This window comes from Cyclobacterium sp. 10D3-21 (assembly GCF_055809755.1).
In genome coordinates this window covers 5,709,472-5,910,000 of record NZ_CM147924.1, presented here as the reverse complement: position 1 = coordinate 5,910,000, position 200,529 = coordinate 5,709,472, and the positions used below count along the sequence as shown (strand labels likewise).

Below are 200,529 nucleotides of genomic sequence, written 5' to 3'. Positions count from 1 at the left end.
CCATGGCCAGGTTGAAGCTCTGGTAAAACAGAGTGGAGGACCGAACCGATAAGCGTTGAAAAGCTTCCGGATGAGCTGTGGGTAGGGGTGAAAGGCCAATCAAACTGAGAAATAGCTCGTACTCCCCGAAATGTTTTTAGGAACAGCGTCGGGAATTGTATGATGGAGGTAGAGCTACCGATAGGACTAGGGGGAGTCAAATCCTACCAAATCCTGACGAACTCCGAATGCCATTATACAGAACCGGCAGTGAGGGCTTGGGTGCTAAGGTCCAAGTCCGAGAGGGAAAGAACCCAGACCTACCGCTAAGGTCCCAAAATCCGCGCTAAGTTGAACAAAGGCGGTCCAGCTGCAGTGACAGCCAGGAGGTTAGCTTGGAAGCAGCTATTCCTTTAAAGAGTGCGTAACAGCTCACTGGTCGAGCGGCAGGGCGTCGATAATAATCGGGCATCAAGTGCGGTACCGAAGCGAAGGAAAGTATTTATATTTTGGTAGGGGAGCATTCCAGCGACAGTGAATCCGGATGGTAATGTCCGGTGGAGTTTCTGGAAAAGCAAATGTAGGCATAAGTAACGATAATGGATGGGAACAACATCCACACCGAAAGACCAAGGATTCCTGATCAACGCTAATCGGATCAGGGTCAGTCGGGACCTAAGGATAACCCGAAGGGGGATTCCGATGGAAAATGGGTTAATATTCCCATACCGAACATACAGGTAATGGGGCGACGGAGTGTTGAAAGATCCGCCCGGTGACGGAATACCGGGTTAAAGGGTGTAGGTATTTGGACTGTAGTAAAATGCGCAGTCTTAGCCGAACCTGATAGTACCAAGCGTCTTCGGACAATTGGATAGTGGTCCTAAAAGCTTCCAAGAAAAACCTCTAGCGTTAAGCGTATGTTCGCCCGTACCGCAAACCGACACAGGTGGTTGGGGAGAGTATCCCAAGGTGCTCGAGTGAATCATGGCTAAGGAACTCGGCAAAATGGCCCTGTAACTTCGGGAGAAGGGGCGCCTCCTCTTGCTTCGGTGAGAGAGGCCGCAGTGAAAAGGCCCAGGCGACTGTTTATCAAAAACACATGGCTTTGCGAAATCGAGAGATGAAGTATAAGGCCTGACACCTGCCCGGTGCTGGAAGGTTAAGGGGGGACGTTATCGTAAGAGAAGCGTTGAACCGAAGCCCCAGTAAACGGCGGCCGTAACTATAACGGTCCTAAGGTAGCGAAATTCCTTGTCGGGTAAGTTCCGACCTGCACGAATGGTGTAACGATCTGGGCACTGTCTCAGCCATGAGCTCGGTGAAATTGTAGTCGCGGTGAAGATGCCGCGTACCCGCAACGGGACGGAAAGACCCCATGCACCTTTACTGCAACTTAACATTGGTATCGGGTACACGGTGTGTAGGATAGGCCGGAGGCTGTGAATCGGCGTCGCTAGGCGTTGAGGAGCCACCGTTGAAATACGGCCCTCTGTGTGCCTGGTATCTAATCCCTGAAACAGGGAGACATTGTTTGGTGGGTAGTTTGACTGGGGTGGTCGCCTCCAAAAGAGTAACGGAGGCTTCCAAAGGTTCCCTCAGCACGCTTGGTAACCGTGCGTGGAGTGCAATAGCATAAGGGAGCTTGACTGTAAGGCGTACATGCCGAGCAGGGTGGAAACACGGGTATAGTGATCCGGCGGTACCGTATGGAAGGGCCGTCGCTCAAAGGATAAAAGGTACGCTGGGGATAACAGGCTGATCTCCCCCAAGAGCTCATATCGACGGGGAGGTTTGGCACCTCGATGTCGGCTCGTCACATCCTGGGGCTGGAGAAGGTCCCAAGGGTTGGGCTGTTCGCCCATTAAAGTGGCACGCGAGCTGGGTTCAGAACGTCGTGAGACAGTTCGGTCCCTATCTGTTGCGGGCGTGAGAAGTCTGCGGGGGGCTGTCCTTAGTACGAGAGGACCGGGATGGACCGACCGCTGGTGTACCGGTTGTAGTGCCAACTGCACCGCCGGGTAGCTAAGTCGGGAAGAGATAAGCGCTGAAAGCATCTAAGTGCGAAACTCGCCCCAAGATGAGACTTCTAAACAGGGCCGTCAGAGACGATGACGTTGATAGGCTGTAGGTGTAAAGTCAGAAATGACATAGCCGAGCAGTACTAATAGCCCGAAAACTTGAACACCTTTGCTACGTTGCATTTTCCACAAGACAAGTCAATTTACTTTAAGACATATCGTAATAATTAACGAAATTAAGTGAGCGCTAGCGATAGCAACCACGAAGATTTAGGCGGCCCGGCGCAGGGGACCCACCTCTTCCCATCCCGAACAGAGAAGTTAAGCCCTGCCGCGCCGATGGTACTGGGGTTACACCTGGGAGAGTAGGTCGCCGCCTTCATTATTACAGACCCGTAGTTAACACTACGGGTCTTTTTTTTTGCCCTTTTCGCTGAATTAACCTACTAAAGCCCTAACTTTTTTAAGAACCCTGTTCTCGCATAGGGTTATAAGGTCTTAGTACTTAATGTACAAGGTGGTTTCCCTGCCAGCAACACTATTATTAAGGCCAAGCTATGAATCTATATTTGGTGCTATTAAACAGGCCAAATCCAGACTTATCCGAATCAAAGATTATAATTAAAGCGTATTTAACAGAAAAACACATTAGTAAAATAGAAAGGTGTAGATGCAATCTACACCTAGCGCATATCCTTGCTAAGTACAAGGTGGGTGATTATGCAATGGTATTCGTATTAGCCTGTCTTGTCTTTCCTCAGGAAGGATTGGGTATCCATAATTTAGTTTATTCTCCCGGATGACCTTCACTTAGTCCCCCCCCTCTAAGCCATCAATTTTACCTAAAAAAAACAGCTTACTTTTATTAAGTAGATTTAACCAAGATATTTTTAATAGGGAAAGTACGTCCCTAGAATAGAAAGGTGTAGCTGCAACCTACACCTGGTTTTTACCAAGGATTGGAGCAGAGGTAAAGGGGAAAACAGTTATTTTGAATTTATTATCTGCTGTAGCCGAAAAAGTTATTGTTCCGTTAAATTTTTCACTCAACCAAATGCAAATCAATTTATTGTTTCCATTGCTAGGACCAGGTTTTTATTGTCTGGACTTAAGGCTATTCTGCTAATGTTTCTGTACCCGGGAATATTTAAAGTAGCTATTTCTTCCCAATCTGTACCTTTGTTAATGTTTTTAAGAAAAATAGAATTTTCTCTAGTCATTAATATATTGTTTTTGTCTAACCAAAAGAAATCTTCCGCATTGCCTAGAGCTGTACCAATAGTTTCTAATTGTCTGTTGATTATATTGAAAGCTTTTAATTCATAAATGTCTTTGCCGTCTGAAACTATATTTGAACTTTTATCCAAGTAAACGATTTCGTCTGTTCCTGGGCGTGACTTGATACATCTTCCTGGATTTTGAGCCACTTCAAATATATCTTCTCTGCTATAGGGATAGACCAATCGATTTGGTGTTCCCGATAGAAATAAAGATGCTGTTTCCCCATGCCAGCCGTAGTAACCGACTGGTTGAATATCATCATAAAGCAATTCAGGCTCTCCGAAGTTTATAGGGTACAACCATAAGCGTTGGCTACTGTCTTTCTCCACGGTTACTGCAGATATGTACTGTCCACAACTCGTAATGTCCGGAGAGAATTCACTTGTATCCGAAGTTCTGGTCATGTTAGTGAATTTTTCACTGTTCAGGTTGTACATTATTATGTCAAAATTTCCCGATTCATCTTGAGAGGCGAATACCAATTGACTCTTGTTTATAAAAGTAGGCTGGTTGTCATAATACTTTCCTGAAGTAATTTTCTTAGCTGTTTCTGGAAAAATAGTAAATCCAAATAGGCCTTTTTTTGCTTGGATTAAAAACAAATCTGTTGATTCCTGGGCAAAACCAAAGGTTAGGCTTAGAAATAATAGCGTCGTTAAGAATATACTCATGGATTTGTTTTTACCGCCGAACATTTTCATTTTAAGCATGTTTTTGATAGGTCAATTAATTTTCTAATGTACAAAAATGCTACTTGGATTCATTACCAAATTTGACACAATTCCTCAGTCTCTTTACCGGATTGGTATGGGGTTAATAATTTATCGGTTTCTCATTATTTAATAATGTACGATAATGGACATTATTTGTATCTTAATCGAACACTTCTTTTCCTTTAATTGGCCTATACTGCCTCCAATAAGCTATTTAATAACTGGCATTCTATTCGTATATTGATTGGTATGAAAGTTAACCTATCAGGAACTTTGGAATTGATTGTATGGCTGCTTGCACTAATAGGCTTGTATGCTTTTGGAGGAGAATCAGCACATACTTTTAGTTTATGCCCATTGGATAATTTGGGATTTACCTGGTGTCCGGGCTGTGGAATAGGTCGTTCCATGCATTATTTTATGCATGGGGATTTCAGAAGTTCTTGGAACTACCATCCATTGGGATGGTTTGGAGTTGGCATTATTTTATTTAGAATTATTGAATTAATTAAACTGAAAATAAAAACGAAATTATGGCAAATGTATTGAGACACCTACCGGAATTGGAAGGTATGGAATTAGGTTATGTTCAGGGATTATTGAAGGACATGAATGAAGAGCAAGCAAGTTTGTTTGCTCAGGTTTACCGAGCCAGAAGAAAGGATAGTCAAATGATTTTAATATTGACGCTTCTTGGTTTTTTTGGTTTCGCGGGTATTCATAGGTTTATTTTGGGTCAGGTTGGACTTGGAATCCTATATTTACTTACTGTAGGTTTATGTTTTATTGGTACCATAGTGGATTTGATCAATTATAAAAGCTTAACCTATGAATACAATATTAAAATGGCGCATGAAACGCTCTCCTTGTTGGCAATAAATGATGACTATAAAACGAATAAAGATGAGTAGGTATCCTGTATTGTTTTTGTTTGTATTGGTCGGGTTTTCGGGATTACAATTTAGCTGTAACCCATTACCATTGGAAATCATCACGGATATGGAGAATTCCTATGAAGGAATTACTAAGGTCAATGTGAATGGTGGTGCTCTTGAAATTAGTTATACTGGAGGAGAAGGAACGGAGAGTGTAAATATTGATGCTTTCGTAGAAGCCAGTGATTCTGAAATGGAAGGGGTAATTGTTAGGAGAGTTGGGGATGAATTGAATGTTAATTTTGATTCCGGTAGGAATGGCTCTTTTTTTTCTGCTATAAATGTGAAAGGGTATATAAGTCTCACCGGGCCAGTTGACATGGCGGTAAATATCAACAATTCATCAGGCACCATGGAGGTCGTAAATGTCAGTAATGATGATATTGTATTGAAAGGAAGTTCAGGCAAGATTGAGGGCAGGAATCTGAAATCCCCAGATTTAAGAGTGAAGATTTCCTCGGGTAAACTGGAATTAGAAAATATTGAAGGAAAATTAAATATGGAGGTATCATCAGGTATGGGGAACCTTGATGGTATGAAGGGGGATGTTCAATTTAGAGGGTCTAGTGGAATGGTTGTTTTATCAAATATTGAGGGCCTTCTTTCAGGTAGTATGAGTTCTGGTAAAGCAGATCTTAATAGGGTAAGTCAATTAGGGGCGATCAGTCTGTCTTCAGGAATGCTGGAAGCGAATCAATGTGGCATTGGCCCGGAAACCAATCTATCTGCATCTTCAGGTTACATGAAGGTAAACACTACCTCTTCCTTGAAGGATTTTAACTTTGACTTCAATGTTGGTAGTGGTAGGCTCAGTATTGGAGACCAATCTAGCAGTGATGACCTGTATGTAAACAATGATTCGGAAGTGACAATCAAAGGCCGAATACAATCAGGTAAGATGGTAATCAGTGATTAAAGAGAAGGTGTGGTTTGGTATGTTTTGTTCTGTGTAGAAGGAACTTAACCCAACTTGGCTATTGAGTAAATTAACATTTTGATTATTAGTGTTTTACAAAATCAGTGGTACACTACATATTTTTTCACTGCCTTTTGTGTATCCGTACAGCCAGTGGCCTTGTAGATCTGTTGGACTTCCCTGATTGGCTTTGAGGGTTTTCTTATGTGGATATCCTTTTTATCGGTTGGCAGTTCTATGGTCTGGATGGTCTGTGTGGCCATGATGCGCAGGATATTCTTCCAGTCATGACGGATGCCTTTTTTCCGGAGCATGTACCGGATGGTATTTACCAGTTGATAGGCCAATATGGTCAGGTAGATGTGTGCTTCGATCCTTTCGTCATTTTGATGGAAAACTGGTCTGATGCTCAGGTCAGACTTCAGGCATCTGAAGGTAGATTCCACCTCTCTTATGGTGTTGTAAATATCCCAAAGCTCTTTTTCCCCAGGATCCTTATAACTGGTACGGATAAAATATACCCCCTTTTCCTTCTCATCTCGTACCGAGTCGGCCCTGCGTTCCCATTTTATGTCGGTGGCTGTCCCTTTGGACTGCTCTACGTTGACCTGATATCTGCCGGATGCCCGATTGTGTTTTTGCTTTGCCCTGCCGATCCGCTCCCATACTTTTTCAACCTTTTTGGTGCCTCCCTTTTTGTTGAGGGCCGCTCTGATGCCTTGCAGCTCTTCTTCAAAACGCCCTGCCAGTTTTCCGGCCATTGATTCTTCCTTCTTCCTTTTGGCAGCACTCTGCACGTACATCCAGGTGTCTGAATAGCCTTTAGGGTGGAAAATGGCCAGCTTCACTTTGTTCTTGTCCCTGTCGGTAAACTGGCTGACGGTTGTTGCCGCCGAATAATTCCGAAGCCTTTTGCGTGATACGCAGACATAGTCATAGCCCTTTTCCCTAATCAGGGCCAAGTTGTCCTCCGTGGCAATCCCGGCATCCATCACGATGGTCTTTTTATGGGCCTTGCCACTGTGTCTTTCCAGGTCTTCCACCATATCGGAGAGTGTGTTGGTATCAGGCTTGTTGCCTTCGTAGATACGGGAGTGCCGGATAAATCCCTGGGCATTGATAACCCCGGTAAAGACCACCAACGGACAGTCGCTCCTCTTTTCCTTGCTTCTTCCATGGAAGGCTAACTTACTGCCCTTTTTGCCTGTCTCAAAATAAGTATTGCTGATATCGAAGATGACCAGCTTGTCCTCAATGTCAAACATATCGGTGATATGGTCATATAAGAAACTGTCAATCTTCTCTTTGTGGGCGTAAAGTTGATCGGAAACTGCATAAAGCTGTTTATGGGTGATCGAAGAGCGGTATCCGAAACATCCTGCCAGTTCGCTGTTCATCTCCAGCAGCTGTGCGGTTTTGTACTCGGAACTGGAAAAAACAGCCCGTGAGGCGATGGCTATCAGTGCCTTATCAGCCTGCTTACCCTCAAAACCCAGGTTGAGCAGGCATTCCCTTAGCTTAAGCTTGTCCAATACCTGCCTGCACAAATGTTCGCCGCCAAAGCTCTTCACATCGGCCACTTGAAGTCCTTTGATATCGACATGGTGCATCTCGGCCCTCTCGGGTGCCGGGGGGATGGAGACCTGGTCCGGTTCTGGCTCGCCGTATTTGATAAGGTACTTTTCGTAAAGAGACAAAGCCAGTGTGTGCAAATATTCGGGGGCATCATGGGGAAAGATGTCGGGTTGCATGAAAATCTTCGATTTAAGCATGCTCAGGACAATTTTCCGGTTATCCTTGTCTGCCAGAAGGGGGTCTGAGCCCAGGTACAGTATGACGTTCTGTTTGACTTTTCCTTCAATCCTGGAGGTTTGAACCAGATTGTACTGGAAAAAAGTTTTGCTGTCTTTGCTTCGCTGTTTTTTGACTTCCCTGATGAACATGACACAAATATAGGAAATGTAAAATAAACAAACAACAACCGTACATCACTACAAATGAAAAAAGCCAAAATAATCGGCCTTTAAACGCAATAAAGGCACTTACACCTCTGAAAATTCATGAAAATATGATGCGTAGAGCCAAGTTGGGTTAAGGCTATTCGAAACTGTGGATATAATGAAAAAAAATATATCAAACCACTTATATAAAAAAGTATTGGTAAACAAAAAAAGCAACCTTTAAGGTTGCTTTTCAATACTGATGTCAATGTTATGTTATGCGTTAACTACCTTCACATTCACTGCATTCAGACCTTTTCTTCCTTCTTTAAGGTCGAAGGATACGTCATCGTCTTCTCTGATTTCGTCAATAAGTCCTGAGACATGCACAAAATACTCTTTTGATGATTCATCATCGATAATAAAACCGAATCCTTTGGATTCATTAAAAAATTTTACTTTTCCTGTGTTCATAATAATATTAATTGATTGTATTTACTGGGGTAAAGATAAGAATTCTTTTTGCAAAAAAAACTCTTGAATAAATTTATTTTCAGGAATTAAAAGATTACATAAAATGTTGTGGCCATACATTTGACATAAACAGTAAGATTCAACCCTTTTATAGGATTATTATTTCATCAATTCTATACCTTCTTTAAGGCACTTTTGAACTTCATTCTCTGGCCATATTCCTGATTGTACTTCACCAATATGTTTTTTTCTTAACAAAAACATACATGTTCTTGACTGGCCAATGCCACCACCAATACTTTGTGGCAATTCTCCATTCAATAACTTTTCGTGGAAGAATAATACACTTCTTTGCTCTTCACCAGAAACTTTCAATTGGTGCGCTAAAGTTTCCGCATTTACTCTTATTCCCATAGAGGAAAGCTCGAATGAGTTTTCAAGAAGCGGATTCCAAACTAAAATATCTCCATTTAGCCCTTTATATCCTTCTGAATTGAAACTACTCCAGTCATCATAATCTGGTGCTCGACCATCATGTTTTTCACCATTACTTAATTCATCGCCAATACCAATGAGGAAAACAGCTCCATGTGCTTTGCATGCCTGGTATTCTCTTTCTTTGGGAGTTAAATCCGGGTATTCCTGTAGTAGATCTTCTGCTTGTATAAACTTAATTTTCTCAGGTAATATAGGAGTTATCTCTGGGAAAAGTGAGGAAATATTTTTTTCCAATTCCTGAAAGATGCCATAAATACTTTCTACAACTTCTTTTAAGTATTCTAAACTTCTATCAGAATCGCTTATTTTTTGCTCCCAATCCCATTGGTCGACATATAAGGAGTGCTGGGGTGAGTAATCTTCATCAGGCCTTAAGGCTCTCATGTCTGTTATAATCCCCTCTCCATTTTCAGTTTCAAGTTCAGCTAATTGCCACCTTTTCCACTTCGCTAGTGATTGTACTACTACTGCAGGAGCATCCGCTTGGTTTTTAATTGGAAATCTTACAGGGCGTTCAGTTCCACTTAAGTCGTCGTTAATACCTGTTCCATCCATTATCACCAGTGGACAAGACACCTTGAAAAGGTTCAGTTTTTCAGACATCAAAGCAGGGAATTTTGTTTTGATAAGGTCTATGGCCTTCTCTGTCTCTCTCCTGTTTAATAAGCAATTGTATTTCAGCTCACTAGTTGCCGGCATGTTTTTATATTTACTATGTTCACTATTTGTCATTCTTCTCAAAATCGCCCCAATATTAAGGAAAAGAATTGATTCAAGAAAATATCCTGGTCCTTACCCATAATTAAGGTAAGAAATTGATATAAACGGGTTTGTATATATCTATCTGTATATCAGTTGATTCTAATTTCCCGGTTTCTATGTCTCTTTTGAAAGCCAAGATTGTATTTGAGTCTTGATTGGCAGCCAATAGGTATTTTCCGTCAAGCGTAATATTGAAGTTTCGCGGAGCTTTTCCTCCGGAAGAAATGGTCTGAACATGAACCAAATCACCTTTATCTATGACTTTAAAGCAAATTAACTCATTTGCTTCTCCACGATTAGAGGCATACAAGAATTTTCCATCAGGGCTTAACCGTACTTCAGCAGCACCTACTTTTCCTTCAAAAGTCTCTTCTGTCAATTTATGTGTTGATAAATGCCTAAGTTCTCCATCATTGTACGCATAAACGCCAACTTCCGCAGAAATCTCATGTATCAAATAAAGTTTATCTCCTTCTTCATTGAATACCATATGCCTCGGTCCGGCACCGGGAGCAACATGTAACCTGAAAATTGGTTCTGGATTCAAAGGTTTTTCCTTATTGCTATTGAAATCGTATACATCAACTTCATCCGTTCCGAGATCAGCTATAAATAGGTTGCCGTCTTTGGGATGAAATATTGCTGAATGCACATGTGGTTGTTTTTGCCTATTGGGAAGGAGGCCACTTCCTTTATGCTTGATCACTTGAGCAGCAGCTTTGAGTTGCCCATCTTCATTGACAGGAATTACCGTAAAATCACCTGATGAATAGTTCGCTGCAATTACAAATCCTTCACTTGGATCCATGGTGATGTAGCAAGGTGATTCGCCCTCCGCAGATACCGTATTTAATTTCTTTAGCTTTCCATCGTTAAAACTGAAAGCACTTACTTTCCCTCCTTCTTCACCACCGGTTTCTTGCACTGTATAAACACGGTTCTGTGCTTTATTGGCTATGACAAATGATGGGTTTTCCGGATCTGAAGCAGAGGATAGAATTTTTATTTCCCCAGCTTCCGGGTCAAACTCCATAAGGTGTATCCCTTGTTCCGGAGAATTGGTATAGGTTCCTAATAAAAACTTATGCGTAATAGGCATCTCTTTGACCTTTGTTTCTGCTTTTTCATTGTTGCTTGTTCCGCAAGCAATGCATAGCATAATTATACTGCTATTAAATAGATTTTTTATTTTCATTTTTTTCTTCGATTTCTTCCATACCACTGGCCAATCCATGGGTTTTGGGATGGTATTTACCTTTGAGATCATCCTCTTTTGATTTTGACCATAATTTCACACCCGAGAAATAGGATGCCCTACCGATCATATGGGCACCTACTGGGGCGGTTAATAAAATAAAAGTAATGATTGCCAACACTCTGGAGGTAATCCCTATTTCATTGAAATAAATAGCGGCAGAAATTAATAGCAAGCCAATACCTAAAGTAGCGGCTTTAGTGGTTACTGAAATTCGCAAATAAAGATCAGGCATACGAATAACGCCAATTGCCGCCAGTAATATAAATATTGCTCCTAGAGCACTTAATATTATGATCAGGTAATCATTCATTTTTTTCTCTTTTATCTAAATAATAAGAAAATGCAACAGTGCCTAAAAAGGCAATTAAGGCCATGATCATGGCGATATCTAGAAACGCCGGCTGATCTGTATAAATACTATAAATAGTAATGATACCAATACCTGTGGTAAGCAATAGGTCAAGAGCTACCACCCTATCTGAAAGGGTAGGACCAATTAGAAACCTAATAAATATTAGCAAGGTTGAAATGGCCAAAAGAGGAAGTATTATATAGTATAGGAAGTCGTATACACTCATCTCAATATCTCCAAAAGTTTACGTTCAAATCCATTTTTTATATCGGCAATAAAAGCTTCTTTATTTTTCACATACATGGCATGTACATAAAGTACTTTTCGGTCATCAGAAACATCCAGACTCAGTGTTCCTGGGGTCAATGTAATGAGGTTGGCAAGTAAGGTGATTTCCACATCAGTCTTGGCATCTAACGGGATTTTGATGATTCCAGGCTTCATAAAATAGCTGGGGGTACTCACATCGTAGGCAACCTGTAAGTTGGCTTTGATCAATTCAAACAAGAAGAAAAAGATGAAAGAAATAACCTTTGGTCCACGAGAAAGGTAACGGTTATTTTGCTCGTCCCTGGAAATAAGCCACAGCAGAAAAAAGCTCAGTATAAAACCAAATACGAAATTAACAAAAGAGAAAGTACCTGTTACTGCCAGCCAGATAAAGGAAAGCAATAGGTTACTAAGAAACCTGGTTTTTATCATTTTCTATTTAATTAATTGCCTAAAACTGCTTGAATATAAAGCGTAGGGTCCATTAGATTTTCAGCAATTTTGATTGATAATCGCATGACCCATTCTGCTCCAAAGCCTATTCCCAAAGAAATTACAGAAAGAAAAGCGATAGAACCCACCATTGCTTTTCTCTTCAGAGGTTTCAAGGCATCGTAATACTTGATGTGTTTTTTCACAGGTAACTCAGGACCATCCTTCCAGAAAACCTCTGACCACATGCGGGCTATTATGAATAAGGTAAGGAAACTTCCCAATATTATGAAAACCACCACCAAAATATTTGATTGATCCATGGCACCTTGAATCATTAAGAGCTTGCCCCAAAAACCTGACAAAGGAGGAATACCTACCAATGAAAAGAGAGGAACGGCCATTAAAAGGCTCATCTTTGGATGTTCTTTATAAAAGCCTCCAAGTAAACGCATGGAATAGGTACCCTTAAATTTGAAAATCAAGCCACTTACCATAAAGAGGTTTGTTTTAACGATGATGTCATGAACCAGATAAAAAATGGCACCTGCGATGGCTAAAGTACTGTATACACCCAGGCCTGCTAGCATAAATCCAATGTGACAAATGATCAGGTAACTAAAGACTTTTCTAATGTTGTTTTGAATCAATGCGCCAATACCTCCTGATAGGATGGTGAAAATCGCAATGGCCATGATCACCGTTGAAAGAAAGGTGTCAGGGATGAAAATCAAAGTAAACACCCTAAGCATGGCATAAACACCTACTTTGGTAAGTAAACCTCCAAAAATAGCTGAAATGGCTGGTGGCGGAGTATGATAAGAAGCAGGTAACCAAAAATAGAGCGGGAACACTGCGGATTTAATTCCGAACCCAACAAGGAACAGAATGGCTGTGACATTGACCAAACCTCTGTTTTCTATTTCTGCTACCCGAAGAGAAAGATCGGCCATGTTCAAACTCCCTGTCAAGCCATACAATATAGCGATGGCTGTAAGGAATATGACCGAGGCCAATAGATTCATGGTGACATATTTAATGGCACCTTCAATTTGGGCCTTCTCCCCGCCGATCGTTAGCAACACAAAAGAGGAGATAATGATGATTTCAAACCAAACATAAAGATTAAAGATATCCCCAGTAAGAAATGCGCCACTCAAGCCCATGATTAAAAGGTGAAAAATAGGGAAATACCCGAATTTGATGCGGGCGTTTCTTACACTACCTACAGAATACACAGAGACGGCAAGACCTGCAATAGCTGTAAGCAATACCAGAAGGGCACTGAATGTATCTGCAACAAAAGTAATACCAAATGGAGCTTTCCATCCACCTGCTTGCATGATTTGAATGCCTTCACTGTCCACTTTAATCAAAAGTAGCAAGCTTATTACAAGCGCTACCAGGGAGCCAGTTACAGAAATTAGCTTTTGAATATTCTTACTGCTCCAAGAGAACATCAGCAATATTGCGATAAAGAGCTGTAAAATTACCGGTAAAACAATATAAGGGTTGTTCATAAGTCTTCGTCGGTTGCGTTCATTTCGTCCAGGTCATCTGTTTTAACCACTTTATAGGCACGCTTGATTAAAATAATGGCAAAGGCCTGTAATCCAAAACTAATAACTATGGCGGTAAGGATTAGTGCCTGAGGTACTGGGTCTGCATAAATTTCTCCCAACATCTTTTCTGAGGATGCGATAATAGGGGGTTTCCCTTTAACTATTTTTCCTAATAAAAATATCAATAAATTGGCTCCATTTCCAAGCAGGATCAAGCCGATAATTAGCTTAACCAAACTTCTTCTCAGCATCATGTAGATGCCGGCGGCATATAAGAGTCCTATAATTATTACCAATAAAATTTCCATATTATAAACCTTCTGATATGGTGAAAATAATGGTGAGGGTGACACCAATAACTACCAGGTAAACGCCTGCATCAAAGAACAAGGCAGTACCAACTGATCCGATCACTGGGACAGCATTCTCCAACCATAGACCAGTCATAAATGGCTCCCCAAAAAACAGGGGCAGGGCACCAGAGGCCAGGGCCAGGAGTAACCCTACTGGCATTAAGAAACCAGGGTGAATGGACATGATGTTTTTAGTTTTTTCTATTCCATTGGCAAATGAATGGATCACGAAAGCAATAGATGCCATCAACCCACCGACAAAGCCACCGCCTGGTAAATAATGTCCACGCAATAATATAAAGATGGAAAAGAGCAATAATAAAGGAAGCAAGTATACCGAGGCAGTCTTGAATATGATGGTTTTCATAATTATTCTTTTTCAGTACTTTTAAGATGGAGTTTTAAAAGGCCAAATACGCCAATGGCTGCAATGGCCAAAACGGTGATTTCTACCATGGTATCAAAGCCTCTAAAATCAACAAGGATTACATTGACCACATTTTTACCTTTTCCAAGAATATAGGCGTTCTTCGCATAGTATTCACTGATCTCCTTGGTTACGGATTCGTTCATCACTTCTAGCGTCAATACACTGATAAGTGCACCAAATACAAGCGCCAACAATCCATCCCTGATTTTATCATTGTTGTCAGGAAGAACAAGGTACCTGGGAAGGTTATACAAAACCAAAACAAATAAAATTACTGTCAAGGTATCTATCGAAAACTGAGTCATGGCCAGATCCGGCGCAGAATAGAATAAAAATATCATGCAAAAGGAATAGCCAACGACACCTAAAGAAGCCACCGCAGTAAGCCTGGATTTAGAGAAGACGGTAAAGAAAATTGCTGAGGCCATTATAAGGATTACAATTGCCTCATAAAAGGATACCTCTGTGAGTTTAGCGGTGTCGACATACAACTCTACCCCAGTGAAGAAGCGATAGCCCAGTAAAATGCATAAAAAAGAAAGGATGGTGATCAAGTAGTACCTTAAGTAGCCGTTTTGAAAAAACCTGGTCCAATGTCTGCTTAACGAAGCAAAGCCATTTGAAATAGCAAAAATAATTGATTGAGGGGAGACTTTTTCAAACCTTTCTACCTTAGAAAGCAACCCTGCTGAAGGCTTTAAAAGGAAATATAAAACGGTGCCCGAACCAATAGTGATAGCACTCAATAATATGATCAGGTTAAAGCCATGCCAAAGTTTCAGGTGAAAATCCGGTGCTATTCCGGTGACTGCCTGAACTGCAGGTTTTATGATACTTCCTTCAATTAATCCAGGTGCTAGGCCAAAGACTATCCCCAATACACCAAGTAACAAAGGAGGGACGTACATGGCAGGACTTGGAAGGTGAATTTTCTCGAATTTTTCCGGCAACTTGCCAACAAATGGTTTTATACCGGCCAAAAAACCTGCAAATAATAAGGCAGCATTGGTAAAGATGGCCAATCCGGTGAGCAGCCATGCAATGTCCCCCATTCCAAGAGTAGCCTCATAAATCAAATCTTTTCCAAGAAAACCGAAAGAGGGAGGAATTCCTGCATTTGATACGGCTGCAAGCATGGCAGCAATCCCCACAGGAAGCATGACTTTGTTTAAACCTCCAAGTTGTCGAATATCTCTGGTACCTGTTTCATGGTCAATAATGCCAGTTACGAGAAAAAGCGTCGCCTTATATAAGGCGTGAACTAAAATGAAGACGGAAGCAGCGAGTAAAGCCTCTTTCGTGCCAAGACCAATTAAAAATACCAATATGCCAAGGGCTGAAATGGTAGAATAGGCCAGGATTCCCTTGAGGTCTAGCCTAAATAAGGAGTGAATCGCTGCATAAGTCATGGTTATGGCACCGACAATGATGAGGGTGCTGTTCCACCATTCATGATTTCCCAATATTGGCGTAAACCTGGCGAGTAAATAGATCCCTGCTTTTACCATTGTTGCTGAATGGAGGTAAGTGGATACAGGGGTTGGGGCTTTCATAGCACCGGGCAACCAGAAATGAAATGGGAATTGGGCGGATTTTGTAAATGCTGCAATAAATAAAAAGAACAATACCAATCCATAAAGGCTGTTTGATTGAATGGATTCAGCCAGAGGGGCAAGGGCAGATATTTGATATACGCCCGTTATTTGACCCAAGCCGACCATTGCCGCCATCAAAAATAGCCCTCCAAATCCAGTCACGGCCAAAGCAGTAATGGCTGATTTTCTTGAAGCAGGATTGTCATTATTGAAACCGATCAAAAAGAAGGAACTGATACTGGTAAGTTCCCAGAATATAAAGAGGGTATATATATTGTCAGACAATACCAATCCAAGCATGGAGGCCATAAACATGGAAAGATAGCCATAGAACCTATCAAGGTAATGGTGTCCTTTGAGATAGGCTGAGGTATAAATAAAAACAAGGGTACCTATTCCACTGATCAGTAAAACAAAGAGGTAAGATAAACCATCGAGGTTTAAATCCAGGTTTACACCTATGGACGGAACCCATTGATAACTAATCTTTAAAGTTTCTCCTGCTAAAATTAAGGGCAGTTTTGAAAGGAAAAACCCAAAAATTGAAAGTGGCAGGATAGCAACCCAAATGGTAGATTTAGGCTTCAACCAACCCATGATCAGTGGGATTACTAAAGCAAAAATAAATCCCGAAATTATGGCAATCAACATCAGCGATTATTTAACGAGTTTGTTTAACGAAAGCCCAAAATACGAAAAATAATGTGATTTGAAGGGTCTTATATTATCGTTTCCATCAATGGTTAGTTGTAAACCTTAATAAGGTACTGATTGTAAGCAAAATATATTAAATGAGACAATTAGTAGAGAAATTATACCAGCGTTTTGATGTATAAAAGCAAAAAAATGTGCATTTTTGAGATATTGCAAAGAATAAATTTAACATTTTCAACCATGGCAAACATCTACGAGACTGAAGTCGCAAAGCGTTTCACGATTTATAACAGTCTGTTTTTAGACCTGCCCTTTGACCAAATATACAGAACAGGCACACTTTTGCCGATCTTATCTGAGGCATGCCAAAGTGGGTTTCAAAAAAATAAAACGCCTAAGGAAATTATCCGTCAATTCTTTGAGGAACTTATGACGGATAAATCTGAAGAAGAAAGGCATGACCTGCTTTTTAAAATGGTCCAATATATAGAACGCCAGGTGGTTTTGTTTGATTCGATAGAAGATGCTTCTTTCGAAAAATTCAATGACATCAAAGGTAAAGGTACCATGACGGCATTGATTGCCAGAGCAGAAAACGATCATAAAAAAGAAGAGCTTATAGAAAAGCTAAAAACCTTTTCTGTCCGCTTGACTTTAACGGCACACCCTACACAATTTTATCCGGGCAATGTACTGGCCATTATTACGGACCTTGAACAAGCCATAAGGAAAAATGACTTGGGTGATGTTGATCTTTTACTTCGCCAACTTGGTAAAACAGCTTTTATAAATAAAGAGAAACCTTCTCCTTATGAAGAGGCTGTAAGCTTAACCTGGTTTTTGGAATATGTGTTCTATCCGAGTATATCGGATATCATGATCCGTATCCTTAACCAGTTGAATTTACCGCTTCATGATTGGGAAAACCCCAACTTGCTGAAAGTAGGATTTTGGCCAGGTGGCGACAGGGATGGAAATCCTTTTGTTACCCATGAAATAACCAAAAAGGTAGCAGACAAGCTTCAAAACAGTATCCTGAAATGTTACTACAGAGATATCCGAAAAGTTAGACGTAGATTAACTTTCCATAATGTGGAAAGTTATCTGATCAAAGCTGAGAAGGGGATTTACAACACCTTGTTTAGAGGTGAAGAAAGTGGTGAAGTCTTTAAATCTAAAGATGAATTACTTGAAGTTTTGTATGCCGCAAGAAAAGGCATAATAGAAGAACATGGTGGCTTGTCCCTGGAGTTGTTGGATGAGTTCATACTAAAAGTGAGGGTTTTTGGCTTTCATTTTGCCAGTATGGATGTAAGGCAGGACAGCAGGAAACACGATGATCTTTGGGATGCACTTATCACTAAAAATGATGGTGAAGCTGCATTAGAGGCTTACCATAAAGGGGATGAGAATGCAAAAATCCAAAAAATCCTTTCTGTAGAGCAATTGCCAGAAACCAGTTCTATGGAAGATCCTTTCCATAGAGAAATGCTTGAGAGCATCTCATCGATAGCTTATATTCAGAAAAACAATGGACCGATGGGTTGCCACAGGTACATTATTTCCAATAACCAGTCTTTACTGCATGTTTTGGAGGTTTTTCAGTTAAATAAATTATTGCTATCAAATGGTGGTGATCTTTTACTGGATATTGTACCATTGTTTGAGACCATTGATGACTTGGCAGCTGCCCATGGCGTCATGGAGGCGCTTTATAACAATAAAATTTACAGAGAACACCTGCGCAAGCGAGGCGACAAGCAATCCATTATGCTAGGCTTTTCTGACGGAACCAAAGATGGAGGTTATATCAGAGCCAACTGGTCTATTCTTAGAGCCAAAGAGGAACTGACGAAAGTAGCCAGACAGGATGGAATAGATGTTGTCTTCTTTGACGGCAGAGGTGGACCTCCTGCCAGAGGTGGTGGGAATACCCATAATTTTTATGCTTCACTCGGTCCAAATGTGGAAAACCGTGAGATTCAAATCACCATTCAGGGACAGACCATTAGTGCCAATTATGGCAAGCCGGTAAGTTGCTCCTACAATTTGGAACAATTGCTAAGTGCTGGAATGGAAAGTCATTTGTATCCCTCAAGTGAAAACAGTCTGACTGAGAAACAAAAGTCACTCATTGATGAGATGGCAGATATAAGTTATAAGGCTTACAAGGAACTCAAAAATCATCCACAGTTTGTTCCCTACCTGGAAAAAGTTACGCCATTGAAATTCTTTGGAATGACCAATATTGGTTCCAGACCAGTGAAAAGAAGTAAAGGGGGTAGCATGAAATTTGAAGACTTGAGAGCCATACCTTTTGTAGGTGCTTGGGCTCAAATGAAGCAAAACATCCCTGGTTTCTTTGGGGTAGGCAAAGCCATCGAAGAGTTGGAAAAGCAAGGCAGACTAGGAGAAGTGCAGCAGTTATACAAAGATTCTTTGTTTTTCCGCTCACTTTTGGGTAATTCTATGCAATCTCTTGCCAAGGCCTTTTACCCTGCAACAGCCTATCTTAAAGAGGATCCTGTATATGGAGGTTTTTGGGAGCTGATGTATGGTGAATACCAAAGGTCATATGATAAAATTCTTACCGTAGCAGGTATGGGCACTTTACTAGAGGACAGTCCAGTAAGTAAAGAATCCATTGCCATAAGGGAGAGAATTGTTTTACCTTTGATCACCATCCAGCAATATGCCATTCAGACCATGTTAGAAACTGGAAAAGAAGACAGGGCTTTACAAAATCTGATTTTAAGAACCATGTTTGGAATCATTAATGCTGCAAGAAATGCCGCATAACAAATAGTAAAAATCATTTTATACTATATATAAAAGGCCACTGTTACAGTGGCCTTTTTTTGTGAAAAAATCCCATGTTCTAAAAATGCTTTGTCCCTTTAGCATGCAATTCCATAAAATATAAATATAATTCTCTGTTCACACAAAGAGTGCTTTTAAAGTAATGAAAACTTAGTTAGATTGGCCTACAGTTGTATAGTGAATAAAGTGCACTATGCACTTTATTCGTACGTTGTAGCTCATTAAAATGAAAACTGACCAAGACATATTAAATGAAAAACTATTGGGAGAATTTATATCGCGATTCAGTGTCGGAGATACGTGGGATATGTACATTGGCGATTTCTATCTGATTGCACATACAATTGAATTTGAAGAAGAGAACTTAATTACCTTATTTCTGAAAGAGAAATATAGAGAATTCAAATTCAGTGTGGATAAAGAAGATATCTCAAAATCGACCATTATGGCTGCCAATCTGAGGAAACCAATAATCAAGATTAGTTTGGATGAATTAAAAAATCTTCAAATCGACTTTGAAAATGGATCAACAATGAAGATTCTGACAAGTACTGATATTGTAGATTGGCAATGGTGTGTCAATAGATCGGGGAAAGACCCTTACAACGACTATGACATTGCTTGCTTTTGGGCAGGAGAAACTAAAATAAAAGAATGAAAACGAGCTACAACAATTAAGCTACAATGATGCGAAGTAAGGCTTCGGTTCATTGTAGTCCCGATCGTCCGGGATTGGACTCAAGCTCCGGTAGCATTATTCTATGGGGATTGGATTGGTGTTGGTGGGTAATTCAGGGAATTACGTGGCAGTAAAATTGTTAAAAAGTATACGAATTGATTGTTTAGTAGTATTTTTAAGTCCTCGCTTCATTGATTTTTGAGGTCTTAAAAAACCTAAGATATAGGTTTTCCAGGGCTTCCAGTGAAGCCTTTTTGATAGAGTGTGATTATTGGCGAGGTTTTTCATTTAGGAGTTGTGGTAAGGGTGGTCCTCGCTCTGGGGCGATTAGCTTGGTTGTAATAAGCGTTTCATTTCCACAGCAGTGGCATCTTTCAGGATTGTAATTGAGCTTTTCCTTCGCAATCTGTACCCAAGAGTATTTAACTTTTTGCCATTTGGGTTGGTGGAGGTCTTTTTTTGCCAGATTTAGCTCTTTGTTCTTGTTTCTGGATGCCAAGAAAACATAATGGCGTATTCTAAAAAAGCCAGCAGGAAGAATCCCGAATCTCGGGACAAGTTATGCGATGAAAACTTTCTCAGGAATGTGCTTTCCCCTAATTTACTGCTATGGTTTAAAGAAGGCTATCGGTAAGCCGTATGAGGGAAAACTTCACTGCCTGCCCCGTATTTTCGGGGTACGGTTTGATGAAGGGTTGCTGATTCTTTATTGCTTATTCTTATCTTTATAGGTAATTAAATAGGGTAGGCTATCAGGCTCTACTCTACTAGCCAATTTGAGAAATGACAATCCGAGAGATATTAAATACGACCGAACACAGACCTTGGAAAATTCCATCTGAAAATTGGAAATTTTATCAAGAGTGGAATAATGCAATATTTCTTCATTATCAAGTTGACTTGTCTGAATTGAAAAAATTCGTTCCTAAAGAATTGGAAATTGACCTTTTTGACGGAAAATCCTGGATTTCGGTTGTTGCTTTTACTATGGAAAAGATAAGACCGAAAAACTTACCTGCTTTTCCACCGGTTTCGGATTTTGATGAAATTAATATTCGGACATACGTTAAGTCAAATAACAAAACTGGAGTTTACTTTTTGAGCATTGAAGGTGGAAAAAGTTTATCGTGTAAAGTTGCAAGAGGAATTTCAGAACTTCCATATAGGTTTTCAAAAATTAAAAGGACTGACCAAAATTATCAATCCCAAAATTCTGAATTTAATGACAAACTCAACCTTGAATTTACTGTTGGAAAGGAACTGACCGAAAAAACGGAATTGGACAAATGGTTAACGGAAAGATATGCACTTTTCCAAGAGACGGACGAATCGATAAATGAATTTGAAATCCATCATTTGGAATGGCCAATTAATGAAATGAACTTGCATCAATTGGAATTGAACTATCCGAGATTTGAAAAATTAATAAACAAAAATCCAAATAGAATTCATTATTCAAAGGGAGTTAAAGTATTGGCTTGGAAAAAAATAAAAAATAAGAAAACTACCTCCAACAACTAAGCCTTCTGACGGCTGGAATAGCCTAGTCTGAATGCTGTGTGTGCTATACATGGGCATCTGGTATCGAAGATACAAAATTATTCCAGCGGGTAAAAACCTGTGCCGAAGCATATTGGTAACCTGTGCCGAGTTTTACCGGTATCCCTTATGTGCGGGAATTAATGGCCTGAAACATTAGCAATTCTCAATGCCTGTCCCGCTCTTCGGAAGTTGTTTGCTGTAAAGCATGGAGTAAAGGCCTGAAGCCTCAGGTTATGTTAAAAGCGTGACTGTAAACCCTGGTTCCAACGAACAGCTCTTGTCCCGATTTTCGGGGAACTGGTTATGGAGGCCGGTAAGGTCGGATGGATATTCCGGAGCATGTTGCCCCTTAAGCTAATTGAAGCTTTTTAATTTGCTTCTTGATTTGGTGAAACTAGTTGGCTGGTGGCCCCCGCTGGTCGAATAGACCACTGTATGCAGTTTCCCGGTTTTGCAAGAAGGGCAACTCTGAGTGGAAAGCAGGTTTTTCCCCTACTTCTATTACGACCTGACCGATCTGCCTGTTGATATTGACTTTATGTGTGGCCTTAAAAGCACTGGCGAGTATGCCTGATACGGATTGATGAAATGGGCTGGTAGTTTGCTTCTTCTTATTATCTTTATAAGTATTTATAAAGTAGGCTATCAGGCGCTACTCTACTGCCCAATAGAAGATTATGAAAGGAAAATGGATTGGAAAATATTGGTTCTCAGGAAATGTACCAGATTCCTTGAAAGACAGAAAAACTGAATTCGAAATAATCATTGAAAGTTTCGTTAATTCTAAAATATCAGGAAAGGTTTCTGACAATATAGAGACGGGAGGAACTTCAGGCATAGGAATTATCTCGGGAAAAATTAAAGATAATAAGGTTAAATTCGTCAAAAAAATGCCAGTTAAAACGTCTGTTTTTAGAGATGGAACTAGAGTTGAGGAAAAGAAGCCACATAGACCGATTTACTATTCTGGAATAATGGATTCAGAATCGAATTTAATTAAAGGAACCTGGAAATTCAAAAGAGGTATTGGCTTTGTAAATGGGTGACTAGTAATTTATCCTAGAACAAGAGGTGAATGGGAAATGAAAAGAGCATAACACTGTATATAGTAAATAGGGTGTTAGAACACGTTCAGAACCTGATGAGATTATTGAGGCCTTGAAAAATCTATCTTAAGAAAAATTACTGACTGAAGTTCCTGAACTCCATAAAGAGCAAGAATTGCTTATAATTTAAAACCTTTATGATGGTACTCCTGCTACTGCAGTAAACTGATGGTCCTATAAAACCCAACGTCGTATAAGTGAAATCATAGTTAAGTGTTGCGTATAACGTATGATATTTTTAAATTTGCACGTACAATTTAGAGCTATGGATTCAAAACTGACCTTAAAACTTGATAATGGTGTGATTGAGCGTGCGAAGATGTACGCCAAAGAACAGAACATTAGCTTGTCCAAATTAATTGAAAATTATTTGGATGCACTTACAAAGGGAAATGCTGGAAAGGCAGAAGTAAGCCCGTTGGTCGAGAGTTTAACAGGTGTGGTTAAATTGAAAGAAGGTGCAGAGAAAAGAAAATACATTGATTATTTATCCAATAAGTATAATTAATGGATAGAATACTTGTAGATACCAATGTGGTTTTGGATTTATTAGGGAAACGGGAAAGTTTTTTAAAAGAGGCTCAGGAGCTATTTACCCTGGGTGATAAAGGAAAGGTGAAATTATTTGTGTCAGCACTTACTTTTGCCAATACCTATTATATCCTTTCTCAGCAATTGAAGGTTTCAAGTGCGAGAAAGGTACTGAGGCAGTTCAAGGTATTGGTTGAAGTTGTTCCCATAGATGATAAGGTGATTGAATTGGCGCTTGATTCGGAATTTAAAGATTTTGAAGATGCAATACAGTATTATTCTGCTATTGAAAATGGAGTTAGAATAATCATTACGAGAAACCAAAAAGATTTTAAGCATTCGAAGATTCCAGTATTGTCTGCCAAGGAATACCTCGGAATGAAAGGTTGACAAAGCTTACGGGGAAAATATCCATATTCTTGTATCCATCCGAAAATAAGCTCTTTTGTAAATGCTAGTCTGTTATAAACTGGTGACATTAAAACAAGTAGGAGGTAGATCCGATATTTTGCACATTTACTAAAGCGTATTAAATGAGGGGTTTTACAATCCTATTTTTTTCTAACCATGATCATTTATACCTCCCATGGTCAAACTGGAGATCCTTATTATCTAGGTCTCAATAATTATCCTCGATTAAAATTACCTCCTACTCTTCGTGTTGAAGGAATTAACGGTAAAATTATTACTCATTTAAAAATGGATACCCATGCTAATATTGTAAATATTGAATGGGTAGTGTTATTATTAAAAGACGGTGGAGGAAATTGGTTTATTCAGTATAGAGATGCTATAAATAAAGGCTATAAATGGAAGGATTATCCTCTCCCGATAAGACCATATGTTGATCTAATAGATGGAAAAATAAAAGAACTTGAGTTTAAAAGAGATGAACGAATACCAATACCTGCTGGCGATTGGTACTTTACCATTCCATATCAGGTTTTCTGAAAACTTGTATCATCCGTCCTGGCAATAATCGCAAATGATTATTTTAAAACCTAAATAGGTTACAAACATTCCTCTTCTACTCACTTTTTCCTCCAAAATCCACTCCCATATTATAAAGGGTGAAGGCGAAAATATCAGCCTGTTCCTCAATCACCTTCGAAGTAGGCTTGCCTGCACCATGTCCTGCATTGGTTTCGATTCGGATCAAAACGGGCAATTCTCCTTTATGGGCTTCCTGAAGTGCTGCAGCAAATTTAAAGGAATGAGCAGGAACCACACGGTCATCATGGTCGGCCGTAGTGATCAAAGTTGCCGGATAGGATGTTCCTTGCTTCAAGGCATGAACAGGTGAATAATTTTTAAGGTATCGGTACATCTCTTCACTCTCCTCTGCAGTTCCGTAATCATAGGCCCATCCTGCCCCTGCAGTAAACTGATGGTACCTTAGCATGTCCATAACTCCCACAGCAGGCAAAGCCACTCTAGCAAGATCAGGTCTTTGGATCATCGTAGCGCCCACGAGTAGCCCACCATTGCTGCCGCCTTTGATGGCCAAGTAGTTACTTGAAGTGTATCCTTCATGAATTAAATACTCTCCCGCAGCTATGAAATCATCAAATACATTTTGCTTTTGAAGCTTAGTGCCAGCCTTGTGCCAGTTTTCGCCATATTCTCCACCTCCCCTGATATTAGGTACTGCATAAATACCACCATTTTCTAACCATACGGTATTCGCTATGCTGAAAGCAGGTGTGAGGCTAATGTTAAAACCGCCATATCCGTACAATATTGTCGGGTTCTTGCCATTCAAGGCCAAGCCTTTTTTATGGGTGATGAGCATAGGTACCTTCGTGCCATCCTTGGAAGTGTAAAAAACCTGATGGCTTTCATAGGCTTCCGGATCAAAATCCAGTTGGGGTTGTCGGTAAAGTTTACTCTTCCTTTCTCTTATTGAATAACGATAAATGCTTCCCGGTTGCACATAGGAAGTGAAGGAATAATAAATGCTGTCTTGCGTTTTTTTGGAGGAGAAACCACTAACAGTGCCTGCTCCGGGAAGTTCGATTCTGCTTTCTTCCTTGCCTTCATAGTCATATTGGCGAATTTCGCTGATGGCGTCTTTTAAGTAAGTAGCAAATAGCTTCCCACCACCTTTGGATACTTGCATGACTTGTTCTTTTTCAGGAACAAGCACCTGCCATTTTTCCGGTTCGGGATTGTTCAGGTCAATTTTTACCAGTTGGTTGTTTGGTGCATCCTTGTTGGTTTGGACCAACAGCCATCCTTCCCGATGATCCAAAACGCCATGGTTGTTGTCCATGTTTGCTACGATGGGCTTGATGGTCCTACCTGCTTTGCTTAAATCTTTGATGTACAATTCGTTTCCAGTGGTGCTGTTAGCAGCACTAATAACAAGGACTTGACCATCCTCTGTAACAGTCCCTGAAACATACCTTTTAGGTGTTTCATCATTTCCAAACACCAATACATCTTCAGCTTGTGTGGTACCCAATTCGTGGAAATAAAGCCTGTGATCATTGGTCAATGCAGAAAGCTTGGATCCGTCAGGTTGGGCATAGGTACTGTAGTAAAAGCCTTTTTTTCCTTCCCATGAAATGCCAGTGAATTTGGCATCCTTGATTTGATCTTTTAATAAGGTCTTGCTATCGGTGTCCATGACATAAATATCTCTCCAATCCGATCCTGCGACAGAAACAGCATAAGCAAATAAACTTCCATCTTTGGTGAAGGCAATACTGGACAAGGAAGTGCTGCCATCTTCAGACAACTTATTAGGATCCAAAAAGACTTCTTCATTTCCTTCATCCCGGGACCTGTACAGCACAGACTGATTTTGCAGTCCGTCATTCTTAAAGTAATAAGCCCAGTCACCGTAGAAAAAAGGAGCCCCTACTTTCTCGTAATTCCATACTTTTTCAAGCCTTTCTCTTATGGCCTCTCTAAAAGGGATTTTATCCAGGTAATCAAAAGTGACTTTATTTTGGGCGATCACCCATTCTTTGGTGTTTTCAGCATAATCATCCTCTAGCCATCGATAAGGGTCTGCTACTTCTTCACCCCAATACAAGTCAACGTGATCAGATTTTTTGGTAATTGGGTATTCCACAGGTATAGGTTTGAAATGGTTTTCATTGGTACAGGCCAAGGTCAGAATTGTCAGACACAATAGACTGTTGTTTTTCAATTTTGGTAATAATATAAAGCCGTTTTGCATCATTTTCCTTTTTATGGCATTGATATAAACAATGGCGATTTTAAATACATCATTCTTTAAATTTAGGCATTTATTTTTTTGTGTTCAGGTAATTTTAGAAAAAGGAAGAACCGTAAATGTTAATATTTAGACAGATATTAGGAGCGTCGCTACTTGGCTGGTTGAAAAATTAGGCAAACCTTTGTGAAGGAAACCAATTATCACCACAATAAATACTGTCCTTTAAAAGTGAATAAAGTTGGCAGTAAACTTTTTGTCTTTGCTGATTTTGAAAATAAAAGGCAAGCTGTTTTACCTACTTATCTACCTGAAAAAAACCATGAGAAATAAAAAGTATATTTTAATTGTTGGAATGCTACTCCTCCTCTTTGGTGGATATTTTATTGCTGACAAGTTGCTTTTCAGTGGGGTTAAATCCAGGGCTGTAGACGGGAATGGTTTTCAAGCAAACTACTTTGCCAAGGAAAGCATTAAGAATAGCCCCACAGTAATCTTGGTAGGTGGAGGCCAATGGGGAGATTATTGGGGCCAACAATTTGCTCAAAAAGGCTTGGTTGGATTGTCGCTACCTTATATAGGAAAGGAAGGATTGCCAGAATTGCCGGAAGAAATTGAGTTGACCTATTTTGAAAATGTCCTCACTTGGCTTAAAGCACAAACAGAGGTTAATCCAAACAAAATAGTGGTGATGGGTGCTTCAAGAAATGCTGAATTAGCGCTGGTGCTTGCCTCAGTATTCCCAGAACACATTAGTGGCGTGGTGGCTTATGCCCCAAGTGCTGTGTCTTGGTCAAATACTGTTTTGCCCTACAACTCCAATGAAATAAAAGCCAGTTGGAAATACAAAGGAATTGATATTCCTTATCTGCCTATGGATAAAATCAAGGGAAATAAGACCAGTAAAATTGTGATGGAAGGCTATTGGTTGGATGGATTGGCGAAAAAAGAGTTACTTCAAAAGGCCATGATCAGGGTGGAAAAAATTAACGGGCCTATCCTGCTTTTTTCTGGAACGGATGACAAGGTCTGGCCATCCTCAGTCATGGCAGACTTGATAGAAAAAAGATTGGCGGAACATGCCTTTGAGCATGCCTTTCTGAATATTAAATATGACAATGCGGGACATTTAATTTCCAACAATCCTGAGCATAAGGAGAGACTTAGAACCGGAAGGATCACCATTGATGGAAAAGAGTATGCTTATGAATTTGGCGGGACTGAGGAGGGTGATTTCAAAGCAAAACAAGAAGCCAAAATAAAGTTGATGGAATTCATTGATAAGGTATAAATTAGAAGAATTGACCTGTACAATGGGGGGCTCGTGACAAGGACGGAACCATTTCCGTATAAAAACCTTCAAATCTAATTTTTTGAGATAAAAGAGAAATGTTTGGAGACTGGGAGATAAAATTCAAATCTTTTCACCAAACATTGCCTGAAAAGTATCTTTTCAATTCCAAAACAACCTAAGCACGAATCAGTTATATCCTAAGAAATGACAGAAACTGATACAGATAGAATTATCGAGATGGCATGGGAAGATAAAACGCCATTTGAAGCCATACGAGCTCAATTTGGACTTTCGGAAGCCGAAGTGATTGTTTGCATGCGCAGGGAATTAAAACCCAGTTCATTCAGGAACTGGAGAAAGCGGGTGAACAGTGGTACAAGCCGAAAGCATCTTCTCAAGAGAAATGGGGCTATAAACCGTTTTAAATCTTCCAGGCAAAGAGTGATTTCCAACAATAAAATTTCAAAAAGATAGCCTTTCCAACCGACATAGAAGCCATAAGAAAGCGGATTACAGCAATAGACCCTGTACGCTATGCCCAATCCCGGAATTATGGAGATGGAGCGGTTACCCGCCTGAGTCCTTATATTTCCAGGGGTGTAATCAGTACCAGACAGGTTTATGAACATATTCAGAGCCTTGCATTGGCAGTGGAAGATGCTGAGAAACTAATTCAGGAACTTGCCTGGAGAGATTATTGGCAGCAGGTATGGTTGGCTAAAGGCGATGCGATACATACAGACCTTAAGCAGGCACAAAAGCCAGTTTCAAATTATCAGGTGCCAAAGGCTATTGTTGAGGCGTCCACCGGTATCGAGGTGGTAGATGAGGCCATCAGAGAATTGTATGAAACCGGCTATATGCACAATCACATGCGCATGTATGTGGCAGCCATTTGTTGCAATATGGGACATTCCCATTGGTTGATCCCTGCAAGATGGATGTATTCACATCTTTTGGATGGAGATATTGCGAGCAATCAGCTCAGCTGGCAATGGGTGGCAGGTGCCTTTTCCAATAAGAAGTATTATGCCAACCAGGAAAACATCAATAGATTCTTCCACAGTGCGCAGCAGCATACTTTTCTGGATGTTCCCTACGAGCATTTCGAGAGCATGGAAATCCCCAATGTATTGAAGGACAATATTGCTTTAAAAGTGGGCCTTCATTTGCCAAAAATGGAAAATCCTCCTGTGTTGGTGGACCAAAACACCCTTATTTACAACTACTATAATCTAGATCCTGATTGGCATAAGGAGGAAAGTTTTCAACGGGTGCTCCTTCTGGAACCCTCTCAATTTGAAAAACACCCTGTCCATCAAAAATGCATCGATTTTGTGATTGGTTTGTCTGAAAATATTTCGGGTATCAAATTATTTGTGGGGGAATTTGAAGCGCTTCTGGCCCAAATAAGCCCTGAGAAAATCACTTATAAAGAACATCCGCTCAATAGACATTATCAAGGTATTCAGGAGCCCAGAGATTGGCTCATCAACGTGACAGGGTATTATCCTTCCTTTTTTTCTTTTTGGAAAAAGTGTAAGGAAGAACTCATGAAATGAAGAAAAATGACCTTCCCAGCAAAATTTGTCTTACTTGTAAACGCCCGTTTAGCTGGAGCAGGAAATGGATAAGGGATTGGGAGCATGTGAAATACTGCAGTGAAAAATGCAAACGAAATAAAAGCAATGAAAATCATTAATATTGTTTTCCCACATCAGCTTTTTGAAAATAGCGAACTTATAAAAAGCGGACATGAGACTTACCTGATAGAAGAGCACCTTTTCTTCCGGCAGTATAAATTTCACAAGCAGAAAATAACTTTTCATCGGGCCTCCATGAAGGCTTATGAAAAATACCTTCAAGACCTTAAAATTAAGGTCCAATATATCTCTTCCGACGATGCCTTGTCCGATATTAGAAAGTTTCACCAGGAAATTGAAGATAAAGGGATTGAGACAATCCGCCTTATAGATCCTGTTGATGATTGGTTGATGCAACGAATCCAATCTCTTTCAGCGGTCTGTGAAGTCAAAGTTTTTCCTAGTCCACAATTCTTGAACAATGAGGAAGAGCTGGACGATTTCTTTAGAAAGGAGAAAAAATCATTTTTGCAGGCCACCTTTTACAAGCAGCAACGCAAAAGACTTGGGATACTGATCGATGAAGAGCAAAACCCCATGGGAGGGCAATGGTCTTATGATGCGGAAAACAGGAAGAAATTCCCCAAAGGTAAAATGCCACCTGCCATTAATTTCCCTGAAAAATCAAAGATATGGGAAGATGCCTGTGCCTATACAAAAAAATGGTTCGGCGATAATCCAGGTGATGTTTCAAAAGACAGGTTATACCCAATTAATCACCAGGAAGCCAAGGACTGGTTTGATCAGTTTTTGACTTATCGCTTTCATGATTTCGGGAAATACGAAGATGCCATATTAAAAGAGCCGTCCTTTATCAACCATAGTTTGCTTTCACCCTTGATGAACAGCGGCTTGATTTTGTCTGCTGAAGTTGTAAAGCATGCGCTTTTATTTTCGCAAGAAGAGGATATTCCGATCAACTCTACAGAGGGATTTATACGCCAAATTATTGGTTGGCGTGAATTTATTCGAGGGATGTATCTCTGCAAGGGTAGGTATTCCCGCACCCGCAACTTCTGGCAGTTCAATAGAAAAATACCCCAATCTTTTTATGAGGGGACCACTGGAATAGTGCCTGTAGACCAAACCATTAAAAAGGTGCTTCAGACCGGTTACTGCCACCATATTGAAAGGCTTATGATTCTTGGGAACTTTATGCTCCTTTGTGAGTTTGATCCCGACGCCGTTTACCGTTGGTTTATGGAACTGTTTATTGATGCTTATGACTGGGTGATGGTGCCCAACGTGTATGGCATGTGCCTTTTTGCTGATGGAGGCACCTTTGCAACCAAACCTTATATAGGAGGGTCAAACTACCTAAGAAAGATGAGCAATTATCCCGGTGGAGAATGGGAAGAAATATGGGACGGTATGTTTTGGCGGTTCGTTATGAAACACGAGAATTTTTTTCGAAAGAATCATCGTACGAATATGCTGGTTTATTCCCTTGATAAAATGGATAAAGACAAACAACAGACACACCTTGAAAATGCCGAATCTTTTATCAAGAACAAGTTGGGAGGAGATGCTGAGTGATTATTTCTGATTGAAGGGCAATAAAGCACTTTTGGGCGACACGAACCCGGTTTTGCACCGGGATTTATCAATGATTTTACTCTGATTCAAAGTTAAAAAGATCATATTATTGTTTAGAATACCTACGTTGGCTTAGTTACTTTATTACACCTTCACAATACGCTCCTTTTTTTGACATTCGTCAAGTTAAAGTATGCCTATTATAAACAGGAGTTAGTGAGTCTCATAGATACTAAACCATAATTTGATAATATTACGTATATTTAAATATGGAATGGAGAACGTATATTTCAGCGGATCAGAATGTGCTTCTTGGAAAGCCAACAGTTAAAGGAACAAGAATTTCTGTAGAGCACATTATTGGCTTATTAGCCCAGGGATGGACTGAGAAACAAATCCTCGAAAATCACCCACGATTAACAAAAGTGTCTTTGCAGGCAGTATTCTCCTATATTCAAGAATGCCTGAAAGACGGTCTTCTTTATTCGAACGCGTAATTTGCTAAGGTTTGAAATTTCTAGCAAATGAAAATATTCCTATTTCAAGTGTAATTTATCTCAAATCTCAGGGTTTTGACATAACGGCAATTGGTCTCAACAATCCTAGCATTTCTGATGACCAAGTTATGAATATTGCTATTGCCGAAGAGCGTACTATTATTACATACGATAGTGATTATGGGGAACTCATTTTTAAGTATGGCTATAAACCAAAAGCTGGAGTAATTTTCATTCGATATCAACCCTCTGAACCTTTGGAACCAAGTAAGATACTTGAACATCTTACATCTATACCCGGATTGTCCTTTGACCGGACTCTAACAGTAGTAGACACTAATTCAATAAGACAAAAAAAATATTAATGCCCTCTGAATATTTAGTTTAAAGTTGAGGATGATAGACTTGAAGTAAAATTATTCTTATCTACTCAACTAATGTTAGAAAATAAGCATAAAAATATTCTTATAATTTTGGCTAAGGCCAAGGTTTTCTCCTATTGTCTTAGGAATGGTCTTTAACCCATTCCTATTGAAATGATTTTAGACCAATCATTTTTGGTTAAAATTTTGGAAAAAGGAATTATATCCGGCTATTCAATAGCCTCCTGCTTTAGCTGGAGGTATTTAGGGCTATATCCAGAGTACTGGCTTTAGCCAAATATTAGTTTTACAGCATGTCCGATTGACAAAAGGAGCTAAACAAGCTAGGTGATCCCTAGCCATTGCAATTTGTTAAATTCAATTTGACTCATGGAATTAATAAGCCAATTTATGAATACTAATTTCTGGACGGGAATTGATTTTAGGAAAAGATTGCGGTTTCCTGGTGTGATTAACACTTTTAAAATCATAAAAACTTAGTTATTTTGAGGGGATATATGACTAGAAACATTTTAGCTTTCATCTTTATTTTTATATCTGGTTTAACCTATGGGCAGAGTAACCTGGCTATTAAGAAAGAAATCCCAACTGTCAATTTTGAACTACCTAAGGAGATTGAGTGGGATTTAGTCATGGATGTTCCGCCTGAACCTGGCAACAAAGGGGTCTTGATGTTTAAACATAAACCGATAGAGTTAAGTTGCGCTGATTGCAAGGTTGAACCGATAATTGCGGTGCTTTATGAATCAATTTCTGACAGCATTGATGCAGTTGAATACAGTGTCAATTATATTGGAACTAAGCCATATCAACTGGTCCATAAACTAATAGGGGGATTTCCAGATTATTCAGGTGATCAACACTCGGTGGTTTTTGATGCGACATATGTAAGAGAAGAGGTTGAACACTCTGTTTTACTTGCTTACATAGTTTGTAACGATATTGGAATTGAGATAATCTGCGACAGTATAACTGAAGCCTTCCCAAAAGTTGAACAACAGATGAGAGACTTTATTAGAAACTTTAGCGCTGACGAATACTAAGGCTAACAAGTGCTCAAAGTCCTGGTGTCAGAGTGAATATAGCATTCAGCTATGCGTGCAAACTGCAAAGTTATTGCTTCTGAAAGTCCAGCTTTTTTAGCGACTTTTGTGCTTTTTGATTTTCACTTCTTTCCACAGGGAAGCAATATACCAACGAATTTCGAAAGACCCTTCAAAAATCAATTAGAGTAAATGGCAGTTCAAAGCTTTATGACAAATGTTATTAATGATGGCGATTTATCGGTCAGGATAGTTTAGTAAGGAATGAAAAGTCCACCACAATTGTTACGTTTTAAACAAGGAGCGGATAGTTTTATGAGGAAGAGGGAGTGCTTTCTAATCTCCACATGTCTTAACTGTTTGTAGGGGAGCACACATAAAAAATTAGAGGAAAAAAAATCTTTGCTTTATAAAAAATCAGACATGGAAACGATCCGAATCGATATATTGAATCCGAAAGCTGAAAATTTACTGAAGGATTTAGCGGACTTATATTTGATCAAAATCAAGGAAGATAAGAAATCCGATTTTTCCGATCTTCTAAAAATATTAAGATCTAATTCGAATGAGGAATTAAGTCTTGATGAAATAAGCAAAGAGATGGAAAACGTGAGAAAATCACGATATGAAAAGTAAAAGAGTAATCCTAGACACCAATTTGTGGATTAGCTTTTTAATTTCTCTAAACTTCACTGAAATTGATTAATTACTTGAAGATAAAAGAATTATATTAATATTTTCTAACTAGTCATTGGAAGAATTTATAGAGGTAGTTAGAAGGCCAAAATTCAAAAAATTCTTCTCTACAAATGATATTGAAAAGTTGTTAGATTTATTTGATCAATAGGCAGCCCTTGTGAAAGTAGAATCCAAGATTGATATTTGTCGTGATCCAAAAGATAATTTTCTGCTAAACTTGGCGCTTGATGGGAAAGCTGATTATTTGGTTACTGATGACAAAGATTTACTCATTCTTGAAATAAAAAATACTCACCTTCAGTATTCTACTAGAGAAAACAAATCCTAAATAGTACGCAGGCCAATATCGATTAAAGAAATAACGTTTTTTGTTAGAAATGAAATTAATCTAGAAAATCAAGAGGCAAAAAAGCCAACTCATTAATAACGGGGTGGCGCCTCCTTCGTTGGCTTACCCGGGGCTACAAAGATTGCACTCCCCTGGAGTGCTGCATTAAATACTACCTGCTTGTTTGCTGCGTTTTTAAAATGTTATTTCTCGGAATGACGGGGTATTTATTTAACCACATTGAGTTCAGGTCTTATAGAAAATTAATTCTGCCTTGTAGATTTTCGACGTTAAGAAATTTAAGAAGCGATGGCAAGGACACAGGCATGGTTAGCCTATTAATTATGGGATTGAATACCCGGAAATCAATGGTAATAAATAAACCATAAATACCGTAGTTTGCCTGTGTGAGGTAGGCCTTAAATTTTAGCCGAAAAGATACACAGCGGCGGGCTTTTCCCTGAAGTCTCAGGACAGGTTGGTTACTTTTTGGGCCTGTAGCAAAAAAGTAACAATCGTCTTATTAATTGAATATTTCGTAACTTTAATATATGGAGACGCAACTTTTAGACAGGATTACGGTTAACCCTGAAATTTGCCATGTTATAGACTGTTTATGAATTCTCACTTCTTGACTGAATTCAAGCAAAAAAATAACATATGATTTAGTCTACACTTTTAAATTTATAAAAACATGGTTAGTTTAGAGGCAAGAATTAGATAACTAATATATGGGACTCACTTCTGTCCAATTTTGTAGTAGATAAAAATTAAAACTCGGATTTTTCCAATGGGATCAAAGGGATCGGGCCATTTTTTTGGAAGGTGATATTACTTTATAGAAGAAGATTTATAGTCTTTTCGGGTTAAGCCTGTTGGAATAAATCTATTAGGTTAAATTTTTAGAATCAAATATGACCATTACCATTTTCACCTATAATCAAAAATAAAAGTGGAGTCATTAAAAATCAACTTTACTGGCAAATAATTCATGAGATTTTTAAGATAGTCAATAGAGTACAGCGTTTAGGAGTAAAATGACCCGATAATTTTGAAATAACTGCCTCGATTCTTCTGGCAGGTTTGTGCAAATTAAGACAAGGAACAATGCAAACTAAAACAACAGCAATCAAAGTATCTCAGGAGTATAAAACTCAAACAGCTAAGGCAATTGCCTCAATAGTCCTATTTTTACTAACCTATATTCTGATGTTGGCTTTAGCTATAATTTTGACTAATCTCTGTGTATATGGAGGAATATTATTAATAGCTTTTCGGCCCATGTTTGTTACAATAGTGCTTGGTATAGGCTTGGCCAGTTTAGGTATTCTAGTATTATTTTTCCTTGTGAAATTCGTTTTTCAGACCCATAAAGCTGACAGATCAAACTTAACTGAAATTACCAAGCGTGAGGAACCTGAGCTTTTTGTTCTTATAGAGGAAATTGTTCAAAAAATAGGCACTAGCTTTCCAAAGAAAGTTTATTTATCGGTAGATGTAAATGCAGCGGTATTTTACGACTCAAGTTTTTGGAGCATGTTTTTACCAATAAAAAAGAACCTTCAAATTGGGTTGGGGTTGGTTAATACAGTTTCTAAATCAGAGTTGAAGGCTATTTTAAGTCACGAATTTGGTCATTTTTCTCAAAAATCGATGAAGGTTGGGAGCTACGTTTACAATGTCAATCAAATTATATTTAACCTGGTTAATGATAACGAAAAGTATGATAGAATTATTCAAAAATGGGCAGATGTCAGTGGTTATTTTTGGATTTTTGTATTTATTTCTGTTAAAATTATTGAAGGTATCAAGTGGGTGTTGAGACAGATGTATGGGGTAGTAAATAAGAGCTATTTATGCTTGTCACGAGAAATGGAGTTCCATGCAGATGAAGTAGCGGCGACGGTAACTGGTTATGAACCATTGAAAAATTCTTTGCTTAGAATGTCATTGGCAGATCACTCTTACAATAGTATACTGTCATTTTATGACAATAAAATAAATGAAAACATAAAGTCTGAAAACATTTTTAAGGATCAAACTTTTGCAATGCATTTTCTAGCAAAAGAGAATGACATTAAAATCCAAAGTAATTTACCCCAAGTATCTGAACACGAATTAAGCAAATTTAATAAGTCAAAGTTGGTAATTAAAGACCAGTGGGCTTCACACCCTAGTGTTGAAGACCGTATTGATATGATGGAAAAAACAGGACTGTTGGCTAAAAATATGGATAATGAATTAGCCAATTCATTGTTTTGTGACATTGAAGGAATACAAAGAGAACTTACCGATAAGTTATTTCAAGGGGTTGATTACCAAGGGGCTGTTATAAAAATGCCTTTTGAGTCATTCAAGGCGGAATTTGAAAATGAGTTTTTGAAAAACACTTTTCCTAAAGTGTACAATGGTTACTATGACAATAAGAACCCACTCATTTTTGATCCTCAAGAAGTTGAGGAGGAGGTAGAAACAATCAAATTAGTTGATCTTTTTTCTAAAGAGAATGTAGACTTGGTTTATTCTGCTATTTCACTACAAAATGATATAGAAACGATAAGTCAAATTTTAGATAAAACTTTTAAGCTCAAATCATTTGATTATGATGGCGTAAAATATAACCAAAAGGATAGTAAACCCCTCCTTAAACAACTTGAAATAGAATTAGGTATATTGCACGAGGAAATAAAATTTAATGATTTAAGAATTTTTCAGTTTTTCAACAGTTATGAAATTGAAAGAATACCTAGCACTACCTTGCAGAGTTTATACAAGCAATTTTTTGATTATGATAAAGAATTTGATTCCAAATATCAATTATATATCAAACTATCAAATGATTTAGATTTCATAAACTTTACAACTCCCATTGATCAAATTAGGTGGAATTTTAATGATATTGAAGACACTGAAAAAAAATTAAAAAATGAAATACGGGAATTATTAGAAGATAGTAAATTTCAACCGGAAATAAACATGGCAATAAAAAATAATTTTGAGTTGTATCTCTCAAAAGATTGGAAATATTTCAGTGGGGATACCTATAAAGAAAATAACTTAGAAATTTTATATACAGCGATGAATGATTACGCATATCTATTGAATCGTGGCTATTTCCTTATAAAAAAGAAACTATTGAACTACCAAATAGCTTTAATCAATCCACAAATTCACTCAGAAATGATTTAAAGAAATGACCGCTAATGTACCATTATAAGGTTTAGGTATACCTAATATTTCTAATGTTTTCTCTCTTCTGATGCGATATTGGATAGTAAATTACCAGGCAGGTATTATTGGCAGAAGTAGTTCTGAAGCCAACTTGTAATTGCAATCCTCAGATGCAAAAAGAAATGGATATAAGGTAATATAGTTTCTGAATTTAATGAAAGTTCACCGGTTGATAAAATTTACCATCAGAAATAAAGGATAATTCAGTAACTTGTAATTACCTGAAAATTCTAATTCCTCCACTTATGAAATACAAGCAATCGCAGTTTGGATGGGTTGTAATTATATTGTTTGCACTTTTGGTAGCTTTTCTCTGCCTGGCCTATGCCCTGCAGTGGGGAGACAATCCACTCACTTTTACTCCTTTTCTGATACTAAGTTCATTTCTTGTTGTTTTGGGATTTATGCTTCACAAACTTACGGTTGAAGTTAATGGAGCCACGCTCAGACTGTCCTATGGCATAGGGCTGATAAACCTTAAATTTGAAATCGATGAACTGGAGGAAACCGAGATTATCAGGATACCATGGTACTATGGTATTGGAATCAGGATCACCCCAAAGGGTATGCTTTACAGCATCCATGGATGGAAAGCATTGCGGATAAAGTACAAAAGCAAAGGAAAAAGTAAAAGGGTGATGGTGGGAACTGCTGAGCCGGAACTTCTAAAAAAAGTGCTGGAACACAATTGCAAAAAGTAATTCCAAACTTAGATAAAACATATACAATCAGAAAAATATGGCAGGAGAAAAGCAGGATTCAGTTTGGCCACAACCTAAGTTTTACTTTAGGGTAAAGTTTGAAACATTGGGGGAGACAGTATCTTTTCAGGAGGTATCAGGTTTGGATCCCGAAGCAGCGTCTTTGGAATACAGAAAAGGCGAAAGCAAGTCTTTTTCTACCATAAAAATGCCCGGAATTTCAAAAAGTGGTAATGTAGCCCTAAAAAAAGGCTTTTTTCCAGATGAGGGTAAATTCAACAATTGGATCAATTCAATAAAAATGAATGTGGTAAGACGGGAGAATGTTATTATAGAATTGTTAGATGAATCAGGAAATCCTGCAATGACCTGGATCTTGTCCAATGCCTGGCCAACCAAAATCACCGGATTAGATTTAAATTCAAATAATGGGGAAGTAGCTATTGAAACAATAGAACTGGGCTACGAAGGTTTAACCCAGAAATAGGCAATAGATCGCCTATCGAATGGCTAAATAAAAAAACGAAAACCCAAGATTCTTAATCGGAGCACACAATCTTAAGCATAATCCCTATAGAATTGTCTCTGAATTAATCAGTAATTCAATAAGTTATGTGGTTTTTGGCTAAGTGAATTCTCAGATTTTTTGTTAACTTAACAGGGATTAAGACTTTTCATTTTAGTACCAAACCCTTTAACCACTACATAATATGGATCCCTATATCAACAACCAGGCAGCTTCGGGAAACAAACCTAAGTTTACCGGCAAGAAATTGGTATTGCTTCACCCTGAGGCCAGTTTTAAAAATATCAATGAGGAAGCCAATGGGGCTTCCCTTAGATTGGCGCCTTCTGGGGCTTACAAAAGCAAAGAAGAAGACTATGAAAAAGCTTTTTCAGAAGGGGATGGGATTGTCTTTGAAAAATTCAATGTAGCCGTAATCAATGCGGACCATGATGAGCAGGTGAACAGCCTGATGGCTGCAAAGCAATCTTTTCAATACATGGAACCAGAGCGCTTTGTTTATGCATTGGATACCCCTCCCCAAACAAATATAGGGATGCTACTATGGAATTTTATTTGCCAGATTTTTGGCATAAAAAAACCAGGGCCTGTTCCCAAAGATCCCCCAGTGGTTGTGCCTCCTGTTTTTGAGAGTGACGCTACTGCCTACTGGGCCATTCATGCCTTGGGCGTATTACAAAGTGACAAAACAGGTAGGGGAGTAAATTTGGCCATATTGGATACGGGCATGACCCTTGATCATCCTGATTTTCTAAACCGGGAGGTATTCTCCAAATCCTTTATATCTGGGGAGACAGTTGATGATTTTAACGGACATGGCACGCATTGCGCCGGCATAGCCACCGGAGGGGTAAATGCCAGCACAGGCATACGCTATGGGACAGCCAGTGAGGCTACCCTATATGCTGGAAAAGTCTTGTCCAACAAAGGTGTAGGCAGCGATAGCGGAATATTAGCAGGAATGGAGTGGGCAGTGAACAATGGATGCAAGGTAATTTCCATGTCTCTAGGGGCCACTGTTGGGGAAAATGACCGGTATTCCAATATTTACAATGACCTGGCCAAAAGATCCATGGACATGGGTACCCTGATCATTGCTGCAGCAGGTAATGACAGTCAGCGAAGCCATGACTCCATAAAACCTGTCAATCATCCTGGGAATTGTCCCAATATCATGGCGGTGGGGGCATTGGACAAGAACTCTGCCATAGCCAATTTTTCATGTGGAGGCCTTAACCCCAATGGAGGAAGTGTGGATATAGCCGGTCCGGGTGTAGAAATTTACAGTTCCTGGAAGAAGCCTCAGGAATACGCGATCATTAGTGGTACAAGCATGGCGACTCCTTATGTGGCTGGGGTTGCTGCCTTGCTTTGCGAGGCCTATCCGGATGCCAGTCCCATGGAAATCTGGAATAAGCTTACCACTGGTGCACGAAACGTTGGTTTACCAGCAAGGGATGCCGGGACAGGATTGGTGCAAGCACCGCAATAAATTGAGAAACCATGAAAAGAAACTTTATTGCATCGGTTGAAGAGAATGCAACTGGAAAGATAGATCAGATTGCAGGGGAATTGAGACAAAAAGGCTGTACCATCAAGCAGGTTTTGAAACTCTCCGGTATCATTACAGGCTGTAGTTCCGGAAATGAAAGCAAGTTGGAAGACCTGAAAATCTCAGGCATTAAATACATAGAGGAAGATAGGCAAGTGGGGGCATTGGGAGAAGATTAAGTGCTGAAATCGAAATTAATCACTTCGTTGCTGTTTTCGATTCTACCTGACGTATAGACAGGTTGAGTATATTGGTGCTATGCTATGGCTCCAAACAGCCCGATTTTCTTGTGATTGCAATACTTCATGATGGAGTCGCTAAATCCATTTTTTAAATCCATCTAATTCTTCATTAGAGTTCAACTTTTCTAAAATGATGTTGAATGATAAATAAAACGAAAACTGAGAACCCCAGAGGGGTGATAGATTTGTAGGCCACGGGTGTGAACCCGTGGCCCAGTGATAGAACGATAAATGATTTTGGCGGTATTGTTGCTTTTTTTGCAACAATGCTGACAAAATCTCTTACATTTTTCCATGTCCTTGAATCCAGGTTTGACCCTGTTTCCAAGATTGATCAGGCTGTTATTGGGGCCAATTTTTAGCGATTTTTAACTTCTACGATATTTCCAGGCAAATTAAAACCTTCCTGTTCCAAACCTGTGAGCACTTTCAAAATGGCATTGGAATGTATTTTGGCATCCGTTTGGTCAAAATTATAGGTGTTTACCCAATAGGTGACTTTCACATTCAGGGTAGAAGCGGCCATCTCTTTTACCAATACGGTAGGTTTTTTGTCTCCTTCAAGGACTCCTGGGATGGATTGAATAAGTTCGGAAATCAACTTCAATGCGGCGACATAATTGGATCCATAATCCAGACCCACCGTGAAACTGTAGCTCAGGTAACCATCAATGGTATAATTGATCATTGGATTTTTTATGATGGAGGCATTGGGGATAAAGACATCTTTGCCATCTACGGTTTTGACCTGCGTATCCCGAAGGTTTAGGGCCAGCACTTTTCCGTTTATGCCGTTGATTTCTACCATGTCACCAATCTTAAAAGGCCTTTTGAAGGCAAGGAGAATCCCTGCGAGGAAATTTTCACCGATGTCCTTTAGCGCAAAACCTATAATAAAGGCAGTGATACCTGCACCTGCAAGAAGACTATTGACCACCCCCGTAAGCCCTAAAAAGCGAAGCAAAAGGGCCAATCCAAAAATCATGACCAGGCTTCTAATGGCAGCACTGATAAAATCGGTTAGTAAGCGGTCATCGGTTTTCCTATTTAGTCTATTGCTGACCAAATTCCGTATCCATCGGGAGAAATAGATGAAGAAAATAAGGATTATAGTACCGATTAAGAGTGAAACAGTCAGTTGTTGCACACTTTCTAGGTCTCCCATAAGGATCCCTTTTAATTTTTGAAAAGCTTCCTGCAAGATCATGAAGTTAAGGTTCGAAGTAAATTAGATAAAATTGCCGCAAATTGATAATACTTCCCCCTTTTTAACCCAGAAAATTAATGAACCAAAAAGAAAGGCTTCAATTCAATTGAGGCCTTTCTTAAGTAGGGGATTACTTTAAATGCAGCATTAATTTACCCTTATAATGGTCCGCTTGTATCGCGTTAGCGCGGGTGAACCATTGTCTGTAACCTCTAAAATGATATGGATTGTCCCTAGCCTTTCAGCCTTAGGAATAGTTAGTTGGGCATTTGCTTTGTCTGCATTTTTAATTTCAATTGGTTTTGGTGCTCTGCTTCCGGATTGGGTAAAACTCCCCGGTTCTCTGTAATGATACCATTTGTAGGTCAAGCCATCTCCATCCGGATCCTTGCTTCCTTCAGCGCTCAATTCAATAATGTCTCCAACTTTTGCATTGATATAATCGGCTGATTTAAGGTGGGCAACCGGAGGGTGGTTGGCTTCAGCATAAGGCTTGATTGTCCAGTCCATTCTGGCCTCAAAGTCATTCTGAAAAGCTTCTCTCCAACGATAAATCGTCGCTTTATTGCTGGTGTGGTAACTCCCATCCATGCCCAATACCTCGTCCTGAGCATTTGTCCATAGTGCACGGGTTTCTGGCTCAGCAAACCATTTTTCTGTTCTGGGTTGATAGAATTCATATCGCCCTCCCCAATTGCCAAAATCTGGGCGTTCAGGATTTTCCATCCCGGTATGAATCAAATGCATAAAACTTGGAGAATCCCCTTCCATCAGGTAATCCATATGTGGGTATTCCGCACCCAAAGGTCCCTTGCTTCGAATGTGTTCATCGAGCCATGGATTGTCCACGATTTCAAAGTTTCCTCCTGAAAAACGTCCGTGAAACTTGTCTCCACTGATGCCTGTCCAGGTCGCATGGTGATAGGCTCCAAGTGGATGAATTCCCGGGCTGGCGATATAAAATAAACTGGGAAAAGTTTTTCTTATCCAAGGACCACTATCATCCTGGTCAGAAATGGTATATACCCTTAGTTTGGCCACAAATTTATCCACTTCCGAAGGAGAACGGGTTTGGTTAATTTTCCATAGTGCTTGGGCAAGACAATTGGGGCCTCCCCAAACCAATACCCAAACGGGTCTGGAATCATCTGCATCCACGGATTGGATTATTAATTCTGAACCTTCAGAATCCATGCCTTCCCCAACTGCTTCCATGCCAAATTTTGGAATGCCTTCTTTGAGTATAGACAAAAGAAAATCAGTGGTAGGGTAGCCTTTCTCGTGCTTTTCTAAATTGTTCCTTACCTTATCGTAGGCAGTTAAGATTTCACGAATTCTCCAGGCTGCGATTTTATTTCGTTGGTGCCGGGAAGTAGTAGCCACCAGGCCTTCCACATCCCATTGGTTGGAGTAGGTAAGGAACCTTATGAGTGACATGGCATCATCGGGTTCATTTTCTATGTCTGTGAGCACGATGATTCGCTCTTTCTCCATTGTGTCTTGTGCATTTAGATCAATGCTTCCTAAAAGGATTAGGCTAATGAGGAGAAATCTGTATGGGTTAATTCTCATGGAATGAGCTGTTTTTATTGGAAATAATTTATACATGATTAATAAGTTTAGAACAATTTGAATGCACCTAAAAAGGGCTCGTATTTATTCCTTTGCTTTTAAGATCAGAATGGCGTCTTCCCATGCCGATGGAGGTGTTATTTGACGTAGCTCACCAGGTTTGAAGGCTTCTGCTTTGGCTTCCCGGCCTTCACTAGGATCAAACCATTTGGCTTCTGCAGATTTTGAAAGTATATTTTTAACAGTGGCCTGGGATATATTGGAAAAATACACCAATAGCATTTTACCATTATCCAGTTTTACAGCTGTTTTCAGGCTTTCTCCTTCACTTTCTGAGCCCTGCAAAATACTTTGATCGGGTATCCATTCTGCCCATTGATGGTCGATAAGAAATTTTTTGGCAAGTTGGGCAAACTGCACAGCACCAGGAAAATCCAGGGCTTGTTGCCAGGTGTACCCACAGCTGTAACTTCCTCTATTGCCTCGCATGGGCCAAATCGGACCTGCGCCATAAGTGTGTCCGGCCCCTCCTGCAAAAAAGGTATGGTAGACCTGGCGCCGTAAACGAACAGGAGTAATCCATCCGCAGTCATGCCCGTAGGCGCCAAACTCATAGGATCCCTCTAAGAATAAACTCGGCTTTTTGGGATGGTCTAAATTGTATTCCCTCAACATGCTTGAATACACTTTTTCTACTTCCTTCCATACTTCCACGCCATTTGCGGTCAGCCAGGCATCCTCGTGAAACCAATTTGAGGAATTTATAGTGGCATCCCCATCCGGGTGATAGGTGATAAAAACTTTTTTCCTGGCAGGATTTGGTTCATTCCATTTTGCCGATTGTCCAGTAACGCCATGAACAATCCCTTCAGCCATGGCCCTGAAAATGGGCCGTGAATCAAAGCTTTTATCACCTTCCTTGTACAAGCCTTTTGCATCCCCACCCAATACCCAAAGAATATGGGGTTCATTTTGGTACCTCTTGCCGAGAAACGAACCGTAGTCTTTGGCTTCCTTCGCAGTAAATTCGGTATGCGCCCCACCAAATTGACTTGAAATATATGCCCTGCCCCAATTCGGAAGTAGGGCCAGGTACATGTTCCGTTTCTTTACAGCCTGAATAATGTAATCCGCATGGTCCCAATAATCATTGGGAGTTTCAGTGCTTCCACCTGATACAATCAAGGGTTCGGATGTATTTGGCGCATCCTCACCACCTGTAAATGGCCTGTGACCATAGGCATTGGCAGCATTGTGTGGGCCACTATCGATTCCTCCTCCATGGGGGTACCAAAAGGCTACGGTCTGTATGACATTGAAGCCGGTTTTCTGTCTATGGTCAAGGTACATGTCTACTTCCTCTCTGGTAAGTTGCTGAAACAAGCCCCAGCCAGTATCAGCAATCCATAAAAAGGGAGTGCCATCTTCATGGGCGATATAGTGTCCATTTGATGCTACCTCAAGCTGACCGTGGGAATCCCATGGGGCCTGCGCAAAAACATTGACTGAAATCAACAGTGAAAAGAGGGCATAGCCTAAATGTTTGATCGGGATCATTACTTTTGGGTTTAAGTGGAATGAATGACAAAGTATTGAAAAGACCGACCCTTTAGCAATAGCTAATTTTAGGCACGGTCTAAAGAGTATCATTTTACAGTGATGATTATCCTTCGGTACCTGGTTAGTTCTGGTGTTCCGTTATCACTTACTTCACAGATAATATGGATGGTTTGCCCTTTGGAAGCATTTTCAGGAACGGTAAAAGAAGCCTTTTCACTTTCAGAATTTCTAATAGCAATACTTTCAGGATAAGTACTTGCCTCTTGGTGCTTCCACCATTTAAAGTTCAATTGATCTTTATCCGGGTCTGTTGATAGGGAAGCATCGAGCTTGACTTTTGCCCCTGCTTTCAGGGTAAGATCGTCCTTATGTTTGAGTATTACTTCAGGTTCATGGTTGGCCTCTTCATAAGATTTCACAGCCCAGTCTGCCCTAGCTGCAAAATCATTTTGCAAAGCATCAGACCAACGCCACATGGGTTTAAAATATTCGCTGCGTTGTGCAGGGGTGGCTTTGCTTCCTTCACGCAAACTTTGTCTGCCCCAGCCATTGCTGCCATACCACCTGCCCTCAGGATATTTATATTCTGGCACAGGTACAGCATCTAGCCAGGTGTTTTCACGGACTTTGACATACCTTCCGCCCCAGCCACCATTTCCAGGTGATTCCAAGCTTCTTAACCCTGTGGGGATGGTGTGCAGAAAGGCAGGAGAGTCACCCTCAGAACGGAAATCGCCATTTTCCATGGCTGGATAAAGGGCTGCCAATGTACCGTGGTTTTCAAGAATATTGGCTTTCATCCATGGCCCTTCAAAATAGGGCAGCATTTCTTTGGGTTGGACCTGAGCCCATCGGTAAGCAATGGCTTCAAACTGATCAGAGATGATGGTTGGGATGTTGTATTTACCCCAATGCGGTCGAATGTATTCCTGAAAAGTAACATCCTGTTCCCATATCAGGTAAAGGCGAATTTTATTGGCTACATATTCCATTTTTTCAGGGTGATTTTCCTCGATGGTTTTCAAGGCCCTGGCAATAGTATTTGTCCCTCCCCAGGCTTGAATCCAAATAGGGCGGTCATCTGTTTCGTCCAATAAAACCTTCACAATATGGCTAGAACCTGCTGTAACTTCGGTCATCTCACCTTCGGTTTTTACATTTCCCAATAGCGTGCGTTCGCGTAGGAAAGCTGCCGTTGGAAATGCAGGGTCGTGTTTTACAAGATTTGGGTAATCTTTTTCATAGGCATCCAGATAAGGCTCAATCCAATCGTCTCCAGGCCATTTATGACCGTGCCAATGGTATTGAGAGCTGGAGGTGATGATTCCTTCCACATCCCATTCGTTGACGTAATAAAGAAAACGAACAATAGAGCACTGATCGTCTATTTCTCCATCGCTGGTGACGATAACCCTTGTTTTTTCCCCTGCCTTATTTTGTGCGATTAGGTTGCTGAAGCCTAATGCCAGCAGCGCCGTTATTGCCAGTTGTATTTTGAGTTTGTTTTTCATGGTATGTTTCTTTGTGGAGGTGAAATTTATCCAATCGCGTTTTTCCAACCTTTATAGGCGTCTATGGCTTTGTTCCTACCATCTCCTGCCAAGGTACTGTTGGCAGTCTGGTTAAATCCCTGGAGTTGCTCCAGACTTTCGTATATTTTTGATTGAAGTCCAGCCAAATAGGCAGCTCCTAAAGCGGAAACATCTGCAATGGCTATATTGGTTACTTTCCTTTCAAGCAGGTCTGCTAAGAATTGTAAAACAAATTTATTTGCGGTAATACCCCCGTCAATCTTGAGTTCAGAAAGTGGGGTGCCTGAATCTGCTTCCATGGCTGAAATCACATCTTTTATTTGATAGGGAACAGACTCTACCGCTGCCCGTATCACATGATTTTTGGAGGAGTCAAATGAAAGCCCTTCAATGGATGCTTTCCGCTTCATATCCCAATGTGGTGCTCCTAATCCGGAGAAAGCAGGCACGATGTATACGCCACCATTGTCTGGCAAGGAATAGCATATTTCCTCTAAGTCTGCAGCATTTTCAAATAAACCGAGTTGGTTTTTAACCCATTCAATTGTAGCGCCGGCTGAGACGATGATTCCTTCCAGTGCATAATCCACCCGATCTTCAGTGCTCCAGCAAATGGTGGTCACCATGCCATGCTGAGAAGTTTTTGGTTTACTTCCTATATTCATTAAAATAGAACTTCCAGTACCAAGGGTTGCTTTTGCACTTCCTTGATCAAAACATCCTTCACCAAAAGCTGCGGCATGGGAATCCCCAATCATGGCCGAAATACTCACAGAATGACCTATTAATCCTTCAAAATTGGTGTCACCAAAATGAAAGGAAGAAGGTTTTACCTTTGGTAAATTAAGCTTTGACAAACCGAAATCCTCCAATAACTCTTTTTCCCAGCAAAGCTTGTTTAAATCAAAAAACAAGGTTCTGGAAGCATTGGTATAATCGGTCAAATAGGATTGCCCCTTGGTTAATTTATAAAGCAACCAGGTATCGATGGTGCCAAAAAAAGCCTCTCCATTGTCTATTGCCTGTTTGATTTTAGGCTCGTTTTCATACAGCCAGATCACCTTTGTGCCAGAGAAATAGGGGTCAATGATTAATCCTGTTTTTTGATTGATTTTGGGTGCGAGCCCTTCGCTTTTCAATCGTTCACAGACAGGGACAGATCGTTTACATTGCCAAACTACAGCATTGTAAAGCGCTTCACCTGCCTTGTTCCAGAGGACAAAGGTTTCGCGTTGATTGGAAATGCCGCAGGCTTTGATTTTGCTTAAATCACCGTTTTTAGCCCTAAATCCTTCCAGGCATTTGCCTAATGAGCTCAATATGTTTTGATAGATTTCTTCAGGCTCCTGCTCTACCCGGTTTCCATCAAGATAGTGGGTCTTTAGTGGTGCGGTCTCCTTGTGCAAAGCTTTACCCTCTTCATCAAAAATGATGGTTTTGGTACTGCTTGTTCCTTGATCTATGGCTAATATATAAGACATTTTTATTTTCGTAATGCGTTGTTGTTATGGCTGAAGCAACGCTGGTTTATTCACTTTTCTGGTTGGACTTGTCAATGATTACCGCAAGGAGAATGACCAGCCCTTTAATTACTTGTTGCCAAAATGGGGAAACGCTCATAAGGATCAGCCCATTGTTCAGGACTCCGATAATGATGGCACCCAACACAGTTCCCAGGATTGTTCCCCGCCCACCGGATAAAGATGTGCCTCCAATCACCACTGCAGCGATGGCATCCAACTCATAACTGAAGCCGGCATTGGGTTGAGCAGAATCCAGACGTGCTGTCACCAAAATCCCACCTACTGCAGCAAGTATGCCGGCAAGCGCATATACCCATATTTTAACTTTTGCAATGGGTATTCCGGAGAGGAGTGAGGCATTTTCATTGCCACCTATGGCATAGATGTACCTGCCAAACCGGGTTTTTCCGGTTAGAACTATCGCTGTGACGACCACAATTCCTGATATCCAAACCGGCATGGGGATGCCCAAAAACCAACCTGTGCCTAAAAAACCAAAGGTCTCGCCCAAACCCGAAATCGGATGCCCCTTGGTCCAAAGCATGGTAAAACCCCGAGCCATTGTAAGCATGGCCAGGGTAGCCACAAAGGGCGGTACTTTAAATTTGGTAATGGCATAGCCATTGATAAACCCTAAGCCACCCCCAACAAATAGACCGGCAAGTACAGCTCCTAAAACAGTAAAGCCTATGAATAAATTGATAGCAGGAATGCTGATTCCATTGCTAAGCAGGCCGGCAGTAACAGCGCCGCAAAAAGCCAGAATAGAACCTACAGAAAGATCAATTCCGGCAGTTAAAATTACCAGGGTCATACCCACTGAAATGCAGACGTTTACCGAAATCTGACGCATGACGTTCCAGAAATTGTCTGTAGTCATAAAATTGTCTGTCATCAAAGCCAGACCCAGGCATAAAATAAACAAGGCAATGAGGGACTGAAACTGAGCGATATTTAATTTTTTCTTTATAGAGATCATTGGGTCAGATTTTCCGGTATGCAGGCATTCATAATATTGTTTTCAGTAGCATCTTCACTCGAGAATTGAGCAGAAATTTCCCCTTCAGCCATCACAAGTATCCTGTCAGAAATGGCTAGAATTTCTGGGATTTCTGAAGAGACGACGAGAATAGAGATGCCCGATTGGCTCAACTGGGATATCAATTCATAGATTTCATTTTTTGCATTGATATCAATGCCTCGGGTAGGCTCATCCAGCATAAGTACTTTCGGAGACCGGGCTATCCATTTGCCGAGAATTACCTTTTGTTGGTTTCCACCACTTAGGTTTTTAATTAGTTGTTCTTCACTGTGACCTTTTATCTTTAGTGAGGCTACATATTTGTCGTAAAGTTTTGTCTGTAAAGCACTGTTTAGAAATCCATAGCTGCTTACCTGCTCCAGTACGGAAAGGCTTAGGTTTTTACCGACAGACATATTGGGTACAATCCCGTCTTTTTTACGGTCTTCCGGCACCAGTGCCATACCTGCTTCAATGGCCATAATTGGGGTTTTGAAAAGCATTTCTTTTCCTTCCAATTCGATACTCCCAGTCATTCTGCGGTGGTGGAGGCCAAACAGGCTTTCGCAAAGTTCTGTTCTTCCGGCACCCATCAATCCATAGATCCCCAATACTTCCCCTTTGTTCAGGTCAAAATGAATATTGTTAAGCAAAGGTCGGCTGGGATTGTCAGGGTTTGTTAATTGCAGGTTTTTGACTTGTAAGACTTTTTCTTCAGAGGACTTTTTGCTGGATTTTTTAATGACATTTACTGAGCGGCCAGCCATCATATTGATCAGCAAGGGGCGGGAAATTCCCGAAACTTCGCCTTGTCCGACGACTTTTCCATCTCGCAAAACCACAAAATTGTCAGCCAAGGCAAACAGCTCTTCCAGCTTATGTGATATGTAGACGATGGCTTTTTCTTCAGCTTTTAACTTGTTAATTATTTCAAAGAGTACAGCCGTTTCGCTTTCTCCTATTGCGGAGGTAGGTTCATCCATAAATACTACGGATGATTCAGTCAAAAGTGCTTTGGCAATTTCTACGATTTGTTGTTGGCCTACTCTCAGGGTGCTTACCAAGGCTGTAGGTTCTACTTCCAGTTTTAGCCTTTCCAGAAGTTCTTTGGTTTTGTGGATCATTTTATCACGGTCCAAAAAACCAAAAGCATTGACCAATTCTCTTCCCAGAAAAATGTTTTGGGCTACAGTGAGGTAGGGGATAAGATTTAATTCCTGATGGATAATGGATATGCCCATGTCCTGAGCATCTTTGGGTCTGGAGAATTTGATTTCCTGACCTTTAAATAAGAGCTCACCTTCGTAATCGGTGTGAATTCCCGACATGATCTTCAATAAAGTTGATTTTCCAGCACCATTTTCACCAATTAAGGCGGTGACTTTTCCTCCTTCGAGGCACAAATCTACCTGGCTGAGTGCAGTCACTCCGGAGAACTTCTTGGTTATTTGTCGGACTTCAAGTAGCGCTGTCATGCTATTCTGTTATTTGAAGAGTAATAGGAATCACCTCAATCTGGTTTAGTTTTAGGTGGGCTTTATTGAGCTCAATTGCCCCCTCAAACCTTACCTTATCTCCTATTTTTACTTTAGACCTGAATTCCGGGATAAGCTCCTTTCGAATTTTTTCATTGATGGATTCAGAGATGCTGTTAAAATCAGAGGAGTTGTCATAATCGTTTAGCTTGACTAAACCTGAAGCATCTCGGATGGCGTTTCCATACACAAATTCCGTTTCCAATTCAATCACATGGCTTCCCACTTGCAGCAGGACATTGTTGTTATTGACGGCTGTAACCAGACCTTCTCCTTTGACCCTGAAATAGCCGATATTCCCAATGCCCAGTGCGTACCCATAAGTTTCAAAAGCAGCAGCCGTATTTTGCTCCAGGCTATCTATTAAAAGTGCAATGTCTGGTGCATCTTTATAGACCATCCTTAATTCATTGCCCCAAATGCCATCTACATAGGCTTTTGCATCAAAGCTTATTTCATTACCATCTGCCAGTTTTTTATCCAGTGGCTGAAAATAAACGGAGTTATACCCCAATAGACCTATGACAAGTACTCCAATGCTGTATTTAATTGCTTTCCTGTTCATTTGCTTCCGTAGGCTTGGTAATCCATTACATTTTCCTGGTTGACCATTTCCACCGTTACAGGTACCTTTTGGGCAAAATCCCGCTTTCCATCAAAATAGGATAGTGCGTATTCCGCTGCTGTCCTGGCGATCAATTTTGGGAATTGCATGCCTGTGGCCAGTATTTTCTTGTCTCTGATGGAGTTAATAACATCGCTTGCACCATCGAATCCAAAAACCATTACCTGATCTGCTTTGCCTGAAGAAACAAGTGCCTGATATGCTCCCATCGCCATAGCGTCATTGCCGCAAAACACGCCCTTAATGTCTGGATGCACCTGTAATATGGATTCCATAACTTCCATGGCTTTGTTTCTGTCGAAATCTGCATTTTGCTGGGCAACCATTTGAAGTTCGGGGTAATTGTCAACTACAGAATGGAATCCCTTGGATCTGCTCCAGGTATTGTTGTCGCCAACTAAGCCTAGTATCTCTACATACTTGCCCTTTTTATTGAGCTTTTCAACAAAGTATTTCCCAATGGCTACGCAGCCGGCATAGCTGTCTGAAAGAATCTGACTTGTAGCAGCATCCGTTGCATTGATCTCTCGGTCCATGCAAAATACCGGCACCCCCTTTTCTTTGGCGATCCTTACATTGGCAATTGAGCCATCTGCATCTGTAGGGTTGAAAAGTATGGCGTCATATCCTGAAGAAACAGCATTTTCAAAATGATCTGTTTCTAGTGCGGTATTGTTTTGGGAATCAAAAATAGTTGCCTCAAATCCCAATTCAGTAGCACGATCTGCGGCTGTTTCTGCCAATACTACAAACCAGGGATTGTTAAGAGTGGACACAATTACGGCCACTTTTTTAGGTTGATCCAAGGCGCGTTCATCAGGTCCTCCGCAGCCATTTAAAATCAATGCTACTGCAAAAAAGCAAAGCATTTTTAAGGGGTTGAAATTGGTCATTTTGGGTTTGGGTGTTAATTTTTTAAGACTAATGTTGCTTTCGCTACTATGCCATCACAGGATATCCCGTAATGCTTAAAGATGTCATTTTGGGAACCGGTCACGGTGTACTCATCGGGAATGCCCATAATATGGAATGGGTTTCTCGCCCCTTGTTGAAAGAGGTAGGAAGCACAGGCTTCTCCTAATCCTCCATTTACCATATGTTCTTCTACTGTGATTATTGGTTTTGCAGCTTTGGCTAAATCATCCAGAAGCTCTGTGTCCAAAGGTTTGATGGTATGCATGCTGATAACCTTGGTAGTAATCCCATGCTGCTGTTCCAAACCCTCGGCTGCCTGCCATGCATGTTGGACGGTTTCACCATTGGCGATAATGGTAAGGTCAGTTCCTTCACGGATTACTCTCCCCTTACCAAATTCGAATATTTGGTTTTCTTCACTCAAGAAGGGTACGCTTTTTTTACCAAAGCGAAGGTAAATCGGTTGTTTAAGATTGGCGGCTAAACGCACCGCCTGTTCAGTTTCGAAGTTGTCCGCTGGCACCACAATGGTGATATTGTTGATGGCCCGAAGCACGGCAAAGTCATGAAGGCTATGATGTGTGGTGCCTAATGCACCGTAGCTTACACCAGCACTTATTCCTACCAATTTCACGGGGTTATCAGAATAGGCCACATCGTTTTTGATTTGTTCCAGTGCTCTTGCTGTAAGGAAACAAGCGGGTGAAACGGCAAATGGTTTCTTTCCTGCAGAAGCAAGTCCAGCAGCTACCCCTACCAGATTTTGTTCAGCAATGCCAACCTCTACAATCTGGTTTGGATATTTCTGTCCAAAGGGGACCAGTTTCCCCGAACCCCGGGAGTCACTTGTTACGGCAATGATCGATGGATCAGCAGCAGCTAAGTTTTCAAGGGTTTCAGCAAAAACTTCTTGGTTTGCTCTTCCCATTTTTAAATTTTTCTTTGCAATTTTATCCAGTTCCATGATCTATGAGATTAATGCCTCAGCCGCATCTAGTTCTGACAATGCCAATTCATATTGTTCAGGGCTTGGTACGCCATGGTGCCATTTTAAAACGCCTTCCATATAGCTTACCCCTTTTCCTTTGACGGTATGGGCAATGATGAAATTGGGCTTTCCTGTTTGGAAAGGCCCATTGTTTAAGGCTGAAACCAAGGCATTCAAATTGTGGCCATCAACCTCTTTTACTGACCAACCAAATGCTTCCAATTTGTCCCTAAGGGAATCAGTATTCATTACTTCCTGATTTGAACCTGTAATTTGCTGTTTGTTATTGTCCAAAATTGCGTAAAGGTTGTCCAATTTATAATGCGAAGCGGAAAGGAATGCTTCCCAATTGGAGCCTTCAGGCAATTCACCATCTCCCAAGAGCGTAAATACCCGGTGTTGTTTTTTGTCCAATTTTGCTGCAATTGCTTCTCCAACGCAGATAGGTAAACCATGACCTAAAGCCCCGGTATTTTGCTCCACACCATTGACTTTTTTTGTAGGGTGACCGATGTAGTGGGATTGGTACTGACAAAGTGTTTCCAGGTCGGACTCAGGGAAAAAACCTCTGTCTGCAAGCGTGACAAACAGGGCTTCTACACAATGACCTTTACTCTGTATGTAGCGGTCTCTATCAGGATTTCTGAAATTTTCAGGATCTATTTTAAGTACTTTATTGTACAATACATTCAAAATGTCCACACAAGACAAACTACCACCAGTGTGCCCGGCTTTTGCTTTGTAGATGTATTTGAGAATGTTTTTTCTCAGGAATACCGACTTCTTTTCTAATTCTTTATCTGACATTATTGTTCTGTCTTCTTGGTAACAATTAACCCGTTTTTTACCCTTCGTGATGGTACACATCCCATCCCATATAGTTTTCAAAAGCTTCTTTCAATGCATCAGAAGTATGTGAGGCATTCATCACAACATGATGTTCGAAACCATTTTTACATATATAATTCATTAATCCCTGAAGGTTTGGGATTTTAGCAACGGCCCTATTTCCGAAAGTCTTTAATTCGTCATCTGTTAAAGCACCATCTCCCACATAGGCTTTCATGATTCCTTTGGTATCATCTGTTGTAATTCTTCCAAAAGTCAATGGGGAGGCAGGCGTACGCCCGTCCAATGCGCCATAGGTGTTTTCCACCCCTACTGTTGTGCCTAGAATTGGGGCATTGCTGATCTCAATGTCTGGTAAGAAGGATTTGGCCCAGTTTCCACAATGGAAAAGCACACATTTATCGTCATCGTCAGCATAGTTATTGTTCCAGTCTACCAAAGCACTGGGAGAACCAGAGGCCAATTGCATTGCATACATGCTGAGGGTTCCTGTCACATCTACTTCACAGGCGCTAGGGATCATGCCTTCGCTAAACATACTTGAGCTGGTGCAAACATTGCAACCATAGTTTTGCTGAAGCGAAGTCCAACACTGAATGGCATTGGCATCCAGTTGATTTTCAGTCATAAAGTCATTCAATACCACATCAAGCTTCGCCATCTGTATTAAAGACTCACTTGGGGTCTTTCCAATAGAAGCATAATTGTGAATTTTCTCCAAATGATCTTTTACCCGCTGATGGGTATTGTCCAATTTATTGGCTTTACCGAGAATTTCGGACAGATCGCAGGTGACCACAGAAATGCCGTTTTTTTGCAATATTTTTTCACTGTACCGCACCGTGTTAAAAGCAGTGGGTCTGGCACCAATGGCTCCAATTCGGACATTTTTCATTCCTTTTACCACACGGCAAACGCCCAGAAATTTTTGTAAATCTGCCTGAAAGGATGGGTCGGTAGGGTGGACTACATGTTTGGTAGTGATCGAATATTTAATGCCGTATTGATAAAGGTTATTGCATACGGAAATCTTCCCACACCATGAATCTCTTCGGTTGGCTACATTTAGTTTATTCAGCTCATCAGGGTATCCTTGAATGAGTACTGGCACTTTTAGGTCCGCAAGGTGTAAAGTGTCTGCAATTCCTCGTTCATCTCCGAAATTTGGGAGTACTACTAGAACACCTGCTATATCCTCCTTATACTTTTTGAATAAATCAGCACATTTCCTGGCATCCAAATAGGTCTCAACACCACCAAGCTTAGTCTCATTTTCTCCAAGAATAATGGCTTTGATGCCTTGTTTTTCAAGTACGTTTAAAACCTCAATCCTCGCTTCTGACACGAGTATGTCTGGAAAAAAATCTCTGTTTCCTATGATAATGCCTAAAGTGATGTTCTGATTTTTCATTGTGCTCTAAGAAATGGTACTTTTTACTTTCTGTTTTTTTTAATTTTTGTCTTCAGCGATAATTAACTGGATATCGTTTTCTTTGAAGACTTCTTTGTGCTTGTTTTCGACCCCTTCGTCAGTAATGATATAATCGATAAGCGATAAGGCTCCGAGGCTGGCAAAAGCGCTTTTGCCAATTTTTGATGAATCCGCTACCAAATAGGTAATGTCAGCGGCATCAATCATGGCTTTTTTGACTACCAGATCGCTAATACTGGGATAAGTAAGGCCTGATTTTAAGGAAATGCCTGCTGTTGCCAGAAAGAGTTTCTGGACATTTAGCCCCTTGAAGAAATCAGCTGCCTTTTGGCCCGTAAGCGATAAAGTAGGTGCCTTAAATTCCCCTCCTGTCATAATGATGTCTATGTTTGGATTTGCGCCTAGCATCAATGCGATATTTAGGGCATTGGTAATGACCGTTAACCCTTTGATATTTATTATTTTTTTTGCAATCTCAGTAGTGGTAGATCCAGAATCAAGAATGATTGTGTCTCCGGGATGTATGAATTCCAGACATTTTTCAGCAATAATTTCTTTTTCCTTTAGATTATCCTGGTGTACTAAAGAGAAATTACGCACCTGGTCTTCAACATTTTTCAAATGAACGCCACCATGCTCCCTGATGACCAATCCATTTTTCTCCAATTTCTCGAGATCCTGGCGAATGGTTACTTCTGTAACTTTAAAGATTTTGGCCAGATTGATTACTTTGGCAGAGCCATCTTCTTTTAGTAAGTCAAGTATCTTTTCTTTTCTTTGTTTTGGCAACATTATTTCTTTGTATTTTGCGGAAGAACGAAGATAATTAACCTCTAAACAGTATCGTAAGTTTTTTTTCTTTTTTGTTTTGGTTAAAAGTTATCAATAATGATTTTAATTTATTGTTTTGCCCAATAATGTGCAAGTTGGAAGAAATCACTTTTTTGGCATAAGGTCTTTTTTTAGTGAAAATATAAGTTGTACTTCAGTAAATAAGAGCGTGTGCAAACGTTGAAGCCTGCCCACGCTCCATTTTTATAGGAATAATAGGTGTGTATTCATTTTATTGATAACCTTGGTGTTGAACAAATTCATCACGGTTGGTTACAGCATCCAATTGCGCTTGAGGTATTGGTCTTATCAAATGGAAAGGTTCTACTCTGGTGACATCAGGGTTTAAACTTAAAACTCTTTCTACCAATTTTTCCGTTCTTTTCAAGTCAAACCATCTCAATTGCTCTCCTGCAAATTCTCTCGCACGTTCATCCAAGATAAAATCAAGGGTTACGTCATTCGCAGTGATTTTCATGGCTTCTTCCAGGCCAGGTTTTGCAGCACGTGTTCTGACCACATTGATATAATCCGCTGCAGATTGATTATTGCCAAGAAACATCTGGGCTTCTGCTGCGATAAGGTACAATTCGGCAAATCGGATAACAAAAGCGTCCCTGGAACTTTGCGCTTCATTGGCACTGGACCTGGTATTGTCCATGTGCTTGGTCAGGGTAGGGTAGCGAAGGTTGTCCCTTACCGTGCCATTCTCATTATAGATGTCATTCCTGTTGTACACTTGGTACACATGTCCCGGACTACCTGTGAAAGTGCTTCTGGTTGCTACCACTGCCGTGTCTCCAGTAGCCATTCCTGCCGGTGTGTTGGTAGAATTGGCATACCAAACCTCCATAAATGATCCTTCGTATCGGGAATCTTCTTCGCTGAATAGGTCAAGCAACGCCCGTGTAGGCATGTACCTATTGAAGGGTCTTCCGTATTCAATTGCTCTCGTCATTCCAGGAAGGTTGTCGTATTTCATTAGGAAATGCAAATGACCATTGTTACTGCCTCTTCCATGTCCCAATGGGTTGGTAGAGGAATTTCGAAGGTCATTGAGGGTTAGGTTTTCTGCATAATTAACAGCATAAACAATTTCACTGTTATGGTTATTTCCCATGTCCCAAAGATCTGCATAATTGGAGACCAACTCGTAGCCAAAGTCCCCGTTGATGACAGATTCAGCCATTTGGGATGCTTCATTGTACATTTTTCTGGTGAGGTAAATCCGTGCCAGGAAAGCCATGGCTGCAGGTTTTGTCACCCTCCCATAGTCTGAAGTTGTTGTGGACAAATTGGCTACAGCAAAATCAAGATCAGTCAATATTTGGTCATAAAAGGTGTCTATAGGTGTTTTGTTGGCCGTCGTGATGATTCCCTGAGATTCTTCAAGCGTAAAATGAACGCCTCCCCAGGTTTCTACAATATGGTAGTAATAAAAGGCCCTTAAAAACCTCAATTCAGCCTCTCTTTGAGTGCGCATGGCAGGTGTAAATCCGGCTTCTTCAATCCGGTTAATTCCCGCATTGGTTAGATTTATAGCTGCATACAATTCCCTCCATTCGGTGGTAATTGGTGCATTGGTACCTTGTAAATTGGTATAGGTAGTAAGGTCCGGCCAAACATCACCTGCGGCACTTATCCAGATGTCCGTACCCATTTCAGTCATATTAAACCCTTCTTCTTTTCCATACCACCACCTTTGGTAAGAATAAGCGGCATTGACCAAAGATTCAAATCCTTCCGGCGTACTGTAAACTGCCTCAGCAGTAAGACCGCTGGGGTTGTATTCTTCCAGCACTTCATCACATGATGTGGTAAATAAGGCCACGAACAAAGCGGCTGCTGATAGTATTTTTATATTTTTCATTTTGAATCGATTAAAAGCTAAGATTGATTCCGAAAACATAATTTTTTAACATTGGATAACTTTCTCCACCACCTCGCTCAGGATCGTATTCATCCAGCTTTTTGCTTTTGGTAAAAGTCAATAGGTTGGAGCCGGAAAAGTAAATCCTCATATTACTGAATATGGAACTGTCCGTGCTTGGAAGGGTGTATCCCAGTGAAAGGTTTCGTACCCTGAGGTAAGATCCATCTACATAGCCAATTGTGCTCCAATAAAGTGTGGAGGAGCCAGATACTCCAGCATTTGGTCTTGGGTATTCATTGGTTGGGTTTTCCGGAGTCCAATAATCAATAGCCTTAGTGCTGTTGCTTAAGTTGGACTGCCTATCATATCTGCCTAGAAAATCAGGATCAATTGTCTGACCCCATCTGGCAAAAAGATACACACTGAAGTCAATTCGCTTGTAGGTAATTTTATTGTTCAAACCGCCAAACCAATCAGGTCTGTTGTTTCCTGCAAGAACACGGCGATCATTGACGGCATCTATTTTCATGTCTCCATTTTGGTCTTTTACTTTTATGTCACCAGGTACTTGACCATAAATTGCGGCTTCATCCGCCTCATTTGTTTGCCATATTCCTAGTTTTTCATAATCATAAAAAACACTTATAGGTTGGCCTACAAACCATCCATTTCCAATATCATCCACGCCTTCTGTTACCAGGGAAATGATCTCCTCTCTGTTTCTGGTAAAAGTGAGGGTTGTTTCCCATTGCAAGTTTTCATTTTCGATATTCAGGGAATTTATTCCGATTTCAACACCCTGGTTTTTGGTCTTGCCTATGTTTTGATACACTTGCTGAACGCCTGAAGTAGGTGGCAAGCCACGAGGCAAAAGAAGGTCCGATGTGCGGGTGTCGTAAATGTCCATAGTGGCATTTATCCTGCTTCCCCATAGTCCCAAATCAACACCAAAGTTGGTGGTTTCAGATAATTCCCATCCCGCATCTGGATTGCCTAAGAGTGGGGAGAAGGTAAATCCCTGGAAACTTGACTCTCCAAAAGCCATAGGGATTCTGGTCAAAGAGCTTTGTGTTCCGTAGGCTTTAATTCCTGAGTTTCCTGCTACACCATAACTCAAGCGAAGTTTTAACTCACTGACGGCGGCTACATTCTGCATGAAGTTTTCATCTACGACTCTCCAGGCAAATGCGGCTGATGGGAAATACGCCCATTTATTGCCTTTGGACAATCTGGAAGCGCCGTCCGCTCTATCTGTTAGTGTAATAAGGTATTTGCCTTTGTAACTGTAATTCAAACGGGCTGCAAAGGAGAGTACATTCCATTTTGAAAATCCGCTGTTGATGGAAATGTTGTCAGGGGCATTGCCCAGACCATAAAACAACTGTCCAGGAAGCAATTGATTTTCCCCTTGGGCAAGTACATTGTCGGATTCTTCCTGCACATAACTGGTTAAAGCTGTTATGGCAAATGAATGGTCCTTAATCTCCTTTTGGTAGTTGATGACATTGTCCCAGTTGATAAATCGGCTATTGGATGCGGTGTATTGCGCCTGACTAGCGCCCCCATTTCTACTGATGGAGTTGGATGCTTCGAAGCGACCAACTCTGGTGTTATTGATGTTTGTCCCAAAATTTGTACGAAAGCTAAACCCTTCGAAAGGCTTCAGTTCCAGGTATACATTGGCGAGTACATTGGTTATTTTGCCTTTGTTTGAGAATACATCTGGTTGTTCATCTGCCAAAGGGCTAATTGATGATCCACCAAGGGGATAGACAATGAAATCTCCATTTTCATCATATACAGTTCCCAGGGGGATAATTTTATTGGCCATGTTCAATGGATCCCTGCGGTAACTTTCGTCCCTATTGGCCACCTGTGATTGCAAACCTGCCTTTATCCAGCTATTGAATGTATGGTCGACATTGGTTCGAAGTGTGTAGCGTTTTACATTGTCAAATTTCAATATGCCATTTTCTCCGTAAAAATCCAGAGAGGTATAGACTTTGGTTCTGTCGCCTCCTGAGTTTACACCAAGGTTGTAATTTTGCTGATTACCATTGCTTAGTAGTAAGCTTTGGTAATCAATCCAATCTCCATTTGCGATGGCGGCCAGTTCCTGGGTGTTGAAAATCAATGGATCGTCCGCTGCTGAGTTCCATTTTCCAGTAGTTCTGTTGGCTTCTCTTTTGATGGCCACATATTCGTCTCCATTCAAGACAGAGGGATATCGGGAAACTTCCGATACGCCATAATAAGAATTAAGTGTGACTGAGGGCTTGCCTGAACTCCCTTTTTTGGTGGTAATGATAACAATACCATTTGCACCCTGCCAACCATAAATGGCCGTAGAAGAAGCATCTTTTAAGAACTCCATTGACTCAATATCATTGGGGTTGATATTGTCAATGTTTCCTGTTTGCACCCCATCTACTATAAATAGAGGGTTGTTACTGGCTCCAATGGATCTGTTACCCCTAATCCTAATGTTAATGCCGGAAGATGAGGAGCCATTGCCTCTGGTGATGTCTACACCGGCAATTTTTCCTTGAATAGATTCTAAAGGGTTTTGGGCCGGTACCTGCCTGATTTCATCGCTTTTGACAGAGGTTACGGCTCCTGTGAGATCTCTTTTCTTAACTGTACCATATCCAATTACGACGACTTCCTCCATATTGGTTATGTCGGGAGAAAGGGTAATCTGAATTGTGGTTTGGTTGCCTACTTTTACTTCCTGTGGAATATAACCAATGGAACTAAACACCAATGTCGCATCTGGGGTTGCTGAAATAGTGAATTCACCATCAATATTTGTAGCTGTACCAATATTAGTACCTTTTACTAATACGGTTGCCCCTGGAAGCACATCATCTAAGTCGGAAGATTTGACGGTTCCTGTAATAGTGGTGTTCTGAGCAGAAAGCTCAGAAAAAATAAGCGTAAAGCAGGCAATGACGAACAAGGCTGTTTTTAAAAGCCTTCCTCCAGCTGATGGAGGAATTTTAAAGTAAGAATATTTAATCATGGTTTTTGGGATTTGTTAACAGCAAAGGTTAAATAGTACGTTTGAATAGGTTTCCGATTTAATTTTCTTGGTATTCGTAAAATAAAGAAACTAAAAGAAAGTAAATCGTAAGTATTATGGGTATAAATCTAGTGATAATTAGATTTAAAATAAAAATATTTTAAAATATATTTTCGAAAAATTACTTTTTATTTTTCTTTTACTTTCTTTTTGATACATTTATACCCGATATGTAAACCTGTGCTAAACTTAATTAGGGTTTAAAAAGCTGATTTTAAAGTGATAGTAGCTTTTTTGTAAAACGTAAATAAAAGAAATTTAGTCGTAAAGAATAATGAAGAAAACAGGAAGTTTAAGGCTCATAATACTGGTTGTAATGGTCACGTTTTGGGGCTGTGACAGTACGGTTAGGGGGCAGAATAAGCCCAGAATTTTAATTAGTTCGGATATAGGAGGTACAGACCCTGATGATTTTCAGTCCATGATACATTTATTAATGTATGCGGATCAATTTGAAATTGAGGGACTGGTTTCTTCTCCTTTCGGAGATGGGCGTAAAAGCAATTTTTTGGACATAATTGCGGATTATGAAAAAGATTATGCACAGCTAGCAAAACATGCAAGTGACCTTCCAAAAGCAGATGTTTTAAGAGCGGTTGTAAAGCAAGGTGCAGTTCCAGCAGCCCCTTTTAAGGGTTATTCTAATTCCACTGAAGGTTCAGAATGGATCATTAAATGCGCCAAAAAAGAAAGTGATCAGCGACTTTGGGTTTTGGTTTGGGGGGGTATAGAAGACCTTGCTCAGGCATTGCATGATGCGCCGGAGATAAAGGAGAAGATCAGGGTGTATTGGATAGGAGGCCCGAATAAGAAATGGAGCATCAATGCCTACTCTTATATAGCAGCCCATCATGGAGATCTTTGGATGATAGAAGCCAATGCAACCTACAGGGGCTGGTTTATGGATGAAGATTCTCCTGAAGCATTTAAAGGTGACGCCTATTATGACAATTATATCCAAGGGCGAGGTGTTATCGGTAAGGATTTTATCAATTATTATAATGGAGAAATAAAAATGGGAGATACTCCATCACTCGCTTATGTCATGAACGGCGACCCAGAGGATCCCACTGGAGAAAGTTGGGGTGGTAGCTTTGAGAAGATAGACCGCAGTTCCAGAAGCGTATTTGAAGGCGGCAGCACCAATGCAGATACAGTGGCGGCTTATGCTACAATTGAATGGAGGTTTAATGGGCCTAAAATAATGGTTCCAGAAGATTCTGTAGTTTTTCAAATCAAAATACAAGGTCAGGTTTGGCCGGGTTATTACCTTGGTGAGGGTATTTATGGAGTGAAATATGCTTCTAAAAAGGCGGAAAATGGTAAATACAAAACCAGTAGTGAAATTCCTGAGCTGGATGGCTTGGTCGGAGAATATGTCAGTACCAATCCCTGGCCGGGAAAACCCTCTCCGGACGATTACCAATTGGGATCCAACTGGTACAGTGATCGATTAGGTGAAGAACTATTTATAAAAGACCAACAAGGCGCGAAAACCATTTCCAAATATAGGGAGGCCTTTTTGGGTGACTGGGGAGATAGATGGAAGTGGTTGGAGGAATAAGGTTAAATTAAAATAACAACATATAAGGAAATTCAAATAGAATGAAAAAGATAACCGCACTTTCAAAAACAATGGGATTGATAGGGTTAATTGCAGTCTTTGCGATTGGCTCCGTAATGGGTCAGAACGACTCCAAAGATTTCCAGGATATGCGTTGGAAGGATGTTGCTGTGAAAATGCCAGAAGCCTGGTATGCTTCCAATGAAGCAAAACTAGTGGCAGAAAATGTTCTGCTGACCCAAAAGGCAATAGGAGGTTGGGAAAAAAACAAACCCTATCATCATCCAATGGATGCTGGTGAAAAAGCTGCTTACCTAAAAAGAAAAGGTGAAATTGGAGCAACTTTTGATAATGATGCCACGATTACCGAGTTGAGGTTTCTAGCCAATGTTTATTCAAAAAACATAGACGAACGCTACAAGCAAGCTTTTGAAAAAGGAATAAACTATATACTCAAGGCACAATACGACAATGGGGGTTGGCCTCAGTTTTACCCGGTCCGCAAAGGAAGTGTGGCCTATTCCGGCCACATCACCTTTAATGATGATGCCATGGTCAATATTATGCGCTTCTTAAAAGAATTACTCTCCGATGCCCCTGCTTTTCAATCCATTCAATTGTCGGACAGTAAAAAAGCGAAAATTCAGAAAGCCTATGACAAAGGAATAGCGTGTTTTCTAAATACTCAGATTGTCGTCAAAGGGGAGCCTACCGCCTGGTGTGCCCAACATGATTCGGTAACCCTTGCACCCGCAAAAGCCAGAAGTTACGAATTGCCTTCATTTAGTGGATCGGAATCAGTCGGAATAGTGCTTATGCTCATGGAAATAGAAAACCCATCCGATGAAATCAAGGCTTCTATAAATGGAGCTGTAAAATGGTTTGAAGACCATAATGTAGGCCGGTTAAGGGTGGACACACAGACGATGCCTGATGGAAGCAAGGATAGAATTGTGGTGGAAGATGAAAATGCGCCTTTACATTGGGGGCGATTTTATGACCTGGAAACTGAAAAAATATATTTCTGCGACAGAGACGGTATCAAAAAGAACTCCATAACCGAGATAGGTCATGAGCGGAGAAACGGCTATAGCTGGTACACCCGGGCTCCGGAACAAATGCTGGAAAAATACCCGGAATGGAAAAAAAGAAATGGGATTAACTAAAACAGGAACAGGTAATCTATTCCTTGATGGATAGTATTCTAATTTTTGTCTTTAACCCGAAATATGCAATAGACAATCTATTACGTGCTGAAATCGCTTTAAAATCAGCCACTTCGTTGCTGTTTTCAATTTCACCATAGCGGTGCTATGCTAAAATCTCCAAACAGCCTGATTTTCTTGCGATTACAACACTCATCACGAATTCTATTACATAATCCGGGTTTAATTCCGATTAAGCACTAAAAGACAATTATCACAATGAATAATAGTGAATAATTTCGATTTCACCTTTGATTTAGACCTGTTTAAAAATAAAATATTCAATGAAACATTTAATTCTTAGTGTGGTATTGCTATTGATTGGATTCAATAGCGGTGCCCAACAACTTGCCTTTCCAACTGCTGAAGGCTATGGAAAATATTCAAAGGGGGGACGAGGTGGTATTGTATTTGAAGTTACCAATTTAAATGACAGTGGAGAAGGAAGTTTAAGAGCTGCAGTGGAGGCAACTGAACCAAGAACAGTGGTTTTTAAAGTCTCAGGCACCATTTCCCTGGAATCTCCTTTGCGGATCAAGCATCCTTATATCACCATTGCTGGTCAGACAGCCCCTGGTGATGGGATTTGTCTTAAAAAGAATCCATTGATTATAGAGGCAGATCATGTCATCATTAGGTATTTGAGGGTTAGGTTAGGAAATGAATCAGGGGAAGATACCGATGCGGTATCAAGCAGGTATACCAAACACATTATTCTGGACCATATTTCAGCCAGCTGGAGTGTAGATGAAACCATGTCTATTTATCATTGTGACAGCATTACTGTTCAGTGGAGCATTATTTCCGAAAGCATGTACAAATCCAATCACGTAAAAGGAGCACATGGTTTTGGAGGGATTTGGGGGTCAAATTATGGCACTTACCACCACAATCTTATAGCCGATCATGGCAGTCGCAATCCTAGAATGGCATCAGGATCGGGTTATACGGATTATAGAAACAATGTAATTTACAATTGGGGGTACAACAGTTGCTATGGCGGAGAAAACCAACAAGTGGGTAATCCGAAATTTTCTTTTTCTAAGTTCAATATTGTAGCCAATTATTATAAACCCGGTCCTGCCACAGTTCCGGGAGAGGTTTCCTATAGAATAGCCAACCCATCCATGCGCAAGAATACCAGTGATTTTGGCAAATGGTTCATTGCTGACAATGTCATTGAAGGAAATAACAAAGTGACTGCTGACAATTGGGATGGAGGAGTGCAGCCACAGGGAGGAACCCAAAATCTTCAATTTGTGAAGATGGAAGCATCCTGGCCTTCTATGCCCATTCACCAGCACACAGCGGAAAAAGCCTTTGAGGCAGTGCTCGAAAATGCAGGGGCCACCTTGCCTAAAAGAGACCCTGTGGACAAAAGAATAGTAAAGGAAGCAAAAGAAGGACAGGCTTCCTTTGAGGGTGAAAGCTATAAGAAAAATAAAACGCTCGCAGATAAGTCCAAAAAATCCGGTATAATTGATTCACAAAAAGATGTAGGAGGGTGGCCAAATTTAAAAAGCACTCCAGCACCTAAGGATAAGGATCACGATGGCATGCCAGATGATTGGGAAAAGAAAAATGGCCTTGATTCTTCGAATGCAGCAGATAGAAACAATTTAGCGGATGGCTACACCATGCTAGAGAAATATTTAAATTGTATCAATTAATATTTGACCCAGAATAACAAATATATGCTTGATTTTAAATGGAATAGTAATTGGATTGGCCTTTTTATGGCAATCATTTTTGTCCCCCTATTGCCGGTAAATGCTCAGGAAAAGGCTTTGGTAAACACTTCCAAAAGCCCGTATGCCAAACAAGTCTCGGTGGACATGGATGCGGTAAAATGGACCGATGGCTTTTGGGGGCATTGGGCTGATGTCAGTAAAGACACCATGGCCATGAACATGTTGCACATTTATGAGAATGATACCCTTAGCCACGGTTTTCTTAATTTTGAAATAGCTGCGGGATACAAAGAAGGAAGACATAGGGGCGCTCCTTTTCATGATGGGGATTTTTATAAAACGCTTGAAGCCTTAGTGTCTGTTTATGCCAGCACAAAGGACCAAAGGTATTATGATGAGCTAGAGCGGATCATAAAAGTAATCGCGGACGCACAGAGAGCAGATGGTTATATTCATACTTCTACAATAATTAAGCAACGCAATAATCCTAAAGATGCGGTTGAGTTTGAAGATCGAATGAACTTTGAAACGTATAATATGGGCCATTTGATGACGGCGGCCAGCTTACATTATCGCATTACCGGTCAGACTAACTTTTTGGACATAGCGATCAAAGCAACAGATTTTCTTGTTGCCTATCATGAAAATGCTACTGCCGAACAAGCTCAAAATGCGATTTGTCCTTCCCATTATATGGGAGTGGTTGAAATGTACAGAACCACCAGAAACAAGGAATACCTCGACCTGGCTGGTAAAATGATTGATATTCGTGGAATGATTGCTGATGGTACAGACCACAATCAGGACCGCATTCCATTCCGACAGCAGCGGGAAGCCGTAGGGCATGCTGTTCGTGCCAATTACCTGTATGCTGGAGTAGCTGATCTTTATGCAGAGACAGGGGAGGATTCTTTGATGGTGGCATTGGAAAGTATATGGAAGGATGTGGTCACTAAAAAACTTTACATCACTGGAGCTACCGGGGCTTTGTATGACGGGGTGTCCCCAAACGGAACCACCTACAAGCAGTCTATTATTCAGCAAGTCCACCAGGCTTATGGGCAGGCTTTTCAACTTCCCAATATTTCAGCTTACAATGAAACCTGTGCAAATATTGGAAATGTGTTGTGGAACCACCGCATGCTTTTGGTGACGGGAGACAGCCGTTTTGCTGATATTTTAGAGCTTAGCTTGATCAATAGTGTATTGTCCGGGACTGATCTGGGCGGGACCAATTTTAATTATACCAACCCCTTGAGAGTAGATGAGGAATTGCCTTTTACATTTCGCTGGAATAAGGTGAGGGAACCCTATATTTCAAAATCGAACTGCTGTCCTCCCAATGTCGTCAGAACGGTTGCAGAAACCCATAATTACGCCTATGCATTATCCGATAATGGTTTGGTAATCAATTTGTATGGCAGCAATGAACTGAAAACCAGTTTGCCAAATGGTTCAAGCCTGGAGTTAAAACAGGAAACGGATTACCCCTGGGATGGAAAGATAAAGCTAAGCATCCAAAATGCTGGGCAAGATCCCTTTGCCATAGATCTACGGATCCCTGCCTGGGCCAGCCAGGCTGAAATCACTGTTAATGGAGAAAAATTCATGGAAAAACCTATAGCTGGAAGTTATTTCTCTCTAATACGACAGTGGGAAAAAGGAGATGTGATTGAATTAAACCTACCCATGACTGCCCGATTGATGGAGGCCAATCCATTGGTGGAGGAAACCAGGAACCAGGTAGCTGTAGTGAGGGGCCCAATCGTTTATTGTATTGAATCTCCGGATTTGCAGGATGCACGCATCTTTGATGTTGAGCTACCTGCGGCCATTCAATTTACCCCTGTCAAAGAAATGGTAGCTGGTGCCTGGCTGACCTTTCTGGAGGGGCAGGCCTTGTTACAAGCTAAAACCGATTGGGAAGGAAAATTGTACCAGGCAGTAGACCAAAAAAACACTCTGAAGCCTGTCAATATCAGGTTGATTCCCTATTTCGCCTGGGGGAATAGGGGAGAATCAGAAATGGCGGTTTGGATGCCGTTGAAAAAGTAAAGGAGTCATGGGGTATTCTTCTCTCTGGCAATTGGGAGGATCTGTATTTGTTACTTCAAATTGCTGCCTCACGAAATTTCAACCACTCTTTAAATGAAGTAGTCAATTAATAAAATAATGAAAAGAACTATTTTGAGTATCGCATTGGCATTGATTGGTATATACAGTTATGCGCAACAACTTGCCTTTCCCACCGCCGAGGGCTATGGAAAATACACTGTTGGTGGACGGGGTGGGAAAGTTTACGAAGTAGTCCATCTTAATGATTCTGGGGCAGGAAGCCTTCGTGAGGCTGTTGAAGCTGAAGGACCAAGAACAGTTGTTTTCAGGGTTTCAGGAACCATCAAATTGGAAAGTGAATTAAGAATTAAAAATCCATATATCACGATAGCAGGTCAAACAGCTCCTGGCGAGGGCATAACACTCAGGGCTTATCCGTTGATGATAAATGCAGATGAAGTGATCATTCGTTACATCAGGGTGAGACTCGGGAACGAATCAGGAGGTGAAACTGATGCAATATCCAGCAGGTATACTACCAATCTTATATTGGACCATGTATCGGCAAGTTGGAGTATTGACGAAACCATGTCCATTTACCATGGTAAAAATGTAACAGTTCAATGGTGTATAACATCAGAAAGTCTTTATAAATCCAATCATCAAAAGGGGAATCATGGTTTTGGCGGTATTTGGGGATCAAACTACAGCACCTATCACCACAATTTAATCGCCAATCATTCCAACCGTAATCCACGCTTTGCATCGGGAGGTGGAAATATTGATTTCCGAAACAACGTAGTTTACAATTGGGGATATGAATCTACTTATGGAGGTGAAGTTGCTCAGGTAGGCAATGACAAGTTCAATTTCACTAACATCAATATGGTAGGAAACTATTATAAGGCAGGACCTGCAACAGCACCCGGTCAAATCTCCCATCGTATCGCCTCTCCCTGGTCTCGAAACAAAGCAGCGGACTATGGGAAATGGTACATTTCAGGCAACATAGTTGAAGGGAATTCCTGGATTTCAGCGAACAACTGGCTGGGTGGAGTGCAGCCTCAAGACGGTAGCGAATATTTGGATGGTTTAAAGCTGGAGGAACCCTGGCCATCGATGGCTATCAATGAAGAGTCTGCCGAAGACGCTTTTGTTTCTGTCCTCGAGAACGCAGGCACTGTTTTTCCTAAGCGTGATGCTGTAGACCTTCGAATTATTGATGAAGTACGCAATGGTTACGCAACTTATGAAGGGGAAACCTACAAAAAGGATCACAAGGTTGCGGATAGGTCCAGGAAGACTGGGATCATAGATACTCAAGAAGATGTTGGTGGATGGCCAGTGCTAAAAAGTGTTCCTGCCCTGGTCGATACGGATCACGATGGAATGCCAGATGATTATGAAAAGCAAAATGGTCTCAATCCCAAAAAAGCCAGTGATGGAAACAAGGTTGGTAAAGACGGTTATACGATGTTGGAAAATTACCTAAATTCTATTTACTAAACCCTAGAGAGGTATAAACCTCAACTATGGTGGAGAGCAGAAAAAACGATTCAATTAAAAAATGCTGCATTTAAATCCGATACAAGCAATAGCTCTTTTATTGAGTAAAGAAATCACATCCAAATCAGTAAATCGTTGTTATTTTCGGCTCTATCTGATGGGGAGATAAGATAGGTTCACCCTTGCGATGCTATTCCTAAGTCTCCCAAGTTAGCATAATATTTTTTTGGTCAAGTTTAGTATCAGTTCTGGAGAAACCAAGTTGGTATGTTCTAAACTATAGTATCTCTGATCTATCGCAAGAAGGTCTGGATTTACTTATACCCTAAACACAATGGGAGTACAAATAAGTGTTTTGTCCATGCAATGGTTTAACCGCAGGATTGATAACATGGAAGCAATGAAAAGTAAAGTATAGGCATGGTAAAAGTATGTCAAATGGATAAAATCAAAAAAGAAGCTAAAATAAAATAGTAATTTACATTCCAAAGCATAGGAATAAAGCTTCTAAAAATTTTCCCATCAATTCATTTGTGACATGGCCCTAAAAATCAATTCATTTAGATACGATACAAAGAGTAAAATAAAGTTTATAATATCCGGGTTGTTTTTCTTGGTTGTTTCTTTGTCTGGATTTGGGCAGGAAAAACAACCCAATATAATCTTTATTATTTCTGATAGCCACCGCTCAGAGGCCTTAGGAGTGGCTGGGAATTCTTTTGTGCAGACACCTCATCTAAACCAATTGGCTAGAGAAGGAGTAAGGTTTGAGAATGCTTATGTCACGACCGCTATTTGTACTGGAAGTAGGGCCAGCTTCTTCACTGGACAATACATGTCACGCCATGGAATAGAGGATTTTGCCACAGATTTTTCTGAAGATGCTTTGTTGGAGACCTATCCGCTAGTACTTAAAAAAGGAGGGTATAAGATCGGCCTGATCGGTACCTGGGGCATAGGGAAAAATCCTCCAGTGACTCATTTTGACCACTGGGAAAGTAATGTGCCCAAGCGGACAGCCTCAGGTATGCACCAAACAGACAATATTGTACAAAAAGCAGTGGACTACCTCGAAAAGTATCAATCGGAGGCTCCATTTTTCCTATCTATTGGATTTTCGGCCGCACATGAGATAGATCCTTTCAAAGATAAGCCTGCAACCTATGATGTTCAGGAAAGATACCTTCCGTTGTATGAAAACCTTGAAATCCCTGTTCCAGAGACTGCTGCCCCCGAGTACTGGGATAATTTCCCGGATTTTTTCCGAACCGATGACAATATCGCCAGGTCTAGATGGCAGGGTTTCTTTTCAAGTGCTGAGCTCTTTCAAAAAAATGCAAAGAATTATTACCGGATGGTAACTGGCCTGGACGATGCAGTCGGTACAATCATGCAAAAACTAAAAGCCTTAGGTTTGGATGATAATACGATTGTCATTTATACCAGTGACCACGGTTTTTCCTTGAGTGAACATGGACTGATGGGTAAATGGTATCCTTTTGAAGCATCCATTAGGGTTCCATTGATTATTTATGACCCCAGAAACCTCGAATCTAATGGAGAGACAACGGAGAAAATTGCATTGAATATAGACCTAGGCCCTACCATATTAAAATTAGCAAACCTTGAAATGCCAAAGCGCATGCAGGGCATCGATCTTTTGGAAATGGTTGCGAGGAACAAAAAAGGCTTGGATAGAACAGCATTTTTCTACGAGCATGAATTTTTGGGTAGCCCACAACTTCCCAAATCTCAGGCAGTAATCCGAAAAGATTTTAAATACATTTATTATCCAGAACATGAGTACGAGGTGGTATATGATTTAAGGAATGATCCTCATGAAACCCTTAATGTTGTTTCTTCACCCGCTTATGCCAGGAAAGTCAAAAACTTACGAAGGAGCCTTAGTGTTTTAAAACAGTCGGCAAAGTAACAGAAATAGCTATTTCCTATCACCACAAAGCCTTAATGCAGAGGGTTATCATCTTTTAAAATAAATTAAAGAGAAGGAGTGGCTCGTCCTGAACTACTTCTGGAAATATGGTCAGACTGTTTTTGCTAAAAAAGGGTCGCCCAATATCAGCTATTTATTATTGGAAGATTAGGTCTATATAGACCATAGCTTTAATGGGATCTATATAGGTAGTCGATTTATAGTCTTGCTTTTTAGCCCTGCTTCCAGTCTATTTTCAAAATATTTTTTTTAAAAAACTCTTTCAGATCTTCTACGATTTGAGTTGAGCTCAATTGTGAACCAAAAGAAATTTGTTAAGCCTTTGGTTTTCAGACTAAAGATTAAATTTTGCTTTATTTCCTGGGCTTTTTTGTCCCATTCAGCCCTGTTTTTTTTGGTATTTATTCAGGAAATTATAGCGTAAAAACAATGGAAATAAACGTTTAAAAATGGGTCTTAAACAAGTGTTAAAGTTTTTAAATACTTTTTTTTATATTTGAATTACATTTTTATGGATTTTTAAATTTTTTCATTTACCTTTGACTAATTATTTAAAAGAACATTTTTATTAAAATTATTTAATCGTATCTATTATGAAAAGAACATTACTTTTGGCTACTATTGCCATTGTCTTTTTTGTACTACCTAAAGTTTCTTTAGGGCAAGTATCTTTCTCACATTCTTTAGGAGCAGCTTATTATGTAAGTACTTCTACCACTTCCACTGAATACTCTGAATCCACCTCTACAATTGGTGCTCCTGGTATTCTATATTCTCCAAGAATTAATGTGGTTGAATTAGGAAGAGAAATGACTGTTTCAGTTGGCACACATCTGGGCTTGGGATTCATGCTCGATACAAGTTCAGGGAGCGCATCCTTCGCAATGGATCTTCCCGTTGTTGCCGAAATAAACTTTGGCCACGGGGCCCATGCTGATACCAGATCCTCAGTAGGTGGTTATGCTGGTGTAGGTTACGGAATTAATAGGTTAGGTGGAGGGAGTAATTTTGATGGCGTCTCTACCAATAAAGCTTCAGGGCCTGTTGTTAATGGAGGTGTTCGTGCTTTTATTAATGGTGTCCCAGTAGGATTAAGGCTTTCTTATTTATTAAACATGGAAGAAGGAGGAAATGTGGCAGGAATTGGTGCATTCTACACTTTCGGTTTTTAATAAAGCCCGGAAACTAATTCAAAGAAGGCAGGTTTCTGAATCAAACCTGCCTTCTTTATATCTTACCTAATTAGTATTTTCCTACAATTTCAAAGACCATCATAGATGGGCATCAAAGCTGTTTTATGATTTTTTTTTTTTATCTAGCATAAGTTTACCCCCTCTAGTACTTTCCCTTTCGACCTTTACGTTTTTCCATTCGGTCTGAGATTTGATTAATCCTAGGTGAGTTGCATTGCTTTTTTTTAAGAAATATTGTCTCGCCATTCTATCTGCATGCTTCCATCAAAATAACTTTTGGAGGGCCAAATTTTTTACTAAAAATAGTAATGAGATCTTTTTACTCAATTTCCATATTAGAAGGTCTTTGTTTTACAGCGTTTTTTAGTGAAAATTGATTAAATTGAATCCTATTATATTGCTTATTCAGAATGACTTATGAAAAGCATACCAGCAAAGCTACTTTTATTCATTAACCTGATAAGCTTTCAAGCGGCAGGGCAAGTTGTTTTCAGTGAGCAAAACTCCTTGCTGATTATAGAAGTTGAGTCGGCAGAAAGGCTAGGGAATTGGGTTCGAGATAGTTCGAATGTAGATGGGGCTACGATTCATTACTTGTATTCTACAACTGAGCACTTCAAAGATCCCGGGAATAAAACACTTAAGTATCCTATTGAAATCAATAATCCTGGGCTATATAAATTAATCTGGCATTCGAAAGTAGGCATAGGGACCTCTTCAACTGATAATAATGACACCTGGCTCAGAGTTCCTGATGCAACAGATTTTTTTGGAAAAAAAGAAGAACATATTGTAAGACCCCACGGAAAATGTCAGGATGATTGTCCCGAGGGAGCAGGAAAGGAAGGTTGGTTTAAAATTTATAGCAACGGCACTACTGACTGGACATGGCGTGCCAAAACCAGTGACAATGATGCCCATGAAATTTACGTACGCTTCAGGGAAAAGGGTTCCTATTCGCTAGAGGTCTCAGCAAGGTCTGCCCATCATTTTTTGGATAGGATTGTTCTTTACGACCCTGAAAAGTATACTGAGAAAAAGGTTGCCAATTTAACCCTGCCTGAAAGCGAAAGGAAATAAAAGAATTATTATTGCAAATTGCGGGTTAAAGAAAGTATCTCAAATTCCATTTGATCTTCATTGGTGTAATTTTTTGGATTCAATTGGATATGCAAACCTTTTTCATTTACAAAGGTGGTGTATACATTGTAGTTGTTTCTTTGAAATTTTGTCTCTCCTAATACTTTAAACTCGTTATCCAATACCATGATGGTAAATTCTTGATCGTATTGGATTTCTGGATTATTTATTTCATCTATCGTGTTTCCCAATAAGGTTAGTCTATAATAGACATCTCTGAATTCATCATAAATAATATTGAAATAGTGGGAGGTTGAATAATCGTAAACCACAGATTCTTTCCAGTCCATTACCTTGTCTCTGTTCAAAGACATAGGCGGAACCTCATCGAAATATTGACTCTTTACTTCATGCTTTTCAATAAGTTGATCATTTTTAAATATGTAAACATTGGGGTCAACTGGAAAGGTTTGAATAATGGTGTTTTCTTTGTTGTTAACCGTAGTGTAGCTAAAGTCCATCATGCAATTTGCTCCCCAGTTGCCATGGTTATAGGATTCAGGCCTTTTGTAATGTTTGAAAAGTTTCCAGTAGTTAATTCTAGTTTAAAAAAAGTATTAAGCTTTGTATTGTCTTCAAGTAATGCGCCGGTTATACCTGCGGGAATATAAAGGGTGCTTTTCTTTAGAAACATTGATTTGCCAGTGCTTGTCATTATTCCTTCCTCTAATCCCTCCTTTTCAAATTGAAAAGAATTTAGGTAAGTTCCCTTTTCGTCGAATAAAAATACTTTGTTCTGCCAAGAATTTGATATAAATATAGAATCCTTGTTTGCATAATGAAAACTTAACCCATTATCCCCAATTCCATTTGGACCTTGGGCTGGAAAGTGAATTTTATCCTTAATTGATCCATTGTCATAATCGTAAAAAATGATCTCATTTGTGAATTCATTTAACATTAAATAATTGTTCAATTCTGGGACAAATTGAAAACAAGTTGATGTGGGAGCTGTAGAATCATTTAGGTAAAATATTTTCTCGGCGGAAGCGACTAAGCCTCAAGGGGCTATAGTTTCACTAATAGCAGATTTTTTCTCAGCGTTACTTTGGCAAGCGAAAGCCAGCAATATTTGTATAGGCAATAGCAGATTGGATTTCAATTTCATATTAGGGTTGCTTAGGGGCTGGGGTTAAAGGTATCTTTCTATTTATTTTGAAACAGTAGGTTTGCCTACCAATCCTAAATTCATTTAGATATAAATAATCAAAAACCTGAATTTTATTTACATCCCGTTATAGAATGGCTGATGCCTATTTCGGATTAAAGGTTATTTAATCTCGATTTCGATCTCCATTTGGTTCCATATATAGTTGATCGAATGAGAATTTCCCTGTTCGTTTTTCATGGCATCGGACCAGATCAGGTTCATTTTTTTACCGTCTTCACTGATCCATTTTGGAGATAGCTTTGGTTGGTAGGTTCTATTGTTGGTGTCGTCGACGGTCCAGTATTCCGAATAGTGAAATTGTGTCCATGGGCCATAGGCATTTTCTGAATACCAAAAACCAAGACTGCCCGTTTCGGTATGCATCCAACTGTGGTAATAATCCTCATCCGAGTTGCTCATGCCATGACCACCATAAGTACCACCATTGACCATAATGTAAAGGCCTAGCCCTTCGTTCCAGACAACAGAAGGCAACCAGGAGTACCATCCGAAATAATGGTCTTTGCTGCTTTTTTCCGGGAAAGTATGTACATAGCCTCTGTCAGTGATTTTACTTGACCATTGGGGCTCGTTGTTTTGGTCATACTTTGTGAAATATTGCCATTCACTTCGAATTTCGATTTTATCATGAGGTACTCTCGCTAAGGTCAGTTGATGGGCTTTGGCACCTTCCGGGGAATAAATATACACGTATTCATCCTTGGCGGCTGAATTGTCTTTGCCATTTTGCACAAAATCGAAAAAAGAAAAAGGATAAGCTTCCTGTGTTTGATGAGGTAGCCCATGCTCCTTTAATGAAAACATTTCCTGCTCATTGACAACATTTCTCATGCTGTCCATGGCCGTAAGTGCAAGTTCATTTCCTTCTCTGTCTACACGGGACCAAGAATCGCCATTGTCAGTTGACTTCAAAAGCTTTACCCCTGTAAAGGGCCCTGACCAAGAGGGGCCAGGTGTCTTGGAAGCTGCCGAGTACACCTTGCCGTCTACAGAAACAATCCCATAGCCAAACCAACTTCCTTCCTTGCCACTGAATTCAGGGTAATTGGGAAGGTCTTCCCTTTCAAAGTTTTCCGGGCCTCCTTTTATTCTGTAAAGGTGGTTGTGGATTTGTGATGCGTAATTTTTTTGATCCAGCCAGTTGCCATCACACATTGAAACTATTTGCGAACCATCAGCTGCCCAGGTAAGACACCAATTGTCACCACTAGCACCCAATCTTTTTAAAGTTTCCTTGTTGAAGGTAACTCCTTCCGGAACAGCTTTTTTACTTTCTTCGGTGATGGTTTTTTTCTTCGTATTGCTCTGACAGGCAAAGGCTAACAATACTATAGGCAATAGCAGGTAAGATCTAATTTTCATGAGGTGATTGCTTAGGTGTGGGGTTAAAAGCTTTGTTCTGGGTTTTGGGAGGTAATAAAATCACCGGCCAAACATTACAGAAGAATTAATTTAATGAAAAATTATTAAAAACCTGCGTTTTATGTAAGTTTAGCCCCTAAATAGGAAGGGATCCGTCAGGCTATGACGAACCCCTTTCCTAATTTCCTACATAGCATTTTATTGATCTTTATCGACAAAGTCTTTTTCAAAATCAGTGTCATTTACCCAGCCCGCTTTCATTTCTTCTCCATTCATATAGCGTTCATAAAAACTATTGGAGGAGGCTCCTATGTATTCATATTCATCAAAAATATGACCATTACCAAACATCCTTGGATCTTCCTGTCCCTTTAGTTGTTCAAACAAGCTTTCCTTCAATTCCTTTTTCACCGCCAGGTATTCAGGATGTATGGCTAGGTTTTCCATGCAATCTGGATCCTTGCTGATGTGGTAAAGTTCTTCCTGAGGCCTTTTGCCGAAAGAAGGTCCCCAGTATTTTGTGGATCCGGTATTCCTTCTATGGTTTAGGATAAACGTTTTAGTAGGACTACCATCCGTATTCAAATAACCTGATTCAGGATTTCCTGCTGGCCAACGATCCGGTTCGAAATTATGTAGGTAAATGTACTCATCCGTTACTATTCCTCTTATAGGGTAACCCCAATCATGTGGTCGTCCCGCATCATGTCTTTCTTTTCCTATCACTACAGCATTTCTGCTGGGATCAACTCTGCCAGACTTATCACTGGAGAAAATATTTGTTAAGCTCTTTCCTGTTATAGGTTGCATATTCCCCTCTTCTTCACTAATCTGGGCTACCTCCAGAAATGTGGGGGAAAAATCAATAAAGGAGATGAAATCGTCCACTTTTCGGCCGGGATTCTTGATTCCTGCTGGCCACATGATTGCAAGTGGCAGATGATTGGAATATTCATATTCCTGCCCTTTTATTCGAGGAAAAGGCATTCCATTATCAGCTGTAACCACCACAATGGTGTTTTCAAGTTCTCCTCTTTCCTCTAGCACTTCAAGCATCTTTTGTAAATGCTGATCGAAATATTCTATTTCATAGGCATAATCCAGCATATCTGCTCTTATCGTATCGTTATCCGGCCAAAAGGAGGGTACTTTATCAATGTCTTCCAGTTTCTTACCTCCTTTTTCAATACCCGAGCGGAATTCATAAGCCCGGTGTGGTTCGGTGGAGCCATACCAGAAAGAAAAGGGCTCACCCTCAGGTCTCTGGTCCAGAAAATCCTCAAAATTGGCAGCGTAATCAGTGAGGTTAATGGCTTTAGTGGGAGCAGTGGTTTTGTGCTTGTTAAACGCTTGACCTGTCAGTTCTCTCTTTTTTCCATCAACTTCTCCGGGGTTGCCCGGAGCCCAGCCTTTTGCCGTATGGCCTGTATAATATCCGTTTTTTTTGAGAGCCTCCATAAATGTTGTGAACTTGGCAGGAAAATTAGGGCTATGATTGGCTGCTTCTTCCAACTGCCAGGAATTTCTTCCTGTTAAGATACATGCTCTTGAAGGCGCACACTTAGCATTTGGGGTATAGGCATTCATGAACAGAATGCCTTCTTTGGCGACCCTGTCAAATGCTGGCGTATTTACCCAGCTGGTTCCATAGGCACCCATATGGGGAAAGGAAGCATCATCCGCAATGGCAAAAAGTATATTAGGCCTTTTTATTTCTGTTTCTTCTTCCTTAGGAGAACAAGAAACAGAAAACAGAAGGCAGACAAGTCCTAGTGCTAAGAAATAAAATGGTTTTTTCATAACTGATTTTTTATTGACTGGGTTTATTATTCTTCATTAGAGGGTCATCCTACCTGAATGACATTGGTTAATATTTCTTCCGTTAAGGATTTTCTTTAATACCTTTAGAGAGCATCCATGCCTCATGATATTTATGAAATCCAGCCTTTATTGCTGGAGATGCCTGATGCAATGGTTTTTCGCTATTCATTAATTTACCTAAAAACCCCTCTTTCATTAAAATAGAAGCTGCCTGTATTGCAACCGCCTCATCATAGGGTGCTAGTTTTTCTATAAAGCTATCAATTTCACCATCTGAATCTTTCCATAGCTTAAGGGCATACCCGAAAGCGCTTGTGCGGAGGCCATCACCATCAGCGTCAATCCAAACTGCACCCGATGAACCCATTATCTTTGGTTCCCACAAAGGTGAATCCGGTTGGTAAGGCTTGCCTATTTGCCAAAAAGGCAAGGGCTTTCCAGGTCCTGTGGCAATGGCGACAAGAAAAACATCATGCGCTGGCTTGGGAAGGGTCCAGGTGCCGGTCCATTTTATTCCTGTACCACTTTCGCTTTCCCCTGAAAGGATTGCTTCACGTACTTTTATACCGTTTGCGTAGAGGCTTACGGTATCGGTATCTAGCCAGTCAGGACCCAAAACACGCACAGCTACATTGATCTCTCCCGAATTAGGTGCCAGATCCCCCGGTCCATATTGTTGATCGATGACCATTTCAGCCAAAAGACCAAAATTTACCATAACCTTTCCTTCTCGAATATTTTGAGTGGCTTCATCCACGTCTATTTTTCCTGGATCTTTACTTTGGCTTCGGATATAGGTTCTGGCTTGCCCCACCCGATACCTATTAACATCATGAGAGTCACTGGCCCCAATAGGCGTTATGGAATAGCCCCTGTTTAGCATACCAAACCAGTCTTTATATAAACGCATAATATCCGTTTGAAGGGCACCTGAATTGATGACTTCCATCGCATTGGCTGGAACTTCCCAACCTTCCAGGTTAACTCCAGCATCCCCAATATGCCTTTCTTGATCAAAGGGCCGGAATCCACCGTGCACATCACGCGCATGGTTCAATATGATGACGCCCTGGCCCACTGTTTTTTGCATGTTTCGATAGAGCACATCCCAGTTTTCGGCTTTTATTTCCGGTATAGGAGTTTCTTCGGTTACAGGGAAAATATTGAAGTGTCCGAAGCGAGTAGTTACTTCATTACCAATAACTGGGGTGAAGTAGGCATTAACCCGCATTTCCCTGGAGGCGGGTTCAATATTAATATGCACATTGTGATCGGTCATGATTGGAAATTCAATCCCTTCGGCAGCGATGGTAATGGCTCGTTCCTGCATAGTGGCGTCACCATGTCCAGAGTGGGTAAAGGAATGGATATGGGTGTCACTACTGATCCAACCCTCCGTTGGTACTTCGTGGTTGATGTAAAGTTTTTTATGGATTTGATCTCCTGGTTTTATGGTCAATTGAAGAGAATCAACTCCGTACTCAAATCCCCGGGTAGCATAAATGATAAAATTTCCTGAGGGAAGTCCAAACGAAGCCTTTCCATTACCTGTGTAGACAACTCCTGGTCTTACCGCAAGATACTCATCAGAAGGTGCCCCTACTGTTTGAAGGGTTCCTTCAGCGTTAACTACGGTGATTATAGAGGGAAGCAAATTGCCACTTGTTTTATCATAGACTTCTATATGTAGCATGCCTTCCGATAATACTTCTGTCAAAGGCCTATCATCTAAGATTATCTGGCCAACCATTATATCATCAGGCACATTCCCTTGCTGTTCAATCTGGATACTATTATGGCCTGGATTGAGTAATCCAGAGGGGATTTCCAGGTAAATGATCTTGTCCTTCTCATCCCTATCCAAATTCCCCAGTTGATTGCCATTGAGCTTTACCTGCCATGTTTGTTTTATATCCTGTTGCCGGATTTGTAGGGTTTTATTTCCTGCAGAATTTTTTACCACAAAAGGAATTTCTATACGGTTACCTTCTGATTCCCGGGAGAAATCCGCCCATTCCGGGCTGTCTCCAAAACGCAAATGATGCATCTCCGGAGCTATAATTATCTTTTGGGCATAGCTATTTTGCAATGAAAACAACAAGCCTATCAAAAGGAAATAATGCATGTTAAGTTTGAAACTAAATGATCTAAATTTTAACACTAATCGTATCATTGATTTTTATTTCAATCTTTTTTCGATAACAAAATACACCCCATATTTTTCTGGGTTTAGCAATCCTGTTTACATCTCCTGAGAAAATCATTTCGGATTAGCCAGGTTAAGGAATCCTGGGTTGAAAGATGTGTTTTTTAAAAGTTTAATGGGACACATTTTTAGTATCTCCTTTTCATCCTTATGGGATTACCTTTTCTGGCCATTATTTTTCTTGCTTTACAGTTTCATCCAAGTAATTGTATTCGGCTTTAAGCCCGAAAACTTCCTGAGAATTTTTACTCGGAGTAGGTCTTTTATCTCTTTCAGCGAAGTATTGAGCTCCTATCCATTTCATTTCACCTCCAATCACTCTTGGATCACCTGTTTCTGTAAGGTAGGCATCGAGTTTTTTAGAAAGCATTTCCTTTGCATTATGATATTCAGCTTGCTCTGCTACATTGTTCAATTGGTATGGATCCGTGCGAAGGTCAAACAACTCCTCTACAGGTCTTTTATCAAAGGCCAGATTGAAGAGTTCTTTTACCCCTTCTTTCTCCTGATACCGAAGCATGTACTCTTTGGTAGGAGAGGGATAATGGAGCATATGGGCATCAACATCTCCATACAAAGGGGGATCGCCTGCCGGCCATTGTTCTGGCTCGTAATTCCGAATATAAAGATAATCTTTGGTAACAATAGATCGTCCTCCATAGCCAGCACCACCTGCCCGAACAAAGGCATGTCTTTCCCTTGCCGTCACCATGAAGTCGCGGTCCGGTTCTATTGTTCCATCACCTTTTGATTCCAGAATATTTACCAAACTTTTGGTTGTCACTTCTGTAGGGACTGCAATATCCGCCAATTCGAGAAAGGTAGGTGCCAAATCACTAAGGCCTACAAAATCAGCTATCACCCGACCTCCTTTAAACCTGTCAGGCATGGAAACAATCAGAGGTATCTTTGTTCCAAAGGTATAAAGATTGGCCAAGCCACGGGGCATTTGCCATCCGTTGTCGCTACAAACAACGATTAGCGTGTTCTCCATTTCACCGGATTCTTCCAATAACCTAAGAAAAGCCCCGACTTCACTGTCAAAACTTTGGATTTCAGCATAGTAATCAGCCATGTCCATTCTAACCGAATCATTGTCTGGTAAATAGGAGGGGACTTTAATAGCCTCCAAGTCAATGTTCACTTTAGTCGCATTGTCAGAATAGGGACGATGTGGATTTCGGGAGCTGAACCAATAGGTAAATGGTTGTCCTTTTTCACGTTGACTTAAAAATGCCTGGAAAGTTTCATATTGATCACCGGCTGGATTACGCTCCCAACCACCGGCTTCATAATTTCCTGGCCCCCATCCCTTCCCTTGAAAGCCTACCAAATACCCTGATTCCTCAAGCATGTGTGTAAATACCTGGAATTTAGAAGAGATGGTTCCCCATAGGTTTGCCCCCTCTTCTAATTTCCATATATCCATTCCGGTAAGCATGGATGCTCTTGCAGGCGTGCAAGAAGGTGCCGCACAATAAGCATTCGTAAACCTAATTCCCTGCATTGACAAGCGATCAATATTAGGTGTTTTGACTACTGGGTCGCCATAACATCCCAAATGGTTCCAAGAATGGTTATCTGACATCAAAAGAAGAATATTAGGTCTTTTCTTTTGTTTTTCCATTTTTGAACTGCATCCGACAAAGCCTATTGCTCCCAGCATCAAGCCAACCAAAATCAAATTTAAGAGGCCATGTTTCATCAGTCTATTGCTCATTCCGTGGGGTTTTGGACGAGGTTAGTATTTAAGGCCAATTCTGATTCCGGTATTAAATGAACAATGCTATTGGAGGTAGGCAGAACCAAGGTAGGCCCAGACCATCCAAAAGGTTGGACGGAGCTCCTGTCCATTGGTCTGTTATTTCTATAAACATCAATGGCACGATGTCCTTCCCAAGCCAATTCCAAACGTCTTTCATCCAGCACCACATCCAAGACCGTTGCATACCCCTTTAAGTCACTGGTGGAAAACAGCTGCTCTCCAGATAAGCCAGCCCGTTCTCTAATGATATTGACCATCTCAATGGCCTCGGCTTCCATTCCAGCCGTTTTGGCAAAAGCCTCTGCTTTGATCAGGTACATTTCTGCCAAACGCATTACTATGGGTGAAGAAAGCATTTGAACGCCTCCTTCCAAGGTGTATTTATTGATGAAATATTGAGACAAACCATCTCTTTTTCGGAGGAGGAAACCAATGTCTTCTGTAGGATCAGGTATCCTGTTGCCTTGATCATCATAGATATAATCTGGATCAATGAATTTGACCCTTTCATCGTTTGGATTTTGATAAATCAAATCCCTGTAGGTTTTAGAGGCATACATTTCACCCCAACCACCCTGGGAGTGGTACAATGATCCTATGGATCCCTTTCCCATATTTTCTGTTTCCAAAAGCTTAATGGCAAAAAGCGTCTCAGGATTGTTTTCAGGAAGCAAGGTGAAATAACTTCCAAATTGAGAGGTTTCAAGCAGGTTGTATCTACCCGAGTTGATGACCTTGTCAGCATATTCAATGGCCTTGTCATGCTGCTCCATGTATAAGTATAAACGTGCAAGCATTCCCCAGGCCACTTCTTTGGATCCAAAAATGGAGGGCTTGCTTATGCTCATCAAGTTAGCTGCCTTTAAAAGGTCGCTTTCAATGAATTCAAAGGTTTCTTTCACGGTACTTCTGGGAGGCAATGCAGATACATCTGTATTGTCCCTGATCATTACGCCCAGGTTAGTTTCAGGACTTTGAGAATAGGGTCTTCCAAACATTCGCACAAGATCAAAATGCATAAATGCCCTTAAGAATAAGTTTTCTCCTTTAAGCTGAAGATTTTCCTCATCGGCGTTGTCATCAATGGCTTCAATTACTTTGTTGGCTGAAAAGATGCCATAGTAGGCTTCCTGCCAGAATTGGGTAGAAACAGAAGAGTTTACAATGTGCTGGTAACTGTAAGTCAGCATTCTGTTGTCTCCGCTGTTCTTCACCCAAACGGCATCATCACTTGGGAATTCCTGGGCTGCCTGCCTGTTTCTCACATACCGCATTTCTCTTAGGCGGCTATAGGTGCCTATGGTAATGTTAGAAAGTAATTCAGGCGAATTCGAAACCTGTTCGTCAGACAATTGATCGGTAGGATAATACTCAAGATCATCGCAGCCTGTCAAATATCCCATGAAAACGGTCACTAATAAAATATTTATAATTTTTTTCATTTTATGGCGATTAAAATTCTTAAAGATCAAAACTGACACCTAGAAGGATTTTTCTGGTAGGAGAAAACCTAGCGCTATTGGCTGATTGGGCGACTACTGGGTTTTCCATATTTACATCTGGATCTCCACCACTGAATTTGGTGAAAACGGCCAAATTGTCCATGCTGAGATAAATTCTCAAACCCGAAAATTTGTAAACTTTCTCGGGAAACGCATAATCCAATCTCACATTCTGGATGCGGAAATAACTTGCGTCTTCCAAATACCTGGAGGACGTCCCATTCGAGGCACTTCCACCGCTTAGCAATCGTGGGTGGGTGGCGATATCACCAGGGTTTTCCCAACGCACCCAATCCCCTTGAAGCTTCATCTGGTTTTGATTGGTACTGTTATTATCAGAATCTATCCGCTCCCTGTGGGAAAAGTAAATGCTTTGTCCAACAGCATAATTGGCCAAAACACTTAAGGAAAAATTCTTATAAAAAAGGTCATTTCTAATACCCCCCGTAAAATCCGGGTAGGCTGAACTTACAAACAAGTTGCTTGCCGCATTGTACGTATTGGTTGTGCTAATAGTAGCGGGCTCAGTTTTATCCGCACCATGAATTAGGTTGCCTTCAGCATCTTCCCACCTTACCCAAAGTGGATCGCCTGTCTGTGGGTCAGCTCCAGCCCATTCTTTCATATAGAAATACCTCATAGGCAAACCTTCCCGAATCCTCATCTGCCCACTGGCAATGTCTTCTCCCTGATTCAATGCCAAAACCTTATTTTTGTTAATGTTTACATTGAAATTGGTTTCCCATCTAATGGCTCCGTCCAGGTTGACGGTGGTGATACTGACATCAAGCCCTCGGTTTCTTACAGAGCCTACATTTCTTTGCTGGCTTGCAAAACCACTGGAAGCAGATAGGGGTACATTTTGTAACAAATTCTTATTTACACGATTGTAAAAGTCGACCTCAATATTTACGCGGTTAAACATGGAAAATTCCAACCCTAAATTGGTGGTATAAGCCATTTCCCAGGTTAAATCTGGATTTTCCCTGCGTGCAGGACGCGCTCCTGAAAGTCCGTTGTAAGTACTGTTAGAGGTGAAGCTGTAAGTTCCCAGGGATAGGTATGGAGCAATATTGGCATTTCCTGTTGTACCATAGCTTGTCCTTACCTTCAATAAATCAATCCATGTCGCATCTTTCAAGAAGTTTTCCCTATTGACATTCCATGATGCTCCAACGGAGTAGAAAGTGGCCCATCGGTTGTTGGCTCCAAATCTGGAAGAGGCATCTCTTCTAACAGAGCTGACCAAAAAGTACTTGCCTTGATAATTATAGTCTACTTGTCCAAAATAGGATGAAAAACCTGTTTCGGTACTGTTTCCTGCGACGGACTTAGGGCTTCCTGCAGCACTTAGGGCACTTAAATCACCCGCTAAATCCATTCCAACGGCTCCGGTAAAAGAGGAGGTGAGATAATTGTATTCCTGGCCCAATATTCCCGCAAAACTGTGGTCACCGATTCGGTGTTCCAGGTTCAGAAGATTTGAGGTAAGGAAAGATTGGTCATAAGTATAAGTCTGGCTTACTCTGCCATTCTCGAAGCTGGCCAACTGGTGGTCTTTGTCCAGAAGTTGTGTCCAATCTGTTCCTGCTAATCCAACCCTATTTGTGGTGGAAAATCTCATCCAATCTGTAATATCCACGTCAAGTTGAAGGTCGATTCCAAATCGCATGTTTTTGGTGATATCCCTTTGGTGATCTTTGTTGTAGAAATAATTTGATTTGGCATTTCCAATCCAGGTGTTCCCTGCTTCCAGAGGATTATAGGGTGTTGTTCCATCAGCTTCAAAAGCAGGGTCCCATGGTAAATTATTGTACAATTGCGTCATGGTGCCTTCCTGGCCACCTAAAGGCTCATTTGGAGCCCTATTTGCACCTGCATTTATTCTGGTTTGTAAAGTGACCCTATCAGAAATCTGATGTTTCAGGTTCGCTCTCAAATCCATGTTCTGGTATTCCGTTCCTAGCACCGTTCCAAGTTCATTGTAATAGTTCCCACTTATATAGAACGTTGTTTTTTCACTTCCCCCCGAAACGGAAAGCTGATGTTGGTTTACATGACCTGTTCTGGTAAGCAAGGACTGCCAGTCAGTATCTGAAGCCAAAAGGGAAGAGGGCAACACATTTTCAAGGTATTGGTCAAAGGTTTGGTTCGTATAAACCGGAACACCTGCTGCTACTTGCGCATCATAAAAGTTTCTAAAACCTTGTTTTTGCCTGTCATAAAGTTCAGCAGAATTCATCATTTCTAAATTGCCATTCCTGAATTGGCTAATCCCTGCTGATCCACTGTAGCTGACTTTGGTTTCACCACTTTTTCCTTTTTTGGTGGTAATGATGATAACCCCATTGGCGGCACGGGAACCATAAAGTCCTGTTGCTGCTGCGTCTTTCAAAACTGTAATTGAAGCAATGTCCATTGGGTTAGCAGATCCACCAATAACACCATCCACTACGTATAAGGGGCCGTAGCCGGCACCTATAGAGCCTACCCCTCTAATCACTATATTGGTAGCGCTTCCAGGCCTTCCTTCTGTGTTGGATACTGTTAATCCCGCAACTTTTCCTTGAAGCATGGTTCCCAGGTTATTGGAGATGACCCCATTTTTTAAATCTTTCTCACCAACTATAGCAACTGAAGAGGAAAGTTCAGACTGGCGTCTGGCACTGTATCCAACGACCACTACCTCATCCAGGGAAGAAATGTCTTCACTAAGGGTTACATTAATTATACTTTGATCGCCAACAGGGATCGTTTGGGACTCAAAACCGATAAAAGAAAAGACCAAAGTAGACCCTTCAGGAACGGAAAGGGTGTATTTACCATCAAGATCGGTTGCCGTTCCTATGCCCGCACCAGCAACAGAGATTGTTACTCCTGGGATTGGGTCCCCTGCTTGATCCAGGACAATGCCAGAAACGGATACGTCCATCATTGTTTCAGAAAGCTGAATGAAAGTCTTTTCGAAGTTATTGTAGGGCTGATTGTCTGTAGTGTAATTGTGGCCTGTTGGGGATTCCCCGATGACGGGAATAAAGCTGGAGAGCGATAAAATGGCCACCGTTCCAAACAAAAGCTTCTTTACCAGCCAATGATGATACAGCATATTAAATTTCATAAATTGGGTTTTTAAATTAATTGTTAATTGATATTATCACAATTGGGACAATAATATAAAGTTTTAAATTTATATTATAATAATAGATGATAATTTCTTTTTAAATTTTTATTAACTTATGTTAAGTGTTATTCCTAAATATTTGATAGGTATAGATGTAATTATAAGTTTTAATTTATGAATAGTGTGGAGGAGTAAAGCCTATTAAATATGGTTTAAAAGACCCATAAGTGCGAAATGCCATAGGTTAAGTAGGTGTGTGATTATTTGTGTTTATGTATTGCTTTTTGGAGGTTACTTTTTCAAAACCTGGAATCCAAATGAAAAAATGAGGGTTGCTTAGCATAAAAAATGGGCAAAAAATCTCTACAGTTTGCGGAATATTTGGTGTGCTACTTTAATGAAAAAATTAGATTTAAACCTTAAAACCTCAAGGTATAAGCCAGTTTAACAGTGGATTGAATTTCCATGACATTGAACCGGTCTGTAAAACGTTGCCAGTTGTGGTTGTGGACGATGAAAAAAGTGTTGCCCGGGTCTATCACCCAAACAAACCGACTGTTTGTTCCCAGTCTTTCTGTAAGGTTGTCATATTGAATATTGAAATTCATCGAAACCCATTGGGAAAAGTCATAGCTACTGTTTAACCTTAATAAATGGGTTTTAAAGTCTCCCTGTTCCAGTTGCACACTGCTATGAATATAACTTGCTGTCATATTTAGTCCTACAAAAGGCCTTACAAACACATCTGTCTCTAAGCTTACTTGCCTGCCTGTCCAAAACCCGATATTGGTGAAGGTAGCCGTGCCGCCAAATTTTCTAAACGGAGCAGAAGAAGCTTCTATTGAGTATCCTCTGTTTTGGTAAGTGCCTTCCGAAATTAAAAAGGCCCCATCCCTCAAAATATCGAAGGTGAAATCCAGGAATTCATAATTGTGGAGGAAAGAAAAATTGATGAAATCTCCTGTTTCAAACCTTAATCCAAGCACCCTGATTTCATGATTTACAGTGGCTGGTTTCCAATTCATCATCATTAAATATTCAAAATCATACTGCCAGCTTAGCTCTCTTAAAATGGAGCTTCTTTCTATTAGTGGATTGTAAGTAACCGTAGGTTGGAGCCTTCTGAATCCTACTCGTGGGACAAAACCTACAGCAGGGTCGTAATTGACACCAAATTCCCGGTAAGAAATATGGGCATCCCAGGGTTGGTTGGGGAAGTTGAACCTAAAGCCACGCACAGATCGATCCATAATACTGCTGCTATCACTAAAAAAGGAGGGGCTGTGGCCCACAAAGAAAGCTTCAAATTGAAAGTTTTTATTACCAAAAAATTTGGAGGTACTTAAGTTAATGTCTGCACCAAAGGTTTCTCTCACTGGAAGGCTGTCTCCATCCGTGTCTCTACGGGTATAAATGGCGCCAATGGTACTTTCAGCGGAGATGTTTTGCAGTACCCTGCCCACCGTGAAATTCTCTCCTGGGAGATCTCCGGATTCCCCGGTACGTGCCTGAAGAAAGCCTATGTCTGTGTTTTTTATGCGGCCAATAAGTCTTGCCCCATGTTTAATTGGTATAGCACGACCATCCTGTAGTCCTATTTTTCGACTAAAATAAGGGTTGGGGTTACTGGAGGGAGCAAATACAAAAACGTTGGCCCCTTGCAGGAAAAAATCTCTTCTCTCAGGCAATACTATTGGAAACCGGGTTAGGTTAACTTGTCGGTCATCCACTTCTGCTTCTGCAAAATCAGTATTGACAGTGATGCCAGCTTTTAAATTAGGGGTAATGTTATAATTTAATTCTCCACCGGCATTAAAGGTGGTTTCTTTCTCCATGGAACCCTCTGGGTCATTCCTTAGTCTTGACTGTGTCGTGATTGCATAGGGGATGGCTTCTAATCCAATTCCTTGATTGATATTGGACAAGCCCCTGAGTTTTCCTGCATCCTGTGGTCTTTCGATTCCCTGATTTCTTTCGAAACCTTCCCAGAGGGTAATTTCATTTTTTCTTCGGATGGTTCTAAGAAAATTTATGCCCCAAGTTTCGTTTTTGGGATCAAAATTTAGGGTCATAAAAGGTATTCGAATTTCAGCGGACCAGCCTTTGTCATCCCGTGTCACCCAGACTCTCCATATCCCATTCCAGTCCCTATTGACTTCAGCACCCTGACCTGTTCTTAAAATCCCATCTCCCATAAGCCCATGGGGATTGATTTCAAAATAAAAGGCGGAGCGTTGGTCATTGTAGGTGTCCAGGATAAATGCAAACTTATCGTCGGTGTCCAGTGAGGCATCCCGTCTTTTCTGGAAGGCTTTGATTTCATCCGGCTGGCTATCATAAAACCTTGCGCCTATGTACAGGTTTTTTTCATCAAATGCGATTTGTACGGAGGTTTGCTCAGTAGCAAGTTGTCCTTCCAGTGGTTCCTGTTGGCGGAATGCGGTAGCGGCGTTGACTTTGGCCCAAAAAGATTCGTCCAACCTGCCGTCGAGGCTAATCTGTTCGTTATCTGCTAAACGATAGGCAGTAATGTCTCTAGGCTGTTGGGCATAAATCCCAGACAGTTGAAAAAAACATAAAAAGTACAAGGTGAAATATTTTCTTCCAAGCATAGCCATATATAAGCTTGAAATAAGCGAATATTTAGGACTTATCAGAAGTTATTATACGAAAGGGCTGAGAATTGTGTTAATAGTTCAAGGTGCGAAAGAAATTGATTAAATTGCTAATGAAATTTGGGTTGAGGCTTAGATGCTTTGCTGTCTCAGGCAACTATCCATTGGCTTCGGTAATGATTATCCCCACAATTTCTATTAATTAATAGAAATCAGGTCAATCGGTAGAAACCTGATTTTGACCTATTCATTATAATATCTTGGCAGTCTTTTTCCTTTCCTATTGGAATCCAGTGATGATTGGATGATTTAATACGATAATACCCTAAGATAAGGTAATAATATTGGATCTTTAAAGTTATCTAATGGTAAATCGTAATTTCGCAATAGTAAAATTCGCAATAGTAAAACTTATTTCAATGAATACATCCAAATTTAATTTTCTGTTAGTTTGTGTGCTCATTTTATTCTTTTCTTGTTCTAATGAACAGGAGGGAATCCCTGTAATTAAGGCGAAAAATGTGTTGGGTAATGAACTGAAGCTATCTGATATAGCTTCTTCTATAGTGGAAATTCCTTTGGAAACCAGAGAGGATATTTATTTAAAATCAACTGGCAGTATTACCAAATCCGAAGAGCATTTTTATATTTTAGACATAGGAAGGATCGTTAAATTCAAGTTGGATGGTACCTATGTTGGAGAAATAGCAAAAAAGGGTGAAGCTCCGGGTGAGTACCTTGGCGCATATGAGATTAGTTATGACTTGAAAAGCAGAAGTTTACTGGTGGCGGCCCAATTTAATCAGGCCATATTACAGTACAGTGAAGAAGGAGAGCTACTTGGTTCTGCCTCTTTTCCTTTCCCATTTTACGTAAATGCAACGGATAATGGAATTTGGGTTCTTTCTCATGGAGGATTTTTACAATCCAGAGATGGCGGTATACTGAAGATAATGGGATATCGTCTTGATAGTGAGTTGATAATATCGGATTCAATGCTAGTTAAGAAAGTGCCTTTAGAAGGTAATACAGGTCCAGGTAGGTATATCCATCAGCAGTATGTCAGTTCATTTGATGATAAACCAGGGATATATTATGCAGTTATTATGTTTGAAAAATTCCGTAGGGATACCTTATATACCCTTGAAAAGAATCAATTAAAACCCTACAGTAGGTTTGATTTTTCCTTCTCAGACAATAGAGAAGTGATTAATATTTACGAGATTACTGGGGAAGGTAACTATTATTTCATTACCTATTCCAGTATTCAGCATCAGCAATCGTTGTTTGTGTTCGATAGAAAAAAGAATGCCGGTTATGACCTTAAAAAAGGGATTACAGCAGCAGATGGAAAAACCTATTTCCTAAATGCTTTCGGTGATGGAGACTATTTTTATATCAAAAGAGTGGCTGATGAAACAGGCTTTGAATTAAATCCAATCATCGTTTGGGTTAAGTTGAAGGAGTGATTGGGGGGAGAATTAAATAACCTTATTCGGGTAAAATTTTATTTAAGGGTTTAATGAGGGAATTCTACAGAAATCAATTACCATTAATAAAATTGCTCTTCAAAATTATGTGAATAAACTTTCATTATTTAATATTAATTATACTTACTATTAAATTAAACTAGGAAGAAGCAATTTTTCAACTATATAATAGAAAGTCAAAATAATTCTTAATCTTTACTCTAGACTTGAGAGAACGAACTAAAATAATAAAAAAGCAATTTCCCAAACAAATCATGAAGACTTACCCCATCTTCCTCGCTTCCTCTTACGAACTCCAACCCGAAAGAGAGAAATTTAAAATTTTTATTGGTCGGAAAAACAAGATACTTGTCAAGAAGAATGTTCGGCTTGAGCTAGAGATTTGGGAAGATATGGGGTCGGAACTGAATAAGTCTCGGAAACAGGATGACTATAATAAAAAGCTTCAGGAAGCTGAAATCGTTGTGGTGCTCTTCTGGACCAAAATGGGCAAATTTACTCGGGAAGAATTTGATTTGGCCTATCAGCGGTTTTTAGAAACAGGAAAGCCGTTGATCTATGTCTATGAGAAAACTGAGATATGCTCGAAACCTTTAAAGAATTGGGAAAAACAAAGCAAATCTGACTTTTTGAAAATGCTGCTGGCTCCGGGGAAGGAACAGTTCCACAATACCTTTTCCAATTACGGTGAATTAGAGGCACATTTTCTGCATACGCTTGATGGCCTTTTTGCTGATAACCGCCTCACCTTTGGGGAAAAAGCTAAACTGCTAAGCATGAAAGGCCCCCTTCCACCTGCGTTTTTTATCGGTAGAGAAAAGGAGCTGGAAACCATCAGCGAAAAATTTAATAAGAAAGGACAGGTTATCCTACTCTCTGCAGAGGGGGGATTGGGAAAGACCATATTGGCTTCCAAGTACTGGTATCAAAACCAATACAGCTACGGTAACTGCGCCTATCTATTCTGTGAGGGAGGCATAATAAATGCGGTTATTGGAGATGGACTGGGTATGGACCTGACAGGACTTTCCGATGAAGACCGACTTCGGCAATTACACAGACTTTTCAATATCCTTGGGGAAGATTTCCTACTCATTCTCGATAATGCCAATGATGCGGAGGATATACAGTCCTTTCTTCTGGAATTTAGTGGATTACAGGCCAATTTGCTGATCACGAGCCGCTGCAGGGATTTGCTGACGGACAGGGAAAGTGAAATGCACTTGGAACATCTTTCCCCCAAAGAATCCAAGGAACTGTTTCTGGAATACTATGAGGAAGATAATGAAGACTTCGATCAGCTACTTGACAGCTTCCTGGAAGGAATCAATTACCATACACTACTTATAGAGGTTTTTGCGAAGAACCTGAAAGAGGCTTCAGAACTTGGTATGAACCTGAAAGGCTTTCTTAAAGAACTTGAAGTTAAAGGTTTGATACTGGAAGAGGATAATAACTTCGAAATTAGAAGTATTTATTCTGGAAACTTGAATAGAAAGGCAGCCACCATCAATGATATACTGGAGATACTCTATGATTTCACTAAACTGTCGGAGGAAGATCGGCGCTTTTTGGTTAATATGTCCTTGCTACCTTCTGAAAACTACACATTGAAATTTTTACTGGAACTTTTTGAACCTGAAAAAAAGAAAGCATTCAGGGATATTCTCATATCCCTCTACAGGAAAGGCTGGATAGGGGGAGTGCAAGGACAAAAACCTCTTTACCGTTTGAGCCCGGTCATTCAGAGCCTGACACAGACTAAAAACAAGGAGACACTTTGGGAGGACGGTAAAGCCTGGGTTGAAAAACTTAAAGGCTTTATCGAAGTTGAGCAAGAAAAAGACAACTCTTTTACCAAATTCAAATGGATTCCTTATGGGAGGTGTCTTGTTAAAGTTTTTAATTCTTTGGAAGAAGAAGGGTTTTTGTTGTTTCTAAATGATTATGGAATTTTGTTAAAAACTACAGGTGGCAATGAAAATCTATCAGAAGCAAAGATTCATATTGAAAAAGCCCTTGACTTGAGTATTAGAAATTTCGGAAAGGAATCCCCTTCCGTGGCCAAGAGCCGTTCGAACCTGGCATTGGTTCTCAATGATCTTGACGGAGAAGCCAACCTAAGGAAGGCGAAGGGACAGCTTGAAATGGCCCTTGAATCGGAAATTAAGAATTTCGGGAAAAACTCTCATTCTGTGGCAGCAATGCGATCTAACCTTGCAGCAACCCTCCAAGGACTCGGTGGAGAAACCCACCTTATAGAGGCAAAGAAACAGCTTGAAATGGCCCTTGATTCAGTAATTAAGAATTTAGGGAAAAACGTTTACTCTGTGGCTACAATACGTTCTAACCTGGCAACTGTCCTCAATAGTCTAAATGGAGAAACTAACCTCTTGGAGGCTAAAAGACAGCTTGAAATGGCACTTGACTTAAATATAAAAATTTCCGGGGAGAACTCTCCATCTGTGGCTACAAGACGTTCTAATTTGGCAATGGTACTTGCAGACCTTGGCGGAGAAAACAACCTGAAGGAGGCAAAAAGGCATCTTAAAATAGCACTTGCCTCTCGCAACCTGGATTGCGGAACGGATCCCCCGTCGGTGGCCATAAGCCGATCCAACTTAGCAATTGTCCTCCGAGACCTTGGCGGAGATGCCAATCTTTTGGAGGCGAAAGGACTACTTGAAATGGCCCTTGAATCTGAGATAAAGAATTCCGGAGAATCCACGCCCTTCATAGCCACAATACGTTCCAACCTGGCTTCGGTATTCCAAAACCTTCGAGGAGAAGCCAACTTGAGACTGGCAAAGGACTTGTTTGAAATGGCCCTTTCCTCAAATATTCGGAATTTCGGAGAGGATTCACCTCCAGTGGCCAAAAGCCGTTCCTTTCTTTCGATGGTTCTCCGAGATCTAAAAGGGGACGTAAATTTGAGGGAAGCTAAGAGACAGCTTGTAATGGCCATTGACTCAAACATCCGTCATTATGGAAAGGATTCAAACAAAGTAGCCAAAAACCGTTCCTACCTAGCAATTGTTCTCCGAGACCTCGGCGGAAAAGTCAACCTGAGGGAGGCGGAGAAATTGTTTGAATTGGTACTAGACTCGGAAATAAGAATTTTAGGGGAAGACTCCACTTCAGTAGCCACAAGCCGATCCAATCTTGCGATGGTACTTATAGATCTAGGTGGAGAATTAAATATGAATAAGGCAAGAGTACAGCTAGAAACTGCCCTTGCTTCTGATATTCGGAGTTACGGGGAAAACTCTCCGAATATTTCAATTTCTATGTTTAATTTAGGTACTGTCTTGGCCAATATTGGTAATAAAGAAAATTTATTGGAAGCGAAAAGACTCTTGGAAACCGCTAAGAATCTTGATATAAGATATTTTGGGGAAGCTTATCAGAGGGTGAAAAATATTCAAAGTTGGATAGACTTAGTGGAGGAAAAGCTTCAAGAAATGGAAAATTAATGAATATTAGTCTATGAAAACCTATCCCATCTTCCTTGCCTCCTCTTACGAACTCCAACCCGAGCGGGAGAAGCTTGAGATTTTTATAAGACGACAAAACAAGCGTTTGGTCAAGAAGAATGTTATGTTGGAGTTTGAGGTATGGGAGGATATGGGTGCGGAACTAAATGAATCCCGAAAACAGGATAACTATAATCAAACCTTAGAAGAGGTAGAAATCAACGATTCCGAAGGTTAAATGATTTTCTTTCATTCATCAGATGATGATAGCATCAACGTTTTTATTTCAAAAGAAGGGAAAAAAAGGGAAATATCCCCCTTGCAATGGTTGATAGTGAAAGGGATAAGGTGAGGGTGATAGTAAAAGTGGAAGTTGGAAAAGTCAAGACAGAATTCTAAAAATATTAAAAATAATTTAGTAAATTTAACACAACCAAACCATCCCAAAGTGGAAAAGAAGGAAATTAGGATTTTTATTTCTTATGCTCATGAAGACAATGAATATTTCGAGGTTTTTTCAAAAGAATTCAATAAACATCTTGGAGGATCATCGAAATACGATTTTGATTCATTTGATGATAGGCAGATTATCTTAGGATCGGATTGGAATGAACGCCTAGAAGAAGAATTGAATAATTGCCAAGTTGGGATTTTATTGGTCAGCAGTGCATTTGTAATATCCAATTACATTCAGGAGCAGGAATTGGACGCCCTTTTGAATAGGTCGGAAAACCAAAAAAATATTGTCATCATCCCAATATACTTCGAATCATTTGATTTTGATGATCTTCTTTTCCTAAAACCTAAACAGTTTTTCAAACCGAGTGGCTTACAATATGGGCACGCAGATAAAACAGATTTTAGTTTTTCACATTTGGTTTCTTTTGCACTCCATAATGGAAAACATATTGCTGTCAAGAATTCCTATCGAAATGACTACTTGAGAGATTTAAAGAAAAAGTTAGAAGAAGCCTTAGATGAAAAATTTGGAAGGATTGCTATCAAACCAAGCGGTGATAAACCAGAAATTACGACAAAAAATATTATCTCGAATCCGGATGAAATTACTTTTTCAAATTCCAAAAAATCAAAGGAAGAAATTTTGCAATTAATCAATGAAGATATTGGGGAAGCATTAGGAAGTCTTCTTGATATATTTGGAAAAGTCAATGGGACTTTTAATGACTTGTACAAACAATATTTTTCTCCTCCAAACAATTTTGATCTGACGTCATACAGGAGTAGGCTTAAAAGTTTTGTCAGGTTTAATTTATAGGCACAATAAATAAACCCATTATTTGAATTTTGGCAGATAGGTGGACAATATAAATTTAATATTTTCGGAAAATGGAAGAAATTCTATCTGATATAGAAACTGACATATGTAAGGCCTTAATTAATCTTTTCGATATTTTCGGAAAGAGTAATGTGTTATTTAATGAACTTTACACCGAGTATATTTCCCAACCTAACAATTTCGACAATCTTAAATTTAGAAATAGACTTAAGGCTCTTGTTAAATCGGAAAAGGAATATATTACTGGTATAATAGATGATAAAGAAGTAAGTGGATTTAAAGAGGACTTAACCTACAAGATTCTACGTGAATTGAATTTTAATCACCAAAAAAAATGGTTTGAAACATTATTAAACTCGCGAAATAAACTTTTAATCCCTTTTATAATTAGAAACAAACCAAATTTTGGACAACGTTGGTTATACAATAAATTAGTCTTGTCTATCAAGGACTTTGGAAAAGATTATCATAGACCAATTTTACTTAATTTGTCAAAATCTCAAACTAATAGTTCAGAATCATTATTTGACTTATTGTTAGGTGCATTGTCTAAACCGAATGAAATATCAGAAGATGCAACTACAAATATAAAATTTAGATTTGTACGAGATAAAATTAAAGAAAGAGTTAAAAATGCTTATCAAATAATAATTTTAGAAGAAGCCTTTTCATTTGCTCAAAGTGAAGAATTTGAGAAGTTCTTTACTAAGCTAAAAGATATTAGCGAAGAATTAGAACTAGTTAAGGAAAATGGGAATAAATGTATAGTTATTTTTATTGAAGAAATAGAAGAAGTGTATAGTTGCAAGTCGCTTTGTTTTTTTACTGAAAATTCTGACATTCTTTCCATAAAAAGTGAAAAGCAATTAAAAATAATTGATCTTTATATCAATAAATGTATAACTGAGGATGATTTAAGTAATTGGTTTGAGGCATATTATGATGATTTAATAGATTGTTTTAAAGATTATATTGGAAATAAAACTAAATACAGCAGTTTAATCCAAGATGGTAACCCTGAGGTTGTTATAAAAAACCTCTGTAAACAAATGAATGTGAACTATGATGAAATTGAAAAACAATGGCTGACACATTAAATTATTCTGGTAATAGATTAATAGAACCAACATCTTTCGAATTAAATAATGGGAAAATAAAACAATTGGAAGCCTATATTCCTTCCCCTGACTTGGTAGAGTCAGTTAATTTAACTATTATCCTTAAAAAAAGACCCTTGTTACTTATGGGAGAACCCGGTTGTGGCAAAACCAGACTTGCTGAAGCGGTGGCTTATGAATTACATGGGGAAAAAATGTTTCATCATTTTTTCCGATGGGACATCAAATCTACGACAAAGGCCAAAGACGGTATTTATCAATATGACGCATTGAAAAGACTTTATCACGCCAATTTAAATTCAACTAAAAAGGAAGAAGTCGAAAAGATAGAAAATTACATAAATTACGGAAAGCTCGCTAATGCTTTCCTAACCCCTCCAAATGGGAGTTTGCCAAACATCCTTCTGATTGACGAAATTGATAAGGCAGACATTGATTTTCCGAATGATTTGCTGATAGAGATTGAAAACCGATCATTTTCAATTCCTGAGTTAGGCAAAGAATTTCAGGCAATAAGTGATGTTTTGATTTTTATTACCAGCAATCAGGAAAAGGAATTGCCACCTGCTTTTTTACGGCGTTGTCTCTATCAATTTATTGAGTTTCCTGATGAGGAAAAGTTGAATTTAATTTTAAAGCAATATGTAGGAGGACTTGATAAAGAAACTATTTCTAAAGCCTTGGAGGCATTTAATGAAATCAGAAATACTCTTAACGATATTGATAAAAAACCATCTACAAGTGAACTGATTGACTGGTTTAAAATGATGGCTTTTTATAATGAAAGAAGGAATCAGAGGGAAGATCTTTTAACAGAATTAGAGAAAAAATTAATCTGCCAATTGGACAAATTTGTTAAGGAAAATAAGTATCCCTACTTATCGATTCTCTTGAAAACCAAAGAGTCAAGGCAAAAAATAGAACCAAATTCCTGAAAATATAATGGAACTTCCCCTATATAACGTTTTTGAATCCCTCCGGAAAAATGGCTTGAATCTAGGAATTAATGACTATTTCGATTTTCTTAAAATTCTGGATTTTGGGCATGGAATTAATCAAGAAGGATTTCTAGAGGAGGAAAAGCTTTTGAAATTATGCAAGAATTTATGGTTTAAACCCAGTTATAGCAAATTAGTTTTTGAATCAATTTTTAAGGAAAATTTTCAGCAAGTAATTCAAGAGTCAGAAGCTCAAAGCCATTTAGACGAGAAAAGACCGGAATCTAAGCAAGATGACCAAAAGAAATCTGAGAACTATCAAGAAAAACAAAAAGATAATAGTTCAGAAGAAATCAAGTCAAATTCAGTAAAGATAAAATATTCCTATCAACCACCTCTTAGTGATAATATGGGGAATACTTCAATGTTATTAGGTAAGAGAAAATTTTTATTCACTGATTTTTTTTTCGATTTATCCAAAAGGCAAATTCAACAAAGCTTTCGGTTTTTACCTGTTTATCAGCCATCTAGTTTTTCTAATGAGATAGATATTGATGCAACTATTCAAAAATTTGCCCAAGAAGCAATAATTACTCTTCCTGTTTACAAAAAGAGTAAATCAGTCATCAACAAAGTTTATGTCTTAGTTGACAATGGGGGTTCGATGGTGGCCTTTGAATCACTTGTAAGCAGTGTTTCCAAACAACTTTTTCTTGCATTTAAATCAAAAAATTCTTCAGTAAGTGATCGGGTTGAAAAATATTTTTTTTACAACGTACCTGATAAATACTGTTATAAAAATATTTCCCATACAGAATCTGTGAAATTGGATGATCTCTTGGCCAAAATCAGAAAAAATTCCTCCCATGTGTTAATATTTAGTGATGCGGGTGCAGTAAGGGGAGGCAATTCAGATGATAGATTTAGAAGTACTTTAAGGTTTCTAATAAAACTGAAAAAATCTACAAGCAAGATTGTTTGGTTAAATCCTGTTCCTCCTTTTAGAGAAAATCAGCTAGAGATTGGTCCGAACCACAGATGGGGAAATACTACTGCAAAAAGAATTGCACGATTTGTTCCAATGTTTCATCTTTTGGACCATCATGAACTTCAGGCAGCGGTAAATAAACTTAAGGGTAAATATTGAGTCTATGAATGATTCTACATATCAGGATAAAATTGACTACTTTTCCCGGAAAGGTAAAGGGTATAAAGAATTTGCCATTTTCGCTGCACAGCCAATTGTATTTTCTACTGAAATACTGTATCTAATCTGGTTTAACTTTAGGAATTACATCTCCAATAATCCAAAAGAACAACCTTCCTACATGGTGGTATCTGATTTGATTTTGTCAAGTTTGGTTTCTCCCATCGGACATCATTTGTTTTGTTTCCAGACTCCTGTAAGGGAGATTTTATTGCCTCATATTGACCCGAAGTGGGAAATTGAAATAGCTGAATTTGTAAAGGAGTATACCGAAAAGTCCAAAAATATCATCCCCAAAAATATTCAGGATATTTTCAGCGATGGCGCAATGTCTGTTTTAGATCCAAATGGGTTTGAGAGAAACATTTATGAAAAGCTGAAGAATTCAAAAAATGAATTGGAGAAGAATAATCTCTTGAGGCTATTTTTTGAAACCAATTCCGGGAGAACTTCCGCTCAAAACAATCATGGATTAAGGATTGAGATAGTTGAAAACAATGAGGAAAAAGATACACTTACTGTACCTACATATTCTCCCTTATTAAAAAACCCTGATTTCTTTATAAAAGCTGCGGAATGGAAAAAAAAACCAAGTGTAAAGAAGTCTTTCACAATTTTTTTAATTAGTTCCCGTGAACTTAGGCCCGAACGGGAGAAGTTTGAGATTTTTATAGGTCGGCAGAACAATTTTCTGATTAAAAGGAATGTACAGTTTCGGCTCGAAGTCTGGGAGGATTTGGGGGCAGAACTTAACCAAGGTAGACATCAGGATGGTTTCAATAAAATGCTGAATGAAGCTGAAATAGTAGTAATGATATTCTGGGAAAGAATCGGAAGATATAACCTAATGGAACTTTATCTCGCCCACCAAAGATTTAAGGAAACCGGGAAACCTTTGATTTATGTTTTTGAAAAAATAGCTCCTCCAATTTTTGAACTAAATAAATCTGATAGGAAAAGTAAAGAAAGTTTTCTCCGCTTACTTCAGGAAAACGAACAGTTTCATGTGCAGTTTGAAAGCTACGTTGAACTTGAAAACAGTTTCAAGAAAATGCTTGATGTGCTCATTGATTCTGGGTTTTTCACTTACCAAGAACGGGCTAAAATGCTTAGCCCCAATGGCCCAATTTCACCAAATCTATTTTTGGGAAGGGAAAAAGAGTTGGGATTTCTGAAAGAAAAATTTGAAAAAAGTCCGCAGACCATTCTTATCCATGCTGAGGCAGGTATGGGAAAAACCACACTCGCTTCTAAATACTGGTACGACTGCGAATACCTATATTCCCACCAAGCATGGCTTTTTTGTGATCAGGGCATAATGAATGCCCTGAAGACGCTAGTTCCGAACATTGGACTAGATCCAACGGCTTTTAATGCGTTAGGAGAGGCAGATCAGATAGCCACCTTAAAAACAGCAATTTCCAATTTGGAAGGGGACTTTCTCCTTGCTCTGGACAATGCCAACGATGCTGAAGATATCAGCGCTTTTTTGCAGAATTTCAAAGGATTTAATTGGAATGTGCTGATCACAAGCAGGTGTAGGGAAATCTTGGTTTCCAAGAAAAATGAATTGAATCTAAACCACCTTTCCCCTGAAGAAGCGAGTGCACTGTTTCAGGAATATTACAGTGAGGAAGGGGAGGAATTTAAAATGCTGCTAGATAGCATTCTGAAAGGGCTGAATTACCATATGCTTTTAATAGAGGTCTTTGCCAAAAATCTGAAAGAAGCCTCTGGACTTGGCATGGACATGAAAGGCTTTCTCCGAGAACTGGAAGAAAAGGGTTTGATTCTGGACGAAGGCAATAACTTCGAAATCGTAAGTAGCTATTCCAGATCACCCAATAAGAAGGTTGCCACTACCCTCGATATTCTCAAATTAGTTAATGATTTTAGGAAGCTGACGGAAGAGGAAAGGCTTTTTATGGTGAATATGGCACTCTTGCCCTCGGAAAACTACACCCTCAAATTTTTAATAGAACTGTTCAAACCCGAAGACAAGAGCGTACTTAAGAACACCCTAGAGTCCCTATACCGAAAAGGGGAAATAGGCGGTACTTCTGAGGAAAATATTTTTCACTACCGCATTAGCCCCGCTATCCAAAGCCTCATCCAATCCAAATATAGAGAAACCCTCTGGGAGGATGGCCAACCCTTATTCCTTAGACTAAAAGAACTTTTGAATTTTGATGAAAAAATATCAGATATCCATTACTTTGGAAAATGGATTCCATTTTGTGAATTTTTTATTAAGATTTTTGAAAATTCAAATGAAATAGAATTAGCGAAATTTAAAAGTAACCTCGCCTTGGTCTTTAAGAATATGGGAGGAAATAAAAATCTTAATACTGCCATTGCATTATTTGAAAAATCTTTGAAAACAAATATCTTAAATTTTGGAGAAAGTCATCAGGAGGTAGCTAATATTCATTTCGAACTTGGATTGATCCTACATGAGCTAGGTGGAATAGACAATCTCCAGAAAGCGAAAGAATTGTTCATAAAGTCGTTAAACTCACAAATTAAAAATTTCGGAAATCAAGCTCCCGCTGTTTCCGAGAGTCAATCCAACTTAGCCCAAGTACTCCAAAACCTAGGAGGCGAAAGGAATCTTTTAGAAGCGAGGTTACTTCTAGAGAAGTCCCTTTCCTCGGACATCAGGAATTTTGGGGAGGATTCCCCTGCTGTGGCCATAAGCCGTTCCAATCTGGCCATGATCTTGAAAGACCTCGGGGGCAAGGCCAACCTGCTGGAGGCGAAGGAACAGTTTGAAAAAGCCCTTTCTTCGAACATCGGGAATTTCGGTGAGGATTCCCCCTATGTAGCAAAAAATAGACAAAATCTTGCCCTTGTACTCAAAGATCTTGGCGGAGAAAGTAACCTCTTTTTAGGCAAGGAACAACTTGAAAAAGCCCTAGCTTCTCAAATCCAATATTTTGGAGAGGAATCCCTTAATGTGGCGGATTGCAGATCGGGTCTTTCAGATATTTTAATGGATTTTAATAATGATAATTATCTTATTGAAGCAAAAAATCATTTAGAAGTAGCGATCAAAACTTATAAATTTTTCTTGGGTGATAAAGATCCTTTGGTGGATAAGTGGAACAGAGTATATAATAATTTAGTTTTGAAAATTGAAAGTAATTATTCAACTTTTCCAAAAAATCCTTCACCACCATCTTCAATCTTTGTAGTCACTGCCTATGGTGAATTAACTGCAATACCCTTGAAGGAATTGGTTTTGCTTGAGGCGGATGGCCATGTGATTCGGGCATATCTCTCAGATCAGGAAAAACCCATTGTATTCTCTTCTCCCGGTTTGAAAAATTTCTATTTGCATAACCTAGATAAATTTGGTAACGATTTTTTTCAGTTGAGCAGAAAGCATGTGGTCCGAATAAGCAAAATCCAACAGATTAGAGATAATCATATCAGATTGCCGCGATATTCTTCTAACTCAGCTAATATCTCCTTTTTTGTGCCCATACCAGTCAGTGGGGGGAAGAAAAAGGAACTGATTGCTCTATTACGTAGATAGTCGTGTGATTTAACAGTTAATTATACGAGCAATCATACCAGTAAATTGATTACTCAATGCAGGGAACGTTAGTCCAGCACTCCACTCATAATTTGGATAAAAACCTTGCTGACTATTTGGTGACATTAACACCAAATTTTTCTAGCGTGATTTCGAATGCTATTCTTCGCCGTTTGGGCGAAGTATTTTTACGCGAAAATCAATTATATAAAGTCTAATAATTAATTTCACATATTCTTTTCATCTCCTCATTTGGTTTTTGGAAATGAGAAAACATTTTCCAGAACGCCACTTTTCTTTCTTCCATGGTATGGATATATCTATTATGTGTTATTTTCTTTCTAATGTACCACCATGCTCTCTCATTCGGATTCAACTCGGGTGGGTACGGGGGAAAATAAACCAGTTCCAAAACCGAATTTTTTAATAGCCATTTTTTTAGCAGTCTGGCATGGTGATACCGGACATTATCCAATACCATAATGATCTTCGAATGCTTTCTGTATTTCCATAGTATCTTCTTGAGATGCTTTTTGAAACTTTTATAGTTGCCTTTTTCATGGAACGAGACTGTTATTTGGCCAGTGTCAAAGTTATAGCTACCCATTGCAGTTCTCCTTTCCCTGTTTCTCTGCTTTGTTGTCATTATTTTTGGTTGACTACCAATTCTTCCCCATTTATAACCAACAGTTGCTGTATTTGACAAAGAGAACTCATCTTCATATAGCAAAATGGTATCAGGTGGACTTTCTAGGAGTTTTTTTAGACTGTTTTTAAACTCCTCCTGTGCTTTTTCATCTGCTTCGGGATAAAATCCTTTTGCTTTTTTTTGATAACTGAATCCCAATTGTTTAATAATGTTGTAAATCTGGGCCTTCTTAAACTCAACTCATAAGGTTTCCTTTACCCAATTAATAACCATAGGTCCGGTCCATATTTCTGAATTATACCCGTAGTCTACCGGAGAGTCATTCAGCAAGAGATAGGACAAGGCTATCTTTTGTTCTGATAGCAGAGAAGATTTTCTGCCTTTCCCGGGTTTATCCCTCAAACCTTCTATACCATTTTGTTTAAAGCGATGAACCCAATTGGTTATCTGTTTGAAGCTTGTCTGGTAAAATCCTTCTAATTTTCGACTGAGTTGTCCCAGTGAAACCTGATAAACAGCATATAGTCTTAATCCAATCATATAGCGTTCATTTTTTCGAATAAGGTCCTTAATTTCCTCAGGAGTGTAACCTTTAATCTTTAATACTAGTCTTCCCATTATTTAAATCTTTTTAGGAAGATAAGTGTATTTTATATAATTTAAAAATAGACTTTATATATTAAAGTAATATTACTCGTTTTTAATTTTCGCCTTATTCATTAATACACCTTTGGTTTTTTGGTAAACTGTTTTATGATAAGAATTATCTAAAATTTTAATTGAATCCAAATATCTAGATGTTCGTATTGAATCCTTGTATAAATCATATTCTAATACAGTAACAACAGCAAGAGATTTTACATTTATTGGCCTTATATCTGAAAGTACAGAAATTATTGAATCGGCTTTAACTGTATCCTTTTTCAAAAAGGAAATGGTTGCTAGGTTGGCATATAATAAAGGATCATTTGACTGATAAACAAGGGCTTTTTCAAAGAAGTAATATGCACTGTCCCAATTTTTATTACACATAGATATATTTCCATGATTGGCGTAAGACCTAGAATAGGTACTATCAATATTTAATGCTTTTTTATAATAAATTTTTGCACTATCAATTCGGTGAAGTTTTCTTGTCGACATGTATATTGCCATATGTTCTTCATAAAATGAAACACCTAAGTTGTTTAAAGTTGGAGTTTGATCTTTCATATTCTGGAAATTTGGAAGTGCTTTTTGAAAATAATTTCTTGCTGTTTCAAATTCACCTTTTTTTAAAAAAAAAGAACCTAAATAATGAAATGAAAATCCATCATTTGTTTTATCATCATCGTTGATTAGCTTAAAAGCAACGGGCTTAATGCGAGGATCATCGTTTACATGAAAAAAAGCCATAAGACGTAAAGGCTCAATCTCCTCTACAATTCCAATTGCAGTTTTATCAATGACATTTTGGAGGGATATTCCCTCAATTTCAATAATTTTATCTTTAAAAGTAACTAAACTAACATATTTTTCACCAGTTGCAATACGACATTTTATGTAAGTATTCCTGTCAAATCTACTAATAAAATAATTTATGATTTGATCGAAGTTTGATTTTGGCAATTCAATGAGTTTATTATCTAGGTCAATTTTATGAGCGTAAAAGTCTTTATACCAACTTGAATTCCCTGAATCTTGAATCTCTTTTATTCGAAATAAGACTTTTGCCGCTACTATTTTCCCATCGAATCCTTGGTTGATTATTTCATTTGAAACATGAAAAGGTTCAATTATTATTTTCTTTTCAAATTAAACGGTAAATAGATTTATCAAAATCAAAATAATAGGTATAAGAAATACAAGGTTTCTAACGGCCCTAAACCATTTTTCAAATTTATTTAAATATTGATTATTTGAGGTGTCTTTTTCATCCGAAGTCATTGGATATTAATTTGTTCCATTACGAGTTAATTACTATTAAATATTTTAATAATTGGAATATCCCAACTCAGAAGTAGCATTATTTTGTGTGAATTGTTTAATGTTGATATATTTTCGACATTTACTTCTCTTAATTCAGGAGTGTAGTGGTATCCAAGTCCGAGAGTCAATGGAGAATTTTTAAATGCTCTATTTAAAGAAATTCCCGGGGAAAAAACCTGCTTAAAGGTAAGCTCCGCAGGAAGCTGACTATTAGAATCATTTAATCTGTAATTAAAAGCCGCTCCGATATCTGCAAACGATGCAAATATACTCCAAGAACCTTCTGATATATATTTAACGGAATTTCGAGTTGTAGTTGGTTGTCTATTATTTTTAACATTATCAGATATAAAACTCCACATAAATTCAAAACCAATTGGAGCAGTTATTCCAAAATTGGCCTTTACATTAGATTGGTCAAATTTCCCTAGCCATTCAGCTCCACCATATATGCCTGGATGAGCACTTAGTGTTAAATTAAATGCGCTTCTTCTTTTATCTAAATAGGAGAATTTTGTTACATTTTTTTGTATCAAAACTTTTACATCATCAGAGTTTTCTGCTTTAACTACGTCAACCATAAAGCCTCCATACTTACTCATAGCTTGGGTAAGCTCTATAACTTGGGTTGCATTAACTCCACTGGCCAATAATACTGTATTTGTAATGTAGAGACCATTTGTTACCACATATCCATAATTCTTGGAATAGATCGATTTATACAAATCTAATGATTTCTCTATAAATTCTATAGGGTAAATCTTTTTATTTTTTATTGTAAAATTAATAGGTACTGATAATTTTTTTTCACTCACATTATCGATATGTTTAATTAGTTTTAATGTGTTTTCCATCACTCCAATATAATCATCAGATATTAACTTTTCTTTTGAATGGAAATTTTCAATTGTATTTAAAATTTCAGCTAATGGATATACAGTACTTTCAAAAAAGACAGCTGCTGAATTTTGATCCAGATCAAATATATTTTTAAAGAAAGTTGGGTCCTCATAGTAAATAAGTGCTGCAAAAATTTCCGATTCCTTTACTTCATCTATTTTTTTAAGATTGGAAAAACTAAGCCAGATGTTTTCAAACTGAGGAAACATTTCTGGTAATAATGGATCAGTATATTTTACTTTTTGTAAGTTTTTTTGTAAAATATTTGCAATATGCACTACATTAAAATATTCGATAAAACCATCTTTTGAATCTTTGTATTTGTTTTCTAAATGATCTAATACCTCAGCAGGATGATCTCCTTTAACTAATCTATCGGATAAGGATATCCCAAAACTAAAGGGATAAAATAGTTTTTTATTTAATAATTCTTTTTTTAACCCGCTATTTTGTTCGATATAAAAATTCAGGTTCTCAAGGGTGTTTTTTAAATCATCCTCGAAAGCTTCTTTAAAATCGTTTCCTATAGAGGTGTAATTAAATATATCAGCATCATTAAGAAAAGAATGGGTTTTAGGATAAAGAATTTTCAATTCGGGAATTTTGTTTAGTTTTTGTCTAAATCTATCAATATACAAAGTAGTAGCTTCCTCCTTAAATCGTTCAGCAAGAAATTTTGCGGTTCCGTCGATAATTAAAGATTGTGAAGAAGTTGAGATAAAAGAGGATGTCCCAATAGCCGCAACGCTTTGTTTAAAGCCAAATTTATCAATTCCTTTTTCTTTTGTAACTCCATTTTCATCTACTTCAATAACAGCATCAACTATTTTTATTACTTTAGTGATATCAACTTCGGAAAGAGTTGAATCAAAGGGATTGTTGTAAAATTTTAACACAAGGGGGTCAGAGTTGTCCTTTTTAATTTCATGATAATGATAAATTTTAAGGGATTCATAAAAAGCAGATTGGGCAAATAACGTATTTTGAAAACTAAAGATCATCGTTAGAATTAGAATTTTAATAGTTGTATTTTTCATATTTAAAAACTTTTGGTAGGAGATATATGTAGGTTGCTAAATACATCTGTTATATGTTGAGCGAAACTAAATTCAAGAGATTCAATATTTGTGGGTTTCTCTCCGGCAATTAATAACCCAATTCCTACATTGGGATTGTAGCTATCAAACCAAATTGAACCTGAATCTCCGTTATCAGAAATTTCTATATTTTCATGAAATTGATCGTCAAGTGGAACAAGTCTGAATCCCTTAATTTCTTTATTAGAGAAATTTGACCTTTGAAAAAAAACTCCAATTCCATCGACGACTGCCTGAGTGATACTAGTTGTTCTTCCAGACTTTGTTAAAAAATCACCTATTCTAACATTTCTTATTTTATCAATAATATTATTGGATTCTATTTGTTGCAATTCAGTATTTCTTCGAGAATTTAACAATGCAATAGCAGCATCTCCTTTTGGGTCAAATCTTAGTATATTTCCAATTGTGTGAAAAATGGGATGTCCTCTGTCTAAACCCCTTCCAGGCTGAGTAACTGGTGCCCCAATTGAACCTTGAATTACATGAGCAGCAGTAAGAAGGCACGGCTTTAACGCATTAAGTTTGTCAAAACAGATTAAACCCAAAGTGCCCGAGCCCGAATACCCTATGCTAATTCCAGGTTGAATTATAGTTGCAATTTTTATTCTAGAAGAATTTACTGGTATTACTCTTCTATTTTGTTGATCTCCATAATTTACATAGTCAATAAATTGAATAAACGAATTTGTTGCTGTAAATTGAAGTGAACCTTCGGTATGAACACGTATACAAAGATCTTCTTTCCTAACACCATTTATATATTTATTTCCAATGTCAATTAGAAATACGTTTTTATAATTTCTAAATTGACTGACCGCCAAATTAAATTCTTTAATTAGATCATCTGAAAATCCAAATTCTTTCATTCTAAACCTATTTTAAAATTAGTGCTGCACGTTTTAAATCAAGATTAATTTCAACATGATTCTCATCTTTTGGGATTTGGATTTCCTTCTTTTCAAAATATCTTGATGTTCCAACAACCAACTCTGCCTCTATAGAATATTTGCCTATTGGAATTTTATCAAATGAGAAAAAACCTTCCGAATTTGGGTTTGTGACAATTAAAAATTCTGAAGTTGCAGATGTAATCTTTATAGCAGTATATTCTAAATTTTGTTTTTGGATGTCTTCCGAAACATCACTTATCGTAACCTTACCCTTAATTGATCTAGATATATCCACTATTGATTCACTATTTGGACCCTCCACTTCTGAATAAGGTCTTACATCAGTAGGAATGGAATAATCATTGTTTTTAAATTTAAATGAGATTGTAGCGGGGATTGGTTTTGTTGAAGTTTCACCTAATGTCGAAGGATTCATCTTTTTATCTACAAAAAAGATGAGGCAATTTAAATTAACCTGACCATCACTTGTCTGCTTCTTTCCAAGTCTGATATCTCTACAACCATAATAACTTATCCATTCAGTTTTGTATTTGGACAAAGCCTCTAGAATTATTTTTGGATCTAAATCTTGATTACTTTTATTTTGGCTATCGCCCCAGATTTTAGTGGCAATATCACTCCCCTGTTCTGTTGCTTTTACTCCAAAATAAAATGATACAGCAGATATTACGAGTGTTGCAAGCGTAGTTAAAATATTTGAAACTAGCCTTTCATTTTCATCATTTACAATTTGAAGAGAATATAAGGAAAAAAGAACAAAAAAGACAATGAGTACTAAGGCCAAAGTTGCCCTGACTGTACCTGCAGGCAACCCGAAAGAATGTGTAGATTTTTTATCACTCTTTAATCCCGCTTCCCGAATAAAATCGATTACCAAAAAGCATATAACTATAGCGCCACCAATAATCAAATTAATAATTGAAAAGGAAAAATTTTCAATTTTGAAATATTGGTTTCCTAGAATTCCTAAAATTAAACCTATGATGAAAATTACAATCCAATGACTCTTTTTTATTGTTTCCATAATTATACCGATTGAGACTTCTACTAATTCTCACTACTTTAAACTGCATCCCACTCAACTTATTCCTATAATACCTTCCTAAATAGAAGTCAAATTAGATTTCAAGAAGGATCAATATGTTACTTCTTCGTAATTCCTATAATTTAAAACCCCGGAAATAAACTGTATGCTCAACTCTATATTCTTTTTCTAGGAAAATGTTACCTCTCGCATAAAAATTTATTCTTTAACATTCTACAATTGTTTAATTTAAAATGGGTATCATTTTATAGACTTATATTATAAAAATCCCCCCTTCACAATCGCCTCCCTCCCCGAGTGTACCTGCAATTTCTCATAGATATGCTCGAGGTGCTTCCTAACCGTTTTATCCGAAATAAACAATTGTTCTCCAATCTGGCGGACTGAAATTCCCTTTTTTAACCATTGCAATACCTCTTGCTCCCTTTTACTTAATTTTTCCATACCTGGGGCTGGAATGTCTTGGGGCTTTGTTTCCTTATTTAGATAATTCAACACCTTATTTGCCAAAGAGGGGGAAAGGGGTAGGCCGCCTTCCAGTACGTCTTCTAGGGCATTGATTAGGAGATGTGGTTTTATCTCTTTGAGTAGATATCCTGATGCTCCCGCTTTTAGAGCTTCAAAGAGTTTCTTTTCATCGTCCATCACGGTAAGCATTAATATTTTTAGTTTTGGATACTTTTGCTTTGCCATTCGGGTGGCTTCAATGCCATCCATTTCAGGCATGGCGATGTCCATTAACACCACATCTGGTATCGACTTTTCAGCTAAGGCTTTTAGGGCCAAATTGCCATCTCGTTCTTCCCATAGCACGGTTACATCTTCCCCTAAAGCCAGCTTTTCCCGGATATCCTGGCCGAGTTGGGCATTGTCTTCTACGAGTCCGATTTTTATCATGGTTCATGAAGCAAATTTATTCATTGTTATACCAAATATAACTATTTGAATATCAGATGTCAATACGTAAAAAAGCGTAATTTTTAGCTTTCTAATGGAATCGTCACGCGGATCACGGTACCTGAGTCTTCTGAATGAATTTCAATGGATCCAGCCATTTCCTTTGCCCTTTTTTCCATATAATCCAACCCAAATCCAGAGGATACCTGCTTTGAATCGAATCCTTTCCCATTGTCTTCTATGGTGAGGAACAATTCAGGAAAATTGTATTCCAGTTGCACCTTTACTTTGGTGGCATGCGCATGTTTAATGACATTGGCCAATGCTTCCTGACTTATACGGAACAGGTGCATGGCTACGAGTGGCGGAAGTACTAGGTCTTCATTTATAGTAGGGAATTGCCATGTCAATACAGGGCAGGATCTTTCTTCCCAAAGGTTGCCCAAAAACCTCTTCATCCGGAGGATAAATTCTGAATAGGCAATCTTTTTTTGGTTAAGTACCCAGATGGTTTCCCTGAGGTTTTGGTTGGTCTCCTGGGTAAAATTTCTCAAACGAAGAAGCTGGCTATGTTGGGAGCTGTCGTTAATTGAAATCAGGTCCAGGCGGGAAATGATATGGGTAAGCTGTGAACCAATACCATCATGGAGATCCCTGGCCAACCGTTCCCGCTGTTCATGCAGTTCATTTTCCATGCTTAAGGTTGCAATCTGTAAGTCTTTCCATCTATGTTCCGCCTCCCAAAGTGCTTGCTGTTGTTTCTCATTGACTACACTTAGCTGTTCCTGGGATTCTTTGATCACTTTTTGACGGTAAATCCATCCTACGGCGATTAATAGCAATTGAACTGTCAATGCAATCCTTAGCAAAACCATGTCCGATAAGGGGAGAAAGACGGCGTGCAGATTGACCAGTATAACATTGGTGCTAAAGAACATGAGAATAAACAACTGTGAGAACAGCAAAAGCCAAGCGGGCTGAAACCCCCTGTGAAGGGCATCTGATAAATAGCTCAACCAAAGGAAACCAACCCCAACCACAACAGTCATTCCGCACCAGTATCCAATTGCAGTCAATAGGCTATTGGAATGCGAATAGCCATAATTGGTTAAGAGGATTAAAATTGTCATAAGCAGGTAAAACCACCAAGGGCTGATCTTTAGCCACCATTTTGGGGAGGGGCTGGGAATGACTAGAAATTTCCGGCTAAACAACAGGAAAAAGCAAATGCCAAGACTTAGGAGATGTGCAATTTGTATCGGATTGACATATTCGTATATAGTGGAATTAAGGTATATCCCCCAACCGTCGTTTAATAAAGCATATACAGAAAAGCAGATGATGTAGGCGGAAAAGTAATAATAGATGCGTTTTTGATTGATTATAAAAGCTGCCAGAGATACAATAAAAATGGTCAATACCATACCGATAAAGAGTGCCCAGCCCCAATTTGATCCATTTGTATAATGGACAAAACCTGGCTGATCCCAGAATTTAACATGGTATTTCATAGGGAATCCAGCAGTGGTAGTAGCACGAATAATCACTGAATAAGATTGATTTTTTTCCATCGGCAATTCAGCCAAAAAATACCGGTGCTTTAGGGGATTATAATTGATTTTGGCTAAATCAGGAAATCCGGTGGACGGAAGTTCATGGAGTATGCCTGAATTGTCCAATAACCACACTTTTACTGCATCAATAAAATGGGTCTGCAATTCCATAAATACAGGTTGTGTTAGCTTGTTGTGCACTTTGAGGTGGCTCCAACCTGTTCCTCCGGTATAGCCAAAGTTGATGGCGGAAACCTTTTGCCAATCCCTTTGAGCCATCCTAAGAATATCTGGCAAGGATAGCAGGGAATTGGGATCGGAGAACTGGAAGGTTTGTTTTACCGTCACGGGAGATTGGGGGGTGGCACTATTAATTCCACTTCGCTGGTTAACTAATCCCCAGCAACCTATACCAAGTAGCCCTACAATGAGCAAAATTTGGGAAATGAATTTAAAAAACTGCCAATTGGTTTTAATAAAATATTTTTTAAAGTTAAAAATTGAGCTTAATTACAATTTAATTAATTTATGCTACAATATTATGGGTGTGAAATTAATTCTTATAAGAAATTTATAGATGCATTTATTTTATATAAAAATACCAATAGGTGTTTATAAATAAATTTATAGGGTAGGGGTTGAACTTTTTACTAAACGTTTTCTATAAAAATATTTGAACCCAAGGTTAATATGATTTCAACAAATATTCAGTAAGAAACCTGGCGATTAATTATGTTGGTCCATAGGAATGAAGTCGTAGCACTTTCCATTAGAAAATGATCGTTAGCAGGAATAAAAATTCCATTAAATTCAATCTATGTAACCATAAGAGAAAGTCAAGGAGATAGACTGCCACACCCTTTCTGCCCTCATGCTTCTCCAAAGGGTTCGCAATGACGGTAATGTTGGGTTATTTAAGAATGATTTCAATTCGACCTCAATCGAGGGAATCCCATGAAAGCTGAGACTGCCACACCCTCTCCACGCTCATACCTTCTCTAAAGGGTTCGCAGTGACGGTTATGCCGATTGCTATTGAGAGTGAATTCAACTCGAACTCAGTCGAGGACACCTTCGACAAGCTCAGGGGACAACATTAGGCGGGGCTGGTAGCTGCATCGCAAACCATAAAAGGGTTCGCAGTGACGATTATAGCAATAGGCACCTCTATAAGGATAGAAACCAATCTCAGCGATTTAATTGGGTCCTGACTATAGTCTGGTGGGGGAGAAGTATAGTTGAAATAGTGGGCTCACCCTGCTTATATAGCCGTTTATTTAAAAAAGCCTATTTTTCCTTTTTCGGCCTGATTGAAATTTTTATTTCCGTAGTTGTAAATATCAGCCAAGCTCATCTCCAGGTTAGTCGATTCAAAATTTAAAGATTTTAGGAGTGCATTTGCTTTCTGTGTAACCAATGGTTGAAATTCGTAGTAAGCGATCATTCTTCCTTTTCTTAAAAGTGCTTTATCAATTTTGTCTAAGCTTGTATTAAAAGTACAAATTATTTTTATGTTCAAATAGTCGCTGAAAAGACCGTCGGTAAGTTGTAGGATTGTAGAAACCACAGAGCTTTCATTTTTTTGTTCCCTAGTCATGAGTACTTTTTCGGCGTCTTCAATTATTAAAACTACATTTCTATGTTTGAGTAAAAAGGATATAAAATCGGGGTTGAGTAATTCATTAATAAATTCATTTTGGATAAATATGAAATCTTTGTCATCAAACTTATTTATGAGGTGCTTTATATAAGAAGTCTTGCCTGTACCGGGTAGGCCATGGAATAAAATCAAACCTGCTTTGTCCGTATTTAATGATTCTTCAATAATTTCATTAATTTCTAAAAAATCATCGTTATACATTTTCTGAATATCAGCTTTGAAACCTTCTGTTTTTACATCTTCAGTTAAAAATGCGCTGCCATTTCTCGACAACACTTTAAATACGGGTATTCGATCAAGACCAAATTTTGATCTTAGTTTGTGGTTGGTTGAAATTACCCATTGCTCAAGTTCCTGATCTGAACTATCGTATAGCATATCGACAAATATTTGCGAGGTCAGGGATACCCAAACGATTAAATTTTTAGATTTGCTTTTCAAAAGATATTGGTAGGGGAAATCATCGGTAATGTCTGCATCCTTGGTGTCTTTCGTACTCCAGTGTTTAAAAATTACTTCCATCTCCTGTGAATCGAGGTCAATTGTTTCGATAACTGCCTCCATATTCTCTTTATTTTCATCTAACTTTGTTTCAAAAGATAGAGATGAGGCTAGTTGGTTAAAACAAACGGTGAAATAGGTGCATCTTTCAAAATCATTGTAACTGTCGAAAGCTTTTAATAATTCTGTCATTGTTTGTCAATTGAATTTTGGCTTATTTACATTTCTATATAAAGGGAAGCGATTTAAATACAATCTATAAAAAAATAGGGATTATTATATTGATTTTTATCGCTTTTATATTCCGATGCTAAAACATGGTATGCTTTTTTGTTCTTACTTTATTTTTTCAATTGGTACTGTATATAAGTTTTTCAATGCAGGCGTTATGATTTTTTAACTTTTAGTTTTCAAAAACCTGTTGTACTTTTAAATTAAGCATACAGAAGATTGAAGACCAATACTATGTAATGCACAGTCCCTATAAATCCTGATTATGAGAAACCCAATACTACATATTATATTAGGGGAACTGCAAGGACACAAAATCCGGGTAACTACTACAATTACAGTAGTCAAGTTATGGTAAAAACCCAATAGAATCGATAATCCTACCTTAGCCATGAACGAGAAATTAGACCGCAGGAACTTTATAAGTAACATCTCCATAGCTGGAGTCAGCTTAGCCATCGGGATGCCGCAAATAACTTTTGGAACGACAACTGACAGTAAGCCTGCCTTATTGGGAGGGCCTAAGGCCCATCCGGCAAGTTTTCCGAGTTGGCCTATCGTGGAAAGGCCTGATGAAAATGCACTTCTGGAAGCCTTGCGGAGTAAAAAATGGGGTCGCCTGAATGGCAAGGCGGTCGCTAATTTTGAAGAGGCATACAGAAACATGAGTGGAGCAAAACATTGCTTGGGTGTATCCAGTGGCACCAGTGCATTGTTTACAGCCATGGGCGCTTTAGACATAGGTCCAGGAGATGAGGTTTTAATTCCGGTATATACCTTTGTTGCCACTTACAATGTGGTGGTTTTGAATTATGGGCTTCCCAGGTTTGTGGACACGGATATAGAGAGTTTTCAGATAGATGCCAATCAAATTGAAAAGGCCATTACTCCGCAAACAAAGGTCATCATGCCTGTTCATATTGGTGGGTCTCCTGCCGATTTAGATACCATTCTTGGATTGGGAAACAAGCACAATATACCAATTGTGGAGGACGCATGTCAGGCACCTATGGCCGAATGGCGAGGTAAAAAAGTTGGGACACTAGGGCTTACAGGGGCCATTAGTTTTCAATCCAGCAAAAACCTTACTTCCGGTGAAGGAGGGGCTTTGTTGACCAATGACGAGAAATTTGCTGAAAGCTGTTATAATTTTCACAATCAGGGTAGGCATACTGACGATCCAAACGATCCCTATTCTCATACCCGGGGAACAAATCTCCGATTGACAGAATTTCAGGGGAGCCTATTGCTGGCTCAGATGGAACGTTTCCCGCAACAGGTTAACCATCGTTGGGAAAATGCAGCCTACTTAACCAGTCTCTTAATAGAAATCCCAGGAATTCACCCTGCAAAACTCTATGAAGGTGTAACCAAAAGTGCTTATCACCTATATATGTTTAGATATGACAAAAGGGAATTTCAGGACATGGACCGCAATAAATTTTTGAAAGCCTTGGTAGCAGAAGGCATTCCCTGTTCTGGTGGATATGGCATGTTAAACAAGGAGAAATACGTGACAGATCTTGCAAAAAACAAACACTACTTAAAAGTGTATGGAGAAAAAACAATGAACGATTGGCTGGAGCAAAACCACTGTCCTCAGAATGACCAGCTTTGTGAGGAAGCGGTATGGTTTTCACAGACCATGCTACTTGGCTCCCGACAGGATATGGAACAGATTGCGCAAGCCATTCAAAAGATCAGAAAGTACTCAGGGGATTTAAAAAAAGCCTAGCACTTTCTGTTTTGTAATTTCAATAGGTAAGGCAATTTCTCTCATCAAAATCAACCATTAACCATTAATCATTTGATCTCTGATATGATTTCAAACCCCATTTACCCCATCGGGAAGTTGTTTTTAGCCAAGCGTTTAATCTGTTTGCTGCTCTTTTTAATAATTGGTACAGGAAACCAAATCTACGCTCAGAAACCATCAGAACTGAATGGTATGATGGAAGTGGGAGTAGCACGGATAGACATAACACCAGAAGGTCCAATTAGACTTGCTGGATATGGTGCCAGACCAAAGTCAGAGGCGGACCAGATTATTCATCGTTTGTCTGCCAAAGCCCTGGCTTTTGGAACTGATGCTCAGGGGGCTTCCATATTGATAACTGTAGACTTGGTAGGTATTCCAAAACACATCACACAAAAACTAGCAAGGCAACTTTCAAAGAAGGTAGGACTTGATCCTGCTCAGCTTGTGATTTGTGCCAGTCATACCCATGGAGGGCCTGAAGTGGGCAACCTACTGAATATCCTACAATACAGGGGAGAGACTTTTAGTGATTCCTTGTTGGCGGTAGACCAATTGGTGCATATTTCAATTTACACCGAGCAACTCAGTCAGAAACTGGAAGAAGTCGCACTGGCGGCTTTGGAAAACCGTGCGCTTTCTTTGGTTGCCTGGGGGCAGGGAGAAGTGGGTTTTACCAATAACCGGCGCACTTCCGGGGGACCAGTTGATAAAGCGCTTCCGCTGATGCGGATTACGGATCCTTCTGGCGATCTAAAAGCTGTTTTGGTCAATTATGCCTGTCATGGCACCACCTTGGGAGGAGAGGTGAACCAGCTCCATGGGGATTGGATGACCGAGGCACAGCTGATGATTGAGTCCAATCATGCCGGGGCGGTAGCCATGGTAGCTATTGGTTTCGGAGCGGATGCAAATCCCGAGCCTCGTGGTAAAATGGAGCACATGCGCTTACATGCCAAAGCGATTTCTGATGAGGTCAATCGTTTATTGGATGCTCCGCTTCAACCCTTGACTGAGGTTCCTGTTGGAAAAATCAAATGGATCAATTTACCCTTTGCCAAGGTGCCGACAGTCCCAGAACTAATTACACAGACTGAGGACAAAACGGTGAAAGGTTATTTTGCCCGGTTGGCGCTGGATCGAATTGCCAGAGGTGAGACCATTCCAGCTGAGCTTTCCTATCCGGTGCAAACCTGGACCTTTGGCAATGAATTGGCGATGGTGAATCTAGCTGGTGAAGTAGTCGTCGATTATTCCCTTCGGCTTAAAAAAGAATTGGGAGCTGAGCGACTTTGGATCAATGCCTATTCCAATGATGTTCCCTGCTATATAGCTTCCCGTCGTGTGATAAAGGAAGGCGGGTATGAGGCAGAATCCAGCATGTACTATTATGACAAGCCTTCCCCTTTTTCGGAGGAAGTTGAAGACCTTATCATACATGCGGTCCATGACCTTCTTCCCGAGACATTTACGCAAAAATAACCATATGCCTTAAAGCTTCTCTATGGCGGGAACCTTGTTTAAAAGGCTCCGAAATCTACGTGTTTTATTTCTCGCCTTCAGGCATTGATTTATTTCTTGGTGCATGGCAAAGGTTTTCACCCGCAATGGCAAATAAGGGATCGACTATCTAAGTTTAGATAAGTAGAGGTATGACAACGAATAATGAAATTAATAAACCCAGATTCGAAAACATTGAAAATTGTAATGCCGCTAACTTGAGATTTTGTCAGTAATGTTGCAGAAAATACGCAACAATACCGCAATTTTTTTTATTTTACTTGTTATTTTTTAATGAGGGCTCACATTCTTGGCCACAAGATTTTAATTCTTTCAGGGTTTGTTGGCTTCATAAAATTCCACAATCAACAGCAAGATAGGTAATAAGGATACACTAGAAAGAGTTGGAAGGAAGTTGAACACATTGATTGGTAAAGTATAGGTTATTAACTTGTGGCTGAAGGATACATTATGGACGAAAATAAAAATAGCAAACATTCCAGAAGGCAGTTTTTTTCTACTGCCGCTAAAAGTAGTCTTGTTGCATTGACTTTGGGATTCCCTTCGAAAGAAGGGAATCCCAATCCTTTCCTGACTGATTCATTTGAGGAGAAAGATCCAGAAACGCCAAGTTGGATAGCGATTAAAAATGAGATATATGGCGCTAAGCCGAATGATTTAGGGCCTATTGGTGGAGGGGAAGGGTATGGATTGCCTATTGTTAAAGGAAATTATGAGGTGACAAACCTAGATGAATTGTTGGATGCACTTGCCCAGGCAAAGTCGGGTGAAGTTGTCTTTATTCCCGATGAAATTAATATAGACCTTACCACCAGGGTTTTTATTGAAGCGCTTGTTTTAGAAATCCCCGAGGGAGTAACCTTGGCAGGGAATCGCGGTTATCAAGGGTCTAAAGGAGGGATGTTGCAAAGCAATGCTTTGGAGACCCGTTTAATGATCCGTGCAAATGGGCCAGGAGTACGAATAACTGGTCTAAGAGTTCAGGGGCCAAATCCTGACCGGCACCTTGAACATCACAAGCGCTCTTTTGGACCTGAAGGTTTGGGGCGTGATTATTATTACAAATTCCCGGTTTCGAGAGGGATAGTGACGGAGTACCCTGGATTAAAAGTGGACAACTGTGAGATTTCAGCTTTTTCCGGGAGTGGCATTTATCTTAAAAAAGGAACAGGCCACCATATTCATCATAATTTCATTCATCGGTGCCAATACAACGGACTTGGCTACGGTGTTAGCCATGCCGCAGCTTCTTCACTTATCGAATACAATTTATTTAACGAAAACCGACATTCCATTGCAGGAACCGGGATATCTGGATGCGGTTACACTGCAAGGCATAATATTGAGCTAGGGATTTCATTAAGTCATTGCTTTGATATGCACGGTGGAAAGGATAGAAAAGACAATACGGACATTGCAGGGACTACCATGGAAATTTATAATAACACCTTTTATGCTCCTGAAAGGGCCGTAGTGATCAGAGGAGTTCCAGAGGACAAATGCGATATACATCACAATTGGTTTGCCAAGCATATTAACCTAGACCAGGCCGTTAAGGGGCTCTCAGAAAAGACAAAAGCCATGAACAATGTTTATGTTACGGAGCTTAAGTAATGGTGTTTTTACCGTTGATCTCTAATAGCAGGATTGAGTAGCTCAAAAGGTTAAATCAATTACGTTTCATATTGTAATTAAAGTGACAAAGGCTAGAAGATTTGGTATTACAAGCATTTTTTAGGCGGTATACTATTTTCGAACTGATTGATTTATTTGGAGGTATACCGTGATTGAGATTGGTAATGCAAAGAAAAATAAAAAAAAATCATTGATTATTTCCTCCCAGTTTCAACCAATTTATTTTCTAATTTCTTTGCTAAAGGGGAAAATAGATGGAAATTTAAATAAATAATACCTATTCAAATTTATTTCCAGATGCCGAAGTTTTCTAAAGCTATACTAGCCGTACTAGTCATAACACTATTAATGGGAACAAGTATTCTGGCTTTTGATTCTGGTGACCATTTGCCTCCTGAAAAGATCGGGAATTCGCCTGCCAATGAAGCTGTATGGCTTAATGATAAAGGGACTCCTCGGCTTTTTTATGTCAATCGTCCGGGAGATGCAAACAAGATAATGTCCATGGATTGGACCGGGGAAGGTTTGGGTGAAGCTAAGGAAGAGTTTGCATTGCCTGGGCAGGCTTATTATGCCTTACAAATGGTGGAAAGTAGCAATAATGACCTGGTTTCCGTTTTTCATATTTTTGGTAAAGGAGATAATGGATACCGGGGTAGACACTTGGATCTTTGGGTCAATAGGAGTGTAAATGGGGAATGGGGAGAACCATATAAAATATATGATGGCTATGTGGGTGCTATTCGCGGCTTAATAAAGCTGAAAAGCGGAAGGTTGCTCTTGGCTTTCTCAAGGGCTGTTCCGGAAAGAGAAAAAGCCCCACAAACTGGAGGGGTAGATTATGGATGGAACAATATTGTTTCTATGTATTCCGATGATGATGGTGAATCCTGGGACATTTCAAAAAGGCCTATAGAAATTGAAATAGACAATACAAAAACCACCAGATACGGGGGGATTGAACCGGAACTTGTAGAGATGCGGACTGGGAAAATATGGATGTTAATTAGAACTACCCATGGGGTATTGTACCAATCTTTTTCAAACGATGGAGGAGAAACCTGGGAAGAAGCCAGACCAACATCCTTTATCTCCTCAGATTCCCCTTCTTCCGTACTGCGGTTAAAGGATGGCAGATTGATTGTGTTCTTTAACAGTTGCCAACGTTATGACAAACCCAATTCTTATGCAATGGGAGGGAGAGAAGTGCTACATGCTGCCATAAGTGTTGATGAAGGCTTGACATGGCAAGGCAATAGGGAAGTGGCGATAGAGAATGCTGAAGTTCCCGAAAAAGGGGATAGAGGTACAGCCTATTCCTCGGCCATAGAAATTGAAGGCGGTAGGGTATTGTTGGTTTCAGGTCAGGGTGAATCCAAGGCGATTTATACCTTTGAGGCCGATTGGCTGGAAGAAAAAAATCAGGTAAAATACCTTTCTTTTAAAGCTATCCCATCCAACCCGAATTTAGTCAAAGGAAAAACGGTGCCCAAATGGATGGGGGATACTTTGGCCTTTCCTTCCTATTTCAAGGAGGATGCTGTTATAAACTTCCCTGCAAGTAACAATGGGAGTATTCAAATAGGACCTTTGCCTGCTAATGAATTGTATGATTTAGCATTTGCCTTGACGGATCATTTTTCGGCGCCATTAGATTCCCTTGCTTTTTCTGCCTCTATGTTCAATTTTACTTTGTCAAAGTATTCAGATAGAAAAAAGGTTTCAGGTGAGGTAACGCTAAGAATGGACTGGAACTTTGCGGCATCCGATGGCCAGCTCAAAGTTTTTATCGGAAAGGATCATTTGGCTACCTTTAATTCACATAGGGTCCCTTTTATGGGGTTGAATTATCTGAGAATCAAGTCAGAGAATGGCTTCGCCAAAAACAATGGGTTAATTCCTTTGGTTTTTAATGGGCATTAATGCTGTTGGTTGATTTTTAACAACTTTCCGTTTAACAAGGCTTGCAAACGAGGAGGTTTCTTTCCTTACAATAGTCACAGTTGAATTGGGGTTGGTTAGCAGAGAAACTTTATAAAAATGGAATTCAATTTTCAACAATTCAAGAAAAAAATAGTCAATTTACCAGATAGAATGCATTTGATCAGTTCAAATCAGGAAAAACAGCAGTATTGCAGCTACGGATTTGATCGCTAGAGGTATGGTCTATTCTGAATGGTATTTGATTAGAATTTCATCAAGCATTTCTTTCGTCAAGGGTTTTGATTTGAAGTCGGATAAAATATTTTGAGTTTTGGCCAATGCTTTGTAATCAGGGTTTACTGAGGTGGTAAGCATGATGACAACCATTTTGCTATGCAATTCTTTATCCAGTTTTTTATATTCATCAAGAAATCCCCAACCATTCATGCCAGGCATGTTGATATCTAAAAATATTATATCAGGGAGGGCCTCTTTATGATTTGCCTTTTCATTTAAATAAACAAGGGCTTCCTCCCCTGATTCCATGGAGACAACGATATCAGCAGCATTATTCATGTTAATCACTCTTTCGTGAAAGAAGTTATCGTGCTCGTTGTCGTCAATAAGCATTATGCAGTTTACTTTATTATTCATAACCTGTATTTTTGAATTGTAAATTTAAATGTGCTCCCTTTTCCTAATTCCGATTCAACGTATAATTTACCGCCATGCATTTCAACAATTTTTTTACAATTGGCGAGGCCTATTCCATACCCTTCGTATTCTTTGTTTTTATTAAGTCTTTGAAAAATATGAAAAATACGATCAAAATATTTTTGATCAATGCCAATCCCATTGTCTGAGACATAAAACTCATGGAAGTCCCCGGAATCTGTATACCCGATTTCTATTTGTGGATTAACATCCTTTTTCCTGAATTTAATGGCATTATTTATAAGGTTTTGAAATAATTGTCTTAATTCAATTTCATAAGCATTTATTTTTGGTAAAGACTCACTGTTGACAGTTGCTTTTGACTGATTAATAAGACTATTCAAATCAGTAATTACATTTGCTACTACTAATTCACAATCCACTAAAGTTAGTTTCCGGCCGCTACCTAATCTAGAAAAGTCAAGAAGAGCCCTTACCAAAGTACTCATGCGTAAAGTTGAATTGCTAATGATTTTTAAATACTTTTTTCCATTGTCGTTTAATTGTAAGCAAACGCCCATCCCCCTATCAATAGTTAGGTTGGGGTCGTTTGGTTAATTTTCCACCTGTGGGGCAACAGGTCGGAGAATCTGCCTTCATAGTTCATGTCGTTTAGTTTCCTCAGCACGTCGAGCAGCCAGTCACGTGGATTGACTCCATGCTTTTTGCAGGTGGCGAACAGGGAGTAGATCATGGCGGCGTTCTGGGCGGTGGCGTGGGTGCCAGCGAACAGGTAGTTTTTCCGGCCCAGGGCGATCGGCCTGATGGCGTTTTCTATCAGGTTGTTATCGATCTGCAGCTGTCCGTGGGCGGTGTACAGTTTCATGCTGTCCATGAGTGGGAGTGCGTATGCGATTGCCTTTCCTATTGGGGAGGAAGGGAGCACCTTGGGGTACTCGGCGAGCATCCAGTCGTGGAGCTCCCGCAGTACGGGCTGGGATTCGGCCACCCGCTTCTCGACGACGAGGTTTTCTGACAGGGGCGGTTCGGCTTCCCTGATCTGTTTTTCCACCGCGTACAGTTTGGCGATATGCGTCACCGCCCAGGTGGCCCTTTCCCTGTCGTAACCGGCGGCTTCGTCGAATTTGCGGCGGATATGGGCCATACAATAGTAATGTTTTATGGCCTTGTTGTTGCCAAACAGGCTCTGGTACACCTCATAGCCGTCTGTTTGGACCACTCCGGTATAGTTGGCCAGCATTTCCGCCGGGCCGGATTTGTTCCTGCTGGTCCGGTAGTCAAAGATTACCAGCCCATCCGCGGGTGCATGGTATGCCCAGATGTACCCCCGGTGGGTGGAACCCTTTTTCGATCCGTTTTCAAGCACCTGCATCCGGGTTTCGTCCGCCTGCAGGTAAAGGTTAGCGAGCGTTTCCCGTTTGAGTGCCTTGTAGAGGGGGGTGAGTGCCCTGCAGGCCGCGTTGGTGTTGTCGATGAGCGTGGAGGCGGGGATTTCGAGCCCTATCCGCAGGAACATCTGCCGCTGCCTGTAGAGGGGAAGGTGGTCGACGAACTTGGAGGTGAGCAGATGGGCCAGCACGGATTCGTCAAAGAGTCCCCTGTTGACGGTCCTGGAAGGGATGGGGGCGATCAGCACGCCCTTTTTGTCGGTTTGGGAGGGGTCGGTGAGAGCCCATTTCCTGCGGATGATCCTGCGGACCTTAAAACTGGCGGGCACCATCACCAACACCTCCTTGGTCTCCTCCCCGATAACTTTGTAGCCTTCAAGGTCTTGGTTGGGGTCTATGATCTCGATCTCCCGCTCCAGACTTTCGGGAAACACCATGCGGGGACGGCGTGCGGCTGCCTTCACGCGCTTGCGGCCCTGTATGTCCTGCTCGCGGTTGTTCTGCTCTGCCTCGGTGGCGGTAAGCTCCTCGGAGGCCCGCAGGTCGGCATCCCCGGCGCCCAGCGGGAAGATGCCCAGCTGCCCGGTTACCCGGTTGTCTGATTGACCCGAGGCGAACTTCCTGTACCGGAGTTCGGCCGCTTCCATGAGTGCGAGCTTGAGTTTGAGTTCCGTTTCCAGGAGCATGCGCGTGCTTTCGGCCAGCTGTTTTTGGCTTTCAAGGTAGAGCGTTTTGTAGTCCGTTACGGCTGTGTTCATAGTATAAAAATAAATACAAAAAATGACTTTTTGGCATATTAAGGGCATTTTTTTACAATCTTTTTCGCTTTTTTTTCAAGCGGAAACACTCCTTTCATACCGTCTTCTGAGCTGTACGGAAGCCAGCTTCACGCCCTGAAGAACCAGGCTCAGCTCCCGGGAGGATATTAACAGTTTCCCGTTTTTGGGACGCTCGAAAGTACCCGCCTCCAGGCGCTTGATGAACATGGCGTACCCGTCCCTGTCCCACTGGAGCAGACGCAGCTGGTTGCCGCGCTTGCCGATGAAGATGAACACGTCACCCGAAAGGGGATCAAGGCCCAGGTTGTTTTGTACAAGGCCGGCAAGGGAGTAAATTCCGCAGCGCATGTCAACGGGCTGCTGGTATAGAAAATAGCGCGCCGACGAGGAAAGGAACAGCATACCCTGTTTACGACATCAGTGTCCTGAGCCATGCGGCGTCCGGCAGGCGGTGAAAGGAAAGGCTGGCACCGTTGGGGAAGTTCAAGACCACAACAGGATCCGGTCCGGGGCCGTTGACGCGCAACTCAGTAAAACCCGTATCCGCATTTCCTTCCTGCCCAAACTTTTTGGACCAGTATCGGAACGTGGCGTACTTGACTGAGGCTTGCTTGCAGAACAGACCGACGGATATACCGCTGGCCTTCCAGTCTTCATATAGGGAATGATAATAATCCCTGGGGGAAATAGTTGTTTCTTGTTTCATGAGGGCAAAGGTCTGGAACTGCTACCAAAAAAAACAGATGGGGGTGGGCGTTCGCTTACGTTTAATTGATCGGAAAAATCTTCTTCCAGTACTTGAATAAAATTAGAGATGGTTCTTAGAGGTTCTTGAAGATCATGTGAAGTTATGTAATTAAAGTGTTCAAGATCTTTGTTTTTGGCATTAATTTCATCAAGAGCCTTGTTCAATAATTTTACTTGTGGATAATAAATATACCTTACCTCAAGCAAAATGACAATTAATGAAAATGATGCAAGTGATATTTCTAAAATGATTAAATTGGTGATTTTTTTCTTGGAGTTATCAGAAAGCTTAAACACAAGGTTATCCATTTCAGTTAGGAAGCTATCTTGATTTTGAAGTATTTCTGTAATGTTAATTTGTTGATTTTTTCGACACGCTATTATTTTTTCCTCTATGTAATCAATTTTTGAAGATAATGATGCCTGCCATTTATCAGCATCCTTAAAACTGTTTTTAATGGAAATAGGCCAATTTATTTTATCTGCCCCGGAAATAATTTCTTCATGTGCAGATTTCCATTCTTTAAAAGAGCTTTCCAAAGCAAGTAAATTTGATCTATTGCTGTTATATTCATGAAATTCAAGTGCAATTTTCTGCGATAACATTCTTTGTCTACCTGCCAAGTTGATTAGGGAGGCATCATTTTTCCGCATATTTAAAGCATATTGAATAACCAGTTGATTTCCAATAATCAAACAGGCTGATAAAATGACGCCATAAATAAACTTTTTATTCATAGACCAAAATAAAATGTTTGTCGTAGAAAAATGTTGTTCAAAGTCAAGATCATCAGTTTGTATGTAACGTTAAGTGTAAGAATAGTAGACTATTTCTTGATACTTTACTGTCAATTTACAGAAAAAATGCAGCGGGATGCTATCCTTAAATCTATCTAATTTGCCGGTTTTTTAAGTGGCATATGCGGGTATAGATTTGTGTTTGCCTCAAATAGTCAATATAGGGTAAATAATTGACCGTTCCTAAAGATGAAAAGACTGTAACGAGTTTTATGGGTATTCTCTAAGCGATAGATTCGCTGATAATTATTAGGGAAAGTTGAGAGCAAATGCCAAACATAAGGCAAAGCATTTTCTGTTTTCATTAAGCTGTTTTATAGTGAAGTATACAGTAAAAAAACAATTCAGAAGTGCCTTTATCGTTGAGGACGGGGAGAATTATAAAACCTACTTGTAGATTTTATTGTATTTTCTGCTGCATGAGTAGTTACTATGGGTATCCACTTCCCCCTTTTTATGGCAGACTGATTTACGGTAATAGTTCGTTTTTCATTCACTGCTTCATCCATTTTATTCTCTGGATTCCCCACATTCATATTTCCCTGTACAACTAATCTAAATTTTCTTGGATGATATGTGAGATCCGCCGATAAAGCAGTGTTGTTTTACTTAAGGTCTGGAATATTTTGGGGGTTGCATAAAAAAACAACGTCGGCTTCGGTTTATTATATCTCTATATTCAAAATTGCACGATTTATGCTTTGTAAACTGTAACAAAATGCTTTAGCAGCGATTCGTATTTCCCTTCTTATTAATGGAGATTTCTCTATTTCCGGAAATATTCTTTGCAAATGCAAACCTTTATTAATTAATATAATAGCAGTTTATTTATCCTCGACAAGTTTAAATAAGTTTTTTACCTGGAGAAGGCTTGTATTTCGTCTATTGCTCCGGCATTAAATGCTCGGTCCACGAGATCATAATCCAATCTCCTATTAAAAAACAAGCAACAATAATTGCGTTGAATAAGCGTCCCGTTAAATAAATAATATTCCAGACGTAAGACCCCCATTTCATTTTCAACTAAACTTAAAGCAAAGTCTACATATCGGGTCATTGCCAAACTGGATTCTTCAGTTAAATGACTTATTATATAGTCTACATCTTTAGCATTTCCATGTTCTGCCCTTGCAACTAATTCTCCCAATTTTCCACTAAACTTGTTTTTTGTCATTTTATTTTACGTTTTAATAGGGCCATTAGGGTTTTCGATTGGCACTGGGAATTGGCATTTTGCTTTTGAGAATTGAATACATTGCGCCAAAGGCGAGCTACCCGAAGCTAGGCAAAGCACCATCTGTTTTATTTTCAGTGAAGCTATTTGGTTTTGAGATAAAAATCTGGTTTTATGTGGTTTAGTATATATAAATCTTTGTATTCCTCTGGCGTCTATTCTTTTTTCTGTTCTTTACCGGTATTACAAATTTTAGTCCGGACCAAATCTCATCAATAGCACAAACTTTTATATCCACGAGGCCAGCTTCCAATCCAATTTCTCTTACTATATTCCCATTAAGTGTTGTTTCCACTTTGGATGTTTTTTTTGGCCAGGAAACCCATATAATTCCATTTTGTTCGATTTCCTGATTCAACTGGTTGATAGCCTTAGTGAGTTCTGCTATAGTTTTGACAAAAACATGTATGAAATCCTTTTTTGTATTATAATCCGATAGGATATGGGTTTCTGAAGGGAAATCTGTAAACAGTTCAAAATAATAGTCCGGACCATTCACAATTTTTATTTTAAACCCTTCTTTAATTCCAAGCTTTGTTGCAAGTGGAGTACCTGAATAACCTGATGTTTTCATAGTATTATGTATTCATATTAGCTTGTGTACAGGCATTGTCTATATCCAAGATAAACTACAGGGATGCGTAAAAATTGGACTTGTTACCGCCACTGTGGGCTTGTTTTCCTTATTAAATTAAGCATTTCAGAGAAGAATTCAATGGGAGTGAGGGCCTTTTTATTAAAAACCTGTAAGGTATTGGCTCAATAATGAGCACATAAGATTGGAATGTCCCATTTTAGGGGGATTTGGAAATATTGGCTATATGGGACAAACCCGAAGTACAAGCAGGTAAAAGCATGCCCTAATACAGAGGGTTATCATCTTTTTAAAATAATAAAAGTAATGAAATAGCTAATTCAGAATTTTTTCTGGTACCGTACCGTAAACCTGCCATTTTTTGCCATGACGGCAGGGACAACATCATCTATTTATTATTGGATAATTGCGTCTATATAGACTATTCCATTTAAGGGTTCGATTCAAGTAGCTGCTTAAAATGGTAGCTTTTAGTCAGGTATTTGGATTTTTGCCACAATTATTTTTAACAAGTTTATTCAACTTCTTTATTCATGTAATTTGATTAATCCTGAGTGAGTTGCATTGCTTTTTTCTCAGAAACATTGTCTCTCCATTCAACTTGTATGCTTCCATCAAAATAACTTATGGTGAGCCTATTGCTATCTCCATCCCAGATGAATGTGTCATTGAAGATTTTTTGGGTGGGAGGACCAAATTTTTTACTAAAAAAAATGATGAAGTCTTTGAACCCACTTTCCATATTGGGTAGGTCACGTTTGTTAAATGTCCATCTACATTTATATAACAGACCGGATAAATAAATCAACCTCACGTCATGAGCTTCTACTCCATTAATAATTCTCAAGGGATGGCCTTGATAAATTCCTTCCTGAATTCCTGCTGCTAAATTTCTTTCGAGACTCTCCGCCAGAAATGGGTTGTTTTGATAGACTGTTTCTTTTCCAGTTATTAGTTGAAGTTGACTTTGAAGGCTTTCAAGTGTAGAACCAAGTTCTAGCCCATTAATACTTTTTACCTTGTCTATTGATTCTTGAGCAAAAAGCACAGGACTAAAAAGCATTAAAAAATGACAAAGTATTATTTTTGAAAAATGCATATAGAAAATATTTATGGTTTTAGCTTTGTTTAAAAATCTAACTTTATTTTATCAGATCAATTTACTTTAACTCGGATTGTTGAATTGGGTTTCGTGAACTTTTCTCCGCCTGTCTTGACTTTTTTTCAGTGGAAGTGTACTCATCCTCCAACAGTTTGTCTATTGCATATTTCGGGTTCAAAATGTTCATTTTTTTTCTGAGCTGAAGCCCCATTTCTCTTAGGTATTTCAGCTTTCATTTTTGCATGTTTATATTATTCTCGGTTGGGATTCTGTAGCTGAATAAATGCTTAATTATTGCCCAAGTTTCGGTTATAAAAACTGTTGAAAAAGTTCCTTTTGTTTCGCATTGTTAAATTAAGCATTCTGAAGATAGAATCAATAGCATCGCAATAATTTTTATGTGAATACTTAGGTGTAAAGCTATAAATCTAACTTGGAATTGGTTGCAAAAAGTCTAGAAGCCAAAAAAAGAGTTATTTATACTATTGTAGCATTTAACCATATTAAATATAGATTTAGTCGATTATAAGCATTTAAATAAATGGATAAATTTGATTAGCTTTACAAACTAATGATTGAATGTAACTATGGAAATAGAGGAGCCCGAAATGAAAAAATGCTTGCAGTGTGCCAAACCAATTGCGGGAAGATTGGACAAAAAGTATTGTAATGACTATTGTCGCAATACCTATAACAACAAGACCAAACGCTCAGAGGATAAGCAAATCCAACAGGTAAATAGTATTATCAGAAAAAACCGAAGAATATTGAAAACACTGTGTCCTGTAAGCAAGGCGACGGTAAGAAAAGAAGTGCTTGATGCCATGGGTTATAATTATCGATTTTTGTCTGGAGTATACAGATCACCGGCACCTTCGAACCTTGTATATTTCATCTGTCACGACTATGCCTTTAGTCCTATTAATGAAGATGGTGAAGACATGGCGTTAATCGTGAAAAAAGAAGATCACTTTGATGAATTTCTTAAGAATCCATGGTTGGCCTAACGTGCCATTTTCGGGTTCATTTGTGAAGTGATTTTGAATCTACATTAAGTCGAATTGTATATAGAACCAAAGGACTAAGTATCACTTTTTCAACAAGTATTTTTGGTTTGTATTCTTAATTTCCTTTAGGCAATAGACAATCTATTACCTGCCGAATTCATTTCAAATTCGGTCAATCGCCAGGCTTTTCGTTTCAAGAATTCAATACACTCTTAAGGGAAATGATTTGTGAAAAGCTAAGGTGAAATTATTTACAAACTAAACTCAGCACCCTTGAAAACTTAATTGTTTGCAGCACTCCTGTTTGTTAAAAAGTTAAGGTTAAAACCCTAAAGGGCCATTCCATCTAATTCAATATAATTATTCCTAAGCCTAGATTTGCCCATGTTCAAATCTGGGTTGAATCTTTAATTAGTTTAAATTGTAGTTGTGTTTGGGGTATTTAAGCGATTAGTTTTTGAAAAGCCTGCTTCCATTTTGAAGGTATATCTTTAATTCATTTAATTCAATTTTGTTAATTCACCCACTTATTGAGCAATAGAATAGGATTGGGCATTTAATTATAATTTTTTGATAAATAAACTTCATTAAACCTTTACTATAGGCAATTTATTTACTGTATATTTTTGATAATTAACATTTTTTTGTATAATTCTCAATTATAAGTTATTATTTGTATGTGAATTTAAAATTCCTGATATTATACCAGTTTAATGAGGGATTTCAAGAATATTCATTGATGCCTTAATGGGGTTAAGTATAGCGATTAAGGTTTCTTTTTGAAACCTGTGCGGTTTAGTACATTAATTCAAGCCAACTATTTATTATTCTAGATCTATTCAGAATCTGCCTTAGCAATTCAATGGCAATATTTAATGTTATCATCCCAATCAAATTTTAAATGATCAATTCAAAAAAAAAATATGAATGTTTTTCTCGAATTGCTAAGGGAAATAAAGAAGCGTTTGATGATTTTTTTGATCATTACTACCCCAAACTAATTAAGTTCGCTCAAAATTATGTGTCTTCTACAGAACAAGCGGAGGATATAGTCTCCGATGTAATTACCAATATGTTGGTTCATCGGCAGAGGGTTTTCGCTCTTGAACATTTTGAATCTTATCTTTATTTATCAGTTAAAAACAAAGCCCTTAATTATATTAATAAACAAAATCGAAGCGACCTTTATTTTCAAGAAGTAAAAGCTTTCCAGCCAATAGGAAATTCAATTTCAGATCCTCATGAATTGCTTGTGGAGAAGGAATTGCGTATTCGGATACTTAAAGCAATTAAGAATTTCCCTCCAAAACGAAAAATGGTTTATTTTCTAATAAAAGAAGAGAAAAAAAGCTATAAGGAAGTAGCCCAAATCATGAGGATTTCTGAACGTACCGTTGAGGTTCATTTGAAACTTGCCATGAAGAATCTAAGAAAAGAGGTTGAACAATATTTATACTGGAAAGAAGTGAAAATGGTGGTAAAGAATTTTGTGATAATCTTAATTTCGACCTTATTTACGTACGAACGATACATATAGAATTTAGCCGCTCGATAAAATCCATCCAAATCAAAATGTATTTTTTGATACCGTTCACATTACCTTGAAAAATTAAACTAAGGTTTTACACATGGTTTTTATTTTTCGTCATTTCTTTTTTTTTAAGAATAATCCTGTCCAAATCCTATATTTTTAATACCGTTTCCAAGACCAGGTAAAAGCAATATTAGGCAGCTAACCTGTATTGATGTTTTTTTTTGAAATTCTTTTCAAATAGGCCACAATACCACTATATAATTGCTTCCTATTCTTTCACTTATCTTGCCATAACCCTTGATTAAAGTCTTTTGCCTTTCTAGAGTTTCCGATTTTCGCAAGGTTATAAATTAAAGAATTAACAGCATAAAAATATTTTTCACCATTTCAGTTACGGGTTTTCCTCTGGCTGTTGGTTATATAATCATAAAGAACAATACATGAGCCAGAATACCGACATAGATCTTCTAATTAGCTTGTACCTGAGTGGTAGGGCTTCAGACAGTGAAAAAGAGGAATTGGAGAAATGGTTAAACATTTCTTCTGCTAACAGAGAAACGTTTGGACGTCTTAAAGATATATGGGAGATGCCCTTATCAGAGGAATACAGCGGTAATTTGAAAGAGGCAAGAGATAGAATATGGGCAGCAGGTAAAGAGAAAAGAGAAACTAAAGTAACCCAACTTAATCGGTCGAAAGTGTTTGTTTATTGCGCAAAAATTGCTGCAGTTCTTTTAATGTTTCTGCTGGTTTCCTGGCTAATTACTCAAATAATTCCAGGGGATAATTCTAGTCCTGAAACTATTTCTTGGAAAGTTTTGGTAAATCCTGCCGGACAAAGATCAAGTCATCTCCTTCCAGATGGCACCAAGGTATGGCTGAATGCTGAAAGTGAACTGAAGTATGAGGATAATTTTTCTGGTAACACTCGATTGGTTCAATTAAAAGGTGAAGCCTTTTTTAAAGTGGCCAGGAACAAACATAAACCTTTCATTGTGGAAACCGGTGAAATCAAAACTGTGGTGTTGGGGACTTCTTTTAATATTAAAGGATACCCAGAGGATGAAGAGTTGATTATTTCCTTGTTAGAAGGAAAGGTTAGCATTCAAAATAAGCAGGAGAATCAATCTATCTATTTGTCTCCTGGACAGGAAGTAATTGCTTCAAATATCAATCCTACTTTTTTAAAGCAACCATTTGACTACGATAAATCATTTGGCTGGAAAGAAGGCATTCTAATTTTCGACGGTGCCTCTTTCAACAGTTTCAAAAATTCAATAGAAAAGTGGTATGGTGTGACTGTAACGGTAGAAGGAAAAGCACCAGATGACTGGAAAATTAGAGCCAGGTATCAGCGTGAGGATCTAAAGAATATTTTACAGGATATCAGTTTTAACAAGAATATCAATTTTAATATTCAAAATAAACAAGTTTTAATAAAATTTAAATAATACAAGTATATAATTTAATTAGCCAACTATTTAATATCCATTAAAAAATATTTTAAAGAGTATAACTCTTGAAGAGGATGTGGACTTGTAAAAAGTAATACCGTAGTTTAATTATATTTAATCTTCAACCACAACACCATGAAAAATTTATATTATAATGTATTCCGATTAATAAGGTATTTAAATGTTGTGTTTTTGTTTCAGTTGTTAATAGTTAATCCTTCCTACTCGAATGAGGTAGAAGAAGCTAAGAGCATTCATGAAGTGATCATTAAGACAGGTTATAAAAACACTTCTCTTATTGAAGTATTTGCAGACATAGAATCCAAAACGGACTTTTTCTTTACTTTTGATAATAAAGATTCCTTCTTAAAAATGTATTTTAGTAAGCAGGAAGGGAGAAATTCCGTGGCAGCTATTTTAAAAGAAATATCGCTTACTTCTAAATTGGCATTTCAACAAACCAATAATAATATAAGTGTAAGGAAGCAATCAATATTTGATAGGGATGAAAGCCCTTTAATCATTGTAGAAGATGCAGTAAGTGTCTCAGGAACAGTCACCTCCTCATTTGATAATTTAGGGATTCCAGGAGTAAGCATCATGGAAAAGGGAACATCATCTGGCACCATAACCGATGTTGATGGCAAATACAATATTACGGTTACCAATGACCAAAGCATTTTAGTTTTTTCTTCAATTGGATACATAGACCAGGAAGTATCAATCAATAATAGAACAGTAATTGATATTGTCATGGAGGAAGACCTGAAAAAACTAGATGAATTTGTTGTTATAGGCTACGGTGTTCAGAAGAAAGTCAATGTAATTGGGTCAGTAGCAACCATAAATAGTAAAGAACTGACCTCCTCTCCGGTTCCAAATATTTCGAACGCACTTGCAGGACGCCTCCCTGGATTGTTGGTTCAGCAAAGGAGTGGAGAGCCTGGATTAAATGGTTCAAACTTATTGGTTAGAGGTAATGCAACGCTTGGTAACAATTCTCCATTAGTGGTTATCGATGGGATTCAGGGAAGAGATTTGAATTCCTTGAATCCCAATGATGTAGAAAGCATAACCGTCTTAAAAGATGCATCGGCGGCTATTTACGGAGCTAGAGCTGCCAATGGTGTTATACTGGTAACAACAAAAAAGGGCACAGCTGCATCAGCTCCTTTGTTTAATTACAGGTTTTATGAAGGAATTCAATCTCCAACTAATCTTCCTGAAATGGCCAATTCATGGGAATATGCCGAAATGATTAGAGAGGTCGAGTTGTATAGGGGTAATGACGAGAATAACATGACCTTCACTCAAGACGATATAGAGAAATATAGGGGTGGGATGTTGCCATGGACTCACCCAAATACAAAATGGTATGATGAAGCATTGGCAAATAATAGCAGGATTGGAAGCCATGCTTTTTCAGTAAATGGTGGCAGTTCAGATATCAATTATTATGTCTCTTTTGGGTCCATGAATGAGGAAGGGATTTATAAAAATTCCGGGACTTCTTTTAATAGAATTAATTTAAAAGGCAGGATAGATATTAAGGTAAATAAATTTTTTGATGTAGGGGTAGACATCAATGGCGCAAAAGGGGATCGAGAAAGTTCGGTAAAATCCTCTGGTAATATATTCACCTCAATAGTGAGAAACTATCCTTATAGACATGCGGTTTTTCCTGGAACAGACAAACCGGGACCAGATATAGAATATGGGGACCAGCCAATAGTAACCCCATCCTTAGCGCCTGGGTTTAATAATGATGTTACTTATAGGAGTAATAATTTATTGTTTGGTACCCTAAGGATACCTGGAATAGATAATTTAGTCGTAGACGCTTCTTACTCATTCGATAAATATCTTCTAAAACGGAAAATTTTCGAAACGCCGTATACTTTGTACGATTTTGATAAAGCTTCATATGAAGCTGCGGGAAATACAGGCGTTGAGAATGGCGAGGATTTTCTTATACCCTATAGGGCTGGGACCATTTCAGAGCCTATGTTGACGGATTATTATGACGACACAGAGAACTCATCTTTAAACCTCAAGATTTCTTATGCAGATACATTCGGTGAAAATCATAATATTAGTGGCTTTGTAGCTTATGAAAATGCGACCTATGAAGGGCAGGGAATTAATGCCTTCCGAAGATTTTTTAATTCTGATCAACTCCCTTACTTGTTTGCAGGAGGAGATCCAGAAAAGGATAATGGAGGTTGGGTGGACATTGATGCCAGGGTCAATTTTATTTCCAGGGTCAATTATGATTTTAAGGATCGGTTTTTACTTCAATTGGGGTTTAGAAGAGATGGATCATTGAGATTTTCAAAAGAGAGTGGTCGTTGGGGGAATTTCCCTAGCGTACTAGCAGGATGGAGGGTTTCAGAACATTCCTGGTGGAAAGACAACTTGCCATCTATAAACGAATTTAAGCTTAAAGCATCCTGGGCTAAAATGGGAAATGATATGGTTGAGCCTTTTCAATATTTATCAAGCTATAATTTTGGAAATGGGATACTTTTGGGTTCAAACCCAGTTTACTCTCAAGCATTGTATCAAAGTGGGGCTCCTAACCCAAATATTACCTGGGAAGTTGCCAAAATGTATAATTTTGGGTTAGAATCTTACCTATTAAATTATGCATTGAGTTTAGAGCTTGATTTTTTTTACGAGCAAAGAAGTAATATTCTAATAAGAAGAAATGCCTCGGTGCCAAATTTCACGGGATTAAATCTTCCGGATGAGAATTTTGGTATCGTAAATAACAAAGGGGTGGAAATGATGCTTGGGTACAAAGGAGGTACTTCCAGCTTGTCCTATAACTTCAATGCGGGATTTGCTTTCACAAGAAACAGGGTGGTTGAATTTGACGAACCAGTACAGAATGTACCCTGGCAAATCAGAACTGGTATGCCACAAGGATCCCATTTATTGTATAAATCCGAAGGGGTTTTTCGGGATGAAGCCCATGTAGAGTCCTTGCCGAGTGTACCAGGGGCGAGACCTGGTGATATTATAATTAGAGATGTAGACAATGACGGAGACATTGATCCTAATGATAGAATATTACTTCCATTTACAGAGGATCCAGAAATATCATTTAGCCTTAATAGCAGTGTCTCCTACAAAAATATTGCCCTTACCTTTTTATTTCAGGGAGTAGAGAATGCTGTTAGGAATGTATATACAGATACCAGGCAGGGTACAGCAGGCAATTATTTTAGGTACGATGTAATTGATAGGTGGAATCCAGATAATATTGACGCTTCAAAGCCACGGGCATTTGATAAGGTTGAAGAATATTGGCGAGCATCCTATTTAACAGATTATGGATTCCATAAGCTGGGCTATGCAAGGTTGAAGAACGTTCAGGTAGCCTATACAATTCCAGAAAAAGTAACAAAATTATTAAGTCTAGAACAGGCACAAGTTTTTATTTCAGGGCAAAATCTATTCTTGGTTTATAACAAGAATAAAATTTTTGACCCAGAGGTAAGTAATACCCAAACCTATCCACTGATGAGAACATTTTCAATAGGTGGAAATCTAACTTTCTAATAAAAAAATTAAACTTTAATAAATAAGCTATGAGAAGTCTTCTTTTATTATTGCTGATAATCATGAGTTCATGTGATAATGTCTTAGAACAAGAGCCGAAGGATCGGTATTCTGAAACCATCGTCTGGAATGATTTAAACCTATCAGATAATTTCTTGAAAGGTTGTTATCATAATTTAAATCTTCAAAATGGTTGGAATAGCCTAATTAATTTAGATGCTGTTTCTGATGATATTTATTTCATCCACATCTTCGGAACGGACATATATCTTGAAGGGAATTTGACATCTGCGAGTCAAGGGCCATTTGCGAATGAATTCCTCAACCATATTAATTGGGGATTGTATAAAAATATTCATTCTCTAAATTCCTTTTTGAAGAATATAGATAACCTACTAGTTCACAACAGTGAAACTGAAGGTTTAGCAGAAAGAATAGAATTGATGAAAGGGGAGGCCATTTTTCTAAGGGCATTATGTTATGCTAAACTTGCGCTAACCTATGGCGGATTACCCTTACTCACCGAGCCCTTACAACTAGGAGACGATTACTCGGAGATTGGAAGATCGTCATTTGAAGAAACCATCGATTTTATCTCCTCCGAATGCGATTTGGCTGCTCAAAAACTTTTGGGTAAAAATGAAACGGAATCAGGAAGAGCAACAAAAGGAGCTGCATTGGCATTAAAGTCAAGGGTGCTTTTATTTGCGGCAAGTGATTTAGTAGCGGATGGTTCAGTTGACAATGAATTGGTGGGTTTTATTAACCCTGATAGAACGGCACGTTGGAAATCAGCAAAAGATGCGGCAAAAGCTGTCATAGACTTAGGCATTTATTCTCTGGAAAATTTTGGTGAGCCAAATCAGGTTGCAGATAATTATTATGCTTTTTTTAAGCAAAGAGGTCTGGATAATCCAGAAGTAATTTGGGGAAAGCTATTCAGTCAGGGGGTAGGTGATGAACGATTAACCAACCTGCACAATGGCTCCAATGGGAATAGCAATTGGGGTTCCAATAACCCAACCCAAGATCTTGTCAATGCTTATCGGATGGAGGATGGTTCTGATTTTTTTGAGCATTTTAAAGTCGATGACAATGGCTATTATATAAACATTTCGAATAAATACGAAAGCGAAAACCCTTACGATAATCGTGAACCACGGTTTTATGCTTCCATTTTATTTGATGGAGCCAAATGGCAAACTCGTTTTTCTAATCTTCAGGATAGAGACCCAATAGGTATATATGACAGGCGCACGAGGATTACTGTCGAAAACAATATTGAAGTACAAGTGATTCCGGGGATTGATACAAGGCAAGGACCAGTGACCCCGGAAGATGGAGGGTATACAGGATACCTAATGAAAAAGCACCTGGATGACGAGATAATTGGAAGAGATGAGAAAAACCACAATGCCTGGGTAGAATTTCGATATGCAGAGGTAATCTTAAATTATGCCGAGGCACTTATCGCTTTAGGTGAAATAGAAGAGGCTTCTTTTTACATAAACCAGATTAGGAATAGGTCCGGCCTCCCAGATTTTAATGAAGACATTACGGATGCATTGAGAAAAGAAAGGCGAATAGAGCTCGTCTTCGAAAACCTAAGGTGGTACGATATACGAAGATGGAAATTGCTGACCACAAATTTAAAAAATGCAAAAGGAATGGTAATTACCGAAAGAACAATAAAAGAGGACGGAACGGTAAATACCAATTGGAAGGAAATAGATGTGCAGACGAGAGCTGTAAATGATAAAAAGTTTTATTGGATACCTATTTCTTTCGATGAAATAAGCCGTGCTCCCCAATTGGAACAAAATCCAGGATACTGACCTAAAAATAATTTAAATTAATCTTAATATGCGCCTTAAAATTCTTTCATGCCCCATCAATATAAATAAGTGTTATCCATTTTCATTGCTTATTTCGGCTATTATTATGGCCTTATTTTCAAGCTGTAATACTCCAGGCAATACCAATGAGAATGAAGCTGGTCCCAATGTAGATCCCAGCGATCTGCGGATATTGCCTACTGAGCCAGAAGCTTCCTTATCGACTTTTAAAATTAAAGAAGGTTTCAAAATTGAACAAGTTGCTGCTGAACCACTGGTAGTGGATCCAATGGCAATGTATTTTGATGAATTTGGGAAGCTATTTGTTGTTGAAATGCGCTATTACCCGGAAATTGATACTTTGGGTAAAAAACTTGGTAGCATCCGTTTATTAGAGGATAGCACAGGTGACGGTATTTTTGACAAGAGTACCGTTTTCGCCGATGAGCTTCGATGGCCAACAGCGGTAATCTGTTATGATGGAGGCATATTCGTAGCTGATACTCCAAATCTTCTTTATTTAAAAGACACCACTGGAGATGGAGTGGCAGATATTAATAAAGTAGTGATTAGTGGTTTTGGAACAGAAGGCCATCCTGCTTTCTTTGTTCAGCAGATGCCCAATAGTTTTACCTGGGGTCTTGATAATCGAATTCATGGAGTTACCTCCGGCAATGGCGGGCATGTTGACAGTTCTGAGGAAGAGGAGGGAGGTTTAAGTCTCAAAGGACATGACTTTTCATTTGACCCTGCTACCCTCCAGGTGTCAAAAGAATCAGGAGGGTTACAGCATGGGATGAGTTTCGATGATATGGGGAGAAAATATGTTACGAGACAAAGCAGTCATATCGAGCAGATCATGTATGATGACAATTACGTCAATAGGAATCCAGCGTATATAATGCCTGGAGCCCACCTTAATATAGCTGATGATGGTGGTGCTGCAGAAGTATTTAGAATTAGTAAGGAAGACCCATGGAGGGAGTTACGTACCAGGTGGACGGTCGAAGGTTTACTTGTAAGGGATGAAAACATGAATCTTCAATGGCAAAAGCCTGGAGGAGAGCGCTCAGTTTGGCAAGGAGGTGTAGGCTATGATGGAGGTAGCTACATCACATCATCCAGTGGAATTACTGTTTATAAAGGGAATGCCTGGCCAGAAGCATATCGAGGAAGTACCTTTATTGGCGAACCAAACGGAAATTTGGTGCACCGAGATTCTCTTTATCTCAATCCTTCAGGAGTAGGGATGCGTGCTACAAGAGCATTCGATGAACAAGGGTTTGATTTCTTGGCCTCTAGTGACAACTGGTTTCGACCGGTTCAATTTTCCAATTCTCCTGATGGCAACCTTTATATTGCAGACATGTATCGGGAAGTAATTGATTTACCTTCCGGAATACCTTCAGCAATTCAGCAACACCTGGACTTAAAAAGTGGAAACGATAGGGGACGAATTTATAGAATTGTGCCAGTAGGTTTCGAACAACCTGAGCGTACCAACTTAGGGAGTTTATCTATAAGTGAATTGGTGAACATGCTTGAACATCCCAATGGCTGGCACAACGAAACAGCAGCAAGATTACTTTATCAGCGGCAGGATAAATCAGCAGTCCCAATGCTCGAAAAATTATTGGAATCCTCCAATTCACCGGTGGGCAGAATTCATGCTTTGTATGCTCTGGAAGGACTCAAGTCTTTGACGGTAACACATGTTTTAAGAGCTCTCAATGATTCAAATGCAGGTGTGCGCAAACATGCGGTGCTTTTGTCTGAGAATTTTTATAAGGGTGGAATTGAAGACAAGTTTAAAAATCAGCTCACAGAGAAGTTGCTTCAGCTTTCTACAGATACTGATATAGAAGTGCGGTACCAGTTGGCATTTACTTTGGGAGAAATTAAACATCCAGGCAAAGTAAATGCCTTGAAAACTATTTTAAACCAGAATATTGAGGATAAGTGGATCCATGCAGCGGTTTTGAGTTCATTAGCAAATGGAGGTGAAGAAATGTTCAAAGCCATTGCATCAGGCAAAGATTTCAAAAAATCATCTGGTCGAAATGAATTTATTGAAAAATTAGCCATGATGATAGGTACACAGAATGAACCCCTGGTAGTGGATAATATTATCAAGTACATAGCTGGCCTCCCTGATGAATCGGCTGTTTTTGAATTTATTATTGCATTGAGCAATGGTATTCAACGAGCAGGAAGTGATCTTAATTTTGAAGACAACCCTAATTTAAATGCCATTTTCAAGAGAGCTAAAGTAGTAGCCTATGAAGGGGAACAAGATGCTGAACGCATTCAGGCGATTCATGTAATTGGTCAGGCGGAAAAAGAGCAGGCTGTACAATTGCTCCTTCCACTCCTGGATCCAAGTTTACCAACAAATATAAACCTGGCCGTTATTGAATCTCTTAATACTTTCAAGGGAGCAGAGGTCGCTGAAAGGATGTTGCAAAAGTGGAGCTTCTATACCCCAAATGTAAGACGACAGGTAATCGCTTTTATGCTTAGCCGGCCAGAGCGTATAGAATTATTATTGACAGAAATAGAGAATAAAAAGGTTGCCAGCACGGAATTAGCCTCCACACAAATTAGGTTTTTACAATCTCACAGTGATGAGAATATAAGAGAGAAAGCCATTAAGGTGATAGAAAGTGTGGACAAAAAGAGGCAAGAAGTGATTAACTCCTATGTTTCAGCACTTGATAAAGAAGGGGATAGGGACAATGGATTAAATATTTATCGGGCTAAATGTTCTTCATGTCACCGCATTGGTGAGGATGGTTTTGCTATTGGACCGGACCTTTCAACCTTAGGAAGTAGAAAAGCCAAACTATTAGTCGATATAATTGATCCAAACCGGGATGTTTCACCCGATCACCTATTGCATACCATTGTAACCAATGATGGTGAAAGCATGGTAGGGATAGTAACCGCAGAAACAGCAAGCAGTATTACACTACAAGGAAGCTTTGGTGACGAAATCGAGCTCTTACGGTCAAATATTGAAAAAATTGAAAGTTCGGAGGAGTCATTGATGCCTAATGGGTTGGAGTCTGGACTGACTATTCAAGAAATGGCAGATCTTATCACATTTATAAGTAAAGCGGGACAATAAATACTTTGTTAATAGGAGAAAATATAACTTTCAAATTTTCTCCTATTAATTTAAGTTTCTAAAAGAAAGCCTTAAAACAGTTGATTTTACACATTTAACCCTGTTTTCAGGGCTTGAGGTTATGCTGGAGATTCCCGAGGCTTTCTCATCTCTTAGCCCTTTATAAGCCTGCCGAATATGGTTTTTATTATACGAGGTTGAATTGAGGCAATAGAAATAGAAGCTTTAATCAGGATCATGCAATAGCGTTCGTAGAGCCTGTCTCTAATCCATCAATTAATAGAAGGTCTATTGCCTATTTCGGGTTTATATTTCTATGAGATCAATTGTCACGGATTAGAGAAGAATAAACCCAGTGTTTTAAAGGTATAGTGGCCTTTTTTACGCAACAATACTGACGAAATCTCTCAAGTTAGCTATCTAACATCATTTTTTGCCGGGGTCTTAGCATCCGGGTTAATCTCCATTATGTAAATTTTTTTGGGATCACACCAATTACTTAGAAGAGCTAAGGCAAAATTTGCAACCCTTCCTTTAAAAGCGGACCATTTACCAAACCTTCTTGATTTTAGAATACTATGGATTGTAATAACCATGTCTTGTGGTAGTAATTATTTTTTGTTTATAAAAAATAAGTAAAAAATTTTAAAAAGCCATTACGGGTTTCACTTGACTTGTAGGTTATATAGTAGCAGAGCATAATTCGCTATTTGGATAAATCAATGTCCTTTTCTTTAGCAGCTAATAATCTGCCATTACAACCTTAAAATGAAAACCATTTAACCATAACCACAAAGGCATGAAAAAATCATTTTACAAATTCCTTAAACTAGGCAATTATTCTTGTATTGGAATTTTTAGCCTATTTCTACTGGCTGGAAACACTCTGGCAAATGATGTTTCTTCGAAAGAAAAGAGAAACATAGGTACCCCAGACCCTGGGGTTTTATATACAGCCCTTTCAAAGTCTAAAAATGAAAAAATTGCCATTGAAATTTCTGGAAGGGTGATTTCAGCAACGGAAAACAATGGAATACCTGGAGTAAGTGTTTTAATTAAAGGGACATCAATAGGAGTAGTGACCAATATAGACGGTTCTTTCAGTTTAAGTGTGCCGAATAATGATGACATACTTGTTTTCTCTTCTATAGGTTACATTACCCAAGAGGTGGCAGTAGCTGGTAAGAGTGTGATTCAGGTTATAATGATAGAGGATGTGCAGAAATTAAATGAAGTGGTAGTAATTGGATATGGAGAACAAAAGAAAACTTCCGTCACAGCCGCTGTTTCCACACTGGATGGTGAAAAGATAGCTACTGTTCCCATCGCTAATATGAGTAATGCATTGGGTGGCCGAATTCCTGGATTAATAGTAAGACAGACAAGTGGTGAACCAGGAAGGGATGCCAATAATATTTATATAAGGGGAGTGTCATCAACTGGTAATACGCAACCGCTTTTAGTGGTAGATGGAGTGCCTAGAGGGTTTCAGAACCTTGATCCGAATACAGTAGAAAGTATAACCGTATTGAAGGATGCAGCCGCAGTTGCTCCTTACGGGGTTGCAGGGGCCAATGGGGTTATTCTAGTAACTACCAAGAGAGGTAAAACAGGAGTGCCAACCATTACCTATAATGGTTATATAGGTTTTCAGAATCCAACGGTTTTACCAGAACTACCCAATGCATTTCAATATGCTACTTTAAAGAATGCCGCAAGTGTTAATGTTGGGGGGCAGCCTTTATACGATGCCTATGATCTTGAAAAGTTTAAAGATGGTTCAGATCCTGATGGACACCCTAGCCACAATGTTTATGATGAGTTGTTCGAAAGAAACACACCACTTACCAGTCATAATATTGAGGTAAGTGGAGGAGCAGAGCGCGTTAGATATTACGCAAGCGTTGGCTATCAACACCAGGCTGGAATATGGGAACCTACTTATCAAAATAGGTTTAATTATACCATGAATATCGATGCTGATGTTTCCAAAACAACAAAGGTTTCGTTTAGTATAAATGGAAGGGAGCAGAAAAATAGTTCACCACCTATATCCACTGGAAGGTTATTTGAACTGGTGCATTATGCTTCACCTATTAGACCTCTCTTGTTCTCAAATGGAGAGAGCGGAGAATATGTATGGAATAATGTACATGGTAGTGGTACCTCTGTAACAAATATTTCCCAATTGTACACCCAACTTTCGATTGAACAGGACCTGTCATTTATACCGGGACTGAAAGCAAGAGGAATGATTGCTTTTGACCCTACTTATAGCCGCAATAAAGCATTCCGTACGCCTTCTCATCTTTGGTCTGTAGATACCACTCAAACACCGTATGTATTTATAGGTGGGATTTTCGAACAAACAAAACCTTCCTTAAACCAAAGCATGGATTATGCTAAACAGCTTACCTATCAGGCGAGTCTCTCTTATGATAAGATGTTTGGAAAAAGCAGTTTTGGAGGTTTGGTTTTGTTTGAAGCCAAAAGCAATGATTACTTAAACTTTGGCGCTACCAGGAGAAATTATAATCTGGGTGTGGCTGAATTAAGTATGGGTAGTTCTAGTCTGGCTGACATCACAAACTTCGGCACATCTTCCAGTGCCAGGCAAATGGGAGTTGTCTACCGTGCAACTTATAATTATGGTGAAAAATACTTGTTTGAGGCCACGGGTAGGTACGACGGCAGCTATTATTTCGCGCCAGAAACCAGGTTTGGGTTTTTTCCAGCTTTTTCTGTGGGATGGAGATTATCAGAAGAAAAATTTATGGCAGACTTGAATTGGGTTGATAACCTGAAAATTAGAGGATCCTATGGGGAAGTAGGTTCTCTGGCAGGGGCTCCTTTCCAATACTTAAGTTTATACAATGTATCCGGTCCAGTGGCGGTTTTAGACGGGGGAGCTGTTCAGGGGGCAACTGAAGGAATAGAATCCAACCCTTTTATAACCTGGGAACGTGCAAAGAAAACAAATGTAGGTTTGGAAGTGATTTTATGGAAAGGATTATTGCAAATAGAAGCAGACTATTTTTATGAAAAGAGATCCAATATGTTGACAAACCCTACTGTAGTAGTTCCGGTCGAATATGGGGTAGGGCTTAGCCAGGTAAATGCAGGCGTGATGGACAACAGAGGTTTAGACTTCCTGGTTAATTCTGATTATGCTGTTTCTAACGATTTCCAAGTGTCACTTGGAGGGAACTTTACTTTTGCCAAAAACAGGTTATTGGAAGTGTTTGAAACCTCTACAACTTATGACAATCCTAATAGAAGAAGGACGGGAAGGCCATTGGGGACGAGATTTGGATATGAATCATTGGGGTATTTTCAAGTAGAAGATTTTGATGAAAGTGGCAACTTGATTGACGGAATTGCTACCCAGCCTTGGGGACAGGTATTCCCAGGCGATGTCCGGTACAATGACCTTAATGAAGATGGAAAGATTGACAATGATGACATTACAGCAATAGGTGTTGCCGATGTTCCACAGATTATTTATGGGATATTTTCAAATATTTCTTATAAGAGATTTTCATTAGATGTGTTGTTTCAGGGAAGTAACAATACAAACATATATGGACCATCAGGCTATTGGCACCCTTTTAATAATGGGCGTGGTGCTTATATGAGTAACATGGACTACTGGACCCCTGAAAATAGGAATGCTTCCCATACCCGTATCACACCTTCACCAACTTCAAATAACAATCAGGCCTCTTCTTACCTGATGTTTGATTCCCGTTACTTGAGATTGAAGAATGTGAATTTAGCTTATAATATACCAGAAGTATTGAGTAAGAAAGTGGGCATTCAAAATGCAAGAGTTTTCCTTTCTGGACAGAACCTGCTAACATTTACGCCCATCATAAATTATGACCCTGAAATAATTAATTCTCAAGGATTAGATTATCCGCAGCAAAGAGTGATCTCCGCTGGAATTAACCTAACCATTTATTAATCTGTAATAAGAAAGACATGAAAACTATATTTATATATCGAAAGGTCAGAATTGTATTGTCAGTTGTAATGATATGCTTTGGTATGATCTCTTGTCAGGATTATTTGGAAGTAACTCCAAAAGAGCAGGTTTCAGACGCGACACTTTGGGAAGACCAAGGCAATGCAGACCTAATTTTAAATGGGATCTATGGAAGCATTAGGGGGCCAATAAATTTCTTTGACCATGGTGATAATTATACTGACAATACCATGAGTCAATATCTTTGGGCTGGGAGTAGAGGCCTTTATGTTTTGGGTATAGAAACACCAGGTAACACTTCAAGTCTGCAGCAATGGAGTCAATATAGCAATATTCGTAGGTGCAATATTTTCATATCAAATGCGGAAAATTCTGATTTGGATGCCGATTGGAAAAAAACCAGAATTGCTGAAGCACGTTTTTTAAGGGCTTATTTTTATTCATTGCTCTGGACGACCTATGGAGGTGTACCCCTTATCACTGATGTGTTAGATCGGAATACACAGGGGGATGAGATTTTTAGACCAAGGGCTACCGACGAAGAAACCTATCAATTCATTGTTGATGAGTGTGCAGCAATAGCGGATGATTTGCCAGTTAATCCGGGACTATCTAGAGCTGGGAAGGGTGCTGCATTGACTTTAAAAGGCTGGTGTGAATTGTTCAATGCCAGTCCATTGAAGAACCCGGATAACGCTATAGAAAAATGGGCTTTGGCAGCTGCTACAAATAAGCAGGTGATGGATTTAAATGCCTATAGTTTGTTCCCTGATCATGCAACATTGCTTAATGAGGGGAATAACAACAATGAAGAAGTGATATTTGATAAGACCTATTTAGGAGGGACAAGCATTGGCAACAGTAGATCCGGTTTGCAACCTATAGGGGTGGTGGGGGGTGCCCAGCAATCCTGGTCAGGAGTAAATGTAACCCAGGAACTAGTAGATGAATATGCCATGTCAAATGGCTTACCTATATCTGATACTGCCTCAGGTTATGATCCACAAAACCCTTACGAAAATAGAGAAAAGAGATTCTATGATGATATTATTTATGACGGGTCCAAATGGATGGGATTTGAGTCGGTATACTGGACAGGGTCTGGGAGTTTGAATGAGCTGGATTTAAACTTCGGGAGTACCAATAGGCCAGCTACGGTTTACCATCCTAGAAAAGGAATAGAACCTCAATTCTATGTAAATGGATGGAACAACCTCAGTAGCGCCAATTGGGTGATTTTCCGGTTTGCTGAAGTGCTCTTAAGCTATGCGGAAGCACAAAATGAAGCCACTGGCCCTGATGCTTCTGTTTATGATGCGATTAATCAGGTGAGAGCAAGAGTGGAACTCCCGCCATTGCAGCCAGGACTTTCACAGGATGGAATGCGTACAGCTATTCATAGGGAACGTAGGGTAGAACTTTGTTTTGAAGACAAGCGCTGGTTTGATCTTATTAGGTTGAGATTGGCTGAAGACCTTATACCTGGAACGGTACATACCATGAAAATTGAGGTCGAAAATGGCAAAAAAGTTTATTCAGTAGTGCCTACCGGTGGGGACAATAGAGCATTTGATCCTGCTAAGAATTATTTACTTCCAATCCCACAATCGGCGATTGAGCGCAATGATAAATTAGAACAAAACCCAGGTTATGGAAATAATTAATAGGAGAAATTTCATACTAAAAACTGCCACAATAAGTGGAGTAGGAATGGCTTCAATATCCAATTTTCCCTTTTCTAACATGGCTGGAGAAAGTGTGTTTGAAGAAAATCCAGACAGCCAATCAACGAGGTTTATTGCAGCTTATGATACAGAATCAAAAGCCTGCATTGAAAACCTGGAAACGATTGTAAAAATGCACCAAAAGCATACTATTCCTGCAACGTTTTTTATTGTGTCAAGTATCTTGAATAAGGGGAATATTAGCATGGTAAAGGAATTACTTGATGATCCCCTTTTCGAAATTGCAAGTCATTCATTTAGTCACACGGTAGTGCTCGATCATCCAATATGCGGAAAGGCAATAGATGCTAGAAAAGAAATAATTGATAGCAAACATATTCTCGAGGATGTTTTTGGAAAGGATATTCTAGGTTTTCGAACACCTTGTGGTTACCCAGAGGGATTAAGAGATGAACCGGAACTTCTTGAATTAGTGGATGAAGCAGGGTACAAATACATTAGTACCATGTTATGGGGACCAGGGTTTTCTCTCCCTGCTGACATAGTAGACCCTTTTACTTACGAGAAAGAAGGGTTTAAAGAAATTTGGGAAATTCCCGGGCATGGTTGGCATGAGAATGTGCTCAAAGGCCATAGTAAAATCAATATTCCCATGGTAGTTTGGCCTACTAAATGGCCTGAAATTGCTATTCCTAAACGGTATATAGAAACACCTATGGAAGAATTCCAGATCAATAAATATTTTATTGAAACGGCAAAAAAAGAAAAAAAGGAACACATAACTTTCATTTGGCACCCCTGGTCTTTGGGAAGGTTTGATAATAAGATGGCGATGTTAGATTTAACCTTTTCTTATATCAATAAAACAAAGCAGAGTACAGATACTTTTGAAGGATTTTATAAAACTAAAAAGGAGGGAAATTAGATGAAAAAGATTTGCTTGTCAAGCTTCATTTTCTTTATTGCTTTACTCTTAAATACCTATGATACCATCGGTCAAAAGTCAGCGGAAAAAGAAGAGTGGATCTCATTATTAAATGGGAAAAATATAGACGGTTGGGACGTTAAAATAACTGGAAATGAACTCAATGTTGATCCTGAGGAAATATTCCTTTTTGAAGATGGAATCCTAAAAGTTTATGACAAGAAAAGAGATACCAATGTTAAGATTGGTCATTTGTTTTATAAAAAACCATACGCTTATTACAGATTGAAATTCGAATACAGATTCACCGGTAGGCAGTTTGAAAATCCCTCTTGGGAAACCCAATACGGCGGAATTGAATACCATGCTCAATCACTTAATAGTATGGGGTTAGAGCAAGGTTATCCGGTTTGTATGGAATTTCAATTGCTGGGAGGGCTTAACACTGGAGACCGTCCGACTGGAAATCTATGTACCATTGGTACCCTTGTAGAAATGGAAGGTGAAATAGAGCTGGCCCATTGTATTGACTCCGATTCTAAATCTTATGAGGGAAATCAATGGGTAGAGGCGGAATTGGTCGTTTTGGGTGATTCCCTTGTAATGCATATTGTTAATGGGGAGACAGTTCTTCAATATGAAAAGTCTCAGATAGGAGGTGGTTTTGTGAACGAAGACTTTGACTGGGCTAAGGGCAAGGTGAAGAATGCTGAAGATTGGATACAGAAAGAAGGGATGTTGTTAAATACGGGTTTTATTGGCATTCAGGCCCATGACCCAATGGAGTTTAAAAGTATAGAACTTCTTAACCTTTCTGGTTGTACCAATCCGAAATGTGAAAACTTTAAGCCCTATTTTATTCAAAAAGGGGAATGTGTCTGTTTACCCAAGTCCCAATAAAAAATCCATTCCAATATGAAAAATAACAATACATACGATGCCATTGTAATAGGAACAGGAATTAGTGGTGGCTGGGCAGCAAAAGAGCTGTGTGAGAAAGGATTAAAAACCCTGGTTTTGGATCGAGGCAGGGATGTCAAGCACATAGTTGATTATGAAGACTTAAAATCACCTTGGGAGCTCCCACATAGAGGGTTGAAAACCCAGGAAGATATTCGGCTTAGTCCTATACAGAGCGGTGTTTATAATTTCAATGAAGTCTCTAAAAAATATTTCGTCAATGACCTTGAGCAACCATATGAACAGGTAAAGCCTTTTGAATGGGCCAGAGGCTACCAGGTAGGCGGGCGCAGCTTGATATGGGGACGTCAATGCTATCGGAGGAGTGAAATTGATTTTTCAGCCAATTCAAAAGATGGTTTTGGGGTGGAATGGCCAATTGGATATAATGACATTGCTCCCTGGTATGATTATGTTGAACCCTTTGTAGGGGTGAGTGGCTCCTTAGAGGGGCTTCCTCATTTACCAGATGGAAAGTTCCAACCACCAATGCCTATGAATTGTGTGGAAAAAGAAGTGGCAGAAAGGGTAAGAAAGGGATTTGGAGATGAACGGATGATTATCCATGGGCGTACGGCCAATCATACCAAAAAAATTGGAACAAGAGGGCCATGCCTTTACCGCGGAAAGTGCGAAAGTGGCTGTTCTTACGGAGGTTATTTTAGCAGCAATTCAGCGACCCTGCCAGCAGCAATAGCAACAGGCAATATGACACTAAGGCCTTTTTCAGTAGTAAAAGAAATAATTTATGACAAGGAAAAACGGCGGGCCAAAGGGGTGAGAGTGATAGATGCAGAAACCTTAGAAGAGCATGAGTATTATTCAAATGTGGTGTTTCTGAATGCATCTACTTTAAACTCCACTTTAATCCTGCTGCATTCTGTTTCAGATGCTTTCCCCAATGGATTGGGAAATAGTAGTGGTCAAATTGGGCATAACTTAATGGACATGCCTTACGGGGCAGGTGCAAGAGGAAGCTTTGAGGGTCATGAGGACAAATATACTTATGGATCGCGTCCTACTGGGATCTTTGTTCCGCGTTTTCGAAATATAAGCAAAGAGACAGAAAGGAAAGATTTTCTTCGTGGCTATACTTTCCAGGGGGGAGCAGGTAGAGGGCGAATAGGGAATGCTGCAGGTGTAGGGGTACAGTTGAAGGATAAAATAGCTGAAGCTGGAGAATGGTCGATGGGTATTACTGCCTGGGGAGAGCATCTCCCTTATTATGACAACAAGGTGACACTCCACAAAGATAAAAAGGACAAGTTTGGTATGCCAATTCTCCGAATTGATTGCGAGTTTAAAGAAAATGAAAAAGCAATGTTGGAAGACATGAAGAACAGTGCCGCAGAAATTCTGGAAATGGGCGGCATAAAAAATTTGGAAACCTACAATTGGAATAAAATACCTGGTTCCTGTATACATGAAACGGGAACAGCCCGAATGGGTTTGGACCCAAAGACTTCAGTATTGAACAAATGGAATCAAATGCACGAGGTCAATAACGTTTTTATTACTGACGGATCAGCGATGGCTTCCTCAGGTTGTACACCTGGCCCTTCGATCACCTACATGGCTTTAACAGCCAGAGCGGTTGATTACGCAGTAAAAGAAATGAAGAAAGGGAACATTCGATAAAATACAAAGTAATGAAGAGAAGAGATGCACTGAAAAAAGCAGGTTTCTTATTTGGAGGATCAATCGCAGGAGCTACTTTATTGTTCCAAGTTGGATGTAGCTTTAAAAAGGGCGATGGTGTTGGTTTTTTTAACCAGGAACAGATCAATTTTCTGAATGAGGTAGGAGAAACCATTTTGCCCCAAACAGACACACCTGGTGCGAAGGAGGCCAATGTTGGTGAGTTTATGGCAGTAGTGGTGAGGGATTGCTATACACCAGAAAACCAAAAAATATTTATTGATGGAATGGATAATATAAACACCCTGAGTAAAAACAGGTACAAGGAATCTTTTGTGGCATGTACCGCACAGCAACGCACCGAATTATTGTCTATCTTAGATGAGGAAGGCGAGGATTATTTTAAATTGATAAAAGGCTTAACCCTTACCGGGTATTATACTTCTGAGGTAGGAGCGACGCAATTCCTAAAATACAATCCTGCACCGGGCTATTATGATGGCTGCCGGGCACAAAAACCCTGGTAATATGAAACTGATAGTTTTCTTAATGGCTTTTATTTTTCTGGGAGAAAAGGGCTATTCCAATTCTGTTAATGACAAATTTAAGCCTGTTTCCGAAATAGAACCCCATAATAAACAAAGAGATATTGTCCGTTTTCAGGTTTCGTTAAACGTTCAGCCTTCAGACACAAAAAGCACACAATTAACGCCATTAGATTCGGAAAAGATTTACCCTGATTGGGGAGTGCTAATGCTCCCCGAAAATTATTCTAAAAAAGGAAGTCCTACCCGTTTGGTGATTATTTGTCATGGGGCAGGAGGAACCGTTACAGGGACTGGAAGCCAGATAGAAAGGTTTCCACTGACAAAGTATTTGCTTAGTGAAGGATTTGCTGTTATGGACATGGCTGGATTGCCGGAACGGTTTGCGGAGGAGTTTGGTATAGATTTATTCAATAATATGGGATCAGGTATAGCAATTCAATCCTATATAAAAGGATATCATTGGGTCATTGAAAATTTCAATATAAAACAGGATGGGGTTCATTTGTGGGGTGGAAGTATGGGAGGGTTAACCAGCAATAATTTGCTGTATCAAAGCCAGATCCCTTTTTTATCTCAATCGGCGGCTTGCCCTGTAACTGATCTTTACAATCAAGCATGGATGCATCCCTGGAGCAATAATGCGCCTAAAATTGCCATGGCAAAACTCTTCAATTTTGATCATAAGGATGTTTATGAGCCTGAAAAAGTCAATGGGTTTAATCCCATTCTTTACAATTCATGGCTAACAGATGGAAAGCGGTTTAAAATTCATGGGGTGCCCCTAAAGATTTGGCATGCAGATGAGGATCCAGTCGTGACCTATCAAGGAAGTGTAGCCTTTGTGGAGGCAATTAAGAGAACTGGAGGCAGGGTGGAATTAAGAACTTTACATGCTAAAAGCCATGAACCAATGGATTTAGGTGAAGCAGTTAAATATATTGTTTTTAATAATGAAAAAATTCCAATTACGCCAGTTGTCGAAGAGATGTTTTTGTGGATTAAAAGATTTGATTAAATAAATAATAAGTGTTTTTAAAAAGCTACTCATTTCTGAAGAAAGGAGCTATTCATTTTTCAGACCAAGATGGCTTTCGTTTCAATAGTATTATAAAATAACAAAAGGCTGATACCATGAAAAAGAAATCTTTAGAGGGTTACAACTTCTATTCTCAGGAAAACAATGCCGGACGCCGCGACTTTATACGTAAGACTGGCTTGGCGGGATTATGGTTTTCGACTATTGGAGGGGAAGTAAGTTCACATGGCCTAAATGCATATGCCTCGACTGAAAATAATGCGGAAAGGCTAACAGATCATTGGAATTTATTTGATGCTCATGTTCAGGTAGGACGCCACCTTAAGTTAAAAGAAAATGGACTACATACTGCTGAGGATCTTTTATCCGAAATGGATCATTATGGCATTTCCGAGGCATTGGTTATTGATAGTTTGAGCAGAGAGAATCACCCTAAAGATGGCAACCAAAGAATTTTAGATGTTACCAGCAACAACCCACGATTGCATAGCGCTTGGGCAGGTTTGCCTTCGGGGATAAAAAGCGAACAATTAGACCCCTATGAATTTGTGGGTGAAATGCGCCGGCAGAAGGTTGGTGCGCTCTGTTTATATCCCAATCAATATTTTTTTAAGCTCTCCGATTATAGTGTGGATGATCTCTTGGATCCGATTTCAACAAGCAAGGTTCCGGTTTTTGTCAATCCCACTGAATCAAATGGGCGTGGTGGGTCAGATGCAACCGATTGGGACGGAATTGTGGCCCTTTGCAGGCGATGGCCTGATATACCGGTAATAATCAGCGAAAACCGTATACGTCGATCCCAGCGTTTACTTTACAAAGCTTTGGATGCCTGTCCGAATTTGCACCTTGAGCTAAGTGCTTATTGGCTCCATAGAGGGATTGAATACATCACGGAGCGTTGGGGTTCGGAAAGACTGATTTTTGGTTCTGGATGGCCCAATTTTGGACAACACATGACACTTGCTACTTTAACCACTGCGGAAATAAGCGACCGGGATAAAAGGTTAATCGCTGGGGATAATTTACGGGGATTACTCAGCTGGTGCAAGCTGAAACATCCTGAAGTTAAATTCCCTGCCCCAGAGGATGAATATGTGAAGTTTGGTCGTTCTGGCATGCGCCCGGATAAAATGACTTTCTATGATGTTCATGGTCACCTTGGAGAAAACAATGCGCACTATCATGTACCCGGTTCCTCGATTAATAAAGTAGTGGGAGAAATGGATAGGCTAGGTTTGAACAAGGTGTGTGTGATGAGCTTTGCAGGGGTATACAGTGATGAAATTTTCGGTAATGACATTGTCGCTAACGCAATAAATAAATTTCCTGATCGATTTATAGGCTTTACTTTATTGAACCCCAATAGGGGCCGAAAAGAAATGTTGATGGAACTTCAGCGTGGTGAGAAGTTAGGGATGCGTGGAATTAAATTGATTCCTCCTTACCAGGGATATCCGGTTGATGGGCCATTGATTGATGTAGCATGTGAATGGGCAAATGACCATCGTCAATTAATTATAAATCACAGTTGGGGCTCGCCTACACAGATGGAAAGATTAGTGAAGACGTATCCAAACGCATGTTTTGTCACTGCACATACGACTACTGCCTATGCAGCAATAATTAAAAATTACCCGAATTTATATGTATGTTCTGTGCCACTTTTAGGACCAAGGGCCTGCGAAGAAGTAGTGGAGGCCATAGGCGCTGACAGGTTTTTATTTGGCACTGATTTACTTGATTTACCGATTGCATGGAATCTGGGTCCTATACTATTTGCGAGAATTACTACTGAAGAAAAGCGGCTCATTCTTGGCGAGAATTTAAAAGGGATATTGGAGAATTATAGTTTACCGGTTTAATGGGAGTCAAAAGCATTTTTAATCCAATCCCTGATTTTTGAAATTGCCTTTGAAGGAAGTGTTGAACAGTATCTGATTAATTTTGGATATAATCAGGGGAAATCTGCCATGACAGACTACCACATCATCGCTGCTATAGCCAATATTCAGGTAGACAAAGCCCGGGAGATCCTTGCACTGGCAAACAATAAACTATCTGAATTGGCCAATTGGGACATGGAAAAATGGCTGAAATTAGAAGGGATAGGATATGCTAAGGCCACAGCTATGGTAACTTCATTTGAATTGGGTAGAAGAAGAATGTATTAACAACCAGATAAAAAAATCAAGATCAATTGTTCCCAGGATGTTTACAATCGTATGAAACCTTTCCTTTATGACGAAGTAGTGGAACACTTTTACATTGTATTGCTGATCAGGATATCGAACTTGACATCGTTCTTTGACAGTTTGCAATTATTCGCCACTTTAAAAGTTTACCGGGCTTTGTTCAACAATATTTTAACCGCACTCTTGAAATCCTTAAATCACTAATTGTTTTTTTTATTAGATTGCGTTTAAAACACTTTACCTTGGTGATCATATTGTAATTAATATTATGTCATTTAAAAAAAAGGGACAGTTGAGTAAATCTCCGGAGAGACTTAAACATCTTGGGAACTTTCTTTCGAAACTATTTTGGAAAAGAGAAAGAAAAGCGGAAAAGGAATTAATTAGAGAGGAGTTGACGGAGACTGAAGGAAAGGACATTAAAAATTTGAATCACTAAGTCTACGAACTTGTAAACACTTTTATTGCACTTTCGTCTAATGCATATAGATAAAGAGGTGCCCATCCTTCTTTTCTGGTCCTGTTACATGCATATGCATGGTCTTGGTCCCCACATTATTAAAGGAGGTTTTTAAATTTCCCCTCCGGCTTCTTCTCCCGGTCGACTGGGACCACATTCAGTATTTAAGTCGGTTTCTCAGCCATTCATCAATGAATCTTAGATTGGCGTTGATACTGGCAAGCCTGTCCTGAAATAGTCAGGGACGGTAATTGTTTATCCATTCCCTCCATACCTCGGCCAGATTTCGGAGCCTCTGCTCGAAACTATGGTTTGGTCTTCTTAGTGATCCGCTTGACCTTGCGTTTGAGTGATTTCCAACTTGTCTTTTTCACCACCAACTGGATCAATGGAGTGTAGATGAGGGATAACCTATTAGGGTTTTAACGTCCTTTACGCGCGCAATTTATCCATCCTCTTTAGTATATTCCCAAACCCACATATTTTCAGGTTTTAATTTTCGTTTTTTCAATTCCCAATAAATTTCTGTGCCGTCCAAGTCAGGCTCCATGCGGGGGATTTCCATGTACCCGGTGACCTTAAAAATCTCTTCAAATCTGAACCACACAAACTGTTTATCACTATTCAGGCAAGTTTCTTCTAATGTAGGAAGGAGTTTTACCGCCCTTTGTTCCAGATAAGCAAAAGGAGATTGCGGAATCTATAAAAAAACAACCAAAAACATCTTTGGGAAAGTAACTGAAATAACTCGGAGGAAGGATATTAGAATCAACTCGATTTTAACATCCTCTTTTCACACGTTTTACAAATTAATGACTAATTGGTTGAATTTAGAAGAAGAACATAAACCAGAAATTCCTTCAAATCCTCATTTGCAAACAAAAATCTGAAAATACTAGTCAAATCAATGACTCACCAAAGCTATGGGCTATTTCTTCACATGCATCCGGTTTGACTGTCTGAGATGTTCCAAGGAACTTCGGCATAATAGGATGTGAATGATTGAGATGATTTATCCGGTGCTTAGTGAAAAACTCCCCCGCGCATCATTCATTTAGCTCTCCAGCGCCCTCGGTAAGCACATTATGAAACGTTTTAATTTATTATCAGAACCCACAGAGATGCTTTATAACCAGGGGAAATCTGCCATGACAGACTACCACATCATCGTTGCTATAGCCAATATTCAAGTAGACAAAGCTCGGGAGATTCTTACCCTAGCAAATAATAAACTATCTGAATTGGCCAAGTGGGACATGGAAAGATGGCTGAAAATAGAAGGGATAGGATATGCCAAGGCCACGGCTATGGTAACTTCATTTGAATTGGGTAGAAGGAGGATGTTTGAACAACCAGATAAAAAAATCAAAATCAATTGTTCCCAGGTTGTTTACAATTGTATGAAACCTTTCCTTTTTTCTGTTTTGTGCGGGTACTTTTTAGTTTAATATTTTAATTCTGATTTTCAGTATCGGAAATTTGCGATTTAGGGTGCCTCAGTATATTTTTAACCTATGTTTGTCAGGCGAAAAAGAAATGCTAGTGGTAGTTTTAGTGTACAAATTATCCAAAAAGTAGGTAGGATCAACAAAGTTGTTAAGACTATAGGTTGTTCTTCGGATGAAAGTGAGTTGGATACTATGGAACGAGAAGCCAGATCAGAAATTGATCGGCTTAGAGGGCAGACAGCCATTTTTCACCAGAGAAAAGAACAATAACCTCACCCCAACCCAATGCTATCCACAATATGCAACATTCAGAAAGAATTGGTCGTCCCTGATAAGATCCTTGGGCATGGCAACCTGAAATTTAAGTTGAAAACTTCCATTATCTGGCAAGATTTTAAAATAAAGCGACTTTCATTTTCAGCAAATAGGGCCGTAGAACTAATAATAAAGATGTATGAGATAAGAGTGTATTGCCAGAATCTAAAACCTACACCACAATACTTTTAAAACCAACTGGTGAACAACAAAAACTTATCACAGCTATCAGCACAAAACAGGAGGGACCTACTCCGGTTTGAGTTTATAACCTAGGCGGGCAAAGAGCAGTTTTTTGGCGTCGCCATTTTTGGGTATAGGGATACGAAAAAAGGGGGACTCTCCCTTTTTAACCTCCCTGGGAAGTATGACATGGTTATCCTTGATCTGTGTGACCATAGGCAGGTTAATCACGTATTTTCGATTTATGTGGTGGAAATTTCTCAGCAGATACAGATTATCTCTGTAAAAGTTTTTCAGTCCTGGACTTGTGAATGGAATGGGCAAAGTGCTATCTAAGGTGTAAGCACGAATAAGTTTGTCATCTGCTTCCAGAAGTATTAAGTCCCGTATAGGGATGGCAGTAGCTTCATTGTGAGAAGTGGCTACGAAAATGGATTTATTTTGGATGCCATTTTGGTTCGGTTCCATGGATTCCAGTTTGCTACGTTGTGATTGGAATATGGTGGCGAGTTCAATTTTATCCATTAGCCTGAAATAATCCACCGGTTTGGGGATAAAATCAAACGGCATCAGGTATTTGGCCAGGTTGAATCCCAGGCTACGGGGTAGGCCCGATAAAAATAAGATCGGAATAGGGTAGGACCGGTTTAGGTACTGTGCTAGGCGAATTCCTGCATCCACATCCTCCCCGAGGGCAATGTCCAGCAACGCCACTTCAGGTTGATGGTGCTGGATGATATCTAGGGCCGCCTGATAGGTTCTGGCCGGCCCAAGGATTTTATGCGAATCATCGCCAAAGTGTTCGTTGATGGATAGCGCAATTTCTTCGCCAATTGAGTGATTGTCTTCTACGATGAGGATTTTCATAAGTGGGTGTTGATTTTTTTTGATTGTATGTTAAAGCGAAGGCAATGGTGAATTCCCCCATCGCTTTCAGTGGTTAACCGTGCGTCTAAATCTCGTGCAAACTTTTCAATCAAACCGGTGCCAGTACCTTGGGTAAGATTGTCTTTCAAGCCAGATCCATTGTCGCTGTATTGCAGGGTAAGCATCCTGTTTTCCTCCTGGATGAAAATCGTTATTTTTGGTTTTTGTGTCATCAAAAAGGCATATTTGGTACTGTTTCGTAGCCATTCGTCCAGAATTATAGCCAGATTCAGAATTTGATTTACTGGAACGGTGAGGTCTGAAGGGCAGTTTAGGGTAATCCGCGTATTGTTTTTTTCCAGACGGAAAATTTCCCGGTGATGGTTCAATAATCCAGTAAGATATTCTGCAAGCGGGACCTCAAACTCGTCTTCCACATCGTAAAGATACCTTTCTAGTGAGGCTGCGGTTTGCAGAATCCGACCAGCCTGTATCAAATCGGATTTTGTACCGGAGTCGGTCGCTTTCCGTCTTATGGCATTGATGACGGTTTGTATTCTGGCCAGGCTATTGCTTGTTCGGTGACGAATTTCCACTTGCTGCGCTTTTATCACCGAGTTTTGATTGCTAATCTGTTCCGATAGCTGTTTTTGGGTTTTGAGGTTTCGAAACGTGATGACCGAAAAGAAAGTTAGCAATAATCCCAATACTCCCAGTAGAATACTGGTGACTTGAAATTGTGCTGACTTGATTTCGAATAGATTGGCTTGTTGGGCGACTTGTTCTTTCTCAAATTCTTTTTCCCGAAGTAAATAGAGGTTTCCAAGTTCTTGAACCTGGATTTTCTCTTCCATAAAAAGATCGGTTTTGAGGCTATCCCAAATTTTATAGGTTCTCAGTGCCTGGTCAAAACGATTGGTTTTCTCGTACAAGCGAACTTTTAATTCGATGTTTTCAATGGCCAACTCCTTGGTCTGAATATTCTGGATAATTGTCGTAGCTGAATCCAAATACAATTCAGCGAGTGGATAATTACCCTTTCCCAGCCAATAATTGGCAAAATTATTATAACTGATGGCCATGGATTCCGGCTCATTCAATTTCCGGTGGATAGTGTAGGCTTCTTGCAAGTAATCGTGCGCGGAATCGAGGAGTGATAATTCCATAAATAGTTCTCCCAAATTATTAAGTGTTGACGAGATATTCCTCAGGTCACCCAGTATTTTTTTTTGCCCAAGGGCCATTAAATTATAGTGAATACAGGAATCCAATTCATTTTTTTGTTGAAAATTGATTGCCATATTATTATAAGCATGGGCTACACCTGCCTGGTCACCTATATGACTGTAAAGCCTTAGAGACTGCCGAAGATAATCCATAGACGTGTCTGGCTCATTATTTTGCTGATAAAGCACACCGATTGAATTATACAAATCAGCTAGCAGCTCTTTGTCAGAACCCATTTTTGTTAATTCCAAACTTTTTAAATAGTGATCTAATGCGACCGCATGGAGGCCGATTCGTTGGAAGTTTAGACCTATGCTTCTTGAGAAAGCAATCATTAAGGTTGAATCTTGGAGGCCTTCTGCATATTCGTAGGCTAATTTGTACTTAGAAATACTGGCCTCGTAATTTCCAATGAGGTGCTGTACGTATCCCATATCGCCAAAAATTCTTCTAATGCTGGTGGAATCGTTTAAATGAAGTGCTTGGTCCAGCGCCTGATCCAATACAATAGTAGCTGAATCCAAAGCATACCCATCGATATGGAGGTCCACCTTTTGGAGCAAGCTATCTAATTGACTTTGGTCACTTTTTTGCTGCCAGGCAGAAGAAATTACCAAGACAATTGCAAGAAGTAAATACCTGGACGAGGGACGTTTTGGTGAAGGAATTTTTATTTCAGTTAGTGGCATATACAGAAGCATAGATGGGAAGGGTGTTTATCATTACAACCTAATAAAGATCGCTTAATTAACAAAAAAATAAAAGATAACATGGTTTAATTTCATTTCTTTAAAATCATTTTGCACTTAATCTGATAGTTGATTTCTGTTAATGGTAATGGTGTTGGCGATTAATTTCTATTCATTTACAAATTTATTGCGCATGTTAACGAATTGTATACAGGAGAATTATTTTCTCTTCATTACATTTGATATGTAGTTGGTTGTAGTGGGGATTTAATCAATGGTTTTGGTTTTGCTTTTCAAAGGTCAGGTGGAATCTTGCATATTTGATAATCTTTCCTTCATATGCCGCTTTCGTTATGCTTGTCTGCGCCAGGCATAATTAATTTTAAATGAAAATAAAGCCTGCAATAACAATTACAGGCTTTACAGTTTGGAAATAATAGCAGTATCTTTTTTATCCGATAGTCTGTTGTAGGGACTATTTAGTGTTTAATTACCTCCCCTGGAAGGGAAATCGTCAGCTTTGGCCTTTTCAACGTTATTCGGTTTTTGCGGCAATGTATCCTTGTCATCGATCAACCCACAAGAAGAAGTAAGTAAGGTAATTACGAGTAATAAAATTCTGTGTGTTCTCATTTTGCTTAGTTTTAAAGGTTTACAATCACCCTTAATCCCAGCTAGAGACCAGTTTACACGGTAGCCGTCAAAGTTTTTTTTTATTTAAATAAACGGGGAACCTTCATTGTGCTTCAGAAACAGTAAGAATTTGCTACGCACAAGCAACTCTCTGTACCCAAAAAAATGGTTTGCTTCCAAACAGAAGTTTCACCTCCTGCTATTAAAGGCAATGGTGACACCAAATTACCCATCCAATTCATCTGCAAGATTAGTTTGAAAAAACCGAGACAGGACCGATAACCTAATGAAAAAGGGGGAGGGCTATATAGCCTCTAAGATTAAAAACACTTGGCGAACTTCTCTCCCGAAGTGAAATCAGTAGTGACTGCTGCAGCATCTGATTATATAATAATATATAGTAAGGCTTCTATACATTTGCCTTGAGGGGAATAGCTTCTTCTTAACGGTTCTGTAGGGTGGGTGATATGAAATGCTTTTTGAGACTTTCTAAGTCATCTTTTTGATCAGTTGGTTTCATATCGCCTCTCTTATGAGGATGAATGATCACCACTAAGCCCAAGAATTGAAAAAAACAAATACATCAGAAACTTGATTGTGTTATTTATTGACATATGTATTTTTATTTTATTTAGAATAAATCTATACCCTAAAATGTTTCTTAAAGAATATTATCAATTCGATAGTTATTAAGCCGTGCCGAAATGCCTCTTGATAAAAGAAATTGAATTTTTTTAATCCTACCATAACGAAAGCTACCATTCGCCGGGGAGGTAATAATTTTACTTATTGATCAATTGTGGAAATTCCATGTCCTAGAAAGAAATCTGGTTTACATTCTAGTTTGGGTAAAAGTGAAGATTTTGAAAAGAGTGCCTGGGGGCTGTCTAGCCTTAATTTTCCATAACCAGAACTTCTTTAATTGAATACAATTCTTATCATAATCAAGGCCGTTTCTGACTTTTGGATCTGGATTTTTCGTGCGGTTAGAAGGCGGGGATGATCCTCAGGCTCTCGATTTTAATATGTCTTTGCTGATATCTTTTCCTAGCATGCTTTGAAGACTACTTATGATATCAAAAAAATTGGTATGGAAAATTGTGTGTTTGACTTATATAATAATGGATTTTACCCCAAACTCTTTACTCCCAGATACGCATTCTTCACGGAATTGTATGGTAGCTTGACGAATTTTGGACGAATGTGCCGCTTGGTATTTGGTAAATTCCTTCAAGAAAAAGTCTCAGATCCGGAGGTAGGAGCAGTTAAAAATAAAATGGGTCCGATTTTAGGGAGCCAAGTTGCGATATCTGCAGATTTCTACCTAAATCTCTGCCTGAGCGCTGGGGATGGGCCAATTCTGTTAATGCATAATGATTTTCAAATGTTCAACAAATTAAATTTTAAGTAGCAGAAATTCAGTAAGTAATGGGAAGACGATCAAGTTCTGAGCAAATTTGGTATCAACCATTTTTAATGGTTCGATAAAAGAAATGAACGACTACAGTAACAAATCAGGATTTCACCATCAATGTATGAAACAATTATCAAACTCTTAACTATATCACTATGACACAAATTAACTTTTCAAGAACAAGTAACCGGCTTATGGTGCTGTTCTTGAGCATCTTTTCTCTGGTATTGGTTTCCTGCAAGGATGACGACGATGTTTCTGGCTTCATCTTGGAAGGTGCCGTGGTTAATACTACGGATATTGGTGTAGTTGGGGCTACCGTATCCCTATGGCGTTTGGGTGATAATACAGCCCTTTTTTCGGCCACTACCGATGCGGAAGGTAATTATAGAATGACAAACATCTTAACCGGCGATTACGAATTACGCATCACGGCCGTGGGATACGAAGACTACAGTTCAAGTATCTCCATAACTGGAGACCATATGGAACGTAGCGATACCATCAGAGGTACCGCACTGATCAGCGGACAGATCATTAACTCCCAGACTGGCCAAGGGCTCTCAGGTGCCGAAGTTACCTTCTCAGCAGATGGCGATACTACCCGCGTGGAGGCAGACTTGGTCGTTGTCACGGATGAATTAGGCTTCTATATCATTGACGGTGCACCGGTGGGTGTTTTTATACAGGTCGTCCGAAATGAGGGGTTTTTCCCACAAGTAGTAGAAAACGTAGATGTTACGGAAGGTGAAAACGAGCTTAATCCTGTCACAGCAGTAGCGGGAGTCGGCGAAGGGGCACTGAGGATCGTCCTCACCTGGGGTCGTATTCCCGATGACCTGGATTCACACCTGACTGGGCCTTCCTCGGGCGGCAGGTTCCACTGTTACTTCTCTTTCGAGCGTCCCATTTCCGCGGTAAACCTGGACGTAGACGACGTTTCTAGCTTTGGGCCTGAGACGATCACCATTAACGAGTTCACAACCGGTACTTATCGCTACTCTGTGCATAATTATTCTAATTGGTCCCAGAGTGGTAGTGAAGGCATCGCAACCTCTCCGGCAGAGATACAGGTGTATGGATCTGGCGGATTGATCGCTTCCTTCTCTCCTCCTGCCATAACGCCCGGGAATACCTGGAGGGTGTTTGAGATAGAAGTTGCCGGTAGCAACATTGAAATTGTACCGATTGATGTCTACGTGACTGCCTCTTCTTCGGAAGATGGAAATGTGTTCCGTTTGGCGGGCAAACCAGCATTTAAGGATTTGGGTATTTTTTAATTCCAAGACCATTACTGTGTTTACTCTCAGGAAAGCGTTTGCGTCATATTGTCAGCCCCCGGCTGGAAAATGTGCGGGAAGAAGACAGAATACAGGTCTACTGGGATGCCTGCTTAAAAAATGAACCAACTGCGATGACCAGTAACAGATAGTTAACCTGCTTTAACAGGTTAAAGCAGGTTAACTACTAAGTTCTTCGAATGATTTTTCCTGACCAATGCCCTTAATTGTGAAGCAGAAAAACATCTAGAAAGAAATTTTCTGCTTTACTCCGGAGTAAGTGAGTAATGTTATCCGTTTCTTCAAGTGGAAAAGTATTATCTTGAAGCTGTAAAAAATACTGCTATAGGTTAGGGGCATAAAATAGCTACAGTTCATCTAAGTTCGGCCTGCAGTTGCTGGTCAATCCGCTCAGTATTGCCTTTGTTAATTATCACTTTTGTTTAAAGGTATTTTTTATCTGTTCATACAGCGGTTCTTATCCTGTCGGGTAGCGTTCTAGTTTGGATCTCCCATTTTCTTCATAAATTGACTAATTTCAACTTCATTAAAAAAACTTAGTATAATAATATGGCAACAGGAAGGGCCTATCGCTCAAATCTCCTCCAAAATCTCTTTAATGGGGGGTAGAACCTCATACACCCAAATATTTTTTCTATCTCATAGACGTTCTTTTCAGCATATTCATTGTTCGGAAAGTTGGCTTTTGGCATTCTGCCTTATTGCGATTCTCATCGAGTGACAAGTTCAGACAGATAGCGTACAGAAAGGAACTCACTTTGCATTTGAGTTGAAAATTTATTTTTTGAATATCTTCAAAAAGTATTAATAAGCTTTCCTGGAAAAAATCTTCTGATTTCTGCTCATCTTATCCTTGTTGCCAGATAATTTTACAGGACATAGAATAGTAACGCATCTGGTAGCGATAGCCCCCTCAATATTTTTTTGAGTCCATAGTCGAGTTTATCTTCATACCTGTTTATTGGTTGGTTGACAGTGGATCCCTATGAATTTGTTAAATTAGTCATTTGGTCAAACTCAATTAAAAAAAGCCACCTTAAACAAACTATATCTGGAACAGGTATGGTCATCCTCAAGCTTGTTACAACCCCTCTAAGCAGATATGCCTGGAACTTAGTATTATCTTTAGGGCTAAGGATTCGCATGATATTCTCCGGAACTCTGGCAGCTTCACCTTTTACATCATTATTGAAGAGAATACTGGTATAGGTCTATAGTTTAATGATAATTTATCAATTCTAAATGATTGTAAACCAGTTTAAAGTGACAATGGATATGTTGCTGGTATTTGACTTACAATTAGAAGGATGTAAGACAGGTTTGAAAGCTTGGGTATAGTTGATGCTTTACTTTGGGATTCCGAGCCGGATGAATTTCTCTTTATCCTCCTAATCATCTTTTAAAAGACCAATTTGAGGCGGGCTGTTACCCCAGGCTAATATTGTAAATCTGGAAGGTACAACATATCGATTTCTACTTCCAAGCCATTTATTTAGTAAGATTACCTGACTTTTTGGATCTCTGGGGCTTTACTAATAAACTAACGAGAGCTCTTCACGAAGCTAAGGAAACCTATGAATTAAGAGACTTTTCAATTCCTTAAGGGCTGAACTAATTTGTTCATTTTTTTTGAGTTAACTTGTTTTTTGTTAGTTATTTAGTTTTATTTATACAGTGCTAATTGTTGTTTGAAACTTGTATTTTGTTGATCGTATTCCTTCTTTATAAATACTTCCTTTACTCATGATGGTCACCGGTGCAGTTCTCAAGCTTGCAGGTAGGTCAGTAGTACCTAACCTAGATGTTATGGATACCATTATATCAGAAAATAATCTTACCCAACTTCGAAGAAACTTTAACAAAAAGATTTAAAACGTGTGCCACCCTTTTTTCACTAATGGGTATTTAAAAACGCTAAATTCGACTTCCTTGAAAAGACTCAGCTTACTTATCATCATCCTAAGCCTAAGTTGTGCAAAAACTTCTTCAGAGGCTCCCAAAATTATTTCTACAAAACCCCAGGGTAACCCCGTTCTTTTAGCCGAGGATTATGACAATCAAAAGCGAGATTCCCTGAATAAACAAAATGCACCAACCCAAAATACAGTCCATGAGATAGATTCAGATAAGTTTGCCTTGATTGTAGCAGTGGGCGAATACGAGCCATCTACCGGATGGGTTAATACAAGTTCTAAAAATGATGTGCCATTAATCAATGCTGCGCTTTCAATACAGGGGTTTGATACCGTTAACAATGTGAGCGTAATCCGTGACAGGGAAGCAACCAAAGAGGGTATAAAGGATGCAGTTCGTGAACATCTCATAGCTAACGCAAAGCCCGGAGCCGTCATGGTATTTCACTATTCCGGACATGGTCAGCAGGTATTTGATGACAACGGGGATGAAATTGATGGCTATGATGAAGCTCTGGTACCTTACGACGCTCCAATGGTATATTCAGAGGCCGCTTACCATGGAAGTAAGCACCTGAGGGATGATGAACTGAGACTTCTCTTTGAAGAGGTCCGTCAAAGATTAGGGCCCTCTGGTGACCTTATTGTTGTACTGGATGCCTGCTATTCCGGTACGGCTACTCGTGGCCTGGGAAAGACAAGGGGTACCAATGTAAAAATCGAACCTCCATCTTATACCCCTATTGTGGGTGAAGAGACCGATGGATGGCATGAGACGAAAACTGCCGTTGGTCTTAGCCCGATGGTAGTGATCAGTGCATCCAGCGCTAATGAGAAAAATTACGAATTTCAAGATGAAAATGGTAACTGGTTCGGTTCTTTGTCCCTGGCATTTAGTAAAACCTTAAGCACCCTGGATGCGGATGCTTCTTACCGGGGATTGTTTGATAGAGTAATGCTGGATATGAGTTCTATGGCTCCTAAGCAGACACCACAGATTGAAGGAGATATTAACCGCAAGATTCTGGGAGGAAAGGCAATACCCAGACTCGATTATTATTCGGTGGTTTCAGGGTTTAAAAACAAAAATTTCGCTATCGATGGAGGGCAGTTGCATTCCATCTTCGAAGGCTCCCGGGTAGTACTCTACGATATTGACGTGGCAGATACAAGTGCTGTGGCTCCTAAAGCAAGTGGGGTAGTTTTCAAATCCTATTTTCAGAGAAGTTTTATCGAATTAGATGAGGAAATGAGTGAAAATGACCTGAGAAATAGCTGGGTGTTTATCAGTGAAAAGAATTTTGGTAAAATGAAAGTGAAGCTACAGTTAGATTTGCGTAATAATCTCGGGTTTCAAGATGCCCTTCAGGCTGAATTGGATAAGGTGCCATTGATTGAGGTGGTAGCTTCTGACCCGGATTTGCTGGTTGAGATGAACAATGACTTTACTAGAAGTCGTGGCGCAAATGCTTTGCAAATGATCAGTGCCCAAGATTACATTTTATACGACAGCATTGTGGACGATCAAAACCAACAAGCTATTGCTAGGGAAGTTATTCAAACTGTAATTTCGTATGCACAAACAGCCTACTTACGAAATTTGGCCATGGTGCAAAAGGATATAAAAGTTAGGTTGGAAATAATTCCTATTGAAGTAGAAGAGATTGGCCCAGTGGTGATAGAAAAGTCTAGGGTACCAATAGAAGATAAGATTGGAAGTGATGGAATATTGGTGTTAAATGAGGGAGATCATTTTAAAATTAAGTTTATAAATGAGGGGCGTAAAAAAGCCTATATTTCGTTGCTTGATATTCAACCGGATAATATAGTAAATCTGCTCCTACCAAGTGAAATTGAATCTGCTGAGGAATATGTTATTGCTGCGAAAGATACATTAGAACTTGGCGATATTTTCGTAATAGGTAAACCTTACGGGGTAGAAGTTTTTAAGCTAATAGCCACTGAGGAACCCATTAATCTGGGTCCTATTATAACTCATCGAGGTGGCAGTATTGCCAGAGGAGAGGTTGCGGGTATTAAGGGAGTGATTCATCCTCTAGAAGAACTTTTAATGAATAGCTATAAAGCCGAAAAGGGCGAAAATAAGAGAAGTACGACAACCGCCAATGTCCCTCCTTCCTCCGGCCATATAGAGAACCTTGTTTTCAAGATTGAGAAGGCGAAATAATGAAAGTTTTTGGGTGTTATGGTAAACACTGATTTCCGGAATAAATCCGGCTTAGTGATTTAGAGGAAAACAACTAGGCTATGGCCCAATACTTTTTCAAAAGGAATATATTATAATCTTAAAATACTTTACCAATCAGTGGGCTCAGCCTAAAGAGGAATTATGTGTCATGGATTTCAACCCCCGATCATCACAAAGGCTCCCCAGAAGTAAGGATCTTCGTAATTCTCTTTGATGGTTTGCTGAGCGGCTTTGAAGGCTTCCCTTTTACCCATTCCTTTTTCTAGCCAGTTCCTGTAGAACAGCCCCATCAAATCCTGAGTCTGCTCGTCGGCGACCTTCCAGAGGGAGAAGATAACCGTTTCTGCCCCAGCTACCTGAAAGGCGCGCTGCAGGCCGTAGACACCCTCCCCGTTTTTGGTGACACCCAGCCCTGTCTCGCAGGCGGAGAGCACTACCAGTTCGGTGCCCCGCAAGTCAAGCAGGGTGGCCTCGTAGGCTGTGAGGATGCCGTCTTCCTGTCCTTCGGGGCGCTGGAAGTCCGGATTGCCACGGTTCTTAAGCGTGGTCTCCGCTCCGGCAAGGTATAGACCGCAGCGCAAATAGGGGTTCTCGGTGACGGTTTCCTGTCCCAATCCGCTCATCAGCATCTCCCTGTTGAGGTCTTTGGCTTTTTGTTCGCTCTCCGGTTCGAAGAACCCGTGGGTGGCGATATGAAGGATCCGGGGGCTTTTCACTTTTTTCAGGACATCCTCGGAAGCGGCATTCTCCAACAGGGCTTGTGTAAGAATGCCCTTCCCATCGAGGATGGAAGCCAATTGCTCTACCTCGGCCAGGGTGCCAGGCAGGGGACTGATGTCGCTCCTGTTGGCGTCGATGGCGCGGTAGGTCTGGTAGGTTCCATAGTTGCTGCTACTTCGAGAAGCCGTGTGTACAGGTGCTGCCTGCCCCTGTTGGTAACGCTCTAGTGCGGAGGCCACGGCTTCGGGGGAAGCGGGGTATCTCGGATAGCCTGCTAATACGGCGCTATTGTTGATTGGGCGCTGCTGTTTCTTTTTGACCAGGTCCCTGGTAGATCCGACCCGCTGGATATCGAGTGTTTCCAGGAGGTATCGGCCCGTTTCGGGATTTTTTAGGGTCTGCAGGTTAAGGGTATGGTACACCCCATCAGCGGAGAGGTAAACTTTTTTGGTTCCTCCCAGGGAATCGAGCGCTTTCTGTATGGGCTGCCAGAAATAGGCATAGAGCGAATCGGCGGGAATGGGCTTATCGCCTCCCGCCACCCGGCTCACCCCCCGCGTGGCAAAAGCAAACTGGTAACTTTGTGCTCCTCGCTCTTCCAGTTCATTTCCGTTCTTCAGTACAACAAGGTGGGGATGACCTTTCGTTTCGGGCGTAACTATAAGGGCGGAGTAATGAATAGTATCTGTCCAATATTTATCGTGCCACCGGAATTTGACCAATTCGATGGCTGCTTCTCCGTTCTGGAGTCCTTGTTGCACCTCACTCCAAGTGGTACGCACGGTGTCTGTTGCCTCTGCAAATATCTCCGAACGGTTTGAAAGCTTTTTTTCCAGGGTATTGACTTTTGCCAGTGTGGCCTCGGGGGAGATGCCTGCCTTTTCCCGTTCACTTTTGGGGATATTCGATTGCTTGAGCCACTGCCGTTTGAGCATTTGCCAGTCCCCGAATAGGCGGATGGCGGTGGTATCCCCGCTGGCAAGGATGCGCTCCCGCATTTGTACGCTACTTTGCAGCAGCAGCCCTTTTAGCAACAGGGCAATGTCGTACTGATTTGCGGTGATGGCGGGGTTGCTCCGTTGTCGCTTCAGGGCGAAGGAATGGAAAAATTCAAAATTGAAATTTAAAGTATTAAGGAACTGCTCTTTCTCCTTCTCGGAAAGAGTGGGGAAAACTATCCGAAGTTGGTGGAGGTCTATCTGTTGGCCCTGCAGCAGGAGCGGTTCTGCCTGGGCATACTGGCCTATTGTATGGTGCAACACTGCCATGTTGTTCAGGGAGCTGGCATAGTCGGGGTGGTGTCCATCCATTTGCGCCTTCATGATTTTCATGCCCTGCAAGTACAGCCGCTTTGCCTTGGCATAACGGCCAATATCATTGTAATGATTTGCTAAGTTGTTCAGGGAGGCGGCATAGGAGGGATGGTCTTTGCCGAGTTTCCTTTTTCTGATTTTCAGGCCCTGGGCATACAGCGGCTCGGCCTCGTCGTTCCGGCCCATGCTATTGTATAGGACTGCCAGATTGTTAATGGAGGTGGCATAAGAAGGGTGGCCCTCGCCCATTTGCGTTTTATAGATTCCCTTAGCCTTGAGCATAAGCGGCTCTGCATTGGCGTACCGCCCCATGTTTGTGTAAAGCACTCCTAAGTTGTGCAGGGAGGTTGCATAGTCGGGGTGGTTTTCGCCGAATTGCGTTTTATAGATTCCATTAGCCTTGACCATAAGCGGCTCTGCATTGGCGTACTGGCCCACGCTTTCATACATTACTGCCAGATTGCTCAGGGAGGTTGCATAGTCGGGGTGATTTTCGCCGAGTTGCGTTTTTCTGATTTCCAAAACCTGTATGTAAAGCGGCTCTGCCTTTGCGTAACGCCCCATTCTTTTGAACAGTCCTGCTAGGTTGCTCAGGGAACTTGCGTAGGAAGGGTGGTTTTCTCCGAATCGGGTTTTCCTGATTCCGGTGGCCATGAACATGAGCCTTTCAGCCTTGACGTATCGGCGAATTCTTACATATAGCATCGCCAGGTTGTTCAAGGAGGTTGCATAGTCGGGGTTGTTTTCGCCCAATTCCTTTTTTACAACTAACACTGCTTTTTCCGCGTATACAATGGCTTCTTCATAACGCCCCTGACCGTAGAGTCCCAATACTTTTTGGTTGAGGGATTCCCAATCATTGTCCGGTGACTGTGCCTGGGAACCGCTGACTAAACCGAAGGTAACTATCAAAATTAGAAGTTTTTTCATCATGCATTAAGTTTTAAATTTGTAAATATCAGCCCCCAATCATCACAAAGGCCCCCCAATAGTAGGGATCCTCGTATTTTTCCTTGAAGGATTGCTGAGCGGACTTGAAGGCCTGGCGCTTGTCCAAGCCTTTTTTTAGCCAGTTTTGGTAAAACAGGCCCATCATCTCCTGGGTTTGCTCGTCGGCGACCTTCCAGAGGGAGAAGATAACGGTTTCGGCCCCGGCTACCTGAAAGGCGCGCTGTAGTCCGTAGACACCTTCTCCGTTTTTGGTGACCCCGAGTCCTGTCTCACAAGCGGAAAGCACGACCAGTTCGGTGCCCCGCAGGTCAAGCAGGGTGGCCTCGTAGGCCGTGAGGATGCCATCCTCCTGCCCCGCTGGACGCTGAAAGTCCGGATTACCGCGATTCTTGAGTGTGGTCTCCGCTCCGGCCAGGTAAAGGCCGCAGCGCAAATAGGGGTTCTCAGTGACGGTTTCCTGTCCCAGTCCGCTCCTAAGCATCTTCCTGTTGAGGTCTTCAGCTTGCTGTTCGCTCTCCGGCTCGAAGAACCCGTGGGTGGCGATATGAAGGATACGAGGGCTTTTCACTTTTTTGAGGACATCCTCAGAAGCGGCATTCTCCAAGAGGGCACTTGTGGTTATGCCCACCCTGTCAAAGATGGAGGCCAACTGCTCTACCTCGGCCAGGGTGCCGGGGAGGGGGCTGATACTGTTTCCGTTAGCGTTGATGGCGCGATAGGTCTGGTAGGTACCGTAGTTGCTGCTACTTCGAGAAGCCGTGTGTACAGGTGCTGCCTGCCCCTGTTGGTAACGCTCTAGTGCGGAGGCCACGGCTTCAGGGGAAGCGGGGTATGTCGGATAGCCTGTCAGTACAGCGTTATTGTTGTTGTAACGCTGTTTTCTCTTTTTAACCAGGTCCCTGGTAGAACCGACCCGTTCGATGTCGAGGGTTTCTAGGAGATACTTGCCAGTTTCGGGGTTCTTAAGGGTCTGCAGGTTAAGGGTATGGTACACCCCATCGGCGGAGAGGTAGACTTTCTCTGCTCCGCCCAGGGAATCGAGTGCTTCCTGGATGGGTTGCCAGAAGTAGTTATAGAGCGAATCGGCTGGGATGGGATTGTCGCCACCCGCAACCCGGCTTGCCCCTCGCGCGGCAAAAGCGGACTGGTAGCTGTGCGCGCCCCGCTCTTCCAGTTCGGTGCCGTTGTTAAGCAGTACGAGGTGGGGATGATCTTCCATTTCGGGCGATATGATAAGGGCGGCATAGTAAATCGAACCAGCCCAACCACTACCTTTTAGAACAGAATCTGCAAAAAACCTGAACCGCACCATCTCGATGGCGGCCTCGCCCTGCTTAAGCTCTTGTTGTATATCCTCCCAGGTAGTGCGCACTGTGTCTGTGACCTCGGCAAATGCCTCCGAAAGACGGGAAAGCTCCTTTTCCAGGGTATTGGCTTCTGCCAGTGTGGTCTCGGGGGCGATGCCACCTTTTGCCCATTCGCTTTTGGGTATTTCCGACTGCCTGAGCCATTGCCGTTTGAGTGCTTGCCAATCCCCAAACAAGCGATTGGCAGTCGTATCCCCGCTGGCGAGGATGCGCTCCCGAATTTGCGAACTACTTTGTAGCAGCAGTCCTTTTAGCAAAATGGTGTTGTCGTATTGGTGGGAAATAATGGCGGGGTTGCCCCTTTGCCGCTTTAGGGCGAAGGAGTGGAAGTATTCAAAACTATTGCTGAAGGTGTTGAGGAACTGTTCCATTTCCTTCTCGGAAAGGCTTTGGAAAACGGTCCGAAGTTGGTGGAGGTACACCTGTTGGCCCTGCAAATACAGCGATTCTGCCTGGTCGTACCGGCTCATGCTTTCATATAGCGTTGCCAGGTTGTTCAGGTTTTGGGCATAGTCGGGGTGATCTTCGCCTAGTTGTGTTTTTATGATTTTAATAGCCTGGTTGTACAATGGCTCTGCATCGGTATACAGATCCATACTTTGATACAGGGCGGCCAGATTGTTCAGGTTTTGAGCATAGTCGGGGTGATCTTGACCGAGTTGAGATTTAAAAATTTCAGTGGCCTTGAGCATGAGCGGCTCTGCTTCGGCGTATCGACCAATGTTTTCATATAGGGCGGCAAGGTTGTTTAGGCATTTTGCATATTCTGGGTGGTTTTCACCCAGTTGCACTTTTATGATCTCGAAGGCTTGTTTATAAAGCGGAACAGCTTCTATATACCGACCCTTGAGGTGGTGTAAACCAGCCAAGTTGTTCAGGCTTTGTGCATAGTCGGGGTGATCTTCGCCCAGTTGTGCTTTCCTGATTTTCAGGGCTTGCGTATAAAGCTGTTCTGCCTCAACGTACCGTCCCATTCTTTGATAAAGAGCTGCCAGATTGTTTAGGGATTTGGCAACTTCGGGGTGTTCTTCTCCAAGTTGCGTTTTAAGGTTATTCATGACCTTAAGCATGAGTGTCTCAGCCACTTCGTACAGGCCCCTCCTTTCATATAGTGCTGCTAGATTGTTCATGGATAGGGCGTAGGAAGGAAGATTTTCGCCAAGTTGTATTTTAAAAATTCCCATGGCCTGTTTGTAAAGGGGCTCTGCCTCTATATACCGACTCATTAGATGATACAACCCCGCTAGGTTATTCAGGGAGGTCGCATATTCATGGTGTTTTTCCCCAAGTTGCTCTTTAAGAATTCTCATGGCAGAGAGCATGAGCGTCTCTGTCTCAGCGTACCGGCCTATACTTTGGTAAAGCAGTGCCAAGTTGTTCAAAGAAGTAGCATAGTAGGGGTGTTCTTCACCGAGTTGTACTTTTCTGATTTTCAGGGCTTGCGTATAAAGCTGTTCTGCCTCAACGTACCGTCCCATTCTTTGGTAAAGAGCTGCCAGATTGTTTAGGGAGGTGGCATAGTCGGGGTGGTTTTCTCCTAGTTCCGCTTTACTAATTTCCATTGCCTGTAGGTAAAGCGTCTCTGCCTCGGTGTAACGCCCCATGCTTTGATATAGCACTGCCAGGTTGTTCAGGGAGGTGGCATAATCGGGGTGGTCTTCACCGAGTTGTTCTATATCAACTTCTATGGCCTTCAGTAATAACGGCTCAGCATCCCTATAACGACCCATACTAGTGTATAGCATTGCCAAGTCGTTCAGAGAAGTAACATAGTCAGGGTGTTGTTCTCCGAGTTGTGTTTTCCTATTTTCAATGGTCTTTATATACAGTGGTTCCGCCTCATCGTACCGGCCCATAATATAATACAGCGAGGCCAGGTTGTTTAGGGAGCTTGCATAATTCGGGTGTTTTTCTCCCAGTTGTGTCTTCGTGATTTCCAAGGCCTGCTTATATAGTGGCTCTGTCTCGTTGTATCGGCCCATGCTTTCATATAGCCCGGCTAAGTTGTTCAGGGAGGTGGCAAAGGATGGGTGTTCTTCACCTAGTTGCGCTTTTTCTATATCTAAGGCCTTCAGGTACAGCGTCTCTGCCTCGGCGTAACGGCCCATACTTCCGTAAAGAAGAGCAAGATTGTTGAGAAAGATGGCATAGCTATAGTGGTGTGGGCCCACGAATGACTTCCAAAGGGAGGTGAGATTCAAATAGTATTGCTCAGCCTTGTTGTATTTGCCTGATTTTTCATAGGAGTTTGCTAAAAAATAAAGGAACTTAGCATAGGTTGAGGTATCGGTTTTACCAATTGTTTCCTTGAGCAATCCGATATGTTTTTCAAGTAGTAGTATAGTAGCTTTATAAGCTGAGGCAGCATGGAAGGTAGCTACATTGATTATATCATCATTGGCCCTCCGAAGGGTGTCAGACAAAAAAGAAATATCTGCACTTTTCTCCAAATAGGCCATCACCTCACCTTTTGCCCTACTATCTGCCCATTGCGCGGCTGTCCACCCGTCTTCCTGGCCTGTTTCGGGGTTGTATTCCTTGTCATCTACATCGATCCCTAGATCTTCGATCAGGTAGCGGAGCATCTCCAGCTTGCCTTCCCCTGCGGCTATGCCCGTCAGGTTGCCGTAGTAAGCGGTCTTTTCTTTATTGAGGTAAATCACTCCCTTTTTCAGGAAAGGATCCGCGGCGTTTTCCACCAGCCATTTCACCATTTCCAAATCGGACTGGTAAGCCGCCCACATCAACGTGGTCGCACCGTTTTCATCCAAGGCGTTTACATCTGCGCCTTCTTTTACTAAATGCTGCACGGTGGGCAGGTCCTTGGCTTTGATGGCATCGAGGAGCGGGGTTTGGGCTTGGAGGGCATTGGTAGATAATACAGTGAAAAGAAGTAAAAGATGGAATCGGTACATGTAAGGTTAGGGTTGCTAAGTATCTAATTTAGAAACTTTTGACGTGTCATTCAAGGCCTTCCTAATCAAATAGTAGTATTTTTTTAAACTTAGTTTCTTGGCTGTAAACAGAAAAGTAACTTGTCCTATTATTCTTTGGGAATACCAATTCACACTGTATCTGGCTGAACAACCTGCTATATTCACTGCCAATCCATCGGAATCGGGTGAGGGTAGATTTTCACAGCTGGAAAAAATGTAGCAAAGCAAGTGGGCCCTTTGCTTTGCCACCTCCGGTTATTTTAGGTTTCCGGTAACTCAAGGTTGTAGACCCATTTGATATCGTTGAAATCGATGTATAGCTGGGTTTCACCGTTATGACTGTTTCGCCTGATAAGCCGTAAACGGCACCTGGCACCATCTTCGTTGATACAGTAGTAGGACAATACATCGTCTCCATCGCTATCGGTTTTTTTACCTTCGTTTTCTATGACATCGTATACTTGTTTTTCTTTTGAATAGATGGTAATTCGGCTGTCTTTGAAGACGATCAGGACAGAGGTGCTTTCCCAATCGGACCAGTCGCTCCATCGGTTGTCGTTATTCTTGACTTTCATTGAAAGGGAGGTGGTCTTTAATTTCAATACCTGGCCATAGGATAGCTCTGTAATAAATACAGATAGGAAAAGAACAAAGGCGAAGGTTACGGTTGACTTTTTCATGATTTCTACGGGTTTTGGTTTGCATTCACCAGTAATCCCGGAAAGAGCTCTCTTCACACGGTTGTGGCTGATTTTTTTGACTAAAATGGATGGAACCGTTCAAAGGCTATAGTTAAGAGGTAGGGCATCATCCAAAAATTGAATCCTTAGACAGGCAATAGGACTGGTAATCAAAAGTCGAGGGGTCTTTTGATCACCAGTCCTAAATGAGCAAAAGTGGAATAGAAAAACTAACCCAACATGGGTAAGGTTCAGTACTGGAGCTTGATTAGTAAAGAATCGGTACCGTTAGTTTGATAATTGTCTCAGGATTAATTCTCCTCCCTTATCACCTTTTAATGGGCCTGCGATAGGTTGCTGATCGGTGTATTTCGGTACTTCGGTTTCCAGGTGATCGCGAAGTGCAGAAAGAGTTACATCTCCTGTTGCCCGCTGGAGGAAATCAATCAGGTGCCAGGCGAAAGGGCTGTTTTGTTTGCCGGGCATCTGGTCGAACACGGTTTCCAGACTTCCGCTGGCAACTACCCAACGGGATCTCCGCTGATTGCGTGCTTCGGCTGCTTCATGCCCTTCGCCACGCTTCAGGTAAAACGAACCCGAGAAACAAGCATCGGCCAGCACCAGTACATGTTTTGCTTCCATTTTTTCGATTACTGCAGCTAGGCTGGCATTGCCCAGGCGACCATTGGCTAAAATCCATTTGCCATCCTCATCAAAATTTTCGTCATACTCACCGTGTCCGGCAAAAAAAATAATGACCTCATCCTGCGGCCGCGTGGCACCGATTAGGTGCTTCAGTCGGTCTTTTACATTGGCAAAGGACGCTGACTGATTGAAAAGAGTATCTACATCGGTAATGCCGTATTTGTTTACCAGTGCACCGAGCAGATCGCGGGCATCTTTTACGGGCATATTGAGCTGCTCCCAGCTTTCGTAGTTGTAGTCATTGATACCGATGGTCAATAGAAAGCGCCGGGGGGCTTCTGAGCGGCTTACCTGTTCGTTTTCGTAGTTCAGGAGCAGGGTATCGCGTGTTTCATCACCTGAATGCGCCACAGCCTTGATAAGCACCTGGTTCTCGCCCTTGGCCAGTTGAACCGGGTATTGCCAGACCCCATCTGGGAAAATGGGAACCTCCTGCCCGTTTACCTGCAACTTTTTGATGCCATAGGCAGCAGTGGCATAGCCTTTGATGGTAAAATTGGCGGTGTTAAGCCGGTTGACGCCCCGTTCATTGCGTTGAAGCGGGTCAGGGGAAAAAATACCAATAAACGGTCGTGTATCGGCTGCTTTGAGCGAGGCTTCGCCCGATGCTTGCAAATTGCGGGGCACCTGCTCGCGGTTTGTTTCGCCGCTTTTTAGTATCTCCTCGGATATGCGCTGTATTTCCTTATAGAAAATGGCTGCTTTATCGTATTGGAAAGATTCTTGATATAGTTTGGCTAATTCTCCAAGATTTTGTAAGTATCTGGGATGGGTTTCACCAACGAGATCCTTCAAAATTAAATTGGCTTCATTATAATATTTTGCTGCCTGCGTTTTTTGATTGTCTAAAGCATAAAGCTTGGCGAGTTCGCCCAAGACAATGGCATTATTGGGATGTTTATTACTATGTATAGCTTTTATGCTAGCTAAAACTTGTTCAAAAAGGATTTTTGCTTCGATAAAATGTTTTAGTTCCCTATATAGTTTGGCTTGCTGAAAAAGGACGTTGAAGAAAGAGGGATGGTTGCTACCTAATGATGATGCGATTATTTCTTTGGCTTGTGTCAATTTGGTTTGGGCTATTGAAAAGCGGTTGGTTTTGGTATAGAGTTCAGCAAGTTTGGTATAGAACATTCCATTATCAGGGTGTGATTCCCCTAATTTGTTTTTATGGATCAACACACCTTCTTTAAGGTATTTTTCTGCTTCAATAAAACGCCCCATTATAGTATATAATGCCCCTAAATAAATTAAGGAGTAGGCATATTCGGGATGGGCTTCCCCAAGTTTCTCTTTCAGGATTTCTACGGCCTGCAAGTACAGCGGTTCTGCCTCGGTGTAACGGCCCATTATTTCATTATGATATGCCATGAAAATCAGGGACCAGGCAAAGGACCGACTGTCTTCGCCGAGTTGAACTTTTACGATGTCCATAGCCTGGGAGTATAGCGGTTCTGCCTCGGTGAAATGGCCTAGATAACTATAAAGGGTGGCTAAGGTATTCAGAGATTCGGCATAGTCGGGGTGGTTTTCGCCTAGTTGTATTTTTCTGATTCCGATGGCCTGTGTTACCATAAGCTTTGACTCTGTGTACCGACCGATGGCCATGTACAAATTGGCTATGTTGTTCAGGAAGTAGGCATAGTCGAGGTGGTTTACGCCGTGTATCGCTTTGCTGATTTCCATGCCCTGCTTAAACAACAACTCTGCCTTTGCATACCGACCCATTTTAAAGTACAGAGAGGCTAGGTTGTTCAGTGATATGGCATAGTTACCTGTGGTTTCTCCGAATTCTTTTTTGGTAATTCTTGTTTCTTTTTTTGCATATTTTATAGCTTCGGTATATCGACCTAGTTCATTAAGATTATCAATTTTTTGATTTAGCTCAAATAGTTTCCAAATATCGTTTGAACACTGAGTAAATGTACCGAAGACTACACCCAAGCAAAACATTATAAAAAACAGTTTTTTCATCATGCATTAAGTTTTAAAATCGTAAACATCACCCCCCAATCATCACAAAGGCTCCCCAGAAATAAGGATCCTCGTATTTTTCCTTGATGGATTGCTGGGCGGCTTTAAAAGCCGCCCTCTTGGGCATGTCTTTTTGTAGCCAGTTTTGGTAAAACAGGCCCATCATCTCCTGGGTCTGCTCGTCGGCGACCTTCCAGAGGGAGAAGATAACGGTTTCGGCCCCGGCTACCTGAAATGCGCGCTGCAGACCGTATACACCCTCCCCGTTTTTGGTGACACCCAGCCCCGTCTCACAAGCGGAGAGTACCACTAGCTCCGTACCCCGCAGGTCAAGCAGGGTAGCTTCGTAGGCCGTGAGGATGCCATCCTCTTGTCCGGCTGGCCGCAGGAAGTCCGGCTGGCCGCGGTTTTTGAGCGTGGTCTCCGCCCCGGCCAGGTAGAGGCCGCAGCGCAAATAGGGGTTCTCGGTGACGGTTTCCTGTCCCAATCCGCTCATCAACATCTTCCTGTTGAAGCCTTTGGCTTGCTGTTCGCTCTCCGGCTCGAAGAACCCATGAGTAGCAAGATGGAGGATCCGGGGACTTTTTTCTTTTTTCAGCACATCCTCGGAGGCGGCATTTTCCAACAAAGACTGGGTGGGGATGCCCTCGCTGTCGAGGATGGAAGCCAGCTGCTTTACCTCGGTCAGGGTGCCGGGTAGGGGCTTGATATCGCTTCTCTTGGCATCGATGGCGCGGTAGGTCTGGTACGTTCCATAGTTGCTGCTGCTTAGGGAAGCCGTGAGCACAGGCATTGCCTGCCCCTGTTGGTAACGCTCTAGTGCGGAGGCTACGGCTTCAGGGGAAGCGGGATATGTAGGATAGCCCACAAGAACAACGTTATTGTTGTGGACACGCTGTTTTCTCTTTTTAACCAGGTCCTTAGTAGACCCGACCCGTTCGATATCCAGGGTTTCGAGGAGGTATTGTCCTGTTTCGGGATTTTTGAGGGTCTGCAGGTTTAGTGTGTGGTACACCCCATCAGCGGAGAGGTAAACTTTTTTGGTTCCTCCCAGGGAATCGAGCGCTTTCTGTATGGGCTGCCAGAAATAGGCATATAGAGAATCGGCGGGAATGGGCTTATCGCCTCCCGCCACCCGGCTCACCCCCCGCGGGGCAAAAGCAGACTGGTAACTTTGTGCTCCTCGCTCTTCGAGTTCATTTCCGTTCTTCAATACAACAAGGTGGGGATGACCTTCCGTTTCGGGCGTAACGATAAGGGCTGCGTAATGTACTGTGTCTGTCCATTTTTTATCGTACCACTCGTACCTGACCAGTTCGATGGCAGCCTCTCCTTGTTGCAGCTCTAGCTGTACTTCCCTCCAGGTGGTGCGCACCGTGTCTGTCGCTTCGGCAAATTCCTCCGAACGGCGAGAAAGTTCTTTTTCCAGCGTATTGGCTTCTGCCAGGGTGGTTTCGGGGGCGATGCCAGCCTGTTCCCGGTCGCTTTTGTGTATTTCCGATTCTTTGAGCCATTGTCGTTTCAGCACCTGCCAGTCCCCGAACAGTCGGATGGCGGTAGTGTCCCCGCTCGCAAGGATGCGCTCCCGCATCAGGGCGCTGCTTTGAAGCAAAAGTCCTTTTAACCTCAGGGTATTGTCGAATTGAGTGGTGGTGATGGAGGAATTGGCCCCTTGCCGCTTTAGGGCGAAGGAGTGGAAGTATTCAAAACTATTTCTTAAGGTAATTAGGAACTGCTCTTTCTCCTTCTCGGAAAGGCTTGGGAAAACGGTCTTCAGTTGATGGAGGCGTAACTGTTGTTCTTTCAACAAAAGCGGCTCTGCCTCTACGTAACGGCCCATGTTTTCATACAGCAAGGCCAGGTTGTTAAGCGAGGTGGAATAGGTGGGATGTTCTTCCCCGAGTTGCGCTCTATTGATTTCTTTTGCCTGCAGGTACAACGGCTCAGCATCGACATAGCGGCCCATTCTGCGGTACAGATCTGAAATGTTGTTCAAGGATTGGGCATAGTCGGGATGGTCTTCGCCTAGTTGGGTTTTTCGGATTTCCAGGGCTTGCGCGTACAGCGGCTCTGTCTCTGCATACCGCCCCATGCTTCCATATAGGTACGCTAGGTTGTTTAGGTAGGAGGCATAGTCAGGATGGTCTTCCCCGATTTGCGTTTTACTAATTTCGGTGGCTTTGAGCAAGAGCGGCTCTGCCTCGTCGTACCGGCCAATGCCTCGGTATAACATTGCCAGGTTGTTTAGAGAGGAGGCAAAGGAGGGGTGGTCTTTTCCGAGTTGCGTTTTCCTAATTTCCATTGCCTTGCGCATGAGTGGCTCTGCTTGCGTGTACCGTCCCATTTTATGGTACAGCCCTGCCAGGTTGTGCAGGGAGGTGGCATAGGAGTTTTGGTCTTCGCCCAGTTTCGTTTTCCTAATTTCCTTAGCTTGTATGTACAGCTGCTCAGCTTCGTCGTACCGCCCCATGCTTTCGTACAGCACAGCAAGTCCATTTAGGGAGGTGGCATAGTTAGGGTGGTCTTCGCCGATCTGCGCTTTATAGGTTCTCGCTGCCTTCGTATACAGCGGCTCAGCCTCGTCGTACCGTCCCATTTTATGGTACAGCCCTGCCAGGTTGTGCAGGGAGGTGGCATATGAAGGGTGGCGGTCGCCCAATTCCGTTTTATAGATTTCAATCGCTTGTGTATATAGCGGCTCTGCCTCGTTGTACCTTGCCATGAGTAGGTATAGCAAGGCTAGATTATTTAGGGAGGTGGCATAGGAGGTTTGGTCTTCATCCAGATTCGTTTTCCTGATTTCCTTGGCATGTATGTACAGCTGCTCAGCCTCGTTGTACCGGCTCATGGTTTCGTACAGCGCTGCCAGGTTGTTCAGGGTGGTGGCATATTCAGGGTGGTTCTCGCCTACGGCTGATTTCCAGATTACCCCAAGCTCCGAATAGTATTGCTCTGCGTACTCGTAATTGCCGGATTGCTTACAGGCGTTTGCCAATGCATAGAGCAATTTAGCATAGATTGTAGTATCTGTTGCGCCAAATGTTACCTTTAGTGTAGTGATATGTTTTTCAAACAGCAACATAGAGGATTTATAACCAGATGCTTTATAGAAAATCATTCCCTTTTTTATATCCTCACTGGCTCTTCTGAGCGTATCGGACAAAAAAGTGAGATCCGCATTTTTTTCCAAGTAGGCCATCACCTCACCTTGTGCCCTGCTATCTGCCCATTGGGCCGCCGTCCAGCCATCTTCCTGGCCGGTTTCGGGATTGTATTCCTTGTCATCTACCCCAATCCCTATTACTTCTATTAGGTAGCGAAGCATTTCCAGCTTGCCTTCTCCTGCCGCTATGCCTGTAAGGTTGCCGTAGTAAGCTGTTTTTTCTTTATTGAGGTAAATCACTCCTTTTTTCAGAAAGGGATTGGCGTCGTTTTCGACCAGCCATTTCACCATTTCCAAATCGACCTGGTAAGCCGCCCACATTAGTGGGGTGGCACCGTTTTCATCCAGGGCATTTGTATCCGCCCCTTCTTTCACCAGTTGTTGTAATTCGGGTAGGTCTTTGGCTTTTATGGCATCGTGCAGCGGTGTTTGGGCCTGAAGGGCAATGGTGGAGAATACATTGCAAACAAGTAAAAAGAGGAATTGGTACATGTAAGGTCGGGGTTGCTAACTACCTAATTTAGAAACTTTTCGCACACAATTCAAGGCCTTCCTAATGATATAGTGAGTTTTTTTATACTTTAGTGAAAGATTGTAATCAGAAAACTAGCCTTTTCGGCTCTTTATCAGGAATACCAGTCAAACCCGCATCCGGCAGTACTTCGAGCTACCTTCGCTACTACCCCGGATCGAAATCTGGTTTGGACCTATTTCGGAGGTGAAAAAACGCGATAAAGTAGGATTGGCTTATGCTTGGCTAAAACCGATAATCTTACGTTTCTAGGAAATCAAGATTGTAGCACCATTAGATGACCTTGAAATCTACATATCCGGGATAAGTACGGTGCAGGAGATTGATTAGTGAAAAAAGGACAATGTTATTTTGATGATTGTCGCAGTATCAATTCTCCTCCCTCATCTCCTTTTAACGGTCCTGCGATAGGTTGCTGATTGGTGTATTTCGTAACTTCGGTTTGCAGGTGATCGCGAAGTTGAGAAAGAGTTACATCTCCTGTTGCCCGCTGGAGGTAGTCAATTAAATGCCAGGCGAAAGGGCTGTTTTGTTTGCCGGGCATCTGATCGAGTACGGTCTCCAAGCTACCACTTGCCACAACCCAGCGGGATTTCTGCTGATTTCTTTGTTCTGCTGCTTCCGATCTGTCGCCTCGTTTCAAATAAAACGAACCTGAAAAACAGGCATCAGCCAATACCAGTACATGCCGGGCTTCCATTTTTCCAATTATCGTAGCGAGGTTGGCATTGCCCAGACGGCCATTTGCCAAAATCCATTTACCATCTTCATCAAAATTTCGGTCGTATTCGCCATGCCCGGCAAAAAAGATAATTACCTCATCCTGAGGGCGGGTAGTTCCGATCAGGTGCTTTAAACGATTGCGAACGTTCACGAAAGACGCCTTTTGATTGAAGAGCGTATCTACATCGGTGATATTGTACTTTTCTACCAACGCTCCAAGCAGATCCCTAGAATCTTTTACGGGCATATTGAGCGATAGCCAGCTTTCGAAGTTGTAGTCGTTGATGCCTATAGCGAGGAGGTATCGGCGGGGTTTGGCAGTCCGTTCTACTTCTTCGTTTTCATACCTCAAAAGAAGGGTGTCTCTTGTTTCCTCTCCGGAGAAAGATATTGCTTTTATTATCACGGTGTTTTTTCCTTTTTCCAGCTGAATATTGGATTGCCATACCCCTTCCGGGAGGAGTGGTACATCTTCCCCATTTACCTTGAATGTTTGGATGCCGTTGGCTGCATTGGCAAAACCTTTCAAGGTAAAATAGTTATTAAAAATGCGGCTTATCCCGCGCTCGTTTTGCTGCAAAGGGTCGGGATTATATACATGGATAAAAGGATGGGTGTCAAAGATGGGTTGTTTTTCCTTACTGTTGGCCTGCAAGTTTCGGGGTGTCTGCTCAATACCTAAGGTGCCTTTTTGGAGCAGATTATCAGAAATACGGCGCATTTCGTTTAGAACGGAAGCCAATTTATCATATTGAAAAGATTCCTGATACAAGTTGGCCAACTCTCCCAGGTTTTGCAAGTATCTGGGATGGGTTTCTCCAACGATTTCCTTCAAAATTAAATTGGCTTTGATATAGCATTTGGCTGCCTGCTCCTTTTGATTGTCTAAAGAATAAAGCCTAGCGAGTTCACTCAAGGCAAGAGCATAACTAGGATGTTTGTTACCAAATATAGCTTTCCTGCCGTCTAAAACTTTTTCAAAAAGTATTTTTCCTTCTGTAAACTGTTTTAATTCTCTGTGTAAAATGGCTTGCTGAAAAAGAACGTTATAGTAACGGGGATGGTTGTTACCTAAGAATGATGCAATTAATTCTTTCGCTTGTGTTAGCTTGGTTTGTGCTGTTGAAAAACGGTTGGTTTTAGTATAGAGTTCGGCAAGTCCGGTATAAAATATCCCAATATTAGGATGTGATTCCCCTAAACTTTTATCATCAAATTGGATAGCTTCAATAAGGAATGTTTCTGCATCATTAAAACGACCTGTGAGCGTAAATAAATTCCCTAAATTAAACAAGGAAGTAGCGTGGGAGGGGTGTCCTTCTTCCTGAGTGTTTTTTGTTATTTCCAAGTCTTGAAAATAAAGCGGCTCTGCCTCTGCGTACCGGCCCGTAGTTACAAATAGACCTGCTAGGTTGGATAAGGAGGAAGCATAGTCGATGTGGTTTTCTCCTAATTTTTTTTTTAAGATTTTTATGGCTTGCTTTTGAAGTAGCTCAGCTTCTGGATACCGGCCTGTAATTACATATAGCACAGCAAGGTTGTTTAAGGAAGCGGCATAGTCTGGGTGATTTTCGCCAAGTTGTGTTTCCCTGATTTCCATGGCCTGCAAGTTCAGCGGCTCTGCCTCTTCGTACCGTCCCATATCGGAGTACAATAATGCGAGGTTGTTCAGGGATTGGGCATAGTCAGGGTGTTCTTCGCTGAGTTGCTCTTTATAAATTTCTATGGCTAGCAGGAACAGCGGCTCTGCTTCTGCATACCGCCCCATATTTCGGAACAGTTCTGCCAGGTTATTAAGAGAGGTGGCAAAGTTGGGGTGGTCTTCGCTAAATTCCTTTTTGGTAGCTAAAACTGCTTTTTCCGCATAAACGGTGGCTTCTTCATAGCGCCCTACTAGGTAAAGTTCCACCGCTTTTTGATTAAGGGACTCCCAATCATTGTCCGGTGACTGTGCCAAGGTACAGAAGACTATACCTAAGGAAAATACCAAAATAAGTAGTTTTTTTAACATGCGTTGAGTTCTAAATCTGTTAACATCACCCCTCAATCATCACAAATGCCCCCCAGTAGTTAGGATCTTCGTATTTTTCCTTGATGGTTTGCTGTGCGGACTTAAAGGCTTCCCGCTTGCCCATTCCCTTCTCTAGCCAGTTGCTGTAGAACAAGACCATCATCTCCTGGGTTTGTTGGTCGGCCACCTTCCAGAGGGAGAAGATAACGGTTTCGGCCCCTGCTACCTGAAAGGCGCGCTGCAGGCCGTAGACACCCTCTCCGTTTTTGGTAACACCAAGTCCCGTCTCACAGGCGGATAGTACCACCAGCTCGGTGCCCCGCAAGTCAAGCAGGGTAGCTTCGTAGGCCGTCAGGATGCCATCCTCTTGTCCGGCTGGCCGCTGGAAGTCCGGATTGCCGCGATTCTTTAGCGTGGTCTCCGCTCCAGCAAGGTATAGACCGCAGCGCAAATAGGGGTTCTCGGTGACGGTTTCCTGTCCCAATCCGCTCATCAGCATCTCCCTGTTGAGGTCTTTGGCTTTTTGTTCGCTCTCCGGCTCGAAGAATCCATGTGTAGCGATATGGAGGATACGGGGGCTTTTTACTTTTTTTAGGACATCCTCGGAAGCGGCATTTTCCAACAAGGACTGGGTAGAAATGCCCTCCTGATCAAGAAGGGAACCCAACTGCTCTACTTCGGCCAGGGTGCCCGGTAAGGAGTTGATGCCGCTTCTGGTGGAGTCGATGGCGCGGTAGGTCTGGTAGCTACCATAATTACTGCTACTTAGGGAAGCGGTGAGCACAGGCACTCCCTGTCCCTTATGGTAACGCTCTAGTGCGGAGGCCACGGCTTCAGGAGAAGCGGGATATGTAGGATAGCCCACAAGAACAGCGTTATTGTTGTGGACACGTTGTTTTCTCTTTTTAACCAGGTCCTTGGTAGAGCCGACGCGTTCGATGGCCAGGGTTTCCAGGAGGTATTGGCCTGTTTGGGGATTCTTGAGGGTCTGCAGATTCAGCGTGTGGTACACGCCATCGGCGGAAAAGTAGACTTTTTTGGTTCCGCCCAGGGAATCGAGTGCTTCCTGAATGGGCTGCCAGAAGTAGGCATAGAGCGAATCAGCGGGAATAGGATTATCTCCTTTCGCCATTAGGCTTGCACCCCGTGTGGCAAAAGCGGACTGGTAACTTTGCGCACCCTTTTCCTCCAGTTCGGTGCCATTTTCCAGCAGCACCAGGTGGGGATGTGTTTTCGTATGGGGCGTAACGATCAGGGCGGCGTAATGAACGGTGTCCGTCCATTTTTTATTGTACCACCTGTGCCGGACAAGTTCGATGGCAGCCTCGCCATGCTTCAGCTCTTGTTGTATATCCTGCCAGGTAGTGCGCACCGTATCTGACCCTTCTGCGAAAGCCTCTGAACGACGGGAGAGTTCTTTTTCCAGGGTATTGGCTTTTTTCAGGGTGGCCTCGGGGGTGATGCCTGTCTTTTCCCGTTCACTTTTGGGGATATTCGATTGCTTGAGCCACTGCCGTTTGAGCATTTGCCAGTCTCCGAAAATGCGGATGGAGGTGGCATCCCCGCTTGCGAGGATGCGCTCCCGCATCTGCGAGCTGCTTTGTAGTAGCAGCCCTTTTAGCAACAGGGCGTTGTCGTACTGGGGGGCAGTGATGGCGGGGTTACATATTTGCCGCTTTAAGGCGAAAGAATGAAAAATTTCAAAATTGTAGTTGAAGGTATTAAGGAACTGTTCTTTTTCCTTTTCGGATAGCATGGGAAAAACGGTCTGGAGTTGGTGGAGGTACACTTGCTGGGCTTGTAGGTACACTGGCTCGGCATCGTTATAGCGGCCCATGCTGTGGTACAGTGCTGCCAGATTGTTCAGCGAGGTAGCATAGGAAGGGTGGGCTTCGCCTAGATGTGCTTTCACGATTTCAGTGGCCTTAAGCATGAATAGCTCTGCCTCGGCGTAACTTCCTATGCTTTTATATAGCAAGGCCAAGGTGTTCAGAGATTGGGTATAACCGGGGTGCTCTTCCCCCAGTTGCTGCTTGTAGATATTCATTGCCTTAAGAATGAGTTTCTCTGCCTCCACGTAACGACCCACGCGTTGATACAGCATCGCCAGGGTGTTCAAAGATTGGGCATATTCGGGGTGCTCATCTCCCAATTGCTGTTTTCTTATTTCTGTTGACTTCATGCAGAGTCGTAGGGCCTCGGGATAAAGACCCATGCTTTGGTACAGGAATGCCAAAGTGTTTAGGGAAGTGGCGTAGTGTGGGTGGTTTTCCCCTAGTAGTAGCTTTACTATTTCCGATGCTTCTAGGCAGAGCTGCTCTGCCTCGGCATACCGGCCCATTCTTTCATACAGCGTTGCCAAGCTGTTAAGCGAGCCGGCATAGTCGGTGTGGTTGCCCCCAAGTTGATCCTTTATGATTTCCGTTACCTTCAGGAGAAGAGGCTCTGAGTCGGAGTACCGGCCCATGAGTGTATACAGACCTGCCAATCCGTTAAGAGAAGTAAAGTAATATGGGTGGTCTTCCCCCAATTTATTCTTTATGATTTCCGTTGCCTTCAGGTAGAGAGGTTCAGCCTCTTCGTAACGTGTCATGTCTCTATATAGCGCTGCTATGATGCTGAGGAGGGTGCCATGGTCGGTGTTGTTTTCCCCCAGTTGCCTCTTATCTATTTCCATGGCCTGTAAGTAGAGGGGCTCTGCCTCCAAGTACCGCCCAACCTTATGGTACAGCCCCGCCAAGTTTTTGAGGGAGCCGGAATATTTGGTGTTGTCTTCCCCCAGTTGCTCCTTGACAGCAAAGACTTCTTTTTCTGCATATACAATGGCCTCATCATAGCGCCCTTGATTGGAAAGTTCCTCAACTTTATCATCAAGAGCTTCCCAATCAATATTGTGGTTTATTTTTTGCCTTTCCAATCCTTTTACTTTTTCAAAGTAATGCTTTCCCAGCTCCAGTTTATTTACGGCTATACACAGTTCGGAAAGCCAATTATAATAGGTGACTATCACTTCAATGTTATCGGTCGACTCAAAACTCCAATCTAGCAGTTCACGGTGGGGGGCAAGGGTTTCCCAAGCAGCGTGAGAATCACCTTTTTGGTGCTTTTTTATTGTCTTATTAAATGCTTTAAAAGCTCTATTTATTTCTTTTTTTGTTTGACCAAAACATACTTGCCCGAATAGTAAAAAGAGTAGAAGTGGTAACCAATTTTTTAACATATCGATAATTATTTAGGGACAAAGTAGTTGATTTAAAATAATTATTTTTAGGTGATTAAGGTGGAAAAAATTCATTCCCCAATCATCACAAATGCCCCCCAGTAGTTAGGATCTTCGTATTTTTCCTTGATGGTTTGCTGTGCGGACTTAAAGGCTTCCCGCTTGCCCATTCCCTTCTCTAGCCAGTTGCTGTAGAACAAGCCGATCATCTCCTGGGTTTGTTGGTCGGCGACCTTCCAGAGGGAGAAGATAACGGTTTCCGCCCCGGCTACCTGAAAGGCGCGCTGCAGGCCGTAAACCCCCTCCCCGTTTTTGGTGACACCCAGCCCTGTCTCACAGGCAGAGAGCACGACCAGTTCAGTACCCCGCAGGTCGAGCAGGGTAGCTTCGTAGGCCGTCAGGATGCCATCCTCTTGTCCGGCTGGCCGCTGGAAGTTCGGATTGCCGCGATTCTTTAGCGTGGTCTCCGCTCCGGCCAGATAAAGGCCGCAACGCAAATAGGGGTTCTCGGTGACGGTTTCCTGCCCCAGCCCACTCATAAGCATCTCTCGGTTAAGTCCTTCGGATTTTTGTTGGCTCTCCGGCTCGAAGAATCCATGGGTGGCGATATGGAGGATACGGGGGCTTTTTACTTTTTTTAGCACATCCTCGGAAGCGGCATTTTCCAACAATGCCTGGGTAGAAATGCCCTCCCCGTCGAGAATGGAAGCCAACTGCTCTACCTCGGCCAGGGTACCAGGCAGGGGACTGATATCGCTTCTGTTGGCGTCAATGGCGCGGTAGGTCTGATAGGTACCGTAGTTGCTGTTGCCCAAGGAAGCGGTAAGCACTGGCGCTGCCTGCCCTTGCTGGTACCGCTGCAGTGCAGCGGCTACGGACTCGGGGGAAGCGGGGTAGCTTGGATAGCCCGCCAGTACGGCGTTATTGTTGGGGACCTGCCGTTTTTTCTTTTTGACCAGGTCTCTGGTAGAGCCGACGCGTTCGATGTCGAGTGTTTCCAGGAGGTAATGGCCTGTTTCAAGGTTCTTGAGGGTCTGCAGATTCAGCGTATGGTACACCCCATCGGGGGAGAGGTAGACTTTTTTGGTTCCTCCCAGGGAATCGAGCGCTTCCTGGATGGGCTGCCAGAAGTAGGTATAAAGCGAATCGACAGGAATAGGGTCGTCTCCGTCCGCCACGCGGCTTGCGCCCCGCGTGGCAAAAACGGACTGGTACCCTTGCGCGCCCCGCTCTTCCAATTCGGTGCCGTTCTCCAGCAGCACCAGGTGGGGGTGGTCTTTCGTTTCGGGCGTAACGATAAGGGCAGCGTAGTGGACCGTGTCCGTCCAGGTTTTATTATGCCATCTGTACCTGATCAGTTCGATGGTGGCCTCTTGTCGTTGCAGTTCTTTTTGCACGTCTCGCCAAGTGGTATGCACCGTGTCTGTCGCATCGGCAAATTCCTCCGAACGGCGGGAAAGTTCTTTTTCCAGCGTATTGGCTTTTGTCAGGGTGGCCTCGGGGTCTGCGCCTGTTTTCTCCCTTTCACTTTTAGGTATTTCTGATTGTTGCAGCCACTGCCGCTTAAGGGCCTGCCAGTCCCCGAACAGGCGGATAGCTGTGGTATCCCCGCCGGATAGTATTCGGTCCCGCATTTGGGAGCCGCTTTGTAGCAGAAGCCCTTTCAGCAACAGAGTGTTGTCGTACTGGGGGGAGGTGATGGCGGGGTTGCCCCCTTGCCGCTTCAGGGCAAAGGAGTGGAATATTTCGAACATGTAATTGAAGGTACGAAGAAACTGCTCTTTCTCCTTCTCGGAAAAGCTGAGAAAAACGGTCCGGAGTTGGTGGAAATACACATGTTGGCTTTGCAACAGGAGCGGCTCCCCCTCGTCGTACCGGCTCATGCTTTCATACAGGCCTGCAAGGTTATTTAGGGATTGGGCATAGTCGGGGTGGTCTTCGCCCAGTTGCATTTTTCTGATTTCCAGGGCATCGACCAAAAGCAGCTCCGCCTCGGCATACCGACCCATGCGGTGGTACAGTGCTGCTAGGTTGGAGAGGGATTGAGCATAGATGGGATGGTTTTCTCCCAATTGTGCTTTAAAGACTTCGGTGCCCTCGACTAAAAGCGGCTCGGCCTCCGCATAATGACCCATGCGTTGGAACAGCCCTGCTAGGTTGTTCAGGGAGCCGGCATAGTCCGGGTGGTTTTCTCCCAGCTCCACTTTCCTGATTTCAATGGCCTGGGTGTACAGCGGCTCTGCCTCGGCATCCCGTCCCATGCTTTCATACAGGCCCGCAAGGTTGTTTAGGGAGGCGGCATAGTCGGGGTGGTTTTCTCCCAGTTGCACTTTTTCGATTTCAATGGCCTGGACAAAAAGCGGCTCGGCCTCCGTATAGCGGCCCACTCTTTGATACAGCGACGCCAAGTTGGAGAGGGAGGTGGCGTAGGAGGGGTGGTCTTCGCCCAGTTGCGCTTTTCTGATTTCTAGGGCCTCAACAAAAAGCATCTCGGCCTCCCCATAACGGCCCATTTGAAAATGCAATATTGCTAGTCCATTCATGGAGCCGGCAAAGCCGGGGTGGTTTTCGCCCAGCTTCGCTTTTCTGATCTCCATGGCCTGCTCGTAAAGGGGTTCAGCCTCGTTGTACCTCCCTATGTTTCGGTACAGTTCCGCCAGGTTGTTTAGGGATGTTGCATAATCTGGGTGGTCTTCTCCCAGTTGCGCTTTCCAGATTTCGGAGGCGTGTGTGTACAGCGGTTCGGCCTCAGAGTAACGTCCCATGCTTTCATAAAGTGCTGCCAGGTTGTTCAGGGAGGCGGCAAAGTCGGGGTGGTTTTCGCCCAGTTGGGTTTTATAGATACCCATGGCCTGCGTGTACAGCGGCTCTGCAAAGGCGTACCGGCCCATATTTTCATACAGCAAGGCCAGGTTATTCAGGGAGGCGGCAAAGTCGGGGTGGTTTTCGCCCAGTTGGGTTTTATAGATACCCATGGCCTGCGTGTACAGCGGCTCTGCAAAGGCGTACCGGCCCATATTTTCATACAGCAAGGCCAGGTTATTCAGGGAGCTGGCGAAATTGGGGTGTTCTTCGCCCAGTTGAGTTTTATAGATACCCATGGCTTGCCTGTACAGGGGCTCGGCTTCGGCGTAACGTCCCATGCTTTCATAAAGTGCTGCCAGGTTGTTCAGGGAGGCGGCATAGCCAGGGTGGTCTTCGCCCAGTTGCGCTTTCCAGATTTCGGAGACCTGTGTGTACAGCGGTTCGGCCTCAGAGTAACGAATCATGCTTTTATAAAGCAAGGCCAGGTTGTTCAGGGAGGTGGCAAAGTCGGGGTGGTTTTCGCCCAGTTGGGTTTTATAGATACCCATGGCTTGCCTGTACAGTGGCTCGGCTTCGGCATAACGTCCCATGCTTTCATAAAGTGCTGCTAGGTTGTTCAGGGAGGCGGCATAGTCAGGGTGATTTTCGCCCAGTACTTTTTTCGTTATTTCCAAGTCTTGGACATTCAGCGGCACAGCCTCGGCGTACTGGCCCATGTTTTTGTACAGCGCTGCCAGGTTGTTTAGGCAGGTGGCATATAAGGGGTGGTCTTCGCCCAATTGCAATTTCACGATTCCGATGGCGTGCGTGTATAGCGGCTCTGCCTCGGCATACCGCCGCCTGCTTTTATATAGCATGGCCAAATTGTTTTGGGAGGCGGCAACGGCGAGACTTTCTTTGCCAAATTCTTTTTCTGCTACCTCTACGGCCTTTTCCGCATATACTATTGCCAATTCAAACTGGCCTTGCTCATAAAGCTGATCCACTTTTGACGTTAAATTATTATAGCTGTTCAAAAATGCTGTATCAGCCCCTTTATAGCTCAGATAATCCAAAACAGCTTGATTATTTGAGCCATCCGCCCATTGCGCTGCTGTCCAGCCATCCTCTTTCCCTGTTTCGGGGTTGTATTCCTTGTCATCTACATCGATCCCTAGATCTTCGATCAGGTAGCGGAGCATCTCCAGTTTACCTTCTCCTGCTGCTATACCCGTTAGGTTGCCGTAGTAAGCGGTCTTTTCTTTATTGAGGTAAATTACACCTTTTTTCTGAAAAGCGTCGGCACCGTTATCGACCAGCCATTTTACCATTTCCAAATCGGCTTGGTAGGCTGCCCACATCAGCGGGGTCGCACCGTTTTTATCCAGGGCGTTTATACCTGCCCCTGTGTTGACCAGTTGCTGCACCGGCGGCAGGTCACCAGCTTTGATGGCATCAAGGAGTGGGGTTTGGGCCTGAAGGGCAATGGTGGAGAATACATTGCAAACAAGTAAAAGGAGAAATCGGTACATGGAAGGTCGAGGTTTCTAAGTATCTAATATAGAAACCTTTCGTATACCATTCAAGACCTTAATAACGATATAGTGTTATTGTTTAAATAGTAAAAGGCATTAAACACCTCATTCCAGAAAATACGCTCCTAAAAATGGGTTTATTATTTGGGGATCGCTGCCTTCCGTTCTTCTTCGTTCAGGGTTGGAATAAAATCTGCCTCGGCTGAACGCAACCAATCTATTATTCCCTCAGGTGTACGCAAACGTAGGAGTTCTTCCTTACTGGTGCGTACCCACAAGCCTTTTCCCGAAATTTCAATGCCCAGTTGTTTGGGTGCATCTATCGCCACCGAGCCGATGATTGGGCCGTCTGGATGGTAAACGATCAGTTCTCCCTGTTTCCAGTCCACCGTCATCCATTCATTGGTGATAGGCAGTTGGTCCGCAGGCTGCCATCCTTCCAGAAAAGCCATGTGCTCTATAGGATCAAAGCTTTTCGATCCGGATATCTCCTTTGTTGGCAAAAGGTAGTAGTTTTCCCACAATACTTTTTGTGTGAAAGGCCCCATCGGGCCTGGAACGCGGTCGAGCAAATAAGCTGCTACCCGTAGTTTTTTACCAGATGTTTCAAATTTATTTGTTGCCAATGCCCGCTCCAGAACTTGGTCAGTTACATATCCTCCACGGGTAGGAGGATTAGAGTCTGTCGGAATGTCCGAATTGAATTGTGGGATAACAATTTTGAAGACAATCCCTGCTACTATTAAAATCCCCACTACAGTTGCAGCGATTCGAAGAAAGGAGAATGGTGGCTTGTCATCAGCTCCGGCTGGGGCTGGTTTAGAGGCTACTGAACCTATAGGTTTTATTTTGCTCTCCCCATTTTTTTTATCACTTCTATCGAGCGTCAATCCCTTCTCCATGGCCAATAACCCTTCTTCCAACATTCCCTCCTTGTGTAAGTCTTGCAAAAAGAAAAGTGTGTCTTGTTGCTCCTTATCATGTAGCAGCTTTTCCTCAAGGAGCAATACTTCTTCTTTCGGTAACTTGCCCTTCACATAGGCAACCATGTCCTCGGTGGTGATTTCAGATAGTGATTTAATTTCCTCCAAATTGGCGTCAAACAGCTTCTCATAATTGATTGAATCCTCCCAGCCTTGAATTTTCAAATAGGCATCCAACTCTCCTTGCTCTAGCATGTCCCTTAACCAGAGTACCTCTTCATGGGCTTCCGGTTGATGGAGCAAGGCCTCTTCCAAGAGCAGAACCTGTTCACGATTTAGGCGATCCTTGAGGTAGGCGATCAAAATATCAGAGGGTAGTATCAGGTGTTCCATGTCAGCAATTATAGGTTAAATGGATAAATAAGGGTATTCCCTTCTTCCCAGAATCATGGACGACAACTTATTTGTAGCACTTTTAAAAATTTCCATTACGTTTTCATCCAGTTGTTCTCTTAGAGGTGCTTTAGCCAGAAGCTTTTCCAATACGGTTCGTTCTTCCTTTCCTAGCACGCCCATACATGGCGCTATCCAATGCTTTTCATTTTCAAAGTTTTTTGCCTTAATATTACATAAATCCATCAGGTTTTTGTAGGTTTGTTCATCGTTAGGGACGGCTAGTGAACCGCGATACGCATTTTTAACCAACGTCTTCAGGCGTTCAGTCCCCCTATGAAGATGTGTGCTTACATCTCTCACTGAGATGCTTAATTCATCGGCTACCTCTTGATAGGTTCGGATTCCATCGTTGTCAGGATCATCAAATCTATACCTTATATTGATACATTTGTATTGCTCTTCCCTCAAAAGGAAGACCCCAAAAAGTGGGATCAGCCGAATGGGTTCCCGTTCTTGAGTTTCTTCTGTTTCATCGGTCAAACGGTTTCTGACCGGTTCACTGTCAATATCCTCAAAACTCGTCGGCTTATGCTTCGGTCCCCTTAATGCCCAATTTAGTTTGTTCTTAAACCATATCGTAAAATGTACCCAACAATTTTGGTTAATAGCTTCCATCGCTTGAGCTAATAGTATGTGTTTTTCTGTATCTTCCCAGGTTGTAGATATCACCTTAGTGGAAACTTCCCTGTCTTTCAATTTACTTGTAAGGAAACCATAAGGCCATTCATCGTTGTATTGCATGAGCAAACTAAAGACAGGCTCTTTTTCATCCTCTGCTGTTTCAACGATTTGGGTAATGGTCTCCTTATTTAGTATATTTAAGGCATTTTCACGTAACCAGATGCGAAAGCTTTTCCGAAGGAAGTAGAACTTATTTTTACTAGTCAAATTTTGTTTCTTGGTTTGGCATATCCCAAAAAACTCACGTTTTACTCGTTGGTTAATTGTAGGAATCAATGGCAATAGCAGCTTTTTAACCTCTTTGTTTTCCAAGTCTCGATGAGCTTTGGTTAACACCTTATCCAGATATACAGCAGGCACCAGCATGTTTTTTTTATATAACTCTTTAAATACCTTTTCCTGTTGCTCTGTCTCGGTAAGGGTACAAAAGCGATCAATTAATTGTTTATTGATTACTTCTTTTAAATCATCACCATCAAAACTGTCAAAGAAATTCATGGCCTAATATTGGGTTTTGGTCTTATAATATTTTATATACTAACAATAATACAAAATAGATCTTATCTCACATGGTTGTTGGGAAACTTTTTTACATTCTCCTCCTAAGCCTACTGGAAATGCAGGTTTATGAAGGGTGGAAGACCAAAAATGATAGCTAGAATGCTGACGGATAGCTGAAAGCAGGAAGTAATTGCCCTATCAATGCAGGCACTCATTCACCTTCCTGAGCGAAACAGCTTGTTTCCCTGCAAGGATTGAATGGCTTTTATTGACCGGCCCTTGAACCGTTTCTGAACCGAAATGGTCTTTTTCAGCTTAATACATAGCTCAAACAGCTACAAGTTTTTGCGATAAGGGATTTTTCTGGCCCAATGACCATCTTATTGGACAAAGTGGCGACCAATAGAATTTTTAAATGAACAGCAAAAGAATCTGCCGCATTGAAATCCTTATTCTTGGTATATAATATGAAAGAAGGGAGGGTAAAAATGTTGCTTTCGTTTGAAAAATTCTTACTTGTAACCCCGCTGTAGTCCCCGTCGATTATCTGCTTGAAAATAAATTGATCTGGAGTCTGGTTATCTTCAGCTTCTGAGGCCTCATCCTAAAGAGCAATCGTGTACTTTCAAATCGTGGAAATCATCCACCCATTTATCGCAAACACTCCCTAGAAATAATGGCCTACGTATTTCTCCAGCATGGTATTTTTGGCGCCTTTGAATGGCTGGGCCTGCCATTGCCATTATGTAGCCAGTTTTGGGAAAAAAGGTCCATGATCTTTGGTCCTATTAGAGCGCTTACATTTGTTTTGCAACCGAGGGAACGGATTGCAGAGTGGCTCCCGAGGACTCAAAAAAAAATAGCTAGGCAATTTGCCTAGCTATTTTTGTGCAGAGGAGGAGGGATTCGAACCCTTCATCAATATTTTCACAAAAGTTCCTAAAAATGTCGCATATGCATATATATGGATATATAGGATTTGAAGTGATGGTCAGTTTTGTACTGTTTTGATCAATATTTTAGCCCCCCAAATAGCCCCCATTTTAAAAATTTTGTTTAAATTTATACTTCAGCTATATGAATAAAAATGGAAGCTACCCTACGATTTGAGTTAAGACAGGATAAAGTTAATCGTAAAGGAGAACATCCTTTGATTTTAATTATCAGGGTTTCTGGTCAAAGAAGGAAGATCGGGACAGGTGTAAAGCTCCCTCCCGAGTTATGGGATAATGACAATCAAAAAATCCTAAACCCAAGCCAAAAATTAAAGGCTCAAATTCAAAAATCATATGAAGATACAATTGTTACTAAAAATCAATTGATCCAATACCAAGAGGAATTATTTTCTATGGTAAACAGGATTAAAACCCTAGAATCAAAATTTTTATACGAAGGGATTTCTTATAGTGCAGATATGATCGTTGAAGCCCTAAAGGGATCAATAACTGTCAAAACCAAAAAAGAAGATCCTTCGAACCTGGTGTATGATTTTATTGACCGCTATATTCTAGAGCATGGACTTACCCGAGTGAAGGGAAGCCTGGTTGTTTACAAATCCCTCAAAAAGCATTTAAAAAACTACGAGACCAAAATCAGGGCAAAGATTCGTTTTGATAAAATCGATTACAACTTTATGCAGGCCTTTCAAAACCATTTGATTGGTTGGGAGGAAGTCCATGAAACTACCGGTACGGTCAAAACATTGAATAACATTACCATCGCCAAACAATTGAGTACTTTAAAAATCTTCCTTGGATATGCCAAAAGGCAGGGGATAAAAGTAAATGACGGATACAAGGACTTTTCCATCAAGAAAGACAAACTTGAAGTCATCGCATTGACCCAAAATGAATTGGACCTGCTTTTTAATTTTAACCTTAACTCAAATAAACGATTGGATCAGGTGCGTGATGTTTTTTGCTTTAGTTGTGTGACTGGTTACAGGTTTTCAGACCTCCAACAATTAAAAAGAGAACATATTAAAGAAATAGAAATTCGGCTCACCATCAAAAAAACAAAGGAACCTTCCATTGTTCCTTTAAACAGCTATTCTAAATCCATTTTAGAAAAATACAAAGAGCTGGCTATCCCAATTCCCATGATTTCCAATCAAAAGTTTAACAAGTACGTGAAGGAGCTCTGTAAACTGGTGGGTATCGATGACCCTATTGAAATCATCCGGTACAAAGGAGCCATCAAAAAATCTACTATTTACAAGAAACACGAGGTTATCAGTGCCCACACTGGAAGAAAAACCTTTGCTACCCTCTCCCTGGAAAAAGGGATACCTGCTGAGACGGTTATGAAAATAACAGGGCATTCAGATTATAAGAGTTTTCAACGCTATGTCAAAGTAACGGAAGAAAGAAAAAGAAACGAGATGCAGAAAGCCTGGGGAGCTCCTATTTAATATATGAAAAAATGACTCATGAAAAAGTTTGATCCCAATAGACCTTTATGGCAATACAAACTCAGAGAATACTTACTGCTATTTGATGGTTATTCGGAAGAGGAAAGAATTCTTGCTTATCGTTATGGATGGCATATTTTTTCAAGCAACCGGAAGCATTTTGAGGATTTCTCACATTTTATCCGCCGTAGAAAGTGGTTTATTTACCTGTCCTTGGTTTACCCTATCCTTATTACTTTTCTTAGCATTTTGTTGGCGCTTTCAGTCTTGACGGTTGATGTTACGATGAAGGTGCCTCTGTCAATCATTTTTTCAGGGATTACCGCTGGAATTATCTACAACCTAATTGGGAATACTTTTAAAAGTATCCGGGAGACCAGCATTTTTCTAAATTATGTCGACCCTAATGAAAAACTGGCCAATTTCCGGGAATTTGAAAATCTGGATTTTAGAGACAATGAAGCCGGATTACTTTTTTATGAAAATATGCGGGCGAAGCGGGACTATTCCCAGGTCGAAACCTCAGAAAACAAACTAGATAAAACTGAGAAATTGCTGGCCATCGATTTTTTATTGGGTGGACCAGGGACCTTGAATGAATTTATCAATAAACTTTGCCTTGAACCAAATGGCAGATTGTCAAAAGAGGGGGTTTACCGGGTATTAGGTGAAATCCTATCAGCCTCTCCGAATAACATCAAAAAGGATATTACAGCAGGAATAAAAAACATCAGATCGGGAGAAAATCTGTCTGCTAAGCGGATCGATCAGCTTAGGAATGTCAAAAATATTTTCAAACAATCATAATTGGCATTAAAGGCCAGTGAAATCGACAGTTTAATAAATACCGATTGACATTTTGTTTTTTAATGAATCGCATGCATTGGTTAGAAATAATTACAAAATACCTATATTCTCACCCCACCTACTTTACCTTACCTTACCCTATTACAAATCCCCTGAATTTGAAGAAAAATTTAATTTAAATCAAATCAAATGAACTGGCATATTTACAGAGTTCAAAAAACGAATTAGTTTTAAGTTTTAGCTTAATATTTTTACGGTGAGTTTCAACTGTATTATTTGAAATAAACAAGGCTTCAGCACTTTCCGGTGCACTTTTACCTAGGGCTAATAACCGAAGGACCTCACATTCGCGTTGACTAAGTTTATCAAATTCAGCTTGATGCTCTCTAATGAAAGTATTTTCATCCAACAGACGACTTACCTTGGGAGTAATATGTTGAATTGGATCAATTGGTACGGAAAGGGTAATAGTCAATAATGGTTTTTGTTCGTCATCCCGCAATAATATTTTGATGCTGCTTATATACCATTCCCATTTTTTACTTTTTAATGTCCTTACCTGCTCGAAGAAAGAGGTGCTCTCTTCGATTATATTACGCTCAATCAATACAGCGATCTTGGGTAGGTAATCATTAATATTATCTGGATTGAAAAATTTAGAAAGGTAATCAGGACCCATCTTTTTTATTTCTTCAAGAGAATGACCTAATAATGCTTCTCCCTTGGGGGAAATATATTCTACCGAATAAGTTCGTGTATTATGAATAATCACTACACCTGGAATATCACTTGCCATAGCTGCAATTTGAGCTATTTTTTCTTCTATTCTCTTATTTAGTTCACCATTTACAGGGTTATTAGACATCATTTTTTGAGATTAGTTGGTGAAAAAATTCACATTGGCTTTTTAACAAGACAAACAATATATTTTTATATTTTAAATCAAGAAATATTCGAGAAATTTCCCCGGAAGTAGGTATTAGGTCTAACGGTTTATAATTCTAATCAATGCTGTCCTAAATAAATTTGTGTGATAAATATATCCGTTTTAGTGACGTGTCCAACTGTATTTAGGTCGAATTTGGAAAAAGAACCCCCTGTATATGACTTTCAATAGGTTTGGAAGGATCTACAAAGGGTCTGTCGAGCCATTTTTTCAGTTCGATTTTAACGAAAATATTTAGCAGGATAAATGCTACCAGATTGGAAAGGTGCCAGCCGTATTTGGCGGTCGCCTTCATCACCTTGAGAAGTGCCTATGAATGTTTTGATGTGCAGCAACTGCTTGATATCCCTGAAAAACACCTCAATTTCCCATCTTGACTTATAAAGGTCACCAATTGTCTGGGCTGCCCAGGTGAAGTTATTGGTGATCAGTTCAATGGTTTGTTGGTTTTCCTGGTCCCACACAGCTACTCTTCTGAGCCTTCCCCGATACTTGGTTCTGGACTGCGGATTGACCAATTCAATTTCCTGGTCTATGAGCACATGTTGAGCCCTGTTTTCCGGCAACTCCCTCTCTTTGATTGTAGTTAAAGCCAGATTGCTCTTGTGTCTGATCACGAAAAATACCCCTTTGCTGTCCCAAACGTTTAGCATAGAGAAGTCGTTGTAATATCTGTCTGCCACGATTACCGACCCTTTCTCCAAGGGAATATCATAAGCACCTTTGTTATCTGCTACGCTTCCTTCGGTAATGTTCACATAAACAGGGAGTTTTCCGTCATAATCCAACAGGGTGTGCATCTTTACGGCCCCCTTTTTGGTACGGAAAGTAGCCCAGTCGAAGACCGAAAGGCATAAGCTTATCACTGTAGCGTCTAGCAGCTAAACAGGGACTTTAATTTTAAGTTTGACACGCCTAAAGGAAGCCTGCTGTCCTAAACTTCCCAACAGCGAATAGTACAAGTCTTTAAACAAGTCCGCATCCCTACGCTTGTTTTGGTAACTGATACTGGATTTGGAGGGGGCTCTCGCAATACATAAGTGGTTGAGATTGCCTGTAGCAGACCGGAGTCCGTTGGAGATATCCCTTACCGATGTACTCTTGGCAAGATGGCAGAAAAGCATGGAAACCAAATGTGTCCAGCTGTCAAAGCCTTTACATCCTTTATCTGTCTGCTTCTCTTTTACCAATTTTTTGAAAATTGGCCGGTCAATCTTTTTAATAATCTGCGAAAACAATGTAATATTACCCATGAGAGGTCTTCGGTTTTTGGTGCAACCCAAAATACATATTTTGGACAAAAAATGAGGCATCTCATTTTTTATTTAGGACGCTATTGAATTCTAATTGAAGAATAATTAGCTAAATAAATGATAAGTAGGATTTATAGATATTTATGCTGATTTTTTTAAAAAATGGTCCAGTGAGACGGTTATAGATTTGCTATGTACATCAAAAAAATTCCTGTACCGGAAACAGCATATCCACCTGCTTTTCTAAAAACCACTCCAAAGCTGAAAGATACTCAGCAGTGAAATATCAAAGGAAAGGGCAACGGTAATGGAGGGTGTGTTCGGGACACACAAAGAACATTACGGGCTGAAAAAAATAAAAGTCAGCGGCGAAAAGCGAGAGATGCGGATTGTGCTTTTTGCAACCATGGCGGCCAATGCGGTAAAGATCGCCAAAAAAAGAAGCCGGAAGGAGCCTGCGCCCAGAAAGAGGCAGCCTAAGAGGAAAACGATCAGAAAATCCTTGCCATGGGATAACCATGCCCGATAGAAAAAAGGACACAGAAAACGCACCCACTGTCACAACAAATTATACTTTAAAGTAGCACAAATTGTGCTGCTGATTGCAGCAAATAAGTGCAAGAAACCACGAAGAGTTTAGTTTTGCCCCACGTTTTCAAATTTTATTGAATTTTCTAAGAAGCCTTAATTAAAAGTATCCGTCCGAGGACCCATTAGATTTATCTAGGAATAATAGCAGGAAATGTTTATGCCTTGAATCTGTATTTCTCCCAGTTGGATGGGAGAAGCTGGTAGAGATCTTTCTGCTTGTGGCTCTGGATTCTTTCCAAGACATCCTTTAGCCAATCAAATTCATTGATTTTTATCTTTTTGCAGCTTGCCATGAAGGAATACATACCTGCAGTCATCTCTGCTGCCTTATGCGATCCTGCGAATAAAAAGGCTTTACCTGCCTACAGCCAGGGGCCTCACTGCATTTTCAACTAAAATATTGTGAATTTCCATTTGCCCATGAAGAGTATAGGCACATAATCCTGCCCATCTTGATCTGGTATAGGTTATGGCTTTTCCCAAGGGGCTTTGGGACCTAAAGAAGAGTTGATAAGCTTTACAATAAGTTCTTTTATGGAAAATGAGGGAGGTGTGATAAATTATCTAAACTGGTTGAGCAATATCAGTTATAATTCAACTGTAATGGTGCCTGAAGCCACGCCTGTGAACTTTCCATTGTCTGATTTCACCGGAATATTAGTAAAGGTAGCGGTAATACTTCCCCCATTGTTAATAATATTTAATTGCCCCGATTGAGCCCTATAACTTTGTTGCCCAGGGTTGGGCGAATCAATTCTAATAGAGGCTTGACCTGCTGTGGCAAAATCCTTCAAAGAATAAACTCCTGTGGTAGGCATTGAATTATCTATAATTGAAATATTAATGCTTCCATCATTATAATTGCTACTAACAGATGCCCCTATATAGAAGTCCCCACTAGGAACTTGATAAGATACAGAAGATAGGGTATATGTATTACCATCCAAAGTAAAACTCCCTGCTGAATTAGCCAATAAAACCGGTGAAGCAACTGGCTCAAGACATGAATAAAGGTTGTCCGATTCAGTACCCCCATTATTACAACCAGACGCCACAACTCCAAAATATGTGCTTAGACGGGAGTTTACTTCAGACAAAAAATTTGGTTTTTTTCCTACATAACCTTTAGCCTCTGTGGCAAGAGAATGATTGGCTGCTATTATCATTAAAGTGAATAATGAAAGCCCACGTAATTGATTGATTAGAAGAAGTGAAGGTTTTGAAATTTTCATTTTATTAAAATTTAATTTTAATTATTCTACATCCTATTATTATGCAATTATAGCTCTCACATTTGGAAGTGACAATACCTACTTCCGGTGATATTTCTCGAGCTTTTTTTATATCATGATTTAAACAGTGTATGGACATGGCTTAAAAAATCTCTTAAAAATATAATTTAAGCAGAATTTTTGCACATTTTCGTCAAATCAAAATTAGTTTATTATTTTATAATTTTCACTTCAAACTTTATTACTTCTAGTTCTTAGGTGCGGGCTTGATTATTGATCCTGAACGGATTGAGGTTTTTTGATCAGGTTTTTCCTGTAGATTATTTTTATCTACTGCTTCTTTTAGTAAATTAGCTGCTCCAGCACCCTCACCACCTCCATCATATCTTTCCAAGCTTTTAGAAACACCCTCCATTGTCTTTTCAAGTACCGTTTGGGTTTCCAGTTTTTTTATTTCTTCTTGATAAACTGCAGAAGCTAATTTTGTTCTAAGATCCGTTATTTCTGAACGTGATTTTGCTGTTTTAATTTCTAATTCATTAATTTGAGCCCTCTTATAATCTAAATTTTTATCACCTTTTTCTGCATTTTGAATCTGAACTTTTTTATAGGCAATCATTTCGGTATATTTCTTTCTTGTTAATTCTAATTCATTAGTGGAAGCAGGTACTGCATGACCATTAACTTCTCCTAAATGTTTTTGAAAGTCAATACCTTCTTTTTCAAATTGACTTTTGTATTTCCCACATTGGCTACATTTAGCCCCAACCTTCATGTCACCAATTAAATTGTCACGTTCACTGACTAAAACAATTAAATCCTGATGATATTTCATTTGTTGTTTTTTCCATAAGGTTTCTAACTTTACAAGCTCTGAATTGTAATTTTCAATTCTCTTTTTATCCAACTCTAATTGTTGTTCTTTAGACTTTATTAAGTTTTTATATGAAGCGCTCG

144 protein-coding genes, 2 rRNA genes and 2 pseudogenes (2 of these 148 cut by a window edge) are annotated in these 200,529 nt (G+C 40.5%); 70 read left to right on the top strand and 78 right to left on the bottom strand.

Annotated elements, in window-relative coordinates; all coding sequences use genetic code 11:
* Together AC0L7T_RS22835 and rrf are read left to right on the top strand one after the other, a co-directional pair.
* A 23S ribosomal RNA gene (locus AC0L7T_RS22835) occupies window positions 1-2,167 on the top strand; it begins 720 nt to the left of the window's first position.
* A gap of 103 nt (window positions 2,168-2,270) precedes the next feature.
* Window positions 2,271-2,382: ribosomal RNA gene (gene rrf, locus AC0L7T_RS22830) — 5S ribosomal RNA — on the top strand.
* Window positions 2,383-3,061: 679 nt separating this feature from the next.
* Here rrf and AC0L7T_RS22825 read toward each other — a convergent pair.
* The gene (locus tag AC0L7T_RS22825) at window positions 3,062-3,982 is read right to left on the bottom strand and encodes a TolB-like translocation protein (RefSeq protein ID WP_473338660.1); all 921 of its coding nucleotides are present in this window, start codon (window positions 3,980-3,982) and stop codon (window positions 3,062-3,064) included.
* Window positions 3,983-4,243: 261 nt separating this feature from the next.
* Between AC0L7T_RS22825 and AC0L7T_RS22820 the strand changes: the two genes are divergently transcribed.
* From AC0L7T_RS22820 to AC0L7T_RS22810, 3 genes are read left to right on the top strand one after another with little or no spacing between them, the layout of a single operon-like run.
* Window positions 4,244-4,543 carry a DUF2752 domain-containing protein gene (locus tag AC0L7T_RS22820; protein WP_473338659.1) on the top strand — a complete coding sequence of 100 codons (300 nt, stop codon included), beginning with the start codon at window positions 4,244-4,246 and terminating at the stop codon, window positions 4,541-4,543.
* Window positions 4,528-4,905 (top strand): TM2 domain-containing protein, encoded by a 378-nt coding sequence (locus AC0L7T_RS22815; protein WP_473338658.1) that lies wholly within the window; start codon window positions 4,528-4,530, stop codon window positions 4,903-4,905. The genes AC0L7T_RS22820 and AC0L7T_RS22815 overlap by 16 nt, the downstream gene beginning before the upstream one ends.
* Window positions 4,898-5,845 carry a DUF4097 family beta strand repeat-containing protein gene (locus tag AC0L7T_RS22810; protein WP_473338655.1) on the top strand — a complete coding sequence of 316 codons (948 nt, stop codon included), beginning with the start codon at window positions 4,898-4,900 and terminating at the stop codon, window positions 5,843-5,845. The genes AC0L7T_RS22815 and AC0L7T_RS22810 overlap by 8 nt, the downstream gene beginning before the upstream one ends.
* 101 nt (window positions 5,846-5,946) lie before the next feature.
* On the opposite strand, the gene AC0L7T_RS22805 is transcribed toward AC0L7T_RS22810, so the two are convergent.
* The 11 genes from AC0L7T_RS22805 to AC0L7T_RS22755 all read right to left on the bottom strand — a co-directional run bounded on the left by AC0L7T_RS22805 (window position 5,947) and on the right by AC0L7T_RS22755 (window position 16,422).
* A complete protein-coding gene (locus tag AC0L7T_RS22805; protein WP_473338654.1) occupies window positions 5,947-7,455 on the bottom strand; it encodes an IS1634 family transposase in 1,509 nt (502 codons plus the stop codon).
* Window positions 7,456-8,061: 606 nt separating this feature from the next.
* Entirely contained in the window at window positions 8,062-8,259 is a 198-nt protein-coding gene (locus AC0L7T_RS22800; protein ID WP_014020889.1) for a cold-shock protein, read from the bottom strand.
* A gap of 159 nt (window positions 8,260-8,418) precedes the next feature.
* The gene (gene asnA / locus AC0L7T_RS22795) at window positions 8,419-9,456 is read right to left on the bottom strand and encodes an aspartate--ammonia ligase (protein ID WP_473338652.1); all 1,038 of its coding nucleotides are present in this window, start codon (window positions 9,454-9,456) and stop codon (window positions 8,419-8,421) included.
* Between the two features lie 103 nt (window positions 9,457-9,559).
* Entirely contained in the window at window positions 9,560-10,714 is a 1,155-nt protein-coding gene (locus AC0L7T_RS22790; RefSeq protein WP_473338651.1) for a lactonase family protein, read from the bottom strand.
* On the bottom strand, window positions 10,692-11,087 hold the full coding sequence (gene mnhG, locus AC0L7T_RS22785) for a monovalent cation/H(+) antiporter subunit G (protein WP_473338650.1): 396 nt from the start codon (window positions 11,085-11,087) through the stop codon (window positions 10,692-10,694). The genes AC0L7T_RS22790 and mnhG overlap by 23 nt, the downstream gene beginning before the upstream one ends.
* Window positions 11,080-11,355 (bottom strand): cation:proton antiporter, encoded by a 276-nt coding sequence (locus AC0L7T_RS22780; protein WP_473338648.1) that lies wholly within the window; start codon window positions 11,353-11,355, stop codon window positions 11,080-11,082. Before AC0L7T_RS22780 ends, mnhG begins: the two co-directional genes overlap by 8 nt.
* The gene (locus AC0L7T_RS22775; RefSeq protein WP_473338647.1) at window positions 11,352-11,831 is read right to left on the bottom strand and encodes a Na+/H+ antiporter subunit E; all 480 of its coding nucleotides are present in this window, start codon (window positions 11,829-11,831) and stop codon (window positions 11,352-11,354) included. The genes AC0L7T_RS22780 and AC0L7T_RS22775 overlap by 4 nt, the downstream gene beginning before the upstream one ends.
* Before the next feature lie 11 nt (window positions 11,832-11,842).
* Window positions 11,843-13,351 (bottom strand): proton-conducting transporter transmembrane domain-containing protein, encoded by a 1,509-nt coding sequence (locus AC0L7T_RS22770; protein ID WP_473338646.1) that lies wholly within the window; start codon window positions 13,349-13,351, stop codon window positions 11,843-11,845.
* Complete coding sequence (locus tag AC0L7T_RS22765; RefSeq protein WP_048642461.1) at window positions 13,348-13,701, bottom strand: Na+/H+ antiporter subunit C; 354 nt, start codon at window positions 13,699-13,701, stop codon at window positions 13,348-13,350. The genes AC0L7T_RS22770 and AC0L7T_RS22765 overlap by 4 nt, the downstream gene beginning before the upstream one ends.
* Window position 13,702: 1 nt before the next feature.
* Entirely contained in the window at window positions 13,703-14,113 is a 411-nt protein-coding gene (locus AC0L7T_RS22760) for a Na+/H+ antiporter subunit B (protein ID WP_473338644.1), read from the bottom strand.
* 2 nt (window positions 14,114-14,115) lie between these two features.
* Entirely contained in the window at window positions 14,116-16,422 is a 2,307-nt protein-coding gene (locus AC0L7T_RS22755; protein WP_473338643.1) for a putative monovalent cation/H+ antiporter subunit A, read from the bottom strand.
* A gap of 243 nt (window positions 16,423-16,665) precedes the next feature.
* On the opposite strand from AC0L7T_RS22755, the gene AC0L7T_RS22750 reads away from it, so the two are divergent.
* From AC0L7T_RS22750 to AC0L7T_RS22740, 3 genes are all read left to right on the top strand, one after another.
* Window positions 16,666-19,224, top strand: a complete 2,559-nt coding sequence (locus AC0L7T_RS22750) for a phosphoenolpyruvate carboxylase (RefSeq protein WP_473338641.1) — start codon at window positions 16,666-16,668, stop codon at window positions 19,222-19,224.
* Between the two features lie 247 nt (window positions 19,225-19,471).
* Entirely contained in the window at window positions 19,472-19,903 is a 432-nt protein-coding gene (locus tag AC0L7T_RS22745; protein ID WP_473338640.1) for a hypothetical protein, read from the top strand.
* An 804-nt stretch (window positions 19,904-20,707) separates the two neighbouring features.
* A complete protein-coding gene (locus tag AC0L7T_RS22740; RefSeq protein WP_473338639.1) occupies window positions 20,708-21,445 on the top strand; it encodes a YqjF family protein in 738 nt (245 codons plus the stop codon).
* Between the two features lie 415 nt (window positions 21,446-21,860).
* Here AC0L7T_RS22740 and AC0L7T_RS22735 read toward each other — a convergent pair.
* Window positions 21,861-22,037 (bottom strand): annotated as a pseudogene (locus AC0L7T_RS22735) (IS91 family transposase); the annotation flags it as partial.
* Window positions 22,038-22,143: 106 nt separating this feature from the next.
* Between AC0L7T_RS22735 and AC0L7T_RS22730 the strand changes: the two are divergent.
* The 4 genes from AC0L7T_RS22730 to AC0L7T_RS22715 all read left to right on the top strand — a co-directional run bounded on the left by AC0L7T_RS22730 (window position 22,144) and on the right by AC0L7T_RS22715 (window position 24,054).
* Entirely contained in the window at window positions 22,144-22,512 is a 369-nt protein-coding gene (locus AC0L7T_RS22730) for a hypothetical protein (RefSeq protein ID WP_473338638.1), read from the top strand.
* Window positions 22,513-22,837: 325 nt separating this feature from the next.
* Window positions 22,838-23,080 carry a DUF6364 family protein gene (locus tag AC0L7T_RS22725; protein ID WP_242067829.1) on the top strand — a complete coding sequence of 81 codons (243 nt, stop codon included), beginning with the start codon at window positions 22,838-22,840 and terminating at the stop codon, window positions 23,078-23,080.
* Window positions 23,080-23,493 (top strand): type II toxin-antitoxin system VapC family toxin, encoded by a 414-nt coding sequence (locus AC0L7T_RS22720; protein WP_020891419.1) that lies wholly within the window; start codon window positions 23,080-23,082, stop codon window positions 23,491-23,493. Before AC0L7T_RS22725 ends, AC0L7T_RS22720 begins: the two co-directional genes overlap by 1 nt.
* 177 nt (window positions 23,494-23,670) lie before the next feature.
* Complete coding sequence (locus tag AC0L7T_RS22715; RefSeq protein ID WP_473338637.1) at window positions 23,671-24,054, top strand: hypothetical protein; 384 nt, start codon at window positions 23,671-23,673, stop codon at window positions 24,052-24,054.
* Window positions 24,055-24,130: 76 nt separating this feature from the next.
* Here the strand turns inward: AC0L7T_RS22715 and AC0L7T_RS22710 are convergent, their stop codons facing one another.
* Window positions 24,131-26,293: a prolyl oligopeptidase family serine peptidase gene (locus AC0L7T_RS22710; RefSeq protein WP_473338635.1), complete on the bottom strand. Its 2,163-nt coding sequence runs from the start codon at window positions 26,291-26,293 to the stop codon at window positions 24,131-24,133.
* Between the two features lie 235 nt (window positions 26,294-26,528).
* Between AC0L7T_RS22710 and AC0L7T_RS22705 the strand changes: the two genes are divergently transcribed.
* The 15 genes from AC0L7T_RS22705 to AC0L7T_RS22635 all read left to right on the top strand — a co-directional run bounded on the left by AC0L7T_RS22705 (window position 26,529) and on the right by AC0L7T_RS22635 (window position 39,899).
* Window positions 26,529-27,578 carry an acyl-CoA thioester hydrolase/BAAT C-terminal domain-containing protein gene (locus AC0L7T_RS22705; RefSeq protein ID WP_473338634.1) on the top strand — a complete coding sequence of 350 codons (1,050 nt, stop codon included), beginning with the start codon at window positions 26,529-26,531 and terminating at the stop codon, window positions 27,576-27,578.
* Between the two features lie 207 nt (window positions 27,579-27,785).
* Window positions 27,786-28,055, top strand: a complete 270-nt coding sequence (locus AC0L7T_RS22700; RefSeq protein ID WP_473338633.1) for a TIGR03643 family protein — start codon at window positions 27,786-27,788, stop codon at window positions 28,053-28,055.
* Window positions 28,056-28,231: 176 nt separating this feature from the next.
* On the top strand, window positions 28,232-29,143 hold the full coding sequence (locus AC0L7T_RS22695) for an FAD-binding domain-containing protein (protein ID WP_473343395.1): 912 nt from the start codon (window positions 28,232-28,234) through the stop codon (window positions 29,141-29,143).
* Window positions 29,140-29,283: a DUF2256 domain-containing protein gene (locus tag AC0L7T_RS22690; RefSeq protein ID WP_473338631.1), complete on the top strand. Its 144-nt coding sequence runs from the start codon at window positions 29,140-29,142 to the stop codon at window positions 29,281-29,283. The genes AC0L7T_RS22695 and AC0L7T_RS22690 overlap by 4 nt, the downstream gene beginning before the upstream one ends.
* Window positions 29,270-30,760 (top strand): cryptochrome/photolyase family protein, encoded by a 1,491-nt coding sequence (locus AC0L7T_RS22685; protein WP_473338630.1) that lies wholly within the window; start codon window positions 29,270-29,272, stop codon window positions 30,758-30,760. Before AC0L7T_RS22690 ends, AC0L7T_RS22685 begins: the two co-directional genes overlap by 14 nt.
* 269 nt (window positions 30,761-31,029) lie before the next feature.
* Window positions 31,030-31,257: a DUF433 domain-containing protein gene (locus AC0L7T_RS22680; protein WP_473338629.1), complete on the top strand. Its 228-nt coding sequence runs from the start codon at window positions 31,030-31,032 to the stop codon at window positions 31,255-31,257.
* 11 nt (window positions 31,258-31,268) lie between these two features.
* The gene (locus AC0L7T_RS22675) at window positions 31,269-31,622 is read left to right on the top strand and encodes a DUF5615 family PIN-like protein (protein ID WP_473338628.1); all 354 of its coding nucleotides are present in this window, start codon (window positions 31,269-31,271) and stop codon (window positions 31,620-31,622) included.
* 515 nt (window positions 31,623-32,137) lie between these two features.
* Window positions 32,138-32,683, top strand: coding sequence for a hypothetical protein (locus tag AC0L7T_RS22670; protein ID WP_473338627.1), 546 nt, complete (start codon window positions 32,138-32,140; stop codon window positions 32,681-32,683).
* A 423-nt stretch (window positions 32,684-33,106) separates the two neighbouring features.
* Window positions 33,107-33,319: a hypothetical protein gene (locus AC0L7T_RS22665; RefSeq protein WP_473338626.1), complete on the top strand. Its 213-nt coding sequence runs from the start codon at window positions 33,107-33,109 to the stop codon at window positions 33,317-33,319.
* Between the two features lie 220 nt (window positions 33,320-33,539).
* A complete protein-coding gene (locus AC0L7T_RS22660; RefSeq protein ID WP_473338625.1) occupies window positions 33,540-33,710 on the top strand; it encodes a putative toxin-antitoxin system toxin component, PIN family in 171 nt (56 codons plus the stop codon).
* A gap of 1,107 nt (window positions 33,711-34,817) precedes the next feature.
* A complete protein-coding gene (locus AC0L7T_RS22655; protein WP_473338624.1) occupies window positions 34,818-36,899 on the top strand; it encodes a M48 family metallopeptidase in 2,082 nt (693 codons plus the stop codon).
* 287 nt (window positions 36,900-37,186) lie between these two features.
* Window positions 37,187-37,642, top strand: a complete 456-nt coding sequence (locus AC0L7T_RS22650) for a hypothetical protein (RefSeq protein WP_473338623.1) — start codon at window positions 37,187-37,189, stop codon at window positions 37,640-37,642.
* Window positions 37,643-37,679: 37 nt separating this feature from the next.
* Window positions 37,680-38,129: a phage tail protein gene (locus tag AC0L7T_RS22645; RefSeq protein ID WP_473338622.1), complete on the top strand. Its 450-nt coding sequence runs from the start codon at window positions 37,680-37,682 to the stop codon at window positions 38,127-38,129.
* Window positions 38,130-38,352: 223 nt separating this feature from the next.
* Entirely contained in the window at window positions 38,353-39,660 is a 1,308-nt protein-coding gene (locus AC0L7T_RS22640; RefSeq protein ID WP_473338621.1) for a S8 family serine peptidase, read from the top strand.
* Window positions 39,661-39,671: 11 nt separating this feature from the next.
* The gene (locus AC0L7T_RS22635; protein WP_473338620.1) at window positions 39,672-39,899 is read left to right on the top strand and encodes a hypothetical protein; all 228 of its coding nucleotides are present in this window, start codon (window positions 39,672-39,674) and stop codon (window positions 39,897-39,899) included.
* Between the two features lie 421 nt (window positions 39,900-40,320).
* Here the strand turns inward: AC0L7T_RS22635 and AC0L7T_RS22630 are convergent, their stop codons facing one another.
* From AC0L7T_RS22630 to AC0L7T_RS22560, 15 genes are all read right to left on the bottom strand, one after another.
* A complete protein-coding gene (locus tag AC0L7T_RS22630; protein ID WP_473338619.1) occupies window positions 40,321-41,127 on the bottom strand; it encodes a mechanosensitive ion channel family protein in 807 nt (268 codons plus the stop codon).
* Window positions 41,128-41,316: 189 nt separating this feature from the next.
* A complete protein-coding gene (locus tag AC0L7T_RS22625) occupies window positions 41,317-42,777 on the bottom strand; it encodes a DUF1593 domain-containing protein (protein ID WP_473338617.1) in 1,461 nt (486 codons plus the stop codon).
* A gap of 48 nt (window positions 42,778-42,825) precedes the next feature.
* Complete coding sequence (locus tag AC0L7T_RS22620) at window positions 42,826-44,298, bottom strand: glycoside hydrolase family 140 protein (RefSeq protein ID WP_473338616.1); 1,473 nt, start codon at window positions 44,296-44,298, stop codon at window positions 42,826-42,828.
* Window positions 44,299-44,387: 89 nt separating this feature from the next.
* Window positions 44,388-45,812 carry a DUF1593 domain-containing protein gene (locus AC0L7T_RS22615; RefSeq protein WP_473338615.1) on the bottom strand — a complete coding sequence of 475 codons (1,425 nt, stop codon included), beginning with the start codon at window positions 45,810-45,812 and terminating at the stop codon, window positions 44,388-44,390.
* Between the two features lie 26 nt (window positions 45,813-45,838).
* Window positions 45,839-47,314: an FGGY family carbohydrate kinase gene (locus AC0L7T_RS22610; protein WP_473338614.1), complete on the bottom strand. Its 1,476-nt coding sequence runs from the start codon at window positions 47,312-47,314 to the stop codon at window positions 45,839-45,841.
* 46 nt (window positions 47,315-47,360) lie between these two features.
* The gene (locus tag AC0L7T_RS22605; RefSeq protein WP_473338612.1) at window positions 47,361-48,335 is read right to left on the bottom strand and encodes an ABC transporter permease; all 975 of its coding nucleotides are present in this window, start codon (window positions 48,333-48,335) and stop codon (window positions 47,361-47,363) included.
* On the bottom strand, window positions 48,332-49,852 hold the full coding sequence (locus tag AC0L7T_RS22600; protein WP_473338610.1) for a sugar ABC transporter ATP-binding protein: 1,521 nt from the start codon (window positions 49,850-49,852) through the stop codon (window positions 48,332-48,334). Before AC0L7T_RS22600 ends, AC0L7T_RS22605 begins: the two co-directional genes overlap by 4 nt.
* Window position 49,853: 1 nt before the next feature.
* Window positions 49,854-50,477: a DUF2291 domain-containing protein gene (locus tag AC0L7T_RS22595; protein ID WP_473338609.1), complete on the bottom strand. Its 624-nt coding sequence runs from the start codon at window positions 50,475-50,477 to the stop codon at window positions 49,854-49,856.
* The gene (locus AC0L7T_RS22590; protein WP_473338608.1) at window positions 50,474-51,430 is read right to left on the bottom strand and encodes a substrate-binding domain-containing protein; all 957 of its coding nucleotides are present in this window, start codon (window positions 51,428-51,430) and stop codon (window positions 50,474-50,476) included. The genes AC0L7T_RS22595 and AC0L7T_RS22590 overlap by 4 nt, the downstream gene beginning before the upstream one ends.
* A 14-nt stretch (window positions 51,431-51,444) precedes the next feature.
* Complete coding sequence (locus tag AC0L7T_RS22585) at window positions 51,445-52,416, bottom strand: transketolase family protein (RefSeq protein ID WP_473338606.1); 972 nt, start codon at window positions 52,414-52,416, stop codon at window positions 51,445-51,447.
* Between the two features lie 3 nt (window positions 52,417-52,419).
* Window positions 52,420-53,247: a transketolase gene (locus AC0L7T_RS22580; protein ID WP_473338605.1), complete on the bottom strand. Its 828-nt coding sequence runs from the start codon at window positions 53,245-53,247 to the stop codon at window positions 52,420-52,422.
* Between the two features lie 37 nt (window positions 53,248-53,284).
* Window positions 53,285-54,700 carry an L-fucose/L-arabinose isomerase family protein gene (locus AC0L7T_RS22575; RefSeq protein ID WP_473338603.1) on the bottom strand — a complete coding sequence of 472 codons (1,416 nt, stop codon included), beginning with the start codon at window positions 54,698-54,700 and terminating at the stop codon, window positions 53,285-53,287.
* A 39-nt stretch (window positions 54,701-54,739) separates the two neighbouring features.
* Complete coding sequence (locus tag AC0L7T_RS22570) at window positions 54,740-55,513, bottom strand: DeoR/GlpR family DNA-binding transcription regulator (RefSeq protein ID WP_473338602.1); 774 nt, start codon at window positions 55,511-55,513, stop codon at window positions 54,740-54,742.
* A gap of 271 nt (window positions 55,514-55,784) precedes the next feature.
* Window positions 55,785-57,422: a RagB/SusD family nutrient uptake outer membrane protein gene (locus AC0L7T_RS22565; RefSeq protein ID WP_473338601.1), complete on the bottom strand. Its 1,638-nt coding sequence runs from the start codon at window positions 57,420-57,422 to the stop codon at window positions 55,785-55,787.
* A gap of 10 nt (window positions 57,423-57,432) precedes the next feature.
* Window positions 57,433-60,447: a SusC/RagA family TonB-linked outer membrane protein gene (locus tag AC0L7T_RS22560; RefSeq protein ID WP_473338599.1), complete on the bottom strand. Its 3,015-nt coding sequence runs from the start codon at window positions 60,445-60,447 to the stop codon at window positions 57,433-57,435.
* 334 nt (window positions 60,448-60,781) lie between these two features.
* Between AC0L7T_RS22560 and AC0L7T_RS22555 the strand changes: the two genes are divergently transcribed.
* From AC0L7T_RS22555 to AC0L7T_RS22520, 8 genes are all read left to right on the top strand, one after another.
* On the top strand, window positions 60,782-62,071 hold the full coding sequence (locus AC0L7T_RS22555) for a nucleoside hydrolase-like domain-containing protein (RefSeq protein WP_473338598.1): 1,290 nt from the start codon (window positions 60,782-60,784) through the stop codon (window positions 62,069-62,071).
* A gap of 41 nt (window positions 62,072-62,112) precedes the next feature.
* Window positions 62,113-63,237, top strand: coding sequence for a pectate lyase (pelA, locus tag AC0L7T_RS22550; RefSeq protein WP_473338596.1), 1,125 nt, complete (start codon window positions 62,113-62,115; stop codon window positions 63,235-63,237).
* 323 nt (window positions 63,238-63,560) lie between these two features.
* Window positions 63,561-64,946, top strand: a complete 1,386-nt coding sequence (locus tag AC0L7T_RS22545; RefSeq protein WP_473338595.1) for a pectate lyase family protein — start codon at window positions 63,561-63,563, stop codon at window positions 64,944-64,946.
* A gap of 24 nt (window positions 64,947-64,970) precedes the next feature.
* Complete coding sequence (locus tag AC0L7T_RS22540) at window positions 64,971-67,022, top strand: aceric acid hydrolase (protein ID WP_473338593.1); 2,052 nt, start codon at window positions 64,971-64,973, stop codon at window positions 67,020-67,022.
* 117 nt (window positions 67,023-67,139) lie between these two features.
* Window positions 67,140-68,528 carry a pectate lyase family protein gene (locus AC0L7T_RS22535; protein ID WP_473338591.1) on the top strand — a complete coding sequence of 463 codons (1,389 nt, stop codon included), beginning with the start codon at window positions 67,140-67,142 and terminating at the stop codon, window positions 68,526-68,528.
* 538 nt (window positions 68,529-69,066) lie between these two features.
* Window positions 69,067-70,461, top strand: coding sequence for a sulfatase family protein (locus AC0L7T_RS22530; RefSeq protein WP_473338590.1), 1,395 nt, complete (start codon window positions 69,067-69,069; stop codon window positions 70,459-70,461).
* Between the two features lie 614 nt (window positions 70,462-71,075).
* Window positions 71,076-71,654 (top strand): hypothetical protein, encoded by a 579-nt coding sequence (locus AC0L7T_RS22525; protein WP_473338589.1) that lies wholly within the window; start codon window positions 71,076-71,078, stop codon window positions 71,652-71,654.
* A 438-nt stretch (window positions 71,655-72,092) separates the two neighbouring features.
* Window positions 72,093-72,755 (top strand): hypothetical protein, encoded by a 663-nt coding sequence (locus tag AC0L7T_RS22520; protein ID WP_473338588.1) that lies wholly within the window; start codon window positions 72,093-72,095, stop codon window positions 72,753-72,755.
* Window positions 72,756-72,763: 8 nt separating this feature from the next.
* On the opposite strand, the gene AC0L7T_RS22515 is transcribed toward AC0L7T_RS22520, so the two are convergent.
* The 9 genes from AC0L7T_RS22515 to AC0L7T_RS22475 all read right to left on the bottom strand — a co-directional run bounded on the left by AC0L7T_RS22515 (window position 72,764) and on the right by AC0L7T_RS22475 (window position 88,375).
* On the bottom strand, window positions 72,764-73,279 hold the full coding sequence (locus AC0L7T_RS22515) for a DUF4221 family protein (RefSeq protein WP_473338587.1): 516 nt from the start codon (window positions 73,277-73,279) through the stop codon (window positions 72,764-72,766).
* The gene (locus AC0L7T_RS22510; protein ID WP_473338586.1) at window positions 73,276-73,731 is read right to left on the bottom strand and encodes a DUF4221 family protein; all 456 of its coding nucleotides are present in this window, start codon (window positions 73,729-73,731) and stop codon (window positions 73,276-73,278) included. Before AC0L7T_RS22510 ends, AC0L7T_RS22515 begins: the two co-directional genes overlap by 4 nt.
* Before the next feature lie 354 nt (window positions 73,732-74,085).
* Window positions 74,086-75,348, bottom strand: a complete 1,263-nt coding sequence (locus AC0L7T_RS22505) for a hypothetical protein (protein ID WP_473338585.1) — start codon at window positions 75,346-75,348, stop codon at window positions 74,086-74,088.
* A 198-nt stretch (window positions 75,349-75,546) separates the two neighbouring features.
* Window positions 75,547-77,148 carry a sulfatase family protein gene (locus AC0L7T_RS22500; protein ID WP_473338584.1) on the bottom strand — a complete coding sequence of 534 codons (1,602 nt, stop codon included), beginning with the start codon at window positions 77,146-77,148 and terminating at the stop codon, window positions 75,547-75,549.
* 82 nt (window positions 77,149-77,230) lie between these two features.
* Entirely contained in the window at window positions 77,231-79,294 is a 2,064-nt protein-coding gene (locus AC0L7T_RS22495) for a CehA/McbA family metallohydrolase (protein WP_473338583.1), read from the bottom strand.
* Window positions 79,295-79,547: 253 nt separating this feature from the next.
* Entirely contained in the window at window positions 79,548-81,095 is a 1,548-nt protein-coding gene (locus AC0L7T_RS22490) for a sulfatase family protein (protein ID WP_473338582.1), read from the bottom strand.
* On the bottom strand, window positions 81,092-82,582 hold the full coding sequence (locus AC0L7T_RS22485) for a RagB/SusD family nutrient uptake outer membrane protein (protein ID WP_473338581.1): 1,491 nt from the start codon (window positions 82,580-82,582) through the stop codon (window positions 81,092-81,094). Before AC0L7T_RS22485 ends, AC0L7T_RS22490 begins: the two co-directional genes overlap by 4 nt.
* Window positions 82,583-82,601: 19 nt before the next feature.
* On the bottom strand, window positions 82,602-85,760 hold the full coding sequence (locus tag AC0L7T_RS22480) for a SusC/RagA family TonB-linked outer membrane protein (protein ID WP_473338580.1): 3,159 nt from the start codon (window positions 85,758-85,760) through the stop codon (window positions 82,602-82,604).
* Window positions 85,761-86,182: 422 nt separating this feature from the next.
* Entirely contained in the window at window positions 86,183-88,375 is a 2,193-nt protein-coding gene (locus AC0L7T_RS22475; protein WP_473338579.1) for a carbohydrate binding family 9 domain-containing protein, read from the bottom strand.
* Between the two features lie 422 nt (window positions 88,376-88,797).
* Between AC0L7T_RS22475 and AC0L7T_RS22470 the strand changes: the two genes are divergently transcribed.
* The 8 genes from AC0L7T_RS22470 (at window position 88,798) to AC0L7T_RS22435 (ending at window position 101,439) form a co-directional block, all read left to right on the top strand.
* Entirely contained in the window at window positions 88,798-89,847 is a 1,050-nt protein-coding gene (locus AC0L7T_RS22470; protein WP_473338578.1) for a 6-bladed beta-propeller, read from the top strand.
* A gap of 275 nt (window positions 89,848-90,122) precedes the next feature.
* Window positions 90,123-93,341: a hypothetical protein gene (locus AC0L7T_RS22465; RefSeq protein ID WP_473338577.1), complete on the top strand. Its 3,219-nt coding sequence runs from the start codon at window positions 90,123-90,125 to the stop codon at window positions 93,339-93,341.
* 13 nt (window positions 93,342-93,354) lie between these two features.
* The gene (locus AC0L7T_RS22460) at window positions 93,355-93,579 is read left to right on the top strand and encodes a hypothetical protein (RefSeq protein ID WP_473338576.1); all 225 of its coding nucleotides are present in this window, start codon (window positions 93,355-93,357) and stop codon (window positions 93,577-93,579) included.
* 210 nt (window positions 93,580-93,789) lie between these two features.
* Window positions 93,790-94,617 carry a toll/interleukin-1 receptor domain-containing protein gene (locus AC0L7T_RS22455; RefSeq protein ID WP_473338575.1) on the top strand — a complete coding sequence of 276 codons (828 nt, stop codon included), beginning with the start codon at window positions 93,790-93,792 and terminating at the stop codon, window positions 94,615-94,617.
* A 71-nt stretch (window positions 94,618-94,688) separates the two neighbouring features.
* The gene (locus AC0L7T_RS22450) at window positions 94,689-95,735 is read left to right on the top strand and encodes a hypothetical protein (RefSeq protein ID WP_473338574.1); all 1,047 of its coding nucleotides are present in this window, start codon (window positions 94,689-94,691) and stop codon (window positions 95,733-95,735) included.
* Window positions 95,720-96,691: an AAA family ATPase gene (locus AC0L7T_RS22445; protein ID WP_473338571.1), complete on the top strand. Its 972-nt coding sequence runs from the start codon at window positions 95,720-95,722 to the stop codon at window positions 96,689-96,691. The genes AC0L7T_RS22450 and AC0L7T_RS22445 overlap by 16 nt, the downstream gene beginning before the upstream one ends.
* Before the next feature lie 55 nt (window positions 96,692-96,746).
* Window positions 96,747-97,841, top strand: coding sequence for a hypothetical protein (locus AC0L7T_RS22440; protein WP_473338569.1), 1,095 nt, complete (start codon window positions 96,747-96,749; stop codon window positions 97,839-97,841).
* A gap of 4 nt (window positions 97,842-97,845) precedes the next feature.
* Complete coding sequence (locus AC0L7T_RS22435; protein ID WP_473338567.1) at window positions 97,846-101,439, top strand: NB-ARC domain-containing protein; 3,594 nt, start codon at window positions 97,846-97,848, stop codon at window positions 101,437-101,439.
* Between the two features lie 214 nt (window positions 101,440-101,653).
* On the opposite strand, the gene AC0L7T_RS22430 is transcribed toward AC0L7T_RS22435, so the two are convergent.
* From AC0L7T_RS22430 to AC0L7T_RS22390, 9 genes are all read right to left on the bottom strand, one after another.
* Window positions 101,654-102,286, bottom strand: coding sequence for an IS630 family transposase (locus AC0L7T_RS22430; protein WP_473338565.1), 633 nt, complete (start codon window positions 102,284-102,286; stop codon window positions 101,654-101,656).
* 42 nt (window positions 102,287-102,328) lie between these two features.
* Window positions 102,329-102,706: a helix-turn-helix domain-containing protein gene (locus AC0L7T_RS22425; protein WP_473338564.1), complete on the bottom strand. Its 378-nt coding sequence runs from the start codon at window positions 102,704-102,706 to the stop codon at window positions 102,329-102,331.
* Between the two features lie 72 nt (window positions 102,707-102,778).
* Window positions 102,779-103,696: a tetratricopeptide repeat protein gene (locus tag AC0L7T_RS22420; protein ID WP_473338563.1), complete on the bottom strand. Its 918-nt coding sequence runs from the start codon at window positions 103,694-103,696 to the stop codon at window positions 102,779-102,781.
* Window positions 103,697-104,040: 344 nt separating this feature from the next.
* Entirely contained in the window at window positions 104,041-105,993 is a 1,953-nt protein-coding gene (locus AC0L7T_RS22415; RefSeq protein WP_473338562.1) for a hypothetical protein, read from the bottom strand.
* Window positions 105,994-105,995: 2 nt separating this feature from the next.
* Complete coding sequence (locus tag AC0L7T_RS22410; RefSeq protein ID WP_473338561.1) at window positions 105,996-106,922, bottom strand: hypothetical protein; 927 nt, start codon at window positions 106,920-106,922, stop codon at window positions 105,996-105,998.
* Window positions 106,923-106,929: 7 nt separating this feature from the next.
* On the bottom strand, window positions 106,930-107,991 hold the full coding sequence (locus AC0L7T_RS22405) for a carboxypeptidase-like regulatory domain-containing protein (protein WP_473338559.1): 1,062 nt from the start codon (window positions 107,989-107,991) through the stop codon (window positions 106,930-106,932).
* A gap of 279 nt (window positions 107,992-108,270) precedes the next feature.
* Window positions 108,271-108,909 carry a response regulator gene (locus AC0L7T_RS22400; protein ID WP_473338557.1) on the bottom strand — a complete coding sequence of 213 codons (639 nt, stop codon included), beginning with the start codon at window positions 108,907-108,909 and terminating at the stop codon, window positions 108,271-108,273.
* Window positions 108,910-108,992: 83 nt separating this feature from the next.
* The gene (locus tag AC0L7T_RS22395) at window positions 108,993-110,897 is read right to left on the bottom strand and encodes a sensor histidine kinase (RefSeq protein ID WP_473338556.1); all 1,905 of its coding nucleotides are present in this window, start codon (window positions 110,895-110,897) and stop codon (window positions 108,993-108,995) included.
* An 837-nt stretch (window positions 110,898-111,734) separates the two neighbouring features.
* Window positions 111,735-112,814: an AAA family ATPase gene (locus tag AC0L7T_RS22390; RefSeq protein ID WP_473338554.1), complete on the bottom strand. Its 1,080-nt coding sequence runs from the start codon at window positions 112,812-112,814 to the stop codon at window positions 111,735-111,737.
* 430 nt (window positions 112,815-113,244) lie between these two features.
* On the opposite strand from AC0L7T_RS22390, the gene AC0L7T_RS22385 reads away from it, so the two are divergent.
* The 4 genes from AC0L7T_RS22385 to AC0L7T_RS22370 all read left to right on the top strand — a co-directional run bounded on the left by AC0L7T_RS22385 (window position 113,245) and on the right by AC0L7T_RS22370 (window position 119,688).
* Window positions 113,245-114,588, top strand: a complete 1,344-nt coding sequence (locus AC0L7T_RS22385; protein ID WP_473338552.1) for a DegT/DnrJ/EryC1/StrS family aminotransferase — start codon at window positions 113,245-113,247, stop codon at window positions 114,586-114,588.
* Window positions 114,589-114,672: 84 nt separating this feature from the next.
* Window positions 114,673-116,091: a neutral/alkaline non-lysosomal ceramidase N-terminal domain-containing protein gene (locus AC0L7T_RS22380; protein WP_473338551.1), complete on the top strand. Its 1,419-nt coding sequence runs from the start codon at window positions 114,673-114,675 to the stop codon at window positions 116,089-116,091.
* 489 nt (window positions 116,092-116,580) lie between these two features.
* Window positions 116,581-117,744 carry a right-handed parallel beta-helix repeat-containing protein gene (locus tag AC0L7T_RS22375; protein WP_473338549.1) on the top strand — a complete coding sequence of 388 codons (1,164 nt, stop codon included), beginning with the start codon at window positions 116,581-116,583 and terminating at the stop codon, window positions 117,742-117,744.
* Window positions 117,745-118,062: 318 nt separating this feature from the next.
* Entirely contained in the window at window positions 118,063-119,688 is a 1,626-nt protein-coding gene (locus tag AC0L7T_RS22370; protein ID WP_473338547.1) for a sialidase family protein, read from the top strand.
* A gap of 243 nt (window positions 119,689-119,931) precedes the next feature.
* Here AC0L7T_RS22370 and AC0L7T_RS22365 read toward each other — a convergent pair whose 3' ends face one another.
* The 10 genes from AC0L7T_RS22365 to AC0L7T_RS22320 all read right to left on the bottom strand — a co-directional run bounded on the left by AC0L7T_RS22365 (window position 119,932) and on the right by AC0L7T_RS22320 (window position 127,193).
* Window positions 119,932-120,342 (bottom strand): response regulator, encoded by a 411-nt coding sequence (locus AC0L7T_RS22365; protein ID WP_473338546.1) that lies wholly within the window; start codon window positions 120,340-120,342, stop codon window positions 119,932-119,934.
* Window positions 120,339-120,923: a sensor histidine kinase gene (locus AC0L7T_RS22360; protein WP_473338544.1), complete on the bottom strand. Its 585-nt coding sequence runs from the start codon at window positions 120,921-120,923 to the stop codon at window positions 120,339-120,341. The genes AC0L7T_RS22365 and AC0L7T_RS22360 overlap by 4 nt, the downstream gene beginning before the upstream one ends.
* Window positions 120,924-120,937: 14 nt before the next feature.
* Entirely contained in the window at window positions 120,938-122,509 is a 1,572-nt protein-coding gene (gene tnpC, locus AC0L7T_RS22355; RefSeq protein ID WP_473337324.1) for an IS66 family transposase, read from the bottom strand.
* Between the two features lie 75 nt (window positions 122,510-122,584).
* Entirely contained in the window at window positions 122,585-122,932 is a 348-nt protein-coding gene (tnpB, locus tag AC0L7T_RS22350; RefSeq protein WP_473337326.1) for an IS66 family insertion sequence element accessory protein TnpB, read from the bottom strand.
* A gap of 7 nt (window positions 122,933-122,939) precedes the next feature.
* Window positions 122,940-123,236, bottom strand: a complete 297-nt coding sequence (tnpA, locus tag AC0L7T_RS22345) for an IS66 family insertion sequence element accessory protein TnpA (RefSeq protein WP_473337328.1) — start codon at window positions 123,234-123,236, stop codon at window positions 122,940-122,942.
* On the bottom strand, window positions 123,233-124,015 hold the full coding sequence (locus AC0L7T_RS22340; protein WP_473338543.1) for a type IV pili methyl-accepting chemotaxis transducer N-terminal domain-containing protein: 783 nt from the start codon (window positions 124,013-124,015) through the stop codon (window positions 123,233-123,235). The genes tnpA and AC0L7T_RS22340 overlap by 4 nt, the downstream gene beginning before the upstream one ends.
* A gap of 916 nt (window positions 124,016-124,931) precedes the next feature.
* Window positions 124,932-125,249: a hypothetical protein gene (locus AC0L7T_RS22335; protein WP_473338541.1), complete on the bottom strand. Its 318-nt coding sequence runs from the start codon at window positions 125,247-125,249 to the stop codon at window positions 124,932-124,934.
* A 181-nt stretch (window positions 125,250-125,430) separates the two neighbouring features.
* Complete coding sequence (locus tag AC0L7T_RS22330; RefSeq protein WP_473338540.1) at window positions 125,431-125,883, bottom strand: DUF3052 domain-containing protein; 453 nt, start codon at window positions 125,881-125,883, stop codon at window positions 125,431-125,433.
* A 565-nt stretch (window positions 125,884-126,448) separates the two neighbouring features.
* Window positions 126,449-127,003, bottom strand: coding sequence for a hypothetical protein (locus AC0L7T_RS22325; RefSeq protein ID WP_473338539.1), 555 nt, complete (start codon window positions 127,001-127,003; stop codon window positions 126,449-126,451).
* A 61-nt stretch (window positions 127,004-127,064) separates the two neighbouring features.
* A complete protein-coding gene (locus tag AC0L7T_RS22320) occupies window positions 127,065-127,193 on the bottom strand; it encodes a hypothetical protein (protein ID WP_473338538.1) in 129 nt (42 codons plus the stop codon).
* 400 nt (window positions 127,194-127,593) lie between these two features.
* On the opposite strand from AC0L7T_RS22320, the gene AC0L7T_RS22315 reads away from it, so the two are divergent.
* From AC0L7T_RS22315 to AC0L7T_RS22240, 16 genes are all read left to right on the top strand, one after another.
* On the top strand, window positions 127,594-128,013 hold the full coding sequence (locus AC0L7T_RS22315; protein WP_473338537.1) for a hypothetical protein: 420 nt from the start codon (window positions 127,594-127,596) through the stop codon (window positions 128,011-128,013).
* Window positions 128,014-128,914: 901 nt separating this feature from the next.
* Entirely contained in the window at window positions 128,915-129,550 is a 636-nt protein-coding gene (locus tag AC0L7T_RS22310) for an RNA polymerase sigma-70 factor (RefSeq protein ID WP_473338536.1), read from the top strand.
* Window positions 129,551-129,987: 437 nt separating this feature from the next.
* Window positions 129,988-130,998, top strand: a complete 1,011-nt coding sequence (locus AC0L7T_RS22305; RefSeq protein ID WP_473338535.1) for a FecR family protein — start codon at window positions 129,988-129,990, stop codon at window positions 130,996-130,998.
* Between the two features lie 138 nt (window positions 130,999-131,136).
* Entirely contained in the window at window positions 131,137-134,565 is a 3,429-nt protein-coding gene (locus AC0L7T_RS22300) for a SusC/RagA family TonB-linked outer membrane protein (protein ID WP_473338534.1), read from the top strand.
* A gap of 29 nt (window positions 134,566-134,594) precedes the next feature.
* Window positions 134,595-136,400: a RagB/SusD family nutrient uptake outer membrane protein gene (locus tag AC0L7T_RS22295; RefSeq protein ID WP_473338532.1), complete on the top strand. Its 1,806-nt coding sequence runs from the start codon at window positions 134,595-134,597 to the stop codon at window positions 136,398-136,400.
* Between the two features lie 28 nt (window positions 136,401-136,428).
* Window positions 136,429-139,527, top strand: a complete 3,099-nt coding sequence (locus AC0L7T_RS22290; protein WP_473338531.1) for a PVC-type heme-binding CxxCH protein — start codon at window positions 136,429-136,431, stop codon at window positions 139,525-139,527.
* Window positions 139,528-140,326: 799 nt separating this feature from the next.
* Entirely contained in the window at window positions 140,327-143,491 is a 3,165-nt protein-coding gene (locus AC0L7T_RS22285) for a SusC/RagA family TonB-linked outer membrane protein (protein ID WP_473338530.1), read from the top strand.
* 17 nt (window positions 143,492-143,508) lie between these two features.
* Window positions 143,509-145,176, top strand: coding sequence for a RagB/SusD family nutrient uptake outer membrane protein (locus AC0L7T_RS22280; RefSeq protein ID WP_473338528.1), 1,668 nt, complete (start codon window positions 143,509-143,511; stop codon window positions 145,174-145,176).
* Window positions 145,163-146,122 carry a polysaccharide deacetylase family protein gene (locus AC0L7T_RS22275; protein ID WP_473338527.1) on the top strand — a complete coding sequence of 320 codons (960 nt, stop codon included), beginning with the start codon at window positions 145,163-145,165 and terminating at the stop codon, window positions 146,120-146,122. Before AC0L7T_RS22280 ends, AC0L7T_RS22275 begins: the two co-directional genes overlap by 14 nt.
* On the top strand, window positions 146,123-147,022 hold the full coding sequence (locus AC0L7T_RS22270) for a 3-keto-disaccharide hydrolase (protein ID WP_473338526.1): 900 nt from the start codon (window positions 146,123-146,125) through the stop codon (window positions 147,020-147,022).
* Between the two features lie 15 nt (window positions 147,023-147,037).
* On the top strand, window positions 147,038-148,720 hold the full coding sequence (locus AC0L7T_RS22265) for a GMC oxidoreductase (RefSeq protein ID WP_473338525.1): 1,683 nt from the start codon (window positions 147,038-147,040) through the stop codon (window positions 148,718-148,720).
* Window positions 148,721-148,731: 11 nt separating this feature from the next.
* Window positions 148,732-149,247 (top strand): gluconate 2-dehydrogenase subunit 3 family protein, encoded by a 516-nt coding sequence (locus AC0L7T_RS22260; protein ID WP_473338524.1) that lies wholly within the window; start codon window positions 148,732-148,734, stop codon window positions 149,245-149,247.
* 1 nt (window position 149,248) lies between these two features.
* A complete protein-coding gene (locus AC0L7T_RS22255; RefSeq protein WP_473338523.1) occupies window positions 149,249-150,283 on the top strand; it encodes an alpha/beta hydrolase family protein in 1,035 nt (344 codons plus the stop codon).
* Window positions 150,284-150,399: 116 nt separating this feature from the next.
* On the top strand, window positions 150,400-152,169 hold the full coding sequence (locus AC0L7T_RS22250) for an amidohydrolase family protein (RefSeq protein WP_473338522.1): 1,770 nt from the start codon (window positions 150,400-150,402) through the stop codon (window positions 152,167-152,169).
* Window positions 152,170-152,277: 108 nt separating this feature from the next.
* Window positions 152,278-152,478: a hypothetical protein gene (locus AC0L7T_RS22245; protein ID WP_473338521.1), complete on the top strand. Its 201-nt coding sequence runs from the start codon at window positions 152,278-152,280 to the stop codon at window positions 152,476-152,478.
* Window positions 152,479-152,767: 289 nt separating this feature from the next.
* The gene (locus AC0L7T_RS22240; protein WP_473338520.1) at window positions 152,768-152,938 is read left to right on the top strand and encodes a hypothetical protein; all 171 of its coding nucleotides are present in this window, start codon (window positions 152,768-152,770) and stop codon (window positions 152,936-152,938) included.
* 466 nt (window positions 152,939-153,404) lie between these two features.
* Here AC0L7T_RS22240 and AC0L7T_RS22235 read toward each other — a convergent pair whose 3' ends face one another.
* Window positions 153,405-153,566, bottom strand: coding sequence for a hypothetical protein (locus AC0L7T_RS22235; protein WP_473338519.1), 162 nt, complete (start codon window positions 153,564-153,566; stop codon window positions 153,405-153,407).
* 478 nt (window positions 153,567-154,044) lie between these two features.
* Between AC0L7T_RS22235 and AC0L7T_RS22230 the strand changes: the two genes are divergently transcribed.
* A complete protein-coding gene (locus AC0L7T_RS22230; protein WP_473338517.1) occupies window positions 154,045-154,407 on the top strand; it encodes a JAB domain-containing protein in 363 nt (120 codons plus the stop codon).
* A 66-nt stretch (window positions 154,408-154,473) separates the two neighbouring features.
* A pseudogene (locus tag AC0L7T_RS22225) lies at window positions 154,474-154,671 on the top strand (IS1634 family transposase); the annotation flags it as partial.
* 300 nt (window positions 154,672-154,971) lie between these two features.
* Here AC0L7T_RS22225 and AC0L7T_RS22220 read toward each other — a convergent pair.
* From AC0L7T_RS22220 to AC0L7T_RS22210, 3 genes are all read right to left on the bottom strand, one after another.
* Complete coding sequence (locus AC0L7T_RS22220) at window positions 154,972-155,772, bottom strand: LytR/AlgR family response regulator transcription factor (RefSeq protein ID WP_473338515.1); 801 nt, start codon at window positions 155,770-155,772, stop codon at window positions 154,972-154,974.
* Window positions 155,769-157,688, bottom strand: coding sequence for a tetratricopeptide repeat-containing sensor histidine kinase (locus tag AC0L7T_RS22215; protein WP_473338514.1), 1,920 nt, complete (start codon window positions 157,686-157,688; stop codon window positions 155,769-155,771). The genes AC0L7T_RS22220 and AC0L7T_RS22215 overlap by 4 nt, the downstream gene beginning before the upstream one ends.
* 486 nt (window positions 157,689-158,174) lie before the next feature.
* Entirely contained in the window at window positions 158,175-158,321 is a 147-nt protein-coding gene (locus AC0L7T_RS22210) for a hypothetical protein (protein WP_473338512.1), read from the bottom strand.
* A gap of 1,695 nt (window positions 158,322-160,016) precedes the next feature.
* On the opposite strand from AC0L7T_RS22210, the gene AC0L7T_RS22205 reads away from it, so the two are divergent.
* Entirely contained in the window at window positions 160,017-161,015 is a 999-nt protein-coding gene (locus tag AC0L7T_RS22205; protein WP_473338511.1) for a carboxypeptidase regulatory-like domain-containing protein, read from the top strand.
* Window positions 161,016-162,965: 1,950 nt separating this feature from the next.
* On the top strand, window positions 162,966-165,137 hold the full coding sequence (locus AC0L7T_RS22200) for a caspase family protein (RefSeq protein WP_473338510.1): 2,172 nt from the start codon (window positions 162,966-162,968) through the stop codon (window positions 165,135-165,137).
* 176 nt (window positions 165,138-165,313) lie between these two features.
* On the opposite strand, the gene AC0L7T_RS22195 is transcribed toward AC0L7T_RS22200, so the two are convergent.
* The 10 genes from AC0L7T_RS22195 to AC0L7T_RS22150 form a co-directional block, all read right to left on the bottom strand.
* Window positions 165,314-168,124: a CHAT domain-containing protein gene (locus AC0L7T_RS22195; protein WP_473338508.1), complete on the bottom strand. Its 2,811-nt coding sequence runs from the start codon at window positions 168,122-168,124 to the stop codon at window positions 165,314-165,316.
* 25 nt (window positions 168,125-168,149) lie between these two features.
* The gene (locus AC0L7T_RS22190; protein ID WP_473338507.1) at window positions 168,150-172,424 is read right to left on the bottom strand and encodes a tetratricopeptide repeat protein; all 4,275 of its coding nucleotides are present in this window, start codon (window positions 172,422-172,424) and stop codon (window positions 168,150-168,152) included.
* 281 nt (window positions 172,425-172,705) lie between these two features.
* A complete protein-coding gene (locus tag AC0L7T_RS22185; protein WP_473338505.1) occupies window positions 172,706-173,125 on the bottom strand; it encodes a hypothetical protein in 420 nt (139 codons plus the stop codon).
* A 288-nt stretch (window positions 173,126-173,413) separates the two neighbouring features.
* Window positions 173,414-175,807 (bottom strand): tetratricopeptide repeat protein, encoded by a 2,394-nt coding sequence (locus AC0L7T_RS22180; protein ID WP_473338503.1) that lies wholly within the window; start codon window positions 175,805-175,807, stop codon window positions 173,414-173,416.
* Between the two features lie 25 nt (window positions 175,808-175,832).
* On the bottom strand, window positions 175,833-179,459 hold the full coding sequence (locus AC0L7T_RS22175) for a tetratricopeptide repeat protein (protein WP_473338502.1): 3,627 nt from the start codon (window positions 179,457-179,459) through the stop codon (window positions 175,833-175,835).
* Window positions 179,460-179,845: 386 nt separating this feature from the next.
* Window positions 179,846-182,233, bottom strand: a complete 2,388-nt coding sequence (locus AC0L7T_RS22170) for a tetratricopeptide repeat protein (protein ID WP_473338500.1) — start codon at window positions 182,231-182,233, stop codon at window positions 179,846-179,848.
* Between the two features lie 25 nt (window positions 182,234-182,258).
* Window positions 182,259-185,453, bottom strand: a complete 3,195-nt coding sequence (locus AC0L7T_RS22165; RefSeq protein ID WP_473338499.1) for a CHAT domain-containing protein — start codon at window positions 185,451-185,453, stop codon at window positions 182,259-182,261.
* A gap of 71 nt (window positions 185,454-185,524) precedes the next feature.
* Window positions 185,525-189,769: a tetratricopeptide repeat protein gene (locus tag AC0L7T_RS22160; RefSeq protein WP_473338498.1), complete on the bottom strand. Its 4,245-nt coding sequence runs from the start codon at window positions 189,767-189,769 to the stop codon at window positions 185,525-185,527.
* A 143-nt stretch (window positions 189,770-189,912) separates the two neighbouring features.
* A complete protein-coding gene (locus AC0L7T_RS22155; RefSeq protein WP_473338496.1) occupies window positions 189,913-191,088 on the bottom strand; it encodes a hypothetical protein in 1,176 nt (391 codons plus the stop codon).
* A gap of 15 nt (window positions 191,089-191,103) precedes the next feature.
* Window positions 191,104-192,330 (bottom strand): sigma-70 RNA polymerase sigma factor region 4 domain-containing protein, encoded by a 1,227-nt coding sequence (locus AC0L7T_RS22150; protein ID WP_473338495.1) that lies wholly within the window; start codon window positions 192,328-192,330, stop codon window positions 191,104-191,106.
* Between the two features lie 1,090 nt (window positions 192,331-193,420).
* Here AC0L7T_RS22150 and AC0L7T_RS22145 point away from each other — a divergent pair.
* Window positions 193,421-194,743, top strand: coding sequence for a site-specific integrase (locus tag AC0L7T_RS22145; RefSeq protein WP_473338494.1), 1,323 nt, complete (start codon window positions 193,421-193,423; stop codon window positions 194,741-194,743).
* An 18-nt stretch (window positions 194,744-194,761) separates the two neighbouring features.
* A complete protein-coding gene (locus tag AC0L7T_RS22140) occupies window positions 194,762-195,550 on the top strand; it encodes a hypothetical protein (protein ID WP_473338492.1) in 789 nt (262 codons plus the stop codon).
* A 175-nt stretch (window positions 195,551-195,725) separates the two neighbouring features.
* On the opposite strand, the gene AC0L7T_RS22135 is transcribed toward AC0L7T_RS22140, so the two are convergent.
* From AC0L7T_RS22135 to AC0L7T_RS22125, 3 genes are all read right to left on the bottom strand, one after another.
* On the bottom strand, window positions 195,726-196,418 hold the full coding sequence (locus AC0L7T_RS22135) for a helix-turn-helix transcriptional regulator (RefSeq protein ID WP_473338491.1): 693 nt from the start codon (window positions 196,416-196,418) through the stop codon (window positions 195,726-195,728).
* A 299-nt stretch (window positions 196,419-196,717) separates the two neighbouring features.
* Window positions 196,718-197,362, bottom strand: a complete 645-nt coding sequence (locus AC0L7T_RS22130) for an IS4 family transposase (RefSeq protein ID WP_473338490.1) — start codon at window positions 197,360-197,362, stop codon at window positions 196,718-196,720.
* A 15-nt stretch (window positions 197,363-197,377) separates the two neighbouring features.
* Entirely contained in the window at window positions 197,378-197,749 is a 372-nt protein-coding gene (locus AC0L7T_RS22125; protein WP_473338489.1) for a DUF4372 domain-containing protein, read from the bottom strand.
* A gap of 307 nt (window positions 197,750-198,056) precedes the next feature.
* Between AC0L7T_RS22125 and AC0L7T_RS22120 the strand changes: the two genes are divergently transcribed.
* Window positions 198,057-198,278, top strand: coding sequence for a hypothetical protein (locus AC0L7T_RS22120; RefSeq protein ID WP_473338488.1), 222 nt, complete (start codon window positions 198,057-198,059; stop codon window positions 198,276-198,278).
* A 217-nt stretch (window positions 198,279-198,495) separates the two neighbouring features.
* On the opposite strand, the gene AC0L7T_RS22115 is transcribed toward AC0L7T_RS22120, so the two are convergent.
* The 4 genes from AC0L7T_RS22115 to AC0L7T_RS22100 form a co-directional block, all read right to left on the bottom strand.
* Entirely contained in the window at window positions 198,496-198,633 is a 138-nt protein-coding gene (locus AC0L7T_RS22115; RefSeq protein WP_473338487.1) for a transposase domain-containing protein, read from the bottom strand.
* A gap of 61 nt (window positions 198,634-198,694) precedes the next feature.
* Entirely contained in the window at window positions 198,695-198,823 is a 129-nt protein-coding gene (locus AC0L7T_RS22110) for an IS66 family transposase (protein WP_473338485.1), read from the bottom strand.
* 104 nt (window positions 198,824-198,927) lie between these two features.
* Entirely contained in the window at window positions 198,928-199,572 is a 645-nt protein-coding gene (locus tag AC0L7T_RS22105) for a hypothetical protein (protein WP_473338484.1), read from the bottom strand.
* A 247-nt stretch (window positions 199,573-199,819) separates the two neighbouring features.
* On the bottom strand, window positions 199,820-200,529 hold the 3' portion of the coding sequence (locus AC0L7T_RS22100) for a hypothetical protein (RefSeq protein ID WP_473338483.1). It continues 97 nt past the right edge of the window; 710 of the gene's 807 nt are visible here — the last part of the coding sequence; its start codon lies off the right edge, out of view; it ends in the stop codon at window positions 199,820-199,822.

Coding starts and splice junctions, on each gene's coding strand:
- AC0L7T_RS22375 (WP_473338549.1), top strand. CDS start 116,581: ATGGACGAAAATAAAAATAGCAAACATTCCAGAAGGCAGTTTTTTTCT.
- AC0L7T_RS22775 (WP_473338647.1), bottom strand. CDS start 11,831: ATGATAAAAACCAGGTTTCTTAGTAACCTATTGCTTTCCTTTATCTGG.
- AC0L7T_RS22140 (WP_473338492.1), top strand. CDS start 194,762: ATGAAAAAGTTTGATCCCAATAGACCTTTATGGCAATACAAACTCAGA.
- AC0L7T_RS22310 (WP_473338536.1), top strand. CDS start 128,915: ATGATCAATTCAAAAAAAAAATATGAATGTTTTTCTCGAATTGCTAAG.
- AC0L7T_RS22525 (WP_473338589.1), top strand. CDS start 71,076: ATGAAAAGAACATTACTTTTGGCTACTATTGCCATTGTCTTTTTTGTA.
- AC0L7T_RS22730 (WP_473338638.1), top strand. CDS start 22,144: ATGAAAGGAAAATGGATTGGAAAATATTGGTTCTCAGGAAATGTACCA.
- AC0L7T_RS22630 (WP_473338619.1), bottom strand. CDS start 41,127: ATGGGAGACCTAGAAAGTGTGCAACAACTGACTGTTTCACTCTTAATC.
- AC0L7T_RS22305 (WP_473338535.1), top strand. CDS start 129,988: ATGAGCCAGAATACCGACATAGATCTTCTAATTAGCTTGTACCTGAGT.
- AC0L7T_RS22435 (WP_473338567.1), top strand. CDS start 97,846: ATGAATGATTCTACATATCAGGATAAAATTGACTACTTTTCCCGGAAA.
- AC0L7T_RS22825 (WP_473338660.1), bottom strand. CDS start 3,982: ATGAAAATGTTCGGCGGTAAAAACAAATCCATGAGTATATTCTTAACG.
- AC0L7T_RS22315 (WP_473338537.1), top strand. CDS start 127,594: ATGGAAATAGAGGAGCCCGAAATGAAAAAATGCTTGCAGTGTGCCAAA.
- AC0L7T_RS22465 (WP_473338577.1), top strand. CDS start 90,123: ATGAAGACTTACCCCATCTTCCTCGCTTCCTCTTACGAACTCCAACCC.
- AC0L7T_RS22275 (WP_473338527.1), top strand. CDS start 145,163: ATGGAAATAATTAATAGGAGAAATTTCATACTAAAAACTGCCACAATA.
- AC0L7T_RS22255 (WP_473338523.1), top strand. CDS start 149,249: ATGAAACTGATAGTTTTCTTAATGGCTTTTATTTTTCTGGGAGAAAAG.
- AC0L7T_RS22380 (WP_473338551.1), top strand. CDS start 114,673: ATGATTTCAAACCCCATTTACCCCATCGGGAAGTTGTTTTTAGCCAAG.
- AC0L7T_RS22820 (WP_473338659.1), top strand. CDS start 4,244: ATGAAAGTTAACCTATCAGGAACTTTGGAATTGATTGTATGGCTGCTT.
- AC0L7T_RS22765 (WP_048642461.1), bottom strand. CDS start 13,701: ATGGAAATTTTATTGGTAATAATTATAGGACTCTTATATGCCGCCGGC.
- AC0L7T_RS22245 (WP_473338521.1), top strand. CDS start 152,278: ATGACAGACTACCACATCATCGCTGCTATAGCCAATATTCAGGTAGAC.
- AC0L7T_RS22640 (WP_473338621.1), top strand. CDS start 38,353: ATGGATCCCTATATCAACAACCAGGCAGCTTCGGGAAACAAACCTAAG.
- AC0L7T_RS22265 (WP_473338525.1), top strand. CDS start 147,038: ATGAAAAATAACAATACATACGATGCCATTGTAATAGGAACAGGAATT.
- AC0L7T_RS22365 (WP_473338546.1), bottom strand. CDS start 120,342: ATGAATAATAAAGTAAACTGCATAATGCTTATTGACGACAACGAGCAC.
- AC0L7T_RS22585 (WP_473338606.1), bottom strand. CDS start 52,416: ATGGAACTGGATAAAATTGCAAAGAAAAATTTAAAAATGGGAAGAGCA.
- pelA (WP_473338596.1), top strand. CDS start 62,113: ATGAAAAAGATAACCGCACTTTCAAAAACAATGGGATTGATAGGGTTA.
- AC0L7T_RS22120 (WP_473338488.1), top strand. CDS start 198,057: ATGGAGGGTGTGTTCGGGACACACAAAGAACATTACGGGCTGAAAAAA.
- AC0L7T_RS22595 (WP_473338609.1), bottom strand. CDS start 50,477: ATGAACAGGAAAGCAATTAAATACAGCATTGGAGTACTTGTCATAGGT.
- AC0L7T_RS22360 (WP_473338544.1), bottom strand. CDS start 120,923: ATGGGCGTTTGCTTACAATTAAACGACAATGGAAAAAAGTATTTAAAA.
- AC0L7T_RS22250 (WP_473338522.1), top strand. CDS start 150,400: ATGAAAAAGAAATCTTTAGAGGGTTACAACTTCTATTCTCAGGAAAAC.
- AC0L7T_RS22215 (WP_473338514.1), bottom strand. CDS start 157,688: ATGCCACTAACTGAAATAAAAATTCCTTCACCAAAACGTCCCTCGTCC.
- AC0L7T_RS22495 (WP_473338583.1), bottom strand. CDS start 79,294: ATGCATTATTTCCTTTTGATAGGCTTGTTGTTTTCATTGCAAAATAGC.
- AC0L7T_RS22165 (WP_473338499.1), bottom strand. CDS start 185,453: ATGTTAAAAAATTGGTTACCACTTCTACTCTTTTTACTATTCGGGCAA.
- AC0L7T_RS22755 (WP_473338643.1), bottom strand. CDS start 16,422: ATGTTGATTGCCATAATTTCGGGATTTATTTTTGCTTTAGTAATCCCA.
- AC0L7T_RS22750 (WP_473338641.1), top strand. CDS start 16,666: ATGGCAAACATCTACGAGACTGAAGTCGCAAAGCGTTTCACGATTTAT.
- AC0L7T_RS22500 (WP_473338584.1), bottom strand. CDS start 77,148: ATGAAAAAACCATTTTATTTCTTAGCACTAGGACTTGTCTGCCTTCTG.
- AC0L7T_RS22135 (WP_473338491.1), bottom strand. CDS start 196,418: ATGATGTCTAATAACCCTGTAAATGGTGAACTAAATAAGAGAATAGAA.
- tnpB (WP_473337326.1), bottom strand. CDS start 122,932: ATGCTGTTCCTTTCCTCGTCGGCGCGCTATTTTCTATACCAGCAGCCC.
- AC0L7T_RS22150 (WP_473338495.1), bottom strand. CDS start 192,330: ATGAATTTCTTTGACAGTTTTGATGGTGATGATTTAAAAGAAGTAATC.
- AC0L7T_RS22480 (WP_473338580.1), bottom strand. CDS start 85,760: ATGAAATTTAATATGCTGTATCATCATTGGCTGGTAAAGAAGCTTTTG.
- AC0L7T_RS22800 (WP_014020889.1), bottom strand. CDS start 8,259: ATGAACACAGGAAAAGTAAAATTTTTTAATGAATCCAAAGGATTCGGT.
- AC0L7T_RS22180 (WP_473338503.1), bottom strand. CDS start 175,807: ATGATGAAAAAACTGTTTTTTATAATGTTTTGCTTGGGTGTAGTCTTC.
- AC0L7T_RS22485 (WP_473338581.1), bottom strand. CDS start 82,582: ATGAAAAAAATTATAAATATTTTATTAGTGACCGTTTTCATGGGATAT.
- AC0L7T_RS22620 (WP_473338616.1), bottom strand. CDS start 44,298: ATGATCCCGATCAAACATTTAGGCTATGCCCTCTTTTCACTGTTGATT.
- AC0L7T_RS22155 (WP_473338496.1), bottom strand. CDS start 191,088: ATGGAACACCTGATACTACCCTCTGATATTTTGATCGCCTACCTCAAG.
- AC0L7T_RS22635 (WP_473338620.1), top strand. CDS start 39,672: ATGAAAAGAAACTTTATTGCATCGGTTGAAGAGAATGCAACTGGAAAG.
- AC0L7T_RS22700 (WP_473338633.1), top strand. CDS start 27,786: ATGACAGAAACTGATACAGATAGAATTATCGAGATGGCATGGGAAGAT.
- AC0L7T_RS22220 (WP_473338515.1), bottom strand. CDS start 155,772: ATGAAAATCCTCATCGTAGAAGACAATCACTCAATTGGCGAAGAAATT.
- AC0L7T_RS22460 (WP_473338576.1), top strand. CDS start 93,355: ATGAAAACCTATCCCATCTTCCTTGCCTCCTCTTACGAACTCCAACCC.
- AC0L7T_RS22560 (WP_473338599.1), bottom strand. CDS start 60,447: ATGATTAAATATTCTTACTTTAAAATTCCTCCATCAGCTGGAGGAAGG.
- AC0L7T_RS22555 (WP_473338598.1), top strand. CDS start 60,782: ATGAAGAAAACAGGAAGTTTAAGGCTCATAATACTGGTTGTAATGGTC.
- AC0L7T_RS22720 (WP_020891419.1), top strand. CDS start 23,080: ATGGATAGAATACTTGTAGATACCAATGTGGTTTTGGATTTATTAGGG.
- AC0L7T_RS22410 (WP_473338561.1), bottom strand. CDS start 106,922: ATGAAAGAATTTGGATTTTCAGATGATCTAATTAAAGAATTTAATTTG.
- AC0L7T_RS22285 (WP_473338530.1), top strand. CDS start 140,327: ATGAAAAAATCATTTTACAAATTCCTTAAACTAGGCAATTATTCTTGT.
- AC0L7T_RS22170 (WP_473338500.1), bottom strand. CDS start 182,233: ATGTTAAAAAAACTACTTATTTTGGTATTTTCCTTAGGTATAGTCTTC.
- AC0L7T_RS22320 (WP_473338538.1), bottom strand. CDS start 127,193: ATGAACATTTTGAACCCGAAATATGCAATAGACAAACTGTTGGAGGAT.
- AC0L7T_RS22300 (WP_473338534.1), top strand. CDS start 131,137: ATGAAAAATTTATATTATAATGTATTCCGATTAATAAGGTATTTAAAT.
- AC0L7T_RS22605 (WP_473338612.1), bottom strand. CDS start 48,335: ATGATCTCTATAAAGAAAAAATTAAATATCGCTCAGTTTCAGTCCCTC.
- AC0L7T_RS22470 (WP_473338578.1), top strand. CDS start 88,798: ATGAATACATCCAAATTTAATTTTCTGTTAGTTTGTGTGCTCATTTTA.
- AC0L7T_RS22175 (WP_473338502.1), bottom strand. CDS start 179,459: ATGTACCAATTCCTCTTTTTACTTGTTTGCAATGTATTCTCCACCATT.
- AC0L7T_RS22650 (WP_473338623.1), top strand. CDS start 37,187: ATGAAATACAAGCAATCGCAGTTTGGATGGGTTGTAATTATATTGTTT.
- AC0L7T_RS22330 (WP_473338540.1), bottom strand. CDS start 125,883: ATGAAAACATCAGGTTATTCAGGTACTCCACTTGCAACAAAGCTTGGA.
- AC0L7T_RS22240 (WP_473338520.1), top strand. CDS start 152,768: ATGTCATTTAAAAAAAAGGGACAGTTGAGTAAATCTCCGGAGAGACTT.
- AC0L7T_RS22475 (WP_473338579.1), bottom strand. CDS start 88,375: ATGCTTGGAAGAAAATATTTCACCTTGTACTTTTTATGTTTTTTTCAA.
- AC0L7T_RS22680 (WP_473338629.1), top strand. CDS start 31,030: ATGGAATGGAGAACGTATATTTCAGCGGATCAGAATGTGCTTCTTGGA.
- AC0L7T_RS22520 (WP_473338588.1), top strand. CDS start 72,093: ATGAAAAGCATACCAGCAAAGCTACTTTTATTCATTAACCTGATAAGC.
- AC0L7T_RS22575 (WP_473338603.1), bottom strand. CDS start 54,700: ATGAAAAATCAGAACATCACTTTAGGCATTATCATAGGAAACAGAGAT.
- AC0L7T_RS22615 (WP_473338615.1), bottom strand. CDS start 45,812: ATGAAAAACAAACTCAAAATACAACTGGCAATAACGGCGCTGCTGGCA.
- AC0L7T_RS22530 (WP_473338590.1), top strand. CDS start 69,067: ATGGCCCTAAAAATCAATTCATTTAGATACGATACAAAGAGTAAAATA.
- AC0L7T_RS22260 (WP_473338524.1), top strand. CDS start 148,732: ATGAAGAGAAGAGATGCACTGAAAAAAGCAGGTTTCTTATTTGGAGGA.
- AC0L7T_RS22415 (WP_473338562.1), bottom strand. CDS start 105,993: ATGAAAAATACAACTATTAAAATTCTAATTCTAACGATGATCTTTAGT.
- AC0L7T_RS22610 (WP_473338614.1), bottom strand. CDS start 47,314: ATGTCTTATATATTAGCCATAGATCAAGGAACAAGCAGTACCAAAACC.
- AC0L7T_RS22145 (WP_473338494.1), top strand. CDS start 193,421: ATGGAAGCTACCCTACGATTTGAGTTAAGACAGGATAAAGTTAATCGT.
- AC0L7T_RS22195 (WP_473338508.1), bottom strand. CDS start 168,124: ATGATGAAAAAACTTCTAATTTTGATAGTTACCTTCGGTTTAGTCAGC.
- AC0L7T_RS22540 (WP_473338593.1), top strand. CDS start 64,971: ATGCTTGATTTTAAATGGAATAGTAATTGGATTGGCCTTTTTATGGCA.
- AC0L7T_RS22390 (WP_473338554.1), bottom strand. CDS start 112,814: ATGACAGAATTATTAAAAGCTTTCGACAGTTACAATGATTTTGAAAGA.
- AC0L7T_RS22815 (WP_473338658.1), top strand. CDS start 4,528: ATGGCAAATGTATTGAGACACCTACCGGAATTGGAAGGTATGGAATTA.
- AC0L7T_RS22445 (WP_473338571.1), top strand. CDS start 95,720: ATGGCTGACACATTAAATTATTCTGGTAATAGATTAATAGAACCAACA.
- AC0L7T_RS22725 (WP_242067829.1), top strand. CDS start 22,838: ATGGATTCAAAACTGACCTTAAAACTTGATAATGGTGTGATTGAGCGT.
- AC0L7T_RS22600 (WP_473338610.1), bottom strand. CDS start 49,852: ATGACAGCGCTACTTGAAGTCCGACAAATAACCAAGAAGTTCTCCGGA.
- AC0L7T_RS22230 (WP_473338517.1), top strand. CDS start 154,045: ATGAAACGTTTTAATTTATTATCAGAACCCACAGAGATGCTTTATAAC.
- AC0L7T_RS22370 (WP_473338547.1), top strand. CDS start 118,063: ATGCCGAAGTTTTCTAAAGCTATACTAGCCGTACTAGTCATAACACTA.
- AC0L7T_RS22570 (WP_473338602.1), bottom strand. CDS start 55,513: ATGTTGCCAAAACAAAGAAAAGAAAAGATACTTGACTTACTAAAAGAA.
- AC0L7T_RS22290 (WP_473338531.1), top strand. CDS start 136,429: ATGCGCCTTAAAATTCTTTCATGCCCCATCAATATAAATAAGTGTTAT.
- AC0L7T_RS22385 (WP_473338552.1), top strand. CDS start 113,245: ATGAACGAGAAATTAGACCGCAGGAACTTTATAAGTAACATCTCCATA.
- AC0L7T_RS22160 (WP_473338498.1), bottom strand. CDS start 189,769: ATGTACCGATTTCTCCTTTTACTTGTTTGCAATGTATTCTCCACCATT.
- AC0L7T_RS22745 (WP_473338640.1), top strand. CDS start 19,472: ATGAAAACTGACCAAGACATATTAAATGAAAAACTATTGGGAGAATTT.
- AC0L7T_RS22335 (WP_473338541.1), bottom strand. CDS start 125,249: ATGACAAAAAACAAGTTTAGTGGAAAATTGGGAGAATTAGTTGCAAGG.
- AC0L7T_RS22690 (WP_473338631.1), top strand. CDS start 29,140: ATGAAGAAAAATGACCTTCCCAGCAAAATTTGTCTTACTTGTAAACGC.
- AC0L7T_RS22710 (WP_473338635.1), bottom strand. CDS start 26,293: ATGATGCAAAACGGCTTTATATTATTACCAAAATTGAAAAACAACAGT.
- AC0L7T_RS22325 (WP_473338539.1), bottom strand. CDS start 127,003: ATGCATTTTTCAAAAATAATACTTTGTCATTTTTTAATGCTTTTTAGT.
- AC0L7T_RS22805 (WP_473338654.1), bottom strand. CDS start 7,455: ATGCACCATGTCGATATCAAAGGACTTCAAGTGGCCGATGTGAAGAGC.
- AC0L7T_RS22780 (WP_473338648.1), bottom strand. CDS start 11,355: ATGAGTGTATACGACTTCCTATACTATATAATACTTCCTCTTTTGGCC.
- AC0L7T_RS22760 (WP_473338644.1), bottom strand. CDS start 14,113: ATGAAAACCATCATATTCAAGACTGCCTCGGTATACTTGCTTCCTTTA.
- AC0L7T_RS22105 (WP_473338484.1), bottom strand. CDS start 199,572: ATGAAAATTTCAAAACCTTCACTTCTTCTAATCAATCAATTACGTGGG.
- AC0L7T_RS22810 (WP_473338655.1), top strand. CDS start 4,898: ATGAGTAGGTATCCTGTATTGTTTTTGTTTGTATTGGTCGGGTTTTCG.
- AC0L7T_RS22740 (WP_473338639.1), top strand. CDS start 20,708: ATGACAATCCGAGAGATATTAAATACGACCGAACACAGACCTTGGAAA.
- AC0L7T_RS22450 (WP_473338574.1), top strand. CDS start 94,689: ATGGAAGAAATTCTATCTGATATAGAAACTGACATATGTAAGGCCTTA.
- AC0L7T_RS22790 (WP_473338651.1), bottom strand. CDS start 10,714: ATGAAAATAAAAAATCTATTTAATAGCAGTATAATTATGCTATGCATT.
- AC0L7T_RS22400 (WP_473338557.1), bottom strand. CDS start 108,909: ATGATAAAAATCGGACTCGTAGAAGACAATGCCCAACTCGGCCAGGAT.
- AC0L7T_RS22655 (WP_473338624.1), top strand. CDS start 34,818: ATGCAAACTAAAACAACAGCAATCAAAGTATCTCAGGAGTATAAAACT.
- AC0L7T_RS22565 (WP_473338601.1), bottom strand. CDS start 57,422: ATGAAAAATATAAAAATACTATCAGCAGCCGCTTTGTTCGTGGCCTTA.
- AC0L7T_RS22625 (WP_473338617.1), bottom strand. CDS start 42,777: ATGTATAAATTATTTCCAATAAAAACAGCTCATTCCATGAGAATTAAC.
- AC0L7T_RS22685 (WP_473338630.1), top strand. CDS start 29,270: ATGAAAATCATTAATATTGTTTTCCCACATCAGCTTTTTGAAAATAGC.
- AC0L7T_RS22115 (WP_473338487.1), bottom strand. CDS start 198,633: ATGGCAAGCTGCAAAAAGATAAAAATCAATGAATTTGATTGGCTAAAG.
- AC0L7T_RS22535 (WP_473338591.1), top strand. CDS start 67,140: ATGAAAAGAACTATTTTGAGTATCGCATTGGCATTGATTGGTATATAC.
- AC0L7T_RS22590 (WP_473338608.1), bottom strand. CDS start 51,430: ATGACCAATTTCAACCCCTTAAAAATGCTTTGCTTTTTTGCAGTAGCA.
- AC0L7T_RS22665 (WP_473338626.1), top strand. CDS start 33,107: ATGGAAACGATCCGAATCGATATATTGAATCCGAAAGCTGAAAATTTA.
- AC0L7T_RS22670 (WP_473338627.1), top strand. CDS start 32,138: ATGACTAGAAACATTTTAGCTTTCATCTTTATTTTTATATCTGGTTTA.
- AC0L7T_RS22580 (WP_473338605.1), bottom strand. CDS start 53,247: ATGTCAGATAAAGAATTAGAAAAGAAGTCGGTATTCCTGAGAAAAAAC.
- AC0L7T_RS22505 (WP_473338585.1), bottom strand. CDS start 75,348: ATGAAAATTAGATCTTACCTGCTATTGCCTATAGTATTGTTAGCCTTT.
- AC0L7T_RS22210 (WP_473338512.1), bottom strand. CDS start 158,321: ATGAGAACACACAGAATTTTATTACTCGTAATTACCTTACTTACTTCT.
- AC0L7T_RS22340 (WP_473338543.1), bottom strand. CDS start 124,015: ATGAATAAAAAGTTTATTTATGGCGTCATTTTATCAGCCTGTTTGATT.
- AC0L7T_RS22715 (WP_473338637.1), top strand. CDS start 23,671: ATGATCATTTATACCTCCCATGGTCAAACTGGAGATCCTTATTATCTA.
- tnpA (WP_473337328.1), bottom strand. CDS start 123,236: ATGAAACAAGAAACAACTATTTCCCCCAGGGATTATTATCATTCCCTA.
- asnA (WP_473338652.1), bottom strand. CDS start 9,456: ATGCCGGCAACTAGTGAGCTGAAATACAATTGCTTATTAAACAGGAGA.
- AC0L7T_RS22190 (WP_473338507.1), bottom strand. CDS start 172,424: ATGTACCGATTCCATCTTTTACTTCTTTTCACTGTATTATCTACCAAT.
- AC0L7T_RS22515 (WP_473338587.1), bottom strand. CDS start 73,279: ATGATGGACTTTAGCTACACTACGGTTAACAACAAAGAAAACACCATT.
- AC0L7T_RS22405 (WP_473338559.1), bottom strand. CDS start 107,991: ATGGAAACAATAAAAAAGAGTCATTGGATTGTAATTTTCATCATAGGT.
- mnhG (WP_473338650.1), bottom strand. CDS start 11,087: ATGAATGATTACCTGATCATAATATTAAGTGCTCTAGGAGCAATATTT.
- AC0L7T_RS22490 (WP_473338582.1), bottom strand. CDS start 81,095: ATGAGCAATAGACTGATGAAACATGGCCTCTTAAATTTGATTTTGGTT.
- AC0L7T_RS22185 (WP_473338505.1), bottom strand. CDS start 173,125: ATGAAAAAGTCAACCGTAACCTTCGCCTTTGTTCTTTTCCTATCTGTA.
- AC0L7T_RS22545 (WP_473338595.1), top strand. CDS start 63,561: ATGAAACATTTAATTCTTAGTGTGGTATTGCTATTGATTGGATTCAAT.
- AC0L7T_RS22770 (WP_473338646.1), bottom strand. CDS start 13,351: ATGAACAACCCTTATATTGTTTTACCGGTAATTTTACAGCTCTTTATC.
- AC0L7T_RS22645 (WP_473338622.1), top strand. CDS start 37,680: ATGGCAGGAGAAAAGCAGGATTCAGTTTGGCCACAACCTAAGTTTTAC.
- AC0L7T_RS22270 (WP_473338526.1), top strand. CDS start 146,123: ATGAAAAAGATTTGCTTGTCAAGCTTCATTTTCTTTATTGCTTTACTC.
- AC0L7T_RS22280 (WP_473338528.1), top strand. CDS start 143,509: ATGAAAACTATATTTATATATCGAAAGGTCAGAATTGTATTGTCAGTT.
- tnpC (WP_473337324.1), bottom strand. CDS start 122,509: ATGAACACAGCCGTAACGGACTACAAAACGCTCTACCTTGAAAGCCAA.
- AC0L7T_RS22125 (WP_473338489.1), bottom strand. CDS start 197,749: ATGGGTAATATTACATTGTTTTCGCAGATTATTAAAAAGATTGACCGG.
- AC0L7T_RS22425 (WP_473338564.1), bottom strand. CDS start 102,706: ATGGGAAGACTAGTATTAAAGATTAAAGGTTACACTCCTGAGGAAATT.
- AC0L7T_RS22295 (WP_473338532.1), top strand. CDS start 134,595: ATGAGAAGTCTTCTTTTATTATTGCTGATAATCATGAGTTCATGTGAT.